At 46.6% G+C, this 202,744-nt stretch carries 216 protein-coding genes, 2 tRNA genes, 1 other RNA gene and 1 riboswitch; of the genes, 90 read left to right on the top strand and 129 right to left on the bottom strand.

The annotated features are described in order from the left end of the window. Positions 1–166 precede the first annotated feature (166 nt). The 5 genes from ICN11_RS07555 to ICN11_RS07535 all read right to left on the bottom strand — a co-directional run bounded on the left by ICN11_RS07555 (position 167) and on the right by ICN11_RS07535 (position 4,030). On the bottom strand, positions 167–793 hold the full coding sequence (locus ICN11_RS07555) for a GNA1162 family protein (RefSeq protein ID WP_216229830.1): 627 nt from the start codon (positions 791–793) through the stop codon (positions 167–169). Further along, positions 790–1,155 (bottom strand): DUF4810 domain-containing protein, encoded by a 366-nt coding sequence (locus ICN11_RS07550; protein WP_216863162.1) that lies wholly within the window; start codon positions 1,153–1,155, stop codon positions 790–792. The genes ICN11_RS07555 and ICN11_RS07550 overlap by 4 nt, the downstream gene beginning before the upstream one ends. An 8-nt stretch (positions 1,156–1,163) precedes the next feature. After that, positions 1,164–1,490 (bottom strand): hypothetical protein, encoded by a 327-nt coding sequence (locus ICN11_RS07545; RefSeq protein WP_216229829.1) that lies wholly within the window; start codon positions 1,488–1,490, stop codon positions 1,164–1,166. Then, positions 1,487–2,458: a CsgG/HfaB family protein gene (locus tag ICN11_RS07540; RefSeq protein WP_216229828.1), complete on the bottom strand. Its 972-nt coding sequence runs from the start codon at positions 2,456–2,458 to the stop codon at positions 1,487–1,489. Before ICN11_RS07540 ends, ICN11_RS07545 begins: the two co-directional genes overlap by 4 nt. 615 nt (positions 2,459–3,073) lie before the next feature. Beyond that, a complete protein-coding gene (locus tag ICN11_RS07535) occupies positions 3,074–4,030 on the bottom strand; it encodes a hypothetical protein (protein WP_216229827.1) in 957 nt (318 codons plus the stop codon). Positions 4,031–4,392: 362 nt separating this feature from the next. Between ICN11_RS07535 and ICN11_RS07530 the strand changes: the two genes are divergently transcribed. Beyond that, on the top strand, positions 4,393–5,046 hold the full coding sequence (locus ICN11_RS07530; RefSeq protein ID WP_216229826.1) for a recombinase family protein: 654 nt from the start codon (positions 4,393–4,395) through the stop codon (positions 5,044–5,046). Between the two features lie 48 nt (positions 5,047–5,094). On the opposite strand, the gene ICN11_RS07525 is transcribed toward ICN11_RS07530, so the two are convergent. Continuing rightward, positions 5,095–5,604, bottom strand: a complete 510-nt coding sequence (locus ICN11_RS07525; RefSeq protein WP_216229825.1) for a hypothetical protein — start codon at positions 5,602–5,604, stop codon at positions 5,095–5,097. 67 nt (positions 5,605–5,671) lie between these two features. On the opposite strand from ICN11_RS07525, the gene ICN11_RS07520 reads away from it, so the two are divergent. Then, on the top strand, positions 5,672–6,142 hold the full coding sequence (locus ICN11_RS07520) for a helix-turn-helix transcriptional regulator (RefSeq protein ID WP_216229824.1): 471 nt from the start codon (positions 5,672–5,674) through the stop codon (positions 6,140–6,142). A gap of 22 nt (positions 6,143–6,164) precedes the next feature. On the opposite strand, the gene ICN11_RS07515 is transcribed toward ICN11_RS07520, so the two are convergent. From ICN11_RS07515 to ICN11_RS07505, 3 genes are all read right to left on the bottom strand, one after another. Then, positions 6,165–7,625 (bottom strand): site-specific integrase, encoded by a 1,461-nt coding sequence (locus ICN11_RS07515; protein WP_216229823.1) that lies wholly within the window; start codon positions 7,623–7,625, stop codon positions 6,165–6,167. Positions 7,626–7,716: 91 nt separating this feature from the next. Beyond that, a tRNA-Met gene (locus ICN11_RS07510) sits at positions 7,717–7,793 on the bottom strand. 55 nt (positions 7,794–7,848) lie between these two features. Further along, positions 7,849–8,259 (bottom strand): hypothetical protein, encoded by a 411-nt coding sequence (locus ICN11_RS07505; protein WP_216229822.1) that lies wholly within the window; start codon positions 8,257–8,259, stop codon positions 7,849–7,851. A 46-nt stretch (positions 8,260–8,305) separates the two neighbouring features. On the opposite strand from ICN11_RS07505, the gene ICN11_RS07500 reads away from it, so the two are divergent. Beyond that, complete coding sequence (locus ICN11_RS07500) at positions 8,306–8,917, top strand: MOSC domain-containing protein (RefSeq protein ID WP_216229821.1); 612 nt, start codon at positions 8,306–8,308, stop codon at positions 8,915–8,917. A gap of 91 nt (positions 8,918–9,008) precedes the next feature. On the opposite strand, the gene ICN11_RS07495 is transcribed toward ICN11_RS07500, so the two are convergent. Then, positions 9,009–10,679, bottom strand: coding sequence for an MFS transporter (locus ICN11_RS07495; RefSeq protein WP_216229820.1), 1,671 nt, complete (start codon positions 10,677–10,679; stop codon positions 9,009–9,011). 221 nt (positions 10,680–10,900) lie between these two features. On the opposite strand from ICN11_RS07495, the gene ICN11_RS07490 reads away from it, so the two are divergent. Beyond that, a complete protein-coding gene (locus ICN11_RS07490) occupies positions 10,901–12,499 on the top strand; it encodes a gamma-glutamyltransferase family protein (protein ID WP_216229819.1) in 1,599 nt (532 codons plus the stop codon). Here the strand turns inward: ICN11_RS07490 and ICN11_RS07485 are convergent. Next, entirely contained in the window at positions 12,486–13,115 is a 630-nt protein-coding gene (locus ICN11_RS07485) for a trimeric intracellular cation channel family protein (protein ID WP_216229818.1), read from the bottom strand. The two genes, ICN11_RS07490 and ICN11_RS07485, sit on opposite strands and share 14 nt — an antisense overlap. 81 nt (positions 13,116–13,196) lie before the next feature. On the opposite strand from ICN11_RS07485, the gene maiA reads away from it, so the two are divergent. Beyond that, entirely contained in the window at positions 13,197–13,877 is a 681-nt protein-coding gene (gene maiA, locus ICN11_RS07480) for a maleylacetoacetate isomerase (RefSeq protein ID WP_216229817.1), read from the top strand. On the opposite strand, the gene ICN11_RS07475 is transcribed toward maiA, so the two are convergent. The 3 genes from ICN11_RS07475 to ICN11_RS07465 are packed head-to-tail and all read right to left on the bottom strand — an operon-like array spanning position 13,848 to position 16,560. Next, a complete protein-coding gene (locus ICN11_RS07475) occupies positions 13,848–14,777 on the bottom strand; it encodes an AEC family transporter (RefSeq protein ID WP_216229816.1) in 930 nt (309 codons plus the stop codon). The two genes, maiA and ICN11_RS07475, sit on opposite strands and share 30 nt — an antisense overlap. A 20-nt stretch (positions 14,778–14,797) precedes the next feature. Next, positions 14,798–15,322 (bottom strand): gamma carbonic anhydrase family protein, encoded by a 525-nt coding sequence (locus tag ICN11_RS07470; protein WP_216229815.1) that lies wholly within the window; start codon positions 15,320–15,322, stop codon positions 14,798–14,800. A 35-nt stretch (positions 15,323–15,357) separates the two neighbouring features. Then, positions 15,358–16,560, bottom strand: coding sequence for an ammonium transporter (locus tag ICN11_RS07465; protein ID WP_216229814.1), 1,203 nt, complete (start codon positions 16,558–16,560; stop codon positions 15,358–15,360). A 137-nt stretch (positions 16,561–16,697) separates the two neighbouring features. Between ICN11_RS07465 and ICN11_RS07460 the strand changes: the two genes are divergently transcribed. Together ICN11_RS07460 and ICN11_RS07455 are read left to right on the top strand one after the other, a co-directional pair. Beyond that, positions 16,698–17,060 (top strand): Rap1a/Tai family immunity protein, encoded by a 363-nt coding sequence (locus tag ICN11_RS07460; RefSeq protein WP_216229813.1) that lies wholly within the window; start codon positions 16,698–16,700, stop codon positions 17,058–17,060. A gap of 50 nt (positions 17,061–17,110) precedes the next feature. Next, positions 17,111–17,398: a glycine zipper domain-containing protein gene (locus tag ICN11_RS07455; RefSeq protein ID WP_215333930.1), complete on the top strand. Its 288-nt coding sequence runs from the start codon at positions 17,111–17,113 to the stop codon at positions 17,396–17,398. Between the two features lie 102 nt (positions 17,399–17,500). Here the strand turns inward: ICN11_RS07455 and htpG are convergent, their stop codons facing one another. Then, positions 17,501–19,402: a molecular chaperone HtpG gene (htpG, locus tag ICN11_RS07450; RefSeq protein WP_216229812.1), complete on the bottom strand. Its 1,902-nt coding sequence runs from the start codon at positions 19,400–19,402 to the stop codon at positions 17,501–17,503. A gap of 90 nt (positions 19,403–19,492) precedes the next feature. Then, a complete protein-coding gene (locus ICN11_RS07445) occupies positions 19,493–19,903 on the bottom strand; it encodes a rhodanese-like domain-containing protein (RefSeq protein WP_216229811.1) in 411 nt (136 codons plus the stop codon). 81 nt (positions 19,904–19,984) lie between these two features. Here ICN11_RS07445 and ICN11_RS07440 point away from each other — a divergent pair, with 81 nt between their 5' ends. Genes ICN11_RS07440 through ICN11_RS07400 form a run of 9 tightly spaced genes read left to right on the top strand, consistent with a single transcriptional unit; the run spans position 19,985 to position 29,980 of the window. Next, the gene (locus ICN11_RS07440; RefSeq protein WP_216229810.1) at positions 19,985–21,247 is read left to right on the top strand and encodes a putative Na+/H+ antiporter; all 1,263 of its coding nucleotides are present in this window, start codon (positions 19,985–19,987) and stop codon (positions 21,245–21,247) included. Positions 21,248–21,304: 57 nt separating this feature from the next. Beyond that, on the top strand, positions 21,305–22,663 hold the full coding sequence (miaB, locus tag ICN11_RS07435) for a tRNA (N6-isopentenyl adenosine(37)-C2)-methylthiotransferase MiaB (RefSeq protein WP_216229809.1): 1,359 nt from the start codon (positions 21,305–21,307) through the stop codon (positions 22,661–22,663). A gap of 1 nt (position 22,664) precedes the next feature. After that, positions 22,665–23,141, top strand: a complete 477-nt coding sequence (ybeY, locus tag ICN11_RS07430) for an rRNA maturation RNase YbeY (protein ID WP_216229808.1) — start codon at positions 22,665–22,667, stop codon at positions 23,139–23,141. A gap of 56 nt (positions 23,142–23,197) precedes the next feature. After that, positions 23,198–24,037, top strand: coding sequence for an HlyC/CorC family transporter (locus tag ICN11_RS07425; protein ID WP_216229807.1), 840 nt, complete (start codon positions 23,198–23,200; stop codon positions 24,035–24,037). Between the two features lie 8 nt (positions 24,038–24,045). Beyond that, positions 24,046–25,569, top strand: a complete 1,524-nt coding sequence (lnt, locus tag ICN11_RS07420) for an apolipoprotein N-acyltransferase (protein WP_216863161.1) — start codon at positions 24,046–24,048, stop codon at positions 25,567–25,569. Positions 25,570–25,629: 60 nt separating this feature from the next. Continuing rightward, positions 25,630–26,514: a glycine--tRNA ligase subunit alpha gene (gene glyQ, locus ICN11_RS07415; protein WP_015422011.1), complete on the top strand. Its 885-nt coding sequence runs from the start codon at positions 25,630–25,632 to the stop codon at positions 26,512–26,514. 16 nt (positions 26,515–26,530) lie between these two features. Beyond that, positions 26,531–28,669 (top strand): glycine--tRNA ligase subunit beta, encoded by a 2,139-nt coding sequence (gene glyS / locus ICN11_RS07410; protein WP_216229806.1) that lies wholly within the window; start codon positions 26,531–26,533, stop codon positions 28,667–28,669. Next, entirely contained in the window at positions 28,666–29,238 is a 573-nt protein-coding gene (gmhB, locus tag ICN11_RS07405; protein WP_216229805.1) for a D-glycero-beta-D-manno-heptose 1,7-bisphosphate 7-phosphatase, read from the top strand. Before glyS ends, gmhB begins: the two co-directional genes overlap by 4 nt. Before the next feature lie 7 nt (positions 29,239–29,245). Then, on the top strand, positions 29,246–29,980 hold the full coding sequence (locus ICN11_RS07400) for a 1-acyl-sn-glycerol-3-phosphate acyltransferase (protein ID WP_216229804.1): 735 nt from the start codon (positions 29,246–29,248) through the stop codon (positions 29,978–29,980). A gap of 10 nt (positions 29,981–29,990) precedes the next feature. Here the strand turns inward: ICN11_RS07400 and rsmA are convergent, their stop codons facing one another. Genes rsmA through ICN11_RS07380 form a run of 4 tightly spaced genes read right to left on the bottom strand, consistent with a single transcriptional unit; the run spans position 29,991 to position 35,761 of the window. Beyond that, positions 29,991–30,770: a 16S rRNA (adenine(1518)-N(6)/adenine(1519)-N(6))-dimethyltransferase RsmA gene (gene rsmA / locus ICN11_RS07395; protein ID WP_216229803.1), complete on the bottom strand. Its 780-nt coding sequence runs from the start codon at positions 30,768–30,770 to the stop codon at positions 29,991–29,993. Next, positions 30,767–31,795 carry a 4-hydroxythreonine-4-phosphate dehydrogenase PdxA gene (gene pdxA, locus ICN11_RS07390; RefSeq protein WP_216229802.1) on the bottom strand — a complete coding sequence of 343 codons (1,029 nt, stop codon included), beginning with the start codon at positions 31,793–31,795 and terminating at the stop codon, positions 30,767–30,769. Before pdxA ends, rsmA begins: the two co-directional genes overlap by 4 nt. Continuing rightward, positions 31,770–33,218 (bottom strand): peptidylprolyl isomerase, encoded by a 1,449-nt coding sequence (locus ICN11_RS07385; protein WP_216229801.1) that lies wholly within the window; start codon positions 33,216–33,218, stop codon positions 31,770–31,772. Before ICN11_RS07385 ends, pdxA begins: the two co-directional genes overlap by 26 nt. Further along, on the bottom strand, positions 33,215–35,761 hold the full coding sequence (locus tag ICN11_RS07380) for an LPS-assembly protein LptD (protein WP_216229800.1): 2,547 nt from the start codon (positions 35,759–35,761) through the stop codon (positions 33,215–33,217). The genes ICN11_RS07385 and ICN11_RS07380 overlap by 4 nt, the downstream gene beginning before the upstream one ends. A gap of 33 nt (positions 35,762–35,794) precedes the next feature. Here ICN11_RS07380 and ICN11_RS07375 point away from each other — a divergent pair, with 33 nt between their 5' ends. The 10 genes from ICN11_RS07375 (at position 35,795) to ruvB (ending at position 45,357) form a co-directional block, all read left to right on the top strand. Further along, the gene (locus ICN11_RS07375; protein WP_216229799.1) at positions 35,795–36,796 is read left to right on the top strand and encodes an aminoglycoside phosphotransferase family protein; all 1,002 of its coding nucleotides are present in this window, start codon (positions 35,795–35,797) and stop codon (positions 36,794–36,796) included. 12 nt (positions 36,797–36,808) lie between these two features. Next, positions 36,809–37,525, top strand: a complete 717-nt coding sequence (gene murU / locus ICN11_RS07370) for an N-acetylmuramate alpha-1-phosphate uridylyltransferase MurU (protein ID WP_216229798.1) — start codon at positions 36,809–36,811, stop codon at positions 37,523–37,525. Further along, positions 37,518–38,888: a Xaa-Pro aminopeptidase gene (gene pepP, locus ICN11_RS07365; protein WP_370623613.1), complete on the top strand. Its 1,371-nt coding sequence runs from the start codon at positions 37,518–37,520 to the stop codon at positions 38,886–38,888. The genes murU and pepP overlap by 8 nt, the downstream gene beginning before the upstream one ends. Positions 38,889–38,898: 10 nt before the next feature. Then, entirely contained in the window at positions 38,899–40,056 is a 1,158-nt protein-coding gene (locus ICN11_RS07360) for an FAD-dependent monooxygenase (protein ID WP_216229796.1), read from the top strand. Between the two features lie 150 nt (positions 40,057–40,206). Next, positions 40,207–41,223 (top strand): tRNA dihydrouridine synthase DusB, encoded by a 1,017-nt coding sequence (dusB, locus tag ICN11_RS07355; RefSeq protein ID WP_216229795.1) that lies wholly within the window; start codon positions 40,207–40,209, stop codon positions 41,221–41,223. Between the two features lie 27 nt (positions 41,224–41,250). Next, positions 41,251–41,490 carry a helix-turn-helix domain-containing protein gene (locus ICN11_RS07350; protein ID WP_216229794.1) on the top strand — a complete coding sequence of 80 codons (240 nt, stop codon included), beginning with the start codon at positions 41,251–41,253 and terminating at the stop codon, positions 41,488–41,490. A gap of 48 nt (positions 41,491–41,538) precedes the next feature. Then, positions 41,539–43,119, top strand: a complete 1,581-nt coding sequence (purH, locus tag ICN11_RS07345; RefSeq protein WP_216229793.1) for a bifunctional phosphoribosylaminoimidazolecarboxamide formyltransferase/IMP cyclohydrolase — start codon at positions 41,539–41,541, stop codon at positions 43,117–43,119. 6 nt (positions 43,120–43,125) lie between these two features. Then, positions 43,126–43,647, top strand: a complete 522-nt coding sequence (gene ruvC, locus ICN11_RS07340; protein WP_216229792.1) for a crossover junction endodeoxyribonuclease RuvC — start codon at positions 43,126–43,128, stop codon at positions 43,645–43,647. Positions 43,648–43,673: 26 nt separating this feature from the next. Next, a complete protein-coding gene (ruvA, locus tag ICN11_RS07335; protein ID WP_216225528.1) occupies positions 43,674–44,258 on the top strand; it encodes a Holliday junction branch migration protein RuvA in 585 nt (194 codons plus the stop codon). A gap of 31 nt (positions 44,259–44,289) precedes the next feature. After that, entirely contained in the window at positions 44,290–45,357 is a 1,068-nt protein-coding gene (ruvB, locus tag ICN11_RS07330) for a Holliday junction branch migration DNA helicase RuvB (RefSeq protein ID WP_216229791.1), read from the top strand. A gap of 3 nt (positions 45,358–45,360) precedes the next feature. Here ruvB and tyrS read toward each other — a convergent pair whose 3' ends face one another. Next, complete coding sequence (gene tyrS / locus ICN11_RS07325; protein WP_216229790.1) at positions 45,361–46,593, bottom strand: tyrosine--tRNA ligase; 1,233 nt, start codon at positions 46,591–46,593, stop codon at positions 45,361–45,363. A gap of 101 nt (positions 46,594–46,694) precedes the next feature. Here tyrS and ICN11_RS07320 point away from each other — a divergent pair, with 101 nt between their 5' ends. Further along, positions 46,695–47,825, top strand: coding sequence for an anhydro-N-acetylmuramic acid kinase (locus ICN11_RS07320; protein WP_216229789.1), 1,131 nt, complete (start codon positions 46,695–46,697; stop codon positions 47,823–47,825). Positions 47,826–47,843: 18 nt separating this feature from the next. On the opposite strand, the gene erpA is transcribed toward ICN11_RS07320, so the two are convergent. From erpA to rplM, 4 genes are all read right to left on the bottom strand, one after another. Beyond that, a complete protein-coding gene (erpA, locus tag ICN11_RS07315) occupies positions 47,844–48,218 on the bottom strand; it encodes an iron-sulfur cluster insertion protein ErpA (RefSeq protein ID WP_068319574.1) in 375 nt (124 codons plus the stop codon). Between the two features lie 83 nt (positions 48,219–48,301). After that, positions 48,302–49,360: an N-acetyl-gamma-glutamyl-phosphate reductase gene (gene argC, locus ICN11_RS07310; RefSeq protein ID WP_216229788.1), complete on the bottom strand. Its 1,059-nt coding sequence runs from the start codon at positions 49,358–49,360 to the stop codon at positions 48,302–48,304. Positions 49,361–49,494: 134 nt separating this feature from the next. Then, the gene (rpsI, locus tag ICN11_RS07305) at positions 49,495–49,896 is read right to left on the bottom strand and encodes a 30S ribosomal protein S9 (protein ID WP_015422033.1); all 402 of its coding nucleotides are present in this window, start codon (positions 49,894–49,896) and stop codon (positions 49,495–49,497) included. A 9-nt stretch (positions 49,897–49,905) separates the two neighbouring features. After that, entirely contained in the window at positions 49,906–50,334 is a 429-nt protein-coding gene (gene rplM, locus ICN11_RS07300; RefSeq protein ID WP_015422034.1) for a 50S ribosomal protein L13, read from the bottom strand. 421 nt (positions 50,335–50,755) lie between these two features. On the opposite strand from rplM, the gene ICN11_RS07295 reads away from it, so the two are divergent. Further along, positions 50,756–51,181, top strand: a complete 426-nt coding sequence (locus ICN11_RS07295) for an OsmC family protein (RefSeq protein WP_216229787.1) — start codon at positions 50,756–50,758, stop codon at positions 51,179–51,181. A gap of 11 nt (positions 51,182–51,192) precedes the next feature. Here ICN11_RS07295 and rnpB read toward each other — a convergent pair. The 13 genes from rnpB to ICN11_RS07230 form a co-directional block, all read right to left on the bottom strand. Beyond that, an RNA gene (gene rnpB / locus ICN11_RS07290) (RNase P RNA component class A) lies at positions 51,193–51,499 on the bottom strand. 67 nt (positions 51,500–51,566) lie between these two features. Next, positions 51,567–52,625, bottom strand: a complete 1,059-nt coding sequence (gene pyrC, locus ICN11_RS07285) for a dihydroorotase (RefSeq protein ID WP_216229786.1) — start codon at positions 52,623–52,625, stop codon at positions 51,567–51,569. 2 nt (positions 52,626–52,627) lie between these two features. Further along, complete coding sequence (locus tag ICN11_RS07280; RefSeq protein WP_216229785.1) at positions 52,628–53,950, bottom strand: glycerate kinase; 1,323 nt, start codon at positions 53,948–53,950, stop codon at positions 52,628–52,630. A gap of 9 nt (positions 53,951–53,959) precedes the next feature. Next, the gene (locus ICN11_RS07275) at positions 53,960–55,783 is read right to left on the bottom strand and encodes an ABC transporter ATP-binding protein/permease (RefSeq protein WP_216229784.1); all 1,824 of its coding nucleotides are present in this window, start codon (positions 55,781–55,783) and stop codon (positions 53,960–53,962) included. 24 nt (positions 55,784–55,807) lie between these two features. Beyond that, positions 55,808–56,251: a dihydroneopterin triphosphate diphosphatase gene (gene nudB, locus ICN11_RS07270; protein WP_216229783.1), complete on the bottom strand. Its 444-nt coding sequence runs from the start codon at positions 56,249–56,251 to the stop codon at positions 55,808–55,810. 15 nt (positions 56,252–56,266) lie between these two features. After that, positions 56,267–58,066, bottom strand: a complete 1,800-nt coding sequence (aspS, locus tag ICN11_RS07265) for an aspartate--tRNA ligase (RefSeq protein ID WP_216229782.1) — start codon at positions 58,064–58,066, stop codon at positions 56,267–56,269. Between the two features lie 16 nt (positions 58,067–58,082). Then, positions 58,083–58,736 carry a DUF502 domain-containing protein gene (locus ICN11_RS07260; RefSeq protein ID WP_216178568.1) on the bottom strand — a complete coding sequence of 218 codons (654 nt, stop codon included), beginning with the start codon at positions 58,734–58,736 and terminating at the stop codon, positions 58,083–58,085. A 64-nt stretch (positions 58,737–58,800) separates the two neighbouring features. Next, positions 58,801–60,387, bottom strand: a complete 1,587-nt coding sequence (ubiB, locus tag ICN11_RS07255; RefSeq protein WP_216229781.1) for a ubiquinone biosynthesis regulatory protein kinase UbiB — start codon at positions 60,385–60,387, stop codon at positions 58,801–58,803. A gap of 6 nt (positions 60,388–60,393) precedes the next feature. Continuing rightward, positions 60,394–61,011, bottom strand: a complete 618-nt coding sequence (locus tag ICN11_RS07250) for an SCP2 domain-containing protein (RefSeq protein WP_216229780.1) — start codon at positions 61,009–61,011, stop codon at positions 60,394–60,396. A gap of 52 nt (positions 61,012–61,063) precedes the next feature. Beyond that, positions 61,064–61,975, bottom strand: a complete 912-nt coding sequence (locus tag ICN11_RS07245; protein ID WP_216229779.1) for a Tim44 domain-containing protein — start codon at positions 61,973–61,975, stop codon at positions 61,064–61,066. A gap of 57 nt (positions 61,976–62,032) precedes the next feature. Beyond that, positions 62,033–62,776, bottom strand: coding sequence for a bifunctional demethylmenaquinone methyltransferase/2-methoxy-6-polyprenyl-1,4-benzoquinol methylase UbiE (gene ubiE / locus ICN11_RS07240; protein WP_216229778.1), 744 nt, complete (start codon positions 62,774–62,776; stop codon positions 62,033–62,035). A 26-nt stretch (positions 62,777–62,802) separates the two neighbouring features. Beyond that, positions 62,803–63,192 carry a gamma-butyrobetaine hydroxylase-like domain-containing protein gene (locus ICN11_RS07235; protein ID WP_216178573.1) on the bottom strand — a complete coding sequence of 130 codons (390 nt, stop codon included), beginning with the start codon at positions 63,190–63,192 and terminating at the stop codon, positions 62,803–62,805. Beyond that, a complete protein-coding gene (locus ICN11_RS07230; RefSeq protein ID WP_216229777.1) occupies positions 63,192–67,031 on the bottom strand; it encodes an FAD/FMN-binding oxidoreductase in 3,840 nt (1,279 codons plus the stop codon). The genes ICN11_RS07235 and ICN11_RS07230 overlap by 1 nt, the downstream gene beginning before the upstream one ends. Positions 67,032–67,166: 135 nt before the next feature. On the opposite strand from ICN11_RS07230, the gene ilvA reads away from it, so the two are divergent. From ilvA to queF, 3 genes are read left to right on the top strand one after another with little or no spacing between them, the layout of a single operon-like run. Further along, on the top strand, positions 67,167–68,687 hold the full coding sequence (gene ilvA / locus ICN11_RS07225; RefSeq protein ID WP_216229776.1) for a threonine ammonia-lyase, biosynthetic: 1,521 nt from the start codon (positions 67,167–67,169) through the stop codon (positions 68,685–68,687). 13 nt (positions 68,688–68,700) lie between these two features. After that, positions 68,701–69,609, top strand: coding sequence for a 5'-nucleotidase (locus ICN11_RS07220; protein WP_215333972.1), 909 nt, complete (start codon positions 68,701–68,703; stop codon positions 69,607–69,609). Further along, entirely contained in the window at positions 69,609–70,436 is an 828-nt protein-coding gene (queF, locus tag ICN11_RS07215) for an NADPH-dependent 7-cyano-7-deazaguanine reductase QueF (RefSeq protein WP_216229775.1), read from the top strand. Before ICN11_RS07220 ends, queF begins: the two co-directional genes overlap by 1 nt. Here queF and ICN11_RS07210 read toward each other — a convergent pair whose 3' ends face one another. The 4 genes from ICN11_RS07210 to ICN11_RS07195 all read right to left on the bottom strand — a co-directional run bounded on the left by ICN11_RS07210 (position 70,437) and on the right by ICN11_RS07195 (position 73,520). Beyond that, positions 70,437–70,736 carry a hypothetical protein gene (locus ICN11_RS07210; RefSeq protein ID WP_216229774.1) on the bottom strand — a complete coding sequence of 100 codons (300 nt, stop codon included), beginning with the start codon at positions 70,734–70,736 and terminating at the stop codon, positions 70,437–70,439. A 12-nt stretch (positions 70,737–70,748) separates the two neighbouring features. Next, positions 70,749–71,672 carry a hypothetical protein gene (locus ICN11_RS07205; RefSeq protein ID WP_216229773.1) on the bottom strand — a complete coding sequence of 308 codons (924 nt, stop codon included), beginning with the start codon at positions 71,670–71,672 and terminating at the stop codon, positions 70,749–70,751. 127 nt (positions 71,673–71,799) lie between these two features. Beyond that, positions 71,800–72,255, bottom strand: a complete 456-nt coding sequence (gene ssb / locus ICN11_RS07200; RefSeq protein WP_215333974.1) for a single-stranded DNA-binding protein — start codon at positions 72,253–72,255, stop codon at positions 71,800–71,802. An 80-nt stretch (positions 72,256–72,335) separates the two neighbouring features. Beyond that, positions 72,336–73,520, bottom strand: coding sequence for an MFS transporter (locus ICN11_RS07195; protein ID WP_216229772.1), 1,185 nt, complete (start codon positions 73,518–73,520; stop codon positions 72,336–72,338). Positions 73,521–73,557: 37 nt separating this feature from the next. Between ICN11_RS07195 and uvrA the strand changes: the two genes are divergently transcribed. Then, positions 73,558–76,446, top strand: a complete 2,889-nt coding sequence (gene uvrA / locus ICN11_RS07190) for an excinuclease ABC subunit UvrA (RefSeq protein ID WP_216229771.1) — start codon at positions 73,558–73,560, stop codon at positions 76,444–76,446. Positions 76,447–76,471: 25 nt separating this feature from the next. Here uvrA and ICN11_RS07185 read toward each other — a convergent pair whose 3' ends face one another. After that, a complete protein-coding gene (locus ICN11_RS07185) occupies positions 76,472–78,454 on the bottom strand; it encodes a monovalent cation:proton antiporter family protein (RefSeq protein WP_216229770.1) in 1,983 nt (660 codons plus the stop codon). Between the two features lie 11 nt (positions 78,455–78,465). Here ICN11_RS07185 and ICN11_RS07180 point away from each other — a divergent pair, with 11 nt between their 5' ends. The 9 genes from ICN11_RS07180 (at position 78,466) to rapZ (ending at position 84,926) form a co-directional block, all read left to right on the top strand. After that, positions 78,466–79,458, top strand: coding sequence for an SIS domain-containing protein (locus tag ICN11_RS07180; RefSeq protein WP_216229769.1), 993 nt, complete (start codon positions 78,466–78,468; stop codon positions 79,456–79,458). Positions 79,459–79,494: 36 nt separating this feature from the next. Then, the gene (locus tag ICN11_RS07175) at positions 79,495–80,067 is read left to right on the top strand and encodes an HAD family hydrolase (RefSeq protein ID WP_216229768.1); all 573 of its coding nucleotides are present in this window, start codon (positions 79,495–79,497) and stop codon (positions 80,065–80,067) included. An 11-nt stretch (positions 80,068–80,078) separates the two neighbouring features. Beyond that, entirely contained in the window at positions 80,079–80,723 is a 645-nt protein-coding gene (gene lptC, locus ICN11_RS07170; protein ID WP_216229767.1) for an LPS export ABC transporter periplasmic protein LptC, read from the top strand. Further along, positions 80,720–81,277, top strand: a complete 558-nt coding sequence (gene lptA, locus ICN11_RS07165; RefSeq protein ID WP_216229766.1) for a lipopolysaccharide transport periplasmic protein LptA — start codon at positions 80,720–80,722, stop codon at positions 81,275–81,277. The genes lptC and lptA overlap by 4 nt, the downstream gene beginning before the upstream one ends. Further along, positions 81,274–82,041: an LPS export ABC transporter ATP-binding protein gene (lptB, locus tag ICN11_RS07160; RefSeq protein WP_216229765.1), complete on the top strand. Its 768-nt coding sequence runs from the start codon at positions 81,274–81,276 to the stop codon at positions 82,039–82,041. Before lptA ends, lptB begins: the two co-directional genes overlap by 4 nt. A 191-nt stretch (positions 82,042–82,232) precedes the next feature. Continuing rightward, the gene (gene hpf, locus ICN11_RS07155; protein ID WP_216178586.1) at positions 82,233–82,556 is read left to right on the top strand and encodes a ribosome hibernation-promoting factor, HPF/YfiA family; all 324 of its coding nucleotides are present in this window, start codon (positions 82,233–82,235) and stop codon (positions 82,554–82,556) included. 33 nt (positions 82,557–82,589) lie between these two features. Beyond that, positions 82,590–83,048, top strand: a complete 459-nt coding sequence (locus ICN11_RS07150; protein ID WP_216229764.1) for a PTS sugar transporter subunit IIA — start codon at positions 82,590–82,592, stop codon at positions 83,046–83,048. Then, on the top strand, positions 83,045–84,034 hold the full coding sequence (gene hprK / locus ICN11_RS07145; protein WP_216229763.1) for an HPr(Ser) kinase/phosphatase: 990 nt from the start codon (positions 83,045–83,047) through the stop codon (positions 84,032–84,034). The genes ICN11_RS07150 and hprK overlap by 4 nt, the downstream gene beginning before the upstream one ends. A gap of 1 nt (position 84,035) precedes the next feature. Beyond that, positions 84,036–84,926, top strand: coding sequence for an RNase adapter RapZ (rapZ, locus tag ICN11_RS07140; protein WP_216229762.1), 891 nt, complete (start codon positions 84,036–84,038; stop codon positions 84,924–84,926). On the opposite strand, the gene mutY is transcribed toward rapZ, so the two are convergent. Further along, positions 84,871–86,031 carry an A/G-specific adenine glycosylase gene (gene mutY / locus ICN11_RS07135; RefSeq protein WP_216229761.1) on the bottom strand — a complete coding sequence of 387 codons (1,161 nt, stop codon included), beginning with the start codon at positions 86,029–86,031 and terminating at the stop codon, positions 84,871–84,873. The two genes, rapZ and mutY, sit on opposite strands and share 56 nt — an antisense overlap. Further along, entirely contained in the window at positions 86,016–86,852 is an 837-nt protein-coding gene (gene mutM, locus ICN11_RS07130; RefSeq protein WP_216229760.1) for a bifunctional DNA-formamidopyrimidine glycosylase/DNA-(apurinic or apyrimidinic site) lyase, read from the bottom strand. Before mutM ends, mutY begins: the two co-directional genes overlap by 16 nt. 35 nt (positions 86,853–86,887) lie before the next feature. Here mutM and ICN11_RS07125 point away from each other — a divergent pair, with 35 nt between their 5' ends. The 6 genes from ICN11_RS07125 (at position 86,888) to pth (ending at position 91,832) form a co-directional block, all read left to right on the top strand. Next, positions 86,888–88,375: a lipoprotein insertase outer membrane protein LolB gene (locus ICN11_RS07125; protein ID WP_216229759.1), complete on the top strand. Its 1,488-nt coding sequence runs from the start codon at positions 86,888–86,890 to the stop codon at positions 88,373–88,375. Between the two features lie 7 nt (positions 88,376–88,382). After that, positions 88,383–89,258: a 4-(cytidine 5'-diphospho)-2-C-methyl-D-erythritol kinase gene (gene ispE / locus ICN11_RS07120; protein WP_216229758.1), complete on the top strand. Its 876-nt coding sequence runs from the start codon at positions 88,383–88,385 to the stop codon at positions 89,256–89,258. Between the two features lie 5 nt (positions 89,259–89,263). Then, positions 89,264–89,340 (top strand) — tRNA-Gln (locus ICN11_RS07115). Between the two features lie 73 nt (positions 89,341–89,413). Then, positions 89,414–90,370 carry a ribose-phosphate pyrophosphokinase gene (locus ICN11_RS07110; RefSeq protein WP_216135680.1) on the top strand — a complete coding sequence of 319 codons (957 nt, stop codon included), beginning with the start codon at positions 89,414–89,416 and terminating at the stop codon, positions 90,368–90,370. Positions 90,371–90,506: 136 nt separating this feature from the next. Next, complete coding sequence (locus ICN11_RS07105) at positions 90,507–91,145, top strand: 50S ribosomal protein L25/general stress protein Ctc (RefSeq protein ID WP_216229757.1); 639 nt, start codon at positions 90,507–90,509, stop codon at positions 91,143–91,145. Between the two features lie 90 nt (positions 91,146–91,235). Continuing rightward, positions 91,236–91,832, top strand: coding sequence for an aminoacyl-tRNA hydrolase (gene pth / locus ICN11_RS07100; protein WP_216229756.1), 597 nt, complete (start codon positions 91,236–91,238; stop codon positions 91,830–91,832). Between the two features lie 4 nt (positions 91,833–91,836). Here the strand turns inward: pth and ICN11_RS07095 are convergent, their stop codons facing one another. From ICN11_RS07095 to ICN11_RS07075, 5 genes are read right to left on the bottom strand one after another with little or no spacing between them, the layout of a single operon-like run. Then, complete coding sequence (locus tag ICN11_RS07095) at positions 91,837–92,106, bottom strand: YfhL family 4Fe-4S dicluster ferredoxin (protein WP_216135287.1); 270 nt, start codon at positions 92,104–92,106, stop codon at positions 91,837–91,839. 18 nt (positions 92,107–92,124) lie between these two features. Beyond that, positions 92,125–92,619, bottom strand: coding sequence for a pantetheine-phosphate adenylyltransferase (coaD, locus tag ICN11_RS07090; RefSeq protein ID WP_216229755.1), 495 nt, complete (start codon positions 92,617–92,619; stop codon positions 92,125–92,127). A gap of 36 nt (positions 92,620–92,655) precedes the next feature. Continuing rightward, positions 92,656–93,306, bottom strand: coding sequence for a 16S rRNA (guanine(966)-N(2))-methyltransferase RsmD (rsmD, locus tag ICN11_RS07085; RefSeq protein WP_216863160.1), 651 nt, complete (start codon positions 93,304–93,306; stop codon positions 92,656–92,658). Further along, complete coding sequence (locus ICN11_RS07080; RefSeq protein WP_370623612.1) at positions 93,278–94,624, bottom strand: M16 family metallopeptidase; 1,347 nt, start codon at positions 94,622–94,624, stop codon at positions 93,278–93,280. The genes rsmD and ICN11_RS07080 overlap by 29 nt, the downstream gene beginning before the upstream one ends. Next, complete coding sequence (locus tag ICN11_RS07075; protein ID WP_216229753.1) at positions 94,611–95,996, bottom strand: pitrilysin family protein; 1,386 nt, start codon at positions 95,994–95,996, stop codon at positions 94,611–94,613. The genes ICN11_RS07080 and ICN11_RS07075 overlap by 14 nt, the downstream gene beginning before the upstream one ends. Positions 95,997–96,058: 62 nt before the next feature. Between ICN11_RS07075 and ftsY the strand changes: the two genes are divergently transcribed. After that, positions 96,059–96,949, top strand: a complete 891-nt coding sequence (ftsY, locus tag ICN11_RS07070; RefSeq protein ID WP_216229752.1) for a signal recognition particle-docking protein FtsY — start codon at positions 96,059–96,061, stop codon at positions 96,947–96,949. A 94-nt stretch (positions 96,950–97,043) separates the two neighbouring features. Next, positions 97,044–97,985: an RNA polymerase sigma factor RpoH gene (rpoH, locus tag ICN11_RS07065; protein ID WP_216229751.1), complete on the top strand. Its 942-nt coding sequence runs from the start codon at positions 97,044–97,046 to the stop codon at positions 97,983–97,985. Positions 97,986–98,006: 21 nt separating this feature from the next. Here the strand turns inward: rpoH and ICN11_RS07060 are convergent, their stop codons facing one another. The 5 genes from ICN11_RS07060 to ICN11_RS07040 are packed head-to-tail and all read right to left on the bottom strand — an operon-like array spanning position 98,007 to position 102,069. Next, positions 98,007–98,612 carry an SCO family protein gene (locus tag ICN11_RS07060; RefSeq protein WP_216229750.1) on the bottom strand — a complete coding sequence of 202 codons (606 nt, stop codon included), beginning with the start codon at positions 98,610–98,612 and terminating at the stop codon, positions 98,007–98,009. 7 nt (positions 98,613–98,619) lie between these two features. Then, entirely contained in the window at positions 98,620–99,513 is an 894-nt protein-coding gene (gene cyoE, locus ICN11_RS07055; protein ID WP_216229749.1) for a heme o synthase, read from the bottom strand. After that, positions 99,510–100,640, bottom strand: coding sequence for a heme A synthase (locus tag ICN11_RS07050; protein WP_216229748.1), 1,131 nt, complete (start codon positions 100,638–100,640; stop codon positions 99,510–99,512). The genes cyoE and ICN11_RS07050 overlap by 4 nt, the downstream gene beginning before the upstream one ends. Next, complete coding sequence (locus tag ICN11_RS07045; protein ID WP_216229747.1) at positions 100,637–101,296, bottom strand: hypothetical protein; 660 nt, start codon at positions 101,294–101,296, stop codon at positions 100,637–100,639. The genes ICN11_RS07050 and ICN11_RS07045 overlap by 4 nt, the downstream gene beginning before the upstream one ends. Then, the gene (locus ICN11_RS07040; RefSeq protein WP_216863163.1) at positions 101,293–102,069 is read right to left on the bottom strand and encodes an SURF1 family protein; all 777 of its coding nucleotides are present in this window, start codon (positions 102,067–102,069) and stop codon (positions 101,293–101,295) included. Before ICN11_RS07040 ends, ICN11_RS07045 begins: the two co-directional genes overlap by 4 nt. A 20-nt stretch (positions 102,070–102,089) precedes the next feature. Between ICN11_RS07040 and ICN11_RS07035 the strand changes: the two genes are divergently transcribed. Further along, positions 102,090–102,302, top strand: coding sequence for a twin transmembrane helix small protein (locus tag ICN11_RS07035; RefSeq protein ID WP_216229746.1), 213 nt, complete (start codon positions 102,090–102,092; stop codon positions 102,300–102,302). Between the two features lie 60 nt (positions 102,303–102,362). On the opposite strand, the gene ICN11_RS07030 is transcribed toward ICN11_RS07035, so the two are convergent. From ICN11_RS07030 to ICN11_RS10730, 8 genes are all read right to left on the bottom strand, one after another. Beyond that, on the bottom strand, positions 102,363–103,217 hold the full coding sequence (locus ICN11_RS07030) for a cytochrome c oxidase subunit 3 (RefSeq protein WP_216178603.1): 855 nt from the start codon (positions 103,215–103,217) through the stop codon (positions 102,363–102,365). 29 nt (positions 103,218–103,246) lie between these two features. Further along, positions 103,247–103,441, bottom strand: coding sequence for a DUF2970 domain-containing protein (locus tag ICN11_RS07025; protein ID WP_216229745.1), 195 nt, complete (start codon positions 103,439–103,441; stop codon positions 103,247–103,249). Continuing rightward, on the bottom strand, positions 103,438–104,031 hold the full coding sequence (locus ICN11_RS07020; protein WP_216229744.1) for a cytochrome c oxidase assembly protein: 594 nt from the start codon (positions 104,029–104,031) through the stop codon (positions 103,438–103,440). Before ICN11_RS07020 ends, ICN11_RS07025 begins: the two co-directional genes overlap by 4 nt. A 14-nt stretch (positions 104,032–104,045) precedes the next feature. Continuing rightward, the gene (locus ICN11_RS07015; RefSeq protein ID WP_216229743.1) at positions 104,046–104,177 is read right to left on the bottom strand and encodes a cytochrome oxidase small assembly protein; all 132 of its coding nucleotides are present in this window, start codon (positions 104,175–104,177) and stop codon (positions 104,046–104,048) included. Further along, positions 104,161–105,780 (bottom strand): cytochrome c oxidase subunit I, encoded by a 1,620-nt coding sequence (gene ctaD, locus ICN11_RS07010; RefSeq protein ID WP_216229742.1) that lies wholly within the window; start codon positions 105,778–105,780, stop codon positions 104,161–104,163. Before ctaD ends, ICN11_RS07015 begins: the two co-directional genes overlap by 17 nt. A 40-nt stretch (positions 105,781–105,820) precedes the next feature. Further along, the gene (gene coxB / locus ICN11_RS07005; protein WP_216229741.1) at positions 105,821–106,978 is read right to left on the bottom strand and encodes a cytochrome c oxidase subunit II; all 1,158 of its coding nucleotides are present in this window, start codon (positions 106,976–106,978) and stop codon (positions 105,821–105,823) included. Between the two features lie 181 nt (positions 106,979–107,159). Continuing rightward, a complete protein-coding gene (locus tag ICN11_RS07000) occupies positions 107,160–107,963 on the bottom strand; it encodes a methyltransferase domain-containing protein (protein WP_255533058.1) in 804 nt (267 codons plus the stop codon). Between the two features lie 237 nt (positions 107,964–108,200). Beyond that, the gene (locus ICN11_RS10730; RefSeq protein ID WP_255539910.1) at positions 108,201–108,323 is read right to left on the bottom strand and encodes a hypothetical protein; all 123 of its coding nucleotides are present in this window, start codon (positions 108,321–108,323) and stop codon (positions 108,201–108,203) included. Between the two features lie 50 nt (positions 108,324–108,373). On the opposite strand from ICN11_RS10730, the gene ICN11_RS10725 reads away from it, so the two are divergent. Together ICN11_RS10725 and trmL are read left to right on the top strand one after the other, a co-directional pair. After that, positions 108,374–108,748: a ComF family protein gene (locus ICN11_RS10725; protein ID WP_370623611.1), complete on the top strand. Its 375-nt coding sequence runs from the start codon at positions 108,374–108,376 to the stop codon at positions 108,746–108,748. Beyond that, complete coding sequence (trmL, locus tag ICN11_RS06990) at positions 108,741–109,211, top strand: tRNA (uridine(34)/cytosine(34)/5-carboxymethylaminomethyluridine(34)-2'-O)-methyltransferase TrmL (protein WP_216229738.1); 471 nt, start codon at positions 108,741–108,743, stop codon at positions 109,209–109,211. Before ICN11_RS10725 ends, trmL begins: the two co-directional genes overlap by 8 nt. A gap of 5 nt (positions 109,212–109,216) precedes the next feature. On the opposite strand, the gene ICN11_RS06985 is transcribed toward trmL, so the two are convergent. From ICN11_RS06985 to ICN11_RS06970, 4 genes are read right to left on the bottom strand one after another with little or no spacing between them, the layout of a single operon-like run. Next, complete coding sequence (locus ICN11_RS06985) at positions 109,217–110,239, bottom strand: NAD(P)H-dependent glycerol-3-phosphate dehydrogenase (protein WP_216229737.1); 1,023 nt, start codon at positions 110,237–110,239, stop codon at positions 109,217–109,219. Positions 110,240–110,265: 26 nt separating this feature from the next. Then, a complete protein-coding gene (gene secB / locus ICN11_RS06980) occupies positions 110,266–110,787 on the bottom strand; it encodes a protein-export chaperone SecB (RefSeq protein ID WP_216229736.1) in 522 nt (173 codons plus the stop codon). A gap of 23 nt (positions 110,788–110,810) precedes the next feature. Further along, on the bottom strand, positions 110,811–111,065 hold the full coding sequence (grxC, locus tag ICN11_RS06975; protein ID WP_215376059.1) for a glutaredoxin 3: 255 nt from the start codon (positions 111,063–111,065) through the stop codon (positions 110,811–110,813). Between the two features lie 17 nt (positions 111,066–111,082). Then, complete coding sequence (locus ICN11_RS06970) at positions 111,083–111,496, bottom strand: rhodanese-like domain-containing protein (protein ID WP_216229735.1); 414 nt, start codon at positions 111,494–111,496, stop codon at positions 111,083–111,085. Between the two features lie 22 nt (positions 111,497–111,518). On the opposite strand from ICN11_RS06970, the gene gpmA reads away from it, so the two are divergent. The 3 genes from gpmA to ICN11_RS06955 are packed head-to-tail and all read left to right on the top strand — an operon-like array spanning position 111,519 to position 114,431. Continuing rightward, positions 111,519–112,208 carry a 2,3-diphosphoglycerate-dependent phosphoglycerate mutase gene (gene gpmA, locus ICN11_RS06965; RefSeq protein WP_216229734.1) on the top strand — a complete coding sequence of 230 codons (690 nt, stop codon included), beginning with the start codon at positions 111,519–111,521 and terminating at the stop codon, positions 112,206–112,208. A 14-nt stretch (positions 112,209–112,222) separates the two neighbouring features. Continuing rightward, on the top strand, positions 112,223–113,656 hold the full coding sequence (locus ICN11_RS06960) for a S41 family peptidase (protein ID WP_216229733.1): 1,434 nt from the start codon (positions 112,223–112,225) through the stop codon (positions 113,654–113,656). A gap of 22 nt (positions 113,657–113,678) precedes the next feature. Next, complete coding sequence (locus tag ICN11_RS06955) at positions 113,679–114,431, top strand: molybdopterin-synthase adenylyltransferase MoeB (RefSeq protein WP_216229732.1); 753 nt, start codon at positions 113,679–113,681, stop codon at positions 114,429–114,431. Positions 114,432–114,435: 4 nt separating this feature from the next. On the opposite strand, the gene ptsP is transcribed toward ICN11_RS06955, so the two are convergent. The 8 genes from ptsP to ICN11_RS06915 form a co-directional block, all read right to left on the bottom strand. After that, positions 114,436–116,187: a phosphoenolpyruvate--protein phosphotransferase gene (ptsP, locus tag ICN11_RS06950; RefSeq protein WP_216229731.1), complete on the bottom strand. Its 1,752-nt coding sequence runs from the start codon at positions 116,185–116,187 to the stop codon at positions 114,436–114,438. A 2-nt stretch (positions 116,188–116,189) separates the two neighbouring features. After that, on the bottom strand, positions 116,190–116,459 hold the full coding sequence (locus ICN11_RS06945) for an HPr family phosphocarrier protein (RefSeq protein ID WP_015422104.1): 270 nt from the start codon (positions 116,457–116,459) through the stop codon (positions 116,190–116,192). A gap of 8 nt (positions 116,460–116,467) precedes the next feature. Then, positions 116,468–116,902, bottom strand: a complete 435-nt coding sequence (locus ICN11_RS06940; protein ID WP_216229730.1) for a PTS sugar transporter subunit IIA — start codon at positions 116,900–116,902, stop codon at positions 116,468–116,470. Between the two features lie 2 nt (positions 116,903–116,904). Further along, the gene (gshB, locus tag ICN11_RS06935; RefSeq protein WP_216229729.1) at positions 116,905–117,846 is read right to left on the bottom strand and encodes a glutathione synthase; all 942 of its coding nucleotides are present in this window, start codon (positions 117,844–117,846) and stop codon (positions 116,905–116,907) included. Positions 117,847–117,871: 25 nt separating this feature from the next. Beyond that, entirely contained in the window at positions 117,872–119,170 is a 1,299-nt protein-coding gene (gene gshA, locus ICN11_RS06930) for a glutamate--cysteine ligase (RefSeq protein ID WP_216229728.1), read from the bottom strand. Between the two features lie 105 nt (positions 119,171–119,275). After that, positions 119,276–120,739, bottom strand: coding sequence for an ammonium transporter (locus ICN11_RS06925; RefSeq protein WP_216229727.1), 1,464 nt, complete (start codon positions 120,737–120,739; stop codon positions 119,276–119,278). A gap of 13 nt (positions 120,740–120,752) precedes the next feature. Next, complete coding sequence (locus tag ICN11_RS06920; RefSeq protein WP_011903792.1) at positions 120,753–121,091, bottom strand: P-II family nitrogen regulator; 339 nt, start codon at positions 121,089–121,091, stop codon at positions 120,753–120,755. Between the two features lie 25 nt (positions 121,092–121,116). Then, positions 121,117–121,941: a TorF family putative porin gene (locus tag ICN11_RS06915; RefSeq protein ID WP_216229726.1), complete on the bottom strand. Its 825-nt coding sequence runs from the start codon at positions 121,939–121,941 to the stop codon at positions 121,117–121,119. Between the two features lie 261 nt (positions 121,942–122,202). Between ICN11_RS06915 and ICN11_RS06910 the strand changes: the two genes are divergently transcribed. After that, positions 122,203–122,457 (top strand): accessory factor UbiK family protein, encoded by a 255-nt coding sequence (locus tag ICN11_RS06910; protein WP_015422110.1) that lies wholly within the window; start codon positions 122,203–122,205, stop codon positions 122,455–122,457. Between the two features lie 25 nt (positions 122,458–122,482). Here ICN11_RS06910 and ICN11_RS06905 read toward each other — a convergent pair whose 3' ends face one another. From ICN11_RS06905 to ICN11_RS06875, 7 genes are read right to left on the bottom strand one after another with little or no spacing between them, the layout of a single operon-like run. Continuing rightward, complete coding sequence (locus tag ICN11_RS06905) at positions 122,483–123,070, bottom strand: hypothetical protein (protein WP_255539907.1); 588 nt, start codon at positions 123,068–123,070, stop codon at positions 122,483–122,485. Continuing rightward, a complete protein-coding gene (lipA, locus tag ICN11_RS06900; protein ID WP_216229725.1) occupies positions 123,063–124,079 on the bottom strand; it encodes a lipoyl synthase in 1,017 nt (338 codons plus the stop codon). Before lipA ends, ICN11_RS06905 begins: the two co-directional genes overlap by 8 nt. Then, positions 124,076–124,720: a lipoyl(octanoyl) transferase LipB gene (gene lipB, locus ICN11_RS06895; protein WP_216229724.1), complete on the bottom strand. Its 645-nt coding sequence runs from the start codon at positions 124,718–124,720 to the stop codon at positions 124,076–124,078. The genes lipA and lipB overlap by 4 nt, the downstream gene beginning before the upstream one ends. A 9-nt stretch (positions 124,721–124,729) precedes the next feature. After that, a complete protein-coding gene (locus ICN11_RS06890) occupies positions 124,730–124,999 on the bottom strand; it encodes a YbeD family protein (protein WP_114654086.1) in 270 nt (89 codons plus the stop codon). A 25-nt stretch (positions 125,000–125,024) separates the two neighbouring features. Continuing rightward, positions 125,025–125,741 (bottom strand): alpha/beta hydrolase, encoded by a 717-nt coding sequence (locus ICN11_RS06885; RefSeq protein WP_216229723.1) that lies wholly within the window; start codon positions 125,739–125,741, stop codon positions 125,025–125,027. Between the two features lie 23 nt (positions 125,742–125,764). Then, positions 125,765–126,073, bottom strand: coding sequence for a ferredoxin (locus ICN11_RS06880; protein WP_216229722.1), 309 nt, complete (start codon positions 126,071–126,073; stop codon positions 125,765–125,767). A gap of 12 nt (positions 126,074–126,085) precedes the next feature. Next, positions 126,086–127,180 carry a VanZ family protein gene (locus ICN11_RS06875; protein ID WP_216229721.1) on the bottom strand — a complete coding sequence of 365 codons (1,095 nt, stop codon included), beginning with the start codon at positions 127,178–127,180 and terminating at the stop codon, positions 126,086–126,088. A 46-nt stretch (positions 127,181–127,226) separates the two neighbouring features. Here ICN11_RS06875 and ICN11_RS06870 point away from each other — a divergent pair, with 46 nt between their 5' ends. Further along, the gene (locus tag ICN11_RS06870; RefSeq protein ID WP_216229720.1) at positions 127,227–128,027 is read left to right on the top strand and encodes a biotin--[acetyl-CoA-carboxylase] ligase; all 801 of its coding nucleotides are present in this window, start codon (positions 127,227–127,229) and stop codon (positions 128,025–128,027) included. Beyond that, positions 128,024–128,845, top strand: coding sequence for a type III pantothenate kinase (locus ICN11_RS06865; RefSeq protein ID WP_216229719.1), 822 nt, complete (start codon positions 128,024–128,026; stop codon positions 128,843–128,845). Before ICN11_RS06870 ends, ICN11_RS06865 begins: the two co-directional genes overlap by 4 nt. Here ICN11_RS06865 and rfaE2 read toward each other — a convergent pair. Continuing rightward, positions 128,842–129,333, bottom strand: a complete 492-nt coding sequence (gene rfaE2, locus ICN11_RS06860; protein ID WP_216229718.1) for a D-glycero-beta-D-manno-heptose 1-phosphate adenylyltransferase — start codon at positions 129,331–129,333, stop codon at positions 128,842–128,844. The genes ICN11_RS06865 and rfaE2 overlap by 4 nt on opposite strands. Positions 129,334–129,435: 102 nt before the next feature. Between rfaE2 and ICN11_RS06855 the strand changes: the two genes are divergently transcribed. Genes ICN11_RS06855 through ICN11_RS06835 form a run of 5 tightly spaced genes read left to right on the top strand, consistent with a single transcriptional unit; the run spans position 129,436 to position 134,241 of the window. After that, on the top strand, positions 129,436–130,002 hold the full coding sequence (locus ICN11_RS06855) for a glutathione peroxidase (protein WP_255539906.1): 567 nt from the start codon (positions 129,436–129,438) through the stop codon (positions 130,000–130,002). Next, positions 130,002–131,390, top strand: coding sequence for an FAD-dependent oxidoreductase (locus ICN11_RS06850; protein ID WP_216229716.1), 1,389 nt, complete (start codon positions 130,002–130,004; stop codon positions 131,388–131,390). The genes ICN11_RS06855 and ICN11_RS06850 overlap by 1 nt, the downstream gene beginning before the upstream one ends. After that, on the top strand, positions 131,391–132,176 hold the full coding sequence (locus tag ICN11_RS06845; RefSeq protein ID WP_216229715.1) for a DUF1365 domain-containing protein: 786 nt from the start codon (positions 131,391–131,393) through the stop codon (positions 132,174–132,176). Continuing rightward, complete coding sequence (locus ICN11_RS06840) at positions 132,173–133,468, top strand: cyclopropane-fatty-acyl-phospholipid synthase family protein (RefSeq protein ID WP_216229714.1); 1,296 nt, start codon at positions 132,173–132,175, stop codon at positions 133,466–133,468. The genes ICN11_RS06845 and ICN11_RS06840 overlap by 4 nt, the downstream gene beginning before the upstream one ends. Continuing rightward, on the top strand, positions 133,465–134,241 hold the full coding sequence (locus ICN11_RS06835) for an SDR family oxidoreductase (protein WP_216229713.1): 777 nt from the start codon (positions 133,465–133,467) through the stop codon (positions 134,239–134,241). The genes ICN11_RS06840 and ICN11_RS06835 overlap by 4 nt, the downstream gene beginning before the upstream one ends. Before the next feature lie 9 nt (positions 134,242–134,250). Here the strand turns inward: ICN11_RS06835 and ICN11_RS06830 are convergent, their stop codons facing one another. From ICN11_RS06830 to argS, 3 genes are read right to left on the bottom strand one after another with little or no spacing between them, the layout of a single operon-like run. Further along, positions 134,251–134,913: a thiol:disulfide interchange protein DsbA/DsbL gene (locus tag ICN11_RS06830; protein WP_216178635.1), complete on the bottom strand. Its 663-nt coding sequence runs from the start codon at positions 134,911–134,913 to the stop codon at positions 134,251–134,253. After that, entirely contained in the window at positions 134,910–135,524 is a 615-nt protein-coding gene (locus ICN11_RS06825; protein WP_216229712.1) for an SPOR domain-containing protein, read from the bottom strand. The genes ICN11_RS06830 and ICN11_RS06825 overlap by 4 nt, the downstream gene beginning before the upstream one ends. A 50-nt stretch (positions 135,525–135,574) precedes the next feature. Further along, positions 135,575–137,302 carry an arginine--tRNA ligase gene (gene argS / locus ICN11_RS06820; RefSeq protein WP_216229711.1) on the bottom strand — a complete coding sequence of 576 codons (1,728 nt, stop codon included), beginning with the start codon at positions 137,300–137,302 and terminating at the stop codon, positions 135,575–135,577. Positions 137,303–137,337: 35 nt separating this feature from the next. Here argS and ICN11_RS06815 point away from each other — a divergent pair, with 35 nt between their 5' ends. Continuing rightward, positions 137,338–137,655 (top strand): DUF1840 domain-containing protein, encoded by a 318-nt coding sequence (locus tag ICN11_RS06815; RefSeq protein ID WP_216229710.1) that lies wholly within the window; start codon positions 137,338–137,340, stop codon positions 137,653–137,655. 21 nt (positions 137,656–137,676) lie between these two features. Here ICN11_RS06815 and metH read toward each other — a convergent pair whose 3' ends face one another. Both metH and ICN11_RS06805 read right to left on the bottom strand, forming a co-directional pair. Continuing rightward, complete coding sequence (gene metH / locus ICN11_RS06810; protein ID WP_216229709.1) at positions 137,677–140,424, bottom strand: methionine synthase; 2,748 nt, start codon at positions 140,422–140,424, stop codon at positions 137,677–137,679. After that, positions 140,421–141,485, bottom strand: a complete 1,065-nt coding sequence (locus ICN11_RS06805) for a homocysteine S-methyltransferase family protein (RefSeq protein ID WP_216229708.1) — start codon at positions 141,483–141,485, stop codon at positions 140,421–140,423. The genes metH and ICN11_RS06805 overlap by 4 nt, the downstream gene beginning before the upstream one ends. Positions 141,486–141,563: 78 nt before the next feature. On the opposite strand from ICN11_RS06805, the gene ICN11_RS06800 reads away from it, so the two are divergent. Beyond that, the gene (locus tag ICN11_RS06800) at positions 141,564–142,013 is read left to right on the top strand and encodes a PhaM family polyhydroxyalkanoate granule multifunctional regulatory protein (RefSeq protein ID WP_216178641.1); all 450 of its coding nucleotides are present in this window, start codon (positions 141,564–141,566) and stop codon (positions 142,011–142,013) included. On the opposite strand, the gene ICN11_RS06795 is transcribed toward ICN11_RS06800, so the two are convergent. Then, the gene (locus ICN11_RS06795) at positions 141,925–143,010 is read right to left on the bottom strand and encodes an MBL fold metallo-hydrolase (RefSeq protein WP_216229707.1); all 1,086 of its coding nucleotides are present in this window, start codon (positions 143,008–143,010) and stop codon (positions 141,925–141,927) included. The genes ICN11_RS06800 and ICN11_RS06795 overlap by 89 nt on opposite strands. Before the next feature lie 21 nt (positions 143,011–143,031). Between ICN11_RS06795 and ICN11_RS06790 the strand changes: the two genes are divergently transcribed. After that, entirely contained in the window at positions 143,032–143,208 is a 177-nt protein-coding gene (locus tag ICN11_RS06790; protein ID WP_216229706.1) for a DUF1289 domain-containing protein, read from the top strand. 14 nt (positions 143,209–143,222) lie between these two features. Here ICN11_RS06790 and ICN11_RS06785 read toward each other — a convergent pair whose 3' ends face one another. After that, on the bottom strand, positions 143,223–144,206 hold the full coding sequence (locus tag ICN11_RS06785) for an MDR family oxidoreductase (RefSeq protein ID WP_216229705.1): 984 nt from the start codon (positions 144,204–144,206) through the stop codon (positions 143,223–143,225). Between the two features lie 87 nt (positions 144,207–144,293). On the opposite strand from ICN11_RS06785, the gene ICN11_RS06780 reads away from it, so the two are divergent. Genes ICN11_RS06780 through ICN11_RS06770 form a run of 3 tightly spaced genes read left to right on the top strand, consistent with a single transcriptional unit; the run spans position 144,294 to position 145,793 of the window. Next, positions 144,294–144,596, top strand: a complete 303-nt coding sequence (locus ICN11_RS06780; RefSeq protein WP_216229704.1) for a hypothetical protein — start codon at positions 144,294–144,296, stop codon at positions 144,594–144,596. 21 nt (positions 144,597–144,617) lie between these two features. Continuing rightward, positions 144,618–145,106, top strand: a complete 489-nt coding sequence (locus ICN11_RS06775; protein ID WP_216229703.1) for a flavin reductase family protein — start codon at positions 144,618–144,620, stop codon at positions 145,104–145,106. Between the two features lie 24 nt (positions 145,107–145,130). Next, positions 145,131–145,793 carry a glutathione S-transferase family protein gene (locus ICN11_RS06770; protein WP_216229702.1) on the top strand — a complete coding sequence of 221 codons (663 nt, stop codon included), beginning with the start codon at positions 145,131–145,133 and terminating at the stop codon, positions 145,791–145,793. Positions 145,794–145,860: 67 nt separating this feature from the next. On the opposite strand, the gene ICN11_RS06765 is transcribed toward ICN11_RS06770, so the two are convergent. From ICN11_RS06765 to ICN11_RS06710, 12 genes are all read right to left on the bottom strand, one after another. Next, positions 145,861–148,896 (bottom strand): efflux RND transporter permease subunit, encoded by a 3,036-nt coding sequence (locus ICN11_RS06765; protein ID WP_215289534.1) that lies wholly within the window; start codon positions 148,894–148,896, stop codon positions 145,861–145,863. Between the two features lie 7 nt (positions 148,897–148,903). Next, positions 148,904–150,043 carry an efflux RND transporter periplasmic adaptor subunit gene (locus ICN11_RS06760; protein WP_215291894.1) on the bottom strand — a complete coding sequence of 380 codons (1,140 nt, stop codon included), beginning with the start codon at positions 150,041–150,043 and terminating at the stop codon, positions 148,904–148,906. A gap of 169 nt (positions 150,044–150,212) precedes the next feature. After that, positions 150,213–151,748 carry an efflux transporter outer membrane subunit gene (locus tag ICN11_RS06755; RefSeq protein ID WP_216229701.1) on the bottom strand — a complete coding sequence of 512 codons (1,536 nt, stop codon included), beginning with the start codon at positions 151,746–151,748 and terminating at the stop codon, positions 150,213–150,215. Positions 151,749–151,897: 149 nt separating this feature from the next. Further along, positions 151,898–152,761 carry a pirin family protein gene (locus tag ICN11_RS06750; RefSeq protein WP_216229700.1) on the bottom strand — a complete coding sequence of 288 codons (864 nt, stop codon included), beginning with the start codon at positions 152,759–152,761 and terminating at the stop codon, positions 151,898–151,900. 30 nt (positions 152,762–152,791) lie between these two features. Beyond that, positions 152,792–153,349 (bottom strand): flavodoxin family protein, encoded by a 558-nt coding sequence (locus ICN11_RS06745; protein WP_216135421.1) that lies wholly within the window; start codon positions 153,347–153,349, stop codon positions 152,792–152,794. Positions 153,350–153,373: 24 nt separating this feature from the next. Next, entirely contained in the window at positions 153,374–153,784 is a 411-nt protein-coding gene (locus ICN11_RS06740) for a DoxX family protein (RefSeq protein ID WP_216229699.1), read from the bottom strand. A 35-nt stretch (positions 153,785–153,819) separates the two neighbouring features. After that, a complete protein-coding gene (locus ICN11_RS06735; RefSeq protein WP_216135427.1) occupies positions 153,820–154,236 on the bottom strand; it encodes a MarR family winged helix-turn-helix transcriptional regulator in 417 nt (138 codons plus the stop codon). Between the two features lie 157 nt (positions 154,237–154,393). Next, the gene (glmS, locus tag ICN11_RS06730) at positions 154,394–156,226 is read right to left on the bottom strand and encodes a glutamine--fructose-6-phosphate transaminase (isomerizing) (protein WP_216229698.1); all 1,833 of its coding nucleotides are present in this window, start codon (positions 156,224–156,226) and stop codon (positions 154,394–154,396) included. Continuing rightward, positions 156,226–157,701 (bottom strand): bifunctional UDP-N-acetylglucosamine diphosphorylase/glucosamine-1-phosphate N-acetyltransferase GlmU, encoded by a 1,476-nt coding sequence (gene glmU / locus ICN11_RS06725; RefSeq protein ID WP_216229697.1) that lies wholly within the window; start codon positions 157,699–157,701, stop codon positions 156,226–156,228. The genes glmS and glmU overlap by 1 nt, the downstream gene beginning before the upstream one ends. Beyond that, positions 157,698–158,606: a tRNA 2-thiocytidine(32) synthetase TtcA gene (ttcA, locus tag ICN11_RS06720; RefSeq protein WP_215386946.1), complete on the bottom strand. Its 909-nt coding sequence runs from the start codon at positions 158,604–158,606 to the stop codon at positions 157,698–157,700. The genes glmU and ttcA overlap by 4 nt, the downstream gene beginning before the upstream one ends. A 29-nt stretch (positions 158,607–158,635) precedes the next feature. Then, positions 158,636–159,031: a dihydroneopterin aldolase gene (locus ICN11_RS06715; protein ID WP_216229696.1), complete on the bottom strand. Its 396-nt coding sequence runs from the start codon at positions 159,029–159,031 to the stop codon at positions 158,636–158,638. Between the two features lie 14 nt (positions 159,032–159,045). Continuing rightward, entirely contained in the window at positions 159,046–159,867 is an 822-nt protein-coding gene (locus ICN11_RS06710; RefSeq protein ID WP_370623610.1) for an SDR family oxidoreductase, read from the bottom strand. A 25-nt stretch (positions 159,868–159,892) separates the two neighbouring features. Between ICN11_RS06710 and ICN11_RS06705 the strand changes: the two genes are divergently transcribed. Continuing rightward, positions 159,893–161,080 (top strand): class I SAM-dependent methyltransferase, encoded by a 1,188-nt coding sequence (locus ICN11_RS06705; RefSeq protein WP_216229695.1) that lies wholly within the window; start codon positions 159,893–159,895, stop codon positions 161,078–161,080. A gap of 4 nt (positions 161,081–161,084) precedes the next feature. On the opposite strand, the gene ICN11_RS06700 is transcribed toward ICN11_RS06705, so the two are convergent. Genes ICN11_RS06700 through ICN11_RS06690 form a run of 3 tightly spaced genes read right to left on the bottom strand, consistent with a single transcriptional unit; the run spans position 161,085 to position 165,077 of the window. Next, positions 161,085–162,224: a polynucleotide adenylyltransferase gene (locus ICN11_RS06700; protein WP_216229694.1), complete on the bottom strand. Its 1,140-nt coding sequence runs from the start codon at positions 162,222–162,224 to the stop codon at positions 161,085–161,087. A 4-nt stretch (positions 162,225–162,228) separates the two neighbouring features. After that, positions 162,229–163,137, bottom strand: a complete 909-nt coding sequence (locus ICN11_RS06695) for a complex I NDUFA9 subunit family protein (protein WP_216229693.1) — start codon at positions 163,135–163,137, stop codon at positions 162,229–162,231. Between the two features lie 23 nt (positions 163,138–163,160). Further along, positions 163,161–165,077, bottom strand: coding sequence for a lytic transglycosylase domain-containing protein (locus ICN11_RS06690; protein ID WP_216229836.1), 1,917 nt, complete (start codon positions 165,075–165,077; stop codon positions 163,161–163,163). Between the two features lie 97 nt (positions 165,078–165,174). Here ICN11_RS06690 and ICN11_RS06685 point away from each other — a divergent pair, with 97 nt between their 5' ends. Next, positions 165,175–165,798, top strand: coding sequence for a 5-formyltetrahydrofolate cyclo-ligase (locus ICN11_RS06685; protein ID WP_255533051.1), 624 nt, complete (start codon positions 165,175–165,177; stop codon positions 165,796–165,798). Here the strand turns inward: ICN11_RS06685 and metF are convergent. From metF to metK, 3 genes are all read right to left on the bottom strand, one after another. After that, complete coding sequence (gene metF, locus ICN11_RS06680) at positions 165,788–166,618, bottom strand: methylenetetrahydrofolate reductase [NAD(P)H] (RefSeq protein WP_216178665.1); 831 nt, start codon at positions 166,616–166,618, stop codon at positions 165,788–165,790. The two genes, ICN11_RS06685 and metF, sit on opposite strands and share 11 nt — an antisense overlap. Before the next feature lie 56 nt (positions 166,619–166,674). Further along, entirely contained in the window at positions 166,675–168,120 is a 1,446-nt protein-coding gene (ahcY, locus tag ICN11_RS06675; protein WP_216229691.1) for an adenosylhomocysteinase, read from the bottom strand. 61 nt (positions 168,121–168,181) lie between these two features. Continuing rightward, a riboswitch (S-adenosyl-L-homocysteine riboswitch) is annotated at positions 168,182–168,293 on the bottom strand. Positions 168,294–168,371: 78 nt separating this feature from the next. Then, positions 168,372–169,538, bottom strand: a complete 1,167-nt coding sequence (gene metK, locus ICN11_RS06670) for a methionine adenosyltransferase (protein WP_215302209.1) — start codon at positions 169,536–169,538, stop codon at positions 168,372–168,374. Positions 169,539–169,741: 203 nt separating this feature from the next. On the opposite strand from metK, the gene ICN11_RS06665 reads away from it, so the two are divergent. Genes ICN11_RS06665 through dapF form a run of 3 tightly spaced genes read left to right on the top strand, consistent with a single transcriptional unit; the run spans position 169,742 to position 172,441 of the window. Next, the gene (locus tag ICN11_RS06665; protein ID WP_216229690.1) at positions 169,742–170,602 is read left to right on the top strand and encodes a lysophospholipid acyltransferase family protein; all 861 of its coding nucleotides are present in this window, start codon (positions 169,742–169,744) and stop codon (positions 170,600–170,602) included. 25 nt (positions 170,603–170,627) lie between these two features. Further along, entirely contained in the window at positions 170,628–171,527 is a 900-nt protein-coding gene (locus ICN11_RS06660; RefSeq protein WP_216229689.1) for a lipid A biosynthesis acyltransferase, read from the top strand. A 59-nt stretch (positions 171,528–171,586) separates the two neighbouring features. Continuing rightward, positions 171,587–172,441 carry a diaminopimelate epimerase gene (gene dapF / locus ICN11_RS06655; RefSeq protein ID WP_216229835.1) on the top strand — a complete coding sequence of 285 codons (855 nt, stop codon included), beginning with the start codon at positions 171,587–171,589 and terminating at the stop codon, positions 172,439–172,441. A gap of 32 nt (positions 172,442–172,473) precedes the next feature. Here the strand turns inward: dapF and pyrE are convergent, their stop codons facing one another. Then, positions 172,474–173,142 carry an orotate phosphoribosyltransferase gene (pyrE, locus tag ICN11_RS06650; RefSeq protein WP_216229688.1) on the bottom strand — a complete coding sequence of 223 codons (669 nt, stop codon included), beginning with the start codon at positions 173,140–173,142 and terminating at the stop codon, positions 172,474–172,476. An 8-nt stretch (positions 173,143–173,150) separates the two neighbouring features. On the opposite strand from pyrE, the gene ICN11_RS06645 reads away from it, so the two are divergent. Then, complete coding sequence (locus ICN11_RS06645) at positions 173,151–173,933, top strand: exodeoxyribonuclease III (RefSeq protein ID WP_216229687.1); 783 nt, start codon at positions 173,151–173,153, stop codon at positions 173,931–173,933. On the opposite strand, the gene ICN11_RS06640 is transcribed toward ICN11_RS06645, so the two are convergent. The 12 genes from ICN11_RS06640 to gatC all read right to left on the bottom strand — a co-directional run bounded on the left by ICN11_RS06640 (position 173,926) and on the right by gatC (position 185,263). Then, positions 173,926–175,260, bottom strand: coding sequence for an MFS transporter (locus tag ICN11_RS06640; RefSeq protein WP_370623609.1), 1,335 nt, complete (start codon positions 175,258–175,260; stop codon positions 173,926–173,928). The two genes, ICN11_RS06645 and ICN11_RS06640, sit on opposite strands and share 8 nt — an antisense overlap. Continuing rightward, positions 175,253–175,834: a methionine biosynthesis protein MetW gene (metW, locus tag ICN11_RS06635; protein ID WP_216229685.1), complete on the bottom strand. Its 582-nt coding sequence runs from the start codon at positions 175,832–175,834 to the stop codon at positions 175,253–175,255. Before metW ends, ICN11_RS06640 begins: the two co-directional genes overlap by 8 nt. Next, positions 175,831–176,970, bottom strand: coding sequence for a homoserine O-acetyltransferase (locus ICN11_RS06630; protein ID WP_216229684.1), 1,140 nt, complete (start codon positions 176,968–176,970; stop codon positions 175,831–175,833). Before ICN11_RS06630 ends, metW begins: the two co-directional genes overlap by 4 nt. Beyond that, the gene (gene slmA / locus ICN11_RS06625; protein ID WP_216229683.1) at positions 176,967–177,623 is read right to left on the bottom strand and encodes a nucleoid occlusion factor SlmA; all 657 of its coding nucleotides are present in this window, start codon (positions 177,621–177,623) and stop codon (positions 176,967–176,969) included. Before slmA ends, ICN11_RS06630 begins: the two co-directional genes overlap by 4 nt. A 22-nt stretch (positions 177,624–177,645) precedes the next feature. Continuing rightward, on the bottom strand, positions 177,646–178,548 hold the full coding sequence (gene argB / locus ICN11_RS06620; protein WP_216135460.1) for an acetylglutamate kinase: 903 nt from the start codon (positions 178,546–178,548) through the stop codon (positions 177,646–177,648). A 26-nt stretch (positions 178,549–178,574) separates the two neighbouring features. Continuing rightward, the gene (dksA, locus tag ICN11_RS06615; protein WP_062307316.1) at positions 178,575–178,952 is read right to left on the bottom strand and encodes an RNA polymerase-binding protein DksA; all 378 of its coding nucleotides are present in this window, start codon (positions 178,950–178,952) and stop codon (positions 178,575–178,577) included. Positions 178,953–179,166: 214 nt separating this feature from the next. Continuing rightward, positions 179,167–180,231 (bottom strand): GTP-binding protein, encoded by a 1,065-nt coding sequence (locus tag ICN11_RS06610; RefSeq protein ID WP_216229682.1) that lies wholly within the window; start codon positions 180,229–180,231, stop codon positions 179,167–179,169. A gap of 63 nt (positions 180,232–180,294) precedes the next feature. After that, complete coding sequence (locus ICN11_RS06605; protein ID WP_216229681.1) at positions 180,295–181,296, bottom strand: tyrosine recombinase XerC; 1,002 nt, start codon at positions 181,294–181,296, stop codon at positions 180,295–180,297. Next, positions 181,277–181,951 carry a DUF484 family protein gene (locus ICN11_RS06600; RefSeq protein WP_216229680.1) on the bottom strand — a complete coding sequence of 225 codons (675 nt, stop codon included), beginning with the start codon at positions 181,949–181,951 and terminating at the stop codon, positions 181,277–181,279. The genes ICN11_RS06605 and ICN11_RS06600 overlap by 20 nt, the downstream gene beginning before the upstream one ends. A gap of 35 nt (positions 181,952–181,986) precedes the next feature. After that, positions 181,987–183,456, bottom strand: a complete 1,470-nt coding sequence (gene gatB, locus ICN11_RS06595) for an Asp-tRNA(Asn)/Glu-tRNA(Gln) amidotransferase subunit GatB (protein WP_216229834.1) — start codon at positions 183,454–183,456, stop codon at positions 181,987–181,989. Next, positions 183,456–184,973, bottom strand: a complete 1,518-nt coding sequence (gene gatA / locus ICN11_RS06590) for an Asp-tRNA(Asn)/Glu-tRNA(Gln) amidotransferase subunit GatA (protein WP_216229679.1) — start codon at positions 184,971–184,973, stop codon at positions 183,456–183,458. Before gatA ends, gatB begins: the two co-directional genes overlap by 1 nt. Continuing rightward, complete coding sequence (gene gatC / locus ICN11_RS06585) at positions 184,970–185,263, bottom strand: Asp-tRNA(Asn)/Glu-tRNA(Gln) amidotransferase subunit GatC (RefSeq protein WP_216229678.1); 294 nt, start codon at positions 185,261–185,263, stop codon at positions 184,970–184,972. The genes gatA and gatC overlap by 4 nt, the downstream gene beginning before the upstream one ends. Positions 185,264–185,325: 62 nt before the next feature. On the opposite strand from gatC, the gene ICN11_RS06580 reads away from it, so the two are divergent. The 5 genes from ICN11_RS06580 to rodA are packed head-to-tail and all read left to right on the top strand — an operon-like array spanning position 185,326 to position 190,893. Continuing rightward, positions 185,326–186,369 carry a rod shape-determining protein gene (locus ICN11_RS06580; RefSeq protein WP_015422176.1) on the top strand — a complete coding sequence of 348 codons (1,044 nt, stop codon included), beginning with the start codon at positions 185,326–185,328 and terminating at the stop codon, positions 186,367–186,369. 24 nt (positions 186,370–186,393) lie between these two features. Further along, on the top strand, positions 186,394–187,323 hold the full coding sequence (gene mreC, locus ICN11_RS06575; RefSeq protein ID WP_216229677.1) for a rod shape-determining protein MreC: 930 nt from the start codon (positions 186,394–186,396) through the stop codon (positions 187,321–187,323). Then, entirely contained in the window at positions 187,320–187,844 is a 525-nt protein-coding gene (mreD, locus tag ICN11_RS06570; RefSeq protein ID WP_216229676.1) for a rod shape-determining protein MreD, read from the top strand. Before mreC ends, mreD begins: the two co-directional genes overlap by 4 nt. 8 nt (positions 187,845–187,852) lie before the next feature. Then, complete coding sequence (gene mrdA / locus ICN11_RS06565; protein ID WP_216229675.1) at positions 187,853–189,760, top strand: penicillin-binding protein 2; 1,908 nt, start codon at positions 187,853–187,855, stop codon at positions 189,758–189,760. Next, positions 189,742–190,893, top strand: a complete 1,152-nt coding sequence (rodA, locus tag ICN11_RS06560; RefSeq protein ID WP_216229674.1) for a rod shape-determining protein RodA — start codon at positions 189,742–189,744, stop codon at positions 190,891–190,893. The genes mrdA and rodA overlap by 19 nt, the downstream gene beginning before the upstream one ends. A gap of 92 nt (positions 190,894–190,985) precedes the next feature. Here rodA and ICN11_RS06555 read toward each other — a convergent pair whose 3' ends face one another. Beyond that, positions 190,986–191,306 carry an HU family DNA-binding protein gene (locus ICN11_RS06555; protein WP_143742185.1) on the bottom strand — a complete coding sequence of 107 codons (321 nt, stop codon included), beginning with the start codon at positions 191,304–191,306 and terminating at the stop codon, positions 190,986–190,988. A gap of 77 nt (positions 191,307–191,383) precedes the next feature. After that, entirely contained in the window at positions 191,384–191,749 is a 366-nt protein-coding gene (locus tag ICN11_RS06550) for a hypothetical protein (RefSeq protein WP_216178684.1), read from the bottom strand. Between the two features lie 162 nt (positions 191,750–191,911). Here ICN11_RS06550 and ICN11_RS06545 point away from each other — a divergent pair, with 162 nt between their 5' ends. Then, positions 191,912–192,814: an aspartyl/asparaginyl beta-hydroxylase domain-containing protein gene (locus ICN11_RS06545; RefSeq protein WP_216229673.1), complete on the top strand. Its 903-nt coding sequence runs from the start codon at positions 191,912–191,914 to the stop codon at positions 192,812–192,814. A gap of 4 nt (positions 192,815–192,818) precedes the next feature. On the opposite strand, the gene ICN11_RS06540 is transcribed toward ICN11_RS06545, so the two are convergent. Further along, a complete protein-coding gene (locus ICN11_RS06540; RefSeq protein WP_216229672.1) occupies positions 192,819–193,115 on the bottom strand; it encodes a DUF167 domain-containing protein in 297 nt (98 codons plus the stop codon). Positions 193,116–193,137: 22 nt separating this feature from the next. Here ICN11_RS06540 and can point away from each other — a divergent pair, with 22 nt between their 5' ends. From can to ICN11_RS06510, 6 genes are read left to right on the top strand one after another with little or no spacing between them, the layout of a single operon-like run. After that, the gene (gene can, locus ICN11_RS06535; RefSeq protein ID WP_216229671.1) at positions 193,138–193,803 is read left to right on the top strand and encodes a carbonate dehydratase; all 666 of its coding nucleotides are present in this window, start codon (positions 193,138–193,140) and stop codon (positions 193,801–193,803) included. An 8-nt stretch (positions 193,804–193,811) separates the two neighbouring features. Then, positions 193,812–194,699 carry a lipid A biosynthesis acyltransferase gene (locus tag ICN11_RS06530; RefSeq protein WP_216229670.1) on the top strand — a complete coding sequence of 296 codons (888 nt, stop codon included), beginning with the start codon at positions 193,812–193,814 and terminating at the stop codon, positions 194,697–194,699. 38 nt (positions 194,700–194,737) lie between these two features. Then, positions 194,738–195,490 (top strand): metallophosphoesterase, encoded by a 753-nt coding sequence (locus ICN11_RS06525; protein WP_216229669.1) that lies wholly within the window; start codon positions 194,738–194,740, stop codon positions 195,488–195,490. A gap of 7 nt (positions 195,491–195,497) precedes the next feature. Beyond that, complete coding sequence (locus ICN11_RS06520) at positions 195,498–196,916, top strand: protein kinase (RefSeq protein WP_216229668.1); 1,419 nt, start codon at positions 195,498–195,500, stop codon at positions 196,914–196,916. A gap of 33 nt (positions 196,917–196,949) precedes the next feature. Continuing rightward, a complete protein-coding gene (locus ICN11_RS06515) occupies positions 196,950–197,687 on the top strand; it encodes a pseudouridine synthase (protein WP_216229833.1) in 738 nt (245 codons plus the stop codon). A gap of 60 nt (positions 197,688–197,747) precedes the next feature. Further along, positions 197,748–199,367, top strand: coding sequence for a peptide chain release factor 3 (locus tag ICN11_RS06510; protein WP_370623614.1), 1,620 nt, complete (start codon positions 197,748–197,750; stop codon positions 199,365–199,367). 2 nt (positions 199,368–199,369) lie between these two features. Here the strand turns inward: ICN11_RS06510 and ICN11_RS06505 are convergent, their stop codons facing one another. Continuing rightward, entirely contained in the window at positions 199,370–199,618 is a 249-nt protein-coding gene (locus ICN11_RS06505; protein WP_216229667.1) for a hypothetical protein, read from the bottom strand. A gap of 35 nt (positions 199,619–199,653) precedes the next feature. After that, a complete protein-coding gene (locus ICN11_RS06500) occupies positions 199,654–199,881 on the bottom strand; it encodes a DUF2798 domain-containing protein (RefSeq protein ID WP_216229666.1) in 228 nt (75 codons plus the stop codon). A gap of 168 nt (positions 199,882–200,049) precedes the next feature. On the opposite strand from ICN11_RS06500, the gene ICN11_RS06495 reads away from it, so the two are divergent. From ICN11_RS06495 to ICN11_RS06485, 3 genes are read left to right on the top strand one after another with little or no spacing between them, the layout of a single operon-like run. Next, positions 200,050–200,214 (top strand): hypothetical protein, encoded by a 165-nt coding sequence (locus ICN11_RS06495; protein WP_216229665.1) that lies wholly within the window; start codon positions 200,050–200,052, stop codon positions 200,212–200,214. 53 nt (positions 200,215–200,267) lie between these two features. Further along, the gene (locus tag ICN11_RS06490) at positions 200,268–200,774 is read left to right on the top strand and encodes an MOSC domain-containing protein (RefSeq protein ID WP_255533047.1); all 507 of its coding nucleotides are present in this window, start codon (positions 200,268–200,270) and stop codon (positions 200,772–200,774) included. 19 nt (positions 200,775–200,793) lie between these two features. Then, entirely contained in the window at positions 200,794–201,441 is a 648-nt protein-coding gene (locus ICN11_RS06485; RefSeq protein WP_216229664.1) for a histidine phosphatase family protein, read from the top strand. Between the two features lie 45 nt (positions 201,442–201,486). On the opposite strand, the gene ICN11_RS06480 is transcribed toward ICN11_RS06485, so the two are convergent. From ICN11_RS06480 to ICN11_RS06470, 3 genes are all read right to left on the bottom strand, one after another. Continuing rightward, on the bottom strand, positions 201,487–201,726 hold the full coding sequence (locus tag ICN11_RS06480) for a hypothetical protein (protein ID WP_015422196.1): 240 nt from the start codon (positions 201,724–201,726) through the stop codon (positions 201,487–201,489). Positions 201,727–201,799: 73 nt separating this feature from the next. After that, the gene (locus ICN11_RS06475) at positions 201,800–202,552 is read right to left on the bottom strand and encodes a transporter substrate-binding domain-containing protein (protein WP_216229663.1); all 753 of its coding nucleotides are present in this window, start codon (positions 202,550–202,552) and stop codon (positions 201,800–201,802) included. A 96-nt stretch (positions 202,553–202,648) separates the two neighbouring features. Beyond that, positions 202,649–202,744 (bottom strand): IS3 family transposase (locus ICN11_RS06470; protein WP_216123889.1); only part of this gene is annotated, 96 nt, incomplete at its 5' end.

Genomic DNA, 202,744 nt, shown 5'->3' with positions numbered 1-202,744 from the left:
AGCGCTCCCACATTAAATCCTTCTGGGTGGCTGTGTAATAGATTCGAGGTCGTTGTTTCATGAGCAACACTCCTTGCGCTTACGCAGTTAGTAGTGTGTTGCATCGACGGGTTGAAATCAAGACCCATAAGAGGCATCCGCCCACAACAAATATTAATAAGAGGAATTACTTAACTGGTTTGTTGTATGGACCATCTGGCAATTGATTTGGCCCCATTAAGAAGACCTGCTGGTGTGCGGACTGAGCAAGAGGCATGTAATTTGGGGCGGCCCGTGTAATGTCTGCAGAGATAGCGGCAGCAATCAAGCCTCCTAAACCACCACCGCCACTGTTTTGAGGTGAGTAAGCCATCTTTTTGTTTTCCTCCCAAATAACAGTGCCATCTGCAGCGACCATTTTGTAATCGAATTCTACCGTTACCGTGGTTGCAATAAATGCATATTGAGCATCCCATCTGTTAATCGTCACGTACAGGATCGCATCGGCGCCAAACATCTTTGCAAGAGTCGGCACCGGCATCTTTAATATTCTGTCGCCCTCATACAAGCCTTCTTGCTCAAGGATGTACTTAGTTGTATTGACTGGGAACACATAGTAGCCCTTATTCGCGAGGGGAATTGGCAAGGTAGTCAATACATATACAGGCGCATCAACATCCAAAGTCTTATTAACGACGGGCACAACTAAAATTGATCTAGGGGCGGCAGTATTAAATGCCGACATATCTTTTTTTTGAATATTTGCACATCCAATTAGCGTCAGAGCTGATAGACCGATGATTAAATATTTCATGTTTTACTCTTTTCTAAAACTTTCTTTCTGCTATCGAGATTCTTAATCAAGGTATCCATTAAAGTTTTACTTTCAGGCCAAGCATCTCGCTCTTTTGCGTAATATTTCTTTGCTTTTTCTGCATCTCCCTCTTGAAGATATAAAGTACCAAGCTCTGCATAAAGACCAGGAGGAACAACCTGTTTTTCTTTTTCAAGAGCATCTATAGTCTCTTGCAATTTAATTTGCAAGGCCACCACTTGATTGGGGTCTTTATATGCTTCATAAAGACCCTTGTCGTACCCGTTCCAGTTATATTTGTTTTGTACGCACCCAGTTAGCAAAAGAAGGGTGAGGCCAGCAATTGCAATCGTGAGTCGCATATTGATCTCTATTGAAGTAAAAATGTTTGATTAACGCCATCGCTGGTATAAATCTTCTCATCAAGAAGTTTTTGACCATTAAAACTCACGTTGAGCATATGGGGACCAGGCAAGACTCTCATCATAGCGACACCCTCTTGATAGTCTTTTGCTTGGCCCATATCCAATCCATCAAGCACCACTCTACCGTCGAGCAACGCAGTATTTTGGGCTTTAAATGAAATACCTGGACGAAGGTCGGAGATACTTTGTTTTTCCGTCGGCCACTGCGTACAACCGGCAAGAAAAGTAAGGGCTAGAACCAATCCGGTAAGGTATTTAAGTATGGGTTTCATTTCATTGCTCCGTCATAACGAACTACCAAATCACTGATTTTTCTTCCGCCCAATGAACCGCTCACTATGGTTGCTATAGAGCCTTCATTTAACTCACCCTCGCCAAATAAGGAGATCACTCTGATTGTTGCAATATTCTGACCGGGAAGAGTAATCTCTGCGCCAGTTTGGGGAGACTTAATTTTTTCACCGGCGCTCTGAACATTAAAAACCATGCCTTCTTTTATGCCTTGGCTTTTTCCACCACCAATGAAGATTCGACCGCCTTCTGCCTTAAGGATAAAGGTTGTCCATGGCTGTTTATCAACAACAGCGCTAATTTTGGCGACAGCATCAGTAATGGCCTGACGCATTGCTGCATCATTTAAGGTGCCGTCATAGTCTGCTTTAGAGCCAAATCCAAAAGTGGAGGCAGTTTCAGTAGATGCTTCTCCTGCACCAGAGGCTGCAAAATATACTTGGCCATTTTTAGTGTCGACCAGTCTAATGTCAACCTTAGCAAAAGCAACCTGACGCTTACTTTGTGACACGAAACCAGATTCACCTACAGTTTTGCGGCCAAACTCGGTAAGAGAGCCAACGATCAACGTATCCACACCAATAATATTTAACTTACCACCGCTCATAGCGACATCATTTTTGACCCTAGCAATATCCGGTCTTTCAAAAACTAAATAGGCTCCACTTTCTGTAAGAACCTTACTCATCATGTCCGTTACTTGCTTGCCTAATGGGTCGTTATATTCATCTCTTAATAGCGAACGCCCATAAACAGTTTCATTCGTAATCCGCCCAAGAGCAATTTTTCGCTTTAGGGTTGGTGTAGAGGGTGCCTGATCTTTAACTGCCTGCTGCGCTGCTTTTTGAGATTGAAGTGATTGCGGGGCTTCTTTTTGCTCAACCGGGGGAGTTTGAATTGCACAGCCCGATAGAACAGCAAAAAATAGAACGAAGAGATATTTACCCATTACCAGATTCCGATGTATGAATTAGTTATAAGAATCCTAATAATAGCCTTAGTTGTTCCAAAAACCCAACAAACTCTATTCGGAATTACGCTTAATTAATAACATCAACTTAGAGGGCTCAAAAAGGGTATTTTTGAGAGACTCTTTGTGGCCGTATCCAGTCAATCGATTACCGTAATTTCATCCAGGTTTTCTCGACACGCTAGTATAAGGTTTCGATTTCGAATTTAGCCTCATAAATTACGTATCAAATTTCCCTTCAAAGCCAATATATATATGGCCTTAAAAGCTTTTTCACTCGTCGAAAACTATAAGACAAAAGCCCTGTTTGGTCTTATAGTTAGCTTATAGTTAGAGAATTTATTTAGCACTTTATTTCTGACCTCTCTTTGGGGCTCTTTAAGCACTCTGCAAGCTCCTCATCAACTTCCTACTATCACCCCTTACTTTCTCTTTGATCTCTTCTCCTACTCCCTCTCTCTTCTTTCTATAACCCCTTATCTCTTTATGTTGTATTAAATAAATTCGGTATGTGTAGTTATTAGAGTTTCAATAAGTTTTCTAAACACATCAAGTACTTAGCGAAATTCAATTACCGAAAAATTTGTTTTGTACTTAGCGCCCTCCCTTTAATCGATTGGTGAGATTTCTCAAGGCATCGTAGGCTTTATTGTTCAAAGGAATATCCGCCAAGGTCAAGGGAGAGTAGATCGTCCTCTTGGGCCCGCTTCTTTTCTGCTTCTTGGCTCCATACTGGCTTTTAGCGATAAAAACTATTTTCTCCAGGCAAGTTAAATCGGTCTTGGGCTTTCGAAACTTGAAATATTCGCCCTCTTCTGTAAATTGATGCGACCTCCACTCATCAAGAAACTTATGTGGCAAAGCGATGCCCTTGAGAGTGATTTCTACCCGCGCCCGTTGCTCATGAACTGGCAAAGGCATCTTTCGATCAGTTTGCTTCAAATAGAAGTGCTGCATCATCCAGCTTTGGGGGTTATCCAAATCTTCCTTGGGATCTTTGTTGCCGATATAGATGTTTTCACCAGCTCGGATCTTTCTGAGTAGTATTGCAAACGATGGAATAGCTTTGGCGCTATATTTTTCGCCCGGGGTAATGCGCTGATTTACCGAGATAGGTTTAGTTAGCCCACAGTAAAACTTTGCCACCATCATTACCAAAGCCTCTCGATCATGAAGCTTGCTATAGGTATCAAGGGCGATTTCTATACTCGTTACCTCGACAGGACCAGCCAAGGGATGATCATGAGTCAACTTCTCTAAGGCTCGATCAATCTCTTGCCAATTTTTGAGGCTATAGAATTTGATATGAAACTCTGAAGCCGCCCCACCACTGCCTTCATCAAAAGTCTCTACATAGGGGGCTTCTAGGCGATTTCGCACCGTGTAAAAGTTTGTGGGCTTTAGAGTGCGTATTTTTATTCCTATCGAATCGATTTCTGCCCGGAATCTGCAATCCCGATATTCCTCTATCGCGCTTCGTTTGCAGGGACTGGTGATACCGCACTCAATCATTGGCGCAATATGGGTCTTGTCTGTAATGTGTGCTCTCATGAAATAAGTTTAGTGAGGCAGCGACTAATTTATGGTCGATTTTGAAAATATTTTTTATATTTGCCTTTTTTAGTCAATCCGCCTCTATAAGGATTGCTCAAATTCTTAGCGAAACGAGGAAGACATTACTTTCGCCCCAAGCTATTTTTTCTAGGACTTCTCTGTAATTTCGGATGACTCCCATCCAATACTTTTTGATGTTCACAAGCGAGCCGTCCTTTGCAGGGGAAAATTACCGAATAATCTCAATCCTCGCCAAAACAACATATTCCACCCTCTCCTTGGCTTTGCCATGGGGTTCTTCTAAAGTTTGTATACATATAGGGCGAACGCCCTGGGACAGATACAAAAGGAGAAAAAGCATGAAAGAACAACAATACGTAACGTACTACCGAGTTAGCACTCAAAAACAAGGTATCTCAGGTCTTGGGTTAGATGCCCAACGTAGCTCTGTAAATGCGTATCTACTGGGAAGCTCTAAAAGCGTCATATGCGAGTACGTCGAGATTGAGACTGGAAAAGGGGCAAATGCATTAGATCGTCGCCCTCAGCTTCGTTTGGCGCTTGAGGCGTGTAAGAGGCAAGGGGCAGTACTGTTAATTGCAAAACTGGATCGACTTGCCCGAAATGTTCACTTTGTTTCAGGCTTACTGGAAACAGGTGTCGATTTCTTAGCCGTAGATATGCCCCATGCTAATAAAGTCATGATTCAGATGCATGCAGTGATGAGTGAATGGGAGCGAGATCAGATCAGCGAACGCACCAAGAAAGCATTAGCAGCAGCCAAAGCTCGAGGAGTAATTTTGGGCGCTACAGGACCAGCCAATCTCAAGCGAAATACTGAGGAGAGGCAGGAAGCTGCCAAGCGCTTTAGAGATCGTTTAAAACCTGTACTAGACGGTTTCTTAGTACAAGGTCTCACCCGTAGAGCTATGGTTGAGAAGTTAAATGATTTGGATATAAAAGCGCCAATGGGCGGAAGATGGTCTTTGGGGCAAGTGCAAAGGTTACTTTAAGCCAAGACTTACTAAAGTAAATAGCTTAGGCACTTAGCGAAACCTTAATTACCGATCGATTTCAAGCGCCAATCCCGGTTCAATCTTGCACTTTAATTTTTCCCATACTTTCGTTGGACTTGAAATCGTTACCGTATAACTAAGTGGGAGCATATATTCAAGATTTTTTCCCCCACCCTTCCTTGCATCTAAGAATATCTTTACACGTTCTTGCGTGCTTACATATCGACCACCATTAAAGTGCGCCTCAGCTTGATAGATATCAGCACTGTATTGGTCCACCATAAAAACACCATAGTTGGTAGTTGATCTCGCATAGTTCAACACGATTGACTTACAACTCTCAAATAAGCTTGCCAATACTTGAGGTGAAGCGGCATTTAACTCTGCATCAAGCCTTTCGGCTCTTTCCTCAAAAATTCTTTTACGTTCAGCGATTTCTGAGTCGCTAATTTGTTGAGTGATTGGGGTCTTCTTTTCTGACGATTTTCCACAACCCACTATCGCTAACGACATAAAAAGAGCAAATACTACTTTAAGAAACTTAATTGAGTTCATAAAATTTGCCCCTAAATGTTGTAATTAGTGCGTGGTTAATTAGTATACAGAGGCCCAGTATTGGCGGGTGAAAAACCCCAATATTCGACTATTAGTAGGTTACAGAGTCAGAACTCTGCGTCAGAGCGCAGGGATTTCACAAGAAGCCTTTGCGGACAAAGTGGGCTACTCCCGCTCCTACATGAGTCAAATAGAGCGAGGGGTAGCTAATATCACTATTGATGCTGTCCAAGTATTAGCGGATGCTTTCGGCATTAAGGTTGCAAAGCTATTTGACTTTGATAACAAAACCGCAAAACCAAGAAAGCGAATTAAAGTTCCATTCGCAAAAGATGGATCATTTTTTAGTCCCGCTAATAAAAGAAGTACATCAGGAAAATTCTCTGTAGGCGAGAAATCAAATGAAATTGCTTTTACAGAGTTTGAAGATGCCCTGCAATACCTCAAGACAATGGATGTGGCGAAATGGAGAAGACCAAATCAGAAAGGCAATTGGGGAATAGTCTCAGCCGTTAAATGGGGCTACATTGAGGCATAAGCACCTCGGATATATTCATACATCAGACTTGAGTGGCAACTTCCAACTCTACCAGCATATCAACATATTGCGTAAGGTGTTGCTCTATAACTTTTGACGATTGAGCCGGATCTAGACGGCTCTTTGTGTAAGTGCCTCCATTAACACCGCTACCTGCCACTTGACCCTGTATTGCAGATCTAATTTCCTCGCTAACTCCGTTATTTGCCAAGATTGTCGAGAAGGTGTGTCTCATGCTATGAAAAAACGTCGCCTTACTCGCTTTATCGCTAAATTTTGATCTTATTAGCCTCATTTGCTTTGAACCCCATTTAGAGACATGGTGATTCCATTTGTAATCCCCAGCCTCTCGATTTATGAGTGGGGGCCAGCATGATTCAAATGGTCGAATAAAGCCTTTTGCAATTTCAGCATTCAGATACCCAATAAAGCCCCGCTCAATGAGAGCCGAATGAATCGCAACAACCCTTTCGGTAGAAACCTTCTTTAATGACTTTTTGGAAAAGCCATCATCCTCTGGACGCTCATTTAAATCAAAGTACCAAATACCGTCCCGAGAGCTTTTCAGATCATGCTTAAGATTTATCTGGCAAATTTCCTCCAATCGCGCCCCCGTAAAAGCCATAATCAAAATAATCCAATACTTCGCTGGACATGATTCGCGGTATTGCATAGCGTGAGCAAACATAACCTTCATTTGATCCATAGAGAAACAATCTCGATCCTTGTAGGGGGCAAAAACTCTTTTTTGAGTAAGCGTTCTTGTTGTAAGCGCAGAATGACCACAGCGCACTCGGACCCAATTTAGAAAAGTGCTAGCTCCTTTAACGTACTGATTTGAGGTATTTGCATTGGGAATATCTTTTTTAGCCCATTTTGAATACTCTACAAGAGCCATTTGATCCACATCTAAAACCGCCTTTTCAGCACTGAAAAAGCTAATTAAATGGTCAATTTTTGATCTATAAGCTCGCTTGGTGCTGAGCTTTACCGCAATCTCACTCAGATAGTCCTCAGCCCCCTCCTTTAAGTTTGGGCCAGACGAAGCCTTACCTTGACCAACCAACCTCTTGGGAGCGCTTGCGGGGGCTCCTAAAATCGCCTCTAATGCAGCCTGACCCGCAACATAATCGCCCTGATTGCCAGGTTCAGTGTCAATCGTAAAAGCCTTCATCACCCTTGTTTCATCATCAAACTCACACCTCAAGCCGTAATTAAACCTAAAACCCTCTGCTTCAATTTTCTTTTCTAACATGTAATCTCCTTGTTTTAACCGTTGAAAAAACCAGTCACTTTGAACCGCCAGCCAACGCGCCCGAATCCTCGCTTCCTTAAGATCCGAAGTGCGAAGGCTGATAGTCAGCACTGACTTACTGGTTATAGCGAGATTTTGCTTGCACGATGAAAAAATGTTCCTCGGAATGCGTCTTTTGAAGAAATAAGTCGTTCCGTGACGAGATTTGCTTAAATAATTAGCAGCCATGACCTTTTGTGCCCCACCTTTGTGCAACACCTTGGTCTTTTCCTCAAGAAAAAAGCCCCTGCTTCATAGGAAACAAGGGCTTAGAGAGAAGTGGTGGCGAATCAGGGATTTGAACCCCGGACCTGCGGATTATGATTCCGTCGCTCTAACCAGCTGAGCTAATTCGCCGAACTCGTAATTGTAAATGATCAGACGCCTTCTGTCTAAACCAAAGGGGCTCGAGCTACTTAATCACAAAGACGCTCACGGCCTCATCACGGTTATAGCGGACAAAAACCTCGATTTTCTTGGCTAGGAAGAGCTTTTTCAGAACCTCATCCTTGTTTTCAAAAATAATGGCTGTCTGCTCGGGAAAGCGGGAAAAGGGGTCGCTCATCACTTCGATAGGCTGCCCATCGACCTTAATAAAGCGAATAGTCCGTTTATATAGGCGGTCAGGCTGAATAAAAATCAGGCGCTTAACGTACTTATCTAAAACCAGCTTTTGCCCTTGTTCATTGGTCTTAAAGTAGTAAACCAGTTCATCTTTACCATTGGTGGTGACATCCCGCTCCTCATCCCACTTAGCAAATGCAGTTGGGCTGGCAAGCGCACAAAGAATTGCTACCACCAATAATCTATAAAGATGCATCATTTACTTTCTTAGTTCGACCATTTCATCTTATCAGTCATCTACACCTATGCGACTTCTCTCCATATCTACCGGCAAAGTAATGCCACTGTTTGGGTCTCATCACCCAAACTACTCAACAGTAGCTTCGGCAATTAACAAGCAAGCTGTTAGCACTCTTGCCTCCCCCGCGCCCGTGGAAATCACTCGACTGGGAGCTGTAGGCGATGAGCAAGCGGATCCATCGGTACACGGCGGAATAGAGAAAGCAATTTACGTCTACCCAATAGAGCACTACGCTTTTTGGAATGAACTGCTCAGTCGAGAAACTAAAAAATCAGTTGAGCTCCCCTTGGGCGCATTCGGTGAAAACTTCACTATCGAAGGTTTACTTGAAACCGAAATATTTGTTGGGGATCAAATGCAAATTGGCGATCTTCAATTTACCGTGGTCAAGCTACGAGAGCCATGCTTTAAGTTCAATGCCAAGATGGGCTACAAAGGCGCAGCCAAAGCCATGTTGCAGTCGGGCTTTAGTGGGTGGTACCTACGCGTAAATCAAACTGGCGCACTTTCAGCAGGCGCTGAAATCCAAGTGCTGCCAGGTCAAAGAATCACATCTATCGCCGATCAAAATCTAGCCCTCTTTAATCGCGGCAATCAGAAAAATCTTTGGGATTAATCTTGTGGGTTAATCCTTGAGTTCATTCAGACAATAAAAAAACCCGACCACTTAGTGGTCGGGTTTAGTTTTTGAAACAGACTAGTAAAGCTTAGTCTTTAGCGTAGATATCTACGTCTTTAGTTTCTTTAACAAACAGTACACCGATTACCAATGTCATCGCAGCGATGATGATTGGGTACCAGAGACCGTAGTAAATGTTACCGTTTTGCGCTACCAAGGCGAAGGAGATCGTTGGCAACAAGCCACCGAACCAACCGTTACCAATGTGGTATGGCAAGGACATAGATGTGTAACGAATGCGAGTTGGGAACATCTCAACTAACATCGCTGCGATTGGACCATAAACCATAGTTACCAAAAGCACCAAGTAAACCAACAAGAGCAATACAGCTACATAGTTAATCTCAGCTGGATTTGCTTTAGCTGGGTAACCTGCAGCATTCAATGCTTCACGGATGGCCTTCTTGAACTCAGCATCTTTTGCTTTTGCATCAGCAGGTGCCAAGCCTTTTGCAGAGTAACCAGTGATTTCTGTATCACCAATCTTCACAACAGCCACACCGCCAGCAGGACCAGCAACAGTGCTATAGCTAGCAGAGTTGGAAGCCATCACTTGTTTTGCGATATCGCAAGAACTTGTGAACTTAGCTGTACCTGTTGGGTTGAACTGGAATGTACATTCATTCACATCAGCAGTAATAGTTGCTGGTGAAGCTGCCATTGCTTTTTCCAATGCTGGGTTAGCAAAGTGGGTCAAAGCATTAAATACGGAAACTGGTGTATTTGGAATGTATGTAATAACAGCCAATAACAAGCCACCCATGATGATGACCTTACGGCCGATCTTGTCTGACAAGCTACCGAATACAACGAAGAATGGTGTGCCGATTACCAATGAAGCAGCAATCAACAAGTTCGCAGTCTTAGCATCTACCTTCAACACTTGTGTGAGGTAGAACAAAGCGTAGAACTGACCTGTGTACCAAACCACCGCTTGACCTGCAACCAGACCAAACAATGCCAAGATAACAATCTTCAAGTTCTTCCATTGACCGAATGACTCTGTCAAAGGAGCTTTAGACAATTTGCCTTCATCTTTCATCTTCTTGAAAGCTGGAGATTCGTTCATTGATAAACGGATCCAAACAGAAACAGCTAACAAAGCGATAGAAACGATGAACGGAACACGCCAGCCCCAAACGTCAAAGTCTGCGCCAGTGAATTCACGTGTGAACAAAATCACTAACAAGGACAAGAACAAGCCAAGAGTAGCTGTTGTCTGAATCCAAGCTGTGTATGCACCACGACGACCGTGAGGAGCATGCTCAGCAACGTAAGTTGCAGCACCACCGTACTCACCGCCCAATGCCAAACCTTGAAGCATACGCAATGCGATCAAGATCACAGGAGCAGCAACACCGATTGTGGCGTAGTTAGGCAGAATACCTACGATGAATGTTGCACCACCCATCAATAGGATCGTCACCAAGAAGGTGTATTTACGACCGATCAAATCGCCTAAGCGACCGAATACCAAAGCGCCGAATGGGCGAACGATAAAACCGGCTGCGAACGCAAGCAATGCGAAAATGAAAGCAGAGCCTGCATCTAAGCCTGAGAAGAACTGCTTGGCGATAACGGCGGCCAATGAACCGTAAAGATAAAAGTCGTACCACTCAAAAACCGTACCTAAAGAGGAAGCAAAAATAACTTTGCGTTCTTCAGCGGTCATTGGGGCTGCTTTAGTTGATGTTGACATCAGTAGCTCCTAACTATTTTTATTGAAATAAAAAACAACTAGGCGATTATGCTTTGAAAAAATTCAAAGAAATCCACTACTTAGGGTAATTCCTCATCAAATCGGATCGGGGTTTTCCCGAGAAAACCGCAAACTAGAGGTGATAAAGCAACATTTATTAGCCTAGCGTCTAATAGAAACATCGAGCAACATCACATATTCATTATTTGGAACTAATAACCATGCAACAAAAATGGGGAATTCGAGGGATGGCAGTAGCGCCCCACTCACTCGCATCTGAATCAGCATTAGCGGTACTGCGTGAAGGCGGGAATGCCTTAGAGGCAATGATCGCTGCTGCTGCAACCATCGCCGTTGTCTATCCGCATATGAATTCCATTGGTGGCGACTCCTTTTGGGTAATTCATTCCCCCGGTAAAGCAATGGGTGGGATTGATGCCTGCGGGGCGGCGGCTGGCCTGGCAACCAAACAATGGTACGCCGAACGTGGCATTAGCTCCGCCATTCCTTTCAGAGGTGCCGTTGCAGCCAATACAGTTGCGGGCACTATTTCTGGCTGGGGTGCAGCACAACAGCTTTCAAAACAAGGTTTAGACGGAAAGCTTCCTTTATCTCGCTTACTAGCCGATGCTATTCACTATGCTGAAGCCGGCGTACCCGTGACATTTAGCCAATCGAGCCTCACTGCCAAAAAGCGTAGCGAGCTAATGGATATCCCAGGTTTTGCAGAAACATTCTTAGTGGATGGAAAGGCGCCTGAAGTGGGGAGCATCTTTAAACAAGAGCGTCTTGCAAAAACCTTGCGCCAAATTTCTCGCAAAGGAACGGAAGATTACTACCGTGGCGACTTGGCTGAGCTCATTGCACAAGAACTCACCGATATCGGCAGTCCACTCAGAATCGGAGATCTACATCGTCACCAAGCAAAACTCATTGACCCACTTGAGCTGAAACACAGTATGGGCAATGTGTACAACATGACACCGCCAACCCAGGGTGTAGTGTCCTTGATGATCATCGGCATATTGGATCAACTCAATCTCAAGCGCTTCAAAGTCGATAGCGCTGAATATGTTCACCACTGTGTTGAGGCTACCAAGCAAGCCTTCATGGTCAGGGATAAATATGTGACTGATCCCGCTTACATGAAAAGAAATGCGCAGTCTTTCTTATCCCCTGCTTTCTTAAAGAAGTTGGCAAAGAACATTGATCCTCAAAAAGCTTTGCCTTGGGGTCAAGGTAAAGGACCAGCCGATACGATTTGGATGGGCGTGATTGATGGCAATGGAAATTGCGTTTCATTCATTCAAAGTATTTATCACGAGTTTGGCGCCGGGATTGTTCTACCCAAGTCTGGCGTGAACTGGCAGAACCGAGGCTGTAGCTTCTCGCTTGATCCGAAGACACTCAATCACCTTGAGCCCTATCGCAAACCATTCCATACATTAAATCCTGCAATGGCTTTATTTAAAGATGGTCGGTCTATGGTGTACGGCACGATGGGTGGCGATGGACAACCTCAAACGCAGTGCGCAGTCTTCACTCGCACAGCAACCTATGGACTTGATCCACAAGATGCTATTAGTCGACCACGCTGGCTCTTGGGCAGAACCTGGGGGCAAACTAGCGACAGCTTAAAGCTAGAGTCACGCTTTAGCCCATGGGTGGCAAAAGAACTCTATGCCTTAGGCCATGAAATTGAAATGCTAGATGCCTTTGATGAAACTGTTGGACATGCGGGCTGCATTATTCGCGATCCATCTGGCACGCTACATGGTGGCTGGGATCCGCGGAGTGATGGTGCCGTTAGCGCGTTTTAGTAATAAATAATTTGGGTACGCGCAGATCCCAGTAAATGGCAGCTGCGCGTAATCCAAAAATAGCGAGCATACAAATCACCGACCCCTCGAGCGTGAACTCGGGAAAGAAATTCAAAATCAAAATGTAAATACAGCAACCCAAAGTCACCGGGATTGCATAAAGCTCATGTGACATGAGTAAGGTTTTTCTACCCGCCAAGATATCGCGCAACAAGCCGCCACCAATCGCAGTAACCACTCCCAAGATTACTGGTGCTACTGGCAACCCGAATCCCAAGTTCCAAGCCTTGTCAGCCCCCTGAATTCCAAATAGTGCCGCTCCCAGGCCGTCGATGTAGAGCATCCAGCGATAAATCTGGGGTTGCGTAAAAAAAGATTCGGCTACGAAAGTAACAATGCATGCACCTAGCGCAACCCAAATATAAATTTGCGCAATCGACCAAAATGCCGGTACTTCCAAAATAATGTCACGCAGAGTTCCACCACCAATGGCAGTAATCACCCCCAACACCAGCACACCAAAAAGATCCACGCCTCGATCAGCAATAGCGAGAACGCCCGTTACCGCAAATGCGATGGTGGCAATGATGCCAATCCAGAAATTAATTTGATCCATGGTGTCTAGTCTAAATCACCGCCACCAGCCAATCAATGAAGTCCTCAATATACTGAGGGGAATGCCACTAAGGAATCTTTTATGAAAACCCAGCTTTATAGTTTTTGGCGCAGCTCAGCAGCCTTTCGGGTGCGCATTGCACTGAACTTAAAAGGGCTTGATTACGAAGTGATTCCTGTGCACCTCCTAAAGAGTGGCGGCGAACAATCTTCTTTGGACTATGCCAAGAAAAATCCTAATCGCTTAGTACCTCTGTATATCGATGGTACTCACACCATTCATCAATCTCTGGCCATCATTGAATACCTCGATGAGATTCAAACAAATCCGCCACTACTACCTCAGTCTGCAATTGATCGTGCCTGGGTACGTGCAGTAGCAATGGATATTGCGATTGAAATTCACCCGCTAAATAATTTAAGAGTGTTGCGCTATCTCATGAAAACTTTAGGTGTGAGCACAGAGGCAAAAGATATTTGGAGTCAACATTGGATGACTTTAGGTTTAGAGAGTCTAGAGAGGCAATTAAGCACGGGCACGAGAGAAGGCCTCTTTGCCTACGGGGATCAACCGGGCTTAATTGATATCTGCTTGGTACCACAAATCTTTAATGCACTCAGCGCAAAGATGACTATGGAAGCTTATCCAACTGTAATGAAGATATTTAATGAGTGCATGAAGCTACCAGCGTTTATTAATGCTTCTTGGGAAAATCAAATCGATGCTGAGGGATCAAACCCCCTTGCTCCACCACAAGAATAAAGACAGCGTTAGCAAAGAACCGATTGTGGTTAAAAGCACCACTCGAGAAATTATTCTGCCATCTGCGCTGTAGTACTGCGCCAGCATAAATGGCCCCGTACCAGTGGGAAGCGCTGCCAGCATTACCACTGCACTTACCCACAACGCAGGTAAACCCAAGATTGGCCCAGCTATCAACCAGGCAACCAGAGGCTGAATAATCAATTTTGCAAAACTAATGCCCCAAGCCTCTTGCGGCACTGACTTTTCCTTTTGCATCAAAAAAAGTCCAATAGAAACTAATGCGCAAGGAGTTGCAGCTGCAGCCAAGAAAGAAATGATTTGTGCTAATGGATCATACAAAACCAAATCCGTAGATGCCCATAACAAGCCTGCCACAGGCGCAACTAGCAATGGATTGGTGCACAGTGACTTCAACACGTTCCAAATAATTTCATGAGATTTTTTGTGAGACTGCATGCCAACCTCAATCAGAATAGTTGCTATAGCGAACATCACAAATACAATAAAAGTAGAAATGATTGCTGGCGCAAAACCATCCTGACCGAGCGCTAGAACACAGAGCGGAATACCCATATATCCCGTATTGGAGTAAGACGCACTCAAGCCCGAAAAACTTGCAGCCACTAAATCTCGATTGCGCAACCAACTAACTACCAACACAAGAATAAATACTGCCAAGCAACTCAGAAAAAAAGCGGCAATAAAGCCTGGCTGCCAAAGTGTTTGCCAACTACTACTAGAGGCAAATTGAAATAACTGCGTAGGTAAGGCGAGCCACACTACAAAGCGATTTAATTCTATAGATGCGCTTTCGCCTAACTTCCCCGATCTTCCGCAAACATAGCCAATGAGAATCAGCGCGAATACTGGAAAGACAACATTGAAGACGTAGAACAATTTAGGGGCGCTTTTTTAGATCAAGCAATTTTCTTCAGAGTCTGCTGGTAGCGCTGTGCATTTTTGACATAGCGACCGGCAATATCTTCAATGCCAGCAATCTGCTCTGGGCTTAGCGTCTTCACTGCCTTGGCAGGTGAACCCAAAATCATGGATCCATCTGGAAATTCTTTACCCTCGGTAACTAATGCGCCAGCACCTACTAAACAGTTCTTGCCGATTTTGGCGCCATTCAAAATTACAGCGCCAATACCAATCAAGCTGCCATCGCCGACATGACAACCATGCAGCATGACTTGGTGACCAACGGTGACATTCTTGCCAATGATGAGTGGGTAGCCAGGGTCTGTGTGCAAAATTGAAGCGTCTTGCACATTACTGCCCTCGCCAATTTGAATCAGATCGTTATCGCCACGGATAACTACCTTGGGCCATACGCTCGCATTTTTATGTAGCTCGACCCTGCCGATAACTTCTGCGCTATCGGCAACCCAGGCACCCTCATCTAAGCGGGGCGCATTTCCATCTAGTTCAAATATAGCCATGACCCATTATAGGTAATGGCTATATTTAATAAAGCCTACCAGTTAGGCTCACGATCAGGAGTAGAGGAAATCCGGTGAATACTCAAATCAGCACCTTCAAACTCTTCCTCTTGTGACATGCGGATACCTAAAACAGCCTTAAGCAATCCATAGACCACAAAGCCACTAACAAGCGCGATAGCAACTCCCAAGCCACTTCCAATTAACTGACCCAAGAAAGTTACGCCACCAATACCGCCGAGCGCCTTGGTACCAAAGATACCCGCAGCCAGTCCACCCCATAAACCGCATAGACCATGCAAAGGCCACACACCCAATACATCATCAATCTTCCAGCGGTTTTGCACCAAGGTAAACATATACACAAAGAGAGCGCCAGCAATTAAGCCAACCGCTAAGGCGCCCATAGGGTGCATTAAATCTGACCCCGCACAAACCGCAACCAAGCCAGCTAAAGGGCCGTTATAGGTAAAGCCCGGATCGTTGCGACCGATGACCCAGGCAGCCAAAGTGCCGCCAACCATCGCCATCAAAGAATTCATCGCCACCAAGCCGCTGACCTTATCGATAGTCTGCGCACTCATGACGTTAAATCCAAACCAACCTACCGCCAAAATCCAAGCACCCAACGCCAAGAACGGAATGCTTGATGGTGGATGAGCGGCAACGTTGCCATCTTTCGTATAGCGACCACGACGCGCACCCAAAAGAATGACTGCAGGCAATGCGATCCAACCACCAACCGCGTGCACTACAACGGATCCCGCGAAGTCATGAAACTCTTCACCAGTAAGCGATTTGATCCATGCTTGGATACCGTAATGCTGATTCCAGGCAATACCCTCGAAGAAGGGGTAGATGAAGCCGACCAGAATAAAAGTAGCAATTAACTGAGGGTTGAATTTGGCGCGCTCAGCAATACCACCAGAGATGATGGCCGGAATAGCAGCAGCAAAAGTCAGCAAGAAAAAGAATTTGACCAACTCATAGCCATTTTTCTCGGCTAATAGCTCAGCGCCAGAGAAAAAATCGACGCCGTAGGCAATGCTGTAGCCAATAAAGAAATAAGCGATAGTTGACACTGCAAAGTCGACCAAAATTTTGACCAAAGCGTTGACTTGGTTCTTTTTGCGAACAGTGCCAAGCTCTAAAAATGCAAACCCCGCATGCATTGCTAGAACCATGATGGCGCCGAGCAAAATAAATAAGGCGTCGCTGCCTGATTTCAAAGTTTCCACTGAAATACCCCCTATGTTTTTTGCATCATTATGGGGAATGCAAAGACCGAATTTGGGCATAAATGCACTCATTTAGTGCAATTTAATGCGCTTGATATGGTTTATCATCAAATTTACATACACCCAAGGGAGAACCCATGAAAAAAGTTTTAGTTCTATTGGCCGCTTTAGGCGCATTTTCTGGCTTAGTACAGGCACAAGAGAAAGTTCAAGTACTCAGCACGCAAGAGCTTGTAAATGTCTGTAAATTTCCCTCAAGCCCAGAATCCCGTAGCTTTTGTGTAGGCTACACAACAGCTATTTACGATACTTATTTAGCTACACGCCATCCACAGCGCGCTAAGCCTTACATTTGTGTCAAGCAACCAGCGCCGTCACGTGATGAAGTGATTGCTGAGTTTGTAAAGTTTGGCCAATCTAATCAACAGACTGCTGACAAACCAGCAGCAGGTGTTTTCTTGGGCTTCTTGGCAGCACGCTTTCCTTGCGCCAGAAAATAATCAAAGACACTTAGCCAATTCAATATTTAAAGACAAAAGGAACAGTTGATATGAAAAAAATTATCGCTATTACCGCTGCAACCCTAGCAATCGCAGGTTGCTCCAACATGAGCAATACAGAACAGCGCACTTTATCTGGTGCCGGTATCGGCGCAGCCGCTGGTGCAGTTGGCACAGCCATTTTCCACGGCAACCCAATCTGGGGTGCAGTTGGTGGCGCAGCAGTTGGTGCAGCATCTGGTTATGTATACGACGCTTACAAAAAAGAGCAGGCTTCTGAGTACAACTCTGGTTACAACGCTGGAAAAAATAACCAACCAGCTAAAGCTCCTCAGTAATTTCTGGATAGCTTTATAAACTAGACTTAGTTCTAGTTACAGCAAAACAAAAACCCCGACTTGCATAACACAGGTCGGGGTTTTCTTTTAGGCTCTGAAAGATTAAGAAAGCAAAAGCTGATTAATGCGCTTCACATAAGCAGCTGGATCATTCAATTGACCACCCTCAGCCAAGAGGGCTTGATCAAATAAGACTTGAGCCCACTCATTAAAATGCTGATCGTCTGACTTCAATTTTTGCAGCAAAGGGTGCTCGGGATTGATTTCCAAGATAGGCTTGGTATCAGGCGCTTGTTGACCCGCAGCCTTGAGCATGCGCAATAAATTTCCAGAGAGCTCATTCTCATCGGAAACCAAACATGCCGGGGAATCCGTCAAGCGGAAGGTCACGCGCACCTCTTTAACCTTATCCTCTAGTGCCGTTTTCATGCGATCGAGCAAATCCTTGAAATTCTTCTCAGTTTCTTCATGCTCTTTCTTTTCTTTCTCATCACTGAGATTGCCAAGATCAAGTCCGCCCTTTGCCACCGAGGTCATATGCTTGCCATCAAACTCGGTAAAGAAGGAGAGCATCCACTCATCCACTCGATCTGACAGTAATAAGACTTCAACACCCTTCTTACGGAAGATTTCTAAATGCGGGCTATTTTTAGCGGCATTAAAAGTATCGCCAGTCACGTAGTAAATCTTATCCTGACCTTCTTTCATGCGAGAAACATATTCAGCCAAGGAAGCGGTTTGATCCGCAGAGTCAGTGTGCGTACTTGCAAAACGCAAGAGCTTTAAGATGCGCTCTTGATTTGCCTGATCCTCGCCAACACCCTCTTTAAGCACCTGCCCAAACTGAGTCCAGAAGGTGCGGTATTTTTCTTTTTTGGCCTCATCATCACTATTCGCCAGCTCCTCCAACATGCTCAGCACACGCTTAGTAGAGCTTTCACGGATGATTTTGACATCGCGTGATTCCTGCAGGATTTCACGGGAGACGTTTAGAGGTAGATCCGTTGAATCAATCACGCCAGTAACAAAACGCAAATACATTGGCATTAATTGCTCGGCATCATCCATGATGAATACCCGCTTCACATACAACTTGATGCCACCCCGCTTATTGCGATCCCATAAATCAAATGGTGCACGTGCCGGCACATATAACAGTTGCGTAAACTCACTACGACCCTCAACTCGATTTAGCGAGTAGCAAAGAGGATTTTCATAGTCATGTGACAAGTGTTTATAAAACTCGTCGTACTGCTCTTCAGTGATTTCAGACTTAGAGCGAGCCCACAAAGCGCTCGACTGATTAATACTCTCGAGCTCATCTTTGATGGCTTGCTCTTTTTTATCCGCATCCCACTCTTCTTTATTCATCTGAATAGGTAAAGAAATGTGGTCAGAATATTTGCGAATAATTGATTTGAGTTTGTGGGTTGAGAGGAAATCATCCTCACCTTCGCGAAGATGCATCGTGATCGAAGTCCCGCGCTGTGGACGATCAATACTTTCCACCGTAAATTCGCCAGAGCCATCAGACTCCCAACGCACGCCATCTGTCGCTGGCAGGCCAGCTCGGCGGGTCTCAACGGTAATACGGTCAGCTACGATAAAGGCTGAATAAAAGCCTACGCCAAACTGGCCAATCAATGCGGCGTCTTTTTGTTGATCGCCGGATAGTTTGGAGAAAAATTCTTTTGTACCAGAGCGAGCGATAGTTCCTAGGTTGGAAATCACTTCTTCACGACTCATACCAATGCCATTATCGGAAATAGTGACGGTTCTCGCATCCTTATCAAAACTGACTTTGATCTTCAGATCAGGATCATCGCCATACCAATCAGGATGCTCGATTCCCTCAAAACGGAGTTTGTCTGAAGCATCAGACGCATTAGAGATCAACTCACGGAGAAAGATTTCCTTGTTGGAATACAAGGAATGAATCATCAGTTGTAAAAGTTGCTTTACCTCGGCTTGAAAGCCTAATGTTTCCTTACTGGCTACAGACATGCGTATTCCCTCTTCCCTCTTAATGAATGAACATAACCCCCAGTAATTGGGGGCTATTTAATGTATTTCAAGATCTATGTAGTCTGAAATTTATCCAGGGTGTGGCTTTGAATGCTTCTCCGCTACGGGCAATTCAGCCTTTTTCCAAGCACTAAAGCCGCCCTCTAGATGACAAATCCCCGGAACCCCCATCTTTTGTAGGGTTTCTGTTGCTAGAGCGGAGCGCCAAGCGGATGCGCAATAGAGCACTAAACGCTTACCCTCTCCGAAAACCGGCTTGTAATAAGGGCTATCTGGATCAACCCAAAACTCCAGCATGCCACGAGGCGCATGAATTGCATTGGGAATCATGCCATCACGCTCCAACTCCCTCACATCCCGAATATCCACGAAAATCGTGTTTTCATCATCTAGGAGTTTTTGCGCTTGCTCCAATGGAACGGTCTCAATTTGCGCCATCGCATTTGCAATTAACTCTTGATAGCCTAATTTCAATTTCATCAAAATCTCCTAAATTACTAACACTTCTACCAAATTAGCTTTATGCCTATTCTGGCAGGCTTGTCCTGATAATATGTCTGCATGAACTTTACCCCTACAGAGCTTGGTGCAAGTATTATTTTTGCCATAGCAGTGCTGCATACTTTTTGCACTGCGTATTTTGAAACGCTTGCTAAAAAATCTCCGAGACATGCTGGTTTGTGGCACCTACTGGGTGAGGTAGAAATCGTCTTTGGATTTTGGGCGGCAATACTGATTATTTTTATGTGGCTTGCCAATGATCTCGCCACAGCAAAAGAGTACGCGAACAAGCGCAACTTCACAGAACCGCTATTTGTTTTTGCCATTATGGTTGTAGCGGGTAGCAAACCTATTTTGCATTTCGCTATGCAAATTCTTCACAAGCTGGGCCAAGGATTGCAATTGGTATTGCGCACTAAGCAAGCTCCAACACTGTATTTCCTAACCCTCAGCATCACCCCCTTGCTAGGCTCACTCATTACTGAGCCTGCAGCAATGACACTGGCGGCATTCTTATTGCGAGACCTGGTCTATCGCCATAAATGCTCCACCCCACTTTTGTTTGGCACCCTAGGTGTGTTGTTCGTCAACATCTCGATTGGTGGCACGCTAACTAATTTCGCTGCACCACCGGTGCTGATGGTGGCCTCAACCTGGGGTTGGGATAGCGCATTCATGTTTGCCAACTTTGGGCATGAAGCAACTATTGCTATTTTTATTAATGCAACGATTGCAACGCTGCTCTTTCATAAGCAACTCATTGAACCTACAAGCAAATCTGATCAGGTTCGCATTCCGCTAGCTATTACAGCAATTCATTTACTCTTTTTATTGGGCATTGTGGCCTTCGCGCACGACCCAGTGATCTTCATGTGGCTCTTGCTATTTTTCATTGGCTATACAACTGCTTACCCAAAACATCAAAGCCCACTCATTTTGCGCGAAGCTTTGCTAGTGGGATTCTTCTTAGCTGGACTCGTAGTGCTAGGCGGACTGCAAGGCTGGTGGCTACAACCAATCCTCGAAACCATGAGCCCTACTGCAGTTTTCTATGGCAGTCTGGCCCTAACAGCAATTACCGACAATGCGGCGCTCACGTATCTGGGATCACTAGTACAAGGCACTTCACCAGAATTTAAGCTGGCTTTAGTGGGTGGAGCAGTGGCAGGCGGCGGTTTAACCGTGATTGCCAATGCCCCCAACCCCGCTGGACTAGCTATTTTGCGCAGCTACTTCCCCAATGCAGCAGTTTCTGCAGGATTGCTGTTTTTAGCCGCTATTCCACCCACCATTGTTGCGATTCTGGCTCTACGTCTGCTCTAAACGCCTTATCCCGTAAAATCTGAGCTTCGCCCCCAGCTATAAACCTGAGAACGGCATATGAAAAAGCTCTATATCAAAACCTTTGGCTGTCAAATGAACGAGTACGACTCGGGCAAGATGGCCGACCTCTTACATGCCGATGAAGGCATGGTCATGACTGACACCCCCGAAGATGCAGATGTGGTTCTGTTGAACACCTGCTCTATTCGTGAAAAGGCAGAAGACAAGGTGTTCTCTGACTTAGGTCGCTTACGCGAGCTTAAGAAAACCAAACCCAATTTATTGATTGGCGTGGGTGGCTGCGTTGCCAGCCAAGAGGGTCAACAAATTATCAGTAGAGCACCGTATGTCGATGTTGTCTTCGGACCGCAAACCTTACATCGCCTATCTGACCTCATTGCACAACGTCGCGAGACCGGCCGATCTCAGGTAGACATCTCTTTTCCAGAAATTGAAAAGTTTGATCACCTCCCTGCCTCTCGTCAAACTCGAGGCTCTGCTTACGTCTCCATCATGGAAGGCTGCTCAAAGTACTGCAGCTACTGCGTAGTTCCTTACACTCGGGGCGAAGAAGTGTCGCGCCCTTTTGATGATGTTTTGACCGAAGTGGCTGGTCTTGCAGCTCAAGGCGTCAAAGAAATTGTCTTGCTTGGTCAGAATGTGAATGCTTACCTTGGCAAGATGGGTGATACAGAAGAGATCGCAGACTTTGCTTTGCTCATCGAATACATCGCCGAAATCCCCGGTGTAGAAAGAATTCGCTTTACTACTAGTCACCCAAAAGAATTTACCCAGCGCTTAATTGATGTCTATGCAAAAGTTCCTAAGCTAGTAAGTCATTTGCATTTGCCAGTGCAGCATGCATCAGACTCTGTTTTATCCGCAATGAAACGCGGCTATACCGCCCTAGAATACAAAAGCATTATCCGTAAGATGCGTGCTGTGAGACCCGATCTGACGCTGTCTAGTGACTTTATTGTTGGGTTTCCGGGCGAGACCGCTGAAGACTTTGCAAAGTTACTCAAGATGGTTGAAGAGCTCAATTTTGATAACAGCTTTTGCTTTATCTTCAGCGCACGGCCTGGCACTCCCGCGGCGAATCTGAGTGATGACACTCCTTATGAGGTCAAACTCAAGCGCCTGCAAACACTGCTTGCTCTAGTGGAATCACAAGCAAATCAGATTAGCAAAAATATGCTGGGCAATACCGAGCGAGTACTTGTTGAAGGGCTTGCAAAGGATGGCGTGAACTTACAAGGTCGCGCCGCCAACAATCGCGTAATTCACTTTACTGCGCCAGATCACGATATTGAATTACTCATCGGCCAAATGGTAGATATCCGCATTACCGAAGTACTGAACTACACCCTTCGAGGTGATCTGATTAGTGAATCCACCCTCACTCATGCCCATTAAGATGACAACTAAGCAAGCACCCCCCTCTAAATTAGAGATCGATATTCAATTTGCTAGCGCCGCTATTGAAGATAAAGTTCTTGCGATTGCATCTTTAGGAGTAATTAAAAAATGGGTGAAATCAGCAGTTCAATTGAACGGGCTCATCACTCTGCGCTTTGTTAATGCGGCTGAAGGTAAAAAACTGAACTTTGCTTTTCGCAGTAAAGACTATGCGACTAATGTGCTCACCTTCCCATACGAACTCAGCAAAAAAACTTTAGCTGCCGATATTATTTTTTGTCTTCCTGTAATTCAAAAAGAGGCATTCGACCAAAGCAAAGCTGTTAAGGCCCATTTGGCTCACCTGATTATTCATGGCTGCCTGCATGCTCAAGGCCTTGACCATGAGAACGATAAAGATGCAAAAAAGATGGAAGGCAAGGAAATCATCCTCCTGAAATCTTTAGGATTTGCCAATCCCTACGCACCTATTTAAAGCATCTTTACGACTTCCTTCATTGAATTTACTTATTTCTACGATATTCTTGCTATATGCCTGACCCCAATAAATCCCTTTTAGAACGCTTGGCCGATTTTTTAACGCCACAGCCAACCAGCCCAACAGAGCGTCGTCAAGAACTGATTGATACCCTCAGAGAAGCCCAAACAGAAGGCTTAATTGATGCAGATGCCCTCTCCATGATTGAGGGCGTATTCCAAGTGGGTCAATTGTCTGCTCGTGATATTTTGATTCCTAGAGCCCAGATTGACTGGATTGATATCAATCAACCCCTGTCAGAAATTATCAAGAGCGTGATTACTGCCGCTCACTCCCGCTTTCCTGTATTTGAGGGTAGCCGTGACAACGTCATTGGCACCTTGCTAGCAAAAGATTTATTGCGCCACTCGACTGAAAAAGATTTTCAAGTGCGTGACTGGCTTCGCCCCGCAGTATTTATTCCAGAATCTAAACGTTTAAGCGTTTTGCTGCGTGACTTCAAAGACAACCGCAATCACTTAGCGATTGTTGTAGATGAATACAGCGGCGTTGCAGGTGTAATTACGATTGAAGATGTACTAGAACAAATTGTTGGCGATATTGAAGATGAGCATGATATTGATGAAGAGGCAGATAACCTCATCTCTTTAGACAATGGTGATATCCGGGTTAAAGGCATCACTGAGCTCGAGCAATTTAACGAGACGCTAGGCACCCAATTCCATGATGACGATATTGAAACGGTTGCAGGCTTAGTCATTCAGCATCTTGGCCGAGTGCCAAAGATGGGTGAGTTAATTGAGATCAACGGAATTGAATTTGAGGTTCAGCGTGCTGACCCAAGACAGATTCACATCCTGCTTGCGCGACAACTCCCGAAAAAATCTTCCTGAGAATTACTTTGATTGATCGGCAATCAACAAGACTAAGCAATGGCGTCAATTTATTGGCGCTATTTTTTCTAGGGGCATTGCTGGCTGCTGCTGCAGAACTACCCCATGGTGGCTGGATACAAATCCCCATCTTGAGTTTAATTTGGTGGCGAATGGGTCGGCAATCCATTCCCTCCATTAAAAATCAATTTATTTCTGGAATGGCATTTGGCCTAGGTTACTTCGTTCTGGGTCTATGGTGGATCTACATTAGCCTGCATGACATAGGTGGAATGCATGCTGTGGTTTCTTGCTTAGCGGTATTTTTACTAGCCGCTGGTATGGCTTTATTTTTCTCTAGCGCCTCACTTTCCCTTTGCCTGCGTAGACGAAAATATCTAACAGGTCTAGTGCTAGCAGCCTCTTGGGTGCTCATTGAATACCTCCGTAGCGTAGTACTCACTGGCTTTCCTTGGATGGGATTTGCTGAAGCGCAATTCAATGGTCCATTCGCACCAGCGGCACCATTCTTCGGGGGCCTAGCCTGCACATTTTTAGCGGTGTGGATTTCTTGGGAGATTACGCAGCTAAGAAAAAATATTGTCTTTAGTTCTGCCTGCATTATTTCCGCTGTCGTACTTGCGCAACTCGCGGGCTTTTGGACTTTCACAAAACCGATTGGCGAGCCACTCAGCGTTCGTTTAATTCAGGGGAATTTTGAGCAAAGCCTGAAGTTCAACCCCAAAGCTATTGAAGAACAATTTAGTTTTTATACCAATGCCATTGAGAGCCAATCGGCCGATCTCATCATTACTCCAGAGACTGCTTACCCTTGGCCCCAGAGCAATCTTCCCAATGGTTTACTGGGATCTCTCCAACAGTTTTCCACGAATACCTCCAGCAATGTATTGCTTGGTGTCATTGGGGAGTCGCACGACTCCACCGAAGTGAAATACACCAACCGCGCCCTTGGACTTTCTCCCGGTACGCCAAGTTATCAATATGACAAGTCTCACTTGGTGCCTTTTGGGGAATTTATTCCACCTGGATTTCATTGGTTTGTGAATGCCTTCCATGTCCCCATGAGTGACTTTGCCCGTGGCAGATTAGATCAAGCCCCTTTCAGTATTGTTCGCCCAGGTAAAGATGCTATTCAGGCGGCGATCACTATTTGCTATGAAGATGTCTTTGGCGGGGAATTGGCCTCCCGAATTCATCGAAGCACTAAACCCGTCAACCTGTTGATTAATATGACTAATTTGGCCTGGTTTGGGGATTCCCAAGCACCAGCGCAACAATTACGTCTATCGCAGCTGCGCTCCCTGGAGACTGGACTGCCAGCTCTACGCGCCACAAATACGGGTATTACGGCAGCGCTTGGGCCAGACGGCAAGATCTTGTCTCAGTTAGGCGAATTTACCCAAGGTGTACTTAGCCTCAAGATTCAAGCCTACTCAGGCACAACCCCTTATGTGATTTGGGGAAATGCGCCTATTTTGAGCCTTTCTTGTCTCTTGCTTATCTTGGGTCTGATTCGCCAAAAACGAATCTAATCGCTATTTCATGGTTCACTAGCTTAGCCATGTAAAATCAAAGGCTTAGCCAGGTAAATCATGCTTACTTTTCAGCAAATTATTCTCAAACTCCAAGATTACTGGGACCAACAAGGTTGCGCCCTTTTGCAACCTATTGACCTTGAGGTCGGTGCCGGTACATCTCATACAGCTACTTTCTTGAGGGCCATTGGCCCTGAGCCATGGAAAGCCGCTTACGTCCAACCTTCGCGTAGACCAAAAGACGGTCGCTATGGAGAGAACCCAAATCGTTTGCAGCACTACTACCAGTACCAGGTAGTGCTTAAGCCTGCACCAGAAAACATTCTTGAGCTTTACTTAGGCTCACTTGCCGCCTTAGGTCTCGATCTCCAAAAGAACGATGTGCGTTTTGTTGAGGACGACTGGGAAAACCCAACCTTGGGCGCATGGGGCTTAGGCTGGGAAGTCTGGCTTAACGGCATGGAAGTAACGCAGTTCACCTATTTCCAGCAAGTTGGCGGCATTGACTGCAAACCTGTTCTGGGTGAGATCACTTACGGTATCGAACGCCTAGCGATGTACATCCAAAATTGCTCCAACGTATACGACCTTGTTTGGGCCGATGGCATCTCTTATGGTGATGTGTATCACCAGAATGAAGTGGAGCAGTCTTGCTACAACTTTGAACACTCCAATACTGACCTATTGTTTGCAAACTTCACTAATTACGAAAGTGAAGCCAAACGTTTGATGGAAGTGCCATTAGCATTGCCTGCCTATGAAATGGTACTCAAGGCTGGACATACTTTTAATTTACTGGATGCCCGTGGCGCCATCTCAGTGACCGAGCGCGCCGCCTATATTGGTCGTATCCGAAATCTGTCTCGCGCGGTAGCACAGGCTTACTTTGAGTCTCGTGAGAAGTTGGGATTCCCGATGTGCCAACGTCAATCCAAAGCCTAAGTAGCTCGATCTAATTATGAGTACACCGAATTCCCTCTCTCAATCAGACAATCTTCTGATTGAAGTATTTACCGAAGAGCTTCCACCGAAATCTTTGCGTCGCTTAGGCGATGCTTTTAGTGAGGGTATTTTTTCCACACTGCAGACCGCTGGCCTCTTAAGCGAAAACTCCGTTGCTGCAAGCTTTGCTACACCGCGTCGCCTTGCCGTTCAGGTAACTAATGTCTTAAGTCAAGCTCCAGACTATCCAGTTCGTGAAAAACTACTACCGACCAGCATTGCTTTTGATGCTGATGGAAAGCCGACTGCCCCACTACAAAAGAAATTGGCTTCCCTGGGTTACGCTGATATCGACCTCTCCACCTTAGAAAAATCCGGTGAAGGAAAAAATGAAGCACTGTATCTCAATGTCATCGCCAAAGGCGCAGCATTAGAACAAACTGCACAACAAGCTCTCGAGCAGACGCTGAGTAAATTGCCCATTGCCAAAATGATGCACTACCAAGTACTGCAGAAAAATGGTGAATTAGCAGATGTTGAATTTGCACGTCCTGCACACCGCATCATCGCTCTGCATGGCAAGCAAAAATTACATATCAGCGCACTGGGCATTGACGCAGAAAACCAAACAGAAGGTCATCGCTTTTTAGCTCCTGGCGTTATTACGATTGCCTCTGCAGATCAATATGAATCTGATCTCAGCACTAAAGCAAAAGTATTGCCAAGCTTTAACAAGCGTCGTGAATTTATCGAGTCCGCCCTATCAAAAGCTGCTGGCACTGATTTAGTGTTGATGCCTGAGAGTCTGTTAGATGAAGTGACCGCTTTAGTTGAGTGGCCAGCAATCTATGAGTGTCATTTTGATCAAGAATTCTTAGAGGTTCCACAAGAATGCTTGATTCTGACAATGCAGACTAATCAAAAATACTTTGCTTTGACTGACAGGCAAGGTAAGTTACGCAATCGTTTCCTCATTGTTTCTAATATTGAAACTGATAAGCCAGAAGCAATTATTTCCGGTAACGAGCGCGTAGTTCGCCCACGTCTATCTGATGCACGTTTCTTCTTTCAGCAAGATCAAAAACGCCCACTGGCATCCCGCGTAGCTGATCTTGGAAAAGTGGTTTATCACAATCAGCTCGGCAATCAACTGGACCGCACCAAGCGTGTTCAAGGAATTGCCGTAGGTATTGCCAAAGCTCTATCAGCTGATGAGGCGCTAGCTAGCCGTGCTGCTGAAATTGCTAAAACTGATTTGTTAACCGATATGGTTGGCGAGTTCCCAGAGCTTCAGGGGATCATGGGTCGCTACTATGCAACGCATGATGGCGAAAATGCCGAAGTAGCATCTGCTTGCAGCGAACATTACATGCCACGCTTTGCTGGTGATGCTTTGCCTCAAAGTCAAACTGGTACCATCCTAGCGATTGCAGACAAGCTTGAGACTCTCGTCGGTATTTGGGGTGTTGGTCTTGCGCCTACTGGTGATAAAGACCCCTATGCTCTACGTCGTCATGCTCTCGGAATCTGCCGTCTCTTGCTAGAAAAGAACCTTAGCCTAAGCCTGCCAGAATTAATTGAACTAGCACGCAAACAATTTCCGCAAAAAGACGTTCAAGAAAAAGCTAAAGCAGAAGATATTTACGCCTTCATCATTGATCGTCTCCGCGCTTACTTACGCGACCAAGCCGTTGCAGGTAAGCCGTTTACTACTGAAGAGATTGATGCCGTATTAAGTCAGTCACCAGCCCAGCTCAATGACTTAATTGATCGCTTAACTGCCTTACGTGAATTTAATGCCTTGGCAGAAGCTGCCCAGTTAGCTGCCGCCAATAAACGCATCAGCAATATCTTGAAAAAGAATGCTACTGCTATTCCGGTGAATTGCTCAAGCACGCTTTTGCAGCTTCCTGCCGAAATCGCACTGCATCAAGCGCTTGAGAAACTGACTCCAACACTGACAGCGGCTTACGAAAAACGTCAGTTCGTGGAACTATTGAAAGCACTCGTTGCTCTCAGCGCCCCAATTGATCAGTTCTTTGCCGATGTCATGGTGATGGATCCAAATCCAGAGTTGCGCGATAACCGCCTGGCTCTCCTGCAACAACTTCACCAGAAAATGAATCTCATTGCCGACCTCGGCAAATTAGCATGAGCATCAGCTCTTCTAAACTAATCATTCTTGATCGCGATGGCGTGATCAATGAAGATCGAGATGATTATGTGAAGTCGAGTGATGAGTGGATTCCGCTACCCGGCAGCCTTGAAGCAATTGCACTACTCAATCAAGCGGGCTATCAAATTGCCATAGCAACTAACCAGTCTGGTTTGGCGCGGGGCTATTTCAATATCAACGATCTCCATGCTATGCATGGCAAGATGGATAAACTACTCAAGCCTTTGGGTGGTCACATAGACAGCATTTTCTTCTGTCCGCATACCGATGCCAATGCATGCGATTGCCGCAAGCCGTTGCCAGGGATGATGAAAGAGATTGCCCTACGCTACAAAAAGAATCAGAGCGCCACACCGTTATTGGGGGTGCCAATTGTGGGCGACTCCTTACGTGACCTGCAAGCAGGTGTTGCTCTTGGCGCTAGCCCGCATTTAGTATTAACTGGCAAAGGCAGTAAAACTTTAGATAAAGGCGACCTCCCGGAAGGCACCCAGATTCATGCGGATTTGATGGCATTTGCGAATGCACTCTTACAAGATAAGGTTTAATGCAAATATGACTTTTATTCGCTCAGCTCTATTTACCCTCTTCTTGCTGATATTTACACCGATCTGGTCAATACTCTGCATCCTCGTTTTTCCATTCCTCAACCCCGAGAATCGCTATCGCTTTATTGGACTCTGGAATAAGGTTGTAATCTGGATCTTGCAGCCACTCTGTGGAATTCGTTACGAAATTCGTGGGATGGAAAACATGATGGCGGTTTTGGATAAACCCGTTGTTGTGCTGAGTAAACATCAATCTGCTTACGAAACCATTTTTTATATTGCCAAGCTTCCTAAGCAAGTCTGCTTTGTTTTCAAAAGAGAATTGCTCTGGATTCCTTTCTTTGGCTGGGCTTTAGCCTTACTCAAGATGATTCACATCAATCGCAATAGCAAAGAAACCGCCGCACTCTCAGTGGTCGGACAAGGCAAAAAGCGCTTAAGTGAAGGTAAATGGATTTTGTTGTTTCCGGAAGGCACCAGAACCCCCACGGGATCACATCAGCCTTACAGCAAAGGTGGCGCTAGGCTTGCGAGCGCTACTGAAGCACTCGTTATCCCAATTGCCCACAACGCGGGTCGTTGCTGGCCTAAGAACAGCTTTCTAAAGCAACCTGGAACAGTCATCTTCTCAATCGGCCCTGCCATTACCTCTGCCGGAAAAACTGGCGGGCAACTGCATCAAGAAGTGGAAAAGTGGATTGAAGCTGAAATGCGAGTGATTGATCCTACTGCCTACCAGTAGACCCGCAGGCTTACTGGGCTAAAGTTTTGGCCCACTCAATATAGCGCTCCACCGGAATATCCTGAGCGCGCGCTTTTAATTCTGATTCAGATAAAGACAATCGATCAGCAAAGGCTGATAAGTTAGTGCGCAGCATTTTTCTTCTTTGAGAAAACGCTGCTGCCACTACTTTTTCCAAAGCATGCCACTGCGCATCACTTAAATTGAAATCTCGTCGCGGAATCATACGCACTACAGCGGAATTAACTTTAGGCTGCGGATCAAAAGCTTCAGGCGGAACTTCTAAAACTTGCTCCATGTCGTAGCGAGCCTGCAGCATGACTGAAAGTCTGCTGAATTCAGAACCACCAGCCTTGGAGACCATGCGCTCGACGACTTCAGCCTGGAGCATAAATACCTGCTCATCAATTGCATGGGCAGCCGAAACGAGATGGAAGAGTAATGGCGAGGAGATGTTGTAAGGCAAGTTACCAACCACCTTACAAAGACCGCTGTTAGTTGGGCGTGCATTTGCCCATTCTAAGAAATCAAACTTGAGGGCATCACCTTCTATAACATTCAGACCCTTGAGATTTTCTTGATTCCAATACGCCACTAAATCTCGATCAATTTCCAAAAGATCGAGATGGTCCAAATTACTTAATAAAGGTCTTGTTAGAGCGCCAAGTCCGGGCCCAATTTCAATCACGTGCATATTTTCACTAGGATTGATGGCCGCAACGATGGAATAAATTACTCCAGAGTCTTGCAAAAAGTTTTGGCCAAATCGTTTACGGGCGCGATGCGTCATGTCTTGAGGCTCTTTACGTTCTTGATATTTACTGCTAATTGATAAGCCAGTCGCAAAGCCTCTAACATGCTGCCTGGATCAGCAAGGCCTTTACCTGCAATATCTAGCGCAGTGCCATGATCTACCGAGGTACGAATAATCGGCAACCCTAAGGTGACATTGACGCCCCCACCAAAGCTCACAAACTTGAATGGCGCCAGACCTTGATCGTGATACATCGCAATGAACGCATCTACACTACCCAAAGCCTTGGCATCAAACATTGTGTCACCTGGATAGGGTCCACTTACCTGAACACCTAAATTTTTTGCTGCTTTGATAGCTGGCGCAATCACCTCGATTTCTTCGCGCCCAAGATAACCCGATTCACCCGCATGAGGATTGAGGCCTGCCACCCGAATTACTGGCTTAGCAATACCAAATTTTGCCTGTAAGTCCTGATCGACAATCTGAATGGTTTCCAGAATATGCTGATAATTGAGCGCCCCTGGAACTGCACTTAAAGGCAGATGTGTTGTTACCAATGCCACCCGAAGATCACGACCTTTCTGTAGACCTAAAAAGCCTGCTGGTAATGCTGCGCACAACATCATGACAACATGCTCTTGATGGCAAAGCTTCGCTAGGTATTCAGTATGGCCAGTAAACACGCTATCGCTTGAGGCAGATCCCTCGTTGATAACACTCTTTTGTATTGGTGCAGTTACCATCGCGTCAAAACGACCATCTAGACATCCCTGAACAGCGTTACCCAAAATATTGAGAACATACTGCGCATTAGCGGGATTGAGCTGACCAGCAACAGCTGGGGAAGAAAGTGGTATCGATTCCACTTTCAATCGAGCTGATAATTCTTTGGGAATATCAAGCGCTGGAAATACACTGGGATCACCAAGCAAGGTAATCGTACTTGCAGGCTGCTCCTGCAAAAAAGCGAGTGCAGCTGCAGTAGAGACCTCTGGACCGACCCCTGCAGGCTCTCCAGAGCTAATGACTAAGTTAACGGGGGCTGGCTGCTGGATCATCTGCGTTAATGATCTTCACCGTAGCAGTGTCGCGTAGCTCACGTAACCAATCTTGATAAGCCTGCTCAAACTTGCGCTCACGAATTGCTGCGCGAGCAAATTGACGTTGCTTCTCTAGAGTTAACTGAGCCTCACGACGCTCAAGCACCTGAATTAAATGCCAACCAAATTCAGTCTTGACTGGATTGCTGACCTCGCCAATTTGTAAGCGGTTCATGGCTTGATCAAATTCAGGAACCAGGTCACCAGGACCCATCCAACCTAGGTTGCCACCGTTCGCAGCTGACCCATCCTCAGAATATTTTTTAGCCAACTCACCGAAATCAGCTGTCTTGGCGCGAACCTGATCACGGTAACCCGCGAGGCGTCTCTCGGCATCCTGGTCCGTTAAACCTGCACGGCTACGTAACAAAATGTGGCGTGACAAAGTTTGCGTCACCATAATATTTTGTGGGGTAGAGGCAGACTCTTGAGCTACAGCTTGCTGTGGCTCAGGTGCTCCAGCCACTAGCGCACGCCTGTCGAGCACCTTCAGTACGTGGTAACCAGCAGGACTTTTAACAACTGCGCCAGCGAGCTGTCCGCTACCAGTATTTCTAACGGCCTCGTAAAATAATTGCGGCAAACGATCGGGAGTGCGGTAACCCAACTCTTGGAACTTAATTTTTGGATTGTCTTTTGCAGCCATTGCACCCAATTGCAAGAAATCAACATCGCCGCGAGCTTCACGTAACAAGGATTCTGCTTTTTTCTTTGCGTCAGCTTGGGCTCCCGCACCTGCACCCGCATCGGCAGGAATAAAAATCTGTGCAACATCGATTTCTTCTGGTTCACCTTTTGCAGCTGGAGTTGAGCGCACTGGTTTTCCTCCACCAGCTACCGCACGATTCCGATCCGCGATGAAGTTATCAATTTCTGCATCAGAAATTTTTAACTTACCCTCTACTTCGCGCTCACGATAGCGGCTAATAATCACATCATCTCGCAACATTTGGCGATAGCGCTCATAAGTACTGCCTGTAGCGGAAATTTTTACCTTCAACTCAGCAACTGTTAATTTATTTTTGGCCGCAATATCGCCAATAATCTTGTCGAGCTCTTTATTGCTAACCGTAACGCCTTCTTGCTCAGCATTTTGCAGCTGGATCTTTTCGACAATGAGACGTTCAAGCACCGTCTTGCGTAGGGTCGCCGCATCAGGGAGTTTCGTCCCCTGCTTCTGTAAGGCAGCGATACGATCATCAATTTCTTTACGTGTCACATATCCGGTATTTACAACTGCAGCAACACCATCAATATTGCGAATTTTGCTATCACCCGCAGTCTTTGAACTATCTTGCGCAAATGCAGATGGAGACATAAAAGCAGCGCCAGCCAAAATCATGGCTGCAAGGGCTTGGTTAAATCGATTCCTACGCATCATTGATAGTTCTCATATATTGAAGGTGGTATAGGCTTGGAAGTAGGCATATATCCGGGAACATTAAGCTTCATGATATCAACTGGATTACTACCAGCACTACCAAAGCCCCTAAATTCTATTTGGAATAAAACCTGGGTGGTGGTTATTTGTGAGGTATTGAGCATTTGTGTGTAGGCCCCTCTAAAAGTCCAGCAATCCCGCATCCACTCCAAGGCCACCAGAGTATTGAGTGTTTTAGTGGTTAATGCGTCATAACCCCAACGACCCAAGACTGAAACCTCACGCGTAAGTGGCCACTGGCCTGAGACGTTGTATTGGTCAGTTGTCGTCTGCGCCAAGGTTGCTGGAGTAGGACCAAAAGCTTGTGTTGGCGGAGACCAAACGTTTCGATATCCAAAATTCAGGCTTCTACCTGGTGTAGGGCGCCAACTGCCGCCAACTGTTGTCTGAACAAATTTATTTAACTGCGTGTTGTACTGGCCAAACATATCTGCACTAAAGTTGCCAAGCAGACGGACCGAGGCTGATCCCAAAGTATCTGAGTAGGTTGTGGGGTTAGCAATATTGCCATTAAGGCCTACTTTTTGCCCTGTAAAAGATTGGCGCTGGGCAAGCGTTACATTTGCACGCTCAGCACCAGTACCCGCCTCAATCATGCGGCTAGTCAGACCCCCAGTTAATTTATTGTTATCGGCAATGCGGTCATTACCAATAAACGTATTTTCACTAAAGATTTGAGTTACACCAAAGCCTGCATCAGCCGTATCAAAGAGGGGTGTCAATGATTGGTTTTGATACGGGGTGTAGACATAGTAGGCTCTTGGCTCCATGGTGAGGAGCATGTCGCGCCCAAAGAAACCTTTTAATTCTGCTGCGTCTCTTTCAAAGGCAAGGCCTGAATCAAGGCTAAAAGTGGGGATAGTGAACCCCTGTACTGGAGGGGCGGCACCCAAGGGATTACTGCTGGTCACTGCCGCAGTGGCGGCGTAGGTATTGGACTGGAAGCTCACCTTAGGGGTGATGTAATAGCCAGGAGTAACCTGTGGCAAAGACATCGCGCCTTTAATTACAGTACGATCCGCCTGGCTATAGAGATAGCCTGCTGGAGCATAAGCAAGGTTGCTATTTACGTTGTAAGCAAAGCGGGTGTAATCCGTCGAGAAGGTCGTGACTGGCCCTGAGGGTAATGCCAAGTACCTACCACTAGCGTCTGAAACCGTTGGGGTTAATCGATTGGTATACGACGCATTGATATTTGGCAATACGTTGTACGGCGACTGAACCGGTGCAGTCAGGTCTGGCTGCAAGGTTTGAAAAGTCACCGCCTTTGCGGAAACAATCCAGTTACTCAAACTTCCAGTTAAATTCTTGGTTGTTCCAACTTCCTGACGAAACTGATTAGTTACAGCCCCCGCAATACTCTGAGAAAAGTCTGTGGGGTACAAGCTGTCTGAAACCCGTGACATATTGGCATAGCCTGTCCAAGCGCCCGCAATTGGAATCCCACCCATTCCCAGCAAAGCGCCACTAAAGTTCTGCCTCTGCTGCCAGTCGTAGCGCCAGCGATCAGTTCCAGTTTTACGGTCATAAGGAAGATAATCTCCACCCAAACTACCAGCGTATTGCTGATCCAAAAATTGATATTTAGCGCCCAGCTGAACACCCCGCTGGCCCATCACTCGCGGTATCAACAATAAATCGCGATTCGGAGCGATATTGACGTAGTAAGGCTGTGTTACATCAATACCATTGTTGGAGTTGTAACCTGCTACAGGGGCTAATATTCCAGAGCGGCGTTGATTTGATGTTGGCGCAGTAAAGTAAGGGACGTAAGCAATGGGCACATCAAAGAATCGCATGACACCATGCGTACCCACCATCTCTTTTTGCTCGTTATCAATCTCGAGTGTGCTTGCCGTGAAATACCAATCTAAATTTTCAGGAGTACAGGTTGTGTAGGTTGCGGTATCAAATACAAATACATCTGAAGTTTCGATTGTTAATTTTTTTGCATTACCACTAGCTCGGTTATCGCGCAGTTCGTAATTCGGAGCTTCCATTTCGCCTTCACGGGCATCGACCCTGAAGCGCGCCTTCGGCCCCTTAAAGGATGCGTTGCCTTTTGAAAACTCAGTATTGCCTGATAAATTCGCCACATCAGAATCAGGGTCGTATTTAATTTCATCCGCTTTAATCACGGCGCCATTGCGACGAATTTGTGCACGTCCTTTTAAGCGCATTTCACGATCGACGATTCCATCAATCGAATCACTAGAGGTAAACGTCAAAGCATTGCCGTCAGCGATAGGTTTACCAACCCGCAATTGATCATCCAACTTTAAGACGGTGACATCGCCACGATCAGGAATTAAAACGGAGTTGGCGGAGCTACCTAAGGACTGCGCAGTAGGGGGTAAAGGTGCGGGCGCTTGGGCAACACTTGGAAGCGGAAATTGCGACAATCCAACCCCCATCATTACGCGCAGGGTGACAGTTAAAAAAAGAGGGGCGCAAAGGCCGGCGCGACGGCGATAATGACTCATAGATCCAGACCCGCCTTATTATACGAATCGACCATGACTGACTCTCGCTTAAATACCCTCCGTAACTGGCTAAAAGGCCTTGAACCTAGTTGGCAATTAGATCTCCCCACTTTGGCCCCCGCCTCGGCAGACGCCAGCTTTCGACGGTATTTCCGGATTGAGTCCAAAAACCCGGATTTTCCAACTTTGATCGTGATGGATGCCCCGCCCCAACATGAACCCTTGGATGCCTTCATTCAGGTCGATTTATTGCTCGAAAATGCCGGCCTAAACGTTCCGAAAATTTTAGAAAAAAATGTGGCCGAAGGCTTTCTTTTACTCAATGATTTAGGCAATAAAACCTACCTGGCTGAACTCAATAATGAGAACGCTGATCATCTATACAAAGATGCAACTCATGCCTTAGTTCAAATGCAATTAGCAAGCAAACCGGAAGTGCTGCCAAACTATGATGAAGCACTCTTACAACGCGAGTTAGATTTATTTCCTGAGTGGTATTTAAAGAAGCATTTGCATATCGAGTTATCCGAGCTTCAACATACTCAAATCAAGCAAGCATTTGAACTCATTATTCAAAACAATCTTGCACAAGCAAAAGTCTATGTTCATCGTGACTACCACTCACGCAACTTGATGGTGACTGAAAACAATAATCCTGGGGTGATCGATTTTCAAGATGCGGTTTATGGCCCCATCACTTACGACGCAGCTTCACTCTGGCGTGATGCCTATATTGCATGGCCGGAAGAGCGCGTAATTGATTGGGTGATTAAATTTTGGGAAGAAGGTCGTCAAGCTGGTTTACCTATGCCAACTGATTTTGGTCAGTTCTATCGTGACTTTGAGTGGATGGGTTTACAACGCCATCTGAAAGTCTTAGGTATTTTTGCAAGACTGTTTCATCGCGATGGCAAAGATGGCTACCTCAAAGATATCCCATTGGTACTTGAGTATGCGATTGCCACTGCAAATCGCTATATCGAATTAAAACCCTTGGCACGCATATTAGAGTCGACGCGCCCCACTCAGGAATAACGGCAAACTGTCATGAATAAGCGCAATCTCATTCCATGCTTTTTACTGGCCGCTGGTCGAGGCGAGCGCATGCGTCCACTAACGGATGAATTGCCTAAGCCGCTCCTAACCATCAAAAATAAATCTTTATTAGCCTGGCATTTAGAAGCCTTGAGTGCGGCCGGCATTAAAGAAGTTGTAATTAACCATGCCTGGCTTGGCCACAAGATTGAGAAGGCTTTGGGCAACGGCAGCGAATTCGATCTCAACATCACCTACTCCCCAGAAACTAGCGCCCTAGAAACGGCAGGTGGGATTCGTAAGGCACTGCCTTTGCTCAACCCGAGCGATTATTTCCTGGTCATTAACGGGGATGTATTTAGCCCAAATCTACCGATTGAGCAGCTTTTGGAGCAAATCTCCAGTTTGCGAGGCATGCCAAATCAGCCTTTGGCACATCTTTTGATGGTTCCCAACCCGGTTCAGCACCTTGAGGGGGACTTTTATCTGAAGGGCTCCAAAGTGACTAATGAACCGCTGGATGGCGCTGAAAAACTCACTTTTTCCGGTATTGGGCTATATCACCGAGATCTTTTCCAAGATGTAGAGTTGGATGTACCCACTAAGTTAGCCCCACTCCTGAGAAGGGCGATGGCCGACAATAGAGTGTCCGGTGAAAAATATACCGGTCCGTGGCACGATGTAGGTACGCCCCAACGATTACAAGAGCTCAATGCAGCGCATGAATAAGTCCAATATTTACCAACAACGTCGGATTGAATTAGCAAAACTGATCTGCGCCAAAACTGGTGGAGGCATCGCCATCATTACTACGGCGCCAGAGACTTCCCGCAATAGGGACAGTGAATTTCCTTATCGTCACGATAGTGATTTTTTCTACCTCACTGGCTTTGAGGAACCGGGTGCAACACTGGTACTCAAGATTGCTGGATCAGCATCGCAAGCTCAACTGGAATCCCATCTTTTTTGCAGACCCAAAGATGCGGAGCGTGAAATTTGGGATGGCATTCGTTTAGGGCCAGATGCAGCACCTTCAATCTTAGGTGTGGAGTATGCGCATAGCAATCATGAATTAGATAAGAAGCTGGGTGAATTATTGGCGGATCAAGATGCTGTCTATATTCGCCTCTCAGAAAGTGCAGAGACAGATCGTCGCCTACGTCATTGGATGAAGCAAGTGCGAGCTCAGGCCCGTGCCGGGGTTAACCCACCTTCAGAGTTTCATGATGTAGAGAGTTTGATTCATGAAATGCGTCTCTTTAAAGATGCACATGAAATTGACATCATGCGTCGTGCTGCCCAAATTTCTGCGCGCGCCCACATTCGTGCAATGCAAGCCTGCAAACCTGGTATGCGTGAATATCATCTCGAAGCCGAACTTCTTCATGAGTTCCGCTATAGCGGTGCACAAAGCGTTGCATACAACAGCATTGTTGCTGGTGGTGCTAACTCCTGCATTCTGCATTACCGTGCCGGTGATACTGAACTTCGTAGCGGCGAACTCTGTTTAATAGATGCAGGCTGCGAACTAGATGGCTATGCTTCCGACATTACTCGTACATTCCCAGTGAATGGCAAGTTCACAGGGGCGCAACGCGCGCTCTACGACATCACGCTAGCTTCGCAAGAAGCAGCTATTGCAGCAACTAAGCCTGGCAATACATTTATGCAGCCACATGAAGCTGCACTCAAGGTGCTAACACAAGGATTGCTTGATGAGAAGCTTCTCAAGCTATCTGAATTAGGCTCGCTAGATAATGCGATTGAGACTGGCGCTTACCGTCGTTTCTATATGCACCGTACCTCACACTGGTTAGGTATGGATGTACATGATGTTGGCTCCTATCGTGAACCCCTAAGCACATCAACAGACTCTTCAGAAAAACCATGGCGCCTTCTCAAGCCAGGCATGGTCCTCACTATTGAGCCAGGCTTGTATGTCCGTCCGGCAGATGATGTGGATGAACGCTTTTGGAATATCGGCATTCGCATTGAGGATGATGCCGTTGTCAACGACTCTGGATGTGAATTGATTTCTCGCGGCGTACCAGTCAAAGCCGATGAAATCGAAGCGCTGATGAAAAATAATTAAATTGCCAAGCATGTCAGCAAAAATTTTTGATATTGCGATTCAGGGTGGCGGGCCAGTTGGTTTAGCCTGCGCAGCATGGTGCTTACAAAAGTTTCCAGAAGCCAAGATTGCGTTACTCGATCGCAACCCTGTTGATGATGCCGATTTAGCTGCCGCCGACAGCAGAGGCATTGCTTTATCGCACGGTAGCAAACTCTTGCTCGACACCATTAATGCATGGCCTACCGAATGTGCCGATATTCATCGAGTCCATGTGTCACAAGCGGGTCGCTTTGGCCGCGCCCTCATGACTCGCGAGGAGCTTGGACAAGATGCTTTAGGTCACATCATTCGCTATCGCGATATTCACCTGACATTGCGCAAAGCTTTAAGAGCCATCCAAAAAAAAAGTCCGAATTTTGTTTGGCAGCATATCGATGCACAAGCAGACACATCAAACATTCAAGCCAAATGTGTAGTTCATGCTGAAGGTGGTTTATTTAAAACTCAGGATTGGGTAGAGTCTGGTCGAGACTACGAGCAATCCGCTTTGGTTGGCTTAGTTGAGGTCGAGAATGCTGCGCCCTATCAAGCATGGGAGCGATTTACCTCTGAAGGACCTTTGGCAGTTTTGCCAAGTCACTATGGTTCCAACATCCTGAATCTGGTTTGGTGTGGAACCCCAAGTTCCTCACAAGCACGTCTCGCTTTAAGTGATGCTGAATTTCTGAAAAGTCTGCAAGCCGAGTTCGGCTCACGAATTGGACAGTTCCTCAAAATCCAAGACCGCCGCCTCTATGAGTTGGGGCTTAATTACCGCAAGGAAATTACTCAGGGAAATGAAGTTTGGATCGGCAATGCTGCACAGACTTTGCATCCCGTTGCAGGACAGGGCCTCAACCTTGGATTAAGGGATGCCTATCTCTTGGCCGAAAAACTGAGTGCCTTATTCTCGAAGCCTGAAGATCAAAAAACGCCTCTAGCCATTGAAAATACCCTGCAGGACTACGCTCAAAGCCGTAAGGCCGACCGGTCTGCCACCATTGGCTTAACCGACTTCATGGCCAGAATCTTCACTTCCAATCTACTGCCCATCGTGATCGGTCGTGGATTGGCTTTATCGGCCCTCCAATGGCTCCCATCAGTTAAAACAGCCTTAGCTCGCCAGATGATGTTTGGCAGGCGCTAAGAGGCTTAAAGAGCCCCCCAAATCCAAGCATTAGTCGTTTGATCTAAATCACGGAATCTGCCTATTTTTTAGGCAGATTTGGGCTGACTTGTGCTAAAGTGACACCCTTTCCCAAGCGCTTGAAGCCCTCCAGAACCCAGTCCGAAACAGATGAAAATTGGCCCACACCTGCTCGCAAATAGATTATTTGTTGCCCCGATGGCTGGGGTAACGGATCGTCCATTTCGCCAGCTTTGCAAAAAGCTTGGTGCCGGTTATGCCGTATCTGAAATGATTGCCTCAAACGCATTGCTGTGGAAGAGTGAAAAAACCCAGCGTCGCGCTAATCATCAAGGTGAATTTAAGCCAATCGCAGTCCAAATCGCTGGCGCCGATCCGAAGATGATGGCTGCTGCAGCCAAACTGAATGTCGATCATGGCGCACAAATCATTGATATCAATATGGGTTGCCCAGCCAAAAAGGTTTGTAATGTTGCAGCTGGTTCTGCGCTATTGAGAGACGAGCCTTTAGTGCAACAAATTTTAGAAGCTGTAGTTCAGGCTGTAGGTGTAGGACCTGATGCAGTTCCGGTGACATTAAAGATTCGGACAGGCTGGGATCGCGAACATAAAAATGCGATTGACATTGCACGTCTCGCTGAAAAATCTGGCATCTCCATGTTGACGGTTCACGGTCGCACGCGAGCTGACCTGTATCACGGCGAAGCGGAATATGAAACTATTACAGCAGTAAAAAATAGCGTTGCCATTCCGGTGGTTGCTAACGGTGATATCACCACTCCAGAAAAAGCAGAATTTGTTTTAAAAGAAACTGGTGCCGATGCCATCATGATTGGCCGTGCCGCTCAAGGACGCCCTTGGATCTTTCGTGAGATCAATCACTTTCTGGAAACGGGTGGCAAATTACCGACACCGCAGATTGATGAGATTCAAGAGATCATGAACGCCCATCTGATTGATCACTATGAGTTCTATGGCGAATATGTCGGCTTGCGCACAGCGCGTAAGCATATCGGTTGGTATTGCAAAGGCTTGCGTGACTCCCATGCCTTCTGCCAAAGAATGAATACTGCCGATGATTGCAAAACCCAATTACAGATGGTGAATGATTTTTTCAATGAAATGAAATCCCACTCTGATCGTTTGTTATTTTTAGAAGCAGCCTAAATTTAGTTTTAGTTATTTAATTTATCCATGACCAATAAGCACCCTATCACTGAATGTATTGAGACCCAACTCCAACGTTATTTGGATGATCTCAAAGGAACACCCCCATCTGACCTGTACCAAATGGTTCTCGCAGTAGTCGAAAAGCCGATGCTCGAATTGGTGATGCAGCACGCAAAGCAAAATCAATCATTGGCTGCCCAGTACCTTGGTATCAACCGTAATACGCTGCACAAGAAATTAGCTGAACACCAGCTCCTGAAATAAGCCAGACCCTATTTGCAAATTCTTTATTAATTAATCCTTCTGAAAAATATGATCCGTACAGCCCTACTCTCTGTTTCCGATAAAAATGGCATTGTGCCGTTTGCCAAATCCCTTCATGAGCAAGGCGTCAAGCTGATCTCTACTGGCGGTACCGCAAAACTCTTAGCTGAAAACAATTTGCCTGTAGTGGAGGTGTCTTCACTCACTAAGTTTCCAGAGATGCTGGATGGTCGTGTAAAGACATTGCACCCCATGGTGCATGGCGGTTTATTGGCTCGCAGGGATTTTCCTGAGCATATGGCAGCTTTGAAAGAGCATGGTATCGATACGATTGATATGCTCGTGATCAACCTCTACCCATTTAATGAGACAGTTGCTAAATCGGATTGCTCATTTGAAGATGCCGTTGAGAACATTGATATTGGTGGTCCAGCGATGTTGCGTGCAGCTGCCAAGAATCACCAAGATGTGACCGTACTCATTTCTCCAGAAGATTACGCGCCCGTACTCGAAGAAATGAAAACCAATAAGAACGTAGTTTCTTATAAGACCAATTTGGGTCTGGCCAAGAAAGTATTTGCTCATACCGCCCAATACGATGGCGCGATTGCAAATTATTTATCTGCGTTAGGCGATGACCTCGATCACAAGAAACGTTCCGCCTATCCAGAAACGCTGCACCTTGCCTTTGAAAAAGTACAAGAGATGCGTTATGGCGAGAACCCACACCAATCGGCAGCTTTCTACAAAGATATCTACCCAGTCGATGGCGCGCTTGCCAACTACAAACAATTGCAAGGTAAAGAGCTCTCCTACAACAACATTGCTGATGCTGACTCTGCCTGGGAATGTGTCAAAAGCTTCACCGGCAATGCTGGCGGTGCTGCAGCGTGCGTCATCATCAAGCATGCCAACCCTTGCGGCGTAGCGGTTGCTGCCAACGCCCTCGAGGCGTATCAAAAGGCATTCAAAACAGATCCAAGCTCAGCCTTTGGCGGCATTATTGCCTTCAATGTGCCATGTGATGGCGCTGCAGCCGAAGCGATTTCTAAGCAGTTTGTAGAGGTATTGATTGCACCAAGCTTTAGCGCTGAAGCCAAAGCGATTTTTGCTGCCAAGCAAAACGTGCGTCTCTTAGAAATTCCTCTAGGCACCGCATTTAATACTTTTGACTTCAAACGCGTTGGCGGTGGCTTGCTCGTTCAGTCTCCAGATGCGAAGAACGTCCTTGAAAACGAAATGCGCGTTGTGAGCAAGCGCCTACCAACCCCAAGCGAAATGCACGACATGATGTTTGCATGGCGTGTTGCGAAGTTCGTCAAATCCAACGCGATTGTGTATTGCGCTAACGGTATGACTCTCGGCATTGGTGCTGGCCAAATGAGCCGCGTAGACTCTGCGCGCATGGCAAGCATTAAGGCCGAGAACGCAGGCTTAAGCCTCAAAGGTTCTGCAGTGGCAAGTGATGCCTTCTTCCCATTCCGCGATGGCTTGGATGTCGTTGTAAATGGTGGCGCAAGCTGCGCTATCCAGCCTGGTGGCAGCATGCGTGATGATGAAATCATTGCAGCAGCTGATGAGCACGGCATTGCCATGATCTTTACTGGCACACGTCACTTCCGTCACTAAGCACCTATGCGCTGGATAGGAATCGACCCAGGTCTACGAACAACCGGTTTTGGTGTCATTGATGTTGATGGCCAAAAACTGAGTTACGTAGCCTCTGGAACGATTGAAAGTGGTGATCCAGACCAAGGCCTTCCTGTGAGATTGGGGATCTTGTACGCCGGCATTAAAGAAGTTCTGGAGACCTACCACCCAGAACAAGCAGCTATTGAGGAAGTATTCCTAAACGTCAATCCTCGCTCTACCCTGATGCTAGGTCAGGCCCGAGGCGCAGTGATTGCAGCCCTAGTGTCCGACAAACTCCCGGTTGCAGAGTTCAGCGCACTCAGAGTAAAGCAGTCCATCGTAGGAACCGGTAGAGCTACTAAGCCCCAAGTTCAAGAAATGGTGAAGCGCTTGCTGCGTCTAAGTCGCGCCCCTGGAACGGATGCGGCCGATGCTTTGGGAGTGGCGATTTGCGCTGCGCATCATGCCCAAATTCCGAAAGCAATTACTGCTGCTCTTGCACCCAAAAAGACTAGCAAGAAATAACAATGCAAACAGGTTAAGATCTTTACATGATTGGTCGCATACAAGGCATTCTCGTTTCAGTTCACCCCCCTCGCCTCTTGGTAGATTGCCAAGGCGTTGGCTATGAGATCGATGTACCAATGAGCACCCTGTATCAACTCCCAGAGACTAATCAAAAAATTACGCTTCTCACGCACTTTCAAGTTCGTGAAGATGCGCAACAGCTCTTCGGCTTTGCCACTGAAATAGAGCGTGAAGCATTTAGACAACTGATCAAGATTAGCGGCGTCGGTTCACGCACTGCCCTTGCCGTACTTTCTGGTATGAGCGTTAACGAATTGGCCCAGGCAATTGCCATGCAAGAAGCAGGACGCCTTACTCAAGTCCCCGGCATTGGTAAAAAGACTGCTGAACGCCTTTGCCTTGAGCTCAAAGGAAAGTTGGCCCCAGATTTAGGAATTGTGGGTGGCAAACCCCAGGCGATTGAAGCAAGCAGCGAAGTATTGCAGGCTCTCTTGGCGCTGGGTTATTCAGAAAAAGAAGCGCATCTTGCCCTCAAACAAATACCGCCTGACACCACAGTTTCAGACGGCATCCGCATGGGCCTGAAATACCTCTCGAAGTCTTCATAACTAGTCACCTAAACACCACTACACTTGCAGTATGGCAATCCACACAGAAGATCTCAGCTCAATTCCAGAAGACTTACCGGAAGGTAATGACCGCATCGTTAGCGGTTCAGCCGGCAACTCAGAGGCCATCTTTGAAAGAGCCTTGCGCCCAAAGCAACTTGATGAGTACGTTGGCCAAACGAAGGCTCGAGCCCAATTAGAAATCTTTATTACTGCAACTCGAGCTCGTCAAGAAGCTCTAGATCACGTTCTCTTGTTTGGCCCTCCAGGTCTTGGTAAAACCACCTTAGCCCACATCATTGCAAGAGAGCTTGGCGTGAACTTACGCCAAACTAGCGGCCCCGTTCTCGATAGACCTGGTGACCTCGCGGCTTTACTGACTAATTTAGAAGCAAACGATGTGCTCTTTATTGATGAGATTCATCGCCTCTCTCCTGTAGTCGAAGAAATTCTGTATCCAGCACTAGAGGATTACAGCCTAGACATCATGATTGGCGAAGGTCCTGCAGCACGTAGTGTCAAGATTGATCTCAAGCCATTTACTTTGATTGGCGCAACCACGCGTGCCGGCATGCTGACCAATCCACTGCGCGATCGCTTTGGCATTGTGGCAAGACTGGAGTTCTACACCACTGAAGAGCTCACCAAAATCATTACGCGCTCTGCCAGCCTACTCAAAGCCGATATTGACCCAGAGGGATCAATTGAGATTGCGAAGCGCGCTAGAGGCACCCCACGTATTGCTAATCGCCTATTACGTCGAGTGCGCGATTATGCCGAGGTCAAAGGTACCGGCACCATTACTAAAGAAATGGCGGACGCAGCATTGAAGATGCTTGATGTCGACCCAAGTGGTTTTGATGTAATGGACAGAAAATTACTAGAAGCCATCTTGCATAAGTTTGATGGTGGTCCGGTAGGCATTGATAACTTGGCTGCGGCAATTGGCGAAGAGCGCGACACCATTGAGGATGTATTGGAGCCCTACCTAATTCAACAAGGCTATCTACAAAGAACCTCTAGAGGGAGAGTGGCGACGCGTCAGGCTTATGAGCACTTTGGCCTCACGCCACCAAGCAACTCTGCAATAGAGTCTTAAGACTTAATTTAGAGTTACCTTAGCGAACTTACGCTTACCTACCTGCACTACGTAAGTGCCAGCTTCAACCTTTAACTGTTTATCAGCAACTGTGGCGCCATCAATCTTCACGCCGTTTTGCTCAATATTGCGCATAGCTTCTGATGTTGATGGAGCAAGGCCCGCAGCCTTCAAAAGACTGGCGATTCCCATAGGCGCACCAGAAAGATTTACTTCTGGAATGTCATCTGGGATTCCACCTTTTGCACGATGGTTAAAGTCTTCTAACGCTTTTTCTGCAGCAGCTTGCGAATGAAAGCGTGCAACGATTTCTTGTGCGAGTAGTACTTTGCAGTCTTTAGGATTTCTGCCGGCAGTAACTTCTTGTTTCATTAAATCAATTTCAGCCATAGGGCGGAATGACAATAATGTGAAGTAATCCCACATCAATTCATCGGAGATGCTCAAGAGCTTACCGAACATTTCACCAGCAGGCTCGCTGATGCCAATGTAATTACCTTTGGACTTACTCATCTTGTCTACGCCATCCAAACCAACGAGGAGAGGCATAGTCAAAATACATTGTGGCTCTTGGCCATACTCACGCTGGAGCTCACGTCCAACCAAGAGATTAAATTTCTGATCAGTACCACCAAGCTCTAGATCACTCTTCAAAGCAACTGAGTCGTAACCCTGCATCAATGGGTATAAGAACTCATGTACAGAGATCGGTACGCCACTACGGTAGCGCTTAGTAAAGTCATCGCGCTCCAACATTTGTGCAACGGTATATCGGGCCGCCAACTGAATCATGCCGCGTGCACCCAGGGGATCGCACCACTCGCTGTTGTAACGGACTTCCGTTTTAGCAGGATCAAGCACCATACTCGCTTGACGATAGTAGGTCTGCGCATTGACAGCAATTTCTTCGGCGGTCAGTGGGGGACGTGTTGCATTGCGTCCGGAAGGATCGCCAATCATGCTGGTGAAGTCACCAATCAAGAAAATGACCGTATGACCCAAATCTTGTAACTGACGTAACTTGTTCAAAACAACCGTATGACCCAAGTGAATATCAGGCGCAGTTGGATCTAAACCCAACTTAATACGCAAAGGCGTACCTGTTGCCTGGCTCTTAGCCAACTTTTGAATCCAATCAGCCTCAACCAATAGCTCATCACAACCTCTTTTAGTTACTTCAAGGGCTGCAAAAACTTCAGGGGTCAGTGGGTATTTTTGTTCTGGTTTAGCCGTCATGCTGATTGGGTTAGCTTAGTGACTTACTTAGTCGGTTAAATTAGTATTTAGATTGCTAAAGCATAATTGTCGCATTCCTGAGAACAAAGCCCTGATACTGCATGAATAAGCCTCAATCCCTCTATATTGGCCTGATGTCTGGCACTAGCCTAGATGGGATAGATGCCGTGCTGGCAAAGATTGAAGCCTCCGGGGAGGCATCCCTTCTAGACTCCGTAAGCATTGCCTTTAGCCCCGAATTACGTAAAGCCCTACTAGATCTCCAGACCCCCGGGCCAAACGAGATTCACCGGGAAAATCAAGCCGGCAATGCCTTAGCCGTAGCCTATGCGGATGCAGTCAAGCAATTACTTGGTCAGGCTAAGCTTTCTCCGGCAGATATCAGCGCGATTGGCGCTCACGGCCAGACTATTCGTCACCAGGCTGATCTGGCTCATCACCTTGCCTATACCCATCAAACTCTCAATCCAGCGCTTCTGGCAGAGTTGACTGGGATTGATGTCATTGCTGACTTTAGAAGTCGGGATTTAGCAGCAGGTGGTCATGGTGCACCTCTAGTGCCAGCCTTTCATGCGCAACAGTTTGCTACAGATAAAAATATCGCCGTGCTCAACCTTGGTGGCATTGCTAACCTGACGCTATTACCCAAAGAGGGCGAAGTAAAAGGATTTGATTGCGGGCCCGGCAATATGTTGATGGATGCTTGGATTGCGGATCAGCAAGGACACTCCTTTGATGAGAACGGTACTTGGGCATCACAAGGCAAAGTCAATCAAGCGCTGTTATCAAGAATGCTGACAGATTCATTTTTCGCAAAAGCGCCACCAAAGAGCACGGGGCGTGATGACTTTCATCTAGAGTGGCTGCAAAAGCAAATTGATTCAGACAACATCAATGCCGAAGATGTACAGGCCACACTATTGCAATTAACTGTGGACTCAGCCTTGCAAGCTTTAGAGGGCTATGCCCCGCAAACCCAGACGCTGGTTATCTGCGGTGGCGGTGCGCGCAATATTGCCTTATTAGATTTATTTAAATCCAGAGCTGAAGACTTATTTAAAAACTCACTGGAGATTGTTACCAGTGATGCGCTTGGCATTGACCCACAACTCGTAGAAGGGCTCGCGTTCGCATGGCTTGCTTGGGCTCATAAAGAAAAACGGCCAGCAAATTTGCCAGCCGTTACGGGAGCGAAGGGTCCTAGAATTCTAGGCGCTTGCTATCCTGCGTAATTAAATTGCTTTCCCTCTTTAAGCGGAGAAAGAAGATCCGCAACCACAAGTAGTTTGCGCATTTGGATTTTTGATTACGAACTGTGAACCATTGATATCTTCTTTGTAATCAATCTCTGCGCCAACTAAATATTGGAAGCTCATTGAATCTACCAATAAAGTTACACCGTTCTTTTCAAAGAGTGTGTCATCTTCATTCACAGCATCATCAAATGTGAAACCGTATTGAAATCCTGAGCAACCACCGCCTTGAACAAACACACGCAGTTTTAATTCAGGATTGCCTTCTTCAGCAATCAAGTCAGCTACTTTTGCAGCAGCGCTATCCGTAAACACCAATGGAGTTGGTGGCTCGGCTAAGTCTTGTGCTGGTTGTGTCGCTAGTTCAGTCATGATGTACTCCTAATTCAAAAGGCAATAATCTATTTTAGGCTTTTAATTCCAAGTGTGCTGAAGGGTCTTTCCAGCACGCCTGATTATGGTGAAACAGCAATCTGCGTTAATCCAGTGGTCTCAGGTAAGCCAAACATGAGGTTCATACACTGAACACCCTGTCCTGAGGCACCCTTCACCAAGTTATCCTCAACCACCAAAATAACCAAAGTATCACCATCGCCAGGACGATGAATAGCGATCCGCAAGCCGTTACTGCCCCGTACAGAGCGTGTTTCAGGGTGACTACCAGCCGGCATCACATCTACAAAAGGCTCACCTTTGTAGAAATCCTCATACAGCTTTTGGAAATCCACCTTCATGCCAGTCTCAGTCAAGCGCACATACAAGGTTGAATGAATACCTCTAATCATTGGCGTCAAATGCGGCACAAATGTCAGACCAATCTGATCGTGACCAGCGATTGCCTTTAAGCCCTGAACGATTTCAGGAAGATGGCGATGACCTTTAACAGCATAGGCTTTGAAGTTATCGCTAGACTCCGATAGCAAAGTACCGATCTCCGCCTTACGGCCAGCACCAGATGTACCTGACTTAGAGTCAGAAATAATATGTGTGCCATCAATCAGTTGTTTGCCACCAGTAGACTTTGGTGAGAGCAATGGAGCAAGCCCAAGCTGCACAGAAGTTGGGTAGCAACCCGCCAAACCTACTACGCGCGCTTTTTTAATTGCTTCACGATTGATCTCTGCCAAACCATAAACTGCCTCTGACAAGATTTCTGGGCAGCCATGCTCCATCCCATACCACTTAGTAAATTCTTTAACATCTTGCAAACGGAAGTCAGCAGCAAGATCCAAAATCTTCACATTATTAGCAAGCAACTCTTTGGCTTGTGCCATTGCTACGCCATGTGGCGTTGCAAAGAACACCACGTCGCATTCATTTAACTTAGCTTCATCTGGTGTCGTGAATTTCAGATCAATGCGGCCACGTAAAGATGGAAACATCTCAGCTACTGGCATGCCAGCTTCTGTACGAGAAGTAATTGCCTGAATTTTTACTTCGGGGTGTTGCGCCAATAAACGCAACAATTCCACTCCGGTATATCCAGTGCCACCTACGATGCCAACTTTAATCATGCCATTCTCCAAAATGCGCTATATCTAAATTATCGTATAGAGCTTAATACTTGATTCTTACAGTTTTCTTAATTGTAGAAACAAAAAGGGCCGCTTGCGCGACCCTTTCGATAAAACTTAAGCGACTGAAAGAATTAGCGCTTGCTGAACTGCTTACGACGACGCGCGCCATGCAGACCAACTTTTTTACGCTCAACTTCACGAGCATCGCGAGTTACCAAACCTGCTTTAGACAGGGTTGGCTTCAATGCGTTGTCGTAGTCAATCAATGCACGAGTAACACCGTGACGAACTGCACCAGCTTGGCCAGTTTCACCGCCACCGCTAACGTTTACTTTGATATCAAAGGTTGTTAGGTGGGCTGTGAGAGCCAAAGGCTGACGAGCGATCATGCGTGATGTTTCGCGAGCAAAGTAAGCATCGATAGGTTTACCGTTAACAGTAATCTCACCTTTGCCAGATTTAATGAATACACGTGCTACAGAGCTCTTGCGACGTCCTGTACCGTAATTCCAATTTCCGTAATTAATAGCCATTTGGTTTCCTTAAATCTCTAACGCTTTTGGCTGTTGAGCCGCATGCGGATGACTGGCGTCGCCGTAGACTTTTAATTTCTTAATCATGGCATAACCTAGTGGGCCTTTTGGCAACATACCTTTCACAGCCTTCTCTAAGGCACGACCTGGGAAACGGTCTTGCATCTTGTCGAAGTTAGTCGAGCTAATACCACCTGGGTATCCGCTGTGACGGTAATAAATTTTGTTCAAGCCTTTTGTGCCTGTGACACGCAGCTTAGAAGAGTTGATGACAACAATGAAGTCGCCGGTATCAACGTGTGGGGTGTATTCAGGCTTGTGCTTGCCGCGTAGACGGAGTGCCACTTCACTGGCGACACGACCGAGGACTTTGTCCGTAGCGTCAATCACGAACCATTCATGCACTACCTCATGGGATTTTGCAGAAAAAGTTTTCATGATTTCTCAAATTGTTATGGTCAAAAAAAATTACCCCAACCAAATTACGTCCACCTTGGCCCTGCTTATGTTTGCAAGCTCGCAGATTCTGCAATTTAACTGGTACAACAAATTACCGCTGACCGGCTCGGTAATCCAGTAAAGCCTTGAATTGTAACCTAAAAAAAACCCAGGAACGAGTCCTGGGTTGGAATCCACCTATGTTTTAAGTGGAGGAGACACTGGGAGGTAAGTCGCAGTCTTGTATAAGACTGACTACCAATATGGTTATTCTACACAAGATATATGGTGCGACGCAAGAAAATTGACCAAAATCAAGTTTTTGATGCTTTTTTGCCAAATTGGACTAGCAACTGAAGTTCAATATTATTGGTAAACTATTGATAATATTGATAAATTTTGTAATTTAGGGGTCACTAACATGGAATGTCGAGTAACTTGGTTGGGCAATGGCGGAATGGCCTTTTCAGCGGAAACGGGCAGCGGTCACCAAGTCACCATGGATGGCCCACCTGAAGCTGGGGGTAAAAATAGTGCCCCAAGGCCTATGGAGCTGATTTTGGCGGGAACTGGGGGCTGCTCCGCCTTTGACGTGGTTTTAATCCTACAAAGAGCCAGACAAGAGATTAGCGCCTGTGACGTCAAGCTAACAGCAGACAGGGCGGAGACTGAACCCAAGGTATTTACAAAAATTAACCTGCATTTCACGGTTAAAGGCAAAAACCTGGATTTAGCCAAGGTTGAACGTGCAGTGAAGTTATCTCACGAAAAGTACTGCTCAGCGACAACTATGCTCGCCAAAACAGCGGAAATCACCTATTCCATTGAAATCCAAAACGACGAATAAGTATTTAGAAAGTGCAGAGTCAATCGATAAGCCGGATTCTGTCGCCTAGATTTGCATCTAGGGGCAATCATTCCTCTAGGCCGGCAGTTACCTGACGGCTCAAGCTCCCTACCCGCAGACTCAGCGGGACGCCTCATCGCCTGCTTACTTGGGATTGCTCCAGGTGGAGGTTACCGCGTTTCACCGTAACTAAATACGCTCGTCTCTGTGGCCCTATTCCTCACGTCACCGTGGATGGCCGTTAGCCATCACCCTTCCCTATGGAGTCCGGACTTTCCTCCCCCTCAATAAAGAGGCGGCGATTGCCCAATTGACTCTGCGCCTGCAGTCTAACGCAGTCGCAGAAAATTATCTTAAAAACACAATATGGGGAATAAAGATTGGCTTAAGCCAAAGTCCAGGCGATAGTCTCGCCAGCGCGCAGCGGAACAATCGTGGCATCACCCAAAGGAAGTTCTGCTGGAATGCTTTGCGCCTGCCTCAACAAAGTAATTTTCTTGGTATTGCGGGGTAATGAATAAAAGTCAGGCCCAAAGAAACTGGCGAAGCCCTCAAGCTTATCTAACTTGCCAACACCCTCAAATGCCTCAGCATATAAACCCATCGCATTGAAAGCGCTGTAACAACCAGCACAACCACAAGCAGCCTCTTTGGCACCCTTGGAATGTGGCGCACTATCAGTGCCCAAGAAAAATCTAGGGCTGCCACTCGTTGCGGCTTCAAGCAAGGCAAGGCGGTGCTCTTCACGCTTGAGCACTGGCAAGCAATAATTGTGAGGACGAATACCGCCAGCAAAAATCGCATTGCGATTCATCAGTAAATGTTGTGGTGTGATGGTGGCAGCTAAAGTATTTTTTCCAGCGGTCTGTGCATCACGTACATAGTGCGCAGCCTGCTTGGTAGTAATGTGCTCAAACACAATCTTGAGCTCAGGAAAATCTTTGCGCAAAGGCTCGAGCACTTGATCAATAAATACTGCCTCGCGATCAAAGATATCAATCTCAGCACTAGTCACTTCACCATGGACCAGCAAAGGCATACCAACAGCCTGCATCGCTTCGAGTGCAGCATGGCAACGTTTGATATCGCTGACACCAGCATCACTATTCGTTGTCGCTCCAGCGGGATACAACTTAAACCCAACAATTCCAGCAGCTTTTGCTTTGCGCACTTCATCCGCCGAAGTGTTGTCCGTGAGATATAAAGTCATCAAGGGGGTAAAGCTAGTCACACCCAATGATTGAAGACTCGCTTCAATTCGAGTGCGATAGGCATTTGCCAGATCAACCGTAGTTACTGGTGGCTTCAAATTCGGCATGATGATAGCGCGTGCAAACTGGCGCGCAGTATCTGCTAATACATCTTTCATGACTTCACCATCACGAATATGCAAATGCCAATCATCCGGCTGAATCAGTTGAATTTGGGTTGAGGTATTAGTCATAGTTATTTATCTAGCAAGATGATGCGGAAATCATTCACATTCGTCAGTGTAGGGCCAGTTTCCACCAAAGCATCTAATTGCGCAAAAAAACCATAGCAATCGTGCTGATCTAGATACTGCGATGGGATCACGCCTTGCTTATTGGCAGCTTGGCGAATCTCAGGGGTAAACCACGCACCGGCATTCTTTTCACTGCCATCGATACCATCGGTGTCCGCAGCTAGAGCAGAAATACTAGGAATATCTTTAGAAGCTGCAAAAAGTGAAAGTAAATATTCGCTACAGCGGCCTCCGCGACCTTTAACCCCATCAGGAATGGTGACGGTACACTCACCACCAGAGATGAGGGCGATTCGCTTACTACTCTCAGCAAGCGAATGCTGACGCGCCAAAGCAGCTTGTTCGACGCCCACATCCTGCGCTTCACCAGTAATAGTGTCACCCAAAATGACAGGCTCGTAACCTTGTGTACGAACATAATCTGCTGCTGCCTCAAGACTCTTATAAGCAGTAGCAATCACATGGTTACTAACTGCAGTGTTTTGCAGGTCCGCTTCTTTTAAGGTCTCTGGAACTTCGCCAGCAACACCACGCTGTAAGTGAGATAAAACAGATGGTGGAATTGAGTTAGGACCTAAGTGATGTTTATCCAGGATATTGAGAGCATCTTGATAGCTTGAGTAATCTGGTGCACAAGGGCCACTGGCAATATCTGCCGGGGCATCTCCTGTGACATCAGAAATCAGCAAAGCTTCAACTCGAGCCCCTCTTGCAATCGCCAACCTTGCTAAATTGCCGCCCTGAATCGCTGACAAGTGTTTACGAACAACATTCATCTCCTCGATCGGTGCGCCAGAACGCAATAGCGCTTCAGTCGTCTTGCGCATATCTTCGATGCTGATGCCGGCCTGTGGCAAAGTGAGCAGACTGGAGCCACCGCCAGAGATCAAGGCAATTAGAATGTCGCCTTGATTCAACTCACTGACTAAGCGGTAGATTTCTTGAGCGCCATCCATGCCAGCCTGATCGGGCACAGGATGCCCCGCTTCAATAATTTGGATATGGTTAGTTGGAGAGTGGTGCCCGTATCTAGTCAACACGACGCCCTCAAGAATTGCATTGGGCCAATGATTATTCGCATGGGACTCTAGAGCTGTTGCCATAGATGCACTCGCCTTGCCTGCACCAACCACCAAACATCTTCCTTTGGGCTCTGAGCCAGAAGGAAAGATCTTCCCAAGATATTCAGGAACGATTTTCTTGGGGTCAGCAACTGCTAAAGCGGCTGCAAAGGCATTTTTGAGAATAGTTTCTTGCTGGCTCATGCAGATATTCTAATCAAGGGCAGTGCGCTCTTGCATTTGCCACATCTCAGCATATCGACCATTGGCAGCTAAAAGCTCGGCATGTGTTCCACGCTCCACAATCTGGCCATGATCCATTACCAATATTTGATCAGCGTGAACAATCGTGGAGAGTCTGTGGGCAATGATCAAAGTCGTACGGTTTTTAGCCAAGCCAAGCAGCTCCTCCTGAAATGCTCTCTCCGTCTTGGAATCCAGGGCTGAAGTCGCCTCATCAAAAATGAGCATCGCTGGCTTCTTTAAAAGGGTGCGCGCAATCGCAACACGCTGTTTCTCACCACCCGACAACTTCAGACCACGCTCACCCACTTGAGTGTCATAGCCATCTGGAAGATGTTGAATAAAACGATCGATCTGCGCAGCTCTTGCAGCCTCATGAACTTCTTCAATTGAAGCATTAGGATTGCCATAAGCAATGTTGTAACCAATTGTGTCATTAAATAAAACGGTATCTTGCGGAACGATACCAATCGCCTTGCGCAAGCTAGATTGAGTAACATCCACAATATTTTGATCATCAATCAGAATCTTGCCTGACTGAACGTCATAAAAACGAAACAGTAGGCGAGCTAAAGTGCTTTTACCCGCACCACTCTGCCCTACGACTGCAGTAATCGTTCCTGCCGGAATATTAAAACTCACATCTTTGAGAATTTCACGCTTAGCATCGTAATGAAAGGAGACATTCTCAAAACGAACATCCGGGCCGCAACCTTGATTTGCAATTTGCAAAGACTGGGCATTAGGCGCATCCGCAATCTCTTTCTCAGTATTAAGAAGAGAGAACATGCGATCCATATCAGTCAAAGCCTGCTTGATCTCGCGATAGATCACCCCTAAGAAATTCAATGGAATGTACAACTGAATCATTAGGGTGTTAACCAAAACCAAATCACCTAAAGTCATAGATCCGTCGATCACACCTAAGGTCGCACGCCAAAGTATGAGAACCAAGCCGACCGCAATAATCGTTTGCTGACCAAAATTGAGGAGCGCTAAAGATTTCTGAGATTTAACGGCAGCAGCTTGATAACGCACCAAATTTTGATCATAGCGACTAGCTTCAAATGCCTCATTACCAAAATACTTTACGGTCTCAAAATTCAACAGGGAATCAATCGCCTTCTGATTGGCCTTGGAATCCATGTCATTCATAGTGCGGCGGAAATGGGTGCGCCATTCTGTCACCACAACCGTAAAGCCGATATAAAGCACTAAGGCAACCAGGGTAATTGCAGCAAACCAAATATCGTATGCGTAAGCAAAGTAGCCGAGCACCAAACAAAACTCAATCAAGGTCGGCAGGATGCTGTAAAGCGAATAAGAAATCAGCGACTGAATACCGCGTGTACCGCGCTCAATATCTCGACTAACCCCACCGGTCTGACGAGCCAAATGAAAGCTGAGTGCCAGAGCATGTAAATGCTCGAAAACTTGTAGGGCCACTTTGCGTACTGCGTTTTGAGTGACACGCGCAAAGAGAGATTCGCGCAACTCGGTAAATAAGGAGGCAGAGATTCTTAAGAGTCCATAGGCCAATATCAATCCGGCCGGGACCACCAACAATGCTTGAGGAGAATCAGCTTTGATATTGAGGGCATCAATCAATTGCTTCATCAAAATTGGGATACCAAGGTTGGCAACCTTAGCGGCCACCAAACAAGTCAGCGCAATTGCAACTCTAAATTTGTATTCCAATAAATAGGGAAGTAAATCACGAATGACTTTCCAGTCGTTTCCCGATGATGGCTTTGGATTTCCTGCTGAATGGTGATGCCCTGATGAATGTCTCATCACTCTATCTTAGTCACTTCCACTCTAGCGCGCAGAGAATAGCTGCAAAATTGCTTCACCATTACTGCGTGAAAAACATTTTCTAGCAGCCTCCGAAAATGGCAACCACTGATAAGCTACATGCTCCCTAGGGGCCAATTGCACTTGAGTGTCGTCTACCACTAATAATGAAAACCAATGCTCAGTATTTCTAGTAACCCCAGGAGCGTAGCGGTGACGCCACTGCGGATAGATCTCGTACTCGATCTGATGGTGCATATCTTGCAAGGAGCCCGCCGGAAGAGCATCAACATCAATTCCCGTCTCTTCAAGCACTTCGCGTGCAGCGGCAATCCGGAGATCCTCATCGAGGGAATCGACACTACCAGTAACGGATTGCCAGAAATTGGCTTTATCGGCCCGCTCTATCAGCAAGACCTCCCCATTCGATTTGTAAATAACTACTAAAACCGAAATGGGGATTTTCAAGATACTGTTGATGCCTTAAGCAGCTGGTGCAGCTTGGCGCAAACGAATATGCAACTCTTTTAACTGACGCTCATCCACTGGGCTAGGAGCTTGTGTCAATAAGCACTGTGCACGTTGCGTTTTAGGGAAAGCGATCACATCACGAATAGACTCAGCACCAGTCATCATGGTGACGATACGATCCAAGCCGAACGCAATACCACCATGTGGAGGCGCGCCATATTGCAAGGCATCTAACAAGAAACCAAACTTGGCCTGCGCTTCTTCAGCGCCGATCTTCAATGCACGGAAGACCTGACTCTGAACTACCTCTTGGTGAATACGGACTGATCCGCCACCAATCTCACTACCGTTCAAAACCATGTCATAGGCTTTAGCTAAGCACTTACCAGGATTTGATTCAAGGTACTGCATGTGCTCATCTTTAGGGCTTGTGAATGGATGGTGACATGCAACCCAGCGGGCATTGTCTTCATCGTATTCAAACATTGGGAAATCAACTACCCACAATGGCTTCCAACCTTCAGTAGACAGGCCATTCTCTTTACCCCAAGCAGAATGACCAATCTTCAAACGCAAGCCACCGATAGCATCATTCACTACTTTTTCTTTATCAGCACCGAAGAAAATAATGTCACCATCTTTAGCGCCGGTACGCTTCAAGATGCCTTCAATCGCAGCATCATGCAAGTTCTTCACGATTGGTGACTGCAAACCATTGCGACCTTCAGCAACAGAGTTCACCTTGATCCATGCCAAACCTTTAGCGCCATAGATTGCTACAAATTGTGTGTAGTCATCAATTTCACTACGGCTAATTTCAGCACCGCCAGGTACGCACAAGCCAACTACGCGCCCACCCTCTTGATTTGCTGCGCCAGAGAACACCTTGAAATCCACATCTTTCATCAAGTCAGTCAATTCTGTGAACTCAAAATTCACACGCAGATCTGGCTTATCTGAACCGAAGCGCGCCATACCTTCTGAGTAAGGCATGGTTGGGAATGGATTAGGCAACTCAACATTCATCGTGGTTTTGAAAATATGACGGATCATGTTTTCAAATAACTCACGGATTTCTAATTCGTCTAAGAAGGCTGTTTCACAGTCGATCTGAGTAAACTCAGGCTGACGGTCAGCACGCAAATCTTCGTCGCGGAAACACTTCGTAATCTGGTAGTAGCGATCAAAGCCAGCCACCATCAACAGCTGTTTAAACAACTGAGGAGACTGCGGAAGTGCAAAGAACTGGCCATCATGAACGCGTGAAGGAACTAAATAGTCGCGCGCACCTTCAGGAGTGCTCTTCGTCAACATCGGCGTTTCAATATCAATGAAACCAGCGGCATCTAAGTAGCGACGGCATTCCATGGCAACGTTGTAACGCAAACGTAAATTTTTCTGCATTTGCGGACGACGCAAATCAAGTACGCGATGGGTTAAGCGAGTGGTCTCAGATAAATTCTCATCTTCCAATTGGAATGGAGGAGTAATAGATGCATTGAGAATGACTAAGCTATGGCAAAGCACTTCAATCTTTCCACTCACTAAATCATTGTTTTCAGTGCCGGCAGGACGTGCACGCACCAAGCCTTTGATCTGAATGCAGAACTCATTACGAACCTGCTCAGCCAATGCAAACATCTCCGGGCGATCTGGGTCGCAAACTACCTGAACAAAACCTTGGTGATCACGCAAGTCAATAAAGATCACACCACCATGGTCACGGCGACGATTCACCCAACCTGAGAGAGTAATTTCTTGACCAATGAGTGATTCAGTTACCTGACCGCAGGTATGGCTTCGCATCGACATAACAATTTCCTATAAATCAAAGATGATGGTTTGACCCAATAGCGGTCAAACCAGTTGAACTGGTGGGGGGAACGGATCCCATTGAAACAATATGTTTGAGCGCCTCTTCGACACTCATCTCTAATTCAATGGTGTGCGCACGTGGGACGATCATAAAAAATCCGGAGGTTGGATTTGGCGTAGTTGGCAGAAATACATTGACGTAGTCCTCGCCCAACTTGGCGGCAACTTCTTTTGCTGGCATACCAGTCTGGAACGCAATCGCCCAAGAATCTGCATGCGGGTAACGAATTAATAATGCTTTGCTAAAAGCTTGGCCACTGCCAGAAAACAAAGTGGAGGACACTTGCTGAACGCTGGAATAGATCGATCGCACAATTGGAATGCGATTCATCTGCTTATTCCACATCTTGATCCACCACTGACCAGCAAAACTAATCGCAATCAAGCCGGTAGCCATGATGACTGAAACAACAATCAAAATACCAACACCCGGCAACTCACGGAAGTGCTGTAGATCAGCGGCAAACTGACTGGGGAATACAGCAATAATGGCATGCATCACAGAGCCAAAAACACCGTCGAGCAGGCCTAGACCCCATGCAATCACCCAAATGGTGATTGACATCGGTGCCCACACCAGAATGCCTGCAATAAAGTATTTTTTCATTTGCCTATGCTTACGCCTTGCCTAACCTGGCATTTTAGCGGTTTAAGCGACGGCTGGGGACAGTCTAGTAAAGACCAAGACTGATTATCAGAATCCCAGCCAAAAAGCCGCCTGCAAACAGCAAAGCCCCCACCAAGAGGCGGTGAGTGCGTCTTTCCTGCAATAAAAGGCCTTTTAAGACCTCTAATTCAGCGTTTTGATCCTTTCGAGGGATTCGCGCTTGAGCCAAACTTTCGGCAATCAGGCGTGGCAAGGTTGGCAAAATTTGCGCCCAACTAGGCGCCTCGGCCTTAATGCCATCCACCAAAGCCCGCCAACCCAACTGCTGACTGACCCATTTTTCCAAAATTGGCTTAGCAGTCTTCCAAAGATCCATATCTGGATCAAGCTGGCGAGCAAGGCCTTCGACATTGAGCAAAGTCTTCTGGAGCAAAGTGAGCTGCGGCTGAATTTCCACCTTGAAACGGCGAGAGGTCTGGAATAAACGCATCAGCACGATCCCTAGGGAGATTTCCTTTAAAGGACGATCAAAGTAAGGTTCGCAAACGGAGCGTATTGCACCTTCAAGCTCTTCAACGCGCGTATTAGCTGGAACCCAGCCAGACTCAATATGCAATTCAGCAACACGACGGTAATCGCGATTAAAGAAGGCTAAGAAATTTAATGCCAGATAACTTTTGTCAGACTGACTAAGTGCACCAACAATCCCGAAATCCAAAGAAATAAATCGACCAAATGTTTCTGGCTCAAGACTGATCATGATGTTGCCAGGGTGCATGTCGGCATGAAAGAAGCCATGCTCAAATACTTGCGTGAAAAATATTTCTACGCCATCAGCGGCAAGCTTTTTAAAGTCAACACCAGCAGCGCGCAACTCTGCTGTTCGTCCAATCGAAATGCCATCCATTTTTTCCATCACGATGACATTGGTGTGACATAAATCCCAATACATCTCAGGAATCATTAACTTTTTAGAGTCAACAAAATAGCGACGCAATTGACTTGCATTTGCCGCCTCACGCATGAGATCTAATTCATCATGCAAATAGGTATCAAACTCTGCAACATTCTCACGTGGCTTTAGGCGACGACCATCCTCAGAAAGTCTCTCGATGATTTTTGCTAAGTCATAGAGTAAAGCAAGATCGCCATCAATGATTGGCAAAATGCCAGGGCGGAGAACTTTAACCGCTACTGCACGACCTTCCCACTCTGGATGCTTCTCGGTGCCGCGCAATATGCCAAAGTGCACCTGGGCTACAGAGGCACTAGCCACGGGGGTTGCATCAAAACTAATAAATACTTCTTCGATGGATTGCCCAAGCGCCTGTTCAATTAAGCGACAAGATTCAGCATTAGAAAATGGTGGGACTTGATCTTGCAACTTCGCCAACTCATTAGCAATATCTTCCGGCAATAAATCACGTCGAGTAGAAAGCACCTGTCCAAACTTCACGAAGATTGGACCTAGCGCTTCTAAAGTTAAACGAATGCGCTCACCTCTGGGCAGAGACTGGCCTGGAGAAGTCCAACAAAGAATAGTTAACAGACCACGACGAATACCGGGCTTCAGAATATCGCGTAGCAATGGCAATAAGCCATAACGCCATGCAGTGAAGAAAATGAAAGAAAGACGAGCTAAACGACGCACAATGAATTAACCTTTTCGCTCTAAAAGTTGGATGCGCTTTTCTATACGATCAACTGCATCACGCAATGCATTTAACTCATTTTTGCGAATCATAAAATCTCGTTTATTCAAAAGTACTTTTCTCTCTTCACTCACATACTCCACTACGTTTTCAAGTAGATCAGTCGCAGCGGACTTCCCAGCAGAAATAAATTTCTTACCTTGACGAACAGCAAAGTTAGCAGGAGCGTCTCCGATGAAACGCGCCAAATCCTCTTCATACTCCCACCGAATCTGACCTGCTAAGCGACCCAAGAGTTGGGCTAAATCAGCGTCACCAGTAATCTTGACCGACTTCATTGCCTGCTCTCGCAAATTACCAGGTCCACTAGCCAAAGCACTCAGCGCCTCGGGAGAAACCTCTAATTCTAGAGAGGGGCTATCAATATTTGTTAAAGAGGCTAATGAGCCCTCGGGTGTCAATTCAAAACAGAGCTTGCCAATTGGCAGGCTCAGCAAAATCACTTTGCCGGCATGACGGGCTAACTCTGCCATAGCCCATGGCTCAGCCTTCAGGACATGATTGATCCCTCGGCAAGCGGCAGAAGCTGCGATATGGTGGGTAGCAGGAGATGCGGTGGTCATAAGTGTAAAAAACCCGCACAAGTGCGGGCTTTCAATGGAAAGTACCTCAAGCTTAAACCAACTGAGAAATACCCGCTAGTACCCAGCCTCCAGGGCCGTTTACTGGCTTACTTAAATTCCAAATTTCAGAAAAATTATTCGCCTGTGCACCTACTTGCTCACGAATCATGCCCGTGAACTGCACGCTACAGTAATAAGTACTGTCGGTTGTCTCAATTCCGATGAGTTGCGCATTGAGCGTAACGACATCGGTTTGATTGGCGCTATCAGCACGACCCGCAAGATCCTGCTCAATTGTGGCGAACATCTCTGGAGTGGTGTACTCACGCAAGGCAGCAAGGTCACCCTGATCCCACGCCTTTTGCAGGCCTGAAAAATATTGCTTTGCATTATCTAAAAATGCGTATTCATCAAATCCTGGCGGCAAAGTGGATTGGAATGGCGCAGGCTCAGCTGCAACACCACCAAATGCATTTGCAGCTGGCGTAAATGCAGGCTCCTGCCTAGGTGTTTGATCTAGATTGGCACGCTGCATTCCTTGCGATGTGACCTGAGGACCCTTATTAGCACCAGATAAAGCCGGCATCAATCTTCTCATTATGAACATGATGACAAAGCCTGCTAAAACGGCAATCAACAATCCAGTAATTAATGAAGATGCGGCCTCACCCAAACCAAAGTGAGATAAAAGGTATCCAATGCCAAGTCCAGCAGCAAGACCTCCTAAGATGCCACCCATCCCGCCAAAGCGGCTTGGTGCTGGGGCCTGAGGAGCTGCAGCCGGTGTCGCTGGTTGAGCTTGTTGAGCTGGTTTTTGCACAGGAGCGGCTTGCTTTTGCATTGGTGCACTTGGCGCCTTACCAATACTTCTTCCGCCACCTAAGCGGGCAGCATCAGCATGACCAACGGTAGCAAATATTAAGCTGATGCTTAATAGAACTGCCTTGAAAAAATGCTTGTTCATATTTTTTATCCCCTATAAAACTACTTTAATTCTTGACTGCTAAAAACTACAAATTCACTAGTATTTAATACCAATATGCAGCGCAACGATACCCCCAGTCATCCTATGGGTATCAACCTCATCAAAACCGACCCCTAGCATGATGTCTTTAAGGGCTTCAGCGTCAGGATGCATACGAATGGATTCAGCTAAATAACGATAGCTCTCAGAATCCTGGGCAATTTTTTCACCCAACCAAGGCAATACCTTGAAAGAATAAGTGTCATAAACCGGCTGCAAAAAAGCATCTGGCTTGGAGAACTCCAGCACCAATACTCGGCCACCCGGCTTAATCACGCGCAACATCTCTTTCAAGGCTACATCCTTATGAGTCATATTGCGCAGACCAAAGGCTACCGTCACCACATCAAAGTGAGCATTTGGAAAAGGGATTTTCTCTGCGTCAAACTGAACGCAAGGCAAAGCCAAACCTTTATCTAAAAGACGATCGCGACCGACACCCAACATAGAAGCGTTAATGTCGCTTAACCATACTTGAGCTTCCGGGTTATGCCCCCAAGCTGCTGCACGCGCAAAGGCGGCGGCTAGGTCACCGGTACCACCAGCGATATCCAATACCTTTTGCCCAGGACGAACTTGCGCACGAGCAATCGTGACTTTCTTCCATAAGCGATGAAGGCCAAATGACATCAAGTCATTCATAACATCGTATTTGCTAGCTACAGAATGAAACACCTCTGCGACCTTGCCCGCTTTTTCAGCTTCATCAACGCTTTGGTATCCAAAGTGAGTCTTACTCATATTCTTCGCTCTATTTATTTAAATGCTCAATGACTACCGCAAGACTTGCCACCAGCAACACTCATTGGAGTATCGCGATCCAGACCAGCAGCAGCTAATTTATCCAAGTGCTCTTTCCAGAGGGCATCATGGTTCTCGCATAAAAATTGCAAGTAGTCCCAAGAATACAAACCGGAATCATGCCCATCTGAAAATGAAGGCTTCAGCGCGTAATGGCCTACCGGCTCAATATTGGCGATGAGTACCTCACGCTTACCGGTTTGCAAAGTCTCTTGCCCAGGTCCATGTCCTTGCACCTCAGCTGAAGGAGACACCACCCTTAAGAACTCAAATGGAAGACGATATGTATTGCCATTCTCATAACTGAGCTCTAGTACTTTTGACTGCTGATGCACCACAACATTAGTTGGAATCATTAAACCAATACCCTCTCGATACCACCTTGGTTTGCCTTGGAAACATAATCTTGCATCCAATCAGGGCCTAATAATTTTTGCGCCATTTCAACGACGATGTAGTCAGCTGTCGTATCACTATCCGCATCAAAGCGAGTGAGGCCTTGCAGGCAAGATGGGCAACTGGTGAGTACTTTGACGTCACCAGTGAAATCATCTTTGCGCAATTCATTAGCGCCCTTCTCCATTTCAATCTGCTTACGGAAACGCACTTGAGTTGAGATATCAGGGCGCGTCACAGCAAGAGTTCCGGACTCACCACAGCAACGATCATTCTTCTGAATCGCTTTACCGTCTTCTTGCTGAATCAACTCATTTACCGTCTTCAATGGATCTTGTAATTTCATTGGCGAGTGGCATGGATCGTGATACATATATTTCACACCAGTCACGTTCGAAAGTTTGACGCCCTTTTCAAGCAAGTACTCATGGATATCAATAATGCGACAACCTGGGAAGATTTGTTCAAACTGATAACCCGCCAACTGGTCATAACAAGTGCCACATGAAACTACGACGGTCTTGATATCCAAGTAATTTAAGGTATTGGCTACGCGATGGAAAAGAACACGATTGTCCGTAATCATCTTCTCTGCTTTATCAAAGTCGCCATTACCGCGCTGTGGGTAACCGCAACAGAGGTAACCCGGAGGCAAAACAGTCTGCACGCCGACATTCCACAACATTGCCTGTGTAGCTAAACCCACTTGCGAGAACAAACGCTCAGAACCACAACCCGGGAAATAAAACACGGCCTCTGTATCTGCAGAAGTTGTTTTTGGATCACGAATAATAGGAACGTAGTTCGCATCTTCAATATCCAGGAGTGCGCGAGCCGTTTTCTTGGGCAAGTTGCCTGGCATCTTCTTATTTACAAAGAAAATGACCTGCTCTTTTATATTGGGCTTTGTGACCGTCGCTGGAGGATGCGCAGTTTGCTTGCGCGCCAATTTACGGAAAACATCGTTACCCAAACGCTGGAGCTTATAACCCCAACCAATCATGGTCTTACGAGCCAACTTAATTGTGTCTGGATCGGTAGCGTTCAGGAAGAGCATGGATGCTGCTGTTCCAGGATTAAAACGCTGCTGACCCATCTTGCGCAACAAGTTACGCATATTCATGGTTACATCGCCAAAGTCAATTTTGACTGGGCATGGCGTTAAACACTTATGGCAAACGGTGCAATGTGCTGCAACGTCATCAAACATTTCCCAATGACGAATCGATACACCACGACGCGTTTGCTCTTCATATAAGAAAGCTTCGATCAATAAAGAAGTTGCCAAAATTTTGTCGCGCGGGCTGTACAGCAAATTAGCACGTGGTACATGTGTAGAGCAGACTGGTTTGCACTTACCGCAACGTAAACAATCTTTCACACTATCAGCAATTGCGCCAATATCACTCTGCTGCATGATGATGGACTCATGACCCATCAAACCAAAACTCGGAGTGTATGCAATGCTGAGATCAGCATGCGGCATTAACTTGCCTTTGTTGAAGCGACCTTCAGGATCTACACGCTTCTTGTAAGCGCGGAAATCTTTAAGCTCTTCTTCAGTCAAATACTCGAGCTTTGTAATACCAATACCATGCTCACCAGAAATCACGCCATCTAATGAGCGAGCCAATTTCATAATCCGATCGACAGCGCGATGTGCATCTTGCAACATCTCATAGTCATCCGAATTCACTGGAATATTGGTGTGTACATTACCGTCACCAGCATGCATATGCAGTGCTACGAACACACGCTTACGCAAGATATTTTTATGGATAGCTTCTAGTTCATTGAGGATAGGCTCAAATGCTAAGCCGCCAAAAATGATTCTGAGCTCAGCACGAACTTCCGTCTTCCAGGAGGCGCGGAGGCTGTAATTCTGTAAGCCTGGGAAATAGGTATCCATCTCCTTAAGCCACACAGACCAATTTGCACGCACTCTAGCAATCAGTTCAAGGGCTTGCTGTACACGATCACCCAAGATTTCAGCGCTAGGGATTTCATAATCTTCATCATTCTTGCCGAGCGGCAAGGCGCTCTTTTTCAGGAATGCTTCGAGACCATCTAAAACTTGTAATTTATTTTTGAGGGAAAGCTCGATATTGATCCGCTCAATACCATTGGTGTACTCACCCATACGTGGCAATGGAATGACCACATCTTCATTGATCTTAAAAGCATTGGTGTGACGAGCAATCGCAGCAGTACGTGCGCGATCCAACCAAAACTTCTTACGTGCTTCAGCACTAACCGCCACAAAGCCTTCGCCTACCCGGTTGTTGGCCATGCGAACGACTTCACTGGTTGCTGCCGCTACAGCCTCTTCATCATCACCAGCAATATCACCAATCAATACCATCTTAGGTAAAGCATTGCGCTTGGATTTAGTCGAGTAACCCACCGCTCTCAAGTAGCGATCATCCAAATGTTCTAGGCCAGCAAGGATTGGTCCGCCATCCTTACTCAAGCCATCAAGATAAGCTTTGATTTCTACAATACTCGGAATCGCTTCTTGCGCTTGACCAAAAAACTCCAAGCAAACAGTGCGCATGAATTTAGGCATGCGATGCAAAATCCAAGTAGCGCTCGTAATTAATCCGTCGCAACCTTCTTTTTGAACGCCAGGTAAGCCTGATAAAAACTTATCAGTCACATCCTTACCTAAACCTTCTTTACGGAAGCGCTTGCCTTCTACTTCTAAAATTTCTGTTTTGAGAATGCGTTCGCCTGGCTCACTCAAGCCATCAGACCAAGTCAGCTGAAAGCGTACTTTTTCTGCAACGTGAATTTTTCCCAGATTGTGTTCAAGGCGCTCGACATCAAGCCAATTACCCTCTGGATCCACCATGCGCCAGCTGGCTAAGTTATCAAGTGCGGTGCCCCACAAGACTGCCTTCTTGCCGCCGGCATTCATGGCAATATTGCCACCAATACAACTCGCATCCGCTGAAGTCGGATCGACTGCAAACACAAGCCCAGAGCGCTCTGCAGCATCTGAGACTCTGCGAGTTACAACGCCAGCACCAGTAAAGATCGTAGACACTTCGTGATCTACACCTGGCAAACGCTTGAGTTTGACTGCATCGATTTGCTCAAGCTTCTCGGTATTAATCACTGCCGACATAGCGTAGAGAGGAATAGCGCCACCGGTATAACCAGTACCACCTCCACGAGGAATAATTGTTAAACCCAATTCAACACAAGCTTTCACTAAGCCGGGGATTTCAGATTCGTAATCTGGCTTCAAAACTACCAGCGGAAACTCAACACGCCAGTCGGTTGCATCGGTTACGTGTGCTGCACGTGAGACACCATCAAAACAAATGTTGTCTGAAGCTGTGATGCGGCCAAGCTCTTTGCGAGCGCGTTTACGAATCTCCGTAACTTCCTTAAAGCCCTGCTCAAAATTCTCAACCGCGCGATGTGCGGCTTTCAACAAAATCTGAACTTGCTCAGCGGATTCGCCGCTAGATCTTTTCTTTACTTCGCCAAGGCGATGCCATAGAGCGTCAATCAATAATTGACGGCGATTGGCGTTATCCAATAAGTCATCTTGTAAGAAGGGGTTACGTTGAACCACCCAAATATCACCCAAGACTTCGAACAACATGCGAGCTGAGCGGCCGGTGCGGCGAACCCCACGCAAATCATTCAGAACGCGCCAAGACTCCTCGCCCAATAAGCGGATAACGATTTCACGATCAGAAAAGGAGGTGTAGTTGTAGGGGATTTCGCGGAGGCGGGGTGAGCCCGCTTCGGCATCCAGCAACTGGTTCAAAGCTAATGGAGCGTTCATAGCGTCATATTTGATAAATTTGCATTTTAATTGAGGGATCTTGATATTGGCAGGAAACCAAGAAAGATGTTGGCCTAAGGCGATAAACCCTTGCAAATCTAAGGGCTTAGAGCCCATTCATGGTACGCTCATCGCATGGCAACGAACTATTTAAAGAAAATTTTATCGGCCCGAGTCTACGATGTGGCCAGGGAAACAGAGCTCCAAGTAGCCCCCGAACTCACAAAGCGCTTAGGTAACCAAGTTTTACTGAAAAGAGAGGATAACCAGCCGGTTTTCTCCTTTAAATTGCGTGGCGCCTATAACAAAATGGCCCATCTACCCCCAGAAGCCCTAAAAAGGGGGGTAATTGCAGCCTCAGCAGGCAATCACGCCCAGGGCGTAGCCCTAGCGGCAGCAAAAATGAAGTGCAAAGCAGTCATCGTGATGCCCCTCACCACTCCTAGCGTCAAAATTGACGCAGTCAAGGCTCGAGGCGGGTCTTGGGTTGAGGTAATTTTGCATGGCGAATCCTATAGCGATGCTTTTAAATACTCTGAGCTTTTAGAGAAAAAACGGGGTTTGACCTTTGTTCACCCTTTTGATGACCCCGATGTCATCGCTGGACAGGGAACGATTGCCCAAGAAATATTTCAGCAATATCAAGAGCCGATTGATGCCATTTTTGTTGCTATCGGTGGTGGAGGCCTCATTGCCGGCATTGGCGAATACGTCAAAGCTGTCAGCCCAAAAACCAAAGTGATTGGTGTTCAGTCAGTAGACTCAGATGCCATGAGACGTTCGCTCGAAGCCAACAAGCGCATTGAGATGAAAGATGTAGGTCTTTTTTCGGATGGCACTGCAGTCAAGCTAGTTGGCAAGGAAACTTTCCGCATCTGTAAACGCGTAGTAGATGACATCATCACTGTCGATACCGATGAGATCTGCGCTGCCATCAACGATGTCTTCACAGATACCCGCAGCATTCTGGAGCCCGCTGGTGCTTTAGCCATTGCCGGCATGAAGAAGTATGTAGAGAAGCACCGCCTGAAAAAGAAAACATTGGTGGCGATTGCTTGCGGTGCCAACATGAACTTCAGTCGCTTGCGCTTTGTGGCTGAGCGCGCTGACGTTGGTGAATTTCGTGAAGCTGTTTTTGCCGTGACTATCCCAGAGGAGCGCGGCTCCTTCAAGCGCTTCTGTGAATTGCTTGGCAATCGCAATGTTACTGAATTTAACTATCGCATCGCCGATCAAAGTGAAGCACATATTTTTGTGGGTATCGGCACACAGAAGGCGACCGATAGCACCACCATTGCTAAGCATTTTCGTAAAGCAAAATTTGCAACGATTGATCTAACGCATGATGAACTAGCGAAGTCACACCTGCGCCACATGGTGGGCGGCCGCTCTACTCTTGCAAAGGATGAACTCCTATACCGCTTTGAATTTCCAGAGCGCCCAGGCGCACTGATGAAGTTCCTCACCAGCATGGCGCCCAATTGGAATATCAGTCTTTTCCATTACCGCAATCACGGTGCAGACTACGGTCGTATCTTGGTAGGCCTTCAGGTTCCCAAGAATGAGCAGAAGAAATTCCAAACTTTCTTGGCCTCACTTGGATATCCTCACTGGAATGAAACTGATAACCCAGCTTATCGTTTGTTCCTCAAATGAGATGTAACTCGTAATGTCATACACACTCACCGGGAAACTCGTCGTTGCGATTTCATCGCGCGCTTTGTTTGATTTCGAAGAAGAGAATCGCATCTTTGAATCCACTGATGACAGCGCTTACATGAAACTGCAATTAGAGCGCCTGTCTAAGGCTGCGCAAACAGGCGTTGCTTTTCCTTTGGTAAAGAAGTTACTTGCTTTTAATGAGGAAGGTGAGCAGCGTGTTGAAGTGGTGATTCTCTCTCGCAATGACCCAGTTAGCGGCTTACGCGTATTCCGCTCAGCCGAGCACCATGGCCTGCATTTAGAGCGTGGCGTATTTACTAGAGGGCGTCCACCCTATCACTACCTGCGCTCGCTACATGCCAACTTATTCCTCTCGGCCAATGAAGATGATGTGCGCGCTACGATTGATGCAGGCTTTCCTGCGGCGCGCGTTTATCCAGAATCTAGCAAAACTGCAGAGTCTCATCCAAATGAAATCCGCATCGCATTTGACGGAGATGCCGTTCTTTTTTCCGATGAAGCGGAGCAAGTATTTCAGAGTGAAGGCTTGGTAGCCTTTGTGGATCATGAAAGCAAGAAAGCTGCGATCCCTTTACCGCCAGGTCCATTCAAGCCATTGCTAGAAGCGCTACATCGCTTGCAACGTAGCACCAGTGAAAAAGGTATGCGTATTCGCACTGCCTTAGTTACCGCTCGCTCTGCGCCTGCACATGAGCGCGCTATTCGCACGTTGATGGCTTGGGGTATCGATGTTGATGAAGCCATGTTCCTCGGCGGACTTTCCAAAAGCGAATTCCTCCGCGAGTTTGAACCAGACTTTTTCTTTGATGACCAAACAGGTCACTGCCAATCCGCTGCATCAGTAGCACCTACTGGTCACGTTGTATCTGGCGTTTCTAATAAACCAAAAAGCTAATGTCCACAATCCCGCTTGGCCAGGCAACACAATATCCTGATCAATATGATCCGAGCCTGCTCTTTCCTATTCCGCGCTCTGAGAATCGCCTCAAGCTAAACATCAAACCCAATCAAGCTTTACCGTTTGTAGGCGTTGATATTTGGAATGCCTTTGAGCTTGGCTGGCTCAATAAAAAAGGGAAGCCCCAGATCGCTTTGGCAGAGTTTCAGATACCGGCGGATTCGCCCAACATGATTGAATCTAAGTCATTCAAGCTCTACCTCAATAGCCTGAATAGCGCCCGCTTTGAAGATGAGGCCGAAGTGCGCGAAAGATTGATTACGGATTTATCCGCAGTAGCTGGAAGCAAAATTGCCACCCGCATCAATCCAACTGAACTGATTGCCAAAAAAGGTATGCAGGAAATGAGTGGCGTTCTTATGGATCGCCTAGATATTGAGATCGATCCGAGTCTATCTGCTGATCCTAGCTTGCTAGAGGTAAATGAATCTTTTGGACCGATTGAGCAATGCTTGGTTTCCCATCTACTCAAATCGAATTGTCCGGTGACCGGGCAACCAGATTGGGCAAGCGTGCAGATTCGCTATCAGGGTCGTCCAATTTTGGAAGAAGGCCTACTCCGCTACCTGATCGGATTCAGGCAAAAAGGTGAGTTTCATGAGCATTGTGTCGAAACTATCTTCTGCGATATCAAGCGCCAGTGCAAGCCGGAGAAACTTTCTGTCTATGCGCGTTACACACGGCGTGGTGGACTTGATATCAACCCTTTCCGCACCGATCACAATGCGCCTTGGCCAGACAATACCCGCCACGCTAGGCAATAACTAAGGCTCGAGCACCTGTTTTGATGGTGCTACGCTGGGACCATAAATCAGTTCAAGATTTTTTTGAATACTCGGCACTTGTGAGAAACAGTTTTTAACTAATACTGGGTTTGCATACCAAGCATCGCTACCCTTAGCCTCATCAATAAATGATTTCATAACGATGGCGCTATCAACATCATCAAGCCCAGCAGCCTTCAGTTTTGTAAATCCTGAAGAGCAAGCTTTTGCCAAATCAGGGCCTTCTGCCTTGGAAATACGCTGTAGCAGACTAGGGGCGGAACTATTTAAGATCTGCATAAAATTTTGGCCCTAACCAGGCATTTGGAAGTTCAAAATATATTCAGATGAGAGATTTTCTCGACTTGCCAATCCTTCAATATTGGACACCGTTGGATAAAACACACTACGGAAAAATTGAAACTCCAACTTCACAGTAAACAGCAATTGCTTTTCTGATTTAGGATCTTTTTGTAATTGCAGAATTTGCTTATCAGTGAGACTGCCAACACTTTGATCAGCTTTATAAACCTGGATTTCAACTGCTCGAATACCTTTGCGTAATTCTGACCAGCTAAAAGTAACAGGAACTTTGGCATCAACCATTCCCTGCAAAAGGCTATTGGCTTTCTTTTGGGTCTCACCCACCACCGAATTTCCAACTGTCGCTGAAATTCCGCCAATCGCAGCTGCTGAACCACCAGTTGCCACTATTGCAGCAGCCCCCAATAGCAATTTGGCAGACCCAATGAAATCCTGATTAGAGTCGCTTGAACTTCTGACATTCAATACCAAGGAGAGCGCTCCTGGGTTGAATATGGAATAGGTTCCAAGCACCGTCATGGGAACGATGGATAAAGGCGTGGTGCTCAGTGAGGCGCACTCAGAGCCGCCCTCCCTGCCATCAAAGGTGGCAATAGGGATTTCTAGCTTATCGAGCTTCCCTTTGAAGCCCTGAGTCACAACTGATAACACGAGTTGGGTTTTATCGGATCCCCAAAAACTTCGGCTAGCCATTTGGGTGCAACTACTCACAGGAATCACTTCAGAGCTAATCGTGAGGTATCCATCATTACCCCGCCCATCATGTAACCAATCAGGAGGATCCCCTTTAACAAAAGAAGGATTCATATCTGGAAAGAAAAACGAGGCTGCTAAGGTTGACTGAGGTAAAGCAGCAACGCAAATGGCTACACATGCCAAAAGTGGAGATTTGATTATCCCTGGGAGATTCATGGATTCATTTTAAGGTGAATACGACAAATCAAGCATTTGCATGCGCCCGTATCAAAAAGAAAACCCCAGGAAGCCTGCGCTTGCTGGGGTTGATCTCTACGCAGTCAAATGACTGCTTACGTACCAATTAAAACGGAATATCGTCATCCATTGCACCAAGGGATGCAGCATTTGAAGATGCTGGAGCAGATTGCTCAGCCGGCTTTGAGCGGCTATAGCTTTCACCACCATCACCACTGCCACCTACTGGCTTACCACCAAGCATTTGCATTGTTTCTGCAACGATCTCAGTGGAATATTTTTCCTGGCCACTAGCATCAGTCCATTTACGTGTACGTAAACGACCTTCTACATAAACCTGTGAACCTTTTTTGAGATATTGACCAGCGATCTCTGCAAGCTTTCCAAAGAATGCAACGCGGTGCCATTCTGTGGTTTCTTTCATTTCGCCAGACTGCTTATCTTTGTAACGATCTGATGTCGCTACTGAAATGTTTGTTACAGCGTCGCCGCTTGGCATGTAACGTGTTTCTGGGTCACGCCCTACGTTACCTACGATGATGACCTTATTTACCGAAGCCATGTTGTCTCCCGAAGAAAAATACTGCTGTTATTACCACTAAAAATAAACTGCTCGCTTAAATTAAACCAATGAAGCTACGGTTATGTACTTGTCGCTACATCCTTTGATTCTGAAGCCCTTGTTGGCATCGAACCCATCGACCAAGCAATTATAAGCCAGCATAAAAGTAGCACTGAGCCCATCACAAAGACCGATAAATCACCATGGCTATCCATCAAATAACCCCCAATTACAGCGCCTGTAAAGAGGCCAATCGATTGAGTGGTGTTGTAAACACCCAATGCAGTACCTTTGGATTCTTTGGCAAAGCGAGATACTAATGAGGGTTGCAGAGCTTCAAGTAAGTTAAAGCCCACAAAGTAAACCAATAAAGCAATTGCGATAGATGTAATCGAAGCGGTATTTGTAAACAACACTTCAGCAATCAAAAGCAAAACAATTGCTACTAATAGGATGGTTCTTAGCTGCTGCTTCTTTTCACCAAAAATTAAAATTGGTGCCATCAAGAAAAAAGATAGCAAAACAACTGGGAGATAAACCTGCCAATGAGATGCTAATGGCAGCCCTGCTTGCACTAATAAACGCGGCACCACCAAGAACATCGCTACTTGAGTTGCATGCAATACAAACACGCCCGCATTGAGACGCATCAACTCAGGGCGTAAAAATACTTCTTTCAGACTCGCTTGCTGCAGCTTAGCCTCAGGCTTAGTGCTTGGTAGAACATAGTAGGCAACAAACATCGCCCCAATACCCAACACTGCAAGTACTACAAAAATTCCACTCAAACTAATTAAGCGATAGATTGGCGCAGCAATCACAAGCGACAGTGCAAATGAAAGTGCAATACTGCCACCCACTAAGGCCATGGCACGAGTACGAACCTGCTCACGCGTTAAATCAGCAACCCAGGCGGAGATCGCAGCTGAAACTGCACCGGCGCCCATTACCCCGCGACCGATAGCAATCCAGAGAAGATCGTCTTGAGCGGCGCAGATTAAGGCGCCCGCCACAAATAAAGAGAGCCCCCATAAAACGACTGGTTTTCGACCGATGCGGTCAGAAAGGCGGCCTAAGGGGATGTAGAAGCAGGCCTGAACAATATTGAAGATTCCCAGGGTTAATCCAACCCAAAGGGCATGCTCGCCACCAGGCAAGCCCCGCGCATGAATACTGAAAACCGGCAAAAGCAGGAATAGGCCCAGCATACGGAGGCCAAATATGCCTGCTAAGGCCAGAGTGGAGCGAAGTTCAGAAGGATTCATGGGAAAGGGCTATATTAACAAGTTACGCTAAAAAATCATGAATAACGAAATTAAGATCCGCGGTGCGCGCACGCACAACCTCAAAAACATCAATCTAGATATCCCTAGAGAGAAATTGGTCGTTTTGACTGGCCTGTCTGGCTCTGGCAAAAGCTCCTTGGCTTTTGACACCCTGTATGCCGAAGGTCAACGTCGCTATGTAGAGTCACTATCTGCTTATGCCCGCCAATTCCTACAGTTGATGGAAAAGCCCGATGTCGACACAATTGAAGGTCTCTCTCCAGCGATCTCGATTGAGCAAAAAGCCACTAGCCACAATCCTCGCTCAACCGTAGGTACGGTTACTGAAATTCATGATTACCTGCGTTTATTGTTTGCGCGTGCTGGAACACCACATTGCCCTGAACACGATCTGCCGCTAGAAGCGCAAAGCGTTTCTCAAATGGTGGATACCGTTTTGGCTATGCCTGAAGATACAAAACTGATGATCTTGGCTCCAGTAGTCAGCGAGCGTAAAGGTGAATTCGTTGATTTATTCCAAGACCTGCAAGCGCAAGGTTTTGTGCGCTTTCGTGTGCGCTCTGGTGGCGGTACAACCAATACTGCTAAAGCAGAGATCTTTGAAGTGGATCAACTGCCAGCCCTGAAGAAGAACGATAAACACTCGATTGAAGTCGTTGTTGATCGCATTAAAGTGCGCCCGGATATTCAGCAACGTTTAGCGGAATCCTTTGAGACTGCATTGCGTCTTGCTGACGGCAAAGCCATGATCGTCAATATGGACACAGGCAAAGAGATGATTTTCTCTAGCAAATTTGCCTGCCCAATTTGTTCATATTCCTTACAAGAACTTGAGCCACGCCTCTTCTCATTTAATAACCCGATGGGCGCATGCCCATCCTGTGATGGCTTGGGCCATCAATCTTTCTTCGATCCAAAACGGATTGTTGCTCACCCCGATTTATCGCTAGCATCTGGCGCCATCAAAGGCTGGGATCGTCGTAATCAGTTTTATTTCAAACTCTTGCAGACACTCGCTAAGCATGGTGGTTTTGATGTCGAGAAGCCTTTTGAGACTCTGAATAAGAAACAACAAGATCTCATTTTGCTGGGCTCAGGTGATGTCACCATTCCATTTGAATACATTAATGAGCGCGGCAAGAACAGTATTCGTGAGCATGCTTTTGAAGGCATTGTTGCCAACTTTGAACGTCGCTATCGTGAGACTGATTCAGCAACAGTTCGTGAAGAATTGTCACGCTATCAAAATGTACAAACCTGTCCATCATGCAATGGCAGCCGTTTGCGCAAAGAGGCTCGCTTTGTCAAAGTGGGTGATGGCAAGCAATCACGCGCCATTTATGAAATCAGCGCCCTGCCTTTAAAAGAAGCTAAAGACTATTTTGAGTCTTTGGAACTCAAAGGTGCTAAACGAGAAATCGCCGACAAGATTGTGAAGGAGATTGGTTCACGTCTACGCTTCCTCAATGACGTTGGCCTAGACTATCTCTCACTAGAACGTAGTGCCGATACCCTCTCCGGCGGTGAAGCACAGCGCATTCGTCTGGCATCACAGATTGGCTCTGGCCTGACTGGTGTCATGTATGTATTGGATGAACCGTCAATTGGTTTGCATCAACGTGATAACGATAGACTCATCGGCACCCTGAAGCATTTGCGTGATTTGGGTAACAGTGTCCTAGTAGTTGAACATGATGAAGATATGATTCGCGCCTCTGACTATGTCATTGACATTGGTCCTGGCGCTGGCGTACATGGCGGTGAAGTCGTTGCTGAAGGCACTCCTGCTGAAGTAGAGGCTAATCCAAAGTCCTTAACTGGCGCCTACTTATCTGGTCGCGAGTGGATCGCTGTTCCGGAAAAACGTATTCCAGTAAATGATAAGTTTTTAGAAATCATCGGCGCACGTGGAAACAACTTGCAATCCGTTCACGCCAAGATTCCAGTCGGCCTATTAACTTGTGTCACTGGCGTATCCGGTTCTGGCAAATCAACACTGATTAACGACACTCTGCACCACGCAGTTGCACAGCATATCTACGGCTCTAATGCAGAGCCGGCAGCACATGACGCAATCAAAGGCTTAGAGAATTTTGACAAAGTCATCAGCGTTGACCAATCTCCAATTGGTAGAACACCCCGCTCTAACCCTGCTACTTACACTGGATTATTTACACCAATCAGAGAACTCTTTTGCGGCGTACCTGCTGCACGCGAGCGTGGCTATGAAGCTGGGCGTTTTTCTTTCAACGTCAAAGGTGGCCGTTGCGATGCCTGTGAAGGTGATGGCGTTATCAAAGTCGAAATGCATTTCTTACCTGATGTCTATGTGCCCTGCGACGTCTGTCACGGCAAACGTTATAACCGTGAGACATTAGATATTCGCTACAAAGGTAAGAATATTCATGAAGTACTCTCGATGACTATCGAGCAAGCTCATGAATTCTTTGAAGCAGTTCCGATCGTCAAACGCAAACTCAAAACCTTGCTCGATGTTGGCTTAGGCTACGTCAAGCTAGGTCAAAGCGCTACAACCTTATCTGGCGGTGAAGCGCAACGCGTCAAACTCTCGTTAGAGCTTTCTAAACGTGATACCGGTAGAACCCTCTACATCTTGGATGAGCCAACTACGGGCTTACATTTCCATGACATTCAATTGTTGCTGACCGTTCTTCAGACACTGAAGAAACAAGGCAATACGATCGTCATCATTGAGCACAACTTAGATGTGATCAAAACTGCCGATTGGATTATTGACTTGGGTCCTAAAGGTGGCGCTGGCGGTGGACAGATTATTGCCACTGGCACACCAGAAGAAGTTGCTAAGAACGAAGCCAGCTTTACCGGACACTACTTAGCGCCACTACTAGTTCGTAAGCCAGCAGCCGCCAAAAAGAAAAAGTAACTCAAACTAAATCCGTTGAATTACATCATCCGAGCAATTTAGATTCGGCTAAATCAGTCGCTTCTGAATTGCCTGAGAGTACTAGAATGTCGTTAGCTTGCAGACGCAAGTCTGGGGTGAGCTCTAGTTTGACATAGTCAGAGCCGCCTACTTTTCGTCTGACTGCTTGCACGCTCACACCTTCATTTTCAAGATGCAACTCTTCAAGAGTCTGTCCAATACTGGCAGACTCAGGCAGCAAAGTGACTGAATGCAAACGCCAAGACTCCTTGGAATCGACCTCATCTGCAACACCACGGAAGTAGCCGCGCAGAAGGCTATAGCGAGCTTCACGTGCACTTGTAATGCGACGTACCACCTTGCGCATGGGTACGCCCATCATCAATAAGACGTGTGAGGCCATCATGAGGCTACCTTCAATTAACTCTGGCACCACCTCAGTTGCGCCAGCAGCTTGTAGCTTTGCTAAATCTGCATCGTCTTTTGTGCGCACCAATACCGTCATCCCAGGACGAAGATGTTCGACCTGATGCAATACTTTTAATGTTGCTGGTGTATCCGCGTAAGTAATCACCACTGCCTTTGCTCTCGATAAGCCGGCAGCCACTAAATAATTTTCTCGACTAGCGTCACCATAGACCACGTTGTCACCAGCTGCGGCGGCCTCTTTCACGCGATCTGGGTCCATGTCTAAAGCAATATAGGGGATCTTTTCTTGATCGAGCATGCGAGCTAAGCTTTGGCCTGAGCGACCAAACCCACAAATGACGACATGGTTTTCTGTACGGACACTTTTTGCGGCAACACGCGTCAGTGCCAGTGATTGCAATAACCACTCATTACTCGAGAAGCGCATTGCAATACGATCACTATATTGAATCAAGAATGGTGCGCCGAACATCGAGAGCAACATCGCTGCCAATACCGCTTGACTCAAAGCGGGATCAATTAAATCCAAGCCATCAATTTGGTTTAAGAGAACGAAGCCGAATTCACCAGCCTGCGCCAAACACAAACCCGTCCGAATAGAGATGCCGGGGCTTGAGCCAAAGGCACGCGACAGTAAAGCAATCAACCCAAACTTAAAGACCAAAGGTCCAATCAGCAGGAGAAGGACTAGCATCCACTGCTGATAGATCACCTCGAAATCGAGCAGCATGCCAACTGTAATAAAGAAGAGGCCTAGAAGTACATCCCTAAATGGCTTGACGTCCTCCTCCACTTGGTGACGATAAGGCGTCTCTGCAATCAACATACCTGCCAGAAAAGCCCCGAGTGCTAGCGACAAGCCAAAGTGCTCAGTCAGACCTGCCATACCCAAAACAATGAGTAAGAGGTTCAGCATGAAAAGCTCTTGGGAGCGTAACTTCGCAACCAAACTAAACCAACGACTCATCAAGGTTTGGCCAATTACAAAAATGAGTACAAGGGCTACGGTGATCTTGATGGATTCTGCCGTGAGCGCCAAGAATAGGTCTCCGGGATTCTTGCCCAGCGAGGGCAACAAAATCAACAGGAATACCACTGCCAAATCTTGGAATAGCAAAATACCGATGATGTTGCGTCCATGCTCAGTTTCTATTTCTGAGCGATCGGAAATGAGTTTGGTGACGATGGCAGTTGAGGACATGGCCAAGGCACCCCCCAGAGCAATGGCAGCCTGCCAGGAAATGGGGTAAATCCAGTTCATCAACAAGCTGGCGGGGACCGCTAGGAGCATGGTCAGAATGACCTGGCTGCCTCCCAGGCCAAATACGATGGTTCGCATAGCCCGCAGTTTGTGGAGGTTAAATTCCAGGCCAATCGAGAACATCAAGAAAACCACGCCAAATTCAGCCAAATACTTAACTGTGGCCGAATCATTGGCCAAACCAAGGGCATGCGGCCCAATAAGGACGCCGATGGCTAGATAGCCCAAAATAGGGGGTAGCCCAAAATAGCGGAAAATAACTACCCCGGCCACTCCGGAGGCCAGCAAGATGAGAGTTAACTGAAGGACTGACGGCATATACTCACCCCATGATAGCTAAGACTCGTGACCGAACCCTAAAGCTTGCGCGTGACACCCTCACCATTGAGGCTGCTGCACTGCACACAATGCGTGATCGCCTTGAAGGCGCAAACGCGGATGCCCTCGTTTTAGCGGTGGATTTGCTGCACTCCTGCAAAGGCCGCATCGTTGTTTCTGGAATTGGTAAATCAGGTCATATTGCTCGCAAAATTGCAGCTACCTTTGCTTCTACTGGTTCTCCCGCCTTTTTTGTACATCCTGCTGAAGCCAGTCATGGTGACCTTGGGATGGTGACTCGTGATGATGTCTTTGTTGCCCTCTCCAATTCTGGTGAGACTGATGAACTACTCACTATCGTGCCAATCGTTAAGCGCACGGGTGCAAAACTCATTGCCCTTACCGGCGCGCCAAATTCTTCTTTAGCAAAGTTGGCAGATGCTCATTTAGATACCAGCGTTGAAAAAGAAGCTTGCCCACTTAACTTGGCCCCAACTACCAGCACAACTGCAGCACTAGCCATGGGCGACGCTCTAGCTGTTGCCCTGTTAGATGCTCGCGGCTTTCAGGCTGAAGATTTTCAACGTTCGCACCCAGGCGGTCGCTTAGGTCGTAAACAACTCATGCATGTCAGCGAAGTCATGCGAAGCTTTGATGAGACCCCGAAGATTTCAATCTCCGCCTCCTTGCAAGAAGCTTTGCTTGAGATGACTGCTAAACGCATGGGCATGGTAGTTACTTTAGACAAGGCAAATAAAGTTGCTGGCATTTTTACTGATGGTGACTTACGTCGCCTACTAGAGAAGAGCACCAATTTAGACGGCCTCACATTAGAAAAAGCGATTACCTCAGCGCCGCGCACAATTCCTCCAGAGCTATTGGCAGAAGAGGCTATTGAGATGATGGAAAAACATCGCATCAACCATTTGGTGGTAACCAATCCAAACGGTGCGCTACTTGGTGCATTGAACCTCCATGATCTATTTGCCGCCAAGGTTATTTAAACCACTCATCTTTCAATAATTTATCTCCCCACTCACATGCCTAGCGCCTTTAACGTTCACAACACCAACCCTCTGAGTCAATATCCACAGGCCTGGGAGCGTGCTGGAGCGGTCAAGATTCTCGTTTTGGATGTCGATGGCGTCTTGACTAATGGCCAAGTATTTATTGGCGAAAATAGCAAAGAATCTCTGAAGGCTTTTGATATTCAAGATGGATTGGGGATCAAGCTCTTAGAAAAAATTGGTATTCCAACAGCCATTATTACTGGGCGCAGTTCCAAAATGGTTTTAGCCCGCTGCGATGAACTCGGTATCAAGCACGTGCACATGGGCGTTGAAAATAAAGCTGCAGCCTTAGAAAAGATTTTGCAATCACTGGAGCTGAAGTCAACTGATTGCGCTGTGATGGGTGATGATTGGCCTGATTTTCAAATGATGAAGTCTGCGGGCCTCAAGGTATGCCCAGCCCAAGGACATGAGGCCGTAAAAGAAACTGCTCACTTTGTCACGACGAGATCCGGCGGTAGTGGCGCGGTACGTGAAGTGTGCGATCTGATCCTGAAAGCACAAAACCGCTATGACGAATTGCTCTCTCAGGCGCGCGCTTAAGGTATTTCGCAATGCAACTGAAAGCCCAACAAATCAAACTGAGTATCTGGCGCACCTTATTGCGACTTATGCCTTTGCTATTGATGGGCACACTAACCCTCGTCACATTTTGGCTGGTTAAGAAAAATACTCCGGCAGAAAAGTCTGCTATCGAACGCGTCCGCTTACATGAGCCTGATTACATTATTAACAATGGCGCTCTATCCGCACTCAATGAGTCTGGCAACACTAAATATCGAGTGTTAGGCAAAAAGGTGACTCACTATGACGATGATGCTTCGATCGATATAGAAACGCCTCGGATGCGCTTGTTCCCACCTGAAAAATCACCTGTTACCGTTAAAGCAGATACGGGTCATTTAGATGGCGACTTAACGATTCTCAACTTGATTGATAACGCCGAAATTTTTCGCCCCCCTCAAGTAGCTACAGCAACTGAGCCAGCAAGGCCTCGCATGCTTGCACGCTCTTCGTACTTCAAAGTACTCATTAATGATGACATTATTGAGACTGATAAACCTATTACGCTTGAGCAAGGCCTTTCTGTTATTCGCTCAACTGATGGTGGGGTCTTTAACAACATCGAACAAAGCATGGTTTTATCTGGACAAGTAAGGGGCCGTATCGAGCGCGTTCAACCTGGAGCGCAACCATGATCTCCTTACGTAAACTCGTTCTATCTTTTTCACTATTAACGTCCTGTTTTATTGCCCCTGCTTATGCAGAAAAGGCGGATCAAGACAAACCGGTTGTTTTGGAGGCTGAGAAAGTTTCCGTGAATGACGTGCAGCAGGTCTATGAGCTTGATGGTCAGGTGCTATTAACCAAAGGTAGCATTTTGATTACTGGCGAGAAAGGCAATATCAAAGTTGATCCCGAGGGATATGAATACGTTGATGTTCAGGGCAACCCTGAATCTACTGCAAGCTTTAGACAGAGACGTGAAGGTCCCGCTAATGAGTTCATGCAGGGTCGCGGTCAAACGGTTACCTACAATGCAAAAACAGAACTCCTGACTTTAACTGGAGATGCCAGCTTAAAGCGTCTTCACAATATGCAAATGCTGGATCAACTGCGTGGCTGGAAAATTGACTACGACGATGTTCAACAACGCTACAAAGTCTCACCGCCCGCAAACGCCAAAGCCGAAGACCTCCCGCTGGCTAGAGCCATCCTTTCACCAAGAAGAAAAGCTACACTAGAGAAATGACCACGGACTCCAGCAACAATCAAAACTCGGCAACCTTAAGCGCGCAGCATCTACAAAAGCGTTACGGATCTCGTACAGTGGTGCGCGACGTATCGGTAGAGGTGAAGTGTGGCGAAGTAGTTGGACTCCTAGGCCCAAATGGCGCCGGCAAAACAACCTCGTTCTACATGATTGTTGGACTTGTTCCTCTAGATGGTGGCAGTATTGTTCTAGACGGCACTGACATCACCCATCTTCCGATTCATGAACGCGCCCGCATGGGCTTGTCTTATCTCCCGCAAGAGGCTTCCGTATTCCGAAAGCTCAATGTGGCTGAAAATATTCAGGCCGTATTAGAACTCCAAGTACAAGGTGGTAAGCCATTAAGCAAGGCAGAGATTGCGCATCGCTTAGATGAGCTCTTAGGCGAACTCCAAATCAGCCATCTTCGCGATAACCCAGCCCTCTCACTCTCCGGTGGAGAACGTCGTCGCGTTGAGATTGCTAGGGCCCTAGCATCCCAGCCTAAATTCATTTTGCTGGACGAGCCATTTGCCGGTGTTGACCCAATTGCAGTTGGTGAGATCCAGCGCATTGTGCGCTTCTTAAGAGACCGTCAAATTGGTGTTCTGATCACCGACCACAATGTTCGAGAAACTTTAGGTATTTGTGACCACGCCTACATCATCAGCGAAGGTAGCGTACTGGCTGCTGGTAAGCCAGACCAAATCATTGAGAACGATGCCGTCAGAAGAGTCTACCTAGGCGAAAACTTCCGCATGTAAATATTCGGAGTTTTTGAATATTTATTAAATAAAAATGATCTGCCCCCTTGGTTTTCAGCAAAATCGCTGATACGCTGGAGGCTCATGAAGTTCATTTCCGTATAAACAAGTACAACATTACAGGGGCATGCTGCGCACCCCGGGTAATTATTTGCGCATGCATTTTGTTTTGCTATGAATAGGAGCTGCTGATGAATCTGAAAATTAATAGCCGTCATGTTGAAGTTACTCCAGCTATGCGTTCCCACCTCGAAGCCGGGTTAGCCAAAATTCGCAAACACTTTGACCACGTCCTAGATGCTTCCGCATTTTTGATTGTCGATAACGCCAAAGAAAAGAATCTTCGTCAAGCGGCCGAGATCACGATTCACCTCAAAGGCAAGGAACTCTTTGCCGAAGCGCATAACGCTGATCTCTACCATGCTATGGATGCGGTGGTTGACAAACTTGAACGCCAAGTAGTCAAGCACAAAGAAAAAATCCAAGATCATCACCATGAAAAGCATTTTGAGTGATGCTTGACGTCAGGACACCTATAATCAATTGACATGAATGCCCTGACCAATCTTTTCGCTTTAGACCGCATTGCCTTAAATAGCCCTTCTAAAAATCGGGCTGAGGCATTTGCGGCCGTAGGCCAACTCTTTGCGAAGCAAGCGGGACTGGAGGCCGAGGGAATTGTTGGCTTCTTAAATGCTCGCGAGGACTTGGGCTCGACCGCATTAGGTGCTGGCGTAGCCATTCCCCATGGCCGCGTAAAGGGGCTTAAGCATCCGATTGCAGCCTTTGTCAAATTAAAAGAGCCAATTGAATTTGCCGCGCCCGATGGTGAGGCAGTCTCGATTTTGATTTTTTTGCTCGTCCCAGAAAAAGCAACCCAGCAACATCTAGAAATTCTGTCCTCGATTGCACAACTTCTTTCTGACCAAGACGCTCGTAAGTCGCTTGCCTCGGAAGACAGTCCAGAGAAGGTGTGCCAGCTGTTACAAACTTGGGGCTCGGCTTGACAACCCAACCCCTACTCCTTGAGGGAGTTACTGCCCAACAGATCTTTGATGACAATGTCTCTGACTTAAAGCTCTCTTGGATTGGCGGCTTAGAAGGTGCGGACCGCACATTTCCATCGGAGGCTGTTAAAGCAGCCGCAGCTAGCTCTGATCTAGTGGGTCACTTAAATTTGATTCACCCTAGCCGTATCCAGATCTTTGGCGAACAAGAGGTTGACTATCATGCTGAACTTGAGCCAAAACAAAGACAAGAGCAGATCTCCAGCTTAATTTCTAAAACGCCACCTTGCGTCATTGTGGCCGATGGAAAAGCAGCTGATGCTGATCTACAACTCTTTTGCCAAAGATCCTCCACCCCACTCTTTGCAACTGCTATTTCGGCTGCCGAGGTAATTGATCACCTTCGCACTTATCTCACCAAGATTGGCGCCCCTCAGATCACCATGCATGGTGTATTTATGGATATCCTGGGCTTGGGTGTCCTCATCATGGGTGAGTCTGGCCTAGGCAAAAGTGAATTAGGCCTAGAGTTGATTTCTCGTGGTCACGGTTTAGTGGCTGATGATGCTGTGGACTTTGCTCGTCTTGGCCCAGACTATATTGAGGGTCGCTGTCCCGTGATCTTGCGTAATCTCTTAGAGGTTCGTGGATTGGGCTTGCTAGATATTCGCACCATCTTTGGTGAAACAGCCGTACGCCGTAAATTGAAATTACGTTTGATAGTGCAGCTGGTTCGTCGTAATGATGGTGAATTTGAGCGCCTTCCATTAGAAGCGCAGCACATAGATGTATTAGGCATCCCAATCAGAACTGTCAAAATTCAGGTGGCTGCAGGACGCAACTTAGCGGTTCTCGTAGAAGCCGCAGTACGTAATACTATTTTGCAGTTACGGGGCATTGATACCTTAAAAGAATTCATGGAGCGCCAGCGTTTACAAATGAATGCTGAGGCTGAATCTTCCAAGTCTCAAGGCCGACTTATCTAATATGCAGATCAATCTGATTACCGGCATCTCCGGATCAGGTAAATCCGTTGCGTTGAGAGCTTTTGAGGATGCAGGCTATGACTGCGTAGATAACCTTCCAGTTACCCTCTTAGAAAACCTCATCACTACGCTAGAAAACGAAAAGAGTGAGCGCGTTGCTGTAGCCATTGACGCCCGTCGTGGTCAGTCCATTGCAGAGCTTCCCCAGATCTTAGAAAACCTACGGCGTAACCATCAAGTGCGAGTTGTTTTCTTAAACGCTGATACCAATACGTTGATCCAGCGTTTCTCTGAAACCCGTCGGCGTCATCCACTTTCCGGAAAAACTCAACAGACTCAAGCAGCCACTCTGATCGAGGCAATTGATAAAGAGCGTAATCTCTTAGAGCCCCTGCGCACTCAAGCCCATAGTATCGATACCAGCAACCTGCCTGCCCATGCACTGCGCTCCTGGATACAGGACCTTCTTAAAGATAAGCCTCAAGGGCTGACAGTGATTTTTGAATCTTTTGGCTTTAAAAAAGGTTTACCAAGCGAAGCAGATCTTGTGTTTGATGTTCGCTGTCTACCCAACCCACACTACGATAAGCTATTGCGCCCTTTGTCTGGCAAAGACCAGCCAGTTCGTGAGTTCTTGGAGAAAATTCCTGAAGTCGTCAGCATGGAAAATGACATCATTCAATTTATTGAAAAATGGCTGCCCCACTACATTGCAGACGGTCGCAGTTACTTGACTGTTGCTATCGGTTGCACTGGCGGACAACATCGCTCAGTCTATCTAGTAAGTCGCATCATTGCGCACTTTCTACCGCAAAAAGATTTAGCAGCACTCCAGATTAATTTCTTAAGCCGTCACCGCGAGCTAGACTCAATCCCTGCAACAGCAATTTGATTGGTTGGGGTAGGCCGTACTTTCCGAGCTGACGCAAAGGAACCCACTTCAAATCATCGCCTGAGAATTTCATGGCATCACTTGAAGTCACATGCCAAATCTGCATCCATAAACGTCGATGCGTAAAGACATGCTTAATCTCTACCCCTCGCTCGATTGGCTTGAACCTCTTTAAAGCGCTAGAGATCTTTTCATCTGGTAGCACTAACTGAAATAATTCTTTAACAGTTAAATCCATTGAATGGTTGGCGAAAGGTTTGGAGTTTTTTTCTTTAGGTCTCCAAGAGGACTCCGGCAAAGACCACAGTCCACCCCAGATGGCCTTGTCTGGACGCCTTTGCAGCAAAACTGAATCTCCATGCCTAAGCAACAACATATCGCAATTAAATTCGGGCGATTTTGCTTTGATTGCTTTACGGGGCAATAGCAACACTTGATCACTGAGATTGGCTTGGCATTCTTTTTCAAACGGGCATTTCTTTTCGCCACTCAAACACACAGGCTTGCGAGAGGTGCACCAAGTTGCCCCAAAATCCATCAGAGCCTGCGTATAGACCGGCATATCTGCAGATTTTTTAGGGAGGATTGTTTTGGCGATCAACCACAATGCATCGTTTACTGCTTTTTCTTGAATGGCGCCCTCTATGCCAAACAGTCTTGCCAAAATCCGCTTGACGTTCGCATCCAGAATTGGTGCCCGCTCATGAAATGCAAAAGCCGCAATGGCACCTGCAGTGGATCTACCAATACCCTTAAGTTGCTCGAGCAATACTGGGTCAGTAGGAAACTTTCCTTCAAACTCTTCCACAACCTGCTTGGCACAAGCGTGGAGATTGCGAGCTCGCGTGTAGTAGCCGAGACCCGCCCATTCTGCCAAGACATCATCTAAGGGTGCGGCAGCCAACTTCTTTACCGTCGGAAAACGTTTCATGAAACGGGGATAGCGCTCCAGAACGGTGGCCACTTGAGTTTGTTGCAGCATGATTTCAGAAACCCATACTGCGTAGGGATCTCGAATACTTTGCCATGGCAAGCCTTGACGCCCCTCCTTGCCATGCCAAGCGATGAGCTTAGTGGCGAAGTTCTTAATCAGCGCTTCTGACATTGGGGGCAAAAATAAGTAGATCGTTGACCTTGGACTATTTGCTTAATTGGCGTCTTACATACCTTGCAAGGCTGATCCTTACGATCGTAGACTTTGGTTTGCACCATGAAGTGTCCTGGATCACCTTCGCTATTCACAAAGTCTTTTAAGGTACTTCCGCCAGCAGCAATTGCTTTTTTCAAAATCGACCTCACTGCATTAGCCAGTCGAGAGCACTGCGGACGCGTTAATTTTCCAGCAGCCTTTGCCGGATGAATTCCCGCCTCAAATAAACTTTCTGAGCAATAGATATTGCCTACACCCACTACAGCTTGGCCCGCCAATAGAAATTGCTTCACGGCAACACTGCGCTTACGTGAGCACTGATACAAGACATCTGCGCCAAGCTCACCCTCAAACTCGGATGAAAAAGGTTCGACCCCGAGTTTTTGTAATAGCGCGTAGTTCTCAATCCGCCCCTTGGATTTTGAGTGCCATAAAACAGCGCCAAACTTTCGGGGATCATGCAAACGCAAACTCAGCTTGCCAAACTCAAAGGTCACTCGATCATGCGTCTTCAGTGGATCACTGCTGGGCAACACTCTCAATGTTCCCGTCATTCCTAGGTGTAGCAATAGATATCCGGCATCAAACTCCATTAAGAGGTATTTGCCTCGGCGCTCAATTCCCAAGACTTTCTGACCTGAAAGCAGCGTATTTAAATTGCTCGGTACCGGCCAACGTAAGCGGCCATCAATAATTTTGACCGCGCTTACCCTGCGACCCTCTAAATGGGGCGCAATACCCAATCGGGTAACTTCGACTTCTGGAAGTTCTGGCATAAATGGATTGTAGATTCGCGGATTAGAATGTGCTCATGACCAAATTTTCATTAAAGCCTTCTTTAGGGGCCTTATTGCTCGTAGCTGGACTTGGATTAAGTCTTTCCTCCAATCATGCCGGCGCCAAAACTAGCAGCCTGGATAACGGTCAAGCCGTATTCGAGGTCTTAGCCTCAGAAATCGCCCTGCAACGCGGTGAAGCTGGCCTGGCCTATAACACCTATCTAGAGCTTGCTCGACAGCTAGATGACCCTCGCTTGGCACAAAGAGCTATGGAGATTGCTATTACAGCAGGCGCGCCCAACCAAGCACTTCAAGCTGCACAAACTTGGGATAGCTTGGCGGGACCAAAACAAACTAAGCCCAAAGAAGTACTGGTCACCCTCTTGATTCTGAATCAACGCTGGTCCGATGCAGTCAAGCCTGCCATCTCCCTATTGAATCAGCAGACACCAGCCCAACGTGAAATTACTTTGTTACAGATTCAGGCACTACTAGCCAAGGCTACTGATGAGTCAGAAGCCTTAAGGGCTTTTTATGAAATCGTTTCAGCAGTAAAACCAGAACCAAAAGATCCGGGGCTACTCTATACCTACGCCATGTCCGCTGAAAAGTCAGGACAAATCGAAGTTATGGAGAAAACTCTGCGCGATATCTTGCGCAAGAATCCAAATGATGTTAACAGTCTTAACGCACTTGGTTACTCGCTGGCCGATCGTAACCAGAAATTACCAGAAGCATTTAAGCTCATTAGCAAAGCGCATCAACTCTCCCCTAAAGATGGTTTTATTTTGGATAGTCTTGGTTGGGTGAACTTTCGCATGGGTAAAAATGCGTTAGCACTTGAACAACTGCAACAAGCATTTAACATGAAGCCCGAGGCAGACATTGCTGCACATATAGGCGAAGTCTTGTGGGTCATGAATCGCCCAATCGAAGCCGAAGATATGTGGCGCAAAGGCCAGCAATTAGATGCCAACAATCCCACTCTCAAAGAAACTTTGAAGCGCTTAAAGCCAGATTGGTCTGTTGCGGATGCCGCCCTCAAAGGCTCATGGGACGGGCGTTTCTCGGTGAAGGTCATAGGACTTACCGAGAGTAAAAATCAAGGTGGCTCAGGTGGATTTACTTTGACTCAAGATGCGCTGACTGATGTATTAGAAATTCGCAATCCTGTTGGCGGATCAATTGCCAAGATTACGATTAAACCCTGTGAAGCAATTCTTGAACGTGACGGTCAATTAACAACCGCAATTGATGCCGACACCCTGATTCAAAATGCATTGGGACTTCCACTACCAGCCCGCGGTTTATCTGACTGGTTGCGTGGACAAACTCGCCCTGGTAGCAATGCAAGCGTGGAGCGAAATGCAAAAGGTCAAGTCAGCAAAATTACACAGGATGGCTGGACCTTAAATTACAACTGGAATAATTCTCAGCAGTTAGAAAAACTGACGATGACTCGTAGCTCCAATATCGGGTCGATTGATATCCGCTTAGTATTTGATACTCCGAATGAGTGATGCGTGAATGATGAGTAATGCGATAGAACTTCGTTGCCCCGCAAAGCTCAATCTTTTTCTACATATTGTTGGGCGCCGCAATGATGGCTACCATCTATTGCAATCTGTTTTTCAGTTGATTGACTGGTATGACGTCCTCACCCTAAAGCTCATCTCGGAAAACGAGATTCGCCGCATCAATCCCATTCCTGGAGTCCCATCTGAGCAAGACTTGGTCGTTCGCGCAGCCCAACTTCTCAAAGATCACTGCAAGATTGATCGAGGGGTCGAAATTAGCCTTGAGAAAAACATTCCGATGGGTGCTGGCCTCGGGGGCGGATCCTCAGATGCCGCATCCACCCTCATCGGCCTTAATGCGCTTTGGGATCTGCGTCTCGATATCACCACCCTCTGCCAGCTTGGCCTAAAACTCGGTGCCGACGTGCCATTTTTCATCTTTGGCCAAAATGCCTTTGTTGAGGGGGTTGGAGAGAAATTACACCCAATTTCCCTGGAAACCCAAGACTTTGTGGTGATCTTCCCAAATCAGGGGATTGCCACTGCTCAGATTTTTCAAGACCCTCAATTGACCCGAGATCACGCTCCGATTACAATAGATCGCTTTCTTGCATCGCCAAGGTCATATCAGTCAAATGATTGTCAGGCAGTAGCGGTGCAGAAATGTCCTGAAGTGAAGCAAGCATTAGATTGGATTTACAAGGCAGTGCCAAACTCGGCGCCTTGCATGTCCGGCTCTGGAAGTAGCGTTTTTGCCGCCTTAGACCCTAAGACGGACACTGCGAATCTGGAAATTCTTCTGCAAAATCTTCCAAAAGGATGGATAGGTCGAATTGTTCGGGGGCTAAATAAAAATCCCGCTTACAATTTGATTTCTTCAGATTGACCTGTAGGGGAATCGCCAAGCTGGTTAAGGCACTGGATTTTGATTCCAGCATGCGAAGGTTCGAATCCTTCTTCCCCTGCCAAATACTGTAGATACGACCAAAAGACATCCATTCGACCCCTACCAAAATTCCAAAATCACCTATGTCCGCCCCAATGAACGCTGATTTACTGACTCTTTTCACAGGCAATGCAAATCCGGTTTTGGCCCATGCGGTAGCCAAAGAGCTCAATCTCCCGATGGGAAAAGCATTTGTTGGTCGATTCTCTGATGGTGAAATTCAGGTAGAAATTCAAGAAAACGTTCGCGGTAAGAACGTGGTTGTTATCCAATCCACTTGCGCTCCAACAAACGATAGTTTGATGGAGCTGATGATCATGATTGATGCCCTAAAACGAGCATCAGCAAGCCGCATAACCGCAGTGATCCCTTACTTCGGTTACGCCAGACAAGACCGCCGCCCACGCTCAGCTCGGGTTGCCATCTCTGCCAGAATCGTTGCAAACATGCTCCAGTCCGTTGCCGGCGTTGAGCGTGTTTTGACCATGGATCTCCATGCAGACCAAATTCAGGGTTTCTTTGATATCCCAGTAGACAACATTTACGCTTCCCCTGTTCTATTGGCTGATTTAGAAGCCCAAAAAACTAAGAAAGACCTCATCATCGTTTCGCCAGATATCGGCGGCGTGGTTCGCGCCCGTGCGATGGCCAAGCAATTGGGCACAGATTTGGCGATTATTGATAAACGCCGCCCTAAGGCAAACGTATCAGAAGTAATGCACCTTATCGGCGAAGTAGAAGGCCGCCATTGCGTCATCATGGATGACATCATTGATACCGGCGGAACGCTCTGTAAAGCCGCTGAGGCGCTAAAAGAGCGTGGTGCCAAGGGCGTTACCGCCTACTGTACCCATGCCGTCCTTTCTGGTGGCGCTGTGGCCCGTATTGCTGCATCAGAATTAGATGAATTAGTCGTTACTGACACCATTCCATTGACTCCAGAGGCAATGAAAGTGGCAAAAATTCGTCAATTAAGCGTTGCTCCCATCCTCGCTGAGACCCTTTCCCGCATTAGCAAGGGTGATTCAGTGATGTCGATGTTCGCTGAATAAGCCAAAAACAGCGTTTCTACCCCTGTTTTTGGCAGTTTTGAGCCTTTTCTAGGCAAAAACCGTCATTCCCACGATATAATCAAAGGCTTTTCTGTTTGGTCGCGAACGGAAATTAACCTTAATTTAGGAATTCGATATGAAAGTAGTAGCCTTTGAAAGAAGCGTACAGGGAACGGGTGCGAGCCGCCGTCTGCGCAACTCCGGTAAAACTCCGGGCATCATCTACGGCGGTAAAGACGCCGCAACTGTAATTGAGTTGGATCACAACGCACTGTTCCATGCTCTCCGTAAGGAAGCATTCCACTCATCTATCCTTGATCTCGAAATCGGCGGCAAAGCACAAAAAGTGTTGTTGCGCGATTACCAGATGCATCCATTTAAGCCTTTGGTTCTGCACATCGACTTCCAGCGCGTTTCTGCGACTGAAAAAGTTCATATGCGCGTTCCATTGCACTTCATCAATGCTGAGACTTCAGCTGCAGTGAAATTGCAAGGCGCTGTAATCAGCCACATCTCAACTGAATTGGAAGTTTCTTGCTTACCAGCAGACTTGCCAGAATTCATTGAAGTGGACCTGAACAAGATTGAAGTTGGTCATGGTATCCATGCTAAAGACATCGCATTGCCAAAAGGCGTTACCTTGGTATTGCATGTTGAGCAAGAGAACCCAGTATTAGCTAATGCACGTATCCCAGCAGTGAAATCTGCCGATACTGAAGCTGCTCCTGCTGCTGCTGCGGCTCCTGCTGCTGAAGCCCCAAAGGACAAAGCTTAATTATTTAAGCCTTATCTTTGCGACAGAGGAAGCCCGCTTACAAGCGGGTTTTCTTTTTTGCGGAAATACTTTTATCCTTAAGCTCTCATCATGACTAAATTAATTGTTGGCCTCGGCAATCCCGGCGAAGAACACATAGAAGATCGGCACAATGCTGGCTTCTGGTTTGTTGACGCCCTTGCAAAACAATTAAGTACCCGCTTTGAAACTGAAAAACGATTTCATGGGAAAGTAGCAAAGGCCAAATGGGAAAGTGAAGATCTTTTCTTACTTAAGCCCAGCACTTATATGAACCTCAGCGGTCAAGCTGTAGGGGCACTGTGCCGCTTCCATAAAATTACACCCAAAGATGTGCTGGTAGTGCAAGATGAGCTTGATCTCAAGCCCGGTACAGCCCGTATCAAGCTTGGTGGCGGGACTGGTGGGCACAACGGCTTGAAAGATATCCAAGCTCACCTAGGAACACCTGAATACTGGCGCCTGCGCCTGGGTATTGGTCACCCGCGAGATCTCGCCGCAGAAGGTGCGCGCGTAATGGACGTAGCTGACTATGTATTGAGAAGACCTTTACAGGCAGAGCAAAAACAGATTGATGCCAGCATTGAGGATGGCTTAAAAATTCTCGGATTATTTATGAAGGGCGACACTCAGTCAGCAATGCTGGAGTTGCATTCAAAAACGAATTAGTGCGTTACTTTGTAGCCAGGGCTTTTTTGGCAGCAGTTAAGGCTTGATACTTCGCCATAAGTTGCGTTTGATTTTCTGAGAATGCGGGGTTGAGTGGAATACAGTCAACTGGGCAAACCTGCTGACACTGTGGCGCATCGTAGTGCCCCACGCACTCGGTGCATTTATTGGGATCGATCTCATAGATCTCTAGACCCATGTAGATTGCATCATTCGGACATTCAGGCTCACATACATCGCAGTTGATGCATTCGTCCGTAATCATTAAGGCCATCTTGTTTGCCTACCAGCCTTACTCTTTGCTCTTGTTGGCTTCAATCTTTTTGACCAACCACTTTTCTACGGATGGAAATACAAACTTACTCACATCTCCACCCATTGAAGCAATCTCACGCACAAAGGTGCCGGAGATAAACTGATATTGATCGGATGGGGTCAGGAATAGTGTTTCAACATCAGGCAATAAATAGCGGTTCATACCGGCCATCTGAAATTCATATTCAAAATCGGATACTGCGCGCAAACCACGCACAATCACACGTGCATTATGTTCGCGGGTAAAGTCTTTTAATAAACCCGAAAAGCCAACAATCTTTACATTGGAATAATGGCCGAGTACTTCTTTGGCGATTTCAATGCGCTCTTCCAAATTAAAGAATGGGCGCTTGCTACGACTATCAGCAACACCAACAATCAGTTCGCCAAAAATGCTTGAGGCACGACGCACCAAATCCTCGTGACCACGAGTAAAGGGATCAAATGTTCCAGGGTATACAGCTACAGTCATAACGCTCCTAAGGCTTTTTCAGCTACAGGCAAGAGTTTAGCCCCTCTTAGAGCGAAATAGACAGGCTTTTGCTTGCCCAGCCTCTAAGTACTTTCCACAATGCCAATCAGGCACTAAAGCCTCAATTTCCTCACGGGAGCGACTAGCAGGAAACTCCACATAAATCCCCCCGCCAGCGCTGTCATCGCAAACGCGAGCAGCCTCTATCAACGCTTGATTGAATAAGCCCTCCTCCTGAAAGGGTGGATCTATAAAAATCAGATTGCTTGAGCGATCGGCTTGTTGCTTTAAAAACTCCAAACTATCTCGATGCAAAATTTCGACCACTCCAGGAGCAGGAGATGACTGCAGCAAAGCAAAGTTTGCCAAAAGCTTGGCATGGGCCTTCTTATCTTTCTCTAGCAAGGTCACTGAATGAGCATGTCGTGAGGCTGCTTCAAAACCTAAAGCGCCAGTACCGGCAAACAAATCCAAGCACCTCAAACCTACCAGATCCTGCCCGAGCCAATTAAATAAAGTTTCACGAACACGATCCGTGGTGGGACGTAGGCCAGATAAATCAAGCACACTCAGCAAACGACTACGCCACACTCCACCAATAATCCGGATTTTCTGAGGGAGCTCGGAACGCTTGCCTAGCGCAGCAGGCTTAACTGGCTTATTTATTTTTCGCTCCCAAGACCACAATCTTCATTCGATCCATGGCTAAGTATTTTTGGAACGCTGCCTTTACTTGTTCGAGGCTGACCGCTTCCACTTGCTTGGTCCACACCTCCATCGTATCGAGCGGCAAATTATTCCAAGCAATTGAGGAAACGTTATCCAGCAACTTGCGGTTGTTATCAATTCTCAATGGGTAGCCATTAATCAAATTTGCTTTAGCAGCATCGAGCTCAGATTGCGTGGGTCCATCAGCAATAAATTGCGCAATGGAAGAACTCATCACTTCTAGTGCCAAAGCTGCCTGATCATTCTTGGTTTGCAAGCCAGCCTGAAATATTCCTGCATCCTTACCGGGTGCAAAGTAACTGAAAACGCTATAGGCGAGACCGCGCTTTTCGCGAACCTCTGACATGAGGCGCGATACAAAACCTCCGCCACCCAAGACATAGTTTCCGACTAGCAATGGAAAATAATCGGGATTGCTACGAGTTACCGCAGTCATTCCCATGGCTATATGCGCTTGCTGAGAATCAAATGGAATGGTGACTTCGCGTTGACTTAAAGGCTCTACTGGTGAACGCTCAAACTCTGGCAGCTTGGCAATAGCTGGGCCAGACTGAGGGACTCTTTGCAATAAGCCTTGAACAATTTCAGCTGCCTCTGCTTTGCTCACATCACCTACGATACTGACAATCATTCGATCGCCGCGGTAGAACTGTTTATGAAACTGCTGCAAGTCAGTTGCGCTGATATTGGCAATACTTTGTACTGTTGGTGAATTAGCTAACGGATAATTTCCATAAACCGATTTTCTAAAACGGCGATCCAAAACAGATTCTGGTTTTGTCTCCGACTCTAGCAATGCAGTTGTCATCCTTTGCTTCTCACGCGCTAGGATCTTGGCATCATAAGTAGGCGCACTCAACATAGCCGACGCCAATTGGACAGCGCGATCACGCAAATCTTTGCGACTTAAAGTCCGGATGCGCATCACGGCACGCTCACCACTGACAGAAACGCCAAGGTTTGCACCCAAGTCGGCAATTTCATCAGCGATCTGCGCCTCAGTCATTACCCCTTTTTCTGACTTGGCGCCATAGTTCATTAGCTGCCCAACCACTGTGGCTAAGCCACTCTTTACCGCTGGATCATAACGATCGCCAGCATCAATACTGATCTCGATATCTACCATCGGCAGAGCTTTAGTCTGAACGAGGTAGGCTTGCGCGCCCTTAAAGGGATCTAGTTTTTCAATCGGCAATATTGCATAGGCAGAGGTACTGACCCCAGCCAGCAGAACGAATACAAGACTAACTTGCTTGATGAATTTATTTAGCAGCACGATTGTCCCCTTGCTTGCTCTCATTGGATTGACGTGCCTGCGGATCTAAAACTGCAACTGTCAAACCTTCATCGACCAAATATTTTTTTGCAACAGCTTGAACTTGTGCAGGGGTAATTGTTTGCATCTTCTCCAATATCACATCAATATCTCGCCATGAGAATCCTGCCATCTCTGTGCTGCCAATTTCCATTGCCTGGCCAAAGATCGAATCGCGCTTATAAATTTGATCGGACAGAATGCGTACCTTGATGCGCTTGAGCTCTGACTCCAGAATTCCTTTATCGGCAATTTCTTTTAAAGCCTTCCGAATACTGCTCTCAGCCTGCTCTACTGTTTTGCCCTTAGCCATACTGGTGCTAATTAAAAAGAGTTCCGGCCCTCTTGAGATCATGTCGTAACCCACGCCCACATCATTGACAACCCGCTCTTGCTTAACCAGAGTGCGATTCAAGCGGGCGTTGTCATAACCATCGAGTACTGCGGCCAACAACTCCAAGGCATAAGGCTCATCATCTTCTAGCTGGCCCACTTGTAACTTGGGAACCTTCCATGCCATTGCAAGTTGTGCGCTATCTGCTGGCGCTTTGACCTGCACCCGCTTAATACCTTTTTGTGGTGGCTCAATCTGTGGTTTACGTTCAGGCAACGCTCTTGCAGAAGCGACTCCATAATATTTTTCTACTGCCTGCAAAATAGCTTTAGGGTCAACGTCACCTGCAATAACGACTGTAGCGTTGTTAGGCTTATACCAACTGCGATACCAATCACGTGCGTCTGCAGCCTTCATATTGACCAGGTCATTCATCCATCCCACTACCGGATGACGATAAGGTGAACTCATATAAGCAGTAGCCATGAGCGATTCATTCAGCAAACTACTTGGGTTGTCTTCGGTACGTAGGCGACGCTCTTCCATCACTACCTGAATTTCTTTCAAAAATTCCGCATCATCAAAGTTGAGGTTAGACATGCGATCAGCCTCTAACTTCATCACCTCATCTAACTTAGACTTTTCTACCTGCTGAAAATAGGCGGTGTAATCACGGGAGGTGAAAGCATTTTCTCGACCGCCTACTGCTGCAACTAAGCGAGAGAACTCTCCTGACTTCACCTTGTCCGTGCCCTTAAACATCATGTGCTCGAGCACATGAGCTACACCAGTCTTACCATTGACCTCATCCATAGAGCCAGCGCGGTACCAAACCATGTGCGCAACTGTCGGCGCACGATGATCCTCACGCACAATCAACTTAAGACCGTTAGAAAGTTGAAACTCATGGGTATTTGCTTGAACTGCGTCTGTGGCCGCCCAGGCGCTGGGACAGCAGAGCATTAAATAGAAAGAAAAACGCAATAAAGTGGAGCGCATCTGTAAGATCACCTATCCCTAGAATTAAATTGATAAGATGCAAGGATTAAATTGTATCGATTATGTTCGGCCTACGTAAAACCCTCGGATCCCTATTCAAATCCAATCAGACTGATGAAGCCTGGTTTGATGCCCTAGAAGAATCTCTCATACTGAGTGATGTGGGTCTACCCACGACTGAACAATTGATTAGCAAACTGCGTAAAGCTGCTAAATCAGAAAAAGCTAGTAGCCCAGAAGATCTAAAGCAACTGCTCATCCATGAGGTAGCAAGTCTCTTAAAGACTCTGGAGCCAAGCCCCAATCCCTTGTACGTTCATGAGCAAAAGACCACGCCAGAGGTGTGGCTAGTGATTGGCGTTAATGGTGCCGGCAAGACAACCACCATCGGCAAACTCTGCAAACTCTTTCAGTCGCAAGGTAAATCCGTTTTACTGGCGGCTGGTGACACTTTCCGCGCAGCGGCAAGGAACCAGCTTCTCGAATGGGGTGGCCGCAATCAAGTCGACGTCATCATGCAGGAGAGTGGCGATGCAGCGGCTGTGGCACACGATGCCATTCATGCGGCGATTTCTCGCAAGAGCGATATTTTGATTATTGATACCGCTGGCAGGCTCGCCACTCAAGACCATTTGATGGAGGAGCTGAAGAAGGTTAAAAGAGTCATCGGCAAGGCCCTTCTTGGGGCGCCTCACCAGACTTTGCTCGTTCTTGATGGCAATACTGGTCAAAACGGTTTAAGCCAAGTAAAGGCTTTTCATACTGCTTTAGGGCTTTCAGCCTTAATCGTGACTAAATTAGATGGCACCGCTAAGGGCGGGGTCATCTGCGCACTCGCCCACACCCTCAGTGATGGGCCGAAACCTGCGGTTTTAGCCTTAGGCAAAGGCGAGGGAATTGATGATTTAGCCCCCTTTACAGCCGCCCAATATTCTTCTGAATTATTCAATTAAATCATAGACTTATAGAAGTAAAAAACCATTAGCACTCTCTTGACAAGAGTGCTAAAATAGAACTCTATTAATACCTAAAATATATAAAAAGAAAATGGTTCAAAAGAAAGCATACAAACCGCAATTGCAAGCAAGGCAAACATTGCCAGCAGCGCAGACTGCTGCGGCTTCGCTTGCCTTTCCGATGTTGCCTTCCCTTGGGGTTGGCACACTCGACTCTTATATCTCGTACGTTAATCGCGTACCTATGCTCAGCGCCGCTGAAGAACTTCACCTCGCGCAAGAATTTCGTCGTACTGAAAATGTGGATGCTGCGAAAACTTTGGTTCTCTCACACCTGCGCCTTGTAGTGTCTGTTGCACGTCAATACTTAGGCTATGGCATTCCGCACGCCGACCTCATTCAAGAAGGCAATATCGGCTTGATGAAAGCCGTTAAGCGCTACGACCCTAATCAAGGTGCACGCTTAGTCTCTTATGCAATCCATTGGATTAAGGCGGAGATTCATGAGTACATCCTCAAGAACTGGCGCTTAGTCAAAGTTGCAACAACTAAAGCACAACGTAAATTGTTCTTTAACTTACGCAGCAACAAACCTACTCTGGCCGCCCTCACACCTAATGAGGTTGAGGCATTAGCCAAGGCTTTGGATGTCAAAGGCTCTGACGTTAAAGAAATGGAAATGCGTCTTGCTGGTGGCGATATTGCCCTAGAGGGTGATGACAGTGATGATGAGTCAGCCTATGCACCAATTCAATGGCTGGCTGATAACAGTCAAGAGCCTACTGAGATGATGGCTGCTGCCGCAACCGATGCATTGCATGGCCCGCAACTTGATCAAGCGCTCATGGCTTTAGATGAACGTAGCCGCAATATTGTGCAATCCCGTTGGTTAGCAATGGATGCGGATGGCAATGGTACAAAAACATTGCACGATCTCGCTAGTGAGTATGGTATCTCTGCAGAGCGTGTTCGTCAGATTGAGACTGCTGCTCTCAAGAAGATGCGTAGCCTCTTACAAACAGAAGCCGCATAAGCAGCCTTCTCTTCTCAGCTTTTACTTCAGCAGTTCCTTCAAGTCTTGCGCCAAGGTCTCAGCACCTTGCGCATGCTTGATGTAAAGGCGTAGATGCCCCTCTGGATCAAAAGCATAGCTCCCCGCTGTGTGGTCCATGGTGTATGAACCAGGACTCGTTCCGGGTACCTTTTTGTAATAAATCTTGAAGTCTTTGGTGACCTTTTCTAAAGCCGCTTCATCCGCTGGACGCAGACCCAAGAAACGTGAATCAAATGCAGGGACATACTGCTTCAAAATGCTTGCACTGTCTCGCTCAGGATCTACCGTTACAAACAATACCTGCACCTTATCAGCCTGAGGCCCTAATAGAGTCATGACCTGCTGCATCTCAGTTAACGTTGTAGGGCAAATGTCTGGGCACTGCGTATAACCAAAGAACATCACGACTGCCTTGCCTTTAAAGTCAGCCAAGGTTCTCACTTTCCCATCGGGATCAAGCAAGCTAAAGTCGGTGCCAAATGCCTTGCTGCCAGTGATGTCGACATTCTTAAAGCTTGGCTTAGGGCTACAAGCTAGCAACGCTAAACCAATAAGCGATAAGGTCAAAATGCGTGCAACACGAGTGGAAAGTTTTGATAAATTCATATTCATCTCAAATGAAATAGTGATCGATTAATAGCGCTGCAAACAGCAGAGATAAATACGTAATCGAAAAACGGAATGTTTTCTTTGCTAACTCGTCGCTATAAGAAACAAATAAAGCGATCACATAAGCTAAGAACATCAAACCTAAAATGATTGCGGAGACTAAATACACCAACCCACTCATGCCGTAGATATACGGTAGCAAAGTAGCGGCAATCAAGATTAAGGTATAAAGCAAAATGTTGAGTAGCGTAAAGCGCTCACCATGAGTCACTGGTAGCATCGGCAAACCACTTTGCACATAATCATCGCGACGATATAGGGCTAGCGCCCAAAAGTGTGGTGGCGTCCAAACAAAAATAATGAGCACTAAAAGCCAAGCTTCTGCAGACAGGCTATTCGTGACTGCCGCCCAACCCAGAGCTGGCGGCATCGCGCCAGATAGTCCACCAATCACAATGTTCTGTGGTGTAGCAGGTTTAAGCAACCAGGTATAAATCACAGCGTAACCAACAAAAGTTGCCACTGTGAGCCACATTGTTAATGGGTTGCAGAAGTTCCATAAGATGATCATTCCCAAGCTACCGAGAACAATTGAAAAAATAGTAATGTGGAACGGTGTTACCTCACCTGTTGCAGATGGCCTCCAAGAGGTGCGCTTCATCTTCGCATCAACAGCTTGCTCAATCAAACAGTTCATTGCAAAAGCAGCGCCAGCCAATAACCATATTCCAACAATGCCGCCAATCAAAACCGGATATGGAACCATGCCAGGAGTAGCTAAGAACATTCCAATGACTGCACAGAACACTGCCAGCTGAGTGACGCGGGGCTTGGTAAGCACCCAGTATTGACGCCAACGCGGCATCGCTACAGGGGTGGAAGAAGTAGGGTTACTCATAATGATTTAACCATCTTAATATGAACGGGGGCACTCCAAGAGCACCACTGGGTCAGGCGAACCAAACAAAACACCAGAGCTGCGGAACCGCCGGTGTGCATCAAGGCGGCAAGTAGCGGCCACTGGAAAACTACATTGGAAATGCCTGTCAGGGCTTGAAGAATTAATAAGCCCAGCAATAACTTGGCAATCTTGCCCATTCCAGATAATGCGGAATTACTCAACTGAAGAGCGCTCACTCCCAATAGACTTAGAGCTGCAATAGCAACCACTGCAAATGCCCGATGCGCCCAATGAATTGTTTGCAAGGCAACGGGAGAAATAGATTCACCTTGAGCATTCAAGCCCAACGCACGCCAAAGAGTAAACCCCTCTTGCCAATCTGTTTCTGGCAAAAGCGCTCCCATGCAAGTCGGAAAATCAGGGCAGGCTAATACCGCGTAATTTGTGCTCACCCATGCGCCCAGGAATATTTGCATACAGAGAGTCATCGCGGCAAGTAAGAGCAACTTCGCAGAAAGTGGCTTAGGTTGAAAGCGCAATACTGAAGAAGATTTCTCCTCCCACTCTTGCTGCGCATAAGCCGTTAAACAGGCCAGCAAAACCAAAGCCAGCATTAAGTGAATAGTCACAATGATGGGTTGCAATTTAAGCGTCACAGTCCAGGCGCCAAACGCTCCCTGAACACATACCAAAATCAGTAAGCCCAGGCTACCCAGAAAAGGTTTCATGCCCAAGCTCTTTAGCTTGCCGAAAGCTAAGCCCACCTGAATCAAAATCAAAGCCCCCACTGTCATTGCTAAATAACGGTGAATCATTTCAATCCAAGCTTTGATTACGGTCACTGGACCTGTAGGCATATTGGCTTCAGCCAGCTGTATCTCGCCGATCGCATGCCATGGGTTTGATGTGCCATAGCAACCAGGCCAATCAGGGCAACCTAAACCCGAGTCTGTAAGGCGGGTAAACGCACCGAACACAATTAAGTCAAAAGTCATAAAGACCAAAACCCAATTGAGTTTTTGGAAAAAGTTATAGCCTGGTCTGGTCCAGAGATATAGCAAAGGCAGGCCTGCAAAGACAATTGCAATTGCAGCTAACTCCGCGAGCAGCAACAAACTAATCATTGCAATTGCTCACCCTTGCGATTGAGGCGCAGTAGCTTCTCGAGATCTTTTTTAATACTGCCAAATTCTTTTGGAGAATTCGTCACCGGGAAAACCATCATCTTCGCCGGACTTGGATCGATCAACTGAATCTTCTGACCTGCGCCATCACGATTAAGCCAAGTGTCAAACTCAGACTTCAATTTAGGATCTGCTGGCAAGCTCAGTATCTGAAATCCTGCAGTCTTTTGATCGTAGGCTAGCAATACTTCTGGGTCTACTGCCTTCCCATCCGTATTCACCCAAACTAACTGCACGCGACTACTCTCGCGACCGACCGCAATACGCAACTGACGCATCAAAAATAAAGCCTCAAGACAAGATTCATTTTTAATGGTGCATTCGCCGGCTGGTCTAGCCACTAACAAAGTCCACTTGCCATTAAAGGGAACATCAAACCAAGCAGGATTCACATCTTGCACCGGCTGAACCAGGGTTCCGAAATTGGTCTTTCCACCCTCTGGCTTAAAAACGTAATAAGCCAAATAGGATGCAATGACCGGCGCTGCACATGCAAGCAATAAAAACAGCATTTGCAGACGCCCGCGGCGAGTCTGCGCATTAATTGCCGAGGAATCCATTTGCGAAGCTGGGATCAATAACTCTTTATCACTCACACTCTATCTCCATTCACAGCAAGCTCTCGCCGATATTTCATAAGCCCATTAATGAGCCAAAATAAAAATCCAGCCAATGCCAAAGCAAACCACTGAAAGGCATAAGCATAATGGCGATCGACTCCATTTGTTGGAGAGGGCCAATTTCTGACTAAACCATCTTTTTTGGCTGAATCGGATTCACGAACAATAAATGGCAACTGCCTCCACCCATGACTTTGGGCCTCGAGCGCTAAATCAAAATTTTGCTCAATTCTAGGGCTTGCTTTCGTATCGCCTTTTTGCCCCAATTCATAAACCCTTCCAGGGTGGGGGAAAGCAATACCCTCAATAGTCACCACTTCATCTGGGGTATTGACTGGGGGTAGCTCAGTACGATTTTCGTTATTCCGAGGAGCCCAACCTCGATTGACCCAAACAACGGCATCTTGACCATCTAATTTCAAAGGCATCATCACATAAAAGCCAGACTGCCCTGCACTGCCAGCCCCACCATCCGGAATAGGACGCGGGCGGTTATCCAGCCAAATAGCCTCGGATGGGATAAAACGGCCACGGGCAAGAATACGACGCTCTGAAGCCTGCTCTAAGCTCAAGCTATCGGTACTAGCATTGAGTACGGGCATTTGCAGTTTGGCAGCCAGGGAGTCACCTAAGCGAATCTTTTGATCCGCCCGATTCAGCTGCCAAATACCCGCGCCACAGCCAACCAAAATTACCAGCAGGGCTGATAAAGTAGCGACTATACGACTAGTAATTAAGCTAGAAAACATATTCACAGGGGTATTTTGAGATGAAATGGATTATTCCGGTTGCACTGCTAATGATTGTAGGGAGCTTAGGCTCTGCTCTCTACTTCATGATGAAGGATAAGGGCGGCAGCTCAAGAATGGTTCAGTCGCTCATGTTACGTATTGGGCTATCAATCGTACTCTTCTTGGGAATTTTAATTGCCCACTACTTTGGCTACATTGAAGCTACCGGTGTTCGGGTGGGATCAAACTAAGCAATACAAAAGCAGCAATCCAAAACAAATCGGGGCTTAACGCCCCGATTTTTTATTTCCTTACATCCAGTAAACAGCGATGTAGAGGCCGAGCCAAACAACGTCAACGAAGTGCCAGTACCAAGCGGCACCTTCAAACGCAAAATGATTTTCAGCAGTAAAGTCGCCACGAATCATACGACGCAATACGATCGCTAACATCAAGCCGCCAAGGAATACGTGGAAACCATGGAAACCGGTCAGCATAAAGAATGTTGAACCATAAACGCCTGAAGTCAATTTCAAGTTCAGTGCATGGTATGCATGGTAGTACTCATACATCTGAAAGCCTAAGAAGATAATGCCAAGGCCAACCGTTGCAGCCAAACCATTAATCGCTTTCTTCATGTGATTTTCACGAAGAGCATGGTGAGCATAAGTAACTGTTACACCTGAGCTCAAGAGCAGTAAGGTATTAATAGTTGGGATTGGCCATGGGCCCATAGTTGTAAATTTCTCAACTAAACCTGCAGGGCCGTCGTTAGGCCAAACTGCTGTGAAGTTAGGCCAGAGTAATTTGCTCTCTACATCACCCATCCAAGGCATCGCAATATTGCGCGCATAGAACAATGCTGCAAAGAACGCACCGAAGAACATAATCTCAGAGAAGATGAACCAAGCCATCGACCAGCGATAAGAGATATCAACGTTGACACCGTTTTTACCGGAGTTAGACTCAGCAATCGTGTCGCCAAACCAGTTATAGAGAACAAACAAAACCCAGAGGACGCCTACTGCAGTTACTGGGCCGCCCCAAGCTGCATGGTTTACCCAACCAGACATACCGGCGCCAAAAGCAAGCAAACCTAAGGCTGCTGATGCTGGATGACTGGATAGTCCAGGAACGAAATAGTAAGGGGTTGAATTGGATGACATCTTATTCTCTCTATTCAATCAAAAAATAATCAATGGGACACAACTGCTTTAACTATCAAAAGGAGTATGCCCATAAAAATCAAGGCACCTAAAACTCCCGCAATAACAATATGGACAAAACTTAATGAAGCTACATCTTCCTGCAATCCTGATTTTTTACGCACACCCAAAAAAGCCCACAACACCGCGATCATGGATTGCATAAAAGTACTTTTTTTACTCATGACACCGATTTCGATTTAGGGGTTGTTGAGCCTGCTGGCTGCTGACCAACGCCTAACTCAAAGAAGGTGTATGACAAGGTAATCGTTTTCACATCCGCAGGTAGTCCCGCATCAATCACAAACACTACCGGCATCTTTTTCATTTCATGAGCCGCCAAAGTTTGCTGCTGAAAACAAAAACACTCTAATTTGGTAAAGAACTCCATAGCGCTTTTAGGCGCATAACTTGGTATCGCCTGAGCTTCCACAGAGCGATTCAAGTTATTTGTTACTTCATAGACAATTTCTGTCATTTCGCCTGGATGAACTTCCAAGAAGTTCTTTACTGGGCGAAACGTAAATGGACCACGACTATTCGAGTCAAACTCGATAGTTACCTTACGGGAATAATCGACCTGGGTATTGCCTACCTTGTTCGCACTGTACGCTCGGATACCGTAGTCATTCTTGCTAGTGACTACGTTAATGCCAGTCACTTCACACAAGGCCTTATACATCGGCACTAGCGCATATCCAAAACCAAACATCATCACAGAAGCTATCAATAGCTTCAGCAAGATTTGGCGGTTGATAGAGGCAATAGCAGACATGATGATGTAGGGCCTTAACCCAGCACGCTCCGTTTAATTACGATGCCGACAAAGAAAACAAGGGCAACGCTTAAAAGGATAAAACCCAATCTGCGATTGCTAGCAGATTGGGATTTGTGTGCGGCTAATTTAGATTCCTGCAGCATGCAACTCTTTAGCATCAGGAGGTGTTTCAAATGTGTGGTGTGGAGCTGGCGATGGAATTGTCCACTCCAAACCTTTAGCACCATCCCATGGCTTCATTGGCGCTTTTTCGCCTTTGCCGTTATAAGCCGGCAAGACAACGAATAGCAAGAAGTACACCTGAGATAAACCAAAACCAAGCGCACCAATAGAAGCAACCATATTGAAATCAGCAAACTGAGTTGGGTAGTCAGCGTAACGACGTGGCATACCTGCTAAGCCCAAGAAGTGCATTGGGAAGAAAGTAATGTTGAAGAAAATCATGGAAGTCCAGAAGTGGATCTTGCCGCGAGTTTCATTGGCCATGTAGCCAGTCCACTTTGGACACCAGTAATAGAAGCCAGCAAACATTGCGAACAGTGAGCCTGCTACCAATACATAGTGGAAGTGGGCAACAACGTAGTAAGTATCTTGCACACCAATATCAATTGGAGCCATTGCCAAGATCAGGCCTGTAAAACCACCCATTGTGAATACGAAAATAAAGCCAACTGCCCACAACATTGGAGTTTCGAAAGTCATCGAACCCTTCCACATAGTTGCGACCCAGTTAAAAATCTTCACTCCAGTTGGAACGGCGATCAACATCGTGGCGTACATAAAGAACAACTGGCCAGTTACAGGCATACCAGTTGCAAACATGTGGTGAGCCCAAACAATGAATGACAAGATCGCAATAGATGCGGTTGCATAAACCATTGAGCTATAGCCAAACAATGTTTTTCTGGAGAACGCAGGGATGATCTCACTCACAATTCCGAACGCCGGAAGAATCATGATGTACACCTCTGGGTGACCAAAGAACCAGAAAATATGCTGGAACATGATTGGGTCACCACCGCCAACTGCGGAGAAGAATGAAGTACCGAAATGACGATCCGTAAGAACCATGGTGATTGCACCAGCCAATACAGGCATTACAGCAATCAACAAATAAGCAGTGATCAACCAAGTCCAGCAGAACATTGGCATCTTCATCAATGTCAGACCAGGAGCGCGCATGTTCAAGATGGTCACGATGATGTTAATCGAGCCCATGATGGAAGAAGCACCCAATAAATGGAGTGCAAAAATACCCATGTCCAAGCCAGGGCCCATTTGTGAGGTCAATGGAGCATACAAAGTCCAACCACCAGCAGGAGCACCACCAGGAGCTAAGAACGAACCAAACAACAAGCAAGCTGCTACTGGAAGGATCCAGAAGCTAAAGTTATTCATCCGTGCGAAGGCCATATCTGATGCACCGATCTGAACCGGAATCATCCAGTTAGCAAATCCGACGAATGCCGGCATGATCGCACCGAACACCATCACCAAACCGTGCATGGTAGTTAACTGATTGAAGAACTCAGGGCGCAAGAATTGCAAACCTGGTTGGAACAATTCCAAACGAATACCCAAAGCCATCACACCACCAGCCATCAGACTCACGAATGAGAAGATGAGGTACATCGTGCCGATGTCTTTATGGTTGGTTGCAAACAACCAACGACGCCAACCATGTGGCGTGTGATCATCATGCGCGTGGTCGTGTGCGTGATCGTGGGTGGTAGAGACTGTGCTCATGGATTACTCCGGTTTAGTTTGATCTGTATTAATAAATAAATTACTTGCCAGCGCGTGCAGAAACAATATCTTGGGTCTGAATAATCTCGCCCGTTTTATTGCCCCAAGCATTGCGGGTATATGTCATCACGGCAGCAATATCGCCATCAGAAATTACACCAGCCCACTTCGGCATAGCACCCTTACCATTGATAAGAATGTTGTATTGACCAGCTTTTGGTCCAAGAACCACTTTGCTACCGTCAAGCGCTGGGAATGTGCCTGCACCCTTACCGTTAGGCTGATGGCAAGCTGCGCAATTAGCTGCATAGACTTTGGCACCACGCTCTTTTTGCTCATCCAAGGTGTAAACCTTAGTTGGATCATCAGAGGCCGCGCCCATTTCTTTTTTCTTCTCTTCTACCCACTTGGTGTAGTCATCTTGTGAAACTACATTGACCACGATAGGCATAAAGGCATGCTCAGCGCCGCATAACTCAGAACACTGGCCACGGAATTTACCGATAGTGTCAGCACGGAACCAAGTATCGCGAACGAAACCAGGGATGGCATCTTGCTTAACGCCAAATGCAGGAATCGTCCATGAATGGATTACGTCGTTAGCTGTAGTGATGAGACGAATCTTTTTGCCAACTGGTACAACCATCTCGTTATCCACTTCCATCAAATATGTATTTGATTTAGGAGCCAAGTTATTGATGGCCTCACGTGAAGTAGACATGGTTGATAAGAAGCTAATGCCCTCACCCTCACCTTTGATGTAGTCGTAACCCCATTTCCACTGGTAACCAGTGGTCTTAATAGTGATGTCAGAGTTAGTAGTGTCTTTCATTGCCACAACAGTTTTTGTTGCTGGCAAAGCCATACCGATAACGATCAACAATGGAATAACTGTCCAAATGATCTCAACCGTAGTGCTCTCGTGAAAAGATGCAGACTTAGCACCTAAAGATTTACGGTGCTTGAGAATGGAATAGAACATCACTCCAAAAACACCAATAAAAATGAGTGCACAAATAATCAACATCATCCAATGCAACCAATGGATTTCTTGCATGATTTTTGTCGCTGGAGCGGCAAAATTCAATTGATTGACAGCTGGGCCGCCTGGCATATTTTCAGCTGCATGTGCAATTGCAGTGCCGAAGGCTGCTACTAAATAGAGCGAAGCCCTAGTGACTTTTCCAAATAAATTCATCTTATTCTCTGTTTATTGTCATGAACTTTTGCGGCAATAAAGCCTCAAAAAGCCCAAAAAAGCGGTATCAAGCCAATACTTCTAGCGCTGATTATAGGGTTAATTAGGTTCAACAACAAACCGGGTTAACCATGTCAGCCTCAATCTTGGTAATGGTTTAAAAGATAGTGAGCACTTACACTTAAGCAGAATCACTCCTAGTCTTGCGTCCGATTTGATTTAGATCAATATAAGCGACATGATCTTGTGCCTTGGCAAGGTGCTTGCCCAAAGCCCAGGCATGTCCATAAACCACCTCTAAGGTCATTTTTTTGGGTAATTGGGTAATTTGGGTGATGTCTTGATCTTCAGAAACAAGCAAATTGAGGGCTCTGGCATCAGTCAATAAGAGCGCATCGGAGTCGTAATCCAAGTTCAAAAACTCCATATCCATTACCGGGTCCGAAAAACGCTCACCCAGCAGGGCATCCCCCATATCGTGCATATCCCAGGGGCTGACTAACTTTTGAAGCGGCAATTGCTGCACCAAAGCTTCAGAGTTGAGCTCTTTGGCGGTATCGGGGCCCAAATAACTCAACGTCAACAATCCACCTTCTTTAAGTACTCGCCAGCACTCTTGCAAGAAATGCTTGGGATCAGCCAAGTCCTGAATCAAGAGAACGCTGACCACTAAATCTACAGAATTGCTAGGAAGATTAATGCGGCCTGTTTTCTTGTAGTCATCAAGAGAAATCTGGGATGCCGACTTCATTCTTGAATTCCAAAAACGAGACACTCTCAGTTTCAACAAATCAAAACCGGATAGCTCGCATTCTGGTGCACTGTGAAAACGAATTCCCGGAAAACGTTTTGTCAGAAAAGGGGCATGCGCTCCAGGGAAATCTGGAATCAATAGGACGTCTTTTGCCTCCAACTTCACGATGTCTAATTTTTGCAACATGCGAGCTGCAATTTCATCCTGAAGCCATCTAATTGATTGGGTCATTGGCTCAGTATACTCAGCGGCCCATGCGCGCAATAGAGAATATTTTTCAATCCATTTGTTCTCACCTATTACCAAGCTCATGCATTGTTTGCGGGGAATTTCAGCGACACACTCTCTGCCTTGATTGCTTGATCCAGCTGCAATCAGATCAACTGTCAAATTACGAATGCTGCAGGCAATGTGGCCTCACCCTTGAAGTAACAGAGTTAAAGGAAAAACGTTGTCGAGAGTGCATCACTAACCCACCCCACTTCGATGAAACTTATTGCCTAGATCGATACGATGGCAAACTACAACCTGCTTTGCATCAATTGAAATATCAGCGTCGACTTGCATGTGCGCATGGCTTGGCATCCACATGGAATGCTCTGCTTACGCAGGACTTAATAACAGTCCAAGCAGACTTTCTTGTGCCGGTACCGCTGAGCCAAGAAAAACTATGCGCCAGAGGTTTTAATCAAAGCTGGGAATTGGTTAGGCGAATTGACTGTGACAAACATATTCATAAAAACCCACATATTTTGAAGCGCTACCATCACACTCAACATCAAGCCAATGAGAACCGCGCCAATCGTCAGCTTGCTATTCAAGACATGTTTTATATCAACCCTCAGCATCAGAGGCAGCTAGAGTCTGCATCAGTCATTGTGTTTGATGACGTCATGACTAGCGGAGCAACCTTAAATGAAATCGCCCGCATATTGAAGGACAATGGTGTATCTCGTGTTATTAATTGGGTTCTACTGAGAACACTTCGTCCGTCACAAAGATCAGAGCATGTTTAATATTGTTTTATTCGAACCAGAAATTCCACCGAATACAGGCAACATCATTCGCCTGTGCGCAAACACGGGTGCAAAGTTACATCTCATTGAACCCCTCGGCTTCCCCATGGAGGATGCCAAACTTCGCAGAGCGGGACTGGACTATCACGAGTTCGCAAAAGTAAAAGTTCATAAAAACTGGGCGCAATTTCTGATTGATGAAAAACCTCAGCCTGAACGTATTTTTGCTCTCACCACCAAAGGTACCGGCAAGTTTCATGATGGCAAATATTTACCTGAAGACTATTTTGTTTTTGGCTCAGAAACCAAAGGTATCACCGAAGAAGTGAGAAGCTCAATTCCAACACCCAATCAAGTTCGCCTAGCTATGCAAGATAGTAGTCGTAGTTTGAATCTCTCAAATACAGTAGCAATTGTTGTTTATGAAGCATGGCGCCAAAACGGATTGCTTGGCGGAAGTTAAGAAACTTAAACTTCGACCTTGGGGTCGCGCCCCATGAGTTTTTTCACGGCTTCATGTGGTGAGAGTTTTCCAGATAAGACTTCCCCCATCATGGCAGTAATTGGCATCTCAACACCTAGGCGTGTCGCCAGGTTGCCCACCGCAGAGGCACAAAGTACACCCTCAGCAACATGTCCTAAGTTGCCCAAAATTTCAGGCAAAGGTTTTCCTGCAGCAAGCGCTAAGCCAACACGGCGATTACGCGATAGATCACCAGTGGCAGTCAAAATCAAATCGCCTACGCCGGTTAAACCCATGCAGGTCTCCGGTCTGCCGCCCGCAGCTTTTACCAAACGCATCATTTCCGCAAGGCCACGAGTTAACACTGCAGCGCGTGCATTTAAACCAAGGTCTAGGCCATCGCCAATACCGGCCGCAATTGCTAAAACGTTTTTAATCGCACCACCTAATTCAACACCAACTAAATCATCGCTGGCATAGATGCGCATATTGCCATGATGAAATGCACCCTGAACAATGTCGCATAAGGCATTCGATTTGCTGGCAATAGTTAATGCACATGGCATGCCATTACCAACTTCTTGCGCAAAACTCGGCCCTGATAGAGCGCCGTAAGCATGGCGCAGACCATGACTGTGCAACTTATCTTCCCGGTCTACTACTTGGTGCGGCAATAAGGTAGTGCTGGGCTCCAAGCCCTTGCATAACCAAACAATATTGAGTGGGTGTTTAGCAAGGCCCAGTACCTGCGCCACCGTTTCAGACAAACCTGACATCGGAGTAGCAATGACTAAAAGATCATTTTCAGAAAGACGTTGGACAGCCCGCTCAAAACTCACCTCTAATTGCAAGCCCTTTGGCAAGATGACGCCAGGCAGATAGTCTGCATTTTCGCCAGACTTCTGAATACCCTCTAACTGCTCAACGCTTCGGGACCACAAGCAAACATCGCCAGTCTGAAGATGGCGCGCTGCTTGCGCAGCCATAGCAGTGCCCCATGAACCAGCTCCAAGTAGCGTCACTTTCATGATCTGTGGGCTTTAATTAAATCGGCTTAGTGAGGAAGAATGATTTTGCTTTCATCGGTAGAGCCACTTTCCGTTGCAGCAGCTTGCGCAGCCTGCATCAGGCGATGCTCGTACATACCGTGGAAGTTAATCTCATTCAAATGAATTGGTTGGAAACCAGCGCGACTAATAGTGTCAGCAATATTCGAGCGCAAGTAAGGATACAAAATCGTTGGGCAAGCAATGCCTAACATCGGATCAATTTGCTCTGGAGGAATATTGCTAAATTCAAAAATACCAGCTTGCTTTGCTTCAACCAAAAATAGCACCTTGCTTTCTACTTTGGCAGTTACTGTGGCAATTAAAGCAACCTCAAAAATTTCATCGCTCAAACGTGTAACTGCAACATCCACCTCAACCTCAACTTGAGGCTCAGCGGCAACCAATAAAATTTGTGGTGCGTTTGGCTGCTCTAAAGATAGATCCTTGAGGTAAATACGTTGAATACGGAAACCAGGCTCTTTTGAGTTATCTGCTGCATCAGGAGCGGAAGTAGTTTGTTCAGTCATGGGAAACTTTCTGGGTAAATTTTTTAAGCTAAGAGTGGATCAAGTTGGCCGGCACGATCTAGTGCAACTAGATCGTCATAACCACCAACATGGGTTTCACCAATATAAATTTGCGGCACAGTGCGGCGGCCAGTACGAGTCATCATGATCTCGCGCTGCGCAGGATCGCGATCAATCAGGATCTTCTCTAGATTTGCAACGCCCTTCTTCTGCAATAGCTTCTCCGCCATAACGCAGTAAGGGCAAACTTGAGTGCTATACATCGTGACTGGTGGCATATCGAAGATCCGCTGAATTATTTAACCAATGGCAAGGCTGCAGCCTGCCAGCCTTGAACGCCGCCATCCAAGACCGCAACTTCAGAGAACCCCAATTTCTTCAATTCTGGAACCACCTTACGGGCGCTCATACCTGAGTGACAAACCAAAATAATGGGGTTTTTACGGTCCAGCTTGAGCTTATCGATTCCGGACGGGATTTGATCGGCCAAAAGATGCTTTGCTCCAGGCAGGTGGCCAGCCTTAAAGTCGAATTCTGGACGTAAGTCCAAAACAGCAGCTTTACGGCGATTCATCCAAATTGTTGCTTCTGTGGGCGATAAGCCTTTTCCGCTAATAAGCGTAGATAATGTTGGGAAGAAGAGTGCTGCGCCCGAAACAAGCAGGAGGGCGATAAGCGCTAAATTATCAATTTGCGTGAGAAAGTTCATCACCGGATTATAGAATGGCTCTATGAAACAACTTGTCCTTATTCGTCATGGCGAATCCGCCTGGAACCTTGAAAACCGCTTCACTGGCTGGGCGGACGTTGACTTAACCCCAAAAGGCACTGAACAGGCCCTAGCTGCTGGAGAAGACCTTCGCAAAGCAGGCTACGAGTTTGATGTGGCCTACACCTCAGTCCTCAGACGAGCTATCCGCACCCTGTGGCATGTTCAGGACACTATGGACCTGATGTGGCTACCGGTCGTTCACAGCTGGAGACTGAACGAACGTCACTATGGCGCTCTCACTGGCCTGAATAAAGCTGAAACTGCCCAACAGTATGGAGATGCCCAAGTTCATATTTGGCGTCGCTCTTACGATGTACGCCCACCACTCCTAGAAAAAGATGATGAGCGCAATCCACAAAATGATCGACGTTACGAAAAGCTCAGCGCTTCCGACATTCCTTTAGGCGAGTGCCTCAAAGATAACGTCGAGCGCGTATTACCTCTTTGGAATGAATCCATCGCTCCTGCCCTCAAAGCAGGCAAGCGCGTATTACTCGTTGCACACGGCAATAGCATTCGCTCATTAATTAAGTATCTCGACCAGGTTTCTGACGAAGATATTATGGAAATTAACGTTCCTAATGGCATCCCGCTTGTTTATGAGCTCGATGACAACCTCAAGCCCATTCAGCATTTTTACTTGGATTAAGGTAAAACAGAAGCATGCGCGTATTTTTCAAGAACTTTGCCCTAGTCTCTGTCGGCCTCATCGCCGGGGTTGCAGCCACTATTCAACTATCAGCCACCGCCCAACAAGGCGCGACGCTACCTTTGGATGAGCTGCGCACATTATCGAATGTCTTTGCTCAAATCAAACGTGAGTATGTTGAGCCGATTGAAGATAAACAGTTACTGACCGATGCTGTCAAAGGGATGGTGAGCAGTCTTGACCCGCACTCTACCTATCTTGATAAAAAAGATTTCTCTGAAATGCAAGAACAAACCAGTGGCAAGTTTGCTGGTCTTGGAATTGAAATCACTTCAGAAGATGGCGTTGTTAAAGTACTCAATCCAATTGAAGATAGTCCCGCAGCGCGAGCTGGCTTACAGGCTGGCGATCTGATTACCCGCTTAGATGACAAACCTGTTCGCGGGATGTCGCTGGATAAAGCAGTGCGTACCATGCGCGGTACGCCAGGCACAAAAATTACTTTGACCGTCTTCCGTAAGAGTGAAGAGCGTAGCTTTCCAGTAACAATTACCCGGGCTGAAATTAAAGTGCAGTCAGTTAAAGCCAAAATTTTAGATAACGATATTGCCTGGGTAAGAGTCACTAGCTTTCAAGAGCGCACTGTTCCTGATCTAGCCAAAAAATTAACCGAGCTGGCAAATCAAGATCCCAAAATGAAGGGCATCATTCTTGATCTCAGAAACAATGGTGGTGGCTTGCTACAAGGTGCGGTCGGTGTTGCCGCCGCTTTCTTGCCAGCAGATGCTGTAATTGTTTCCACTAAGGGTCAGACAGCTGACTCTAAGCAGGTGTTCAATGCAACACCTGCAATGTATCGCCTCAGTGAGCCTGGTGATCCCTTAGCTGGTGTGCCAGCGATGTATAAAAAATTACCTATGGTAGTTTTGGTAAACGCCTACTCCGCTTCCGCTTCTGAAATTGTGGCTGGCGCATTACAAGATTACAAACGCGCAACCATCATTGGTAAGACTACTTTTGGTAAAGGCTCTGTACAAACAGTGCGCCCACTGACTAATGATTCTGCGCTGAAGATCACTACTGCTTATTACTACACACCGAGTGGTAAATCGATTCAAGCTTATGGCGTCAAACCGGATATCGCAGTTGATCAAAATAAAGATGGCGATCCGGATGATGTATTAATTACCCGCGAAGTTGATAGCGAGAAGCATTTGCGCAACAAGCAATCATCAGAAGAAAAACTGGTTGCCGATCGTGAAAAGCGTCGCCTTGAGGAGCTTCAGCGCATTGAAGAAAAAAATGCCAAGAAGACTCCTGAAGAGAAAGAAAAAGACAAGTCTAAAAAACCTGTCGAGCTCGGTAGCGCAGATGATTTCATGCTTACTCAGGCAGTCGCATTTATCAATGGTGAGCCAGTTAAACGCTCAGCCTCTAAGCTAGAGTAAGTTCTAGCAACTAGGCATGCATATGAATGATGAGCAGCTACTTCGCTACTCGCGGCATTTACTGCTAGAAGAAATTGATGTTGCTGGCCAAGAAAAGCTTCTTGGCTCGCACGTCCTGATCATTGGTGCAGGTGGACTTGGAAGCGCTGCTGCACCCTATTTAGCCGCAGCCGGTGTCGGAAAAATAACGCTAGTTGATCATGACAAAGTCGAGCTCACTAATTTGCAACGACAAATCATGCATAGTCAAAACTCCATCGGCAAAAGTAAGGTGGAGTCAGGAAAACAGTTTTTGCACAGCATTAATCCCACCCTCACGATTAACGCAATCGCAGAGAAGGCGACCAAGAATTTATTGAGCAATCTTTTGCCATCAGTAAACCTCGTCCTAGATTGCACTGATAACTTTGCTACCCGCCACTTCATTAATGCAGCCTGCTTTAATCACAAGGTGCCACTCATCTCTGGATCTGCCCTCAAATTTGATGGTCAATTGAGCGTCTTTGATTTTCGGAGTGCAACGTCACCCTGCTACGCCTGCCTTTTTTCTCCGGAAGAACAGTTCGAGGAAGTTAGCTGTGCCAGCATGGGTATCTTCTCGCCCTTGGTTGGCATTATTGGCGCGATGCAAGCAGCCCAAGCCCTTCAGGTATTGATTGGCTTTGGTCAGCCTTTAGTAGGAAGAATGTTGCTTTGGAATGCGCTCAATACTCAAATTGATGAGATTCGCATTTCTCGAAATCCCGCATGCAAAGTTTGCGGCTCCCAACATTAGGGAATTAAGAAAGCAATCGCTCCAATGCCTTGGCCTGCTCTTCGGGCTCGTAAGCACGCAGAACCCTAGGAACACGGGCTTTTAATAGGCCCACATTTGCCTTTAGGATCTCACGCTTAACTAACAACAGCTGACTGAAGTGCATTGAGAAATCCGTTAGCCCGAGTGCGAGCAATAGCTTTGTTAACGCAGGATCGCCCGCCATCTCTCCGCAAACAGCAACTGGCACATCCGCGCGTTTAGCTTGGTCAATAATGCTTGCCAGTAAATTCAAAATAGCAGGATGCAAAGGATCGTACAGGTGCGCTACCGCATGATCTGCGCGGTCAATTGCCAAGGTGTACTGAATTAAGTCATTCGTACCAATCGAAAGAAAATCAAATCGATTAATAAACAAGGGTAGCATCAATGCAGCCGCTGGAATTTCAATCATGGCACCAACTTGAATATTCGGATTGAATGCTTTGCCACGCTGATGCAATTGCTGCTTTGCTTTTTCAATTAATCTAAATGTTTCGTCGATTTCTTTAGCATGGGCCAACATCGGAATCATGATGCGCGCCTGACCATGGGCCGATGCACGTAAGATGGCCCTAAGTTGCGTTAGAAAGATTTCAGGCTCGGTCAAAGACCAGCGAATCGCTCGCAATCCCAGTGGTGATGCACCAGTTTGAGAAACATCGCCTCCACCACCCAATGCCTTATCGGCACCAACGTCAATAGTTCTAATATTGACAGGCAGACCATGCATTAAATCAACTACACGGCGATATTCTTGATACTGCTGCTCTTCATCGGGCAAGGCTTGCTTGCGATCCATAAATAAAAATTCGGAGCGGAATAAGCCAACGCCTACAGCACCCAACTTCACTGCCTGAATAGCATCCTCAGGCAACTCAATATTGGCAAATAACTCAATCTCAACGCGGTCAGCCGTCTCTGTCTTGGCATGCTTTAACTGTTTTAATTTGCGGGCCTCTTTTAAGGCTTGGGCTTGTAGCTTTCGATACTCAGCAAGGAGTTGTTCATCGGGCGCAACTACGACAACCCCATGCTCGCCATCCAATATCAGCCAATCACCATGGCGAATCATTTCGCTGGCATGGCGCACACCGACTACTGCGGGGATTTCCATGCTTCGCGCAACAATGGCGGTATGGGAGGTCTTACCGCCAAGATCCGTTACAAACCCCGTAAAGGCATGCTCTTTGAAGCGCAGCATGTCATGGGGAGCAATATCGTGGGCAACAATAATCGACTCTATGCCGATATCGCTTGCAGGCAAAAAATCGGCATCGTGTAAAGGATCTTTTTTCTGAGCATTCAAAGCCTTAATTACGCGCTCAGCTACCTGCCGAATATCGTTGGCACGCTCTTTTAAATACGCATCCTCAATATCAGCAAATTGCTCTAAAAGATCATTCAGCTCGGTTGTTAAAGCCCAAGCAGCATTTAATCTTTGAGTGCGAATTAATTTAATTGGCTTCTCAGCTAAAGCCGGGTCTGCCAGAATCATGCCGTGCACATCCAAGAACGCAGCCATTTCTTGTGGTGCATCTTTAGGCAACCCTTGGCGCAATTGCGCCAACTCCAGACGCACCTGCTCAAAAGCATCTAATAACTTTTGGGCTTCAGCCTCTTCTTTACCAGCTTCAATTAAGTGATGACTAACCTCTAATGCTGCGCGTGATATCAGTACGGCTTTGCCGATAGCAATGCCTTTAGATACTGCTATTCCGTGCAAAGCAAAAGTCATCCTTATTCGCCCTCGCCAAATCGATCGTTAATCAATGCCGTTAAGGCCTGCATTGCCTCATCTTCTTTTTCACCAACAGTCTCTAAAGTGACTGTACTGCCAATGCCAGCAGCTAGCATCATGACGCCCATAATGCTTTTGGCATTAATTTGACGGCCATTACGGGACAGGAAGATTTCGCAAGGAAACTCTGCAGCAAGTTGAGATAACTTCGCAGATGCGCGAGCATGCAAGCCCAACTTATTAATGATTTCAATTTCAGCAACAGGCATAGTGGGCCCTATCTCTCCGTAGTGGCTTGTGGGGCTTTAGAACCCAATCGTAGGATGCCATTTTGGCCACCCTGAAGCGCTTTCTGAGCCAGCTCCTCTAGGCCCTCTCCGCGATGAGAAATGCAACGCATCAACATCGGTAAATTAAGTCCCGCCAACACAATCACTGGCGCATTCAGGCCAGATAATGGCCCTAGAGCTTCAAGCTTAGATGCCACATTGGCTGGAGTAGCGCCCATCACATCAGTGAGGATTAAAACGCCCTGACCAGTATTGACGCCGTATGCCGCCCTTAACACTCGATCGAAGCTAGCCTTTGTGTCTTCATAGGGCGGAATATCGACAGCCCTAACCCTCTCGGGCACTACACCAAATGCATGCTCAGCAAAACCGAGCATCGCGCTTGCCACTGGGGTGTGGGCAACTATTACGATTCCAACCATGTTTATGCCAATGCCTTTTCAAGCGCTGTTAACCAAAATTTCGGGACATCAAATCCGCTTTGCTCAGTAATTTCTACAAAACATGTTGGGCTGGTCACATTAATTTCTGTGACATAAGCACCAATTAAATCTAATCCTACCAAGAACAAGCCCCGGGCATTCAAAATTGGGGCAAGGCGCTCTGCAACCTTAAGCTCGGCATCCGTCAGTGGCATAGCCACTCCTTTGCCACCAGCAGCTAAGTTACCTCGGATTTCGCTACCCTGTGGAATGCGAGCCAATGCGAATGGCACTACCTCGCCACCAATCAGCAAGACCCGTTTATCGCCTTGAGCTATTTCAGGCAAGAATCTTTGCACCATCAAAGTACGTGCGCCGTTCTCGCCAAGCGTCTCCACAATACTGGCAAGGTTCAAGCCATCCAGCCCGACACGAAACACGCCCATACCACCCATGCCATCTAAAGGCTTAATCACAATATCCTGATGCTCTTGATGAAATACCTCGATTGCACTAAGTTCGCGCGTAATCAAAGTTGGCGGAATAAGCTCTGGAAATTCAGTAATAGATATTTTTTCAGAATGGTCCCGAATAGCCATCGGGTTATTAAATACTTTTGCACCCTGACGAACTGCAGCAGATAACAACCAAGTGGTATTGAGATACTCAATATCAAACGGTGGATCAGTACGCATCATGACTGCGTTAAAAGTATTTAATGGGCGATCTTCAACGGGGCCCAATTCAAACCATGCAGTACCGCTTGGCTTAATGTCGAGAGACTGACAATCCGCTACTACAAAGTCATCCCTCCAAAGGATATTGCGACTTTGACAAAACCACAATTGATGCCCTGCCTCTTGTGCAACTCGCATCATTGCCAAGGTGGAATCTTTACTAATCTTGAAAGACTCCAAAGGGTCAGCAATGAAAAGGAGATTCATCTTATGTCCGAGCATTCAAATAAAGTTAAGCAGCTTCAGCATTAGGATCGGAACGCTCCAGTTCTAAAGAAGCGGCCAATAAAGCTAGGCGAGCGACAACGCCATAGAGATAAAAGCGATTGGGCGGTGCGCTACCAGGCTTAGCAGCCAGATCTGGCATGGAGTTTTGCTCGAATGCCAAAGGTACAAAATGCATGCCAGGCGCGTTCAAATTCTCATCGGGGCCACGGTCAGTATGTACGCGATAGAAGCCGCCGATTACATAACGGTCAATCATGTACACCACTGGTTCAGCGACAGCTTCATTCACTTTCTCGAAGGTGTAAACACCTTCCTGAATCAATACATCACTTACCTCAAGGCCTTCTTTGACAACACTCATCTTATTGCGGTCTTTACGATTCAAGCCTTTGAGCTGGGCAGGATCATTCACTACCATTACGCCCATACCGTATGTTCCAGCATCGGCTTTAACAACAACGTATGGTTTTTCTTTAATGCCGTACTCACGGTATTTCTTGGCAGTTTTCTTGAGAACTTTCTCTACAGCCGCTTGTAATTCTTCTTCGCCCTTGCGCTCATGAAAGTTCACATTAGAGCAACTAGCAAAGTAAGGATTAATCATCCAAGGATCAATGTCCACCACCTTTGCAAATTTCTTTGCAACTTCGTCATAGGCAGCAAAGTGATTTGATTTGCGGCGCACATGCCATCCTGCGTGCAGGCCCGGCAAGAGATACTGCTCATGCAGATTTTCTAAGATTGGAGGAATGCCTGCTGACAAATCATTGTTTAGCAAAATTGAACAAGGATCAAAATCTTTTAATCCCAATCGCTGTTTCTTCAAACCCAAACGAGATAAAGGCTCCATCAAGAGGCGATTGCCATCAGGCAAATCAATCCACGTTGGCTTTTTAATTTCATCTGACAAAGTACCCAGACGCACATTGAGGCCTGCTTGTCGCAAGATCGAAGATAGGCGTGCAATATTCTGCAAGTAGAAGGTATTGCGAGTATGTCGCTCAGGTATCAACAGTAAATTTTTTGCTTCAGGACAAATCTTCTCAATTGCAGCCATTGCTGCCTGAACTGCCAAAGGCAACATCTGTGGAGATAGATTATTAAAGCCGCCCGGAAAGAGATTAGTGTCGACTGGAGCTAGCTTAAAGCCAGCATTACGCAGATCAACTGAGCAGTAGAACGGCGGAGTGTGCTCCTGCCACTCAAGCCTGAACCAGCGCTCAATAGTTGGGGTTGCTTCTAATACCTTCGACTCGAGATCGAGAAGAGGGCCGCTAAGGGCAGTGATGAGATGTGGAACCATTTCACCATTGTAAGATTTTTAAAAGAAAGACGCGGAATCCGAGGATCCCGCGCTTAAAAACCGGGCAGCCAACAAAAGCCGCCCAGTGAGGGGTAAAAACGCTAATTAAGACTCGTAAGCAGACTCACCGTGGGAAGTGATGTCCAAACCTTCGCGCTCTGCATCTTCTTTAACGCGCAGGCCAATCACCATATCAACCAATTTGTAGGCAATATAAGAAACTACGCCAGACCAAATTAGGGTAACGATGACACCTTGGCTCTGAATCCACAATTGGCTAGCGATGGAGTAGTCAGGAGCAGCAGCATTTGCTACGTAATCCCAAATACCTGTTCCGCCTAAAGCTGGATCTGCGAACACACCAGTCAACAAAGCACCCAAGATACCGCCAACGCCATGCACACCGAATACATCCAAGCTGTCGTCTGAACCCAAAATCTTCTTGAGACCAGAAACACCCCACAAGCAAACTACGCCAGCAGCAGCACCAATTACGAGGGCACCCATTGGGCCTACAAAACCAGCAGCAGGAGTAACAGCAACTAAACCAGCTACGCAACCAGATGCACCACCCAACATGGAAGGCTTACCTTTGTGGACCCACTCAGCAACTGACCAGCTCAATACTGCTGCAGCTGTTGCCAACAATGTGTTTACGAATGCCAAGGCTGCACTACCGTTTGCCTCTAAAGCAGAACCGGCATTGAAACCAAACCAACCGAACCACAATAGTGAAGCGCCGATCATTACAAACACTAAGTTATGCGGCTTCATTGCTTCTTTGCCGTAACCCAAACGTTTGCCGATCACGAATGAACCTACCAAGCCAGCGATAGCAGCATTGATATGAACAACGGTACCGCCAGCAAAGTCGAGAACACCCTTCTGCCACAACCAACCAGCACGCGCTGTAATTGCTTCAAGTGATGCTGCATCTTTGATGTCATCAGGACCAGGCCAGAACCAAACCATGTGAGCGATTGGCAAGTAGCTAAATGTGAACCAAAGGATTACAAATACAACGATTGCAGAAAACTTAGCACGCTCAGCAAATGAACCAATGATCAAGCAGCAAGTAATAGTTGCAAACGCAGCTTGGAAGGCCATAAATACATACTCAGGAATCACAATGCCTTTACTAAATGTAGCGGCAACTGAGTCAGGAGTAATGCCTTGCAAGAACAAGCGATCGAGTCCACCAATGAATGCGCCACCTTCAGTAAATGCAAAGCTGTATCCATAAAGGGACCACAACACTGTGATCAACGCGAACACAAACATACACTGTACGAGTACAGAAAGAATGTTCTTGCTACGTGTTAAACCACCGTAGAACAAGGCCAAACCAGGCAATGTCATCAAGATTACTAGTGCGGTACACACCAGCAACCAAGCTGTATCACCCTTATTTGGGACCAATGCCGGAGCAGCAGCAACCGCAGCGGCAGCGGCAGCGGCAACTGGCTTAGCCTCTTCAGCAAAAGCTGATGAAGTCGCCATAACGCCAGTAGCACCAATAGCCAAAGCTACCGCACCGCTAGCAAGGAGTTTTTTCATCCAAGTTAACATTTTGAACCTCTCTTTAAAGTGCTGACGCGCCGGTTTCACCGGTACGAATGCGAATGACGTGTTCAACCGGGGAGACAAAAATCTTGCCATCACCAATTTTTCCAGTACGAGCAGATTTTTCAATTGCTTCAATCGCTCGCTCCAAGATGCCATCTTCAACAGCAGCTTCAATTTTTACTTTAGGCAAAAAGTCGACAACATACTCAGCACCGCGATACAACTCGGTGTGACCTTTTTGACGGCCAAAGCCTTTAACTTCAGTGACGGTAATACCCGAAACTCCCACTTCTGAGAGAGCTTCGCGCACTTCGTCAAGCTTGAAGGGCTTGATGATTGCGGTAATTAATTTCATAGGTTTCTCCGTTCAGAGGAAAGAATTAAAAAGTTTTTGTGAGAGACACTAAACCTGTTTGACCGCCAAGATTTCTTCCTGTTGGTGAATAGTAAGCGTATGAACCTCCACTACCCTGCTTGACATTGGTACCAACATAAGCTGCTGATGCGGATAAGCCACCACCAAAGTCTTTTGTAAGGCCCAGCTTCCAGTCGGTATAACTCACAGTAGCCTGCTCAGCCGTGTAGTACTGGCCTGCAATTCTTTGCATACCCACGTGTGCATTTAATGAAATGCCATAGAAACCAGTATCGTAGTTCCCCGTTAAATCAAGGTAGCTTGATCCCGTACTGTTAGCAAATCCGAAAGTATTGCTGAGGGCATATGAAAATTTCAAGAAGCCCGTAACCGGTCCGAATGTTGCATTTTGTGCAGCATAAATTTCCGTTGTATTTGGATTTGTAAATCCAGCGATGATTCCACTGGTTGGATAGTAGTACTGTAAAAGACCAATATCAGAAGCAAAGCCTTCTGCTATTAAATCCTTTTTAAAGCCGCCATAAAAATCCATCTCTATAGGGGCGCTAGTGGCGGCACCACCATCTGACACCCAACTTATTGATGAGTTCCAGTTACCAATGTAGAGGCCACTTTCATGGGCATAGTCAAATCCACCTTGAATCGCAGGCTTGAAATTTGATTGCGAAATACCGCGGTAGATATAGTTATTTGTTACTGTCACGTTAGCTGTAATTGGACTCACCTCAGGAGCCTCTGGAGCAGCTGCGGGTGCTGTTTGCGCAAATGCCGCTGTTGCAAATAAGCCAGATGCCGCTAGAGCGATGGCTGTCTTTTGAATAGTTTTCATATAAAACTCCTTGGTGGTCATGAAAAAAAGGGATAAATGCTTTATTGCATGGAGTGATCATGAATCTCGGGAGTCATCTCAATTTGGGGCGATTCCCCTAAATAAGGCTTATGCCCAATTTTGGTGCTTATATTTGCACCATTTGCGTTCATTTTGGTGCAATTGCAGCATTTTTGGCTGGTTTTGCCTGTTTTTGGCTCTACAACTTAAAATACGATCTGTATCTTTTAAGCAACTTTCAATAGAACGGCGGGCCGCATTATGCAAAAACCAGGCGAAATCCTAGAACAAATCCAACGCATTGCTAGCGATATGCAAAACAAGGTTGGAGATGCTATTCGTAATTCACCTGCGCAAGAGATTGAAAAGAATGTCCGCGCGATGATGAATCAGGGTTTTCAGAAAATGGATCTGGTTACTCGCGAAGAATTTGATCTGCAATCTAAGGTGCTTGCTAAGACCAGAGAAAAACTAGAAGCCCTCGAAGCTAAAGTAGCGGCTTTAGAAAAGTCTTAATCAGAATTTTAGTTTCGTCCGGAAACTATTCTGGATGAAACTCATCAAAGAAATTAGAGTAGGCCTCTTCAGAAAAAAATTGTTTTGCAGCTACTCGCGCTGGCGCAGTATGTAAAACCGAAATTTGATAAATCCAAGCTCCATTGTCTGGCACAATCCTGGTGATCCAACGCACACGCATTGACTGCTCTATCGCACCAGTGGATTTGAATTCTAAAAAATAATCTTTAGTAGGCAAGCGTTGACGATTAGCCGCTTGATAAGAAGCATCTTCAGTAACCGCATTTTCAAAATTAGCATTTGCACGATTTAATAGGTTGCCTTGTAATTGCTCTAATAACTTAGGCGCTAGCGCGACTTGATCTTTACCCAAGTGAATTGTGCTCACCGAATAAATATCATCCTCAATTTTTACTGCCTCTAAGGTTTGTGGAATTTCTTGGTTTTGATATGGGAGTTTTCGCTCAATCTTTTCGGGCTTGCCTGGGAACAAAGCGCTATAGCCTTCTTGTGGAGACTGCACAGTCCGCCAGTCTAATTTAGGACTACAAGCAGATAGTAGAAATCCAAACGCTAGAGCTACACCAAACTTTTTAAGAATACGTTTAGACAATGCCAGCCCCATGCGCTTGTTGGTCAGCATGGTAACTAGAGCGAACCATCGCGCCCACGGCAGCATGTGAGAAGCCCATAGCATAAGCCTCTTCCTCAAAATGCTTAAAGACATCAGGATGCACATAACGACGAACTGGCAGGTGATGTCCTGAAGGAGCTAGATACTGACCAATAGTCAGCATATCAATATTGTGCTCACGCATATCGCGCATGACTTCTAAAATTTCTTCATCAGTTTCTCCCAAGCCAACCATTAAACCGCTCTTAGTTGGGATATGCGGGAAGCGCTCTTTGAAATCTTTCAGCAACTTTAAAGAATGTGCGTAGTCAGCACCGGGACGCGCCTCTTTGTATAAGCGTGGAACTGTTTCTAAATTGTGATTCATCACGTCAGGCAAACCTTGCGGGGCATGCTCTGAAAAAATATCCAAAGCTTTATCTAAGCGACCCCGAAAATCTGGAACCAAGACTTCAATCCGAGTGCTTGGGGAGAGGTCTCGTGACTGAGATATGCAATCCACATAATGCATAGCGCCGCCATCACGCAAATCATCGCGGTCTACGCTAGTAATCACAACATAATTTAATTTGAGAGCAGCGATCGTACGCGCTAAATTACCAGGCTCTTTGGTATCTAGCGGATCTGGTCTACCGTGACCCACATCACAAAATGGACAACGACGGGTACATTTGTCACCCATGATCATGAAGGTAGCAGTGCCCTTGCCGAAACATTCACCAATATTGGGACAACTTGCCTCTTCGCAAACTGTGACCAACTCATTCTCACGAAGAATCTTTTTAATCTCAGAGAAGCGAGAATTTCCAGAGGCAGCTTTAACTCGAATCCAATCTGGTTTTTTGAGCACTTGCTCCAATGGAACAATCTTGATCGGAATACGCGCAGTTTTTTCACTCGACTTCTGCTTACGGGAAGCATCGTAATTAAGGTCCTGGCGACTATTGCCAGTGGCGGTGATATCGAGATCCGGCTTATTGGTGGTCATGATGAACTTAGTTGCTTTTGCAAATGCCCTAAAAGGGTTTGGCTAATAATGTCTATATTGTCCTTGATCCCAAGGGTTTGCATATCCACCGTCCTTAAGCCCTCATACCCGCATGGGTGAATACGGGCAAAAGCTGCTAAATCGGTCGATACATTCAAAGCAAGCCCATGATAGGAGCATCCCTTGGAGACTTTGAGGCCCAAAGCAGCAATCTTGGCGCCCCGATACTCCAATGGCATCGCACTCTCCCGAGCAACATAAATACCGGGTGCACCAGCATGTCTTTCTGCCTGAATTCCAAAGTCACCAAGAGTATTAATCAAAGCCTGCTCAATTCGGGATACAAGCTCTTTTACAAAAATCCCCAATCGCCTCAGATCGAGCAGTAGATACACCACAATTTGCCCAGGCCCGTGATAAGTGATCTCGCCACCACGATCGACCTGTACCAACGGGATTTCATCGCTAGGGGAATGCAAATTACTTGCATCTCCCGCTAAACCCAATGTGAATACTGGAGGATGCTCCAGAATCCAGATTTCATCTGGAGTATCGCTATCTCGCTGCTGCGTAAATTCTCGCATCGCTTGATAAGTTGACTCGTAGTCAGCCACCCCTAAATGTTTTACTAAAAAACTCATGCAAATAATTTAGAGAACAACGCTCACCAAAGGATGTGTCGATAGAGTGCGGTACAACTCATCTAACTGCTCACGGCTGGTCGCAGTAATTGGCAAAGTAATACCGAGATAATTTCCATCTTTAGAAGGTCGTTGCTCAACCTTGCTCTCATCAAGAGTAGGGTCAAATTGACGCGCAATATGCAAGATCGCAGGCAAATACTCTGGGTTAGTCTTGCCCATCACCTTAATTGGAAATTCTGATGGATATTCAATAAGGGATTTTCTATCTTCAGTCATGTCTTTTTCTCTTTCTCAATTTTCTTTATTGATTACGATGATCGGGCATTCCCAACCAAGCGCCTGTGATGATGTTGCGAATGCAATGTAAACGTCGATGGAAGAAATGATCCGCTCCTGGCACCACTTGCACTGTTAACTCTTGAGGACGCGCCCAATCTAAAACGTCAATTAGGGGAATGGTTTCATCCACTTCGCCATGAATCAAAATCGTATCAGCAGGAACGGGTGCTAGGACCCACTTGCCAGCTGCGCTACCTACCATGACAAGCCGCTCAGCTGGGCGTCCTAGCTCCGCTAAGCGTTGCACTAAATGCGTTCCGACAAAACTTCCAAATGAAAATCCAGAAACCACCAAAGGTAAGGTATTCGCAGTCTGCACCCATGCCTGTTGCGAGGTAGCCTCAAATTGATTCCAGCTGGAAGGTGTGCGCATCCAATCGGTGACGTGTAGCAAGTCTTCCATCTCGCCAACGCCGTCATCATGCACACCAGCTGTAGCACCCACTCCGCGAAAATTGGGGCGCACACTGACGTAACCCAATTGATTAAAAGCGCGAGCCATCGTTTGCGCAACCTTGTTATCCATTGTTCCACCCATTAGCGGGTGTGGATGTGCAACCAAGGCCAAACCTCTCACTACAAAATCAGGGTTGTTTTTTAATTCATCAGGAAGATCAATCGACATTTCGATTTGACCAACAACACCATCAATATGAATTATTTTTGTACGGCTATTCATGAGGCAAACTTTCTCAAATCTTTTTAAGCTAACTGCAGACGCTCTACTGGGCGTCCTTGTATTAAGTGTGACTGGATTATTTCTTCGATGTCTTCGGTATCCACAAATGTGTACCAAATACCCTCTGGATAAATCACCGCTACAGGGCCATCAGCACAACGGTCTAAACATCCCGCCTTATTAATGCGAATGTTTCCAGGGCCAGACAGTCCCAACTCTTTCACGCGTTTTTTTGCATAGTCAAATAATGCAAAAGCATTATGGCGATCGCAGCAGTCTTCGCCATTACTGCGCTGGTTTAGACAGAAAAAAACATGGTACTTAAAACTCATAAAAAATCTCAATCAAGGTTTTAAATTAAAGGTGGCTCTATTTCGGAGCGCCCAAAGCAAAGCTAATGGCAACCATACTACGGAAACCCATTGCATTAATTCATTAAAGTGTAATAGTCGGCCTTGGTACCAGTGTCGTAATGTCAAAATGAAATAAGGGTTGTCCGGCAAGAGATTAATTGCCAGGGTGGCGCTGACCAAACAAGCGATTGCAAGCCAAGCTTTACTGGATACAGGCAATTGAAGTGCCCATCTCAGCAACAGGGTTCCCAATACCATCCCCCAAATAGCGCCTGCGGTAAGCCATGAAAAACTGAATTCTGCCCCGAATTGCAATGCGGTAAAGGTAATTTTGACCAAAACGGTGAAGCAAAGCAGGCTATTCAAGATTTTCCACTGGGGCGCTTTTGCGCGCATACCTAGAGATAGTAGGAGTCCGGTTCCTAACCAGCAAACCGCCGTAATGATGGATTCTTGGACGAAATGATTCACCACCATCGTTCCCCAGTCGACTGAGGCAAAAATCGCATGACCCCACACCCCAGTCCCCAACCACGAACTCTGGGGATAGATCTGAGCCCAAGGAAAAAGTAAAAATAAGGCGCAAGCTGCCCAGTTCAAACCAAACCACTGGTCAAAACGACGGCGTACTGCGCTACCAGAGAGCCACTGAGGCCCCAAAGGGATCGCCAAGAGGCCGCCCATCAATCCACCCAAAACATTGGCCCACCAATCCATTTGACTGGGAATGCGAGTGGGCAACCAAGTTTGTAATGACTCGACGCTAAAAGCCAATGCCGCGCTAAAGCTCAAGGCGATACCCAGAGCAACGAAATTACGCCATCGTGGATAGCAGGCAAAGACCAATAAAAATCCCAAGGGGATGTAGGCCAAAATATTGACCGAAACGTCAAAGAGTGTAATAAAGCGGGGTAAAGGAGCATCTAACCACGCCCAAGCAGCAATTCCATTGTCAAAGTTGAAATCAAAGGGGTTGAGACTGACATAGACGATTAAAAGCGCATAGCTCAAGCTGATGGCTCTGGCCAAAGGCATTGCTTGGAGTGGCCAAACAAACTTGCGAGGACGCTGATCTTCGTGATGCATTCCATCATTCTAGGTCAGCTAGGCCAGATCTTTCTACAATAGGAAAATGAGTCCGAATTGCATCCTAGAGCGCGTTGCCACCACCAAATCAACTAATGATGATTTATTGGCCCGCTGGCGTGCCGGGGAATTAATTGATCCCGTTGCTCGTATTGCCCACGAGCAGACCTCGGGCAAGGGTCGAGCTGGAAGAGTTTGGCTCTCCAACCCTGAGGATACTCTGTGCTTTTCCTTGGCCTACCCATTCCAGAAGCGCCCCAATGAACTGAGTGGGCTCAGTCTAGTTATCGGCTTGGCGGCTATTTCCGGCATTGCGACAGCTCTGGGGCTTAGCGAGGATGCGCTTCATCAACAGGGTCTACGACTGAAGTGGCCCAACGATTTACTACTGAACAATGCAAAGCTTGGTGGCATCTTGATTGAAGGTGGACAGAGCAATCCAAATTCACCCACTTGGATGGTAATCGGACTAGGTCTGAACTTACGTAACCCAGCACTCATTCAAAAAGGTTTGAAAGATCAATCCTCTCTTAATGTTGCCACCTTGGATCAACTCATACCGCATCAAACCTCAATTCCCGATACGGAATTTATTTGGCTAAAACTAATTGAGTCATTTGAAAAGCATTTGACTCAATTTGAGCAATATGGATTTGGCTATTTTAAAAATTCCTGGGAACGCTGGGATGCCTTCAATGACCAGTCAGTTTGCATTTCAGGCACAGGCACGGATCCCATCATTGGAATTTCTTCCGGAGTTGATGACACTGGCGCGCTCCTCCTAAAACAGCATGACAAATTGATTGCCATTCATGCAGGCGATGTTTCTTTGCGAGTTCAATCATGAGTCTGTATTTAGTATTTGATCTTGGCAACACTCGGCTTAAATGGGCCGCCGTTGAATCCACACAGAATATTGCGGACAGGAATAAAAAACTGTGGGCATACTCTGGATCGATTAGTACTAAGTCTTTCCAATCGCCCGAGCTACGCGCCGAACTATCTGACTACATTTCTAAAACATTGCCAAAGCCAGATGCGATTGCATTTTGCTGTGTAGCAGGTGATGCTGCCATTGAAAATCTACGTAGCCTCTTTCCGCAGTGGCAAGACCTTGAGTGGAAGCAATTTACAGGTAGCAGTGCTTACGATGGTGTGCGCACACTCTATCAAGATCCAAACAAGCTGGGTGCAGATCGATGGGCAGCACTCATTGGTGCAAGAGCACTCTCAAATACGAACACACTGGTGATTAATGCAGGAACAGCCACCACTATTGACTTATTGGGTGGCAACGGCGTTCATTACGGCGGCTGGATCTTGCCGGGCCTTAGCCTGATGCAAGAAAGCCTTCAACAAAATACAGCCCAACTTCCACTTGCGGTTCGCACTAGCAATTCTGAGGCTCAAGCAAGCTTTGGCACAACGACGGATGAAGCTATTACTGGTGGTTGTGATGCGGCGCAAATAGGAGCGATACTGCGCGCGGCTTATTTAGCTAAGGCCATGAATCATCCTGTCGAGCGAATTTGGCTTGATGGTGGCAACGCCAAAATTTTGGCAAATGAAATCAAACGGTTTCCAGAGTTGTCAGCGCTTCCTGTTGAACCGATTGAAGGTTTGGTACTGCGCGGGCTTTGGGCTTGGCTCTTACAAAATCTTTAGCTAGTTCGGATCTTGCCTAACAGGGTTGTCGTAGAGCGCTCATACAGAAATGGAATAGCGACTGCTTTACCGCCCCAAGTCTTCACCAAGCGAGTTTCTTCAAGAGTATCGATTTCATAATCTCCACCCTTAACGTAGATATCCGGATGAATTTTTTCAATCAGATTGACTGGGGTTTGCTCTGTAAACATCACAGCTAAATCCACGCTCTCCAGCGCCGCCAATAAAGCTTGGCGGTCAGCCTCGGTATTAATAGGCCTGTCATCACCCTTCCCCAACATCCTCACTGAGGCATCTGAGTTCACCCCCACCACAAGGCTAGCACCTAAGGCACGTGCTTGAGCCAAGTAACTGGCATGTCCGCGATGCAGAATATCAAAGACTCCATTCGTAAATACCAGGGGCCTTGGGAGCGCCGCAATGCGGGCCTCTAACTCTGCCGGGGGGCAGACTTTAGACTCAAAAGAAGGTAAAGGTAAAGAGCTCATAGCGTCATATTAATGGCATTGCGCTAGGCTCAACGATATTTGCCAGAATGTCTTAGACTTGGACATCCCAGTCCCACCCTAAGGTTCAAGATGACTCGCAATATGCCTAGCTACTTACTAGCACTATTTTTGCTGCTGCCGGCAATGCAATTTGCAAAGGCAGCTCCTCCAGCTTCGGCCAGCTGCAGCCCCCTCTTGTCACACACCTTCCCCAGACTACAGGATGAGGCACCTCAAAATCTATGCCAATATCAAGGCAAAGTCATTCTGGTCGTCAATACAGCCAGCTTTTGTGGCTTCACCAGCCAATATGAAGGTCTTGAGAAGCTGTATGCCAAATATAAAGATCGTGGCTTAGTTGTACTGGGATTTCCATCCAATGATTTTGGACAACAAGAGCCGGGTAGCAACAAAGAGATTGCTGACTTCTGTAAAAATACCTATGACGTGAAGTTCCCCATGTTTGCCAAGAGCTCAGTCAGCGGCAGCAATCCCAATCCTTTATTTAAGATGTTGATTGCTAAAACTGGTACAACTCCTAAGTGGAATTTTTATAAATACCTCATTGATCGCAACGGCAATGTTGTGGACTCCTATGGCAGCATGACTAAACCATCGAGTAGCAGCATTACTGGCGAGATAGAAAAACTTCTTGGAGAGAAAATTTAGTGGGTAAGAAAAAAGTTGCCATCATTGGCGCTGGTATATCTGGCTTAGGCTGCGCATATGCATTAAGACAGCACCCAGATTTAGACATCACCCTATTCGAAGGCGGCAATCATATTGGTGGTCATAGCAATACCGTAGACCTAACGCTCGAAACCCCTCAAGGTAAGACTACTCATGGAGTGGATACTGGATTTTTAGTATTTAATCGCAAAACCTATCCTCGCTTAGTTCGTCTATTTGAAGAAATTGGAGTGCCGATTGCTCCATCAGAAATGTCTTTCTCAGTATCGATTGATGCCAGCGAAAAAACTGGGCACAACAAAAAAATAGAATGGGCTGGTAACGACCTCAATTCTTTCTTTGGCCAACGATCTAATTTATTCTCGCTTTCATTTTGGAGAATGGCCTATGACATCTTGCGCTTCAATCGTCTTGCTACTCAGCTTGCCGAAGAACAAATCACCTCTAAGCTTGAATACTCAGAACCTGATGAGCGTATTAAAGATTTTTTAGATCGCAACCGCTTTAGCACCAGCTTCAGAGAGAATTATTTCTTACCGATGATTGGTGCTATCTGGTCATGCTCTGTTGAGCAGATGCTAGAGTTTCCAATTCAAACTATGGTGCGTTTCTGCCATAATCACGGCCTTTTGCAAATTCAGAATCGCCCGCAATGGCTTACTGTTAAAGGCGGTTCAAGAGAATATGTAAAGCTTTTAGTGGCGGCCCTTGAGAAACATCAAGTCCAATTTGTGCGCGAATCCGCAACCCGAGTTAATGCAAGTCAAACTGAAAACTCTCAGGCTGAAGTCATTACCGCATCTGGGTCACACTGGTTTGATGAAGTAGTCATGGCTTGTCATAGCGATCAAACTTTAGACTTAGTTCATGGCATTGACCAAGATGCTCGTAATATTTTAGCCTCGGTTCCTTATCAAAAGAATCGTGCGATTTTGCATACTGATATCAATTTCTTGCCAACTACCGAGCGCTGCTGGGCGGCCTGGAACTACACTGCAAAATCGGGTGCAACACCAACTGCACAACAACACGTTAGCGTTAATTATTTAATTAACCGCTTGCAACCTCTGCCTAAGGCATTCGAGAGCACGCAGATTATTGTGAGCTTGAACCCACTGACTGATCCCAAGCCAAGCTTAGTGCATGAAGAAATTCATTACTCGCATCCAGTCTTTGATATGCGCGCAGTCCAGGCCCAAAAGGCACTGCCTTTAATTCAGGGCAACTCCTCAATTTGGTATTGCGGCGCATGGACTGGCTTTGGCTTTCATGAAGATGGTCTGCGATCAGGCGAATTGGTCGCAATGGATCTAATGGAAAGCATCTCTCATCGCGTTAAATCTAGCTCCATTAAAGATGCTCAGTAAATGAATTTGCCAACGATTAATTTCGGAGCGGTTAAGCATCGGCGTTTTCGTCCCGCTAAAAATGCGTTTGGCTATGGTGTATTTACTTTGTCTATTCCAATGCGTGCGCGTAGGAATGATCCAGCGTTACTCAGTAAACATGGTCTTAGAGACAATCGGTTTGGACTGTTTTCATTCTTCGATCAAGACCATGGCCTAGGAAGTCAGGATAGCCTGTCCTGGATCGAAACAATTCTTGAAGAAAACAACATCCAGAATATTGATGGCGAGATTTGGCTACAAACCTTCCCACGCGTACTAGGCTATGTCTTCAATCCTGTCAGTTTTTGGATCTGTACCCGAGCCAATGGTCAGGTTCAAGCAGTGCTAGCCGAGGTGAATAACACCTTTGGCGAACGACACTGCTACTTACTTCATCATGACTCTGGAAAAGCCGTGCAATCTGGAGAGACTCTGGTGAGCAAGAAGGTCTTCCACGTATCACCTTTCTGTGATGTTCGAGGGGAATATCACTTCCGCTTCTTATTTCCCCAGGATAGTCATTCAAAGCGAAATATCGTTTGCCGAATTGAGCTCCATGAAGATGGAGCCCCATTGATCAACACCAGTATCAGCGGTCTTGCTCAGGCACTGAGTAAAAGCGCCCTCTATCGTGCCTTCTTGCGGTACCCGCTGATGAGCCTAGGTGTCATCGGCCGGATTCACTGGCAGGCATTGAAATTGTGGCTAAAAGGAGTACCCTTTTATTCAAAACCTAAACCACCAGAACTTGAAATTACTAGATGAATCGCCCCGGTCAATCCCTGCTATCTCGACTCACATTCTCCCGTCCGGAGAAGCGGGAGTCTAAGCAACAACAATACCGTGCAAGCACACAGACTTTATTAAGTCTCCTAGCGGAATTGCGTAGCGGGCATTTGGTTCTTACATTACCAAACAAGGAAGTAAGGGAGTTTGGAAATAGCTCAGACCAACTGCATGCAGAAATTCAAGTTTTAGACTGGTCAGTATTTAAGCAAGTTTTATCTCATGGCGATATTGGCTTTGCCGAGAGCTATATTCGAGGCGAATGGAATACGCCTGACCTTAAAGCCTTGCTGGAATTAGCCATTCGAAATCGCAACATTTTAGAAAAAGCAATCTATGGAAGCTGGTTAGGTTCTATAGCGTATCGCTTGAAGCATTGGTTTAGAGACAATTCCAAATCTGGAAGTCGTAAAAATATTCATGCGCACTATGACCTAGGCAATGCGTTCTATACCCTGTGGCTAGATCCGTCAATGAGCTATTCAAGCGCCTGGTTCTCTGAGGGAGACAAGCAATCCCTGATGGATGCGCAGCGCGCCAAGATCAAACGCATACTAGACTCCATCCACGCTAAACCGGGTGACCAACTACTAGAAATTGGATGTGGCTGGGGTGGATTTATGGAAGAGGCCTTACGCAATGGCAATCAAGTTACAGGCTTAACTTTATCCACAGAGCAAAAAGCCTTTGCAGATACTAGACTTCAAAAAGTTAATACAGAGGTGGGTAATCAACAGAAATTCGAGGTACGCCTTCAGGACTATCGGGACTGCGCAGAACAATTTGATGGTATTGCCTCCATTGAAATGTTTGAAGCAGTTGGCGAGAACCATTGGGGCGAATACTTCCAAACAGTTGCTAAGCGACTGAAAGCGGGTGGCCGAGCCTGCATCCAAACTATCGTGATTGCAGAGGACTTGTTTGATCGCTATCGTCATAGCACCGACTTTATTCAGCAATACGTTTTCCCAGGCGGTATGCTTCCCTCACCTTCTAAATTCAAGGCTGCTGCAGCTAATGCGGGTTTAGAGGTTGAGGCAGAGTTTGCATTTGGTGCTGACTATGCCAAAACCTTATGCCTATGGCGCGACAGCTTTAATCACAAGATTGAAGAAATCTATCGCCTTGGATTTGATGAAGCTTTTATTCGACTGTGGAATTTCTATCTTATGTACTGCGCTGCTGGATTCTCCGAAAAGAATATTGATGTCGTGCAATACACCCTCAAACATTCAGATGTTACCCACTCGAACGATGCCCTGCGCCCATGAAACAAAAAGGATTTGATTCATTTGTAAATCAACGTATTTGGATCATTGGCGCTTCCAGCGGAATTGGTGAGGCCTGTACACAAGCCTTTATCAAGGCAGGTGCAAGAGTTGCTCTTTCTAGTCGTCGCGCTGAGAAACTCAATACCATCGCACAATCCGCAGCACTGGGGCAGACCTTAGTCCTGCCGCTAGATGTCACTCAGCAAGAACAGCTCATTTCCGCCTACCAGACCATCCTTGAAGCCTGGGGTGGCTTAGACCTATTGCTATTTGTGTCGGGCGTATACACACCATTACGCGCCGATAATTTTGAGTTTGAAGTTGCGCAGAAAACAATTGATGCAAACCTACTTGGCCCCATGAGAGCGGTCAGCATTGTTTTACCCAATATGCTCAAAGAGCATGCTGGTCATATTGCCATCGTTGGTAGCGTAGCTGGATACAGTGGATTGCCAAAAGCCTTGGCCTATGGACCTAGCAAAGCAGGAATTATTAACTTCTGCGAAACCCTGTACTACGACTTGCTACCGCAGGGTGTGAGCGTGCACATGATTTCACCAGGGTTTGTAGCAACCGAAGCGACTGCACAGAATGATTTTGAAATGCCAGCACTCATTACTGCTGAGGAGGCTGCAACAGAAATTCTCTCAGGACTACAGGCTGGAGAATTTGATATTCACTTCCCTAAGCGGTTTTCAGGATTCTTAAAGTTCCTCAGAATCCTGCCTTACCCACTCTATTTTTGGATAGTAAGACGCTTCGTCAAAATCTAAGACCCTGAATTACTTGTACTTATCCTTGCGGATTTTTTGCTCCAAGTAATCCATCACTGCAATCGCTTTAGCTTTGGTTCCAGCAATTGATGGAGAGGTCACATAGCGGCCCTGCATCACAATAGTTGGCACACCATCAATGCGGTAAGCATCAGCCATCTGTCTTGCCGCACGTGCTTTAGAAACAACCGCAAATGAACGGTATGTAGCCAAGAAAGTATTGCGATCAATACCCTGAGAAGCGACCCAATCTGCTATCTCATTTTCTGTCATGAGGCGCTTATTTTCTTTATGCATGGCGTACATCACTTTGTCATTCATCGCCTCACCCTTGCCCATGGCCTCTAAGGCATAGAACAATTGGCTGTGTGGCATGAAGTCATCACGGAAGGCAACCGGCACCTTACGGAATGTGACATCCTTTGGTTGGCGCTTAAGCCAAGCATTTAACTCTGGCTCAAAGTCATAGCAATGTGGGCAACCATACCAAAAGAACTCGATAACCTCTACCTTGCCCTTAGATTCAACCGGCTGAGGAACAGGCAGAATGCGGTAATCAAATCCCTCTTCGATCTTAGGACTTTGCGCAGTAGCAAGGCCTGAAAAAGAAAAGGCCAGGCCAAGAATGGTCGCAGATAAAAGGGCTCTCTTAGACTTAGATAATGTAATCATGATTTGCTAGATTTAATAACGCTCGGTTTAATGCCCATGCCATTTAACTTATCTCGCACAGGATTGCTTTCTTCAACACTGTTGTACGGTCCAACGCGAACACGCCAGAGTGTATTGCCTTCACTACTGATCTCACTCAATTGAGACTGAATACCCTGAATAGCCAAACTCGCTTTTTGCGCATCCGCATCAGCGCGCTTATTAAACGCACCAACTTGTAAGAAATAGATAGCGTCTGATTTTGCAGCAGAGGCTGGAGCCGCATCCACTGGCTTCTTGCCATTAGCCAAGTCAGCAATGGGGTCTGGCGCACTAGCGGCAGGTGCAGCAGACTTACCTTGCAAAGGCTTATTCAGGTCGAGCGCTTCCGCTGGAGCAGCAGCCTCTCCTTCGGCAGGAGCCGGTCCTGACTTAATGGTTAAGGGGAGATTGGGGGCCCTAACTCCAGGACGCTCTTGGGGTGTATTTTTTGAAAGGTAAAAGGCGATCACAAAAGCAACCCCCAGGCCAACTCCAAGCCCTAAGATAAAACCAAGAATAGTGCCGCCATACTCGGGGCTCGAAGACTGTGTCTTTGGAGCGAAGCTGGTGTGTTGATTGTTTTTTTTCATCGTGTCCCCATCCTTCTTTTTACTTCTTAAGCGCTAGCAAGTACTACAGCTTACATCTTAGCGGGTGCTGATACACCCAATACTTTTAATCCATTTTCAAGCACTTGACGAGTCGCCGAGAGTAAGGCGAGGCGAGCTAATTTCAATGCAGGGTCGTCCACCAAAACGCGGTCTGCGTTATAGAAAGTATGGAAGTCTCCCGCTAAATCACGTAAGTAGAAAGCCAAAGCATGTGGCGCCAAGTCTGCCGCTGCATCAGTAAGCATTTCTGGGTATTCAGCTAGGCGGCGCAATAAATGATCGGAAGCTTTGCTTTGTAACAAAGAAAGGTCCGCGCCCTTCAGGTCAGAAACTTGTCCGCCCCATTGAGTCAAAATTGAGCAAATGCGAGCATGAGCGTATTGCACATAGAAAACTGGGTTCTCATCATTTTGCTGCAATGCCAAATCAACATCAAATACAAATTCAGTATCGGCTTTTCGAGAGATGAGGAAGAAACGCACAGCATCGCGTCCGCGCTGCAGCGCAAGCTCGCGCTCATCAGCAGTCATCTCTGGCGTAACTCCACCAGACCACTCAACCAAGTCACGCACAGTCACATAGGAGCCTGCACGTTTAGAGATTTTGACTTCTTCACCATGGCGCATCACTGTCACCATCTTATGCAATACATACTCAGGATAGGTTTTTGGAATATCCCAACCACGCTTCTGAGCCACACCTTGTAAGCCTGAGCGCACGCGTGCGATCGTGCCATGGTGATCACTGCCCTGGACATTAATCACTTTTTCAAAGCCACGATTCCATTTGCTGGTGTGATAAGCAACATCAGGCACAAAGTAGGTAAAGCTACCATCAGACTTTCGCATGACGCGATCTTTATCATCACCATCATCCGTTGTCTTGAGCCAAAGTGCACCCTCAGACTCATAGGTCTTACCAATGCTCTGCAGCTCTTCAACAATTTTTGCAACACTGCCATCGGTATACAAAGAAGACTCTAGGTAGTAGCAATCAAACTTGACGCCAAATGTTTTTAAATCGATATCTTGTTCATTGCGCAAATACGCCACAGCAAATTGACGGATAGCTTCAAGCTCATCTTTATATTCAGATGAAGCTTTAAAAGCGGTTGCAATCTCTGCAATGTATTCACCGTTATAAGCACTCTCTGGCCAAGCAGCATCACCTGGTTTAAGTCCATTTAATCGAGCCTGCACAGAGAGTGCCAAATTCGCAATCTGGACTCCAGCATCGTTGTAATAAAACTCGCGGTGCACTTTAATGCCCTGCGTTGCTAATAAGTTTGCCAAGGCATCGCCGAGTGCAGCCTGACGGCCATGACCAACGTGTAGTGGTCCAGTCGGATTAGCAGACACAAACTCAATCATGGCACTGGAGACCGGGGCCGCTTCTGGAGCTAACTGACCAAACTGGGATCCTGCCGTGAGAACCTCTTGTACCACCGCAGTTTTAGCGGCATTGCTCAGGCGAAAGTTGATAAATCCAGGGCCCGCGATTTCGCAAGAGGCGATGAGGTCGCCATAGCCGGGTTGCTGCTCTAGGCGCTCAACCAACGCTTGTGCCAACTCCCTAGGATTTAGCTTCCAAGCTTTAGAGAGCTGGAGGGCAATATTGCAAGCGACATCTCCGTGGTCTACCGCCTTAGGGCGCTCCAAACGAGGCGCAGGGGCATCGCCCAAACCACGCTCCTGAGCCAAACCCTGCAGGGCTGCGCTCAGCATTTCAATTAAACGATTTTTATTAGTTAACAACATAGATAAGTGAGTTTATCAGGTGGTAAGCTATCGAAATGATCTATCAATTTCGCTCCAAAGCGGGTCCTGACGTCATCATGCTGGCTGATCTGACCCAGCGAATCTTTGAAATTTTGGGCCGCCCATTAGAGCCGAGAGGTATTTTGACGGTTGAGCAATTGCCAGCCCTCATCATCGCCCTAGAAACCGCCATTCTGAAAGACCTGGAAGAGCGAGCTAAAAGTAATGCGGCTGATCAAGAAAATACTGAGAAACCGAAGCTGGCCGACAGGCTGGGGCAGCGCGCCTATCCCTTCCTAGAGCTCATGAAGCAGGCTAAAGCCAAAGATGAACCAGTGATGTGGGGCGTTTAAAGCACCACATCAAGGAAGTTCTTAGTCGATCGAGCTAGCCAGCTGGCGACGGATGTCTTCAACAGATTCATTACGGCGCTTAGCAAGATCTTCAATCTGGTCTGCTGACAACTTGCCCACATTGAAATAACGCGCATCTGGGTGTGCCAAGTAAAAACCACTGACACTAGAAGCTGGGTTCATAGCCATCGACTCAGTCAAGGTCATACCAATATCTTCTGAACCAATGACGCGCAATAAATCTTTTTTCACTTCATGTGCAGGACAAGCTGGATAACCTGGCGCCGGACGGATACCACGGTATTCCTCATTGATCATTTGATCATTCGTCAAAATCTCATCAGTTGCGTAACCCCAAAGATCCGTACGAACGCGATGGTGCATCAACTCTGCAAATGCTTCTGCCAAACGATCGGCCAAGGATTGCAACATGATTGCACTGTAGTCATCATGCTTTGCATGAAACTCGGCAACTTTTTTCTCAACACCATGACCAGTCGTCACAGCAAAGCAACCAAGGTAGTCAGCCACCTTAGAATCTTTTGGCGCCACATAATCTGCCAAGCAACGATTAGGTCGACGAACGCCATCAACTACTGGGCGCTCAGACTGCTGACGTAAGTTGTGCCAAACAAATAAGGGGTGCTCACGCGATTCATCGCTGTATAAGACGATGTCATCACCTATCGTGCTTGCTGGATAGAAAGCGACTACTGCATCAGCCTGCAACCACTGACCTTTGATTAATTTATCTAATAGAGCCTGGCCATCTTCAAATACTTTGCGAGCCTCTACGCCAACGACTTCATCATCCAAGATTGCTGGGAACTTACCAGCCAAATCCCAGGTCTGAAAGAATGGTGTCCAATCAATGTATTTAGCAATGTCACTTAAAGCAAAATTCTTGAAAACACGGCGCCCAATAAACTTCGGCTTCTCAGGCACATAACTAGCCCAATCAATCAGCTCGCGATTCTTACGTGCTGCTTCTAAAGAGATCGTTGGTGATGCTTTTTTGTTGGCATGCTGCTCACGAATACGGACATAGTCATCGCGCAGATCTTGAATAAATTTCTTGGCGCTTTCATCGGATAGCAAGCTTGATGCAACGGATACTGAGCGGGACGCATCAGGCACATAGACCACAGGGCCATCGTAATGAGGTGCAATCTTCACCGCGGTATGCACACGAGAAGTGGTAGCACCACCAATCATCAATGGAATTTGACGCTCACGGAAATAATCATCACGCTGCATCTCTTGAGCAACGTAAGTCATCTCTTCTAAGGATGGAGTGATCAAACCAGATAGCCCAACAATGTCTGCTTTTTCTTCTTTGGCACGTTTCAGAATTTCTGCGCAAGGCACCATCACGCCCATATTGGCAACTTCAAAGTTATTACATTGCAGCACTACTGTCACAATGTTTTTACCAATATCGTGCACGTCACCTTTAACAGTCGCCATCACAATCTTGCCTTTGGCCTTGGCTTCGCCTCCAGAAGCAATATGCAGGCGCTTTTCTTCCTCAATATAGGGAATCAAAATCGCTACCGCTTGTTTCATGACACGCGCACTCTTAACCACTTGCGGTAAGAACATCTTGCCAGCGCCAAACAAGTCGCCAACAACGTTCATGCCATCCATTAGAGGGCCTTCGATAACCTCGATAGGACGACCGCCCGCACCCATAATTTGGGCACGCAGCTCTTCAGTATCTTCTTCAATAAAAGTAGTGATGCCATGCACCAAAGCATGGGTTAAACGCTCACGCACGGGTGCTTCACGCCACACCAAGTTCTCTACTTGCTTGGCGCCACCGCCCTTAAATTGATCGGCAATATCCAGCAAGCGCTCAGTTGGAGTCTTACCGTCTTTTTCTTTAAAGCGATTGAGCACCACGTCTTCAACGCGCTCACGTAATTCTGGATCCAAGTCTGCATAAACACCAAGCTGTCCCGCATTGACAATACCCATGTCCATACCCGCTTGAATAGCGTGATACAGGAACACGGTATGAATGGCTTCACGTACGCGATCGTTACCGCGGAAAGAGAAGCTCACATTAGAGACGCCACCGCTCACCTTCGCGCCCGGTAGATTTTCTTTAATCCAACGGGTGGCGTTAATGAAATCTACCGCGTAGTTGTCATGCTCCTCAATACCAGTCGCAATGGCAAAGATATTGGGATCAAAAATAATATCTTCTGCTGGGAAGCCAATCTCATTCACAAGAATTTGATAGCAGCGCTGACAAATTTCAGTCTTGCGCTTAAAAGTATCCGCTTGACCTACTTCATCAAATGCCATCACTACAGAAGCTGCGCCGTAACGACGAATTAGACGCGCTTGTTTTCTGAAAGGCTCTTCGCCCTCTTTGAGAGAAATTGAGTTAACAATCGGCTTGCCTTGAATACATTTCAGACCCGCCTCAATCACACTCCATTTAGAAGAGTCGATCATGATTGGTACACGAGCAATATCTGGTTCTGAAGCAATCAAATTCAAGAAGCGCGTCATCGCCGCTTCCGAATCCAACATCGCCTCATCCATATTGATATCAATGACTTGAGCACCATTCTCAACTTGCTGTCTTGCAACTACCAAGGCTTCATCAAATTGATTATTCAAAATCATGCGTGCAAATGCTTTGGAGCCTGTGACGTTAGTACGCTCACCAATATTCACAAAGCCAACATCGGCTGTAACATTAAAAGGCTCTAAGCCCGAGAGCTTCATTGGCGGCATTACCTTCGTAGTCTTATTCATGCCGACACCTCTGCGCTCTCGCGATAGAAGGCACGTGGCTTGCGCTTAGCAACCGCATTAGCAATGGCACGAATATGGTCCGGCGTCGTTCCACAGCAACCACCTACGAGATTGACTAAGCCATCTTTTGCAAAGCCATCGACAAGGCTGGATGTAATTTCTGGTGTTTCATCAAAGCCGGTATCACTCATTGGGTTGGGCAAGCCGGCATTGGGATAGCAAGATACAGCGGCATCGCAAATGCGAGCAAGCTCAGCAATATAAGGACGCATTAGTGCAGCACCTAAGGCGCAGTTCAAACCAAAAGTTAATGGCTTGATGTGGCGCAAACTATTCCAGAATGCTTCGACTGTTTGACCCGACAAGATACGGCCAGAAGCATCAGTAACCGTACCTGAAATCATCACTGGCAAACGCTCGCCAGTTTCTTCAAAGAATTCATCCAAGGCAAACAATGCAGCTTTAGCATTCAGTGTGTCGAAAATGGTTTCGACTAAAAATAAATCAACGCCACCTTCAAAGAGGCCTTCAATCTGCTCGCGATAGGAAGCGCGCAATGCATCAAACGTTACATTGCGAGCACCTGGATCATTCACATCCGGAGAAATGCTGGCCGTCTTTGGGGTAGGTCCAATTGCGCCCGCCGCAAAACGTGGCTTATCTGGCGTAGAGTATTTTTCACAGGCGGCACGGGCCAATTGAGCAGAGATGACATTCATCTCACGTGCCAAGCCAGCCATTTTGTAATCCTCTTGCGCAACAGAAGTAGCGCCAAAAGTATTGGTTTCAATAATGTCTGCACCCGCATCCAAATACTGCTCATGAATCTTGCTGATGATTTGTGGCTGAGTGAGAACTAGGAGTTCGTTATTGCCCTTGATGTCACCAGGATGAGCCTCAAAGCGCTTGCTAGTGGGCAATCCACGGTAATCCGCCTCATTGAGCTTGCATTGCTGAATCATGGTGCCCATAGCGCCATCCAAAATCAGAATGCGCTGCTTCAGTAGCTCGGGAAGTGCCTGACCACGGGTGTAAGGCTGGGATAAACCATTAGATTGCATTGCTTAACCGGGATTAATCTCTAGAATCTCTTATTGTATTGGCATTAAGCCACTTTTATCTGACCCGGAGCCCGCCCTATGTTTGGAACTATCCCTGAATTCAATCAAAGCCTAGAAATGATGAAAACCATGTGGGGCCAGGGAGCAGGCGGATCGACGCCAGGGCAATTTCCCTTCACTACAGATGCCTCCAAGGCTGCAGGGGGTTTTGGCTCAGCATTTCCAGGGCTAGATACTGATGAGCTAGAAAAGCGCATCAAGGACCTCAAAAGCGTTGAAAACTGGCTTAACCTCAACCTCAATATCCTGAAGTCCACAATCCAAGGCCTAGAAGTGCAACATGCCACCATGATGGCCCTCAAATCATTCGGGGATGCTGTTTCAGCAACTGCTGCTGCCGCTACCGGCGGATCTACTGAAGAGTCTGGAACAAAGGCTTCTAAACCACGCAAAACCGCAACACGCCGTCGTCGCAAAGCTGGCGACTCAACTTTCCTCGACGAAGTAGGTAATTCAGATGAGCAATAGCCTCACCCATAGCAAATGTCATTTGGTGAATATCTAATTCACGCTTAAATAAAACCGGCACTATCTCACGAGCAGTTGCCGGTTTTTCACATGCTCCAAGAGTTTCTGCCAAGCGCTCATCGTGATGCGCTTTCAACTGATCAATCCGCGGCTTCATTCCTGTAAATGGCTTGCCATGCGATGGCAGCACTAATGCGTCATCGGGTAGCGGGAGATATCGATCTAAAGAGCTCAGATATAAACCCAAAGGATCTGCATCTGGATCAGCATCATAGACACTGACATTAGTGGAGATGCGCGGCAACAACATATCACCAGAGATTAATACGCCGAGATCTTTGCAAAAGAGTGAAGCATGTTCAGGTGCATGACCAAATCCCATGATCACTTGCCACTCATGTCCACCAATCAAAATCATTTCACCATCGATGATGCGACGATATTGTCTGGGCACACCCGGAACCATATTGCTATAGTAATTTGAACGCGCCCGAATTTTTTCTAAATCTTCTGGCGCAATCAATCCATGCTTCTGAAAGTGATCTGCAGAACCGCCGCCGCCAGCACGTGCACCAACCGCAGCACCGCCCTCTTTGTGGCTCAGCCATTGCGCGGTTAAATAATCCGTCATCGAAATCCAAAGCGGCGCATTCCATTTTTCGCAAAGCCATTGAGAGAGCCCCACGTGGTCTGGATGCATATGGGTCACGATCACCCTGAGTACCGGCAAGTCCTCTAGCTGCGTAGTAAAGATCTGATCCCAAGCTGCTTTTGTCTCATCATTTGCAATCCCACAATCCACGATGGTCCAGCCCTGAACGCCTTCAAACTCGTCACGTAGCAGCCATAAGTTGATGTGGTCTAAGGCAAACGGTAGGCGCATCCGCAACCAACGAACACCAGGTGCGACCTCCATTGAGCTCCCCACTTCCGGCAAAGCATCGGCTAAGGGATAATGAATAGAACTAAGATCGCTGGATTGGTTTTTGGTATTCATTTTTTCTATTCTAGGTTTGCTTTGACAACAGTTCCATCACCTTGCATCAACTGGTGCGACATCAACCCTGAAAATGGTTTTTGCCGTGGCTGCTATCGCACGCTATCGGAGATTGCAGACTGGTCAGAACATTCTAACTCTGACAAGCTTGAGGTCTGGGAAAAACTGGAAACACGCAAACCTCAAGCACCACAGTAAGCATTTTTAATTGCTTATTTATTGACATCCACAATTAAGCGACCGCGCACATTGCCCGCCATCAGCTCTGCCGCATATTTAATGGAATCTTCCAAACTAATTTCGTGAGAGATCTCCTCTAGAGTTTTGAGATCAACCAATTTACTCAATTGCTCATAAGCAGCAATGCGTTTTGCTTTTGGTACTGTCACACTATTGATGCCATACAAAGTGACGCCACGCAAAATGAATGGCGCAACAGTCGATGGAAAATCCATTCCTTGAGCAAGACCACAAGCGGCAACCGCACCATCACTCTTGGTTTGAGCACAGGCATTAGCTAATGTATGACTACCAACGCTATCGACTACCGCTGCCCAACGCTCTTTTGCTAAAGGCTTACCAGGAGCCGAGAGTGCGGCACGATCAACCACTTCGCTCGCGCCTAATTTCTTCAAATAATCAGCCTCAGACATACGACCAGTACTGGCAACAACCGTAAAGCCCAGCTTGCTCAAAAGAGTAATAGCAAAGCTGCCAACACCACCTGCGGCGCCAGTCACCAAGACCTCGCCATCACTAGGCTTAAGGCCATGCTTTTGTAAAGCCATCACACACAGCATTGCGGTGTAGCCAGCAGTACCAATCGCTAGGGCCTGCTTAGCAGTAAATCCTTTTGGCAAGGGAATAAGCCATTCGGATTTCACGCGCGCCTGTTGAGCCAATCCACCCCAATGACCTTCACCAACGCCCCAACCATTGAGTAACACCATGTCGCCAGCCTTAAATTCTGGGCTAGCGCTCTCTAACACTTCCCCTGCGAAATCAATACCGGGAACCATAGGAAAGCTACGTACCACCGGACCCTTGCCAGTAATGGCCAGGCCATCTTTGTAATTTAGCGTGGAATAGAGCACCTTAACTCTGACATCTCCCTCGGGCAAACTAGCCTCATCGACCTGAGCAAGCTCAGCCCGATAACCCTGATCATCTTTATTTACCAAAATCGCGTTAAACATGTCTCTTCCTTTTAAAAGCGCTGCATTCCCCACAGCAAATACGTAATAGGTTTATCCTAACGAGCATTGCTGATTATGGAGGTTTCCATGAAAAAAATTCTACTATTAACTACGATTTCTGGCTTAGCTCTGATTGGCTGCTCATCGAGCCAAATTAACATGTCCATGGGCAATATGCGCTTAATTACCTCCAGCGCAGCACCTCAAGACGTGATGGACTTTGCCAATACGACTTGTAAGAATGATTTCTATCAGGGCGCAAGCTTCCTCTCTAAAGCTGGAAAGGAATATCGCTTTAAATGCGTAAAAGCCGAAGAGAATGAAATCCTGACCCCGATTCCAGGAACGACCATCCCTGCCGATGTCCCTGCTCCAGCCACAACAAAGTAAAACACTTAATAAGCTCACAAGATGACCCCATTTACCTCCCAAGAGCTCCGCAAAGGCTTTTCTTCCTTTGCAACTGGGGTCACAGTCATAACCTGCTTAGATGCCGACCAGAATGCTCACGGCATTACCATCAGCTCCTTTAATACTGTTTCACTAGAGCCGCCACTTATTCTGTGGAGCCTTAAGAAGCATTCACGTTTGATGCCCAATTTTGAAGTGGGTCACAAACAGTTAATTCATGTCTTGGAGCGCTCACAAGAAGCAATGGCAATGCACTTTGCTACCGTGAAAGAAAATCAATTTGTGAGCATCCCCCATAAGCTTGCAGTAAGCGGGCTAACCCAAATTGAGGGATGCTGCGCTTACTTTGAGTGTGAAACCGTTTCTGTTCATACCGGCGGCGATCACAACATCATCGTTGCTAAAGTACTTAACCTAAAGCACACCCCAGAAAGTCACCCACTCATATTTGCACATAGCAAATTTATGGGCTTAGATTCATCACTTTAAAAATACCAAAAAATAGGAATTCTCATGATTCGCTTATGGGGAAGAAAAAGTTCCATCAATGTGCAAAAGGTACTTTGGTGCCTTGCAGAACTGGGGCTGGAAGAAGGCAAAGATTTTGAGCGCATTGATGCAGGCCTTCACTTTGGCAAAAATCGCACCCCTGAATTTCTAGCACTCAACCCCAATGGCTTAGTCCCGACTCTGCAAGACGGTGATCTTGTACTCTGGGAATCCAACACCATCTTGCGATATCTGGTTCGTCAGTACGATAAGTCGAAGCGCTTTCCAACAGACATCGCTAGTCAGTACCAATCTGAGAAGTGGATGGATTGGCAACTAGGTACGATGTGGCCAAGTTTACGCGTTGCATTTCTTGGGCTAACTCGGACGCCTGAAAACGAAAGAAACTACGAAGTCATTCGCAAGGCATATCAAGATACCAATGCTTTCCTCGCATTACTTGATCAACAGCTGGCCAATCAACGTTATTGCTCAGAAGACTCTTTCAACATTGGGGATATTCCACTGGCACTTTGTGTAAGTAGATGGATTCTATTAAATGAAACCTTTCCAGAGCAAACTGGGCCACGTCTTTCTTTGCAGAACGTCGAAGCATGGATGCAACGCATAGAGGCGGAAACAAAGTACAGCGTAGTTGCAGAAAAAGAGCTCAATATTGTGAAGTAAGTCAGAAGCTCCGATTGAAAAGGGTGAACTGAGTTCACCCTTTTTCTTTAACCATTTGCGGAATAAATTACTGTTGCTTAAATTTCTTCTGATGGTGATCTGCACCAATAAACAAGTACATCGCTGGCACTACAAAGAGCGTAAACAGAGTGCCGATCGATAAACCAGTAAAAATCACGATACCCATCGATTGACGGCCAGCAGCGCCGGCGCCAGAGGCGATCACTAGAGGCACGACACCCAAGACCATCGCTGCAGTAGTCATCAGAATCGGGCGCAAACGCACACTACTTGCTTCTACGATAGCGTCCAACTTACTGCGGCCAGCCTCTTGCAGCTCATTGGCAAATTCCACAATCAAGATTCCGTGCTTACTGATCAAGCCCATCAATGTGACAAGTCCAACCTGGGTATACACGTTCAAGGTTGTAAATCCAAGGTTGATAAAGATAAGGGCGCCAAACAAGGCAAGTGGCACCGAAACCAAAATCACGATCGGATCACGGAAGCTTTCAAACTGTGCAGCTAAGACTAAGAACACGATCAAGATCGCAAAGAACATCGTCACCAAGAAACCGCCTGACTCCGCCATGAACTGGCGGGATGGGCCGGCGTAATCCATGGTGTAACCATTGGGGGCGACTTCTTTCAAAGTTTGACGCATAAACTCAAGTAAATCCGCTTGAGAAATAAATGGCGTACTCACACCGGAGATCGTTGCAGAGTTAAGTTGCTGAAAGTGATTGATAGATTGTGGAACTACTTTTTGCTTAATCGTTGCAATCGTGCGCGCCTGAATCATCTGTCCACTAGGCGTACGGATGTAGTAATCCAAGATCTGATCCGGATTTAAGCGGTCCACTTGCTTTACTTGTGGAATAACGCGATAGGAGCGGCCAGCTACAGAGAAGTAATTGACGTAACCGCCACCCAAAGCAGCAGATAGCGCGCTACCCACCTGCTGCTGAGTCATACCTAGTGCGGCAACTTTTTCACGATCAATTTCTAAAACGTCTTGCGGCTTATCAATCTTCAAATCTGAATCCACGAAGAAGAAATTTCCACTGCGACGAGCCTTATCTAAAACTGCCTGGGATACTTCGTTGAGCTGCTCGTAAGACTCAGTAGTGTTGATGACCACCTGAACCGGCAATCCCTGCGCACCAGGCAAAGCTGGGAACTGGAAGGCTGCTACGCGAGCGCCTGCGATCGTATTCCACTTGCTTTGCATATCTTCTTGAAACTTCGTGGCATTACGACTGCGTTGATCCCAATCCTTAAGCAATACACCACCAAAACTACTGGTTGGACTGGTGATCTGGAACATCTGCTCATACTCAGGCTCTGCTGCTGATATTTGATAAATCTGATCAGCGTAAGTCTGCATCTGATTAACGGTACTATTGGGTGGGCCTGAAGCCTGCATCAACACAATGCCCTGGTCTTCTGTTGGTGCTAATTCAGCACGCGCTGTGGCGTAAAGGTAAGCAACTCCACCCAACAAAATCACGCCCATCACAATGATGACCTGCCAAGTACTCAAGAGTTCACGCAAAGTGGTTTGATAACTGTGGTGCACCTTATCAAAAATACGATCGATCTTTTGTACAAAGGAGGAGGCTTCTTGCTCTTCAGTAAAGATGCGTGAGCACATCATCGGAGAAAGCGTCAATGCAATCAACCCTGATACAGCCACCGCACTAGCCAAAGTAAAGGCAAACTCGGTAAAGAGCGCCCCCGTTAAGCCGCCTTGGAAGCCAATTGGAATATAGACCGCGATCAACACAATCGTCATTGCCAAAATTGGACCGCCTAATTCACGCGCAGCAATTAAGGAGGCTTCTAATGGCGACTTACCTTCCTTCATATGACGGTCAACGTTCTCAACCACAATGATGGCATCGTCCACTACCAAGCCAATTGCAAGCACTAGGGCTAACAGCGTCAGTAAATTAATGGAGTAACCCAATACCTGCATTAAGAAGAATGTGCCAATTAAAGAGAGTGGCATCGCAATCACAGGAACTGCAACTGCACGCGCACTGCCCAAGAATAGGTAGATCACCACTGTCACAATCAATAGCGCTTCTAGTAAGGTAGCCACCACTTCATCAATCGAAGTAGTAATGAACTTAGTGGAGTCATAAACTACTTTGCCCGACATACCGGTTGGCAACTGCTTCTGTATATCTGGCACCGCGGCACGAACACGTTCAGCTACATCAAGCAAGTTCGCCTGAGGCGCTACCTTGATGGCAATAAATACTGAGCGCTTGCCACTAAATGCAACATTCGTGTTGTAGTCCTCGGAGCCCATGCTCACGGTTGCCACTTGATCTAAATAGACAATATTGATGCCATCTTTCTTGACAACCAATTTGCGGAACTCATCGAGCGTGTGTAGATCCGTGCCAGCCACTAAGTCCACGGCAACCATGTCGCCTTTAGTACTACCCACCGCTGATAGGTAGTTATTGGCGGCCATCGCACTATAGACATCATCCGCGCCTACGCCAAGGCCAGCCATCTTCTCGCGATCCAGCCAAGCGCGTAGAGCAAACTTTCTGCCGCCAGTGATTTCAGCATTTTGGACGCCATCTACAGCATCCAGCTTTGGTTTAACTACCCGCAACAAGTAATCGGTGATCGCATTGTTCGGAATGTCATCGCTATAAAAGCCCATGTACATCGCCGCAGTCGACTGACCAATTTGCACAGTCAATACCGGTTGCTGAGCTTGGGGTGGCAGTTGATTCTTGACCGAGCTAATCTGCGTCTGAATTTGGGTTAATGCAGCATTGGAATCGTAATTAAGTTTGAGAGTAGCGGTAATCGTCGATAGGCCGCTCACACTCATTGACGACAAATAATCGATACCCTGAGACTGAGCAATTGCCGTCTCTAATGGTTGTGTAATAAATCCAGCAATCGTCTCAGGATCGGCGCCATAGTAGGCGGTTGTAATCGTAACAATCGCATTTTGGGTTTGCGGATATTGATTGACCGGCAAAGATCCAACAGCCTTCAAACCAAACACCAAGACAAGCGCACTCACTACCAGTGAGAGCACTGGTCTACGAATAAATATGTCAGTCCAATTCATCTAGGACTTATTCCTGTGGCTTCGGGTTTGGTGAATTCGAAGGCAACACTTTGTTATTCACAATCAGTGGTGTACCGTTCTTCAACTTGAGCTGACCGCTAGTAACTACCGTAGCACCCTCTTCAACACCCTTGAGAATCGCCACTTGGTCGCCACGTGTTGGTCCTGTAGTCACAAAGACTTGCTGGGCCTCAAGCGTAGGCTTGCCCTGCTTATCCTTCTTACCGGTTGGCTTGGCAATAAAGATTGTCGAGCCGTAAGGGTTATAAGTTACAGCCGTTTGGGGCAAAGTCAGCATCTTCACTTCATCACCCAGCTTGATATTCACATTGGCAAACATGCCCGGCAAAATCTTTTTATCCGGATTGGCTAATTGAGCTTCAATCTGAATATTGCGCGTATTGGTATCGACCTTTGGACTGACTGCAGTAATCTTGCCAGTGAAACTCGCATCTTTAAACGCATCAGTAGTCACTACGATTTCTTGCCCAACCTGAATCTGCTCAGCATTGCTTTGGGGGAGATTGAAATCCACAAAAATAGGATCCAAGGTTTGAAGGGTGAGCAACTTATCACCTGGGTTAACAAACTGACCGGGATTAATCATCACAATGCCCACACGGCCACTAAAGGGGGCCTTCAAATTCTTCTTTGCAACTAAAGCCGTTTGCTGCTCTACCTGAGCTTGCTTGGACTTTGCGTCCGCCTTACTTGTGTCAAATACGTTCTTACTAATCGCCTGAATCGCCAACTGCTGTCTATCACGCTCATTAATGACTTTAGCCAAATCTGCCTGAGCCTTTAATGAATTCAGTTGTGCAACATCTGAAGCATCATTCAACTTAATGAGTAGGTCGCCTTCTTTTACATCCATGCCAGATTTAATAGGCACGGTTTGTACAAGGCCACCGATTTCAGTACTAAGATCTACGCCTCTAAATGCGCGTACATTACCAACGCTGGAGAGCTTAGGCTGCCATGCAGTGGTCTCTACTACCATCGTGGAAACGGTTGCAGGAGGCAATCCCATACCAGCAATAAAGTGTTTGATCATGAAGGTCTTGAGTTGATTAAACCCAAAGATCAAGCCGAGTAACAAAAATACGCCACACAACATAATGGTCATGCGTCGACCCAAAGGGGTCATCGATTGCAATTTGGCGTTGACCTTACTGCGCAAGAAGCGCTCGCGCAAGCGGAACCACACACCTTTTGCCTTTTCCCAAAGCGCAATCGCCTTATCGCGTAGCTTCCACTCTTCAGCTTTAACAAGCATCCAAGCCCACAAGGCAACTGCTGCTGCAGTCACTTTGGTTTTAATTGTTTCCAGAAGTTTCATTTTGATCTTTGTTCGCTATGGCTTTTGGTTGAAAGGCTGGGCCGGTACGATTCCACCAGCCGCCGCCTAGTGCTGCAAATAATGCTGCCGTGTCAGAGAATCGGGTCGCTTGTGCAGACACTGATTTGACTTTAGCAATTTGATATTGATTTTGATAATAGAGAACAGCCAAGTAACTTGCAGTGCCCAACTTATATTGCTGCTGCACTAACTCTAAAGTTTCATAAGCGTAACGCTCTGCGTCTGATGCAGACTTCAATGCTTGGGCACCTGTCTCTAAAGCGCGCAAGGAATCTGCAACCTCTTGAAACGCCTTAAGCACAGTTGCTTGATATTGATAAACCGCTTGCTCGTAATTAGCAATCGCTCCACGGCGTTGTGCCAATAACTGACCACCCTGAAACAGCGGCTGGAAGATGCCGCCAGCAATAGACCATAGAGTAGCGTTCGGCCCAAACAAGGCTGCGCTAGTTAGTGCCGCAGAACCAATGGCACCCGTAATATTAAATTGTGGCAATAAATTAGCGGTAGCTACACCTACCAAAGCATTCGTCGCCTTGAGTTGTGCTTCTGCCGCACGTACATCTGGACGTTGACGAACAAGACTTGAAGGTACTGACAGTGGCAACTTCTCTGGCAAATGTAGAGACCTCAAATCAAACTTAGTGATGTTGGCATTACTAGGCAACTCACCCACCAAGACCGCTAACTGATTGCGCGCAAATGAAAGATTGCGTTCGTAAGTAAATAAATCTACTTGCGAGTTAGACACTAAAGTTCTTTGCGATGTTACGTCCACCTTAGAGACAGTACCAATGACCAATTGCTTCTCAGTAACTTCGGCTAAATTAGTTTGCGCCTTAAGAATTTCTTCTGTGGCTTGCATTTGTGCGCGCAAAGCTGCTTCACGCACAGCGCTAGTGACAATGTTGGCTGTCAAGGAGAGATATGCGCCCTCCAACTGAAACTGAGCAATCTCTGCTTGCGCTCTCGCACCCTCAACTGCTCGGCGCGCACCACCGAAAACATCTAGCTTATAAGTGACGTTTACAGAAGCGTTATAGAGGTTGTAGGTATCTGAACCATATGGCAAGCCATAAATAGCGGAGGGTTGGAGCTGACGAACTACGCCACCATTCAAACCAATCGCCGGAAAATACTGTCCACCAATTTGTGCGCTGACATTTTCTTGGCTAGCGCGCAGGGCCGCATCAGCAGCGCCTAAATTTGGGTTTTGCTGCAAAGCTTTTTTGATCAATACATCAAGCTCTGGAGACTTAAATAATTCCCACCACTGAGCCTCAATATCCGCACCCTCAACAAACTCTTGATCAGTACCGCCTGGAACACCAGGCGCAGTAGCTAGTTTTTTAGAAAGCGTAGTCTCGGTATAGGTAGAGGTATTAGGAGAATCAGGCTGTTTGAAGTCAGGGCCAACGGCACATGCAGAGAGAAACCCCGCGGATAACAACGGAAGCCAACGCAAAATAAAGAATTCTTTTGAACCAAACATGTACTGTGACAAATTTCCTTTTCTACAGCAGATATTTGAACATACTTTTCTAATCCAGTCTGTGTAAAGCCTTGATTTAACTAATGAATTTTTTTGTACACAGCTGAGTGTAGAAGTCAAGCGGATTTTTTTAGGCTACAGCCACATTCTTAGTGAGTAATTTTTCCAAAACCACCACTATTGAAATCTTGCATTGCCTGAGCAATCTCTTCTTTGGTATTCATGACAAATGGGCCGTAACCCACAATAGGTTCATTAATAGGTTCACCACTCAGCAGCAAGGCAATGGTGTCTTCCAGCACGTTCACTTGAATATCTTGACCTTGATTGCTAAACATCAGCATCTGGGCATCTTTGGCGACCACGCCCTCACCCGCCTCAACGGCGCCCCTCAGGACAACCAGGGAGGTATTCCAGCTCTCAGGCACAGGAATAGTTGTTGAGCCCTTCTTTAACTTCAGGTCAATCACATTGAGAGGGCTAAAAGTATTGGCTGGGCCTGTATGGCCATCAAAATCTCCAGCAATGATGCGTGCTTGTCCTGCGCCGCTCTTCAACTCAATCGTAGGAATCTGTTTATCCAGAATGGCTTGATAGCCTGGCTTGGTCATTTTGAGCTTTGCTGGCAAATTCACCCACAACTGCACCATATTCAGAGTTCCGCCATTTTTAGCAAAACCCTCTGAGTGAAATTCTTCATGCAAGATGCCAGAGCCGGCCGTCATCCACTGAACATCTCCAGGGCCAATCGTTCCACCCTGACCTGTGGAATCTTTATGCGCTACTTCACCTTCATAAACAATGGTGACCGTCTCAAAACCACGATGTGGATGTGAACCCACACCCTTACGTTCAGATGTTGGGAGAAACTCTGCTGGACCTGCATAGTCCAGCATCAAGAATGGACTCATTTGATTGCCGAGGTCTTGATAGAAGAACAAGGTGCGCACAGGAAAACCGTCGCCTACCCAGTGACCTCGATCATTTCCTTGTAAACCAATGAGTTTTTTCATGATTCCCCCAATTTCTTTCAGATAAAAAGCTTACTTAGCTTTAAGTTCAGCGGCAATCTTGGCAATACGCTCACCATAGAGACGTGCTGTTTCTAAATCGCCCACATTTACCTCATCAGTACTTGCGTCTGAAGGAGTCTGCATCATCGCACCAGCAGAAGAGCCAACATAGTTCACATCATCACGCTTCGCGGCTTTGGAGTTCGAAGGCATTAAACCAGTGCCAACCCAGATACCTGAATGCTGCATTGCCAGAGTGAAGAAGTAATGCAAGGTGGAGTGCTTATCACCATTCATCGTGGCAGAGTTTGTGAAACCACCGAATACTTTGTCTTTCCACTGCTGTGAAAACCATTGCTTAGAACTGGCATCAGCGAACTTCTTAAACTGCCAGCTTACTGTGCCCATATAGGTTGGCGAACCAAATACGATGGCATTAGCAGTATTGAGAATTTCCCACTGCGCATCAGTAATATTGCCTTCGGAATCAATGGCTATTAGCGTGCCATTTGCTCCCTTAGATAGGGCTTCAGCTTGTTTAACTGTGTGGCCATACCCACTATGAAATACAACGGCTACTTTAGTCATGATCTTTTCCTTTAATGAATGGAATTACTTCGCTGCTTTACGACCATCAATACTGAATCTACCAGCACCAGTAGAAGCCAACACCAATAAACCACCCATTACCGCAATGTTCTTAAAGAATAGCAATTGAGCGATAAATACTGCATCTGCTGGAGCAGCCCAAAATGCATGCCCAGTAGCAGCAGCGATTAAAGTAAAGATCGCCATGATCACTGCAACGATACGTGTCTGAAAACCTACGATCAATGCAATGCTTCCCAGAACTTCAATCACAATTGTTGCTACCAATGCGAATACTGGAGCTGGAATACCCAAAGAAGCGAAGTAGCCTAATGTTCCCTCAAATCCAGCAATCTTTCCCAAACCTGCCGGTAAAAATAGTGCAACGATAAGCAATCGACCAACGAGGTTAAGTATGCTTTGATATGTGTTCATGTAATGTTCCTTTGTAATGTTTACTGAAAAATTGTTTAATTAAAAATTGCTTTTACTTCTTTTAAAACCATTACCGCTTGTTCTAATTCTTTTTTGGTGAGCTTGCTAAACGCCTTGCCGAGGTATTCCACATGCTCCGGAAATACCTTCTTAAATAATTTGTCGCCAGACTTTGAGAGGCCAATCTTGTAACTACGGCCGTCTTCAACGTTCAGAAACTTTTCAATTAAGCCTTTCGCCTCGAGCCTTTCTAAAACACCCGTCATAGTGCCTTTAGAAACTAGCGTCTTCTCACCCAATTCCTTACAAGTCATTGGGGGCTGATTACCTAAGGTCGCCACAATGTCAAACTGGGTTGTGGTTAAGCCCATCTCTTTAATATGCGCTCCAGAGTGAGCCTCAAAGGCCTGATAGGCCTGAACCAATTCCTTAACGAGCGATAGGTGATTCATTTCATTACCTCAATTTAGTCTGTATGCGTACTAGTTTAGTACTAGTTCGTACTAATTGCAAGACCCTACAGAATCAAGGGAATAAACCCAGTTGATTGGATTACGCCTGGGTTAATGAAGTTACTTGGAATTTTGAGGTGAATCCACCCCAGAGAAATTACTCGACGGTAACGCTCTTTGCGAGATTACGCGGCTTGTCTACATCAGTACCCAGGGCGCAAGCGGTGTGATACGCCAGTAGTTGCAGTGGAACTACATGCAAGATTGGGGAAAGATTTCCATAGTGCTCAGGCAAACGAATCACGTTGATGCCTTCACTGCTAGTAATTTCGGTATCTTGGTCTGCAAAGACGTACAACTTACCGCCACGGGCTTTGACTTCCTGCATATTGGATTTGAGCTTTTCCAGCAAGTCATCTTTTGGGGCTACTGTTACCACTGGCATCTTTTCAGTAACCAGGGCTAATGGTCCGTGCTTTAACTCGCCCGCTGGATAAGCTTCAGCATGAATATAAGAAATCTCTTTTAACTTGAGCGCACCTTCAAGGGCAATTGGGTAATGCATGCCACGACCCAAGAACAAAGCATTTTCACATTTAGCAAATGCAGTGCTCCAAGCCATGATCTGCGGCTCAAGCGCTAACACTGCATGCAAAGCTTTTGGCAAATGGCGCAAGTCACGCAAGAGCTCTTTCTCTCGCTCAGGACTTACTTTGCCAGCACGCTTAGCCAATGAAACAGCTAACAGATATAGGGCAACCAATTGAGTAGTGAAGGCTTTAGTAGAGGCCACGCCAATCTCAGTGCCAGCCTTGGTTAAGAAATTCCAATTCGTTTCGCGAACCATGGCGCTACTTGCAACGTTACAAATTGCCAACGTGTATTGATGTCCTAAAGCCTGGGCATGACGTAAGGCCGCCAAAGTATCCGCAGTCTCACCAGACTGGGAGACCACCACAATTAATGTATTCGGGTTAGGAACAGTTGTGCGATAACGATACTCACTAGCAATCTCTACCTGCGTCGGTATGCCTGCTAAATCTTCTAACCAGTATTTAGCAACGCAAGCGGAGTAGTAACTAGTGCCGCAAGCCAATATCAAAATTTGATCAAACTTTTTCCATTGCTCAGGATTTGCATTAAAGAGTTCTGGACCAAAGCTAGCAATATTGGCAAGCGTGTCGCTAATTGCTCTTGGTTGCTCAAAGATCTCTTTCTGCATGTAGTGCTGATAAGGACCTAGATCTACGGAGTCAGCTTGAGCTGGCATTGATTTTTGCTCACGCTGCGCTGTCTTACCTAACTGATCAATGATCTCAACGCTATCCGCCTTAAGAATAGCAACATCACCTTCTTCGAGATACATCATTGAATGTGCGCGACCGGCCAAAGCCAGTGCATCAGAAGCAAGGAAATTTTCATTCTCGCCAAGCGCTACAACCAAGGGCGATCCAACGCGTGCACCGACCAAAATATCTGGACGATCTTGCGCAATCACACCGATCGCATAGGCACCATGTAAGCGCGGCAATACAGATCGCACTGAAGCAACTAAATCAACCTGCTCGCTTGCTACATAAGCTTGATGAATTAAATGCGCAATCACTTCAGTATCTGTTTCTGAAGTAAATACGTAGCCAGCAGATTTCAGCTCGGTGCGCAGTGACTCGTAATTTTCAATAATGCCGTTATGCACCACAGCGATTAATCCACCAGAAATATGGGGGTGTGCATTTTGTGTATCAGGCTTGCCGTGCGTTGCCCAGCGGGTATGCGCAATACCTAAAGTGCCATGAAAATCTTTCCCCTGCTCCGCTAACTCGGAAACACGGGCTGTCGTGCGAGCACGTTCAATGGGGTGCTTGGCATCATCACCATTAATTACGGCAAAACCACAGGAATCATATCCACGGTACTCAAGGCGACGCAGGCCTTCGATCAATACCTCAACAATATTCTTACGCGATGCTGCGCCAACGATTCCGCACATTATTTTTTAGCCTTCACGGATTTTTTAGCAGCTACTTTCTTTATTGCTACCTTCTTATCTGCCACTTTCTTTTCCTTCTTTACTGGGCGTTGCCACTGTAAAGAGATTTGCTTAGCGCGCGACACGGTAAGTTGATTAGGGGGCGCATCTTTAGTCAGAGTCGTGCCTGCACCCAATGTGGCGCCACGACCAACACGCACTGGGGCAACCAACTGAGTGTCCGAACCAATGAAGACATCATCTTCAATAATGGTTTGGTGCTTATTCACACCATCGTAGTTACAAGTAATCGTACCTGCACCGATATTGACTCTAGAGCCCACAATGGAATCGCCAACGTAAGCTAAGTGATTAGCTTTGCTATTGGCGGCAATCTTGCTGTTCTTCACTTCTACAAAATTACCAATGTGCACATCATTCGCCAAGTCAGCACCTGGGCGTAAGCGAGCATAAGGCCCAATCAGCGAACTTGCGCCAACTTTTGCACCGTCAATATGGCTGTATGGGTGAATAGTGACATTCTTACCAATCACGCTATTGCGAATGATGCAGTACGGGCCAACTTTTGTGCCCGCAGCTAAAGTTACGCAACCTTCAAATACACAACCCACATCAATAAAGACATCGGTACCGCACTCCAACGTTCCGCGAATATCAATGCGTGCTGGATCAGCCAATGAAACACCGGCATCCATTAGTACGTTTGCTTGGTTTAATTGATGCACGCGCTCTAAAGCAGCCAACTGATCGCGACTGTTAACGCCAACAGTTTCATATTCAGCATCAGCTTGCGCAGTGCGAATGGGCACACCATCTTTAACCGCCATCGCGATGACATCAGTTAAATAGTATTCACCCTGGGCATTGCTCGCTCGCAAAGACTTCAACCATTTCTTGAGTGAATTGGTTGGTAGAACCATGATGCCGGTATTGATTTCTTGAATACGCTTTTGCTCTGGCGATGCATCTTTTTCTTCAACAATCTCCTTTACAGAGCCGTCGATATCTCGCACGATACGACCATAGCCCGTTGGATTGCTGAGATTTTGAGTCAGAAGTGCTAATGCAGAATCTTGACCACGCACACCATCAGCCAATTTAGCTAATTTAGAGAGCGTCTTTTTACTTGTAAGTGGCACATCACCATAGAGAACCAAAGTAGGTTCATTTACATCTAGCTTAGGCAGTGCTTGTAATAAAGCGTGTCCTGTTCCTTTTTGCTCGGCCTGCAGTGCAGTGCCCACTTTGCCGAAGCGAGAATCTTGCTCGCCGACTGCTTGAAGAAACTCTTTAACATCGGCTGCGCCGTGACCAACAACAACGATGGGGCCAGTTTTAGCGCTCTTGCCTTGTAGATCTAGAGCGGTATTGAGAACGTGCTGGAGAAGGGGTTTCCCGGCCAAGGTTTGGAGAACCTTGGGTAATGCGGACTTCATCCGCTTTCCCTGCCCAGCAGCCAAAATAACGATGTTCATAAAGAGGGATTATAAGACCCCTGAATCAGCGTTCCGCAGGCTATTTCATCGATTTCTGTCTCATCAATCGCTTTGTCACCAGCCGATCTGGCAGCAATACCCGACAGCTCTGTAGAAATCTCGAGATTCTTGAAATCAAAGGCCTCTCCATCCATTAAATGGGATGGCACGATATGGTGCATTGAGCGAAATAGATTCTCGACACGCCCTGGGTGCTTTTTCTCCCACTCGCGCAGCATCTCTTTCATGGCACCGCGCTGGAGATTGGGCTGACTGCCACAGAGATTGCACGGAATAATTGGGAAGTTCATATCTACTGCGTAACGTTCAAGTAACTTTTCAGGAACATATGCGAGGGGACGAATGACAATATGCTTGCCATCATCAGATCGCAACTTTGGCGGCATACCCTTGAGCTTGCCAGCAAAGAACATATTCAACATCAATGTTTCTAAGATGTCATCACGATGATGACCTAAAGCAATCTTGGTAGCACCCAACTCATCTGCAACACGATACAAAATGCCACGACGCAATCGAGAGCAAAGACCACAAGTCGTTTTTCCTTCTGGAACGACACGCTTGACAATGCTATAGGTATCTTGGTTTTCAATGTGGTACTGAACACCCAAAGCTTTTAAATAGTTCGGCAAAATCTCTGCTGGGAATCCTGGTTGCTTTTGATCCAAATTGACAGCAACAATTTCAAAATCAATTGGGGCACGCTCGCGCAACTTCAATAGAATATCGAGCATGGCATAACTATCTTTACCACCCGATAGACAAACCATTACTTTGTCACCATCTTCGATCATGCCAAAGTCACCAATTGCTTGGCCAACTAAACGGCAGAGCTTTTTCTCAAGCTTGTTTTCTTCGAAGACGACTTTACGAATATCACTCATGGCTACTAAATCTTTTCCGAAATTTCTCTTTAAGCCTGCTTAATCCGAAATACTTCAACGCCAACAGAGTGGCAATCTGGATAGACATCAGGCTTAGCTGTACTAACGCGAGCCGCAATGACCTTCGGATGCAAGAGCATCGCAGTCACGATGTCGTCGCAGAAGGTTTCCTGTAAGTGGATATGACCCTGGGAAGACCGTGCCTTAATGGTTTCACGCATGAAGTCGTAATCCACAACCTCTTCCAACAAGTCTTTAGAAGGAGTGTTCATATTCAAAGGAATGTAGAGATCAACATTGAGAATGACGCGCTGCTCAGCCTTCTTCTCAAAATCATGCACACCGATATTGATATAGATTTCATAGTCACGCAGAAATAAGCGACGGCAATCAACTAAAGCGGGATGAGAAAGAATAGCGTGCATGAATTTTTTAACTTTTAGTTTGTTTTAAACATCACATCGCGTGATGATGGCAATAGATGTTGTCCGCCATCCACATATAAGGTGGTGCCAGTGATCGCATTTGAGCTTGCTAAAAATACGGCTGCTTTTGCAATATCACTTGGTGTTGATGACTTACCCAATGGCGTCATCTGATGCGCCTTAGTAAAACCTGATTCAGTTTGATCGCCTGAAGTCAGCGTAATACCGGGAGCCAAACCAATCACCCGTAAGTGCGGAGCAAAATCTACTGCTAACACCTCAACTGAAGTGAGTAGTGCAGCTTTAGATAATGTGTAAGACAAATAATCTGGATTGAGATTAATCAATTTTTGATCGAGCAGCTGAATTACCGAGGGAATTGATAAATTACTCTCGCTTGCTTTCTTTGTCTGGCTCTTTTGATAGTCAAACATTAATTGAGACAGCAAGATAGGTGCAGCCAAATTGACTTGCATGTGGTCTTGCAAACTTTTACCGCTGAGCGGGGTGTCTGAATTAGCGCGATCATATTCAAAGATTGAAGCGCTATTCACGAGACACTCGAGGTCTTGAAACTCAGCAACAACTGCGGCAAACAGAGAATGAATTTCTACTTCGCTAGCGAGATCAGCCTTAAATGCCACGGCCTTACGCCCTAAGCCCTGGATTTCCGCAACGGTAGCCTGGGCATCTGCGGCAGACTTGCCATAATGAATCGCAATATCCCAGCCCTGACGAGCAAATTCCAAGGCAATTTCTCGGCCAAGACGCTTGGCAGCGCCGGTCACTAAAACTGCTTTATTTTGCTGAGGTTGTAGGTTTGAACTCAAGTTCACTTAAATTCTCTTAGACTAGCGAGCTATGGATATTACCTTGACCAGCCTTGAAACGGCTCATACCGAGCTTCTTAGCCAAAAAATAATGGGCGAAATCGCCTCTAATGGCGGCTGGATGCCCTTTTCAAGGTATATGGAAATGGCTTTATATGAGCCAGGTATGGGTTATTACAGCGCTGGAGCCCACAAATTGGGTACTGGCGGTGATTTCACGACAGCCCCAGAGCTCTCCCCCCTATTTGGCGCTGCCATCGTAGAAACCCTTTTACCGATTCTGGAGGGCCTTCAAGCCCAAGGACTCCCTACTCAAATTCTGGAGTTTGGCGCCGGCACCGGCAAATTGGCTGAATCCATTCTTACCCGACTGCACGATCTTGAATTTTCCTTAGATAACTACGACATCATCGAGATCTCGCCAGACCTAACCCAAAGACAAGAAGAACGCCTCAAGCAACTTACCGAGAAACTAGCTCTATCTACTCAATGCAATTGGTTAAGCTCTTTACCTAGCAACTTCAAGGGCATCATTCTAGCCAACGAGGTAATTGATGCCATCCCTTGTGACGCCATCATTTTTCAAAATGGCTTTTGGTATCAACAAGGCGTCGCTGTAATTGATGGCAAGCTTGCTTGGTCAGTAGGACAACCTGTTGAGCAGTCGCTGCTTCCAGAGACTTTACTCAACGGAAACTTTTCTGAAGGCTACCTTACTGAATTACATGCACCCGCAAATGCTTGGATGCACCAAGTAGCCAAGCATCTCGATACTGGACTCTTCCTCACTTTTGATTACGGATTTCCGGAGAGTGAGTATTACCATGCACAACGCCTAGAAGGCACACTCATGGCGCATCATCGCCATCATGCTATTCAAGATCCATTTCACCTTCCGGGGCTATGTGATTTAACAACCCATGTGGAATGGTCGCAGATTGCACGCAGTGCACTCAAGGAAGAAGTCGATGATGCCTATCTCAGCAATCAAGCGTCTTATTTGCTAGATGCGGGCATTGGCGATATTGCATTAGAGATTGGCGACCCTGGCGATCCAGAAACTTTCTTACCTATTTCGAACTCGCTGCAAAAACTATTATCTGAAGCGGAGATGGGCGAGCTATTCAAAGTCTTTGCATTCTCAAAGAAACTGTCTGAGGTATTGCCAGACCACGTCTTAGAAGACCTACCGGGCCTTCGGGGCAGAAATCGGCTGTAAGTTTTTAAATGCTTACGGCTGTAGTAATAGCTAAGAGTCGCGCAGCATCTACTGCACTGCGAATTCTTTCACCGTTAGATCTCTGGTCTGCAGGAACACTTTCAATAATTGAGGCCGTGTTGAGCGATTGAGCATTTTGCATTGCTGAAATTAAAGCGCTGACATTCAAGCCAATACGCTTTGCTAAATTCAACAAAGCATTTCCACGCTCAGACTTACGCCATACATCTGCCCGATTAAACCAGGTCAATACATCTGCAGGCTCATAGCTAAAACCTGCATCATTGACTGATTTCTCAATGAGTACATTGAGCTCGCTAAATATTTCACTGAAATCACGCACCTCATTTGGCATCTTGACGCACTCCGCCCACGAGCGAATTTCACTGGCAGATAAATGCATGAGAGTGACGGCGCATCGATCTTCCAGACGGTTATCTACTGCATGCAAATGTGCAATGAGTTGCTCGCGGAATTCTTCTTTAGCCAAATGGGATGTCAGCGTTGCCGGCAGCAATACTCTGGCTGCATCAGTATCCAGTAGAACTTGGAACATTCGCATTGGCTTATCGGCAGTGAATCCTCTGGCTAACTCCTGCCAGATTCTCTCAGCTGAGAGCGCTGATAATTCATTGGATTGAACGATAGCCTGCAAAGCAGCCATGGTTTCTGGCGCAACAGTAAATTCTGGAAAGCGCGCTGCAAAACGAGCGATGCGCAATAGACGCAAAGGATCTTCAGCAAATGCATCGGACACATGACGAAATACTCTAGCCGCTAGATCTTGCTGACCGTTGTAGGGATCCAATATAGGCCCCACCCATTTGCCATCAGCGCCGACCTCTTGCGCCATTGCATTAATAGTCAGATCACGACGCTCTAAGTCTTGCTCTAGCGTGACGGTTGGGTCGGCATAAAACATAAAGCCCTTGTAGCCCTTGCCTGTCTTACGCTCCGTGCGAGCCAAGGCATATTCAGCCTGGGTCTCTGGGTGCAAGAACACTGGAAAATCTTTGCCCACTGGACGATAGCCCTGGGCAATCATCTCTTCTACGCTAGAACCAACCACCACATAATCAATGTCATGCACCGGCAAACCCATGAGGGTATCCCGAATGGCGCCACCAACAGCGTAGATCTTCATGAGCTTATTTCATGCCTTCTAGGGTGCGGCGGCTGATACCAAAAACTTTAGTCAAAGCATCCACACCATTCAGTGGCAAGATATTTGGCAACTGCATTGAAGCAATATTGTCGCGAGACATCAGGGTTGGAACGGGCAGGAACTCAAAAGCCAAAGCTTGAAGATAGCCAACAAAAGCAGGCACAGGAATGATCGCGCATTTTGTGTTGACCTTATGTGCAGCAAATTCCACAATTTCTTTCATGGTGTAAACGGTGGGCCCCACCAAATCATAAGATTGATGAATGGTTGATGGCATCTTCAGAGACTTGGTAAATGCACTAGCCACATCATCCACGCTCACCGGCTGAAACTGTGCTCCGGAGTTTGCTAAAGGCATTGCGGGGAATAGCTTGGTTAACTTGGCAAATAAATTAATAAATTGATCTTGAGCGCCAAAAATCACTGACGGCCTAAAAATAGTCCAGTCAAGATTGCTAGCTTTTACTGCGGCCTCGCCATCACCCTTACTGCGCTGATACATCGATGGACCATTCGAATCCGCGCCCAATGCACTCATGTGCAAGTAACGCTTGAGACCATGTAACTGCATGGCAGTGATGATGTTTTTAGGGAGCTCTACATGTGCAGCTTCAAATACTTTTCCGTAAGGCTGTGCAGGCTTGTCATGCAACACACCCACCAAATTAATGACTGCACCACCCGGCTTAATTCGTGAGCAAAGTTCTTGCAATGAATCAAACTCATGCACATCAGCATCCTCTAAGTGCACTTTCGGCAGCATTCGCAATTCACGCGCAGATGCTAAGTGTCTAGTCGGCAATAAAACGGAATAGCCCTCCGCTTGCAATTGTGCCGCCAAGACTCTACCTACAAAACCGTTACCGCCAATTAGCAGAATGTCATATTTCATAAAACTCCAATTTGGTTGAAATACTAAGGTAGCTCAGATGCGTTTGCCGCTTTAGGAGTAATCACACCTAAACGCTGCTTTAAAGACTGCGACTGCCCATGCATCACCGATGAATAATACGTTGCATTGGCTAAAACATTTTTTACATAAGTGCGCGTTTCATTAAACGGAATAGTTTCTGCGAAGATCGCACCCTCTGTAGGGCTGGTGAGTTTTTCCCGCCAAGTTTTAGAGCGTGATGGGCCCGCGTTATAAGCAGCAGACGCCAGAACCCAAGAACCATCAAGGTCTCCTAAGACCATATTTAAGTAATTACTACCCAAAGTGAGATTGGTATTGGTATCAGCAAGTTTGTCATTGGTATAGGAGGTCATGCCAATTTTCTTTGCCACATACTTTGCTGTATTCGGCATTACCTGCATTAAGCCTGAAGCGCCAACGGATGAAGAGGCATTCATGATGAAACGTGACTCTTGACGAATCAGTCCATAAGCCCAAGCTAAGTTCAAATCAATTTGCTTAGCAATTGGGGATAGCTCATCCCGATATGGGGTTGGATAGCGCAAGCTAAAGTCATGCTCCTGCTTGGTACGATCCGCCGTATTCACTACGCGGTCATACAAGCCAATACGCTTGGCATACTCAGCCGCTGCGAGCAACTGCTTATCGCTCATATTGCGCAACTCCCAATTCCAGTCACGATTGCCTTCAAAGCGTAAATTCATGGCATAGAAGCGCTCACCCCGAATAAATCCCTTACGTTGAGACATGGCGTCAATTTCTGCATCGCTCACTTTGGTGCGCACAGGTGCATGATTCGATTTACCTAGATCTTCTCGTGCAAGCTGTCCATAAAAGTTGTACTGGTCAGCAACAAGCTCGAGGTTCTCGCGAGCCTTTTCATTTTGGCCCTCCACTTTCAATGCACGCGCATACCAATAAGTCCAAGCGGGATCTTTGCTACGCACCGCAGGATTCATGCCTTCAATTGCATTCTTTACCAGCGTCCAATCCTTAGCGCGCAAACCCGCACGGACTTTCCACTCTTGCCCCTCAGTAGAAAGAAGCTCGTTGTAGCCTAGCTCCTGTTGAAGGCGATACGCATCATCTGCATTGGGGTCTAATTTCTTTGCGAGGAATTGACCAATCACACCCCAAGCAACCGCCTGATTCTCTTTGCTGTAACGAGATGCATTTTGTGAAAAATCTTTAAACGCTTTTGCAGGATCTGCTTTAGCAGATTTAACAATCTCAGCAATAGGATCCTCGCCACCCAAGCGACGCGACATCGTGTCAAAACCCATCTCGCTAGCAGCGCGACCAATCGCCTTTGCTTCGCTCGGCGTCATACCGCCAGCACCAACCAAAATAGGCACTAATTCTTGGCAAGCCTGACCGAAATAACGTGGGTCCAATAATATTGCGCGTGCATCAAGCCCCACTTTTGTTGGGTTCTCACCTTGAGCCAACTTCGATTGCAAGGAATAGCATTTCACTTGAGTGTCATCATCCAAAACAAACTTGGAGTATTCAGCATCAAAGCGAGACCAGTCTTTACGCTTACCTAAAACAAGCAACCAATCATTGCGCATCCGATCAGCTAGTGCAGTGCCTTGGTATTGATTTAAAAAAGCTACCACTTGAGAGTCCACATTGCTGTCGGATCGAGCACCACCAGCGCCATCAAATAACTGTGGCTTGATACGGAAATAAGCTACGTAATCGTCATATGGGTAATTCGAGAGGCTGGCAGCTAAGGCCTGTGTGCGAGCCACATCATTTCGTTTAGCAGCCTCACGCAATTCAATAAAGGTACGATCACCTTCGGTAATTTCAAAGGCTGAAACTCTGCTTTCTTTGGCGGGGGCGACTTTCTTGGCTTTTTCTGCAGAAATGCTAGGCGCAGCTACTGCCAGAGCCAGAAATAAAATTCCGCCCATCGTTTTTTGCCAGCCACTAAAAACATGAAACTTCTTTTTCACCGTCTTACCTTATCGATTTACTATATCTCTTAATTTTCGCCTGATAATGGTCGATATGCACGGCAATTCTCCAAAATCGCTACGGCAGGACTTACTAGCCCAAAGGAAACAGTTTGCGGCTAGCGCAAGCTATCCGATGGCACGAGAAGCTATTTCGGCTGGCCTAGCCAGTTTTCTGGGCGCCCATGGCGCTCAAGTTCAATCTATTGCCCTGTATTGCCCTATACAAGATGAGTTGGATCTGCGGCCTCCTTTATTAGCTTGGGCTGAGAGTGGCGCAGGCAAAACACTGGCCCTCCCTTTTGCGCGCCCTGATAAACATTTAGATTTTTATGCATGGCAAGAGGGCGATCTACTAATTCCAAGTCGCCATGGCGTTCCGGAGCCAGACCCTAATAACCCCCGCAGACCTCAAGTCACTCCAGACTGCATCTTGATACCCTGCGTGGGCTGGTCAGAATCCAAGGTGGGCGATAAAACACATTATTGGCGCCTTGGGTATGGGGGTGGCTACTTTGACCGCACCCTGGCTCAGTTGCGTAAAGCCAAACCAAGCCTACTATGCATCGGCATAGGCTTTGATTGGCAAAAATTAGATGATGCTCAATGGCAGGCTCAAACGCATGATGAACCTTTGGATGCCATGCTGACTGAGTCAGGCTTATTAATTACTTATTGAGACTGAGATTGTCTGCAATCGCTAAAACGGCATCCGCTTGATTCAGTGAATAGAAATGCAATCCTGGAGCGCCAGCAGTTAAGAGTTGATCACAAAGATCCGTAACTACCTCTTCACCAAACGCACGAATCGAAGCGGTGTCATCACCATAAGACTGCAAACGCAAACGAATCCAGCGCGGGATCTCTGCGCCACAAGCATCTGAAAAACGCAGCAACTGAGTGCTATTAGTAATCGGCATAATTCCAGCGATCACTGGCTGAGTAACGCCCAAGTCATACGCCTCATCAACAAAGCGGAAGTACGCATCGCTGTTATAGAAATACTGAGTCACTGCCGAATTGGCTCCAGCCTTCATCTTCTGCACAAAGAAATCCACATCAGTCGCTGGCGACTTAGCCTGAGGATGACTTTCTGGATATGCGGCCACATCAATGTGGAACCAGTCACCAGTTTCAGCACGAATAAATTCGACTAATTCATTTGCGTGATGGAACTCACCATACTGACCCATGCCAGATGGCAAGTCGCCACGTAAAGCTACGATACGTTTAACGCCTAAAGCTTGGTACTGCTTCAACATTTCGCGCACGCTTTCACGTGAGCTACCAACACAAGATAAGTGAGGGGCAACCGCTGCGCCTGCAGCATGAATATCACTCACCACTTTTAATGTGCCGGATTGAGTAGAGCCACCAGCACCAAAAGTCACAGAATAAAAAGCGGGCTTGAGCGTTTCACTAAAACGCTCGCGCACGAGATGCAGCTTGCTCTCACCTTCAGGTGTTTTTGGAGGGAAGAATTCAACGCTTAATTCCATGATCTTGGGCCTGTATCTCTATTTCTCTATTGAATAATATCTAGCAAGGGTACAAATTAATAACGGTAGTGGTCAGCCTTGTATGGGCCTTCCTTCGTTACGCCAATGTATGAAGCTTGCTGATCTGACAATACAGTTAACTGTGCATTCAATGTCTTGAGCTGCAAACGAGCAACCTTCTCATCCAAATGCTTAGGCAAGGTGTAAACGCCGACTGGGTATTTATCTGTGCCAACTGCATTCCACAATTCGATCTGCGCAATCACTTGGTTCGCAAATGAAGAACTCATTACATAAGATGGGTGACCTGTGCCGCAACCGAGGTTAACCAAACGACCTTTAGCCAGGATGATGATGCGCTTCTCAGGATTGCCATTAGCTGCTGGGAAAATCACGTGATCTACTTGTGGCTTGATTTCTTCCCACTTGTATTTGTCGATACCAGCAACATCAATCTCGTTATCGAAGTGACCGATATTACAAACGATGGCTTGGTTCTTCATCTTGATCATGTGGTCATGTGTAATCACATGGTAGTTACCTGTTGCAGAAACAAAGATGTCTGCCTTATCTGCAGCGTAATCCATTGTGACAACGCGGTAGCCTTCCATCGCTGCTTGTAATGCGCAGATTGGATCTACTTCAGTAACCCAAACTTGAGCAGACAAAGCACGTAGAGCTTGAGCTGAGCCTTTACCCACATCGCCGTAACCACAAACCACTGCAACCTTACCGGCAACCATGACGTCAGTAGCGCGCTTGATCGCATCAACTAAAGATTCGCGGCAACCATAGAGGTTATCGAACTTGCTCTTAGTAACGGAATCGTTCACATTAATTGCCGGGAACTTCAAGTCACCTTTTGCGAACATCTGATAGAGACGATGTACACCAGTTGTGGTTTCTTCAGTTACGCCTTTTACTTTTTCTAAGCGTGTGGAGTACCAAGTTGGGTCTTGCGCCAATTTCTTTTTAATAGCCGCGAACAAAATAGTTTCTTCTTCGCTTGTTGGATGATTCAAGCAAGCTTGATCTTTTTCAGCGCGTGCACCGAGGTGCAATAACAAAGTAGCATCGCCACCATCATCCAAAATCATATTGGTAAAGCCACCATCAGCCCACTCAAAAATACGATGGGTGTAATCCCAGTACTGCTCAAGAGTTTCGCCCTTGATCGCAAACACTGGAGTGCCGTTAGCAGCAATAGCTGCAGCAGCGTGATCTTGTGTAGAGAAAATATTGCAAGATGCCCACTGCACTTCAGCGCCGAGAGCTTCAAGCGTCTCGATCAATACTGCAGTTTGAATGGTCATGTGCAATGAACCAGTGATGCGTGCGCCACGCAATGGTTGCTGCGAAGCGAACTCGTCGCGAATTGCGATGAGGCCTGGCATTTCAGTTTCAGCAATGGCGATTTCTTTACGGCCAAAGTCAGCCAAAGAAATATCGGCAATAGCGCAACGGGTTGCTACAAAGTTGTTTAAATCGGAAACGGTACTCATGAATGCTCCAGCTAAATACGATCCAATGCTGGAGTAGGAACTCGCTAGCCATTGAATCATGGGTTAGCGAGCGCAGTTGCAATTAGCAAACTCTGGGGTTACCTAGGAGTCCACTCCCTTCAAGCCTGGGGAAACGCTGGTTCTCAGCATTCCTTGCAACGCTCCTTGAAGGTATGGCGAAATTGTAATCAATTTCGCCATATTTCGCCTCAATACAAAACAAACTGCAAATTTACTACCTAGAAAGCAGATTACAAGCCAGCTGCTGCACGTAAGGCAGGCGCCTTATCGCACTGTTCCCAAGTAAATTCCGGCTCCTCACGACCAAAGTGGCCATAAGCAGCTGTCTTGCGATAAATCGGACGCAAGAGGTTCAACATCTTAACGATGCCTTTTGGACGCAAGTCAAAGTGCTCAGATACCAATTGCGCAATCTTCTCGTCAGAGATCTTGCCAGTACCAAAGGTGCTCACCATCACTGAAGTTGGTTTAGCAACACCAATCGCGTAAGAGATCTGAATCAAGCACTTGCTTGCCAAACCAGCAGCAACTACGTTCTTCGCTACATAACGACCAGCATAGGCAGCGGAACGGTCAACCTTGGATGGATCCTTACCAGAGAACGCGCCACCACCGTGAGGGGCTGCACCGCCGTAGGTGTCCACAATGATCTTGCGACCTGTCAGACCGCAATCGCCTTGCGGGCCGCCGATAACAAATCGACCTGTTGGGTTTACCAAAAAGTTAATCGCGCCTTTGATCAAATGCTTTGGCAAGACTGGTTTGATGATTTCTTCGATGACTGCTTCACGCAATTTCTCGAGAGAAATTTCTTCATCATGTTGTGTAGAGAGAACCACGGTGTCAATTGAGTCAGGCTTGCCATCGACGTAACGCAGGGTCACTTGTGACTTTGCATCTGGGCGCAACCAATTCAAACGGCCATCACGGCGCAATTGAGATTGACGCTCTACTAAACGGTGTGACAAATGAATTGGCAAAGGCATGAGCTCTGCAGTTTCGTCACAGGCGTAACCAAACATCAAGCCTTGGTCACCAGCACCTTGATCTAAGCCGTCGTCATGTGCTTTATCAACACCCTGAGCGATATCAGGACTTTGCTTGTCATAAGCAACCAACACCGCACAACCTTTGTAATCAATACCGTAGTCAGTGTTGTCGTAACCAATTTCACGCAAAGTGTTACGAGCCACTTGGATGTAATCCACATTGGCGTTCGTTGTGATCTCACCAGCCAAAACTACCAAGCCGGTATTACACAAAGTTTCCGCAGCAACACGTGCAGTTGGGTCCTGAGCCAGGATTGAATCCAGGATGGCATCAGAGATTTGGTCTGCTACTTTATCGGGGTGACCTTCAGAAACTGATTCTGAGGTAAAGAAGTAATCATTTGCCATTGCATATTCCTTTAAAAATTAACACGATCTATGGGACAACTCGACGTGCCAGGAACTTCAACGGCGACGCTTTAGCAGAATTTATGAATCGCCCTGCAAGTTGCCTTAACTCAGCGATAGACGAATTCTATCCGAAAAACGCCTTATTCATCAAGCCACTCAGTAAATTTGGCCCTAGCGCCAGCATTGAATATCATTAGAGGGTGCGCAAACTCCTTCTTAAGCTAACCCTCGCTGCAATAGCGGTATTGCCCTTATTCCTGGTTCAGGTGATTGGGGCTGCTTTAGGGGTGCTGGCCTATGTCGGCTCCAAGCAATATCGATCACTTTTCCGCCCTCAATATGAGGCCGTTGTTAAGAGTCATCATTTACCCCTGCAAATCTGGCGTGCGGCGGCGGCCTCAGGTCAGCTCTTCTCAGACAGTTTGTGGATTTGGCGCAATCCAGCAAAGGCGCTCAAGCTAGTCGAGGTGCAGGACTGGGATCTGGTTGAGGAAGCTATTAACGAAGGTCATGGCTTAGTCATGCTTACTCCACACCTTGGTGGCTTTGAAATCATTCCTCGAGTCTTAGCCCAGCACTTCCCAGCCACCATCCTTTATCGCCCATCACGCCAAGAATGGCTTAACGAAGTGGTGGAAGAAGGTCGTGCCTACCCCAATATGCATTTCGTGCCCACCAATCTGAATGGCGTCCGTCAAATGACACGGGCACTGACACGTGGAGAGGCCATTGGCATTCTTCCAGATCAAGTGCCTAGCGGCGGTGAAGGTGTTTGGGTACCCTTTTTCGGACGCCCCGCCTATACGACCCCACTTCCCGCTCGCTTAGCCAATCGCAACAACACGCCAGTTGTGATGTTTACCGCTAAACGCAAAGGTCTTGGTAAAGGCTGGTTGATGCAAGCCAAGAGATTGGCACCGCTCTCTGAAGACTCCATACTTGCTGCCGCCGAACTTAATGTCGCCATTGAAAATGCGATCCTAGTTGCGCCCAATCAATTCATCTGGGCCTATAACCGCTACAAACATCCCAGCGGAGCAGAATTACCACCAAGCAATTAGTTAATAAATTTATAATTTATTCAACATGACCTGGTTACAAAACGTTTTTAATTTTCTGGCGCTGAACTTACTGCGTCTTTTTGCGTTTCTGCCCTATACCTTCACCATTTACATTGGCTATGGCCTCGGCTGGTTAGTGGCGCATATACCGAATGAGCGTGTAAAAGTTGTTAAAACCAACCTTCGTCTTTGCTTTCCCAATCTGAGCGAAGATGAAATTGATACGCTTGCACTAGAGCATTGGAAATTGTTTGGACGTAGCGTAATTGAGAGAAGTCGGATTTGGCTCGGCAGCGGAAAGCAGATCACTGACATCGTTACGATTAACTCCGCGATTACGCTGGGCGATCGCAAGCCACGACTCTTGATCAATCCTCACTTTGTAGGACTCGAGGGCGGCTTCATGGCGCTTTCTGTTTTGGCCAGTCAGCATGATTGGCCACGCGGTGCCGGCCTCTACCAAAATATGAAGAACCCATTCTTTAATCAAAAGATGATTGAATGGAGAAATCGTTTTGGAGGCAAATCGATTGAGAGACAAAGTCGCTTACGTGATCTGATTCGTGAAATTCAAACGGGTAACTTTATTTTTATTGCGCCTGATATTGATCTTGGTCCACGCGACTCTGTTTTTGTTCCCTTCTTTGGAATCCAAACCAATACGATCACTTCGGTCTCACGCTTAGCCAGACTCAGTGGTGCAGAAGTTTGTCTCATGACCACCACTTTGAATCCCGATCGTAAGGCTTATACCTGCAACATTAGCGCACCACTTCCCAACTTTCCAACGGATGATGTGGAAGCCGATACTGCACGCTTAAACAAATACATTGAAGACCTTGTTAGAGAAAGGCCGGCGGAGTACTATTGGGTACACAAACGCTTTAAACATCGGCCAGCTGGCGAGCCAAGTCTTTACAAATAATTGGAATTCTTTTGAGCACGAATTTAAACAAGCCTGCACGCACATTACGCTTCACCAAAATGCATGGTGCCGGCAACGATTTCATTGTGCTCAATGGAATTGATCAAGACCTCGGCGACATCACACGTGAGCAGTGGCAGAAACTAGCTCATCGCCAATTTGGCATTGGTGCTGATCAAATTCTGCTCGTTGAAAAAGCCACTCGTCCCGATGCAGATTTTCGTTATCGCATTTTTAATGCGGATGGTGGTGAAGTTGAGCAATGCGGCAACGGTTCACGTTGCTTTGTTCGCTTTGTGCTCGACCAAGGTCTTTCCACAAAAAATCCTTTGCGCGTAGAAGTAGCGCATACCGTTCTTACATTGAGATCTCATGATGATGGTCAGGTGGAAGTGGATATGGGCGCGCCGATTTTTGAGCACAGCCAAATTCCTTTTAACGCAAGCGGCTTAGCAAGTAAGCAAGAGTTTCATGAAATGCTCTACGCCCTGCCTATTACTACGCCTGCTCCACACGACAGCTGGATCGGCGTTGTGTCGATGGGCAATCCCCATGCAGTGCAAGTAGTGGGCGATGTTGATAGCGCACCCGTACTCGAAGAAGGTCTATCAATCGAAAAAGATGCAGCATTTCCAAAAAGAGTAAATGCTGGTTATATGCAAATCCTCAATCGCAATGAAATCAAGTTGCGCGTCTATGAGCGTGGCGCCGGTGAGACTCTCGCTTGTGGCACTGGTGCGTGCGCTGCAGTAGTCTCGGGCATTCGTCGTGGCTTAATCGACTCTCCCGTCAAAGTGCATACCCGTGGTGGCGATTTACTAATTGCTTGGAGCGGCATGATCAATGAAGTTGCTCAGCCCGTCACCATGACAGGCCCTGCCATTACCGTATTTGAAGGCGAAACAAAAATCTAAAGAGCGAAAATGTAGGGCTGCTACTCTTTAGATTAAATACCGTACTTCTCGCGATAGTCTTTTACTGCTGGCAAATAGTTTGTTAGCTCGGCATTGCTGGAGGTGGTTAAGAAAGCCATCAAGTCTGCCAAGTTCGCAATCGCTACTACCGGCAATCCAAATTCTTGCTCAACAGCCTGCACTGCTGACTTATCACCAATCTCAGTAGCAGTCCCTGATTTTTCCATACGATCTAAAGCAATCAATACCGCTGCTGGCTCTGCGCCTGCATCGCGAATCAATTTCACAGACTCTCTGACAGATGTTCCCGCGGAAATCACATCGTCAATGATGACTACTTTGCCTTTAACTGGGGCGCCGACCAATGAACCGCCTTCGCCATGATCTTTGGCTTCTTTACGGTTGTAGGCATAAGGCACATTACGGCCAGCATCGGCCAAAGCAATTGCAGTGGCAGCAGCCAAAGTGATGCCCTTATAGGCTGGTCCATAAAGCATGTCGTACTGCAGGCCAGACTCTTGCAAAGCCTTGGCGTAATAACGACCCAAGGCGCTTAAGCGTGCGCCATCGTTAAATCCACCCGCATTAAAGAAATAAGGAGAAAGGCGACCCGCTTTAGTTTTAAACTCCCCAAACGACAAAACATTTGCCTCCAGGGCAAATTGAATAAAGTTATCTTGATTAGAATTTTTTGAGCTCATAGGCCTATATGTTACGCATCATTTCTGCCAACCTCAACGGTATCCGTTCTGCAGTCAAAAAAGGCTTCATGCCTTGGGTTGTAAAACAAAAGGTTGACTTTGTCTGCATGCAGGAGCTCAAAGCTCAGCAGGACGACTTGGAAGATGCCATCCTCAATCCAGACGGGCTGCATGGCTTCTTTCATCACGCTGAGAAAAAGGGTTACAGCGGTTGTGGCATCTATACCCCTCACAAGCCTGATGAGGTGCTCTATGGCTATGGCAATGAAGAGTTTGATGCAGAGGGGCGCTATGTAGAAGCCCGATTCAAGAAGCTGTCAGTAATCTCGGTGTATATGCCCTCAGGCTCAAGCTCACCAGAAAGACAGGAGGCTAAATATCGTTATCTCGACTCTTTCTTGCCACACCTAGTTGAACTCAAAAAGTCAGGGCGCGAGATTGTGCTGTGTGGGGATGTGAATATTGCCCACAATGAGATTGACCTCAAGAACTGGAAAGGCAATCTGAAGAACTCGGGCTTTTTACCGGAGGAGCGGGCTTGGCTGACAAACCTATTTGGCAAAGTCGGTTACGTAGATGTCTATAGAAAGCTAGAGCCCGAAGCGACTGAGTCCTGCTACACCTGGTGGAGTAATCGGGGTCAGGCTTATGCGAAGAACGTCGGCTGGCGTATCGATTATCACATCACTACCCCAGGGATTGCGGCAAGCGCCAAAAATACTGCTGTGTATAAAGATGAGCGCTTCTCAGATCACGCACCACTCACAGTAGATTACGACTGGTCTATTTAGCGACCTGAGCGTTGTGTTTTTTAAACTCGACAACCTTGAAGTGAATGGTGAGCCAAATCAGAATTAATGCTGGAGCACCAATAATTGCGGTGCTAATAAAAAAGTTTGAGTAGCCAAAGTTATTTACAAAGACGCCTGAGAATCCAGCTAGCCACTTTGGCAACAGGAGCATCATCGAACTAAACAATGCGTACTGAGTTGCAGAGTATTGAATATTCGTCAGCGCCGACAAGAACGCAATAAAGGCGGCTGAAGCAATTCCGGAACTCAGGTTATCCGCAGAAATTACCCAGATCAAGCCATGTAAGTCATGACCCTGAGTGGCAAGCCAAGCAAATAACAAATTGCTGACGGCCGATAAAATCGCACCTAGAAATAAAATGCGCATCACTCCGAAGCGCAATGTGAGGACGCCGCCTACAAAGGCTCCGACCAAGGTCATCACCACGCCAAAGACCTTACTAACTGCCGCCACCTCATCTTTGGTGTAACCCATATCCACATAAAACGGATTGGCCATGATGCCCATAACCACATCACTAATGCGATAGATGGCAATTAAGGACAAAATCAAAATTGCGTGCCAACCATAGCGTTTAATAAAGTCGGCAAATGGCTCAATCAAAGTTTGATGCAGCCATGCTTTTGCATTACGAGCTTTTGCAAGCTCAATACGAACAGGCTCTTTACTAAACAAGGTGGTGATCACACCCACACCAATCGAGAGCGCCATACAAAGATAGGCAAATTGCCATGCAGCAGGATCATAGCTAGCAGAGCCTGACTCAGCGCGGGCAGCCAACCAAAGAACGCCAGCACCAGCCCAAATTAAAGCGAGTCGATAACCTGTTTGATATGTGGCGGCTAAAGCCGCTTGATGATCGCTATCAGCAGACTCGATCCGAAAAGCATCTAAAGCAATATCTTGCGTTGCAGAACCAAAGGCAACCAGGAGTGCGCACCACACAACCGGCGTGAGCTGAACTTTGGGGTCAATACTAGCCATACCCACCAAACCCAGAACAATCAGCAACTGTGCAAATAGAAGCCAGCTACGCCTTCTACCAAATAAAGTCGATAACAAGGGAATGGATAGTCGGTCAACCAAAGGAGCCCACATCCACTTAAATGCGTAGATCAAACCAACCCAAGTGAGATAACCGATGGTGCTGCGATCAATACCAGCCTCTCTTAGCCAAAAGCTCAGAGTTCCTAAAATCAGTAGTAGGGGGAGACCTGCAGAGAAGCCCAAGAAGAGCATTCGGAGACAAGGCCATTCGAGATAAACCCGAAAATCTTTCAGCCAGGACTCAATCGTACTAAGCACGTCGAACGCGGAACAGCGCTAGGCTTCCAAAAAGATTGGGCATCAAAGTAACCTGACGACCCTCATGCAAGATGCATTGATCCGAAATTTGCAATCCCAAGCTCGAAGCCAGCTTTTCAAAATCGGCCACCGTGAGAACGCGCACGTTAGGCGTGTTGTACCACTGATATGGCAAGCTCTTAGAGACAGGCATGCGGCCAAAGCCAACTGCTAGGCGATGAGACCAGTGGCCAAAGTTTGGGAAAGAAACAATCGACTCCTTGCCAACTCGGACTACTTCACGCAAGATCTTTTCAGTTTCATGAATAGTTTGCAGTGTTTGCGAGAGCACTACCGTATCAAAGCTATTGTTCTCAAAGAGCGCTAAGCCCCCTTCAAGATTTTGTTGAATGACGTTCAAACCCTTTTGAGCGCAAGAAAGTACGCGCGCATCATCAATCTCAACTCCGTAAGCATGAACAGGCTTTTTCTTTTGCAAATACTCTAGGAAGCTACCATCACCGCAACCGAGATCAAGCACTTCACTATTCGGCGCAATCCAGTTCGCTATTGCGGCAAAGTCTGCGCGCTTCATGATTTAGCCTCTAGCATTTGTTCAAAATAAGCACGAATCAAATTGTGATAACGAGGATCATCCAACAAGAAAGCATCGTGCCCGTGTGGCGCATCAATCTCTGCATAACTTACTTCACTCTTGTTGCTGAGCAAGGATTGCACAATCTCGCGACTGCGATTTGGCGGGAAGCGCCAATCTGTAGAGAAGCTCACAACTAAAAACTTGGCCTGCACTTCAGCTAAGGCGCGATTCAAGCTGCCCTCGTAACGACGAGAAGGATCAAAATAATCCAATGCTCTGGTAATCAACAAATAGGTGTTGGCATCAAAGTAAGTGGAAAACTTATCACCTTGATGACGCAAATAACTTTCAACCTCAAATTCAACATCAAAGCTAAAACGATAATCTTGAGATTCACCGTTAGGCCTTTGCAGCTCGCGCCCAAACTTTTCTGCCATGTCATCGTCAGATAAATAGGTGATATGACCAACCATACGAGCCAGCTTTAAGCCACGCTTTGGCACCACGCCATGCTCGTAGTAATTGCCACCATGAAAATCTGGGTCCGACAAAATGGCATTACGCGCCACTTCATTAAAGGCAATGTTCTGCGCACTCAGCTTTGGTGTTGATGCAATTACTAAGCAATGCGCAAGGCGTTTTGGGAACTGAATTGACCAAGCCAATGCCTGCATGCCGCCCAAACTACCGCCCATTACTGCAGCAAAGCGACGAATGCCCAACTTATCAGCTAAGCGCGCCTGAGTATTAACCCAATCTTCCACCGTAATGACTGGGAAGTCTGCGCCATAAGGCTTGCTAGTAGCCGGATTGATGCTCATTGGACCCGTGGATCCGAAACAAGAGCCTAGGTTATTAACACCAATAACAAAGAAGTGATCGGTATCAACAGGCTTACCCGGGCCAATCATGTTGTCCCACCAGCCAATATCGCTTGCATCATCTGGGTTAGGACCGGCCACATGGTGTGATGCATTTAGCGCATGACAAACTAGTACAGCATTACTTTTATCGGCATTGAGCTTGCCGTAAGTTTCAATAACTAAATCGTAGCCCGATAAGATGGCGCCACTTTGCAAAGGCAAGGGCTCGGCAAAGTGGATAGTGTTTCTAGAAAGGTGTAGCTCGCTCATTCGGACAGAAGAATGCGAAGACTAATATCTGACGCTTCGGTTGGAAGCTTCTTGAAGCCGCTACGAGCAAAACGGTGCCAGCGGCCCAAGACATAACTCATCAACATCGCCGCACGGATGCTCACTTCATCTTGAGACACGTTTGCCCATGTGCCACCCTGAGTTTGTGCAATACGCAATGCCTGCTTTAAAGAAGCCTCTACGCGATCAAGTACTTGGGTAATCCGCTCTTGCAAACGGTCATCCTCTTGCAATAAAGCATCGCCCAAAAGGACGCGAGTCATGCCGGGATTCTTTTCAGCAAAGAATAAAAGCATCTGCAAAATACCGCGGGCTTGTGCAAGTCCAGACTCTTCTTTCTGATTAATCTGATTAATCAGACCAAAAACTGTTTGCTCGACAAAAGAAATCAAGCCTTCAAACATCTGCGCCTTACTAGCGAAATGTCGATAGAGGGCCGCTTCTGAAACTTGAATTTTTGCTGCCAACGCTGCAGTAGTTACACGCTCACCCTTAGGGTTTTGCAACATCTCAGCCAACACCTGCAATATCTGGAGGCGGCGCTCGCCAGGGCGTGGACGCTTACGTGTCTTACCCTCTTCGGCAGCTGTCGCTTCGATCTCTGATGCAGTAGGGTCTAAAGAATCACGCATGTCTATATCTCTTATTCAACTCTTAGCGGGAGCGAATCATTGTTCCAAACGCTTGCTCTGTCAGGATCTCTAACAATAGAGAGTGTTCGATTCGTCCATCAATAATGTGAACTGAATTCACGCCACTCTTTGCGGCATCCAATGCCGAGGAAATCTTTGGCAACATTCCGCCAGAAATCGTGCCATCAGCAAATAGGCCATCAATCTCACGTGCAGTTAAGTCTGTTAAGAGCGTGCCGTTTTTATCCATCACACCAGGAATATTTGTCATCATGACTAATTTCTCTGCATGCAAAATTTCGGCCATCTTGCCAGCTACCAAGTCAGCATTGATGTTGTAGGCCTGACCTTCTTCGCTAAATCCAATTGGGGAGATCACTGGAATAAAGGCGTCGTCTTGCAATGCTTTTACAACTGCTGGGTTAATTGCTTCGATTTCACCAACAAAACCTAAATCAATCGTTCCGCCAGCTTTCTTCTCATCAGCAACCAACATTTTCTTGGCACGAATCAAGCCACCATCCTTACCAGTCAAGCCAACAGCCTGACCGCCAAAGTGGTTGATCAACATCACGATATCTTGCTGTACTTCACCACCGAGAACCCACTCGACCACTTCCATGGTTTCTTCATCGGTTACACGCATACCTTGAATAAAGGTGCCAGTCTTGCCAATCTTTTTGAGGGCCTCATCAATTTGCGGTCCACCACCGTGAACGACAACTGGGTTCATACCAACCAGCTTGAGCAAGATGACATCGCGCGCAAAACTTTCTTTGAGGCGCTCTTCAACCATAGCGTTTCCGCCGTACTTAATGACGATAGTCTTACCGTGATACGCACGAATGTAAGGCAAGGCCTCGGCCAAAATCTCCGCCTTAAGTAGTGGAGAGATTTCGCTAATAGATGGAGATTGCTTTGTCATTGCTACTTTTTTATTTGATCTGGCAATTAATCGCCAAACAACTTTTGACGAAGCTCGCGACGCTCTTGCGCCTCGAGAGAAAGATTGGCTGTTGGACGAGCAATTAAACGGTTCAAACCAATCGGCTCCCCAGTCTCTTCACACCAACCATAATCGCCAGACTCAATGCGGGCTAGCGCCTGCTCTACTTTTTTCAATAACTTGCGCTCGCGATCACGTGTGCGCAACTCAAGAGCGTGCTCTTCTTCAATCGTTGCGCGATCCGCAGGATCAGGAACCAAAATGTTTTCACGCAAATGCTCTGTGGTCTCAGAAGCATTTTTCAAAATATCGTCTTTTAAGGTCAGAAGCTTTTGGCGGAAAAAATCAAGTTGAGCCGCATTCATATAGTCCTTTTCGGACATCTTGAGCAATTCAACTTCTGTTAAAGGGGCACCCTTAGCAGCCTTTGCACTTGCAGCCTTACTAGGCGCTTTTGCTGTAGCCGTAGATTTCGTTGGTGTTTTTACCGTCATTTCATTCTTTCCATGGTTCTAAACCATTATTACTTCATTCTGCCAAACTTTTACCGCCCTTTTGCCAATATTGACCGTGGCGCCGGATTGTACTTGATATTTCCTAGGCCAAACAGCCTTCAAGCCCAGCCAGCAGGGTGTCTTTAGGTAAATCGATGCCAATAAAAACCATCCGCGTTTGCTTCGGCTCGGCACCCCAAACACCCGCTAAATCGCTCCCCATCATCTGATGGACGCCCTGGAACACGACTTTTCGGTTACTACCCTTCACATAGAGGACGCCTTTGTAGCGCAACATCTTCTCTCCAAAGACCTCCAAAATGCCTCCTAGGAAGTCCTCTAATTTTTTATGATCAAAGGGTTTATCACTACGAAAAACGAAGGATTGGATACGGTCTGTATGGCCCGCATGGCCATGATGGTCGTGACTATGGTCATGGCCACAAGTGCTGTGATCATGGTGGTCATGGCTGTGATCGTGGCCACAAGTAGCGTGGTCATGATCGTCTTGTTCCAAGAAGTGAGGGTCAATATCGAGCTTCGCATTCAAATTAAAGCCCTTGAGATCCAAAACGGCATCCAAAGGAACCGCGCCCTTAGAAATACCCTGAATTGGGGCGCGAGGATTCATATGCATTAAGCGATTACGTAAGGCATCAACTTCCGCAGGCGTCACCAAATCGGTCTTAGTGATGAAGATTTGATCAGCAAAGCCTACTTGACGTTGTGCTTCCTCATGCTCAGTCAATTGCCGTGGGCCGTGCTTGGCATCCACAAGTGTTACTACCGCATCTAATACGTAATGGTCCGCAACGTCATCATCCATAAAGAATGTTTGTGCTACTGGCCCTGGATTAGCCACACCAGTAGTCTCGATGACTACGCGATCAAAGCTAATCTTTTTATCTTTGCGCTGCTCCCACAATGAGTTGAGCGCCTCAACCAGATCACCACGAATCGTGCAGCAAATACAGCCATTGCTCATTTGGACAATGTTCTCTTGATTGTCTTGAACCAAGATGTCGTTATCAATATTCTCTTCGCCGAACTCGTTTTCAATCACAGCAATTTTTTTGCCATGCTCTTCAGTCAAGATGTGTTTCAGCAAAGTCGTTTTGCCGCTACCTAAAAAGCCTGTGAGAATTGTTACCGGAATTAACGCCATCATTGATCCATTCAAAATCTATAAATACATTCCCCAAATGGGAAACCTTCTATCTTACCGAGTTCCTCAGGCTTTGCCAGCCTTTGCGCGAGGATGGGCTTTATCGTATGCCTGCGCTAGGTGCTGGAAATCCAAGGAGGTATAAATCTGCGTACTAGCAATACTGGCATGCCCCAGCATTTCCTGTACTGCCCGCAAATCTTGGGATGATTGCAAGACATGACTGGCGAAGCTATGGCGCATCATGTGCGGATGCACATGGGTCGGCAGCTCAGCCCTCATTGCCAAAGTCCGTAGGCGTGCCTGCACAGTCCGAGGGGATAGGCGCGCACCTGTAGCAGAGATAAATAAAGCTATCGATACATCTGCTTGCTCCAGTTCATCGCGGAGCGTACGCCAGACTTTGAGGGATTGCATTGCAGGTCCACCAATCGGAACTGAGCGGCGCTTGCCACCTTTACCCAAAACCGTTACTTCTGCAGCATCCCAATCCAACCATCCAGCAGACTCCTGTTGGCGATCTTTGCTTTGCATTACATCAATACCCAGAAGCTCTGATAAACGTAGGCCAGAGGAATACAGCAAATCGATGATCGCTGCATCACGTATCGACTCCAGATCTTTCTTTTCTTCGGCTTCTTTTACGGCTTGGTTTACTAAAGAGAGTGCCTGCTCAACTGAGAGCGCCTTAGGCAAAGACTTCAAACGCTTGGGAGCCTTCACATCATCAACAGGATTAGCCACTAGGTTTGCAGTCACCCTTCCTGCCTGCGCATCACGACATGCATCTTTCTCAGTCAACCAGTCATACCAACCTCGCCACGCAGACAGCGCTCTAGCTATCGTGCGAGATGATTTTCCTTTGGAGTGCAGGCGGCCAGCCCAGCGACGTACATGCGCATTGGTGACTTTTAATAATTCAATGGAATCATCGGTTGCCAATGCTTGCAACTCACCCAGATCCATGCGGTAAGCTTTGAGCGTATGAGGTGATAGCTGCCTTAATACATGCAGCTCGTGCAAATACTCTTGCACTAAGGGATGAAGATCAGCTGGTGCTTGGCTCATAAGCCTGGATACGATCCAAAGCTGCAGCAGTCAGTTCAGCAATCTGACGTAAATAGAATGCGCCCATATCCGCAGTAAAGCGAGACTCGTCTTTGCTTGCTAGCAAAAGCACTGCTGGTGATTGCACTGCGCCAATACTTTTACCTAGAGGCAAGCCAATAGCCACCATGCTTTGCCACTCAGGATCAATGCTCACTTGGGTTGCCAGCAAATCTACGCTGGCAGATGCCAACTCTTTAGCAGAACCGCATAGAGGCGTATCAATCCAAGGGCCAAAAGCCGCATTAGGCGAGAGTAGTTGTGCCGACTCCACTTCAAAAACTTCCGCCAGCCCAGCAGTCACCGCAGATTCCACATCCGCCTTTGTGTTTGCACGCATCAGGCGTAACAACCAAGCAACTAAGCTCTGTTGAGTTTTGTCATTGCGACTACCAAAGTGCAGCATCTCGCTGAGACGGCGATTGAGCTCTTGATTCTGTGTGCGCAACAAAGTCATTTGACGCTCTTGCAAGGAGATTGCACGATCTTCATGAGGATGCTTTAAACGAATTTCATTTAAGAGATTGGCATAGCGCTCAAAAAAACCTGGAGTAGCGCGTAACCACTCCGCTACCAATTCTTCTTGTTCGGCTTGCTTAGGATCGATTGCGCTCATCTATGTCTTTCTTGCTTATTTTCTGATTTAACTTTTTAGCTCAGCTTTTTACGCAGCAGCTCATTTACTTGGCCTGGGTTGGCTTTGCCTTGTGAAGCTTTCATGATCTGACCAACCAAAGCATTAAATGCTTTTTCCTTGCCAGAGCGGAACTCTTCAACAGACTTCTCGTTAGCCGCCAGGACCTTATCAATCATGGCTTCAAGCTCACCACTATCACTGATCTGCTTCAGGCCTTTGGCGTCAATTACTTGATCTACAGTGCTAATGACTTTGCCAGCGACAGCCTCTTCCCACAGAATTGCAAAGATATCTTTTGCGATCTTGTTAGAGATAGTCCCATCTGCTACGCGAGTTAATAGTGGCGCTAAATGTTCTGCCTTCAAGGGTGCATCTGCAGTAGCAATTCCAGCACGATTCAGTGAAGAAGCAAGCTCACCTGCAATTAGGTTGGCCGCAGCTTTTGCCAGCGGCTTACCAACGATTGCTAAAAGCGCTTCAAAAACTTTTGAGGTATCTCGATCTTGTGTGAGTAGCTGCGCATCGTAAGCACTCAAGCTGAATTCGCTTTGCCACTGCTCCCGCAACTGTGCTGGTAATGCTGGCATCTTGCTACGTACATCAGCAATCCATGCGTCATCAATCACTACAGGCAATAAATCGGGATCTGGGAAATAGCGATAGTCGTTTGCGTCCTCTTTACTACGCATACTCCGAGTCTCTTGACGATCAGGATCGTATAGGCGGGTTTCTTGTACGACTGTACCGCCATCTTCAATTAATTCAATTTGACGCCGCACTTCATATTGAATCGCCTCTTCCAAAAAGCGGAAGGAGTTTAAGTTCTTAATTTCGCAACGGGTACCAAACTCTTTTTGACCAACAGGCCGAACAGATACGTTGGCATCACAACGGAAAGAGCCTTCTTGCATATTGCCGTCACACACACCCAACCAAACTACTAATGTGTGCAATGCTTTTGCATAAGCCACTGCTTCTGCAGCACTACGCATCACTGGCTCAGTCACAATTTCTAGCAATGGTGTGCCGGCACGATTTAAGTCAATGCCACTGGATGCTTCTCCGTGTGGGCCTAGGAAGCCCTCTTCATGAACCGACTTCCCTGCGTCCTCTTCCATGTGGGCACGGGTGAGCTCAACTACTTTGACTTGATCGCCGACTAAGATTTCCAGATGGCCACCCACAACTATAGGTAGATCCATCTGACTAATTTGGTATCCCTTGGGTAAGTCGGGATAAAAATAATTCTTGCGCGCAAAAATACTCGCTGGCGAAATCTTTGCGCCTACTGCCAAACCAAAACGAATGGCATGCTCAACCGCTTGGCGATTTAATACTGGCAATACACCCGGTAAAGCTAAATCGACTGCGCAGGCCTGTGTATTTGGGCTCGCCCCAAAGTGCGTACTTGCGCCACTAAATATTTTTGATTGTGTTTGTAGCTGTGCGTGGGTCTCTAGGCCAATAACGATTTCCCATTGCATCATGCCACCTCGCTTGCTTGACGCAAATGCCAGTCACTATTTTGCTGATATTGATGCGCCACTTGAAGTAAGCGCGCTTCAGAAAAATAATTACCAATCAGCTGCATGCCGATAGGTAGATTGCTTGAATTAAATCCGCAGGGAGCACTCATTGCCGGTAGTCCCGCTAAATTAGTTGAGAGCGTGTAAATGTCTTCTAAATACATCTGCACTGGATCTTTTGATTTTTCACCTAAACGCCATGCAACATCGGGTGCAACTGGCCCCAAGATCACATCACACTTCTCAAATGCCGCCTGAAAATCAGCCGCAATGATGCGACGAATTTTTTGAGCCTGCAAGTAATAAGCATCGTAGTAGCCATGACAAAGCACATAGGTACCAACCAAGATCCGACGCTTTACCTCTGCACCAAAACCTTCGGTACGAGACTTCTTATACATGTCGGATAAATCACGATATTCATTTGCTCGGTGCCCATAACGCACTCCATCAAAACGACTCAAATTACTTGAGGCTTCGGCCGGGGCTAAAACGTAATACACCGGAATGGACAACTTAGTTTTAGGTAGGCTTACTTCAAGTAATTCTGCACCTAGATCTTGCAAGGCTTTTGCTGCAGCATTGACGGCGTTAGCCACTTCCGGTGCAAGGCCTTCCGCAAAGAATTCTTTTGGCAAACCAACACGCAAGCCTTCTAGAGGTTTTACTGGGTTAGAGCTACCTTCTTTCCAAGGCTGGGTGAGATAGCGGCCATAGTCCTCTCCAGAATCTGCCAAAGAAGTGGAATCACGCGGATCATGGGAAGACATTGCGGTGAGCAATAAAGCGCAGTCTTCTGCGGTCTTGCCCATTGGGCCAGCCTGATCTAATGAAGATGCATAAGCAATCATTCCGTAGCGAGATACGCGCCCATAACTAGGCTTGATGCCAGTCAGCCCACAAAATGCGGCTGGCTGACGTATAGAGCCGCCAGTATCTGTACCTGTCGCAATCGGGGCTAATCCTGCGGCTACTGCTGCTGCAGAACCTCCAGAAGAACCGCCAGCAACATATTCTGAATTCCAAGGATTTAATACTGGGCCATAGGCTGAATTCTCATTGGAGGAACCCATTGCGAACTCATCCATATTGGTCTTACCAAGGCAAACCATGCCGGCACCACTGGGATTAAGTTCATCCGGAATTCCGAGATTCGAAACTACCGTTGCATCAAATGGACTGAGGTAACCCTCGAGCATTTTGGATGCTGCAGTGGACTTCCAACCACGGGTTACAAAGACGTCTTTATGGGCAACGGGGATGCCTGTCAATTTTCCAGCTTTGCCTGAGGCAATAATTTTGTCTGCTTTAGATGCTTGCTCTAAACTTAAGTGAGCACTTACATCAAGATATGCATTCCAGTGCTTTCCGGCCTCAATGCGGTCGAGAAAGTACTTTGTCAGCTCGGTGCTAGAGACCTCTTTAGCAGCCAAGGCTTTAGCCATTAAGGCGATGGGGGTTTTGTGCCAACTCATTCGATCACCCGCGGAACTAAGAAGTAGCCATCCTGCACGGCAGGGGCAGATTGCATGTTTTCGGCGCGATGGTCAGTTTCCGTCACCATATCACTTCGCAGGGGCTGCGCCAAATCACGCAAAAAGAGGATGGGATGAGCCAAAGGGGCAAGACCACTGGTATCGACAGCTTGCATCTCCTCAACCAGGGCAAAAACTGCCTGTAATTGGGGCAAAACTGCCTCGGCTTCTGCCTGACTTAACTCAAGGCTGGAAAGGTGCGCAATGCGCTGGACATCATCAAGTTTCATGGGGCGCTAGAGTATCATTCCTATATATATTTTTTAACACTTACTTATTTTCCCACTACATCATGTTTGGTTTTTTCCGCAGCTACTTTTCTAATGACCTGGCCATCGACCTAGGCACCGCCAACACCTTAATTTACATGCGTGAACGGGGTATTGTGCTTGATGAACCGTCAGTTGTGGCAATTCGCACCGAAGGCGGCCCAAATGGCAAAAAGACCATTTTGGCGGTTGGAAAAGAAGCAAAAGCCATGTTGGGTCGTGTTCCTGGAAATATTGAGGCCATTCGCCCTATGAAAGACGGCGTTATTGCCGATTTCACGATTACTGAGCAGATGCTCAAGCAATTTATCAAAATGGTGCACGAGAGCAAGCTTTTAAAGCCTAGCCCACGCATCATCATTTGCGTTCCTTGCGGATCCACTCAAGTCGAGCGTCGCGCAATTCGCGAATCTGCCTTAGGTGCAGGCGCATCACAAGTATTTTTGATTGAAGAGCCAATGGCTGCTGCAATTGGTGCAGGTCTGCCAGTTTCTGAAGCAGCTGGTTCGATGGTTGTTGATATCGGCGGCGGTACAACTGAAGTTGGCGTTATGTCATTAGGCGGCATGGTTTACAAAGGCTCTGTTCGTGTTGGCGGCGATAAGTTTGATGAAGCAATCACTAATTACATCCGTCGTAACTACGGCATGTTGATCGGTGAACAAACTGCTGAGTTAATTAAGAAAACTATTGGCTCTGCATTCCCGGGACAAGAAGTTCGCGAGATGGAAGTAAAAGGTCGCAATCTTTCTGAAGGTATTCCACGTAGCTTCACCGTGACAAGCAATGAAGTACTCGAAGCCTTGACTGACCCGCTGAATCAAATCGTGACTGCAGTAAAAGCGGCCTTAGAGCAAATTCCTCCTGAGCTTGCATCTGACATCGCTGAGCGCGGCATGATGCTCACTGGTGGTGGCGCGCTATTGCGTGACCTCGATCGCTTACTGCTCGAAGAAACTGGCCTTCCTATTCATGTTGCAGAAGACCCCCTCACTTGCGTTGCTCGTGGTTGCGGTATTGCTTTAGAGCGCATGGATAAGTTGGGTGGCGTGTTCTCTCAAGAGTAATTGACCTAAGCGTCGATTAGGGAATTGCAACATAGCGCTCCTCCTCTTTTCAGACAAGGCGTTCCGGCTTTAGTCAAACTGATTGTCTGTCTATCGATCAGCATCGCATTGATGTTGATCGATTTTCGCTTTAAAGCACTGGATCCGATTCGCAATAACGTAAATTGGTTATTGCGCCCGCTAGAGTATGTGATGATGATGCCGCGCAATGCCTATGAAGCGACATCAGAATACTTCACCAGTCGCGGAACGCTAGATAAAGAAAATCAAGAAATGAAAGTGCGCCAAGCAGAGCTCTCTTTGCTTGCCAACCAATCTGAATTTCTTCTTGTAGAAAATCAAAACCTACGTCAGCTAATGGATTTGCAAAAGCACTCTCCATTTAAAACATTGCCAGTAGAAATTTTATTCAATCCACCCAATCCAATTTCTCAGCGCATCGTGATTAATCGCGGCAGCGATGATGGCCTTAAGCTGGGCAACCCCATCGCAAATGACTCTGGCATCTTAGGTCAAGTGGTACGCATTTACGATCACTCTGCAGAAGTCTCATTACTTGAAGATCGTGACTTTGCAGTTCCAGTACAAGTCGCTCGCAATGGCTTAAGAGCAGCGGTATTTGGTGCGGGGCGTGGCAACCCACTTGAACTTCGCTACCTTCCGGTGGCCAGCGATTTAGAGGTGGGGGATGCACTCATTACCTCAGGCATTGATGGCATCTACCCGCCCGGCTTTGCGGTGGCGGTAATTAGCCGAATTGAACGTAATGCAGACAAAAACTCTTCAAATGTATTTTGCGTACCAGTTGCAGCAGTCAATCGCTACCGTCAGGCCTTAGCCCTGCTTTACGATCCACAGTGGGATGCAAAAGCATCCACCGCTACTAGCAAACCTGGTGCGCCACTGACCAACACTCCAGGTCGCCGTCAAACTCGTGCGCGAGGCATGCAATGATCGATTTTCAAAGCGGCTACATTCTGCGCCCGGTGAATCCGGTCTTTATTTATTTCAGCTTGTTTTGCGCCCTACTGCTAAACCTTCTGCCAATTGGTAATTACGGCTGGGTGCCAGACTGGCTCATTATTTGCATCGTGTTCTGGAATATCCATCAGCATCGCTATGTCGGCGTCATCATCGCCTTCATTCTCGGTCTATTGATGGATGTCCATAACTCGGACTTATTGGGGCTGCATGCATTTAGCTACTCATTAGTGGCTTACCTTGCCATCTCTTGGCATCGTCGCATCATTGCCTTAAATGTTTTAACGCAAGCCCTGCATCTTTTGCCCATCTTCTTATTAGTTTCCTTATTCCCAGTGCTGGCTCATTGGTTATTAAGTGGTGAGATACATTGGTGGGCCTTAACTGGTGCCATTCAAGCCCTGATTGAGGCATTGCTGTGGCCCGTGGCAACACGCATCTTGTTGTCACCTCAACGTCGCCCCATTGACGTTGATCACAATCGTCCAATTTAGAGAGCGGTATGGTTTCGTTCAAAAAACCAGATCTCGACTCGTTTCAAGAGCGCATTCATATTGCGACCCTATTTGTCACATTCTGCTTTTTATTATTAATTACACGGTTGGTGTGGCTACAGCTTGTGAGTCACGGCAAATATGCCTTATTGGCCGAAAATAACCGCATTGCTCTCGTGCCAGCTCCAGCTAATCGGGGTCTCCTGATAGATCGCAATGGCATTGTGATTGGCAGAAACTACTCAGCCTTGACCTTAGATGTGAATGCCGAAGAAGTTAAAGGAAATGTGGATGAACTTATCGACGAGCTGTCTCAAATTGTGCTGATTTCCCCGCGAGATCGCCGCAATTTCAAGCGTTCGCTGGAAGATTCTCGAAAAATGGGCACTTTTCCGCTCAGATCGATGCTCACCGAGGCTGAAACTGCTCGATTTATGGCTAATCGCTACAGATTCCCGGGGGTGGAGATCCGCGCCCGCAGCTTCAGAGAGTATCCATACAACGAATTAGCGTCGCATTTAATTGGCTATATCGGACGGGTTTCTCAAAGAGATAAAGAGAAGATGCAGGCGGAAATCGAGAACTCTAAAGTCGATGATCCGGATGCATTGCAGACTTCTTTCTTGCCGGGCATTCAGTACGTTGGGAAGATTGGTCTAGAGCAAAGTTATGAAGCGGTTCTTCGCGGCGTACCAGGATATGACCAAGTAGAAATTACAGCGGGCGGCAAGCCGGTGCGCACGCTTTCTAGCTCGCCTTCAATACCAGGCAAAAATGTGGTGTTGTCAGTGGATATCAAGCTGCAATACTTGGTTGAACAACTCTACGGAAATTTCCGCGGCGCATTCGTAGCGATTGAACCAGAGACTGGTGACATCTTGGCATTTGTATCCAAGCCAAACTTTAATCCAAATGATTTCGTGGAGGGCATTGATTCAGTGACATGGAAAGAGTTGAATGACTCCCCGCAAAAGCCACTATATAACCGCCCACTTAAAGGCATCTACCCACCGGGATCAACATACAAACCATTTATGGCGCTCGCAGCTTTAGAAACTAAAAAGCGCACACCGTCACAAACCATTTCAGATCCAGGTTATTTTGATTTTGGAAATCACACCTTCCGTGATGACAAAAAAGGTGGGCACGGTATTGTGGACATGCAAAAGTCCATTGTTGAATCTTGCGATACCTACTACTACATGTTGGCGCGCGATATGGGCGTCAACATGATGCATGACTTCATGAAACCATTTGGCTTTGGGCAAATTACCGGCATCGACTTACAAGGTGAATCCAAAGGTGTCCTGCCATCCACGGAGTGGAAGAAAAATACCTTCAAGAAACCAGAGCAGCAAAAATGGTATGAGGGCGAAACCATTTCTCTTGGCATTGGACAGGGCTACAACGCATTTACTATTTTGCAGTTGGCACATGCTATGGCAAACATGGCAAATAACGGCATCGTAATGAAACCACACTTGGTGAAAGCGATTGAAGATCCTTTCACAAGAAACCGCACCCTTACAACGCCAAAAGAAAGTTATCGCATCGATCTTGTTCCAGAGAACGTTGAGGTGATCAAGAAGGCTATGGTTGAAGTGAACAACTCTGGAACCTCTGCCTCAGTTTTTAAAGGTACGGGCTATCAAGTTGGCGGCAAGACAGGGACAGCGCAAGTATTTAGTTTGAACTCGAAAGAGTACAAGCACGGATCTACTGCAGAATTTTTACGCGACCACGCTTTATACATTGCTTTTGCTCCCGCAGAAAAGCCAACTATCGTGATTGCAATGGTCGTTGAGAACGCAGGATTTGGTGCGCAACATGCCGCACCGATTGCGCGCAAAGCGTTAGATTTTTATCTTGAAGGTAAATGGCCAAAGGAGATTCCTGAATGGAAAAGAGCGCCATAAGTAAAACCAAGAAAATATTTCTGAGTATTTTTAGCGGACTTGATCGCCAGCTAGGTCTTATTTTACTTGGCTTAGCGGGGGTTGGATTTATTACCTTCTTGTCTGCAAGTCAGAATACGCCTGTACGGTTTGAAGATGAATTGCGTAACTTGGCACTCTCATTTGCAGTGATGTGGATCGTTTCTCGTATTCCGCCAAAGTGGTTAGAGATGGCGGCAGTATGGGTTTATGGGATTGGAGTTGCGTTACTAATAGCGGTTGCTGCATTTGGATTAATTAAAAAGGGTGCGCGACGTTGGCTGAACATTGGGTTCGTAATTCAGCCATCAGAGCTCATGAAAATTGCCATGCCATTGATGTTGGCCTGGTACTTTCAGAAACGTGAAGGCATCCAAAAATCGTGGGACTATGGAGTGGCAGCGATCATCCTCGCTATTCCGGTATTCCTCATTGCACGCCAGCCCGATCTAGGAACAGCACTCTTAGTTTTCGCTGCAGGCATGTATGTGATTATTTTAGCGGGACTACCGTGGAAATGGATTCTGCCATTTGTAGGCCTCGGCGCTTTTGGCATTATCTTGATCATTATTTTTGGCAATATGATTTGTGCGCATGATGTTGTTTGGCCACTGGTCCATAACTACCAAAAACATCGGGTCTGCACTTTGCTCGATCCAAGTAGCGATCCTCTCGGCAAAGGCTTTCATACAATTCAATCCATGATTGCAATTGGCTCGGGTGGATTTTTCGGCAAAGGCTGGTTTCAGGGTACGCAAGCGCATCTTGAATTTATTCCAGAAAAACATACCGACTTTATCTTTGCGGTTTTTTCTGAAGAATTTGGTCTTCTAGGCAACTTGGTCTTGCTAGCACTTTTCTTCGCCCTGATTAAACGAGGCCTAGCCATCTCCGCCAGCGCGCCCAATCTTTTTACACGACTACTAGGTGCATCGGTCACACTGATTTTCTTTACCTACGCATTTGTGAATATCGGCATGGTAAGCGGTCTATTGCCCGTTGTTGGCGTGCCATTGCCCTTCATCAGTTACGGAGGTACTGCCTTAGTAACACTGGGGTTTGGTGCCGGCATTTTGATGAGCATTCATCGCCACCGACGTTTAGTGCAAAGTTAAAAATCAGATTAGGCGATCGCTCAAGATTCCAGCGCTATCTCTAGAAACAAAAAAGCCCGGCATGCCGGGCTTTTTCATCAACAAAGCAAGAATTACTTCTTACGCTTGTTAACTGAATCTTTAAATGCTTTACCAGCAGAAAACTTAACAGTTTTAGCAGCAGCAATTTTGAGTGGCTCGCCAGTTTTTGGGTTACGGCCCATACGTGCAGCGCGCTTACCAGAAGCAAAAGTACCGAAACCGATCAGTTGTACTGAGTCGCCTTTAGTAACAGCTTTAATGATTTGCTCAATAGCAGAATTCAATGCAAATTCAGCTTTGGCTTTTGAGATCTCAGCGTCGTCAGCAATCGCTGCGATTAGTTCTGCTTTGTTCAAGTGAAGCTCCTTATAGATATTGATGTCAGCGCACAGTGCGCTTACATGATTTTAACCACAAAAAATTACAAAAATAAAGCTGCGTCACAGCAAATTTTTTTATTGCTGCTTTTTTACTCTTCTATAACTGTCACATCGGACACAAAATACTCGGTATCGCCAAAACAGCTTGTAGGCAATCCAATGTGCTGATCATATTTAAGGGCAACTTTTTTACCCAAATTCGCATTAATTTTTTGCGCCACAGCATCTTCACGAACCGTAAAGAGGAATTTTTCTGACATGGTTCCTGGCATGGAAACCATGGCTAATTCGCCTTCCCAGGTTTTACATACATAACCACGGTTAGAGAATTTCTGGACGTAGCCGGCACGCTCACCGCTGCCATAGCTCCAATTGAGCATAATCCAGGTATAAGCCGCTAAACCGGCTAAGCCAATCAATACAAGGCTTAAAAGCCATTTTACGAATCCATTCATGTGGTTTTCCTTAACAAATCATCTCTGCAGCCCTAAATAGGTGCATTCATAGCGGTCCATTTGACCCCAATCAACATTTGAGCATATTCATTACAAAAATAGGGATGAAATGGCACTCCATACAAATTAAAATACTAGCGTTAACGCTAACTGGTAAATCTTATGGAATTACGTCACATCGTCTTTTTGATCTTTGTTGTCTCGGCTGTTTATGTCTACTTCAGGGGTAAGGTTCGATTTGGCTTAGTGCGCTCACTAACGGACTATCAAGTTCTTTTGGCGCCAGTTAATACTCTCCTTTATTTATTCTCAAAAACTAAGGCTGGGGCATTTATTCCAGTTGCAGACTTTCCAGAGATGAAACCCCTTCAAGATAATTGGCAGATCATCCGCGATGAAGCGCTTGCTTTAAATGCAGATGGTGCAATTGCTGCTGCTACGGGATATAACGATATTGGGTTTAACTCCTTTTTCCGGACAGGCTGGAAACGTTTTCACCTCTATTGGTATGGCAAAGAAATGCCATCCGCACAACTCCAGTGCCCTAAAACCGTTGCCCTCCTCAAATCGATCCCCTCGATCAAGGCTGCGATGTTTGCCTCCCTACCCCCTGGGGCAACGCTTGTACGCCATAGAGACCCTTATGCAGGCTCACTGCGCTATCACATTGGCCTTGTCACCCCAAACAATCCAAAGTGCTTTATCGATGTTGATGGGGAGCGTTATTTCTGGAAAGATGGCGAACCAGTGATGTTTGATGAAACTTACATTCACTACGCCGCCAATGAGACGGATCATCAGCGCATTGTCTTGTTTTGCGATGTCGAACGGCCTGTTCACACTAAATTGGTGCAATTATTCAATCACTGCTTTGGTCGCTACGTGATGAGCGCAGCCTCTTCTCAGAATGTTGAGGGGGAGAAGGTAGGATTTGTAAACATTCTCTTTAAGTACTTTTATCACTTGAGAGCGCAAGCAAAGAAGCTGAAGGCAAAACACCGCCGTGTTTATTACATCGGAAAATGGGTTTTGATTTTAGGAATCCTCTGGGCCATCTTTTGGTAAATCCTTAAGGACTTAAAGCTTCAACAATCTGCTCTGGGGTGATTGAGCCCCAGATTTCCAGCCGCTTTACACGGCTATTTTGTCCCGATAAGAGCTGAATTTGTTTTTGGGGCACCCTTAATCGCTTGGAAAGCCAGGACAACAACATCTCATTCGCCCTATTTTCCAAGGCCGGAGCCTGAAGGGATATCTTGAGGCAGCCATCATGAAGGCCAACCACCTTGGTTAGCTTTGCGCCCGGCTGGCAATGTAAATTAAGAACAATGCCAGTGGGGGTTTGTTTTAACCAAATAGGCATCATTAAAGTACTTTAAACTCAAAACATGATTATGAAGAACTCCAGCGCCTTAGACCAGCTATTTGCCAATAATCGCGAATGGGCAGAGGCGATGATCGCTAAAGATGCTAATTTTTTTAAGCGCCTAGTTTCTCAGCAGGCGCCAGAATATCTTTGGATTGGCTGCTCAGATAGCCGCGTACCTGCAAATGACATTGTTAACCTGCTGCCAGGCGAACTCTTTGTGCATCGTAATGTTGCCAATGTGGTGGTTCACACTGATCTGAACTGCTTATCCGTAATCCAATTTGCCATTGATCTCTTAAAGGTCAAACACATTTTGGTAGTGGGTCATTATGGCTGCTCTGGTGTACATGCCGCCTTAACTGACAGACGCGTTGGGCTTGCTGACAATTGGTTGCGCCATGTTAAGGATGTGCATCAAAAGCATGAGCGCTATCTTGGCGAAGTTATTCCAACTGCAAAACGACAGGATCGTTTGTGCGAACTCAATGTTATCGAGCAAGTGGTGAACGTTTGCGAAACCACCATCGTTCAAGATGCATGGGCAAGAGGACAAGATCTAACGGTGCATGGCTGGGCTTATCGCCTTGAGACTGGCTTAGTAAATGATTTGGGCATGTCGATTAGCTCTACCGAAGAAATGAATGTGCGCTACGCTAAATCTTTATCACGCTACGACGCCGAATAAATTGAGTTTTGTTTAAAAACTTTTCAAATAATTCTGGCGTAGCGCTACTTCGATTTCTGGTATCGCTTCCCTACAAGACCCTCGTATCGATTGGCTATGGACTGGGATACCTGGCAGCACTTATTCCCAGCGATCGAAATCGAGTAGTTCAAAAAAATTTAGAACTGTGCTTTCCTGAACTAAATTCGGGCGAAATTAACGAGCTTAGAAAACAACATTGGCAGCTGCTCGGCCGCAGCCTGGTAGAGAAAAGCATTATTTGGCTTGGAACTAAAAAACAGCTCGATGACATGATCGAAGTTCGATCAGAGATCGACCTGAGCGATAGAAAGCCACGCATCTTAGTAAATATGCATTTTATTGGCATTGAAGGCGGCATTATTTTGAGTGCGCTTGCTCACGACAGGGGCTGGCCACGAACTTCGGGGTTTTTTCAAAGAATGAAAAGCCCTTTCTTTAATAGAAAAATTATTGAGTGGCGCAATCGCTTTGGTGGAAATTCTATTGATCGCCAAGGAAACTCTCTTGAGCTCATCCGAGAAATTCGGAGGGGGAGCTTCATTATCATTGCGCCTGATATCGATTTAGGCCTCAAGGACTCAACCTTCGTTCCCTTTTTTAATATTCAAACCAATACGATTACAGCTGTATCACGCCTCGCCAAAATCACTGGTGCGGAAGTCTGCATGATGATTACGACGCTAAAAAAGAATGGGGCTGGTTATGTTTGTACGATTAGCAAACCGCTTGAGAATTTTCCAACCGAGGACCCGCAAGCAGATACCGCACGCTTAAACCAAATTTTTGAACGTGAGATTAGGCTCAGGCCCGCTGAGTACTATTGGGTTCATAAGCGTTTTAAAAACAGGCCATTTAACGAAGCTGGGCCTTATTAACCCTTCTTCTCGCAGCGCTTTTGTCCTATCATTAAAGGATGACTGAACGTATTGGGCTATTTGCCGATCTACATAGCAATTTAGAGGCATTCGATGCTTGCATGGAGCAGGCCAAAGATTTGGGTGTTACCCGCATGGTTTTTTTAGGCGATCTTGTTGGTTACAACGCGGATCCTGGCGCTCTGATTGATCGTATTGGAGAAATGGTTGCCAATAACAAGGCGATTGCCGTTCTAGGCAATCATGACCAAGCAGTCTTTGAAGACCATAGCCATCAAATGAATGCGAGTGCGAATGCCGCAATTGAGTGGACTAAATCCCAACTTAACGCTACTCAAGTGCAATTCTTAAAAGACTTGCCATTAATGATTCAAGAAGATGCGATGTGTTTTGTTCATGCATCGGCACACAATCCAGGAGACTGGAATTACATCACTGACAGCATGAGCGCCTGGCGCTGTGTTCAAAACTCTGGCAAGACATATACGTTTGTCGGCCATGCTCACGAGCAAGCGCTCTTTTATCAAAGTGCCGTTGGTAAATTAATTCGTTTTGCCCCACATCCTGGTGACGAAGTTCCAGTAATGCGCCATCGTCAATGGGTCGGAGTGGTTGGCTCGCTTGGTCAACCGCGAGATGGAAATCCTGAGGCTTGCTTTGCTGTTTTCGAGCCAGAGTTAGAAGTACTCACTTTTCATCGCACTCCTTACGATCAATTTACAGCAGCGGATAAAGTGCGCCGCGCTGGATTGCCGGAAGATCTTGCCAACCGCCTAATCACGGGCAAATAATTACCTTATGTCGATTAATACTGATATTGAAGCAGTTGATGAGATTTTCCAAGAAGGCAAAGTAGTTGATGGATTTGTCTTGGGGACAGAAGTTCATCGTGGTGGCATGGCCAGCTTGTACTCGGCAACCAAAGAGGGGATTGATGTTCCCATACTTCTCAAAATACCTAGAGTAGGTCGTGATCAGCCTGTTGAAAGCCTCATTGGTTTTGAGACTGAACTTACTATTCTGCGCTCGCTCAAGAGCCCCTATGTTCCGAAATATCTTGGCTCCGGCAACATGGCTACGCGCCCCTATATTGCAATGGAGCGCGTCGAAGGGCGACCGCTTGAAGACCTCATCAAAGAAGGTAAAGTTTTTACGATTGATGAGGTGGTAAAGATTGGCGCTGACCTAGCACAAGCGGTGCAATCCCTTCATTCGCAAGATGCTATTCATTTAGACATCAAGCCAGAAAATATTCTGATTGACGATAAGGGCAAGCTAACCTTAATTGACTTTGGCTTATCGCATCATGCGCGCTTTCCCGACTTACTTGCAGAAGAAATGCGCAAGGGAATTGGCTCTGCGCCATACATTTCGCCAGAGCAAGTTACTGGAATTCGCTCTGACTATCGCAGTGATATTTTTTCTATCGGCGTGATTATGTACGAGCTGCTAACGGGTGAACTACCTTTTGGCAACCCACAGTCGATGAGTGGCCTACGAAAACGAATGTGGGCGCAGGCATTTCCTCCCAGAGCCATTCGTAAAGAAATCCCACGCTGGTTACAGGAAATTGTTTTGCGCTGCCTAGAGCCGCGCGCAGCAGATCGATATCAAAGTGCCACACGTCTCCGTCAAGTCTTGCGTGACCATGAAAGCGTCACCCTTACAGAGCGCGCTGACCGAGTTGATCCCCTGAGCTTTTGGGAAAATCTCAAACGCATGTTCCGCGCAGCAGGTTACGAACCCTCCCCAAGCCCGCGCCCTAGCGTCGGAAATTATGACGCGCCATTAATGATTGCAGCGATTGATACACGCCAATCAGATGAAGACTTGCGTGAGCGCATGCAAACAACCGCGAAGAATTTATTGCAGGCTTATCCCGAAAGTCGCCTTGTATGTCTCAGCACCATTGCGAGCACACCAACTTTTGAAGGCAATCAAGAAAGTGAAACTGCTAGCGGTATTGTGCGAGGTCATCTTGTGCAGCTCATGGAATGGGCTAAACCATTGAAGTTGCCGCCTGAACGGATTTCATATCACGTGCTAGAGGCACTAGATCCAGCAAGTCGCATTGTGGAATTTGCTAAAGACAATGATGCCTCCCTAATTTTGATTGGGGCATCCCACAAGCCGCCAAACAAAGTAACGCCATGGCGGACCTCCATGACAAAGATTGTTGAAGAGGCCCCTTGCAGCGTGCATATTGTCAGAACCTAGTCTATGTTTGGGCAATTGCCCGATAATATGGCTATGGAAGAAAAAATTCGTGTCTCCAAGCTGCTCTCTGAATTAGGTCTGTGCTCTCGTCGTGAGGCTGACTCCTATATTGAGCAGGGCCTGGTAACCGTTGATGGTGAGGTAGTGAATGAGCTGGGCTCACGGGCTTTTCGTAGCCAAAAGATTGAATTGCAGTCTGGGGCCAAAGCTCAACAGGCCTCTCGGATTACGGTCATTCTGAATAAACCTGTTGGCTTTATCTCTCATTACGATGATGAGCAAGAGTACCAACCGGCTGCCTCGCTGATCACTCCAGACAATTACTTTCCTAGTCCGTTGGATAAGGGGCGCAACCCACGCTTTAATACCCGCGGCTTAGCACCTGCAGGTCGCCTCGATATCGACTCCACTGGCATGCTGGTGTTAACCCAAGATGGTCGTATTGCCAAACTCCTCATCGGCGAAAATAGTCCGATCGAGAAAGAGTATTTGGTTCGAGTTGAAGGCGCCCTCTCTTTTGAAGATCTAGATCGACTAAAACATGGTCTGGAGCTAGATGGCGTTGTTTTAAAGCCAGCTCAAGTCAGCTGGCAGAACGAAGACCAGCTGCGTTTTGTTCTGAAAGAGGGTCGCAAGCGTCAAATTCGTCGCATGTGCGAAATGGTTGGCCTGAGAGTTCTAGGTCTAAAACGTGTTCGTATGGGCAGAATTTCTCTGGGCGCCCTACCTCCTGGAAAGTGGCGTTTTGTAAGACCTGAAGAGCAATTCTAAGAAGCTCGGCACGCTTATAATTCTGTCAATTAGATTAAGCGCAGAATTACCATCGATACCATCACCTCCAGCACTCCCGGCGCAGAAGTTTTAAGACGTCGCAGCTTTGCCATCATCTCTCACCCGGATGCTGGAAAGACCACGCTTACCGAAAAACTTTTGTTATACGCGGGAGCTATTCAGATTGCTGGAAGCGTCAAGGCCCGCAAAGCGAGTCGTCACGCGACCTCTGACTGGATGGAGATTGAGAAGCAACGTGGTATTTCGGTTGCGAGCTCGGTCATGCAAATGGAATACCGTGATTGCATTATTAATCTTCTCGATACCCCGGGGCACCAAGATTTCTCTGAAGACACCTACCGCGTACTGACTGCCGTTGACTCTGCACTCATGGTGATTGATGCCGCAAATGGCGTTGAATCACAGACCTTGCGCTTGCTTGAAGTCTGCCGCGCACGCAACACGCCAATCGTGACCTTCATTAATAAAATGGATCGCGAAGTAAAGCCCCCCATGGAACTCATGGATGAGATTGAAACTGCGCTAGGCATCGAGGTAGTCCCTTTTACTTGGCCTGTAGGCATGGGTAAATCATTTGCCGGTGTGATTGATATCGCCAACTCACAAATGCGTATGTTCAAGGCGGGCGAAGATCGTGTGACTGAAGATTCGCATGCAATTATTGATGTCAATGATCCTGCTCTGAAAGAGCGCCTAGGCACTGATCTCGAAAATGCACTTGCAGAAGTGGATCTCATTAAAAACGCGATGCCTGCGTTTGACCGAGAAGCCTTTTTGGCCGGTCGTCAATCGCCAGTATTCTTTGGCTCAGCTATTAATAATTTTGGTGTACGAGAAATTCTCAATACCTTAGTTGAGCTTGCTCCATCACCGGGATCACGCAAAGCTTTGCAACGAGAAGTCAGTCCCGCTGAAAATAAATTCTCTGCAGTGGTGTTTAAGATTCAAGCGAATATGGACCCAGCGCATCGAGATCGCGTTGCCTTCTTGCGTATATGTTCTGGGCATTTCCAGCGCGGCATGAAGTTGAAGATTTGTCGAAATGGAAAAGAAGTGCGCACCAATAATGCACTGTCTTTCTTGTCGCAACGTCGCGATATTTTGGATGAGGCCTTCCCTGGCGACATCATTGGACTACCAAATCACGGCCTTCTGAGACTGGGTGACACACTCACAGAAGGTGAGCAATTGCAATTCACAGGCTTGCCATTTTTTGCCCCAGAAATTTTCCGCATGGTCGAATCCGCCGATCCATTACGCTCTAAGCAATTACGCACAGGCTTAATGCAGCTTGGCGAAGAAGGTGCAATTCAAGTATTCCGCCCTATGACTGGCGGCACCATGCTCCTGGGCGCCTTTGGACAGCTACAGTTTGAAGTGGTGAGCCATCGCCTTCAAACTGAGTATGGCGCCGAAGTTCGCTTACTGCCTGCACGCTATAACCTGGCTCGCTGGGTAAGCTCAGACGATCCTGTAGCACTTAAGAAATTCATACAAGAAAATATTCACCGCATGGCAGAGGATGTTGTCGGTGCTTCAGTATTTTTGGCTAGCCACAAATCAGAACTAGATGTTGCTCAACAGCGCTGGGAATCCATTCAATTCCATGCCCTGAGAGAGCATGCGGGCCTCATCTATCAATCAGACCTCGCTGGATAAATCTAGCGTGGGCTTGATTGCGGCCAATTGCAATCGAACACTGCAACTAACTGAGTATCGGTCTTCCTAAAAGACGCTGTCTTTCCATATTGCGCACAGTACGCATTGGCCTTGGGTGTTAGTGATGCAATGGATTCACCATCACTATTTAAAAAGGTGACGTGATTTGAATCTGATGCATCGGTATAAACAGCCGCGCAAGCACTCAAAAACAAAACCCCCAAAAACAAAACATATTTGAGATGCTTCATTTAAGCTCCCTTATTTAATAAGCGTATTAGCCTATTCATAGCTCAAGCCTCTTCACCAAGCTTGCAGTGAGTTTGCTAGCAAATGGTCGATAGATCAAAATACAGATAATCGCGACCGGATAGGCCACTGACCAAACCTCCAACCAAACCCATAAGAAATCTGGCGCAAGACCCACTCGTACAAAAGTCGTGGCCAATGTAATGCTCAAAGACATAAGCCCACCCATGATGGCGGCAAAAATCAGATTAGGAATATTCATCATGATCTAATCATAGCGCCTGGACTGCTTAACTGTTATTCTGATTTGTGATCACTATTCCGCGCCCTATATAGGGGAGTCTGCTGAGCAAGCTCAGAGGTTCATCATTCCAAGACTCTAGGAAAAAATATGGCTGTTGGCCAAAATCAAAGAAATAGAAAAAACGATCCCATGGTTAGTAAAACCGGCAAAGCTAAATTGGGCCCACTTACCGTCACTCAACTCAATAAATTACTTGAATCTAGCACCAAGCCAAAAGAAAAAGCAAAGATTCAGAGGGCTCTCAATAAGCGCCCTCCAGCGCCAGCAGCTATCGCTGAGCCTGTCGCAGCCTAAGTACTAAGCCCCAGAAATTACCGGGGCTTTTTCTTATGTAATATGCTCTCATCATGAAAGCACTCCCTCTGATTCACTCCATCTACATTGCCTCTCAAGCGGGCGAAACAATGGCACAGATTACACAAGCCAACATCGTTGCTGGCGAAGGAATTGTGGGGGATCGTTATGCGCTAGACAGAGGCGCATTCTCCAAAACTAAAATCAAGATACGTCACATCTCCATCATCGCCCTAGAGGGTGTGGAGGATGCTAATCATCAATTAATAGCTAAGCAGCAAATACCCTTTGGTGAAGGCGAGACTCGTAGAAACGTCATCATCAGCGACATTTCTGCGGATGAGCTCAACGATTTAGTTGGCAAGATTTTTTATTTGGGTGGTCTCGCATTTAGAGGTACCGAGTTGTGTGAGCCATGCCAACGACCAGCCAACTTACTGAAAAGACCAGATTTCATGAGCGCCTTTGAAAATAGGGGCGGCCTCAGGGCAGAGGCGTTAGAGTCTGGACAACTCACCCCTGGAGATCTTCTTCACCTTTCAGAGTCTGAAGAAAAGTAATTCAATTTAATATTGCAGTATGTCCACAACTAAACTCTGCCTCATTCGCCATGGCGAAACTTCTTGGAATGCCGAAAGGCGCTTGCAAGGGCACACCGATATTCCGCTTAATGCGACAGGCATGTTGCAGGCTCGCCAAATGGCGCAAGCACTTAAAGACATCAAACTCACATTTGATGTTCTGTACACCAGCGACCTCAAGAGAGCGGCTGACACCGCAAATGCTGTAGTTGAATTATTTGGTGTAGATGCACAAGTGGATAGCGAGCTACGAGAGCGGCATTTTGGCGCACTTCAAGGACTTTCAATTGGCGAGGCCCCATTGAAGCGTCCTGACATTTGGCAAGCACACACTGCTCGTGACTTAGAGCATGATCTTGAGGGCGGAGAAAGCATTCAGAAATTTGCATTGCGCGTACAAAATGCGCTGGATAAAATTCAAGCAAGGCATACTGGTAAAACTATTTTGATCGTTAGTCATGGCGGAACGCTCGATATGATGTATCGAATTGCTAGCAAGCAAGCCCTCAGTGCTGAAAGAATAGCTTCAGTACCAAATGCATCACTCAACTGGCTTACCCATAGTCAAGATAGTGGATGGGCGGTGGGGCAATGGGCCGACACTCGACACCTTGAGGGCCCCGCTCTAGAAAACGTTGACCTCTAAATAAAAAAGTCACCCGCGGGTGACTTTTGACTTTTCAGAAAAAGCTTACTTTCGGATGTGCGCATGACGAGCAGCATCTTGTGACATACCCTCACCTTTTGGCTTGCCTTCAAGCGCTTCTTTTTCAGCAGTAATTTCTTTGCGGCGTTCTTTGCAAGAACCGGCAATCTCTTGCAATGCTTTACGAGCTCTTGCAGCAGAAGCTTTAATGCCTTTTCCGTGAAACTTTTCATTCTCTGATTGATACGTTTCAAATGCAGCAATTAACTTGTCATGATGGGACATATTTTTCCTTATGAATAATTGAAATGATCAGCTTAAGATGCACTTTAACCCAATATATGAAAATCACTTCAATTTATTGTGTCCAGCGATTAATAATTGCCTTTAGCTTTTCTGGGCCCAGCTCAGAAAGGTATAAATTAAAGTCATCGCGTAATTTTGAGCCTTTTTTGAAGGCAAATCCCAGATTATCAAACCCGACCACTTGGTAACTACTGCTAACCGGAAGATTTAAAGATTTTTGATAATTAACCAGCATGACGTTGTCCACAAATACCAAATCTACATTGCCATTTTGCAGCGCAATGAGCGCCTCAGCGGGCGATGGATATAGCTTTACTTGGTCTACCGAGTAATATCCTTTTGGCTGCAATACGGTTTTTACGTAGTCATCAAATACGCTGCCAGTCGGATAAGCAATAGTGTATTTTTTTAACTGGGATAAATCCGTAATTTTGATATGGCGGTTTTTTAAGCCAATCAACTGCCAGGTGCTGGTGAAATAAGGATTAGAAAAATCCATCACCTCTTTACGCTTATCTGTAATAGAAATCCCAGAGAATGCAACATCAGCTTGGCCACTAGTCACCGCGCCCAACATACCCAGCCAATCATAAGCAGTCATTTTGAATGTGCAGCCCCTTGACTTGCAGTAGCCCTCAAATATCTCCAAGTCTATGCCTGTATATTTGCCATCTTTTTCAAATAGCATGGGGGGTATCGTTGGGGATACGGCAACCTTAATTACATTAGATTGCTCTTCCTTGGAACAAGCCCCAAGAACAAATAGGGTTGCTAACAATATGGAAATTAGGCGCGCTAGTTTCATGATGTATTCAGAATTAAATTGGATAAACGATCTTATCAAGATTTGAATGTAAAAAACCACCCGTATGAACTGACCCCCAGTAGTTGGACGGTTTAGTTAGGTTAGCACGAGGGATTGAGTTCGGTATTGCACCGGGCTCAATCCCTTTAGTTTTTGTTTGATTCGATCGTGGTTGTAGTAGTGGATGTATTC

The sequence above is a fragment of the Polynucleobacter sp. 78F-HAINBA genome, assembly GCF_018882325.1.
Lineage (GTDB): Bacteria > Pseudomonadota > Gammaproteobacteria > Burkholderiales > Burkholderiaceae > Polynucleobacter.
The sequence above is the reverse complement of the archived record's forward strand: the minus strand, read 5'-3'. Positions and strand labels throughout refer to the sequence as shown.

What these genes read in the sequence shown, in the direction of transcription:
- ICN11_RS07540 (WP_216229828.1), bottom strand. Translation starts at nt 2,458, where the DNA reads ATGGGTAAATATCTCTTCGTTCTATTTTTTGCTGTTCTATCGGGCTGT.
- ICN11_RS07105 (WP_216229757.1), top strand. Translation starts at nt 90,507, where the DNA reads ATGAAAGTAGTAGCCTTTGAAAGAAGCGTACAGGGAACGGGTGCGAGC.
- ICN11_RS07035 (WP_216229746.1), top strand. Translation starts at nt 102,090, where the DNA reads ATGAAATGGATTATTCCGGTTGCACTGCTAATGATTGTAGGGAGCTTA.
- htpG (WP_216229812.1), bottom strand. Translation starts at nt 19,402, where the DNA reads ATGTCTGTAGCCAGTAAGGAAACATTAGGCTTTCAAGCCGAGGTAAAG.
- metF (WP_216178665.1), bottom strand. Translation starts at nt 166,618, where the DNA reads ATGGAATTAAGCGTTGAATTCTTCCCTCCAAAAACACCTGAAGGTGAG.
- lptB (WP_216229765.1), top strand. Translation starts at nt 81,274, where the DNA reads ATGACCACGGACTCCAGCAACAATCAAAACTCGGCAACCTTAAGCGCG.
- ruvA (WP_216225528.1), top strand. Translation starts at nt 43,674, where the DNA reads ATGATTGGTCGCATACAAGGCATTCTCGTTTCAGTTCACCCCCCTCGC.
- ICN11_RS07015 (WP_216229743.1), bottom strand. Translation starts at nt 104,177, where the DNA reads ATGCTGCAGGAATCTAAATTAGCCGCACACAAATCCCAATCTGCTAGC.
- ICN11_RS06865 (WP_216229719.1), top strand. Translation starts at nt 128,024, where the DNA reads ATGAGTCTGTATTTAGTATTTGATCTTGGCAACACTCGGCTTAAATGG.
- pyrE (WP_216229688.1), bottom strand. Translation starts at nt 173,142, where the DNA reads ATGAGCTCAAAAAATTCTAATCAAGATAACTTTATTCAATTTGCCCTG.
- ctaD (WP_216229742.1), bottom strand. Translation starts at nt 105,780, where the DNA reads ATGAGCACAGTCTCTACCACCCACGATCACGCACACGACCACGCGCAT.
- ICN11_RS07545 (WP_216229829.1), bottom strand. Translation starts at nt 1,490, where the DNA reads ATGAAACCCATACTTAAATACCTTACCGGATTGGTTCTAGCCCTTACT.
- ICN11_RS07020 (WP_216229744.1), bottom strand. Translation starts at nt 104,031, where the DNA reads ATGTCTGCTATTGCCTCTATCAACCGCCAAATCTTGCTGAAGCTATTG.
- ICN11_RS07485 (WP_216229818.1), bottom strand. Translation starts at nt 13,115, where the DNA reads ATGGATCAAATTAATTTCTGGATTGGCATCATTGCCACCATCGCATTT.
- ICN11_RS06550 (WP_216178684.1), bottom strand. Translation starts at nt 191,749, where the DNA reads ATGAATGGATTCGTAAAATGGCTTTTAAGCCTTGTATTGATTGGCTTA.
- ICN11_RS06830 (WP_216178635.1), bottom strand. Translation starts at nt 134,913, where the DNA reads ATGATTACATTATCTAAGTCTAAGAGAGCCCTTTTATCTGCGACCATT.
- ICN11_RS06520 (WP_216229668.1), top strand. Translation starts at nt 195,498, where the DNA reads ATGTCGATTAATACTGATATTGAAGCAGTTGATGAGATTTTCCAAGAA.
- ICN11_RS07280 (WP_216229785.1), bottom strand. Translation starts at nt 53,950, where the DNA reads ATGAGCCAGCAAGAAACTATTCTCAAAAATGCCTTTGCAGCCGCTTTA.
- ICN11_RS06475 (WP_216229663.1), bottom strand. Translation starts at nt 202,552, where the DNA reads ATGAAACTAGCGCGCCTAATTTCCATATTGTTAGCAACCCTATTTGTT.
- ICN11_RS07350 (WP_216229794.1), top strand. Translation starts at nt 41,251, where the DNA reads ATGACCAATAAGCACCCTATCACTGAATGTATTGAGACCCAACTCCAA.
- ICN11_RS06485 (WP_216229664.1), top strand. Translation starts at nt 200,794, where the DNA reads ATGTCCACAACTAAACTCTGCCTCATTCGCCATGGCGAAACTTCTTGG.
- ruvB (WP_216229791.1), top strand. Translation starts at nt 44,290, where the DNA reads ATGGCAATCCACACAGAAGATCTCAGCTCAATTCCAGAAGACTTACCG.
- ICN11_RS06785 (WP_216229705.1), bottom strand. Translation starts at nt 144,206, where the DNA reads ATGTTTAACGCGATTTTGGTAAATAAAGATGATCAGGGTTATCGGGCT.
- argB (WP_216135460.1), bottom strand. Translation starts at nt 178,548, where the DNA reads ATGACAAAGCAATCTCCATCTATTAGCGAAATCTCTCCACTACTTAAG.
- lipA (WP_216229725.1), bottom strand. Translation starts at nt 124,079, where the DNA reads ATGACCACCAATAAGCCGGATCTCGATATCACCGCCACTGGCAATAGT.
- ICN11_RS06880 (WP_216229722.1), bottom strand. Translation starts at nt 126,073, where the DNA reads ATGAGTTTTAAGTACCATGTTTTTTTCTGTCTAAACCAGCGCAGTAAT.
- miaB (WP_216229809.1), top strand. Translation starts at nt 21,305, where the DNA reads ATGAAAAAGCTCTATATCAAAACCTTTGGCTGTCAAATGAACGAGTAC.
- maiA (WP_216229817.1), top strand. Translation starts at nt 13,197, where the DNA reads ATGAAAACCCAGCTTTATAGTTTTTGGCGCAGCTCAGCAGCCTTTCGG.
- ICN11_RS06705 (WP_216229695.1), top strand. Translation starts at nt 159,893, where the DNA reads ATGGATATTACCTTGACCAGCCTTGAAACGGCTCATACCGAGCTTCTT.
- ICN11_RS06915 (WP_216229726.1), bottom strand. Translation starts at nt 121,941, where the DNA reads ATGAAAACTATTCAAAAGACAGCCATCGCTCTAGCGGCATCTGGCTTA.
- can (WP_216229671.1), top strand. Translation starts at nt 193,138, where the DNA reads ATGATTATGAAGAACTCCAGCGCCTTAGACCAGCTATTTGCCAATAAT.
- ICN11_RS06945 (WP_015422104.1), bottom strand. Translation starts at nt 116,459, where the DNA reads ATGCCTGTTGCTGAAATTGAAATCATTAATAAGTTGGGCTTGCATGCT.
- ICN11_RS06910 (WP_015422110.1), top strand. Translation starts at nt 122,203, where the DNA reads ATGCAAAAACCAGGCGAAATCCTAGAACAAATCCAACGCATTGCTAGC.
- erpA (WP_068319574.1), bottom strand. Translation starts at nt 48,218, where the DNA reads ATGACTGAACTAGCGACACAACCAGCACAAGACTTAGCCGAGCCACCA.
- coaD (WP_216229755.1), bottom strand. Translation starts at nt 92,619, where the DNA reads ATGACTGTAGCTGTATACCCTGGAACATTTGATCCCTTTACTCGTGGT.
- pth (WP_216229756.1), top strand. Translation starts at nt 91,236, where the DNA reads ATGACTAAATTAATTGTTGGCCTCGGCAATCCCGGCGAAGAACACATA.
- pdxA (WP_216229802.1), bottom strand. Translation starts at nt 31,795, where the DNA reads ATGATCCAGCAGCCAGCCCCCGTTAACTTAGTCATTAGCTCTGGAGAG.
- ICN11_RS06925 (WP_216229727.1), bottom strand. Translation starts at nt 120,739, where the DNA reads ATGTTAACTTGGATGAAAAAACTCCTTGCTAGCGGTGCGGTAGCTTTG.
- glmU (WP_216229697.1), bottom strand. Translation starts at nt 157,701, where the DNA reads ATGAACATCGTTATTTTGGCTGCTGGGCAGGGAAAGCGGATGAAGTCC.
- dksA (WP_062307316.1), bottom strand. Translation starts at nt 178,952, where the DNA reads ATGTCCGAAAAGGACTATATGAATGCGGCTCAACTTGATTTTTTCCGC.
- ICN11_RS06545 (WP_216229673.1), top strand. Translation starts at nt 191,912, where the DNA reads ATGGAATTACGTCACATCGTCTTTTTGATCTTTGTTGTCTCGGCTGTT.
- mreD (WP_216229676.1), top strand. Translation starts at nt 187,320, where the DNA reads ATGATCGATTTTCAAAGCGGCTACATTCTGCGCCCGGTGAATCCGGTC.
- purH (WP_216229793.1), top strand. Translation starts at nt 41,539, where the DNA reads ATGATCCGTACAGCCCTACTCTCTGTTTCCGATAAAAATGGCATTGTG.
- ICN11_RS07495 (WP_216229820.1), bottom strand. Translation starts at nt 10,679, where the DNA reads ATGTCAACATCAACTAAAGCAGCCCCAATGACCGCTGAAGAACGCAAA.
- gshB (WP_216229729.1), bottom strand. Translation starts at nt 117,846, where the DNA reads ATGAATCTCCTTTTCATTGCTGACCCTTTGGAGTCTTTCAAGATTAGT.
- ICN11_RS07060 (WP_216229750.1), bottom strand. Translation starts at nt 98,612, where the DNA reads ATGAATTTATCAAAACTTTCCACTCGTGTTGCACGCATTTTGACCTTA.
- gpmA (WP_216229734.1), top strand. Translation starts at nt 111,519, where the DNA reads ATGAAACAACTTGTCCTTATTCGTCATGGCGAATCCGCCTGGAACCTT.
- ICN11_RS07515 (WP_216229823.1), bottom strand. Translation starts at nt 7,625, where the DNA reads ATGGCTGCTAATTATTTAAGCAAATCTCGTCACGGAACGACTTATTTC.
- ICN11_RS07275 (WP_216229784.1), bottom strand. Translation starts at nt 55,783, where the DNA reads ATGAGACATTCATCAGGGCATCACCATTCAGCAGGAAATCCAAAGCCA.
- hpf (WP_216178586.1), top strand. Translation starts at nt 82,233, where the DNA reads ATGAATCTGAAAATTAATAGCCGTCATGTTGAAGTTACTCCAGCTATG.
- ICN11_RS06765 (WP_215289534.1), bottom strand. Translation starts at nt 148,896, where the DNA reads ATGAATTGGACTGACATATTTATTCGTAGACCAGTGCTCTCACTGGTA.
- queF (WP_216229775.1), top strand. Translation starts at nt 69,609, where the DNA reads ATGTCCACAATCCCGCTTGGCCAGGCAACACAATATCCTGATCAATAT.
- ICN11_RS06610 (WP_216229682.1), bottom strand. Translation starts at nt 180,231, where the DNA reads ATGATGGCGTTAATTCCGGTAACAATTCTCACAGGCTTTTTAGGTAGC.
- ICN11_RS06800 (WP_216178641.1), top strand. Translation starts at nt 141,564, where the DNA reads ATGTTTGGAACTATCCCTGAATTCAATCAAAGCCTAGAAATGATGAAA.
- ICN11_RS07195 (WP_216229772.1), bottom strand. Translation starts at nt 73,520, where the DNA reads ATGAATCCTTCTGAACTTCGCTCCACTCTGGCCTTAGCAGGCATATTT.
- ICN11_RS07380 (WP_216229800.1), bottom strand. Translation starts at nt 35,761, where the DNA reads ATGAGTCATTATCGCCGTCGCGCCGGCCTTTGCGCCCCTCTTTTTTTA.
- ICN11_RS07250 (WP_216229780.1), bottom strand. Translation starts at nt 61,011, where the DNA reads ATGACCACCGCATCTCCTGCTACCCACCATATCGCAGCTTCTGCCGCT.
- ICN11_RS07000 (WP_255533058.1), bottom strand. Translation starts at nt 107,963, where the DNA reads ATGACCCAATCAATTAGATGGCTTCAGGATGAAATTGCAGCTCGCATG.
- gatB (WP_216229834.1), bottom strand. Translation starts at nt 183,456, where the DNA reads ATGCAATGGGAAATCGTTATTGGCCTAGAGACCCACGCACAGCTACAA.
- ICN11_RS07550 (WP_216863162.1), bottom strand. Translation starts at nt 1,155, where the DNA reads ATGCGACTCACGATTGCAATTGCTGGCCTCACCCTTCTTTTGCTAACT.
- ICN11_RS06580 (WP_015422176.1), top strand. Translation starts at nt 185,326, where the DNA reads ATGTTTGGTTTTTTCCGCAGCTACTTTTCTAATGACCTGGCCATCGAC.
- ICN11_RS07210 (WP_216229774.1), bottom strand. Translation starts at nt 70,736, where the DNA reads ATGCAGATCTTAAATAGTTCCGCCCCTAGTCTGCTACAGCGTATTTCC.
- ICN11_RS06940 (WP_216229730.1), bottom strand. Translation starts at nt 116,902, where the DNA reads ATGGTTGGAATCGTAATAGTTGCCCACACCCCAGTGGCAAGCGCGATG.
- ICN11_RS06740 (WP_216229699.1), bottom strand. Translation starts at nt 153,784, where the DNA reads ATGAACACATATCAAAGCATACTTAACCTCGTTGGTCGATTGCTTATC.
- ICN11_RS07180 (WP_216229769.1), top strand. Translation starts at nt 78,466, where the DNA reads ATGATAGCTAAGACTCGTGACCGAACCCTAAAGCTTGCGCGTGACACC.
- ICN11_RS07320 (WP_216229789.1), top strand. Translation starts at nt 46,695, where the DNA reads ATGAATAAGCCTCAATCCCTCTATATTGGCCTGATGTCTGGCACTAGC.
- ICN11_RS06480 (WP_015422196.1), bottom strand. Translation starts at nt 201,726, where the DNA reads ATGTCCCATCATGACAAGTTAATTGCTGCATTTGAAACGTATCAATCA.
- gshA (WP_216229728.1), bottom strand. Translation starts at nt 119,170, where the DNA reads ATGGTTCCACATCTCATCACTGCCCTTAGCGGCCCTCTTCTCGATCTC.
- ICN11_RS06695 (WP_216229693.1), bottom strand. Translation starts at nt 163,137, where the DNA reads ATGAAATATGACATTCTGCTAATTGGCGGTAACGGTTTTGTAGGTAGA.
- ICN11_RS06855 (WP_255539906.1), top strand. Translation starts at nt 129,436, where the DNA reads ATGCCTAGCTACTTACTAGCACTATTTTTGCTGCTGCCGGCAATGCAA.
- ICN11_RS06685 (WP_255533051.1), top strand. Translation starts at nt 165,175, where the DNA reads ATGCACGGCAATTCTCCAAAATCGCTACGGCAGGACTTACTAGCCCAA.
- ICN11_RS07110 (WP_216135680.1), top strand. Translation starts at nt 89,414, where the DNA reads ATGAACGCTGATTTACTGACTCTTTTCACAGGCAATGCAAATCCGGTT.
- dusB (WP_216229795.1), top strand. Translation starts at nt 40,207, where the DNA reads ATGAAAATTGGCCCACACCTGCTCGCAAATAGATTATTTGTTGCCCCG.
- tyrS (WP_216229790.1), bottom strand. Translation starts at nt 46,593, where the DNA reads ATGACGGCTAAACCAGAACAAAAATACCCACTGACCCCTGAAGTTTTT.
- pyrC (WP_216229786.1), bottom strand. Translation starts at nt 52,625, where the DNA reads ATGACTAATACCTCAACCCAAATTCAACTGATTCAGCCGGATGATTGG.
- ICN11_RS07455 (WP_215333930.1), top strand. Translation starts at nt 17,111, where the DNA reads ATGAAAAAAATTATCGCTATTACCGCTGCAACCCTAGCAATCGCAGGT.
- ICN11_RS06985 (WP_216229737.1), bottom strand. Translation starts at nt 110,239, where the DNA reads ATGAAAGTGACGCTACTTGGAGCTGGTTCATGGGGCACTGCTATGGCT.
- ICN11_RS07505 (WP_216229822.1), bottom strand. Translation starts at nt 8,259, where the DNA reads ATGATGCATCTTTATAGATTATTGGTGGTAGCAATTCTTTGTGCGCTT.
- ICN11_RS06770 (WP_216229702.1), top strand. Translation starts at nt 145,131, where the DNA reads ATGATTCGCTTATGGGGAAGAAAAAGTTCCATCAATGTGCAAAAGGTA.
- ICN11_RS07460 (WP_216229813.1), top strand. Translation starts at nt 16,698, where the DNA reads ATGAAAAAAGTTTTAGTTCTATTGGCCGCTTTAGGCGCATTTTCTGGC.
- rpoH (WP_216229751.1), top strand. Translation starts at nt 97,044, where the DNA reads ATGGTTCAAAAGAAAGCATACAAACCGCAATTGCAAGCAAGGCAAACA.
- ICN11_RS07470 (WP_216229815.1), bottom strand. Translation starts at nt 15,322, where the DNA reads ATGGCTATATTTGAACTAGATGGAAATGCGCCCCGCTTAGATGAGGGT.
- rapZ (WP_216229762.1), top strand. Translation starts at nt 84,036, where the DNA reads ATGCAGATCAATCTGATTACCGGCATCTCCGGATCAGGTAAATCCGTT.
- rfaE2 (WP_216229718.1), bottom strand. Translation starts at nt 129,333, where the DNA reads ATGAGCTCTTTACCTTTACCTTCTTTTGAGTCTAAAGTCTGCCCCCCG.
- ICN11_RS06870 (WP_216229720.1), top strand. Translation starts at nt 127,227, where the DNA reads ATGAGTCCGAATTGCATCCTAGAGCGCGTTGCCACCACCAAATCAACT.
- ttcA (WP_215386946.1), bottom strand. Translation starts at nt 158,606, where the DNA reads ATGAGTGATATTCGTAAAGTCGTCTTCGAAGAAAACAAGCTTGAGAAA.
- ICN11_RS07295 (WP_216229787.1), top strand. Translation starts at nt 50,756, where the DNA reads ATGGAATGTCGAGTAACTTGGTTGGGCAATGGCGGAATGGCCTTTTCA.
- ICN11_RS07185 (WP_216229770.1), bottom strand. Translation starts at nt 78,454, where the DNA reads ATGCCGTCAGTCCTTCAGTTAACTCTCATCTTGCTGGCCTCCGGAGTG.
- ICN11_RS07525 (WP_216229825.1), bottom strand. Translation starts at nt 5,604, where the DNA reads ATGAACTCAATTAAGTTTCTTAAAGTAGTATTTGCTCTTTTTATGTCG.
- ICN11_RS06775 (WP_216229703.1), top strand. Translation starts at nt 144,618, where the DNA reads ATGACCCCATTTACCTCCCAAGAGCTCCGCAAAGGCTTTTCTTCCTTT.
- glmS (WP_216229698.1), bottom strand. Translation starts at nt 156,226, where the DNA reads ATGTGCGGAATCGTTGGCGCAGCATCGCGTAAGAATATTGTTGAGGTA.
- ICN11_RS06875 (WP_216229721.1), bottom strand. Translation starts at nt 127,180, where the DNA reads ATGCATCACGAAGATCAGCGTCCTCGCAAGTTTGTTTGGCCACTCCAA.
- ICN11_RS06970 (WP_216229735.1), bottom strand. Translation starts at nt 111,496, where the DNA reads ATGAACTTTCTCACGCAAATTGATAATTTAGCGCTTATCGCCCTCCTG.
- ICN11_RS06525 (WP_216229669.1), top strand. Translation starts at nt 194,738, where the DNA reads ATGACTGAACGTATTGGGCTATTTGCCGATCTACATAGCAATTTAGAG.
- ICN11_RS06885 (WP_216229723.1), bottom strand. Translation starts at nt 125,741, where the DNA reads ATGAATAGCCGTACAAAAATAATTCATATTGATGGTGTTGTTGGTCAA.
- ICN11_RS07440 (WP_216229810.1), top strand. Translation starts at nt 19,985, where the DNA reads ATGAACTTTACCCCTACAGAGCTTGGTGCAAGTATTATTTTTGCCATA.
- ICN11_RS07025 (WP_216229745.1), bottom strand. Translation starts at nt 103,441, where the DNA reads ATGAGTAAAAAAAGTACTTTTATGCAATCCATGATCGCGGTGTTGTGG.
- ICN11_RS06760 (WP_215291894.1), bottom strand. Translation starts at nt 150,043, where the DNA reads ATGACCCCTTTGGGTCGACGCATGACCATTATGTTGTGTGGCGTATTT.
- ICN11_RS06955 (WP_216229732.1), top strand. Translation starts at nt 113,679, where the DNA reads ATGAATGATGAGCAGCTACTTCGCTACTCGCGGCATTTACTGCTAGAA.
- ilvA (WP_216229776.1), top strand. Translation starts at nt 67,167, where the DNA reads ATGGCAACGAACTATTTAAAGAAAATTTTATCGGCCCGAGTCTACGAT.
- ICN11_RS06540 (WP_216229672.1), bottom strand. Translation starts at nt 193,115, where the DNA reads ATGATGCCTATTTGGTTAAAACAAACCCCCACTGGCATTGTTCTTAAT.
- ICN11_RS06795 (WP_216229707.1), bottom strand. Translation starts at nt 143,010, where the DNA reads ATGAATACCAAAAACCAATCCAGCGATCTTAGTTCTATTCATTATCCC.
- cyoE (WP_216229749.1), bottom strand. Translation starts at nt 99,513, where the DNA reads ATGAGTAACCCTACTTCTTCCACCCCTGTAGCGATGCCGCGTTGGCGT.
- rsmA (WP_216229803.1), bottom strand. Translation starts at nt 30,770, where the DNA reads ATGACGCATCGCGCCCGTAAACGATTTGGCCAAAACTTTTTGCAAGAC.
- ICN11_RS06495 (WP_216229665.1), top strand. Translation starts at nt 200,050, where the DNA reads ATGGTTAGTAAAACCGGCAAAGCTAAATTGGGCCCACTTACCGTCACT.
- ruvC (WP_216229792.1), top strand. Translation starts at nt 43,126, where the DNA reads ATGCGCTGGATAGGAATCGACCCAGGTCTACGAACAACCGGTTTTGGT.
- ICN11_RS06815 (WP_216229710.1), top strand. Translation starts at nt 137,338, where the DNA reads ATGATCTATCAATTTCGCTCCAAAGCGGGTCCTGACGTCATCATGCTG.
- ICN11_RS06515 (WP_216229833.1), top strand. Translation starts at nt 196,950, where the DNA reads ATGGAAGAAAAAATTCGTGTCTCCAAGCTGCTCTCTGAATTAGGTCTG.
- pepP (WP_370623613.1), top strand. Translation starts at nt 37,518, where the DNA reads ATGAATAAGTCCAATATTTACCAACAACGTCGGATTGAATTAGCAAAA.
- ICN11_RS06750 (WP_216229700.1), bottom strand. Translation starts at nt 152,761, where the DNA reads ATGAAAAAACTCATTGGTTTACAAGGAAATGATCGAGGTCACTGGGTA.
- secB (WP_216229736.1), bottom strand. Translation starts at nt 110,787, where the DNA reads ATGACTGAACAAACTACTTCCGCTCCTGATGCAGCAGATAACTCAAAA.
- aspS (WP_216229782.1), bottom strand. Translation starts at nt 58,066, where the DNA reads ATGTCGATGCGAAGCCATACCTGCGGTCAGGTAACTGAATCACTCATT.
- ICN11_RS06735 (WP_216135427.1), bottom strand. Translation starts at nt 154,236, where the DNA reads ATGAATCACCTATCGCTCGTTAAGGAATTGGTTCAGGCCTATCAGGCC.
- lptA (WP_216229766.1), top strand. Translation starts at nt 80,720, where the DNA reads ATGATCTCCTTACGTAAACTCGTTCTATCTTTTTCACTATTAACGTCC.
- ICN11_RS10730 (WP_255539910.1), bottom strand. Translation starts at nt 108,323, where the DNA reads ATGTGGATGCCAAGCCATGCGCACATGCAAGTCGACGCTGATATTTCA.
- coxB (WP_216229741.1), bottom strand. Translation starts at nt 106,978, where the DNA reads ATGAATTTATTTGGAAAAGTCACTAGGGCTTCGCTCTATTTAGTAGCA.
- ICN11_RS06890 (WP_114654086.1), bottom strand. Translation starts at nt 124,999, where the DNA reads ATGACTGAAGATAGAAAATCCCTTATTGAATATCCATCAGAATTTCCA.
- lipB (WP_216229724.1), bottom strand. Translation starts at nt 124,720, where the DNA reads ATGAGTTTTTTAGTAAAACATTTAGGGGTGGCTGACTACGAGTCAACT.
- argC (WP_216229788.1), bottom strand. Translation starts at nt 49,360, where the DNA reads ATGATTAAAGTTGGCATCGTAGGTGGCACTGGATATACCGGAGTGGAA.
- ICN11_RS07205 (WP_216229773.1), bottom strand. Translation starts at nt 71,672, where the DNA reads ATGAATCTCCCAGGGATAATCAAATCTCCACTTTTGGCATGTGTAGCC.
- ICN11_RS06920 (WP_011903792.1), bottom strand. Translation starts at nt 121,091, where the DNA reads ATGAAATTAATTACCGCAATCATCAAGCCCTTCAAGCTTGACGAAGTG.
- ICN11_RS06605 (WP_216229681.1), bottom strand. Translation starts at nt 181,296, where the DNA reads ATGAGCCAAGCACCAGCTGATCTTCATCCCTTAGTGCAAGAGTATTTG.
- trmL (WP_216229738.1), top strand. Translation starts at nt 108,741, where the DNA reads ATGTTTAATATTGTTTTATTCGAACCAGAAATTCCACCGAATACAGGC.
- metK (WP_215302209.1), bottom strand. Translation starts at nt 169,538, where the DNA reads ATGGCAAATGATTACTTCTTTACCTCAGAATCAGTTTCTGAAGGTCAC.
- ICN11_RS07425 (WP_216229807.1), top strand. Translation starts at nt 23,198, where the DNA reads ATGCCTGACCCCAATAAATCCCTTTTAGAACGCTTGGCCGATTTTTTA.
- mutY (WP_216229761.1), bottom strand. Translation starts at nt 86,031, where the DNA reads ATGTCAGAAGCGCTGATTAAGAACTTCGCCACTAAGCTCATCGCTTGG.
- ICN11_RS06690 (WP_216229836.1), bottom strand. Translation starts at nt 165,077, where the DNA reads ATGGGCGGAATTTTATTTCTGGCTCTGGCAGTAGCTGCGCCTAGCATT.
- ICN11_RS07040 (WP_216863163.1), bottom strand. Translation starts at nt 102,069, where the DNA reads ATGTTTTCTAGCTTAATTACTAGTCGTATAGTCGCTACTTTATCAGCC.
- ICN11_RS06630 (WP_216229684.1), bottom strand. Translation starts at nt 176,970, where the DNA reads ATGAGCGAGCTACACCTTTCTAGAAACACTATCCACTTTGCCGAGCCC.
- ftsY (WP_216229752.1), top strand. Translation starts at nt 96,059, where the DNA reads ATGTTCGGCCTACGTAAAACCCTCGGATCCCTATTCAAATCCAATCAG.
- ICN11_RS07260 (WP_216178568.1), bottom strand. Translation starts at nt 58,736, where the DNA reads ATGAAAAAATACTTTATTGCAGGCATTCTGGTGTGGGCACCGATGTCA.
- ICN11_RS06960 (WP_216229733.1), top strand. Translation starts at nt 112,223, where the DNA reads ATGCGCGTATTTTTCAAGAACTTTGCCCTAGTCTCTGTCGGCCTCATC.
- ICN11_RS06845 (WP_216229715.1), top strand. Translation starts at nt 131,391, where the DNA reads ATGAATTTGCCAACGATTAATTTCGGAGCGGTTAAGCATCGGCGTTTT.
- ICN11_RS06780 (WP_216229704.1), top strand. Translation starts at nt 144,294, where the DNA reads ATGAAAAAAATTCTACTATTAACTACGATTTCTGGCTTAGCTCTGATT.
- ICN11_RS07500 (WP_216229821.1), top strand. Translation starts at nt 8,306, where the DNA reads ATGCGACTTCTCTCCATATCTACCGGCAAAGTAATGCCACTGTTTGGG.
- mutM (WP_216229760.1), bottom strand. Translation starts at nt 86,852, where the DNA reads ATGCCAGAACTTCCAGAAGTCGAAGTTACCCGATTGGGTATTGCGCCC.
- glyQ (WP_015422011.1), top strand. Translation starts at nt 25,630, where the DNA reads ATGCTTACTTTTCAGCAAATTATTCTCAAACTCCAAGATTACTGGGAC.
- ICN11_RS07050 (WP_216229748.1), bottom strand. Translation starts at nt 100,640, where the DNA reads ATGATTAGTTTGTTGCTGCTCGCGGAGTTAGCTGCAATTGCAATTGTC.
- uvrA (WP_216229771.1), top strand. Translation starts at nt 73,558, where the DNA reads ATGAATAACGAAATTAAGATCCGCGGTGCGCGCACGCACAACCTCAAA.
- ICN11_RS06755 (WP_216229701.1), bottom strand. Translation starts at nt 151,748, where the DNA reads ATGTTTGGTTCAAAAGAATTCTTTATTTTGCGTTGGCTTCCGTTGTTA.
- ICN11_RS07245 (WP_216229779.1), bottom strand. Translation starts at nt 61,975, where the DNA reads ATGAACAAGCATTTTTTCAAGGCAGTTCTATTAAGCATCAGCTTAATA.
- metH (WP_216229709.1), bottom strand. Translation starts at nt 140,424, where the DNA reads ATGAATAAGACTACGAAGGTAATGCCGCCAATGAAGCTCTCGGGCTTA.
- ICN11_RS07400 (WP_216229804.1), top strand. Translation starts at nt 29,246, where the DNA reads ATGACTTTTATTCGCTCAGCTCTATTTACCCTCTTCTTGCTGATATTT.
- ICN11_RS06715 (WP_216229696.1), bottom strand. Translation starts at nt 159,031, where the DNA reads ATGCACGCTATTCTTTCTCATCCCGCTTTAGTTGATTGCCGTCGCTTA.
- ICN11_RS06660 (WP_216229689.1), top strand. Translation starts at nt 170,628, where the DNA reads ATGACCTGGTTACAAAACGTTTTTAATTTTCTGGCGCTGAACTTACTG.
- ICN11_RS06840 (WP_216229714.1), top strand. Translation starts at nt 132,173, where the DNA reads ATGAATCGCCCCGGTCAATCCCTGCTATCTCGACTCACATTCTCCCGT.
- ybeY (WP_216229808.1), top strand. Translation starts at nt 22,665, where the DNA reads ATGACAACTAAGCAAGCACCCCCCTCTAAATTAGAGATCGATATTCAA.
- ICN11_RS07490 (WP_216229819.1), top strand. Translation starts at nt 10,901, where the DNA reads ATGCAACAAAAATGGGGAATTCGAGGGATGGCAGTAGCGCCCCACTCA.
- ICN11_RS07230 (WP_216229777.1), bottom strand. Translation starts at nt 67,031, where the DNA reads ATGAACGCTCCATTAGCTTTGAACCAGTTGCTGGATGCCGAAGCGGGC.
- ssb (WP_215333974.1), bottom strand. Translation starts at nt 72,255, where the DNA reads ATGGCTTCGGTAAATAAGGTCATCATCGTAGGTAACGTAGGGCGTGAC.
- ptsP (WP_216229731.1), bottom strand. Translation starts at nt 116,187, where the DNA reads ATGACTTTTGCTTTGCACGGAATAGCAGTATCTAAAGGCATTGCTATC.
- gatA (WP_216229679.1), bottom strand. Translation starts at nt 184,973, where the DNA reads ATGAGTTGGCACAAAACCCCCATCGCCTTAATGGCTAAAGCCTTGGCT.
- ICN11_RS07375 (WP_216229799.1), top strand. Translation starts at nt 35,795, where the DNA reads ATGACTGACTCTCGCTTAAATACCCTCCGTAACTGGCTAAAAGGCCTT.
- ICN11_RS06700 (WP_216229694.1), bottom strand. Translation starts at nt 162,224, where the DNA reads ATGAAGATCTACGCTGTTGGTGGCGCCATTCGGGATACCCTCATGGGT.
- rplM (WP_015422034.1), bottom strand. Translation starts at nt 50,334, where the DNA reads ATGAAAACTTTTTCTGCAAAATCCCATGAGGTAGTGCATGAATGGTTC.
- ICN11_RS07445 (WP_216229811.1), bottom strand. Translation starts at nt 19,903, where the DNA reads ATGAAATTGAAATTAGGCTATCAAGAGTTAATTGCAAATGCGATGGCG.
- ICN11_RS06500 (WP_216229666.1), bottom strand. Translation starts at nt 199,881, where the DNA reads ATGATGAATATTCCTAATCTGATTTTTGCCGCCATCATGGGTGGGCTT.
- slmA (WP_216229683.1), bottom strand. Translation starts at nt 177,623, where the DNA reads ATGCGTGATTCTTTAGACCCTACTGCATCAGAGATCGAAGCGACAGCT.
- ICN11_RS07095 (WP_216135287.1), bottom strand. Translation starts at nt 92,106, where the DNA reads ATGGCCTTAATGATTACGGACGAATGCATCAACTGCGATGTATGTGAG.
- rpsI (WP_015422033.1), bottom strand. Translation starts at nt 49,896, where the DNA reads ATGGCTATTAATTACGGAAATTGGAATTACGGTACAGGACGTCGCAAG.
- ubiE (WP_216229778.1), bottom strand. Translation starts at nt 62,776, where the DNA reads ATGAGTAAGACTCACTTTGGATACCAAAGCGTTGATGAAGCTGAAAAA.
- ICN11_RS07235 (WP_216178573.1), bottom strand. Translation starts at nt 63,192, where the DNA reads ATGATTCCAACTAATGTTGTGGTGCATCAGCAGTCAAAAGTACTAGAG.
- glyS (WP_216229806.1), top strand. Translation starts at nt 26,531, where the DNA reads ATGAGTACACCGAATTCCCTCTCTCAATCAGACAATCTTCTGATTGAA.
- ICN11_RS07125 (WP_216229759.1), top strand. Translation starts at nt 86,888, where the DNA reads ATGACCAAATTTTCATTAAAGCCTTCTTTAGGGGCCTTATTGCTCGTA.
- murU (WP_216229798.1), top strand. Translation starts at nt 36,809, where the DNA reads ATGAATAAGCGCAATCTCATTCCATGCTTTTTACTGGCCGCTGGTCGA.
- ICN11_RS07530 (WP_216229826.1), top strand. Translation starts at nt 4,393, where the DNA reads ATGAAAGAACAACAATACGTAACGTACTACCGAGTTAGCACTCAAAAA.
- ICN11_RS06490 (WP_255533047.1), top strand. Translation starts at nt 200,268, where the DNA reads ATGAAAGCACTCCCTCTGATTCACTCCATCTACATTGCCTCTCAAGCG.
- ICN11_RS06835 (WP_216229713.1), top strand. Translation starts at nt 133,465, where the DNA reads ATGAAACAAAAAGGATTTGATTCATTTGTAAATCAACGTATTTGGATC.
- lptC (WP_216229767.1), top strand. Translation starts at nt 80,079, where the DNA reads ATGCAACTGAAAGCCCAACAAATCAAACTGAGTATCTGGCGCACCTTA.
- ahcY (WP_216229691.1), bottom strand. Translation starts at nt 168,120, where the DNA reads ATGAGTACCGTTTCCGATTTAAACAACTTTGTAGCAACCCGTTGCGCT.
- metW (WP_216229685.1), bottom strand. Translation starts at nt 175,834, where the DNA reads ATGAAGCGCGCAGACTTTGCCGCAATAGCGAACTGGATTGCGCCGAAT.
- ICN11_RS07075 (WP_216229753.1), bottom strand. Translation starts at nt 95,996, where the DNA reads ATGCGCTCCACTTTATTGCGTTTTTCTTTCTATTTAATGCTCTGCTGT.
- ICN11_RS07220 (WP_215333972.1), top strand. Translation starts at nt 68,701, where the DNA reads ATGTCATACACACTCACCGGGAAACTCGTCGTTGCGATTTCATCGCGC.
- gatC (WP_216229678.1), bottom strand. Translation starts at nt 185,263, where the DNA reads ATGAAACTTGATGATGTCCAGCGCATTGCGCACCTTTCCAGCCTTGAG.
- ICN11_RS06645 (WP_216229687.1), top strand. Translation starts at nt 173,151, where the DNA reads ATGTTACGCATCATTTCTGCCAACCTCAACGGTATCCGTTCTGCAGTC.
- rodA (WP_216229674.1), top strand. Translation starts at nt 189,742, where the DNA reads ATGGAAAAGAGCGCCATAAGTAAAACCAAGAAAATATTTCTGAGTATT.
- ICN11_RS07385 (WP_216229801.1), bottom strand. Translation starts at nt 33,218, where the DNA reads ATGATGCGTAGGAATCGATTTAACCAAGCCCTTGCAGCCATGATTTTG.
- ICN11_RS06745 (WP_216135421.1), bottom strand. Translation starts at nt 153,349, where the DNA reads ATGACTAAAGTAGCCGTTGTATTTCATAGTGGGTATGGCCACACAGTT.
- ICN11_RS06505 (WP_216229667.1), bottom strand. Translation starts at nt 199,618, where the DNA reads ATGAAGCATCTCAAATATGTTTTGTTTTTGGGGGTTTTGTTTTTGAGT.
- ICN11_RS07555 (WP_216229830.1), bottom strand. Translation starts at nt 793, where the DNA reads ATGAAATATTTAATCATCGGTCTATCAGCTCTGACGCTAATTGGATGT.
- ICN11_RS07150 (WP_216229764.1), top strand. Translation starts at nt 82,590, where the DNA reads ATGAATGCCCTGACCAATCTTTTCGCTTTAGACCGCATTGCCTTAAAT.
- mrdA (WP_216229675.1), top strand. Translation starts at nt 187,853, where the DNA reads ATGGTTTCGTTCAAAAAACCAGATCTCGACTCGTTTCAAGAGCGCATT.
- ICN11_RS06825 (WP_216229712.1), bottom strand. Translation starts at nt 135,524, where the DNA reads ATGAAAAAAAACAATCAACACACCAGCTTCGCTCCAAAGACACAGTCT.
- dapF (WP_216229835.1), top strand. Translation starts at nt 171,587, where the DNA reads ATGCATGGTGCCGGCAACGATTTCATTGTGCTCAATGGAATTGATCAA.
- grxC (WP_215376059.1), bottom strand. Translation starts at nt 111,065, where the DNA reads ATGCCACCAGTCACGATGTATAGCACTCAAGTTTGCCCTTACTGCGTT.
- ispE (WP_216229758.1), top strand. Translation starts at nt 88,383, where the DNA reads ATGATGAGTAATGCGATAGAACTTCGTTGCCCCGCAAAGCTCAATCTT.
- gmhB (WP_216229805.1), top strand. Translation starts at nt 28,666, where the DNA reads ATGAGCATCAGCTCTTCTAAACTAATCATTCTTGATCGCGATGGCGTG.
- ICN11_RS06805 (WP_216229708.1), bottom strand. Translation starts at nt 141,485, where the DNA reads ATGCAATCTAATGGTTTATCCCAGCCTTACACCCGTGGTCAGGCACTT.
- ICN11_RS07030 (WP_216178603.1), bottom strand. Translation starts at nt 103,217, where the DNA reads ATGTCATCCAATTCAACCCCTTACTATTTCGTTCCTGGACTATCCAGT.
- ICN11_RS06600 (WP_216229680.1), bottom strand. Translation starts at nt 181,951, where the DNA reads ATGAGCGCAATCGATCCTAAGCAAGCCGAACAAGAAGAATTGGTAGCG.
- ICN11_RS07360 (WP_216229796.1), top strand. Translation starts at nt 38,899, where the DNA reads ATGTCAGCAAAAATTTTTGATATTGCGATTCAGGGTGGCGGGCCAGTT.
- argS (WP_216229711.1), bottom strand. Translation starts at nt 137,302, where the DNA reads ATGTTGTTAACTAATAAAAATCGTTTAATTGAAATGCTGAGCGCAGCC.
- ICN11_RS07175 (WP_216229768.1), top strand. Translation starts at nt 79,495, where the DNA reads ATGCCTAGCGCCTTTAACGTTCACAACACCAACCCTCTGAGTCAATAT.
- ICN11_RS07535 (WP_216229827.1), bottom strand. Translation starts at nt 4,030, where the DNA reads ATGAGAGCACACATTACAGACAAGACCCATATTGCGCCAATGATTGAG.